This is a genomic window from Serratia sp. BNK-33-b, from assembly GCF_048684565.1.
GTDB classification, from domain to species: Bacteria; Pseudomonadota; Gammaproteobacteria; order Enterobacterales; family Enterobacteriaceae; genus Serratia; species Serratia marcescens.
Window position 1 is genome coordinate 855212 of record NZ_JBLQTZ010000001.1, and the last position, 230686, is coordinate 1085897.

Here is a 230686-nt window from a genome sequence, read left to right on the forward strand (position 1 = left end):
TGGCTGAGTCAGTGCTATCAGCCGGAAACGCAGCAAATCGACTGGGAGGAAGAAGCGCAAATTAAGGCACGCGCCAAATTGCTGCAGGCTTGGCAGGGCGATCAGCGCATTCCCGGAGAAGGGGAAGATCCCTACGTGCAGCGAGTATTCCGCCAATTGGATAATGAATACTTAGCGCAAATACTGGCCGAAACAGAGCGTTATCTGCTGCCGGTGGCGCGACATAACCTGGGGTAACAATCCCCCGGTGGTGCTGTACGGCGGGAGGTGGTAAAAATAACGAAGGTTATATTCAACCATTGGGGTGATTCCCGGTCTTACATAACGTACAGGCATATACCCGCCGTGTTTCGGGCCGCCACATTGGCGAAGATCCCGGCGAGTACAGATTTGGTTATGTGGTTTTGATGCACGTCGCCAACGTCAGGGAGTGGGCGTAGCGACGTCAGAATAGGGGTTTATTTTGGATATGCGCAGACAGTTGGTCCGTATCACCGGGCTGGTACTATTGGCTATGTGTTGGGCACCGTTGAGTTGGGCCGCGCAAGGATGGCAACCGCTGACGGAGAAGATCAACAAGAGCGAACACGATCCGCGTCAGTATGAAGCGATCAAGTTGGCTAATGGCATGACGGTGTTGCTGGTGTCTGATGCCCAGGCGCCGAAATCGCTGGCGGCGCTGGCATTGCCGGTTGGATCGCTCGAAGATCCGAACAGCCAACTGGGATTGGCGCACTATCTGGAACATATGGTGCTGATGGGCTCCAAACGCTATCCAGAGCCGGAAAACCTGTCCGAATTCCTGAAAAAGCACGGCGGCAGCCACAACGCCAGCACGGCCTCTTATCGCACCGCCTTCTATCTGGAAGTGGAAAATGACGCGCTGGAGCCGGCGGTCGACCGCATGGCCGACGCTATTGCCGAGCCGCTGCTGGATCCGGGCAATGCCGATCGCGAGCGCAATGCGGTGAACGCCGAGTTGACGATGGCGCGTTCGCGCGACGGCATGCGCATGGCGCAGGTCGGCGCGGAAACCCTTAACCCGGCGCACCCGAGCGCGCGCTTCTCCGGCGGCAATCTCGATACGTTGAAAGACAAGCCGGACAGCAAGTTGCACGATGAACTGACCGGCTTCTATAAGCGCTACTATTCCGCCAATCTGATGATGGGCGTTTTGTACGGCAATCAGCCGCTGCCGCAGCTGGCTGACATTGCGGCGAAAACCTTTGGCCGCGTGCCGAATCATGACGCCAGCGTGCCGCCGATCACCGTGCCGGCCGTGACGCCGGAACAGCAGGGCATCATCATTCACTATGTGCCGGCGCAGCCGCGCAAGCAGCTGAAGGTCGAGTTCCGCATCGATAACAACAGCGCCGCGTTTCGCAGCAAAACCGATACCTACATCAGCTACCTGATCGGCAACCGCAGCAAAAACACCTTGTCTGACTGGTTGCAGAAGCAGGGGCTGGCGGACGCCATCAATGCCGGCGCCGATCCGATGGTGGATCGCAACGGCGGCGTCTTCGCTATCAGCGTCTCGCTGACCGACAAAGGCCTGGCCCAGCGCGACCAAGTCGTCGCCGCCATTTTCAACTACCTGAAAATGCTGCGCAGCGAAGGCATCAAGCAGAGCTACTTCGATGAAATCTCGCATGTTCTGAACCTGGACTTCCGTTATCCGTCGATCACGCGCGACATGGACTATATCGAATGGCTGGTGGACACCATGCTGCGCGTTCCGGTTGAGCATGCGCTGGACGCGCCTTATCTGGCCGACCGTTATGATCCTAAGGCGATCGCCGAACGCCTGGACGCCATGACGCCGCAAAACGCGCGCATCTGGTTCGTCAGCCCGGATGAACCGCACAATAAGACGGCCTATTTCGTCAACGCGCCTTACCAGGTCGACAAAATCACGCCGCAGCGCTTTACGCAGTGGCAGCAGTTGGAGAGCGGCATTTCCCTGTCGCTGCCGGCGCTCAACCCGTACATCCCGGATGACTTTACCCTGACCAAGCCATCGCACGAGTTCAAAAAACCGGAAAGGGTGGTGGATAAACCCGGCCTGCGCGTGCTGTACATGCCGAGTCGTTACTTCGCCGACGAGCCGAAGGCCGACGTCACCGTCGCTTTCCGCAACGCCAAAACCATGGATTCCGCGCGCAATCAGGTGCTGTTCTCGCTGACGGATTATCTGGCCGGCCTCGCGCTGGATCAGTTGAGCTATCAGGCGTCGGTCGGCGGGTTGAGCTTCTCGACCTCGCCGAACAACGGTCTGATGTTTAACGCCAACGGCTTCACCCAGCGTTTGCCGCAGTTGCTGACGGCGCTGATCGAGGGTTATTCCAGCTTCACGCCGACGGAAGATCAGTTGGCGCAAGCCAAATCCTGGTATCTGGAGCAGTTGGACGCCGCCGAGAAGGGCAAGGCGTTTGAGCTGGCCATTCAGCCGGTGCAGATGGTTTCCCGCGTGCCGTATTCCGAACGCAGCGAGCGCCGCGAGGTGCTGAAGACGTTAACGCTGAAAGACGTGCTGGCCTATCGCGACAGCCTGCTGGCCGAGGCCACGCCGGAGCTGCTGGTAGTGGGCAACATGAGCAAGCAGCAGGTCGACACGTTGGCGTCGACGTTAAAACATCGTCTGGGCTGTACCGGTAGCGAATGGTGGCACGGCGAAGACGTGGTGGTGGACAAGAATCATCTGGCCAACCTGCAACAGGTGGGCAGCAGTACTGACTCGGCGCTGGCGGCGGTTTATGTGCCGACCGGCTACGACGAAGTGACCGGCATGGCCTACAGTTCGCTGCTGGGGCAGATTATTCAGCCGTGGTTTTACAGCCAGCTGCGCACGCAGGAGCAATTGGGGTACGCGGTCTTCGCCTTCCCGATGTCGGTAGGGCGCCAGTGGGGCGTGGGCTTCCTGTTGCAGAGCAACAGCAAACAGCCGGCCTACCTGTACCAGCGCTATCAGGATTTCTACCCGAAAACCGAGAAACGCCTGCGCGACATGAGCGAGGCGGACTTTGAACAGTACAAACAGGCGCTGATCAATGAGCTGAAACAGCGGCCGCAAACCCTGAGCGAGGAGGCCAGCCGGTTCGCCAACGATTTCGATCGCGGCAACTTCGCCTTTGATACCCGTCAGAAGCTGATCGCGCAGGTGCAACAGCTGACGCCGGCCAAACTGGCGGATTATTTCCACCAGGCGGTGATCCAGCCACAGGGGCTGGCGGTGCTGTCGCAGGTCAGCGGCAGCGGGCAAGACAAGGCGGATTACGCGGCGCCTAAGGACTGGGTCACCTATCCGAACGCGTCGGCATTGCAGCAGATTTTGCCGCGTAAAGTGGCGACGCCATGACGGAAATTGCCCCGCAGAGGTTGGAGCCTCTGTCGCTGCCGCTGTTCGGCGAACGCCTGATAGAAGCGTCGGCGGGCACCGGCAAAACTTTTACCATCGGCGCGCTGTACCTGCGTTTGCTGCTGGGGTTGGGCGGTGAAGCAGCGTTTCCCCGCCCGCTGACGGTCGAAGAAATCCTGGTGGTGACCTTTACCGAGGCCGCCACCGAGGAGCTGCGCGGGCGTATCCGCGACAATATTCACGGATTACGCATCGCCTGCGTGCGCGGTGTCAGCGCCAACCCGCTGTTTTCGGCGCTGATGGCTGAAATTGACGATTTGACCGACGCCGCCTCGCAGCTGCTGGCGGCGGAGCGGCAGATGGACGAAGCGGCGATCTACACCATTCACGGCTTTTGCCAACGAATGCTGACGCACAACGCCTTCGAGTCCGGCATGCTGTTTGAACAAACGCTGGTGCAGGACGAGCTGCCGCTGCGGCGGCAGGCCTGCGCCGATTTCTGGCGTCGCCACTGCTATCCGTTGCCGCTGGGCGTGGCGCGTGCGGTCAGCCAGGAGTGGAGCGGCCCGGAAGCGTTGCTGGCCGATCTCTCCGGCTATCTGCACGGTGAAGCGCCGGCGCTGCGTCGGCCGCCGAAGGATGAAGAAACCGTCCTGATGCGCCACGAGCAGATCGTCGCGCGCATCGACGCCATCAAGGCGCAATGGCGGGCGGAGGCGGGCGATCTGGAAGCGTTGATCGCTCAGTCCGGCGTCGATAAGCGCAGCTACAGCAGTAAACACCTGCCGAACTGGCTGAACAAGGTCGGCGAATGGAGCGGGCAGGAGACTCAGGACTACCAGTTGCCGAAGGAACTGGATAAATTTCGCCAGTCGGTGCTGCTGGAGAAGACCAAGAAAGGTGAGCCGCCGCGGCATACGCTGTTCACGGCGATAGATGAGTTGTTCGCTGAACCCTTGACGCTGCGCGACCTGATCATGGCGCGTGCGCTCAGCGAGATCCGCACCTCCATTCAGCAGGAAAAGCGCCAGCGCGCCGAACTGGGATTTGATGACCTGCTCAGCCGGCTGGACGGCGCCCTGCAAAGCGGCGGCGGCGAACAGCTGGCGCAGGCGATCCGCCAGCGATACCCGGTGGCGATGATCGATGAATTCCAGGATACCGATCCGCAGCAATACCGTATTTTCCAAAAACTTTACGTCGGCCGGCCTGATTGCGGCCTGCTGTTGATCGGCGATCCCAAGCAGGCGATTTACGCCTTTCGCGGCGCCGACATCTTTACCTACATGCGCGCGCGTTCAGAGGTGAGCGCCCACTATACGCTGGAGACCAACTGGCGCTCGTCGCCGTCGATGGTCGCCAGCGTCAATCACCTGTTTTCTCAGGTAGAAAAGCCTTTCCTGTTCGGCCAAATCCCCTTTATTGAAGTTAACGCGGCGGAAAAGAACCAAGGGCTGGCGTTTGAATTGCACGGCAAGCCGCAGCCAGCGATGCAGTTCTGGCTGCAGCAGGGAGAAGGCGCGGGTGTAAGTGATTACCAACAGCTGATGGCGCGCCTGTGCGCCACGCAAATTCGCGACTGGCTCAGCGCCGGGCAGCAGGGCCAGGCGCGGCTGCAGAGCGGCAAGGCGTCACGGCCGGTACAAGCCTCCGATATCACGGTGCTGGTGCGCAGCCGCAATGAGGCGGCGTTGGTGCGCGATGCGCTGAGCGCGCTGTCTATTCCGTCGGTCTACCTGTCCAACCGCGACAGCGTGTTTGACACCCCGGAGGCCAAAGACATGCTGTGGTTACTGCAGGCGGTGTTGGCGCCGGAGCAGGAGCGCACGCTGCGCAGCGCCATGGCCACCGGGCTGATGGGGTTGGACGCGCCGACGCTGGACGGCCTGAGCCGCGATGAGCGCGCCTGGGACGCGCTGGTTAACGAGTTCGACAATTACCGCACGCTCTGGCTGCGCCGCGGCGTGTTGCCGATGCTGAGCGAGGTGATGAAAGCGCGCCAGCTGGCGGAGAACCTGTTGGCCAGCGTCGGCGGCGAGCGTCGCTTGACCGACGTGCTGCATCTGGGGGAACTGTTGCAAGAGGCGGCGGCGCAGCTCGACAGCGAGCATGCGCTGGTGCGCTGGCTGGCGCAGCAGATCGCCCAGCCCAATCGTCAGTCCGATAATCAGCAGCTGCGGCTGGAGAGCGACCGGCATCTGGTGCAGGTGATCACGATCCACAAATCCAAGGGGCTGGAGTTCGATCTGGTGTGGTTGCCATTCATCGGCAACTTCCGCCAGCAGCAACAGGCGCTGTATCACGATCGCCACAGTTTCCAGGCGTTGCTGGATCTCGACGCCAATGAAGAGAGCCAGGCCTGGGCGGAGGAGGAGCGGTTGGCGGAAGATCTGCGTCTGCTGTACGTGGCGCTGACCCGCTCGGTGTACCACTGCAGCATCGGCATCGCGCCGCTGTTCCAGGGCACGCGCAAGAAACAGGGCGATACCGATCTGCACCGCAGCGCATTGGGTTATCTGGTGCAGGGCGGGCAGGCCGGCGACGCCGTGTATCTGCAGGAACGTCTGCAGCAATTGGCGGGCGGGGGTATCGCACTGTCGCTGGTTGAACCGCCGGACGAAAAACCCTGGCAACCCCAGGCGGCACTGGCCGAAGCGCTGGCGGCGAAAAGCTTTACCCGGCGGATCCAGGATTTTTGGCGGGTGACCAGCTATACCGGTTTGCAACAGCACGGCGCGAGCCTGATGCAGGATCTGCTGCCGCGTCTGGATGTCGACGCGGCGGGCGAGCGGAGTGAGGAGAGTGAGCCAGCGCTCACACCGCATACCTTCCCGCGCGGCGCGGCGCCCGGCACCTTCTTGCACAGCCTGTTCGAAACGCTGGACTTCACCCAGCCGTTGGATGAACAGTGGCTGCTGGCACAGCTGCAACAGCAAGGATTTGCCGAACACTGGCAGCCGATTTTGCTGGCGTGGATGCAGGTATTGCTCAACACGCCGCTCGCCGACAGCGGCGTGACGCTGGCGGCGCTAACGCCGCAGCACAAGCAGGCCGAGCTGCAGTTCTATTTGCCGATCAACCGGCTGTTGCAGGCGAAGGAGCTCGATGCCCTGGTGAAGCGTTACGATCCGCTTTCCGCCCGCTGTCCGGCGCTGGATTTCCATCAGGTGCAAGGCATGCTGAAAGGCTTTATCGACCTGGTGTTCTGTTGGCAGGGCAAATACTACCTGCTGGACTACAAGTCCAACTGGTTGGGAGAAGACAGCAGCGCCTATACCCGGCCGGCGATGGAGCAGGCGATGGCGGAGCATCGTTACGATCTGCAATATCAGCTGTATACGCTGGCGCTGCACCGTTATCTGCGTCATCGGCTGCCGGATTACGATTACCGGCGCCATTTCGGCGGGGTGATTTATCTGTTCCTGCGCGGCGTGGATGCGGCGCACCCGGGCAACGGCATTTTCACCTGTCTTCCCGAGTTTGAGCTGGTGGCGGGGATGGATCGTTTGTTCAGCGGCGAGGCTGCTGCGACGGAGGATGGATCATGATCGCACTGCTGGAGCAGGCGGTGGCGCTTGGCGTGTTGCGCCCGCTGGACGTGCAGTTCGCCCGCGTGGTGGCGAACGAAGACGAGCCCGATATTTTGCTGGCCGCCGCCTGCCTGAGCGCAGAGGCGGGGGCCGGTCACGTCTGCCTGATGCTGGAGCAGCTGCAGGCGGATACGCTGTTTGAAGGGCGCCAACCGGCGCTGGCGCTGGCGGTGTGGGAGGCGGCCGGGCGGCCGGATGGCGTGCGTTGGCAGCAGCGCCTGGCGGCCAGCGCGGCGGTCGGGGACGGCAGCGAGGCTACGCCGCTGGTGCTGCGCGGGCCGCGCTTGTATCTGCAGCGCATGTGGCAAAACGAAGGTGAAGTGGCGGCGTTTATCGGCGGCGAAGGCGACTCGCTGGCGGTGCCGGAGGCTGAACTGCGCACTATTCTTGACCGTTTGTTCGGCTCGGCGAGCGATGAACCCGATTGGCAGAAGATCGCCGCCGCGGTGGCCGCCACGCGGCGCATTGCGGTCATTTCCGGCGGGCCGGGCACCGGTAAAACCACCACCGTCGCCAAGCTGTTGGCGGCGCTGGTGCAGTTGGATGAAAGCGCGCGCTTGCGCATTCAGCTGGCGGCGCCGACTGGGAAGGCGGCGGCGCGCCTGACGGAGTCGCTTGGCAGCGCCAGCCGTCAGCTGGCGTTGACCCCGGCGCAGCAGGCGCTGTTCCCGACGGAGGCGGCGACGTTGCACCGCCTGTTGGGGGCGCAACCGAACAGTCAGCGCATGCGCTATCACCGCGGCAACCGGCTGCATTTGGATGTGCTGGTGGTGGATGAGGCCTCGATGGTCGATCTGCCGATGATGGCGCGCCTGATTGCCGCGTTGCCCGATCGGGCCCGGGTGATTTTCCTTGGCGACCGCGATCAGCTGGCCTCGGTGGAGGCCGGCGCGGTGCTGGGGGATATTTGCCGTTTTGCCGAGCAGGGATACAGCGATGCGCGCGCTGCAGAGCTGAGCCGCCTGACCGGCTGTTCGATCGAAGGACAGCTGGCCGTTGCGGAAGCGGCGGTGCGCGACAGCCTGTGCCTGCTGCGCAAGAGCTATCGCTTCGACGCCCGTTCCGGCATCGGTCAACTGGCGTTGGCGGTCAACGCCGGAGCGGGGGATCACGCGCTGGCGGCACTAAACGGCAGTTTCGGCGATGTCATGGGTTATGCGTTGGCGACGAGCGAAGAGTATCAGACGCTGTTGGATGCCTGCGTGGCGGGCTATCGCGACTATTTGCGGCTGACCGCCGAAGGCGCAGACGCGGCGGCGGTGCTGGCGGCCTTTGGCCGTTTCCAGGTGCTGTGCGCGCTGCGTGAAGGGCCGTTTGGCGTCGCCGGCCTGAACGAGCGCATTGAGATCGGGTTGCAGCGCGCCGGTCTGATCGACCGTAAACCGGGCGTGCTCGGCCGTTGGTATCGGGGGCGGCCGGTGATGATCGGCCGCAACGACAGCGCGCTGGGGCTATTCAATGGGGATATCGGCATTACGCTGCCGGATGAGCGCGGCGATCTGCGCGTGCATTTCCAATTGCCGGATGGAAGCATCAAGTCGGTGCAGCCGAGCCGTTTGCCGGCGCATGAAACCGCCTATGCCATGACGGTGCACAAATCTCAGGGATCGGAATTTGACCATACGGTTCTGGTGTTGCCGAATCACTTCCTACCGGTGCTGACGCGTGAATTGGTCTATACCGCGATCACTCGCGCGCGTAAGCAGCTCTCGCTGTATGCCACGGAGGCGGTGTTGCTGCGGGCCATTCGCACGCCGACCCAGCGCCGCAGCGGATTGGCTGAACGGTTGCAGGCAACGGAATAAACGATGAAGGGGCGCGGCAACGGCCGCGCCCACTGGGATTACAGATCCGCCAGCAGAATTTTGGAGCGGCGCTGGTAGTTGTACAACGCCTGTTTCTGCATCGGCAGCACGTCGACCTCCGCCGGGGTAAAGCCACGTTCCTGGAACCAGTGGATGCTGCGGGTGGTCAGCACGAACAGCTTCTTCAGCCCCATCTGTCGCGCCTGGTTTTCTACCCGCTGCAGCAGCATCTCGCCGCGCGAAGAGCTGCGGTAATCGGGATGTACCGCCACGCAGGCCATCTCACCGATTTTTTCCTCCAGGAACGGGTACAGCGCCGCACAGGCGATGGTCAGGTTATCGCGTTCGATGATGGTGAATTTGTCGATCTCCATCTCCAGCTGTTCACGCGAACGGCGCACCAGAATGCCCTGCTGCTCGAGCGGCCGGATCAGCTCCAGGATGCCGCCGATGTCGTTGATTGTCGCCCGGCGCACCTGTTCGGCGCTCTCCATTACGATTTGGGTGCCGATGCCGTCGCGCGAGAACAGTTCCTGCACCAGCGCACCGTCTTCCTGGTAGCTGATCAGGTGGCTGCGGCGCACGCCGCTGCGGCAGCCTTTCACCGCGCCGCGCAGGAAACGCACGGTGCCGGAATGGTAATCGCCGCCTTCCTCCAGCTCTTCAAGGCGCTTTTGCGCGTCGTTGGGGAACAGCTCGGAAAGGATGTTGCCTTCCGCGTCGGTCACGCCCTGCGAGGAGCAGAAACCGATCATTTTTTCCGCCTTCAGCTTGATCGCCAACTGGGTGGCCACTTCTTCCGAGGTCAGGTTGAAGCTCTCGCCGGTGACCGAAACCGCGACCGGGCCAATCAGCACGATGGCGTTGCTGTCGAGCTGGCGGTGGATCGCTTCTTCATCGATGCGGCGAATGCGGCCGCTGTGGCAGTAGTCGATGCCGTCATCCACGCCCAGCGGCTGCGCGATGATGAAGTTGCCGCTGACCACGTTAATGTGCGCGCCTTGCAGTGGCGTGTTGTTGAGGCTCATCGACAGCCGAGCGGTGATGTCGAGCTGCAGCAGGCCGGCGGCCTGCTTGACCAGCTCGAGCGTATGGGCGTCGGTCACGCGAGTGTGTTTGTGGTAGATCGGCTCATAGTTGTGCTGCGCCAGATTGGCGTCGATCTGCGGCCGTGCGCCATAAACCACCACCAGGCGAATACCCAGGCTATGCAGTAGCCCGATATCGTTGACGATGTTGGAGAAATTCTCGTGTTCGATGGCTTCCCCGCCGAGCATGATGACGAACGTCTTGCCGCGGTGGGCATTGATATAGGGGACTGAGTGACGGAATCCTTGCACCAGCTCTGTACTACGTTCCTTCACGGCCAAACCTCTTTGCATATTTATACGATATTTTTGTATTTTTATTCTTTTATTGCGCCGATGGCAAGTGGGAAATCGTCATGAAGCGTGCGCTAAGGGCGCTAAATCGTTAATAAATTGAAAAACCATAAAAAGATTTTCTGATGACAGGGCTGGAATGATTGGTTAAAGTTTTCGGCATCCCCATTTCATTGGTGTTTTTTTCATCTGTTGTAAACAGCTATTACTGCCGGAGCCGCATGCCAAACGCTAATCACAATCTGGGCCGCCGTCGTTTATTACAGGGCGTTGCCGCCAGCTGGTTGCTGAGTGTGAGTCGTACGGGCTTCGCCGCATCATCGCACGTGATCGCCGTGCGCGTCTGGCCATCCTCCACCTATACCCGCGTCACGCTGGAATCCAACGTCGAACTGAAATACAAGCAGTTCGCCCTGACCAATCCCGATCGCGTGGTGGTGGACATCGAAGGTGTTCACCTCAACAGCGTGCTGAAAGGCATCGCCGGGCAGGTGCGCGCCGACGATCCTTATCTCAAGCAGGCGCGCGTCGGCCAGTTTGATCAGAATACCGTGCGGCTGGTGCTGGAGCTCAAACAAAGCGTCAGCCCGCATATTTTCACGCTGGCGCCGGTGCCGGAGTATCGCAACCGTCTGGTGATGGATCTCTATCCGACGAAGGGCGGCAGCGGGGGTGAGGAGTATGATCCGCTACTGGCGTTACTGGAAGATTACAACAAGGGCGATCTGGAGCGCACGCTGCCGCCGGAAGCGCCGCAGGCCGGCAAAGCGGGGCGCGATCGGCCGATCGTCATCATGCTGGATCCCGGCCACGGCGGCGAAGATCCCGGCGCTATCGGCAAGTACAAGACGCGCGAGAAAGACATCGTGCTGCAGATTGCCCGCAAGCTGAGCGCCATGATCAAGCGCGAGCCAAACATGAAAGTGTTCATGACGCGCAATGAAGACGTGTTTATTCCGCTCAAGGTGCGCGTCGCCAAGGCGCGCAAGCAGCGCGCCGATCTGTTCGTTTCGATTCACGCCGACGCCTTCACCAGCCGCGCCGCGCGCGGTTCATCGGTGTTCGCATTGTCCACCAAGGGCGCCACCAGCTCGGCGGCCAAGTTCCTGGCGCAGACACAGAACGCGTCGGACCAAATCGGCGGTGTCAGCAAGAGTGGCGACCGTTATCTCGATCACACCATGTTCGATCTGATCCAAACCGCGACCATCAACGACAGCCTGAAGTTTGGCAAGGAAGTGTTGAATCGGATGGGAAAAATCAACCGGTTGCACAAGAATCGTGTCGATCAGGCCGGTTTTGCGGTGTTGAAGGCGCCGGATATCCCGTCGATCCTGGTGGAAACGGCGTTTATCAGCAACATTGAAGAGGAGCGTAAGCTGCGCACCAGCCACTTCCAGCAGCAGGTGGCGGAATCGATTCTGGCGGGCATCAAGGCTTATTTCGCCAACGGCGGCGCGCTGGCGAGCCGATAAAAGCAGGGCCGGGCGCGAGTCCGGCTATTTTTGCGGATTGCAGATACAAAAAAACACCCGTCAGGGTGCTTGTCTGTTGTCATCAAGAGTTGGTTGCGGAGGCCGGATTTGAACCGACGACCTTCGGGTTATGAGCCCGACGAGCTACCAGGCTGCTCCACCCCGCGTCCGTCTTGATGCTGTATTACGACGAAACCACCGTTCATGTTATGCCGCTGGTACGACATTCGGTTGGTTGCGGGGGCCGGATTTGAACCGACGACCTTCGGGTTATGAGCCCGACGAGCTACCAGGCTGCTCCACCCCGCGTCCGTATAATACTTTGTTATCGAAGCCAAACGCAAATACCGCCAATGCGGCATCGGTTGGTTGCGGGGGCCGGATTTGAACCGACGACCTTCGGGTTATGAGCCCGACGAGCTACCAGGCTGCTCCACCCCGCGTCCGATGGATGCGCACTATACTCTCCATGCGTTTTGTTGCAAACCCTTTTTGCATTTTATTGGCCTAAACCCGTTTTTCTGCTGGATTTGCCCGCAATTTGCCTTCTTTTTCATCACCATCCTCCGGGCGGCTTTTTTTATTTGCAGCGATTCCTTTATCAATGAGCGTTTGTTATCGTTCAGCCGGTAGATCATATCAGTTTGAGAGTGTGCGCGATGAAAGGACGTTGGGGCAAATACCTGCTGGGCGGGTTGATGGTGGCGGTGTTGGCGGGCTGTTCGTCCAAGCCGACCGATCGGGGTCAGCAATATAAGGACGGCCGTCTGGATCAATCGCTGGAGCTGGTCAATCAGCCCAACGCCAAAGGTTCGCCGGTCAACGCCAAGGATTACTCGGATCAGCTGATGGAGATCAAGTACGCGTCGCCTTCGCTGTTTAACCGCAACAACAGCACCTATCAGGCGGTGCAAAGCTGGATGGCGTCTGGCGCCGACACGCGCATGCTGAGCCAGTACGGCCTCAGCGCTTACCAGATGGAAGGCGTCGACAATTACGGCAACGTGCAGTTTACCGGCTACTATACGCCGGTGGTGCAGGCGCGCTATACCCAACAGGGCGAGTTCCGCTATCCGCTGTACCGCATGCCGCCGAAGGGCAGGGGGCGCTTGCCGGATCGCGCGGGCATCTATTCCGGCGCGCTCGACGATCGCTATATCATCGCTTACACCAACTCGCTGATGGACAACTTCATGATGGAAGTCCAGGGTAGCGGCTATGTCGACTACGGCAACGGCCAGCCGCTGGTGTTCTTCGGCTACGGCGGCAAGAACGGCCATGCCTATCGCAGCATCGGCAAGGTGCTGATCGATCGTGGCGAAGTGGCCAAGGCGGACATGTCGATGCAGGCGATCCGTCAGTGGGCGGATACCCACAGCGCCGCAGAGGTGCGTGAGCTGCTGGAGCAGAACCCGTCGTTCGTGTTCTTCCGTCCGGAAGCTTTTGCGCCGGTGAAGGGCGCCAGCGCGGTGCCGCTGATCGCCAAAGCCTCGGTGGCTTCCGACCGTTCGCTGATCCCGGCGGGCACCACGCTGCTGGCCGAAGTGCCGCTGCTGGACAACAAGGGTAAATTCACGGGAAAATACGAGATGCGTCTGATGGTCGCGCTCGACGTGGGCGGCGCCATCAAGGGCCAGCATTTTGACATGTATCAGGGCATCGGGCCGGAAGCCGGCCACTCGGCGGGGTACTACAACCACTACGGCCGCGTCTGGGTGCTGAAGAACAACGGCGGTGGCCAGCTGTTTAGCGCCAATCAGTCAAACCGCGGCGGTTCGTTGCTGGCCACCCGCTAAACGCATACGGCGTGAAAAGATTGACCCGCAAGGGCCGGATTTTCCGGCCCTTATCATTTGCATTATGAAGGTAATTAAAGCGTTATGAGTACAGCTTATTCGGAAGCCTATCTGCAGCGTTTCGGCGGCACGGCGCGGTTGTACGGCCAGCAGGCGCTGGCGGTGTTCGCGCAGGCGCATGTCTGCGTGATCGGCATCGGCGGCGTGGGTTCCTGGGCGGCTGAGGCGCTGGCGCGCACCGGCATCGGTGCCATTACCCTGATCGACATGGATGATGTTTGCGTCACCAATACCAACCGCCAGATCCACGCGCTGCGCCAGCACGTCGGGCAATCGAAAACCGAGGTGATGGCGGAGCGTATCCTGGCGATTAATCCGGAATGCCGGGTGACCTGCATCGACGATTTCATCACCCCGGACAATGTCGCCGAGCTGCTGGACCATAACTTCAGCTACGTCATCGACGCGATCGATAGCGTGCGGCCGAAGGCGGCGCTGCTGTCATACTGCCGCCGATTCAAGATCCCGGTGGTGACCACCGGCGGCGCCGGCGGGCAGATTGACCCGACCAAAATTGAAGTGGCCGATCTGGCCAAAACCATCCAGGATCCGCTGGCCGCCAAGCTGCGCGAGCGGCTGAAGCACGATTTCAACGTGGTGAAAAACGGCAAGGGCAAGCTGGGCATCGACTGCGTCTTCTCCAGCGAGCCGCTGGTTTATCCGCAGCCGGACGGCTCGGTATGCGCTTCGCGCAGCACGGCGGAAGGGCCAAAAAGAATGGATTGCAGCGCGGGGTTCGGCGCAGCGACTATGGTCACCGCCACCTTCGGCTTCGTCGCCGTGTCGCACGCGCTGAAAAAGATGCTGGCGAAGGCGGCACGTCAGGCGTAACGGGCGGCGATCGCCTGCACGGCGGCGGCCAACGCCGCCAGGCCGCTGGCGCGGGTGGCGCTCAGCTGCGCGCGCAATGCCAGGCGGTCGAACAACGCCAGCGGATCCAATGCGGCGATCTGCGGCGGCGTTTTCCCTTCCACTTCGGTCAGCAGCACCGCCAGCAGGCCGCGCACGATGCGGCCTTCGCTGTCGCCATAGAAATGCAGCGTGCCGTCTTCCAGTAACTGGTGCCCCAGCCAGACGCGGTTTTCACAACCGCTCAATTCCATTTCTTCACTGCGCAAGGCCTCCGGCAGCGGCGGCAGCCGTTTTGCGAGCATAATCAGCTGGCGGTAGCGGTCTTCCCACTGTTTCAGCGCGCTGAAGGTGGCGATCAAGGCTTCGGCGGTGATCTCTCGGCCAAAAGGATGGGGGGCGAGCATAGCGTCTCCGGGAGTCAAGTCAGTCGGCCAGCAGATCGAGGGCGTGAGTCAACGCGCTGACCAGCGTATCGACGTCCTGTTGCGTATTGTAGGGGGCGAACGACGCGCGCAGCGTGCCGCTGACGCCTAACGCCGCCATCAGCGGCTGCGCGCAGTGCTGGCCGGCGCGCAGCGCAATGCCTTGCTCCGCCAGCAGCGTGACGATGTCGCTGTGGTGTACGCCGGCGATGTCGAACGCCAGCAGGCTGGAGCCGGAGCTGCGGAAGCTGCGAAAGCCCGGCAGCTGCGCCAACCGTTGTTCCGCCTGGTCCGCCAGCTCGCGGCTGTAGCGCTCCGCCGCCGCCATGTCCTGTTCGCTGAGCCAGGTGAGCGCGGCGGCCAGCCCCAGCACGCCGGCGATGTTTGGCGTGCCGGCTTCGAAGCAGTGCGGCGGCTTTTGCGGGGTAAAGCCGTCGAACGATGCCTGGGTCAGCATCTTGCCGCCGCCTTGCCACGGGGCCATCTGCGCCAGCAGCTCGGCTTTGCCGTACAGCGCGCCGATGCCGGTCGGGCCATACAGCTTGTGGCCGGAGAAGGCGTAGAAATCGATGTCGAGTCGCTGTACGTCGGCCGGGCCGTGAACCACGCCCTGGGCGCCGTCGATCATCACGCGCGCGCCGGCGCCATGGGCCAGCGCGATAGCCGGCGCCAGATCCGGGCAACCGCCGGTGACGTTGGACATTTGCCCCAGCGCCAACAGGCGGGTTTTGTCGTTGAGCAGGGCGGGCAGCTGCGTCAAATCCGGCAACCGATCGGCGCCGATCGGCAGTTTCACCACCCGCGCGCCGGTTTGTTCCGCCACCATCAGCCAGGGGATCAGGTTGGCGTGGTGTTCCGCTTCGCTCACCAGAATTTCGTCGCCTGGCTGCAGACGCGGGCGCAGGTAGCTCTGCGCCACCAGGTTGATCGCCTCGGTGGTGCCGCGCGTCCAGACGATGTCGTCGGCCGACGGTGCATGGATCAGTTGCGCCACCTGGCCGCGCGCCTGCTCGAAGCGGGCGGTCAGATCCTGCGCCGCCCGATGCTGGCTGCGGTGCACGGTGGCTGCGTCATCGCGATAAAATTGCTGCGTGGCGTCGATCACCGCCTGCGGTTTCAATGCGGTGGCGGCGCTGTCCAGATAGATACCGTCCTGCGCGAGCGCGGGAAACTGTTGGCGAAAAAGGCTGGGATTAAAAGGCGTCATACCTTGATTGTCACTGGCTTGAGTCGATGGGTGATCCTGTCCTATTTTGCCGCCGGAGACAAGCGATCCTGCCTATTAGGACTTATCGCCTGGCAAAACTGAGAAAGTTTGTTATGCTATTAAATGTGCGCTTATTAATCGCATTTATACACACAAAAGGTATTTATCAGCATTTAAAACTACAAAGGAGTCCTCAATGAAGAAAACAGCCGCAGTTCTCTCTGCCCTGATGCTTACGTTCACCCTGGCCGCCTGTTCCAGCAACTACGTGATGCATACCAATGACGGACGCACCATTGTTGCTGACGGCAAGCCTAAAGTGGATAACGATACCGGCATGATCAGCTATAAAGACGCCAACGGCGTCGAGCAACAGATCAACCGCGCCGATGTGAAAGAGATGGTTGAAAGCGACCAATAAGCGTCAGGCAAAAAAAAGCACCGCAAGTTTTGCGGTGCTGCATAAAATCACTATGGACAGACAGGGTAAATGTACAGGAAGTGAAAAAACAGTAGCCTAGCTACCATGTCCGGAATCGCCGGACAATTTGCAAACACAACATCACAACCACAAGCCAAAAGTTCATCGGCGTCCTCGACACCCACTCCCTTTTCGTTCCGGCCCGGGAAGTGCCGCCACTATAGGTATTTGCTGGCGCATCCTCAACGGACAAATTATAATGGCTCGGATAAAAAAAACTAATGGCAATACGCCGTTAGCGTTTACCGATGGCTTGCCACGCAAAGCCGCCCGATTTTCGGCGCCGAATCATTCGGATTAATGTTACACAAAAGTAGCTAATTTAATGTCTAAACGCTTACCTCCCCTCAATGCGCTGCGCGTGTTCGATGCGGCCGCTCGCCACCTGAGTTTCACCAAGGCGGCGGAAGAGCTGTTCGTGACCCAGGCCGCGGTGAGCCACCAGATCAAGTCGCTGGAGGACTTCCTCGGGCTGAAGCTGTTTCGTCGGCGCAACCGCTCGCTGCTGCTGACCGAAGAGGGGCAAAGTTACTACCTCGATATCAAGGAGATCTTCTCTTCGATCAACGAGGCGACGCGCAAGCTGCAGGCGCGCAGCGCCAAGGGGGCATTAACCGTCAGTCTGCCGCCGAGCTTCGCCATTCAGTGGTTGGTGCCGCGCCTTTCCGGCTTTAACTCAGCTTATCCGGGGATCGATGTGCGCATCCAGGCGGTGGACCGCGAAGAAGACAAGCTGGCGGACGACGTCGATGTGGCGATTTTCTACGGCCGCGGCAATTGGCCGGGGCTGCGCGCCGAGCGCCTGTATGCGGAATATCTGCTGCCAGTTTGTTCGCCGAGCCTGTTGACCGGCGATCATCCGCTGAAAACCGCAGACGATCTGGCTTATCATACGTTGCTGCATGACGTTTCACGCCGCGACTGGCTGGCCTATACGCGTCAGCTGGGGTTGCAACACATCAATGTGCAGCAGGGGCCGATCTTCAGCCACAGCGCCATGGTGGTGCAGGCGGCGGTGCACGGCCAGGGCGTGGCGCTGGTGAATAACGTGATGGCGCAAACCGAGATCGAAGCCGGTCGCCTGGTATGCCCGTTCAACGATGTGCTGGTCAGTAAAAACGCTTTTTATCTGGTATGTCATGACAGCCAGGCAGAACTGGGTAAAATAGCCGCCTTCCGGCAGTGGATCCTGGCGCGCGCCGCCAGCGAACAAGAGAAGTTCCGCTTCCGCTACGAACAATAAGGCCGGCCGCCGCCTTGTCGCGGCCGGTGATTTTTAATGGGATAGATCACGATGAGCAGCCGTTCCATGCTGGTTTTCGCCGCTATCAGCGGCTTTGTGTTTGTCGCGTTGGGCGCATTCGGCGCGCATGTGTTAAGCGGCACGCTAGGCGCCAACGAAATGGCCTGGATCCGCACCGGGCTGGAATATCAGGGGTTCCACACTCTGGCCATCCTGGCGCTGGCGGTCGCGATGCAGCGCCGCGTGAGCCTGTGGTTTTACTGGAGCGGAGCGCTGTTGGCGTTCGGCACCGTGTTGTTCAGCGGCAGCCTCTATTGCCTGGCGCTGTCGCACCTGAAGGTCTGGGTATATATCACGCCGGTTGGCGGCGTGTGCTTCTTGATCGGCTGGATATTGATGTTGATTGGCGCTTTGCGTCTGAGGAAAAAGGCCGAGCGCCATGAATAAGATTGCGTTGTATTGCCGCCCCGGCTTCGAAAAAGAGTGTGCGGCGGAGATCACCGATAAAGCCGCCCAGCTGGAGATTTACGGCTTTGCGCGGGTAAAAGAGCACAGCGGTTACGTGCTGTTCGAATGCTACCAGCCGGACGATGCCGATCGCCTGGCGCGGGAGATTCCGTTTCGCGAACTGATTTTCGCCCGCCAGATGATCGTGGTGGGTGAGCTGCTGCGCGATCTGCCGCCGGAAGATCGGGTATCGCCGATCGTCGGCATGCTGATCGGCGTGGTCGATCGCGGCGGCGAGCTGCGGGTGGAAGTGCCGGACACCAACGAAAGCAAAGAGCTGATGAAGTTCTGCCGCAAGCTGACGGTGCCGCTGCGCGCCGCGATGCGCGAGCAGAAGGTGCTGATGGCGCGCGAGAACCCGACTCGCCCGGTGGTGCATGTGTTTTTCATCGCGCCGGGCTGCTGCTATGTCGGTTACTCCTACAGCAACAACAACTCGCCGTTCTACATGGGCATTCCGCGTCTGCGCTTCCCGGCCGATGCGCCGAGCCGCTCGACGCTGAAGCTGGAAGAAGCCTTCCACGTGTTCATCCCCGCCGACGAGTGGGACGAGCGCCTGGCCAGCGGCATGCACGCGGTCGATCTGGGCGCCTGCCCGGGCGGCTGGACCTATCAGTTGGTGAAACGCAGCATGATGGTGCATTCGGTGGATAACGGCCCGATGGCGCCAAGCCTGATGGAAACCGGCCAGGTGACGCACCACCGCGCCGACGGCTTCAAGTTCGAGCCGAACAGCAGCAAGATCTACTGGCTGGTGTGCGACATGGTGGAGAAACCGGCGAAGGTGACCAGCCTGATGATTCAGTGGCTGGTGAAAGGCTGGTGCCGTGAAGCGATCTTTAACCTCAAGCTGCCGATGAAAAAGCGCTACGAGGAAGTGTCGCAAAACCTGATGAGCATCCGCGAAGCGCTGGGCGCCGCCGGCATCAGCGCTGAAGTGCACGCCAAGCAGCTGTATCACGATCGCGAAGAGATCACCGTACACGTGCGCCGCATGTGGTCGGCGGTGCCGGGCCGCCGCGACGAGCGCGATTAACCGCGTGAAGCCTTAATGAAGGGCGCTGCTTGCAGCGCCCTTATTGTATCGGCAGGCGCAGCTGCTGCAGGTTGCCGTCCAGCGACAGATCGGTGCGTAGCGTGGCGACCCGTTTGCTGATGTAGGCCAGCTCGCGGTGCTGCTCCAGCTTACCGCGCCATTTCTCCGGCACCTGCTCCAGGTGCTGATAAAGCCCGTCCAGATTACCCGATTGCTGCAGCAGCAGCACGGCGGTCTTCGGCCCGATGCCGGCCACGCCGGGGATCTTGCTGCTGCCGATCCCCGCCAACCCCCAGTAGTCCGGCAGCTGCTGCGGCTGCACGCCAAACTCCTGTTGCACGAAAGGCATATCCAGCCAACGTTTCTGGAAGTAATCGCGAATTTGTACGTTCGGCGCCAGCAGTTGGCAATAGCCTTTGTCGGTGGAGACGATGGTCACCTGGTGGCCGCCGCCGGCGACCTTCGCCGCCAGCGTGGCCGCCAGATCGTCCGCTTCGTTGCCGGGCGAATGCCAGCTGGCGACGCCCAGTTCGGCAAAGGCTTCGCGCAGCTGCGGCATCTCCTGCTGCAGGTTTTCCGGCATCGGCGAGCGCCCGGCCTTGTAGTCCGGCAGAATTTGGTGGCGCCAGCTGTCGCTGCGATCGTCCTCGTCGAATACCGCCACCGCGTGAGTTGGGCGGCTGTGCTGGAGCAACTGCTGCAGCGCATGGCGGCAGGCGTTGACGCAAGGGGAGCCCTGCACGGCGTGAATGCGGCGGATGAGGTTCAGGGCGTCGACAATCAGTAGGTGTATCATCATGGGCGGTTAGGTCAGAGAAAACAGGGCGGCCGTTACGCCGCCCGGGATTGAGGGTCAGGCGACGATTTCGTAGCAGGGCACATAGGCGCTGCCCGGCAGCTTCATGCGGTGCTGGGCAACAAAGCCCTGCAGCAGGCTGTCCATCTGCTTCATCATTTGCGGTTCGCCGTGCAGCTTGTACGGGCCGAACTGCTCAATGGCGTGGATGCCGTTTTCCTTCACGTTACCGGCCACGATGCCGGAGAAAGCGCGGCGCAGCGCGGCGGCCAATTGCTCCGGCGGCTGGTTCGGATAAAGATTGAGGTTCGCCATGTTCTCATGGGTCGGCTCGAACGGCAGCTGCAGATCCGGCGCGATGCGGATCGACCAGTTAAAGCTGTAGGCGTCGCCGGTGTTGCGGCGGTTCTCCTTCACCAGCGGCATGGCTTGCTTCATCTGCCGCGCCACTTCCGCCGGATCGTCGATGATGATGGTGTAATGGCGGCGCGCTTCGTCGCCCAGGGTGTTCATGATGAACTCGTCCAGCACGCGGAAGTAGTCGGCGCTCTCTTTTGGCCCGGTCAGGATCAGCGGCAGCACCTGTTCACTGTTCTCCGGGTTCATCAGGATACCCAACAGGTACAGCAGCTCTTCGGCGGTGCCGACACCGCCCGGGAAGATAATGATGCCATGCGCGATGCGCACGAAGGCTTCCAGGCGTTTTTCGATGTCCGGCATGATCACCAGCTCGTTCACCAGCGGGTTAGGCGGCTCGGCGGCGATGATCGAAGGCTCGGTCATGCCGATGAAGCGGCTGTTGCGGTAACGCTGCTGCGCGTGACCGACCGCCGCGCCTTTCATCGGCGCTTCCATCGCGCCCGGCCCGCAGCCGGTGCAGATGTTCAGCTCGCGCAGGCCCAGCTGGCTGCCGACCTTGCGCGCGTACAGATATTCGTTCTCGTTGATCGAGTGGCCGCCCCAGCACACCACCATGTTGGGATCTTCATCCAGATGCAGCGTGCGTGCATTGCGCAGGATCGAAAATACCAGGTTGGTGATGTGGGCCGAGTTTTCCAGATTCAGGTGCTGGAAACGGCCGGCGCTGGCGATTTGGCCGTGCACGAACAGGATGTCGCGCAGCACGGCGAACAGGTTGGCCTGCAGCGAACGGATGATGCGGCCGTCGACGAACGCCTCTTCCGGCGGGTTGACCAGCTCCAGCTTCACCCCGCGCTCACGGCGCAGCACGTTGATGTCGAAGGTTTCATAGCGCGACAGCAGCTGTTTGCTGTTGTCGGTTTGGCTGCCGGAGTTCAACACGGCCAGCGAACAGTTGCGGAACAGGCGGTACAGGTCGCTGCTGGCGGTGCGCTTCAGCATGTCTACTTCCAGCTGCGACAATAAATCCATAGAGCCAAGCGGGCTGATGTGTGTAATCAAGGTAACTCCTTTGCACCCGGTGCGGGGCGGTAGTAATCCATACGCAGCAAAACAGCATCTCGTTATGGTTGGCGTGCTGCGGCGCAGCGGGCGCTCTGCCCGGCCGCAGCCTCGTTTTAACCTTACCGCCGTCCCTGGGCTTTTACCAACATAAACCGCTCGTTAGCTCAGTTGTTGAGCAATGTTTCGCACTTATTGGCGCGCCAGGCGGCCGTGCGCGGGAGCGAATTCGACGTTGCTGCGCCACGGGTTGATATCCAGACCGCCGCGGCGGGTGTAGCGGGCGTAAACCGTCAGGCTTTGCGGCCGGCAGTAGCGCATCAGATCGTTGAAGATGCGCTCGACGCACTGCTCGTGGAATTCGTTGTGGTGACGGAAGGAAACTAGATAGCGCAGCAGCGCTTCGCGATCGATCTTGCCGCCGTGATAGCTTATCTGCACCGAGCCCCAATCCGGCTGATGGGTGATCAGGCAGTTGGACTTCAGCAGGTGGCTGACCAATTGCTCTTCCACCACCCCTTCACCGGCGGCGTTCAGCAGGTAGTCGGCGCTGAACTCATAATTGTCGATGCGGATATCCTGCTGGTCGATGCAGTCGCCGGCCAGACGAGCGATCGGCGTGTCTTCCAACTGCTCGACGCTGAACAGGGTGACGCTGACCTCGCCCTGGGCGCAGGCGGACAGATCGCGCTGCAGGGTGCTGCGCACCATTTCCCAATCGGCGAACGGCGTTTGATTGAAGCTGTTGAGATACAGCTTGAAGCTTTTCGATTCGATCAGGTTCAGGCTGTCGGCGTTGAGGCTGATCTCGCCGACCGCTACCTGCGGCAGCCCGTTGGCGTTCAGCCAGGAGAGTTCGTACAGCGTCCAGATGTCGGCGCCGTGGAAGGGCAGGTTGTCGGGATACAGCCCCAGCGGCTCGCGGTTCATGCTGCGCGGCACCGCCTGCAGCAACGTGGCGTCGTAGCGATCGCGGTAAGCGGTGGGTTTGCCCAGCGTCAGCCCTGACAGGGCCTGGTGGTCTTGATAGGAGGACATCTGCTGTCACCTCGGTCAGAGATAGGTACAATGGCCGTCAGTTTAACGTATGCGAGAAAGAATATGGACCATGATGTATCGCACGCTCTGCGTGAATTCACTCAACGCTATGTCGAGTTGTGGCAGCAAGCGCGCGGCCACGCGCCGGCCAGCCAGGCGCTGTACGGCGTGCCGTCGCCCTGCATCGTGGAGAATCGCGAGGACGACGTGCTGTGGTTGCCGCAGCCTTTCGAACCGGCGGCGACGCTGGAGAAGGTAGAAGCCGCGCTGGAGCTGCGTTTGCAGCCGGATGCGCACCGTTTCTACACGCAGCAATACGCGGGTGACATGAGCGCGCAATTTGGGGAGCATCGCCTGAGCCTGCTGCAGGTCTGGAGCGAGGAGGATTTTATCCGCCTGCAGGAGAACCTGATCGGTCATCTGGTGACGCAAAAACGTCTCAAGCTGTCGCCAACGCTGTTCCTGGCGACCACCGAATCCGAGATGACGATGGTGTCGCTGTGCAACGTCAGCGGCAACGTGGTGCTGGAACAATTCGGCAGCGATAAGCGCACCTTGTTGGCGGCGACGCTGGGGAATTTCCTCGATGCGCTGCGCCCGGTGCTGGACTGAAGCGCGGCGGATTCGCCGTCGCCCGTGTGAGAGATCTCTCACACGGGCTGTGAGAGATCGCTCTTAATTTTTCCCGCCTTTCTCCAGGCTATGAGATTATTGTTATCCAGATCAATTGGTTAGAATTTCTTTAGGATAACTCTTAGGCTTAATTTAGTGTGAGACGTCTCCCAAACCCTTGTGATTCCGGGGAATTTAAGCGATCTTATCGTTACCGGAACGGAACCGGCGGAGCAGGAAAGCATCAGGATGATGCAGCTTCAGGACGAAGAAAGGGATGCGCTCAGGCAAGAGCGAAGGATGGCGTCAGGAGATGCCCAGGATGTTTCAGGATAGAAACCAGGGACACCTCCAGGACGGAGATTGAGAGCCGACACAGGACTGTCGGCGGGTCAGGAAGGCTGAGGAACCGCGTCAGGACGATGCTGCAGGATGATGCAAGGATCACTTGGTCAGGATGGCCGCAGGAAAAGTTTTCAAGGATTGAGCAGGGAGCACACTGTGTAGCGGGATGGCTATAAAACGAACCGGGGGCACTGTTAACGCAGTGCCCCCAACTTTTTGTTCTCTCCCGCCGTGCGTGCTCCTCTGCTGCTTAATCCATCGTCAGCGTTAACCAATCGCGCCCAGCGTATCGCCTGCGCCCTGTTTTTTCGGCAGCAGGAACAGCGTGGCGTAGATATCCAGCAGGTAAATCGCCGCCAGCAGGCTGATGGCGGCGGTGAACGACACCTGCGTCACCAGCGCGCCGATCACCAATGGCCCCAGGCCGCCGACGCCGCGCCCGAGATTGAACAGAATGTTTTGCGCGGTAGCGCGCGCCTGCACCGGGTAGGTATCGGAAATCAATGCGCCGTAGCCGCCGATCATGCCGTTAACAAACATGCCCATCACGGCGCCGGCGAACAGCATCGGCATCGGATCGCTCAACTGGGCGTAGCCGATCACCATCACCACCGCGCCTATCTGATACAACACGAAAATCTTCCAGCGGGCGAAGCGATCGGCCAGCATGCCAAACAGCCAGATGCCGAACGTCATGCCGACCACCGTCACCGCCGTCCACAGGCCGGACTTGGTGAGCGAGAAGCCGAAGTTTTTCGCCAGGTAAGTCGGCATCCAGATCATCAGCCCGTAGTAACCGAAGTTCTGCACCGAACAGAGAATGAAGATGCCGATGCTGGCCTTGCCGGTGGCGCGATCCTTAAACAGCAGGCGCAAACGCTGGAGGAAGGAGAGCGGTTGTCCGGCGTCTTTCTGCCGCACGAATTCCTCCGGTTCGCCCAGCGTGCGGCGGATCAGGAATGACGCCAGCGCCGGCAGCAGGCCGACCAGGAACATGCCGCGCCAGCCGATATGTTCCAGCAGCAGCGGCGTCAGGAAAGCGGCCGCCAGCACGCCCAATTGCCAGCCCATGCCGACGTACGCCGAAGCGCGGTTGCGCTTCTCCGCCGGCCAGGCTTCCGCGATCAGCGCCATGCCGATGCCGAATTCGCCGCCCAACCCGATGCCCGCCAGGGTGCGATAGGCCAGCAGATCCCAATAGCCTTGCGCCACGGCGCACAGGCCGGTGAACAGGGAAAACATCAGAATGGTGATGGTCAGCACCCGGATACGGCCGAAACGATCGCTGAGGTGGCCGAAGATCACGCCGCCCAGCACCGCGCCGATCAGCGTCCAGGTGACCAGCGAACCGGCGGCCGATGAGGATAATCCCAATTCGATGCTGATGGCCGGCAGCATAAAGCCGAGGATCAGCAGGTCAAACCCGTCCATGGCATAACCGGTGACCGAGGCCAACATGGCCTTACCGGGCGTCGCGTGGTTTTTTTTCTCTGTTATTACGGACATGAATCTTTATCTGTGTGGTGAATTCGGTGGCCCTATTGTGCCGCGCGACGGTGAACGTCACCAGATAAAAACGGCGAGCTGTCTCAGGCGCGCCGAATTTGGGCTATAAAAATGCTATGCTTTGCCGCCTTTCAGCCAGAGCGCTGAATACCATGATGAAAAGAGATCGGGAATGCAGATGAGTATACATAACCAGGTGCGCCGCAGTTTGCAGGCGATTGAACAATCCATGCGCGATCTGGCGCTGTGGCAGGCCGCGCCGCCTGAGCATGAGGCTTTCTCCAGCACCGAGCCGTTCTGCATCGACAGCATGTCGGCCGAAGCCTGGCTGCAGTGGGTGTTCTTGCCGCGCATGTATGCGTTGTTGGACGCCGAAGCGCCGTTGCCGACGCGCTTCGCCATCACGCCTTATTTCGAAGAGGCGTTGAAAGATCGTGAACCGAGCAGTCTGCCGCTGCTGGTGCTGCTGCAACAGCTGGATTTGATGTTGAATAAAGAGCCGTAATGCGCCGGCGGCGCGCAGATTTTTGCCGCCCGGCAGTGTAGAGTACTCGCGCGGATGCCGGGCAGGAGAGCCGACGGCGTCTTTCGGCTCGGTTTAACCGCAGCGGTTGACCGGGGGCTGCATTAGGATGATGAGGTGCTGCAATAATGGATTTATTAAGGTTTATCCTGCGTTTGCCTTTTACCCTGGTTAAGGGCGTTTGTCGCCTGCTGGGCGGGGCGTTGTCGCTGTTGGGGCGGTTGCTGAGACCGCTGGTTGGCAACCTCAGCTGGCGCGCGCCGGCCTGGTGGGCTGCGCTGCCGCGCGGTTTTTTGCGGCTGGAAAGCGGCGTGGATAAACACCCGAAAGCGATCGGTCTGGGCCTGCTGCTGTTGGCAGGCGCTGCGGGCGGCGCATTTTACGGTTGGCACTGGTGGCAAAACCGGCCCCAACCGATTGAACCGGCGCCGATGGTGGTTCAGGAGATCAACGCCGAGGTGGTCAACCCCGAGCCGATAGACTACACCGCCGCCCGGCTGGCGCCGCAAACGGTGAGCCTGACCTTCAGCGGCTCGGCTGCGCCGATAACCGCGGCGGGCAAAACCGTGAGCGCCGGCATCACTCTGAAGCCGACGGCGGAAGGGCAGTGGGCGTGGAGTAATGAATCAACGCTGGTGTTCACGCCGAAAAAACCGCTGCCGATGGGTGCGAAATATGATGTGACCCTTGAGCCCGCCACCTTGCTGGCGCCGCAGGTCAAGCTCGCCAAAACCCGCTATGCCTTCACCGTGCCCGCGTTCGATTACCGTCTGGGGCAGGCCGAGTATTACCGCGATCCGCAAAATGCGCAGAAACGCAGCGCGATTTTCAATCTGCAGTTCAACGCGCCGGTCGATGTCGCCAGCTTTGAAAAACAGATTTCGCTGGGATTGAAGGAAGGCAGCACGTCCTCCGAGAAAAAGCTGAATTTCTCTCTGGTCTATGACGAGAAAAAACTGAACGCCTGGGTGCATTCCGAGCCGCTGCAGGCGCTGGATCAGGGCGGCGCGGTACATCTGACCGTCGGCAAGGGCGTTAAATCGACGGCGGCCGGCAACGCGGTCGAAGAGGCGAAAAGCAACTGGGTCAAGGTACCGACGCTGTACAGCCTGGCGCTGAGCGACGCCAGCGCCCAGGTGGTGGACACCGACGCCGGCCAAGGGCAGCGTGCGCTGGTGGTCGGTTTCAGCGATGCGGTGAAGGATAAAGAGCTGGCGCGGGCCGCGAAAGCCTGGCTGCTGCCGCAGCACGATCCGAGCGATGCCGAGGCCGCCAACGATGCTGAAGATTTCTATCAATGGACGGTCGACAGCGTCGGCAAAAACGTGCTGGCGCAGGCGACGGCACTGCCGTTGGCGCTTAACGAGGCGGAAGAGGCCTACCAACCGCAGTTCAGCTTCCGTTTCGACGCCCCGGCGCACCGCTTTGTGCTGCTCGAGATCGATAACCAACTGGTTTCCGCCGGCGGTTACAAAATGCCGAAGAAGGTTTACCGCGTGGTCGAAGTGCCGGAGTTCCCGAAATCGCTGCAGTTCATGTCGCAGGGCTCGCTGCTGTCGGTCAACGGCGACAAGCAGATCAGCGTGGCGGCGCGCAACGTGGCGGGCCTGCGGCTGGACATCAAGCGGGTGATCCCGAGCCAGCTGCAGCACATCGTCTCCTTCAAAAGCCGGGAATACTCGTCCACGGAATTCAACCGGCTCAACGACGAATATTTCACCGAGCATTTCAAATACCAGACGGCGCTCAACAACGAGCGGCCGGGGGAAGTGAACTATCAGGGCATCGATCTCTCCCGCTATCTCTCCACCAACGCCAGTTCCCATCGCGGGGTGTTCCTGCTGACGCTGTCTGAATGGCAGCCGAACCGAAAACCGGCGGCGGAAGAGGCGGGCGCCGAACAGGATCAGGAACAGGATGAGAGCGAAGGGGAAGAGCAGCCCGACGTCGGCGATTCGCGCTTTGTGGTGGTGACCGATCTGGGCATCGTCGCCAAGAGCTCGCAGGACAAGACGCGCGACGTCTTTGTGCAGTCGATTCAAAGCGGCGCGCCGGTCAGCGGCGCCACCGTGTCGGTGGTGGCCAAAAACGGCGTGACGCTGCTCAGCCAAACCACCGGCGCCGATGGCCACGTGCGTTTCCCGGCGCTGGATGTGTACACCAACGAGCGCCAGCCGGTGATGTTCCTGGTGGAAAAAGAGGGGGATGTCTCCTTCCTGCCGACCGGCAGCTATAACGATCGCGGGCTGGACTTCTCGCGCTTCGACGTCGCCGGTGAACAAACGCCGACCGATCCGCGCACGCTCAGCAGCTACCTGTTCTCCGATCGCGGCGTTTATCGGCCGGGGGATACTTTCAATATTGGCCTGATCACCCGTGCCGCCGACTGGGGCGTTGGCCTGGCCGGCGTGCCGGTGCGCGCCGAAATCCGCGATCCGCGCGACAAGCTGATGTCCACCGTGCCGCTGACGCTGGGCGCCAGCGGTTTCAACGAGCTGAGCTATACCACCGATGAAAACTCACCGACCGGCGAGTGGAACGTCTACCTGTATCTGATCGGCAAAAACAACGACACCTCCACGCTGCTCGGCCATACCGCAGTCAATGTGAAGGAGTTCGAACCGGATCAGCTGAAAGTGAAACTGGCGTTGACGCCGGACCGCCAGCAAGGCTGGGTAAAACCGTCTGAGCTGAAGGCCAGCATCGATGTGCAGAACCTGTTCGGCACCCCGGCGCAGGATCGCCGCGTGACCACCAGGCTGACGCTGCGGCCGATGTATCCGAGCTTCGATCGTTTCCCGGATTATGCGTTCTATGAAAACCGACAAAACAGCGACGGGTTCGAGACCGAGCTGGAAGATCGCTCCACCGATGAGCACGGCGCGGCCGATATTCCGCTCGATCTGAAATCCTACGCCGACGCCACCTATCAGCTGCAATTGCTGTCGGAGGCGTTCGTCGCCGGCGGCGGGCGTTCGGTGGCGGCTACCGCCCGCACGCTGGTTTCCCCTTACGATTATCTGATCGGCGTGAAGGCGGACGGCGATCTGGGCTACATCAACCGCGACGCTGAGCGGCATCTGAACGTGATCGCCATCGATCCGGCCCTGAAACAGATCGCCATGCCGAACCTGAAGCAGGTGTTGATCGAGCAGAAATACATTTCGGTGCTGACCAAACAGGATTCGGGCGTTTACAAATACCAGTCGAAGATGAAGGAAGTGCAGTTGTCGGAACAGCCGCTGGCGCTGGGCGAGCAGGGCGCGGATCTGCGGCTAGCGACCGATAAGCCGGGCGACTTCGTGCTGGTGATTGAAGATGCGCAGGGCAAGACGCTCAACCGCGTCGCCTACAGCGTGGCCGGCAACGCCAACCTGAGCCGTTCGCTGGATCGCAACGCCGAACTGAAGCTGAAACTCAACCAGGCGGAATACCAGCCCGGTGAGGAGATCGAGGTGGCGATCAACGCGCCTTATACCGGCAGTGGCTTGATCACCATTGAAAAGGACAAGGTTTACGCCTGGCAGTGGTTCCACACCGACACCACCAGCTCGGTGCAGACGATCCGCGTGCCGGCCGGCATGGAGGGCAACGGCTACATCAACGTGCAGTTCGTGCGCGACATCAACTCCAGCGAGATCTTCATGAGCCCGCTGAGCTACGGCGTGATGCCGTTCAAGATCAGCACCAAGGCGCGCCAAAACAGCCTCGAGGTGACGGCGCCGGAGGTCATCAAGCCGGGTGAAAACCTGACGATGACGGTCAAGACCGATGCGCCGCAGCAGGTGGTGCTGTTCGCCGTCGATGAGGGCATTCTGCAGGTGGCGCGTTACCGTCTGAAGGATCCGCTGGAGTTCTTCTTCAGCAAGCGCGAACTGAACGTGAGCAGCTCGCAGATCCTCGATCTGATCCTGCCGGAGTTCAGCAAGCTGATGGCGCTGACTGCGGCGCCGGGCGGCGATGCGGGCGAAGGGCTGGATCTCAACCTCAACCCGTTCAAGCGCAAGCGCGATAAGCCGGTGGCCTATTGGTCCGGCATTACCGAGGTCAGCGGCGAGAAACAGTTCGTCTATCCGGTGCCGGATTACTTCAACGGCAAGATCCGCGTCATGGCGATTTCGGTGACGCCGGAGAAAATCGGTAAGGCGCAAACCGCCGCCACGGTACGCGACAGCTTCATCATGACGCCGAACGTGCCGGCGATGGTGGCGCCGGGCGACGAGTTCGACGTCAGCGTGGGCGTCAGCAACAACCTCGAAGGGCTGAACGGCCAGTCGGTGGCCATCAACGTCCTGTTGACGCCGCCGCCGCAGTTGGAGGTGGTGGGCAACGCGACGCAAAGCCTGACGCTGGCGGCAAAACGCGAAGGCGTGATCACCTTCCGTCTGCGCGCCAAAGCCGTGCTGGGCGATGCGCCGCTGGTGTTCGACGCCCGTTACGGCGACCAGGCCAGCCGCCGCACCGTCAGCACCTCGGTGCGGCCGGCGGCGCCGTACCGCACCCAGTCGGTGATGGGGCGCATGAGCGGCGGCAGCCAGAACGTCGATGGCCTGCGCCAGATGTTCGACGCTTTCGCGCAGCGCCGGGCGGCGGTGTCGAATTCGCCGCTGGTGCTGACCAGCGGGCTGGCGCAATACCTGGCGGATTACCCGTATTACTGTTCCGAGCAGATCGTCAGCCGCTCCATTCCGCTGATGCTGCAGAGCCGTCATCCGGAGATGAAAAGCAGCCTGAGCCAGGCGGAAGTCAGCAAGCAGTTGCGCAATCTGCTGGGCGTGCTGCGCGCCCGTCAGAACGACAGCGGGGCGATCGGCGCCTGGCGTTCATCGCCGGATGCCGATCCTTTCGTCACGCCTTATGTGGTGCAATATCTGCTCGAAGCCAAAGCGGCGGGCTACGCCCTGCCGGAAGGCATGCTGGATGAAGCCAACGGCGCGTTGCGCGAGCTGGCGGCCAGCGGTTTCGACGATCTGTATCTGCTGCGCCTGCGCAGCTGGGCGGTTTACCTGCTGACGCTGCAGGGCGAAGTGACCACCAACTCGCTGGCGGCGGTGCAGGATACGCTGCAAAAACGCTATGGCGAAGAGTGGAAAACCGATCTGAGCGCGCTCTATCTGGCCTCTTCCTATCGCCTGTTGAAGATGGACGACGAAGCCGCCGCGCTGCTGCAACCGAGCTGGCAGCAACTGAGCAAGGCGTATGACAGCGCCTGGTGGACGCAGAACTATTTCGATCCGCTGGTGCAGGATGCGACGCGGCTGTATCTGATTACCCGCCACTTCCCGGAGAAGGTGGCGTCGATCCCGCCGCAGGTGCTGGAGAATATGGTCAAGGCGTTGAAAGAAGAGCGCTACACCACCTACTCTTCCGCGATGAGCATTCTGGCGTTGGAAAGCTACTCGGCCCAGGTGGCGGCGCAGTCCGCCAATGCGGATGCATTGGGCATCGCGCAGGTGGGCAAAGCCGGCGGCGAGCCGCAGCGCATCAGCGATCTGCAAGGGCTGTTCGTTCAGGGGCAATTTAACGCTGACGCCACTGCGGTGCGCTTCACCAACGGCGGCAGCGCGCCGGCCTGGTATGTGGTGACGCAGGCCGGTTACGACCTGAATGCGCCGCAAAAAGCGCTGTCGCGCGGGATTGAGATCGTCCGCGATTACACCGACGAACAGGGCAAGCCGGTGACGCAGGTGACGCTGGGGCAGAAGATCAATGTCCATCTGAAGGTGCGCGCCAACTCGAAAGAGGGGCAGAGCAACCTGGCGATCGTCGATCTGCTGCCGGGCGGGTTCGAAGTGGTGCAGCAGACGCCGCCGGAGCCGGCCGACGCCGGCGAGGAGAGCGACGATCGCGGCGGCTGGCAGTCGCCGCTGGCCGCCTCCGGCTCCACCTGGGCGCCGGACTACAGCGATATCCGCGAAGATCGGGTGATTATCTACGGCAGTGCCGGCACCGAGGTGCAGGAGTTTGTTTATCAGATCAAGGCCACCAATACCGGCAGCTTTATTGTTCCACCGGCCTACGGCGAAGCCATGTATGACCGTGAAGTGCAGGCCATGTCGGCCGGCGGCGGCAAGCTGGTGGTGGTGCCGGCGGGCAACGACTAGGCCATATCCGGCGCCAGGCCAGCGTCTGGCGCCGGAATGCTGAGAACGTATGAAGATCCTGACCGGGCGCGTGCTGCAAAACGGCTTGATGGCGGCGTTTTTACTGGCGCTGCTGTTGGCCGCGATTCGGCTGTGGCCGCATCCGCCCCTGTGGCAGGGGCTGCCGCAGTCTTCCGTTTATTACGACAGGCACGGCGCGCTGTTGCGCATCACGCTGGCCAACGACGATCGCTACCGATTGTGGACCCCGCTGGAACAGGTGTCGCCACTGGCGGTGCGCGGGCTGCTGCTGCACGAAGATCGCTGGTTCTACTACAACCCCGGATTTAACCCCGTCAGCCTGATGCGCGGCTTCTGGCGCAGCTATGTCGCCGGCGGCAAAATGCAGGGCGGATCGACCATCAGCATGCAGCTGGCGCGGATGCGCTGGCATCTCAATACCCGCACGCCAGGCGGCAAGCTGCTGCAGGTGCTGCGCGCGGTGCAGCTGGAATTGAGTTACTCCAAGCGTGATATCCTGGAAGCCTACCTGAATTACGCGCCCTACGGCCGCAATATCGAAAGCATCGGCGCCGCCAGCCTGATCTATTTCGCCAAGTCGCCGAAGGCGTTGACCCTGCCGGAGGCGCTGACGCTGGCGGTGTTGCCGCAGTCGCCCAGCTACCGTCTGGAGCCGAAAACCGGCGTGCTCGGCGCGGCGTTGACGCAGGCGCGCAATCGTCTGTTCCAGCGTTGGCAGCAGGTTTACCCGACCGACGCCAGCCAGCAAACGCTGTTCCGCCTGCCGCTGGCGCTGCGGCAGCCTGAGCAAGTACCCTATATTGCGCCGCACTTTATCGAACAGCTGCGCCTGCAGACGCAGCAACTGGTGCAGCGCGACACTCGCGTCGACACTACGCTGGACGCCGGGTTGCAGCGGCTGGTCGAGCGGCAGGTTAACGCCTTTATCGCCCGCAACCGCAGCCGCGGCATTCAAAACGCCGCGGTGCTGCTGGTGGACAGCCGCGATATGGGGGTGCGCGCGCTGGTGGGCTCGGCGGACTATTACAGCCGTCCAATTCAGGGGCAGGTGAACGGCACCAACGCCAAGCGTTCGCCGGGATCGACGCTGAAGCCGTTCATCTACGCGCTGGGCATGGAGCAGGGCGTGCTGCATCCGATGACCATCCTGAAAGACGTGCCTTCGTCGTTCGGCGCCTATGCGCCGGAAAATTTCGACCGGCGCTTCCTCGGCCCGGTGACCGCCACCGACGCGCTAAATTTCAGCCGCAATATTCCGGCGGTATATGTCGCCTCGCAGCTGCGCCAGCCGACTTTTTATCAGTTCTTACGCCTGACCGGCGTCGCCAATATGGCCAATGAGAGCCACTACGGGCTGTCGCTGGTATTGGGCGGCGGCGAGGTAACGGCGCAGGAATTGGCGAAGCTGTATGCGCTGCTGGCGAATCGCGGTGAGCTGCGGCCGCTTCGCATGCAGTTGAACCAGGCCGAATCGACGCCGGTGCGGCTGCTGAGCGAGGAGGCCAGTTTCATCACGCTGGATATGCTGCGCCAGCACCGGCGGCCGGGCGATACGCTGGCGCAGCGTTCTTCGTCGCTGCCGGTGTACTGGAAGACCGGCACCTCCTGGGGCTTTCGCGACGCCTGGAGCGTCGGGATTTTCGGTCCTTACGTGCTGGTGGTGTGGGAAGGCAATTTCGACGGGCGCGGCAACAATGCGTTGGTCGGCGCCGAGGCGGCCGCGCCGCTGTTTTTCAATATCATCGACAGCGTCAACGCCAGCTATCCTGCCCTGCGGGAACCGAAACATCCGTTCCCCAAGCGGCTGCGGCGGGTAGACATTTGTCTCGCCAGCGGCGATCTGCCGACGCCGTGGTGCCAGCAAAAGGGCAAGACCTGGTTCATTCCCGGCAAGTCGCCGATCAAGGTAGACAGCGTCTACCGGCCGGTGGTGCTGGATATTCACAGCGGCGAGGTCGTTTGCCCGCCGTATGATGCGGCGCAGACCCGCACCGAAATTTTTGAATTCTGGCCTTCCGATTTGGCCAACGTGTTCGCCCAGGCCGGGCTGCCGAAGCGGGCGCCGCCGGTCAATCGCTGCAAGGACAACGGCATCGCCGTCGGCGGCAACGCGCCGCGCATCACCTCGCCGTTGAAAAACACCACTTATACCCTGCGCCAGTCGCAGCAGGGGCGGGACAACATCGCCTTCAATGCGGTGACGGACGCCGACAGCAAGACGGTGTACTGGTTCGTCGACGATATCTATCTCGGCAGCAGCGCCAGTAAAAAACCGATCGACTGGCGGCCGATCAACAATGGGCGTTACCGCATTCGGGCGGTGGACGATCGCGGCCGCGCCGATACGCGCCTGGTGACCATCGAATGGGTGAACTAGCGTTGCGTCTCATGCCTGTTATACTCGCGCCCGAAACGGCTATTGACCTGGGAACGCGATGTGATTGAGATTTTGTATCAGGATGAACACCTGGTGGCGGTGAACAAACCGTCGGGCTGGTTGGTGCACCGCAGTTGGCTGGACCGTCATGAAACTCGCTTTATGATGCAGACGGTGCGCGATCAGCTCGGGCAGCATGTCTTTACCGTGCACCGTCTCGATCGCCCGACGTCCGGCGTATTGCTGATGGCGCTCTCCAGTGAGGTGGCGCGCCTGCTGTCGCAGCAGTTCGAGCAGCACCAGGTGCAGAAAACCTATCATGCGGTGGTGCGCGGTTACGTGCAGGAGGAGGCGACCCTCGACTACCCGCTGACGGCTGAGCTGGATAAAATCGCCGATAAACATGCCGATGCCGACAAGGGGCCGCAGCCGGCGGTGACGCACTACCGGCCGTTGGCGCAGGTAGAGATGCCGGTGGCCATCGGCCGCTACGACAGCGCGCGGTACAGTCTGGTGGAACTGCAGCCGGAAACCGGCCGCAAGCACCAACTGCGGCGCCACATGGCGCATCTTCGCCATCCGATCATCGGCGACAGCAAGCACGGCGATCTGCGGCAGAACCGCGGGATGGCGCAGCATTTCGGCTGCCCGCGCCTGATGCTGCACGCCAGCCACCTGCAACTGACGCACCCGGTGACCGGCGAGCCGCTGCAGGTAACGGCGCGCTGGGACGAAGCCTGGCAAGGGGTGATGGCGCAGTTCGGCTGGGCGGGGGTATTCCCTGAACTTGCCGGGGTTGAGTTTAGCGCGGCTAACGGTCAGGATAGCTGACAATTTTTAAAGGTAATGAAGGGAGTAGGAGCCATGGCTCAGGTTGGTATCTTCGTGGGAACGGTCTACGGCAATTCGCTGCTGGTGGCGGAAGAGGCGCAAAACATCCTCAGCGAGCAGGGCCATGAGGTCAAACTGTTCGAAGAGGGCACGCTGGAGGCCTGGCAGTATTATCGTCAGCACTACGCGCTGGTGATCACCTCCACCACCGGGCAGGGCGATCTGCCGGACAGCATCGCGCCGCTGTTCCACGCTATCCGCGATCAGGTTGGCTATCAGCCGGAGCTGCGCTATGGGCTGATCGCCCTCGGCGACAGCAGCTATGACAACTTCTGCGGCGCCGGGCGCGCGTTCGACGCGCTGCTGCAGGAGCAGGGTGCCACCCGCGTTGGCGAAGTGCTGGAGATCGATGCGATGGAACAGCCGGAGCCGGAAGTGGCCGCCTGCCCGTGGGTCGAGCAGTGGGGCACGCTGCTGCAGTCATAACGTAAAAAGGCGCCGCAAAAGGGCGCCTTAACGATGATGCGGGTTAACCGAACCGCATTATTTGCCGCGGGTGAGTTTTTCCAGATCGGCTTCGATCTCGGCAATCTTGTGCGACACCACGCCTTCGAGATGGCGCAGGTCGTCGAGGATTTTACGCTTCAGATCCACTTCCACCTGATCGCGCTGGCACAGCTGATCCAGCTCGTCGATCACGTAACGCAGGTTCGGGTTGATCTCGTGAATTTCCTTGTAGCCTTGGCCGGCGTTGTCCGCCACCACGGTTTTACGCTGGCGCGGGTACTTGAACTTCACGCTCTTGGCGAAGAACTCGCCTTTGTCCTTGCGGAAATAGATCTTGAGGATGTCGTTGTTGGCCTCTTGACGCAGGCTATAGCGATCGACGTCTTCCGGTTGATTGATGCCCAAACTCTTCAAGTTATCGTACATACTGCGCCCTCTTTAGATGTGATCGTTATATTCCACGACTGCAATTATGGCGGAAAGCGAGATCTGCGACTGTGACTGCCAGCGAAACGCAGACAAAAAAATAGCGGGTGAATCACCCGCTATTTCAATTTAGTCGATAGTGCGCAATAACTCATTAATGCCGACTTTACCGCGGGTTTTGGCGTCGACTTTCTTGACGATCACCGCGCAGTACAGGCTGTAAGAACCGTCTTTCGACGGCAGGTTGCCGGAAACCACCACCGAACCCGCCGGCACGCGGCCGTAATGGATTTCGCCGGTCTCGCGGTCATAGATGCGGGTGCTCTGGCCGAGGTAAACGCCCATCGAAATCACCGAGCCTTCTTCCACGATCACGCCTTCCACCACTTCGGAGCGCGCGCCGATGAAGCAGTTGTCTTCGATGATGGTCGGGTTGGCCTGCAGCGGCTCCAGCACGCCGCCGATACCGACGCCGCCGGACAGGTGAACGTTTTTGCCGATCTGCGCGCAAGAACCGACGGTGGCCCAGGTGTCGACCATGGTGCCTTCGTCGACGTAGGCGCCGATGTTAACGTAAGACGGCATCAGCACGGTGTTGCGAGCGATGAACGCGCCCTGGCGCACGGTGGCCGGCGGCACGACGCGGAAACCTTCCTTCTGGAAGCGCGCTTCGTCGTAGTCGGCGAATTTCATCGGCACTTTGTCGTAGTAGCGGGTTTCCGCGCCGTCCATCACCTTGTTGTCGTTGATGCGGAAAGAGAGCAGCACGGCTTTCTTCAGCCACTGGTGGGTGACCCATTGACCGTCGATCTTCTCGGCAACGCGCAGGGCGCCGCTGTCCAACAGGCCGATCACCTGGTTTACCGCTTCGCGCGTTACGGTGTCTACGTTCGCCGGAGTGATGTCCGCACGGCGTTCGAAGGCGCTTTCAATAACGTTCTGTAATTGCTGCATGCTGTTCTCTTTCCTGATGTTGTCGGTAAAAAGTTACTTGTATCACATTTTATCGTTTGGGGTGAGGGCCTCTGTCAACCGTTGCTCCAACTTTCTGCGCGTTTCTTGGTCGAGCGCGCGCCGCTCGCCGTCGGCCAGGATAAACAAATCCTCGACCCGCTCGCCGATGGTGGAAATGCGCGCGCCGTGCAGCGACAGCCCCAGATCGGCGAACACTTCGCCCACCCGAGCCAGCAGGCCGGGTTGGTCGAGCGCGGTCAGCTCCAGGTAGCTGCGGCGATCGGTGTGGGTCGGCAGGAAAGTGACCTCGGTCGGCACGCTGAAGTGGCGCAGCTTGGAAGAGGGGCGGCGCACGCGCGGCGGCTGGTACTCCCGCTGGGTGATGGCCTGCAGCAGCGCCTGGCGGATCGCCGCGTGGCGATCCTGCGCCAGCGGGCTGCCGTCCGGCTCCAGCACGATAAAGGTGTCCATCGCCATACCGTCGCGGTTGGTGAAGATCTGGGCGTCGTGCACGCTCAGGTTACGGCGATCCATCTCTCCGGCGACGGCGGCGAACAGGTAAGGGCGATCCGGGCTCCAGATGAAGATCTCGGTGCCGCCGCGCGTCGCCTGGCGGCTGACCAGCACCAGCGGCTGGGTGGAGTCGTGGGCCAGCAGGTGGCGGGCGTGCCAGGCCAGCTGATTCGGCGAGTGGCGCAGGAAGTAATCGGCGCGGCAGCGGCTCCAGATGCGGTGCAGCGCCTCTTCGTCGATGTTGTCCATGCGCAGCAGCGCCAGCGCCTGCAGGCGATGGTGGCGTACGCGTTCGCGCAAATCCGGGCTGTTTTGCATGCCGCGGCGCAGCTGTTTTTCGGTGGCGAAATACAGCTCGCGCAACAGGCTCTGCTTCCAGCTGTTCCACAGGGTTTCGTTGGTGGCGCAGATATCCGCCACCGTCAGGCACACCAGATAGCGCAGGCGGGTTTCGCTCTGCACTTCGCTGCTGAACTGCTGGATCACCGTCGGATCCTGGATATCGCGGCGCTGCGCGGTGACCGACATCAGCAGGTGGCAGCGCACCAGCCAGGCCACCAGCTGGGTTTCTCGCGAGTTGAGGCCGTGCAGTTCGGCGAACTCCACCACGTCTTCCGCGCCGAGGATCGAGTGATCGCCGCCGCGCCCTTTGGCGATATCGTGGAACAAGGCCGCCAGCAGCAGCAGTTCCGGGTGCGGCAGGCGCGGATACAGCTCCACGCACAGCGGATGGCGCGGCCGGGTTTGCGCATCGGCGAAGCTCTCCAGCTTCTGCAGCACGCGGATAGTGTGTTCGTCGACGGTATAGGCGTGGAACAGATCGAACTGCATCTGCCCGACGATCTTGCCCCACTGCGGCATATAGGCCCACAGCACGCTGTGACGGTGCATCGGCACCAGCGCGCGCGACACCGCGCCGGGGTGACGCAGGATGGCCATAAACAGATCGCGCGCTTCCGGGATGGTGCACAGCGGCTGTTTCAGGTGGCGGCGCGCGTGGCGCAGCTGGCGCACGGTGGTGGAGTAAATGCCCTTGATCTCGCGGTTGCGCACCATCAGGTAGAACATGCGCATGATGGCTTGCGGCTCGCGGATAAACAGCGTTTCGTCACGCAGATCGATCAGATCGCCGCGCAGCTGGAAATCGTCGTTCAGCGGACGCGGCTTTTCGGTGGCGTCCAGCGCCAGGATGGCTTCGTCGAACAGCTGCAGCAGCATGTGGTTCAGCTCGCCGACGCGGCGCGTCATGCGGTAGAAGTCTTTCATCATGCGCTCGACCGGCTCGTTGCCTTCGCCTTCATAGCGCAGCAGCTGCGCCACGCTGAGCTGACGATCGAACAGCAGACGGTTGTCGTAACGCGGCAGCACCAGATGCAGCGCAAAGCGGATGCGCCACAGGAAGCTCTGGCATTCGTTCAGCTCGTTGCGCTCGGCCTGGGTGAGGAAACCGAAACCGACCATTTCGTCCAGCGAGGTGGCGCCGAAGTGGCGGCGCGCCACCCACAGCAGCGTGTGGATGTCACGCAGGCCACCGGGGCTGCTTTTGATATCCGGTTCCAGGTTATAGCTGGTGCCGTGGTAGCGCTGATGACGCTCCTGCTGCTCGCTGATCTTGGCGTGGAAGAACTGCGGCGAGGGCCAAAAGCCGTCGCTGAAGATATGCTTTTGCATCTGCAGGAACAGCGCGACGTCGCCGCAAATCATGCGCGATTCGATCAGGTTGGTGGCCACGGTCAGATCCGCCAGCCCTTCCAGCAGGCACTCTTCCAGGGTGCGCACGCTGTGGCCCACTTCCAGCTTGAGATCCCACAGCAGGGTGATGAACTCGCCGACCCGCTGCGACTGTTGCTCCGTCAGCCGGCGCTGGCTGAGCACCAGCACGTCGATATCCGACAGCGGATGCAGCTCGCCGCGGCCATAACCGCCGACCGCCACCAGCGCGGTTTCCGGGATATCTTCAAAGCCGTAGAACGTCCACAGCCGGCGCAGCAGGCGATCGATGAAGTCGCTGCGCGCCGCCACCAGGCTTTCGGCGCTGGAGCCGGCGTCGAACGCCGCCGCCAGCCACAGCTGGAACTGCTCCAGCCGCTGTTTCAGCAGCGGGCAGGTGAGCTCGTCGTCGCCGTAGACGCTGGGAGGGACGGGCGGCATCGGCACGGCCGGTTGAAGGAGATTGTCAGACATAGTGCGCAGCCCATAAAAAAGGCCGGCATAAGCCGGCCTGGTGACATTCTGCACGCGGCGTGCGCCGCAGTGCTTACATCTCGTGCGTAATGATGTTGGGGATGGTGTCATCCTTGCGCAACGTCATTATCTCGCAGCCGTTATCAGTGACCACAATAGTATGCTCATACTGCGCCGACAAGCTGCGATCTTTGGTTTTTACCGTCCAGCCGTCTTTCATGGTGCGGATACGGTAGTCGCCGGCGTTGACCATCGGTTCGATGGTGAAGGCCATGCCCGGCTGCAGCACCACGCCGCCGTCGTCCGCGTCATAGTGCAGCACCTGCGGCTCTTCGTGGAACACTTCGCCGATGCCGTGGCCGCAGTACTCGCGCACCACGGAGAACTTCTCGGCTTCGACGAATTGCTGGATGGCTTTGCCCAGGGTGCGCAGACGGATGCCCGGTTTGACCATCTTCAGCGCCAGATACAGGCTTTCCTGAGTGACGCGGCACAGGCGCTCGCCCAGAATGGTCGGTTTGCCGACGATGAACATCTTCGAGGTGTCGCCGTGGAAACCGTCTTTAATCACGGTCACGTCGATGTTGACGATGTCGCCGTCTTTCAGCGTTTTGTCATCGCTCGGGATGCCGTGGCACACCACTTCGTTCACCGAGATGCACACGGATTTCGGGAAGCCGTGGTAGCCGAGGCAGGCGGAGATGGCCTGCTGCTCGTTGGTGATGTACTCGTGACAGATACGGTCCAGTTCGCCGGTGGTCACGCCAGGTTTGACGTGCGGCTCGATGATCTCCAGCACTTCGGCGGCCAGGCGGCCGGCCACGCGCATTTTTTGGATGTCATCAGGTGTTTTAATTGAGATTGCCATGAAATTCGTCCGCAGGTGTCGTTATCGTCGACAATAAGAAGCAGTGACTTATGGTATCAGCCCGGCCGGGGGCTGCCAAATTTCATTTCCTGACGCCCGGCGAAACGCAACAAAAGTTGGTGTCTGCGGCGGGTTTATGGTATAAAGCGCGCCGGCGATCCGCGACTTGGTTCTTGTGGCCTGGCGGGAATCGGCCGAAAATACTTTAACTGCACTCATTTTGTGTAAATAACACACACGTATCGGCACATCCGCCGGGGTGCCCTGAGGTGACTTGTCGCCGCCAGGGTCGGCGTTATGGGATACGTGGAGGCATAACCCCAATTAATCTATAGAGGTTTAATCATGGCAACTGTTTCCATGCGCGACATGCTCAAGGCTGGTGTTCACTTTGGTCACCAGACCCGTTACTGGAACCCGAAAATGAAGCCTTTCATCTTCGGCGCTCGTAACAAGGTTCACATCATCAACCTGGAGCAGACCGTACCAATGTTCAACGCCGCTCTGGCTGAACTGAGCAAGATCTCTTCCCGTAAAGGCAAGATCCTGTTCGTTGGTACCAAACGCGCAGCAAGCGAAGCGGTAAAAGACGCTGCGAACAGCTGTGACCAGTTCTTCGTGAACCACCGCTGGTTGGGTGGCATGCTGACTAACTGGAAAACCGTTCGTCAGTCCATTAAGCGTTTGAAAGATCTGGAAATCCAGTCTCAAGACGGCACCCTGGACAAGCTGACCAAGAAAGAAGCGCTGATGCGCACTCGTGAACTGGCCAAGCTGGAAAACTCCCTGGGCGGTATCAAAGATATGGGCGGTCTGCCAGACGCACTGTTCGTTATCGATGCCGATCACGAGCACATCGCGATCAAAGAAGCCAACAACCTGGGTATCCCGGTATTCTCTATCGTTGATACCAACTCCAACCCAGACGGCGTTGACTTCATCATCCCTGGTAACGACGACGCAATCCGTGCAGTAAACCTGTACCTGACTGCTGTTGCTGCCGCTGTGCGTGAAGGTCGTTCTCAAGATCTGGCCGTTCAGGCGGAAGAAGGCTTCGTAGAAGCTGAATAATAAGGCAAGCTCGTCACTGAGCCCTTATTAACCAGGTATTGACATATGTTGGTTAGGGGGGCCTGTTAAGGCCCCCTTTGCTTATCTGAATGAGAACTGTCTCCACGCGAGATAACCGAGGAAAAAGAAATGGCTGATATTACCGCTGCCCTGGTAAAAGAACTGCGCGAGCGTACCGGCGCTGGCATGATGGATTGCAAGAAGGCGCTGGTTGAATCCAACGGCGACATCGAACTGGCAATCGAAAACATGCGTAAGTCCGGTGCGATCAAAGCCGCTAAAAAAGCAGGCAACGTGGCTGCTGACGGCGTGATCAAAACCAAGATCGAAGGCAACTACGGCATCATTCTGGAAGTTAACTGCCAGACTGACTTCGTAGCAAAAGACGCCGGTTTCCAGGCGTTCGCCGACAAAGTGCTGGATGCCGCTATGGCTGGCAAAATCACTGACGTTGACGTGCTGAAAGCACAGTTCGAAGAAGAGCGCGTAGCGCTGGTGGCAAAAATCGGCGAAAACATCAACATTCGTCGCGTTGCTTCCCTGGAAGGCGACGTGCTGGGCAGCTACCTGCACGGCGCGCGTATCGGCGTTCTGGTTGCGGCTAAAGGCGCGGACGAAGAACTGGTTAAGCAAATCGCAATGCACGTTGCGGCGAGCAAGCCAGAGTTCGTGAAGCCAGAAGACGTGTCTGCTGAAGTGGTAGAAAAAGAGTACCAGGTTCAGCTGGACATCGCCATGCAGTCCGGCAAGCCGAAAGAAATCGCAGAGAAAATGGTTGAAGGCCGCATGAAGAAATTCACCGGCGAAGTTTCTCTGACCGGTCAGCCTTTCGTTATGGATCCGAGCAAATCCGTTGCTCAGGTGCTGAAAGAGCACAACGCTGACGTGACCAACTTCATTCGCTTCGAAGTGGGCGAAGGCATCGAGAAAGTCGAAACCGACTTCGCTGCTGAAGTTGCCGCGATGAGCAAACAGTCTTAATGACTGTCGATGGAACCGCCGTCTGGCGGTTCCATACTATCCAGCCAGAATTACACCGGTGGCAGGCCCTGCAGCGTGATACTCACCTCAGGCGCGTTTCATCGGCTGAAATCCCCACTACTAATACTGCTTCTTAGGACAGAACACCATGGCAACCAATGCAAAACCCGTATATCAGCGTATTCTGCTTAAACTGAGTGGCGAAGCCCTGCAAGGTGCAGAAGGTTTTGGTATCGACGCCAGCGTTTTGGATCGCATGGCTCAGGAAGTGAAAGAGCTGGTCGAACTGGGAATTCAGGTCGGTGTAGTTATTGGCGGCGGGAACCTGTTCCGCGGCGCGGGCCTGGCGCAAGCCGGCATGAACCGCGTAGTGGGCGACCACATGGGAATGCTGGCTACCGTGATGAACGGCCTGGCTATGCGTGATGCACTGCACCGTGCCTATGTGAACGCCCGCCTGATGTCGGCGATCCCGCTGAACGGCGTGTGTGATAATTACAGCTGGGCAGAGGCGATCAGCCTGCTGCGCAACAACCGCGTGGTGATCTTCTCCGCCGGTACCGGCAACCCGTTCTTCACCACCGATTCCGCCGCTTGCCTGCGTGGTATCGAGATCGAAGCCGACGTGGTGCTGAAAGCCACCAAAGTGGATGGGGTCTACTCCGCCGATCCGGTGAAAAACCCGGATGCGACGCTGTATGAACAATTAACCTATCAGGACGTGCTGGAGCGTGAGCTGAAAGTGATGGATCTGGCGGCGTTTACGCTGGCCCGCGATCACGGTCTGCCGATCCGCGTGTTCAACATGAATAAGCCTGGCGCGCTGCGCCGCGTGGTGATGGGTGAGAACGAAGGTACGCTGATCAGCAAATAAGGCTGTTCACACCCCTTTTTCGGAGCGCGTGACGCCAGGCGCCGCGCGCTCTTCGAGTACGATTACGGGCTATACTTGAGTATCGCCTGCCAAGTAACCAGCTTCCAAGGGTTTGCAACGTGACTAATGAAATCAGAAAAGATGCTGATTCACGCATGGAAAAAAGCGTAGAAGCATTCAAAAACCAAATCAGCAAGATCCGCACCGGCCGCGCTTCGCCAAGCATTCTGGACGGCATCATGGTGGAATACTACGGCGCCGCTACGCCGCTGCGTCAACTGGCCAACGTGACTGTGGAAGACTCTCGCACGCTGAAAATCAACGTGTTCGACCGCAGCCTGAGCCAGGCCGTTGAGAAAGCGATCATGAGCTCCGATCTGGGCCTTAACCCGTCTTCCGCCGGTTCTGACATTCGTGTTCCGCTGCCTCCGCTGACCGAAGAACGCCGTAAGGATCTGATCAAGATCGTGCGCGGCGAAGCCGAGCAGGGCCGCGTAGCGGTGCGTAACGTGCGTCGCGACGCCAACGACAAGGTCAAGGCGCTGCTGAAAGACAAAGAGATCAGCGAAGACGAAGAACGTCGTTCACAAGACGAGATTCAGAAAATGACCGATGCTTACATCAAGCTGGTCGACGCCGCGTTGGCGGAGAAAGAAAAAGAGCTGATGGATTTCTAATCAGCATCGTGCAGAAAAAAAGCGTCGCCTGGGCGGCGCTTTGTTTTTTGTGGCGCAGATCCCGTTTCATCGTACTGAAAGATCATGGACAAGCGGTGTCCAAGGTTCCACACTGGAGCACCTCCGATCTCATCAGACAGTTATTCAGAGTGAACTCATGAAGCAACTGACCATTCTTGGCTCGACCGGCTCGGTAGGGACCAGCACCCTGGCCGTGGTCAGGGCGAATCCCGAGCGTTTTGCGATCAAAGCGCTGGTGGCCGGCCGCAACGTCGCGGTCATGGCGCAGCAATGCATCGAATTCCGGCCCGCCTTCGCCGCGATGGCGTATGAAAGCGCTGCCCGCGAGCTGCGCGCCATTCTGGCGGAAAACGGCGTCGCTACCGAGGTATTGGCCGGGGAGCAAGCGGCTTGCGAACTGGCGGCTTTGGACGACGTCGATCAAGTGACAGCGGCCATCGTCGGCGCTGCGGGGCTGTTGCCGACGCTGGCGGCGATCCGCGCCGGCAAGCAGGTGCTGCTGGCTAACAAAGAGTCGCTGGTCACCTGCGGCCGCCTGTTTATGGACGCGGTGCGGCAAAGCCAGGCGCAACTGCTGCCGCTCGACAGCGAGCACAACGCGATTTTTCAGAGTTTGCCTGAGAGTATTCAGCGCCAGTTGGGATACTCTTCACTGGACAGTCATGGTGTTTCGCGCATCGTGCTTACCGGCTCTGGCGGTCCGTTCCGCACCACGCCGCTGGACCAGTTCGCCGCGATGACGCCGGATCAAGCCTGCGCCCACCCGAACTGGTCGATGGGCCGCAAGATCTCGGTGGACTCCGCCACCATGATGAACAAAGGTCTGGAATACATTGAGGCCCGCTGGCTGTTTAACGCCTCGGCCGAGCAAATGGAAGTGATCCTGCACCCGCAGTCGGTGATTCACTCGATGGTGCGCTATGCCGACGGCAGCGTGCTGGCGCAGCTGGGTACGCCGGATATGCGCACGCCGATCGCCCACGCGATGGCGTATCCGCAGCGCGTGAATTCCGGCGTGGAAGCGCTGGACTTCTGCCGCATCGGTTCGCTGACCTTCGCTGAACCGGAACGCGAGCGTTATCCTTGCCTGTATTTGGCGATCGACGCGTTCGAGGCCGGCCAGGCGGCGACCACCGCGCTGAACGCGGCCAACGAAATCGCCGTGGCGGCATTTTTGCAGCAGCAGATCCGCTTTACCGACATTGCGGCGGTCAACCGCCAGGTGGTGGAGCGTCTCGCGCTGCAGGAACCGACCTGCATCGACGCGGTCTTAGACATTGACCGCCAGGCGCGCGCCGCCGCCGAGGAACGCGTTCGCGCGTTGTGCGGCTGATCACGGCGATTATCCGATTTTGCTCGTAATTCGCGCGTGCCGCCGCGGGGTCGTTTGTTCATGCCCCGCTGAGGTGGTATAGTCTGCGCCACCTGTCAGCGGTTATACCGTTGAATTATGACCCGATTGGCGCCTTGTGCGCCAATGGCGACCCGGCTGCGTCGGGTATCGCGAGGGCAGGCTGAAAGCCGTGTCGGGCACACGGCTTTTTTTGCGCGTAAGGGCCTGATGTTCCGGAAAGGCAGTTATATTTCTATTGAGGAAATAAGTACGAGTTATGTCGTCCGCAAACCAACAAGAGGCTAATCCATCTTCCCCGGGGCCGCGCCATGTCGCCATTATCATGGACGGTAACGGACGCTGGGCCAAACGTCAGGGCAAGTTACGTGTCTTCGGTCATAAAGCAGGGGTGAAATCGGTTCGCCGCGCGGTCAGTTTTGCCGCCAGCCACCATTTAGATGCACTCACGCTTTATGCCTTCAGCAGCGAAAACTGGAACCGTCCGGTGCAGGAAGTCTCCGCCCTGATGGAGCTTTTTGTCCGCGCTTTGGATAGTGAAGTAAAAAGCCTGCATAAACATAACGTCAGGCTGCGGGTGATCGGCGATATTAGCCGGTTCAGCGCGCGTTTGCAGGAGCGGATCCGCCGCTCTGAAGCACTGACGGAAAATAACGATGGCCTGACGCTCAATATCGCTGCCAACTATGGCGGCCGTTGGGATATCATTCAGGGAGTAAGGGAGCTGGCCGAGCGGGTACGGGGCGGTGAGTTGCACCCGGATCAGATCAGCGAGGAATTATTGAGCGAACGGGTTTGCATGAGCGACCTGGCGCCGGTGGATCTGGTTATCCGCACCGGTGGCGAGCATCGCATCAGTAACTTCCTGCTGTGGCAAATCGCCTATGCTGAACTTTACTTTACTGATGTGCTCTGGCCTGATTTCGATGAACTTGTCTTTGAAGGTGCGCTGAATGCATTTGCACAACGTGAGCGCCGCTTCGGGGGAACAACACCTATCGGCGCCGATGCGTCCTAGGGAGAACTTTTGCTGAAGTATCGCCTCATAACTGCTCTGATTTTAATCCCGATCGTTATCGCGGCGCTGTTCCTGTTGCCGCCGCTGGCCTTTGCTCTGGTAACGCTCGTCGTGTGCATGTTAGCAGCCTGGGAGTGGGGCCAATTGGCCGGTTTTACCTCCCGTTCGCAGCGCATCTGGCTGGCGATACTGTGCGGTTTTCTGCTGGCGCTGATGATGCTCAGCGTTCCCGCCTACCATCAATCCGTGCCGCAGGTAAGCGGCTCGCTGTGGCTGTCGCTGGCCTGGTGGCTGGCGGCGCTGCTGCTGGTGCTGTTTTACCCCGGCTCGGCCGCCATCTGGCGCAATTCGCGCCCGCTGCGCCTGCTGTTCGGCCTGCTGACCATCGTGCCGTTTTTTTGGGGCATGCTGGCGCTGCGCCAGTTCGGCTATGAGCAAAACCCGTTTACCGGCGCCTGGTGGCTGCTGTACGTGATGCTGCTGGTGTGGGGCGCAGATTCCGGCGCCTATATGTTCGGCAAGCTGTTCGGCAAGCATAAGCTGGCGCCGAAGGTCTCGCCGGGTAAAACCTGGGAAGGGTTGATCGGCGGGCTGCTGACATCGGCGGTCATTTCCTGGCTGTTCGGCCGCTACGCGCCGCTGAACGTGGTGCCGACCACGCTGTTGGCCTGTTCGGTGATCGCCGCGCTGGCTTCGGTGCTGGGCGATTTGACCGAAAGCATGTTCAAACGCGAAGCGGGCATCAAGGACAGCGGTCATTTGATTCCCGGTCACGGCGGCATACTGGATCGTATCGACAGCCTGACCGCGGCGGTGCCGGTGTTTGCCTGCCTGATGCTGTTGGTGTTTTAATCCGTCAATGACGGAAAGTGAGGGATGATGGTCAGCGTGCTTTGGAACCTGGTGGCGTTTCTGATTGCGCTCGGTATTTTGATTACCGTGCACGAGTTCGGACACTTTTGGGTTGCCCGTCGTTGCGGCGTGCGCGTTGAACGTTTCTCCATCGGCTTCGGCCGGGCGCTGTGGCGCCGCACCGATCGCCAGGGCACCGAGTACGTCATCGCTTTGATTCCGCTTGGCGGCTACGTGAAGATGCTGGACGAGCGCGTGGAGTCGGTGGCGCCGGAAATGCGCCATCAGGCCTTCAACAACAAAACCGTCTGGCAGCGCGCGGCCATCATCAGCGCCGGCCCCATCGCCAACTTCCTGTTTGCTATCCTTGCCTATTGGCTGGTGTTCATCATCGGCGTGCCGAGTTTCCGCCCGGTGATCGGCGAAATCGCGCCGCAATCCATCGCCGCCAAGGCTGAAATTTCGTCTGGCATGGAACTAAAGTCGGTTGACGGCATCGAAACGCCTGATTGGGAGTCAGTTCGTCTGGCGCTGGTGGCGAAGATCGGCGATGCGCAAACCGAAGTCGGCGTCGCGCCGTTCGGCTCTTCGCAGGTCGTGACCAAAACCCTGGATTTGCGCCAGTGGAACTTTGAACCGGACAAGCAGGATCCCGTTGTCGCGCTGGGCATTATGCCGCGCGGCCCGCAGATCGAATCCGTGTTGGCGGAAGTGCAGCCTAACTCGGCGGCGCAAAAGGCGGGTTTACAAGCGGGGGACAGGATCGTTAAAGTCGATGGTCAGCCGTTGGGTCGTTGGCAGACGCTGGTGAAGCGTATCCACGATGGCCCGGGGCAATCGCTGGCTTTGGAGATTGAAAGAAACGGCGCCCCCTTGTCTTTGACGCTGATACCGGATACAAAGCCGGTGGGAAAAGACAAATCGGTGGGGTTTGCAGGCATCATTCCAAAAGTGCTGCCGCTGCCGGACGAGTATAAAACGATTCGCCAGTATGGACCGTTCCCGGCGCTGTATCAGGCCGGCGACAAGACCTGGCAGCTGATGCGGCTGACGGTCAACATGCTGGGCAAATTAATAACCGGTGATGTAAAGCTGAACAACCTGAGTGGCCCGATCTCGATTGCACAGGGAGCTGGGGCGTCAGCCGGAGTCGGGTTCGTGTATTATCTGATGTTCCTGGCGTTGATTAGCGTCAACCTGGGTATCATCAACCTGTTCCCATTACCGGTGTTAGATGGTGGGCATCTCCTCTTCCTGGCGATAGAAAAGCTGAAGGGTGGGCCGGTTTCCGAGCGAGTACAGGACTACAGCTACCGCATAGGTTCGATCGTGCTGGTGTTGTTGATGGGTCTTGCACTTTTCAATGATTTTTCCCGCCTCTAGGGGCGGGGATAGGTTAGGAAGAACGCATAACAACGATGGCGATGAAAAAGTTGCTCATAGCGTCGCTGCTGTTTGGCAGCGCCACCGTATACGGTGCAGACGGGTTCGTAGTGAAAGACATTCATTTCGAAGGCCTGCAGCGAGTCGCCGTCGGTGCGGCGTTACTCAACATGCCGGTTCGCGTCGGCGATACCGTCACTGACGATGACATCAGTAATACCATCCGTGCCTTGTTTGCCACCGGCAACTTCGAGGACGTGCGCGTGCTGCGCGATGGTAATACCTTGATCGTGCAGGTGAAGGAACGTCCTACCATCGCCAGCATCACTTTCTCCGGCAATAAGTCGGTGAAGGATGACATGCTCAAGCAGAACCTGGAAGCCTCCGGCGTCCGGGTGGGCGAGGCGCTCGACCGCACCACGATCTCCAGCATTGAAAAAGGGCTGGAAGACTTCTACTACAGCGTCGGTAAATACAGCGCCTCGGTGAAAGCCGTAGTCACGCCGTTGCCGCGTAACCGTGTCGACCTGAAACTGGTGTTCACGGAAGGGGTCTCCGCCAAGATTCAACAAATCAACATCGTCGGCAACCATGCCTTCACCAACGACGAACTGATCTCACGCTTCCAACTGCGTGATGAAGTGCCATGGTGGAACCTGGTCGGCGATCGCAAATACCAGAAGCAAAAACTGGCGGGCGATCTCGAAACCCTGCGCAGCTTCTATCTGGATCGCGGCTATGCCCGCTTTAACATCGATTCTACCCAGGTGAGCCTGACGCCGGATAAAAAAGGCATCTACATCACCATCAACATCACCGAAGGCGAGCAGTACAAGCTTTCCGATGTTGTCGTGAACGGCAATCTGGCCGGCCACTCGGCGGAAGTCGCTCAGATCACCAAAATTGAGCCAGGCGAGCTGTACAACGGCAGCAAGGTGACCAAAATGGAAGACAACATCAAAACGATGTTGGGCCGTTATGGTTACGCCTACCCGCGCGTCGGCACTCAGCCTGAGATCAACGACGCGGATAAAACCGTCAAACTGCACGTCAACGTTGACGCGGGCAACCGCTTCTACGTGCGTCGCATCAAGTTCGAAGGTAACGACACCAGCAAGGATTCCGTACTGCGTCGCGAAATGCGCCAGATGGAAGGCGCCTGGCTCGGCAACGAGCAGGTCGAGCAGGGCAAAGAGCGTCTGAACCGTCTGGGCTACTTCGAAACGGTTGACGTGGAAACCCAGCGCGTGCCGGGCACCGCCGATCAGGTCGATGTGACCTACAAGGTGAAAGAACGCAACACCGGTACCTTCAACTTCGGCGTCGGTTACGGCACCGAGAGCGGCGTCAGCTTCCAGGCCGGCGTGCAGCAGGATAACTGGTTGGGTACCGGCTACTCGGTCGGCATCAGCGGCACCAAGAACGACTACCAGACCTATACCGAACTGTCGGTCACCAACCCGTACTTCACCGTTGACGGTGTGAGCCTGGGCGGCCGCATCTTCTACAACGACTTTAAGGCGGATGACGCGGATCTGTCGGACTATACCAACAAGAGTTACGGTATCGACGGTACGCTGGGCTTCCCGATCAACGAAAACAACTCGTTGCGTACCGGCCTGGGCTACGTCCACAACGGCCTGTCGAACATGCAGCCGCAGATCGCCATGTGGCGTTACCTCGACTCGATGGGCGTGGATGCGAACAAGACCGACCGCGCCAGCTACTCGACCGACGACTTTACGCTGAACCTGGGCTGGACCTATAACAACCTGGACCGCGGCTACTTCCCGACCTCGGGTAACCGCACCACGTTGAACGGCAAGGTCACCATTCCGGGCTCGGACAACGAATACTACAAGGTGACGCTGGACAGCGTACAGTACGTGCCGATCAACGACGATCGCACCTGGGTGCTGTTGGGCCGTGGCCGTCTGGGTTACGCGGATGGGCTGGGCGGCAAGGAAATGCCGTTCTACGAGAACTTCTACGCCGGTGGTTCGAGCACCGTGCGCGGCTTCCAGTCCAACACCATTGGTCCGAAGGCGGTGTACTACAACTCCAACTCGTACCAGTGTCAGTTCAACGCCGGCAGCACGACCGATCGTCAGAGCATCTGTAGCTCGGATGACGCGGTGGGCGGTAACGCCATGGCGGTCGCCAGCCTGGAGCTGATCACCCCGACGCCGTTCATCAGCGAGAAATACGCCAACTCGGTGCGGACGTCGCTGTTCATCGATGCCGGTACCGTGTGGGACACCAAGTGGAAGAATACCAACGAAACGCTGATGTACGGCGTGCCGGACTACAGCAAAGCCAGCAATATTCGTTCTTCCGCCGGTATCGCGCTGCAGTGGATGTCGCCACTGGGGCCGTTGGTGTTCTCTTACGCCAACCCGATCAAGAAATACGAAGGCGACAAGTCCGAACAGTTCCAGTTTAACATCGGTAAGACCTGGTAACGGGTCTCGCCTCTGGGCATAACAGTTATTAAGAATCGCAATGGCCAGGCGCCCGCCGGCAGAGGGAGATGATTCTCATTGTTTGGTGGGACAAGTCTGGCAAATTGTGTACTTCAGTGTCATATGACACAAATGGGTGATGGTAAGGAGTTTATAGTGAAAAAGTGGTTGTGTGCCGCAGGCCTCGGTTTAGCAATGGCTGCTTCAGCTGGCGTTCAGGCAGCAGATAAGATCGCTGTCGTTAACGTCTCCAGCATTTTCCAACAGCTGCCGGCCCGCGAAGCGGTCGCTAAACAGCTGGAAAACGAGTTTAAAGGCCGTGCAAGCGAACTCCAGAACATGGAACGTAGCCTGCAGACCAAAATGCAACGTCTGCAGCGTGACGGCGCTACCATGAAAGCCAGCGACCGCAGCAAGTTGGAAAAAGACGTGATGGCGCAACGCGAGCAGTTCTCTCAGAAAGCCCAGGCTTTCGAGCAGGACAACCGCCGTCGCCAGATGGAAGAACGTAACAAGATCCTGAGCCGCATTCAGGACGCGGTGAAATCTGTCGCCAGCAAAGGCGGTTATGACGTGGTGATCGACGCCAACGCCGTTGCCTATGCAGACTCTTCCAAAGATATCACTGCTGACGTGCTGAAACAGGTTAAATAACACATGCTTTCAATTCGACTGGCTGATTTAGCGCAGCAGTTGGATGCACAATTGCACGGTGATGGCGATCTCGTCATCACCGGCATTGCTTCTATGCATTCGGCACAGCCTGGCCAAATCACGTTTTTGTCAAACAGCCGCTATCAAGAGCAGCTGTCTTCCTGCCAGGCAAGCGCCGTGGTGCTTACCGAAGCGGATTTACCACACTGCCGTGCTGCGGCGCTGGTGGTTAAAAACCCTTATCTGACCTACGCGCGCATGGCGCAACTGATGGACACTACGCCGGCGCCGGCGCAGGATATCGCGCCAAGCGCGGTGATCTCGCCTGAAGCGCAGCTGGGGCAGAACGTCGCCATTGGGGCGAACGCGGTGATCGAGTCGGGTGCGGTGCTTGGCGATAACGTGGTTATCGGCCCGGGCTGTTTCATCGGCAAACACGCACGCATCGGCGCGGGTACGCGTCTGTGGGCGAACGTAACGATTTATCATGCGGTCGAAATCGGCCAGCGCTGCCTGATCCAGTCGGGCACTGTGATCGGCGCGGACGGTTTCGGCTATGCGAATGAGCGCGGCGAGTGGATCAAGATCCCTCAGTTGGGCACGGTGATTATCGGCGATCGCGTCGAAATCGGCGCTTGCACCACCATTGACCGCGGCGCTTTGGATAACACCCAAATCGGGAATGGTGTTATCATCGACAACCAATGCCAGATTGCACATAACGTCGTGATTGGCGACAATACCGCCGTCGCCGGCGGTGTGATCATGGCCGGCAGCCTGAAAATCGGCCGCTACTGCCAGATCGGCGGCGCCAGCGTGATCAACGGTCACATGGAGATTGCCGACAAGGTTGTTGTTACCGGAATGGGAATGGTTATGCGACCAATCACCGAACCTGGGGTATACTCTTCGGGCATTCCGTTGCAGCCTAACAAGGTTTGGCGTAAAACCGCTGCGTTGGTGATGAATATCGATGAGATCAGCAAACGCTTGAAAGCTGTCGAACGTAAAGTCGGAAAAGACTAATCATTGCCGCCCGCCCTGGCGGGTACAAAACGAAACGCGTTGGTCGTGAGACCAAAAGCGCAAAGAGATGTTAATTTGCGGCCTGCATGATGATCTCCTTTTGGGGTCAGCGCAGGCCGTGTTGTTGATGCCATCAGTTTTTAGAGACAGGAAGAGTATTTTGACTACTGACACTCATACTCTGGATATTGCAGAAATTTTGGATCTGCTTCCTCACCGTTACCCGTTCTTGCTGGTCGACCGCGTCCTCGAGTTTGAAGAGCACAAATATCTGCGTGCGGTGAAGAACGTATCGGTGAATGAACCGTTTTTCCAGGGCCATTTCCCTGGCAAACCGATTTTCCCAGGCGTATTGATCCTGGAAGCCATGGCGCAGGCCACCGGTATCCTGGCGTTTAAAAGCGTCGGCAAACTGGAGCCGGGCGAGCTGTATTACTTCGCCGGTATCGACGAAGCACGCTTCAAGCGCCCTGTGGTGCCAGGCGATCAGATGGTCATGGAAGTCACCTTCGAGAAAACTCGCCGCGGTCTGACTCGCTTCAAAGGCGTGGCGACCGTTGACGGTAAAATTGTCTGCGAAGCAACCATGATGTGTGCCCGCAGCCGGGAGGCTTAATCCGTGATTGACCAAACCGCCTTTATCCATCCTAGCGCGATAGTCGAAGAAGGCGCCGTGATCGGCGCCAACGTGCATATCGGCCCTTTCTGCTACGTCGGCTCCCAGGTGGAAATCGGCGCCGGCACGGTGCTGAAATCCCACGTGGTGGTGAACGGCATTACCAAGATTGGCTGCGATAATCAGATTTATCAATTCGCCTCTATCGGCGAAGTGAATCAGGATCTGAAATACGCGGGCGAACCGACGCGCGTTGAAGTGGGCGATCGCAACCGCATCCGCGAAAGCGTGACCATTCATCGCGGCACCGCGCAGGGCACCGGCCTGACCAAAGTGGGCAACGACAACCTGCTGATGGTCAACGTGCACATCGCCCACGATTGCGTGGTCGGCAATGCTTGCGTGCTGGCCAACAACGCCACGCTGGCGGGGCATGTGGAAATCGACGATCACGCCATCATCGGCGGCATGACGGCGATCCACCAGTTCTGCATTATCGGCGCACATGTGATGGTAGGCGGTTGTTCCGGTGTCGCTCAGGACGTGCCTCCTTTCGTCATCGCTCAGGGCAACCACGCTACGCCGTTCGGCGTCAACGCGGTCGGCCTGAAGCGCCGCGGTTTTGACAAGGATGAAATGCAGGCAATCCGCAACGCCTACAAAATCCTGTATCGCAGCGAGAAAACGCTGGATGAAGCGAAAGCGGAAATCGAAGCCCTGGCCAAAGAACAGCCGGTAGTGCAGCAATACCTCGATTTCTTCACCCGTTCCACCCGTGGCATCATTCGCTGAGTTATGTCGAATCGTCCATTGACTATCGGACTGGTCGCCGGAGAAACCTCCGGTGACATTCTCGGCGCCGGCTTGATCCGTGCGCTCAAGGCGCAGATCCCCGACGCGCGTTTTGTCGGCGTCGCCGGCCCGCTGATGCAGGCCGAAGGCTGCGAAGCCTGGTACGAAATGGAAGAGCTGGCGGTCATGGGCGTGGTGGAAGTGCTTGAGCGCTTGCCACGCCTGTTGAAGATCCGCAAGGATCTCACCCGCCGTTTCGGTGAGCTGCGGCCGGACGTGTTTGTCGGCATCGACGCGCCGGACTTCAACATCACGCTGGAAGGCCGCCTCAAACAGCGCGGCATTCGCACCATCCACTACGTCAGCCCTTCCGTGTGGGCCTGGCGGCAAAAACGCGTTTTCAAAATAGGCAAAGCCACCGATCTGGTGTTGGCCTTTCTCCCTTTCGAAAAAGCGTTTTACGATCGTTTCAACGTGCCTTGCCGGTTTATTGGCCACACCATGGCGGACGCCATGCCGCTGCAGCCCGACCGGCTGGCGGCGCGCGCTCAGCTTGGCATCGCTCCGCAGGCGCGCTGTCTGGCCTTGCTGCCGGGCAGTCGCGGCGCCGAAGTCGAAATGCTGAGCGCCGATTTCCTCAAAACCGCGCAGTTGCTGCGCACCCGTTATCCCGAGCTGGAAGTGGTGGTGCCGCTGGTCAACGCCAAACGGCGCGAGCAGTTTGAGCGCATCAAGGCCGAGGTTGCGCCGGATTTGACCGTACACCTGCTGAATGGGCAGGGGCGCGAAGCGATGATCGCCAGCGACGCGGCGCTGCTGGCATCCGGTACGGCGGCGCTGGAGTGCATGTTGGCCAAGTGCCCGATGGTGGTGGGCTATCGCATGAAGCCGTTCACTTTCTGGCTGGCGCAGAAGCTGGTGAAAACGCCTTACGTTTCGCTGCCGAATCTGCTGGCGGGGCGCGAGATCGTCACCGAGTTGCTGCAGCATGACTGCGTGCCGGACAAACTGGCCGCCGCCGTGATGCCGCTGCTGGAAGAGAGCCCGGAAACCGACGCGTTGAAACACACTTTCCTTACCTTGCACCAAAGCATCCGTTGCGGTGCGGACGAACAGGCCGCTCAGGCTGTGTTGGAGCTGGCGAAAGCATGATTGAACCCTTTATCTATCCCGCTGCCACGCTGATTGCCGGTGTGGACGAAGTGGGCCGCGGCCCGTTGGTCGGCGCGGTGGTCACCGCCGCCGTGATCCTCGATCCGGCGCAGCCGATCGTCGGTCTGGCGGACTCCAAGAAACTCAGTGAAAAACGCCGCCTGGCGCTGTATGACGAAATCGTCGCCAAGGCGCTCTCCTGGAGCCTGGGGCGCGCCGAACCGGCAGAAATCGACCAATTGAACATTTTGCACGCCACCATGTTGGCGATGCAGCGCGCGGTGGCCGGGTTGCATATCGCGCCGGACATGGTTTTAATCGACGGTAACCGTTGCCCGAACCTGCCGATGCGTTCGCAGGCGGTGGTGAAGGGCGACAGCCGCGTGGCGGAGATCAGCGCGGCGTCCATTCTGGCGAAGGTCACGCGCGATCGCGAAATGGCCGAGCTGGACAGCGAGTACCCGGACTACGGTTTCGCGCAGCATAAAGGCTACCCGACCGCCTTCCACCTGGAGCGGCTGGCCGCGCTGGGCGCCACCGAGCATCATCGCCGCAGCTTCGCGCCGGTGAAAAGAGCGCTGGCGCTGTAGTCTGCGGGCCTGACCGGGCTCGACGATAGCATTAACCCGGGCTCAGCCTGCTGAGCCCCTTCAATCAGGTATCTGGAGATGGCCGAACCTCGTTTTATTCACCTGCGCGTCCACAGTGACTACTCCATGATTGATGGATTGGCCAAGACGGCGCCGCTGGTGAAAAGAGCCGCCGCGTTAGCCATGCCTGCACTGGCAATCACCGATTTCACCAACCTGTGCGGGCTGGTGAAATTCTATGGCAGCGCGCACGGCGCCGGGATCAAACCGATCATCGGCGCGGATTTCCATGTGCAAAGTGAAGAGCTGGGCGATGAACTGGCTCAGTTGACGGTGCTGGCCAGCAACAACGAAGGCTACCAGAACCTGACGCTGCTGATTTCCCGCGCCTATCAGCGCGGCTACGGCGCCGCCGGCCCGACTATCGATCGCGACTGGCTGATTGAACATCGCGAAGGGCTGATCCTGCTTTCCGGCGCGCGTCAGGGCGACGTCGGCAAGTTCCTGCTGCGCGGCAACCAGACGCAGGTGGATCAGTGTCTGGACTTCTATCAGCAGTATTTCCCAGACTGTTACTATCTGGAACTGATCCGCACCGGCCGCCAGGACGAAGAGAACTACCTGCATGCGGCGGTGGCGCTGGCCACCGAGCGCGGCTTGCCGGTGGTGGCCACCAACGACGTGCGCTTCCTGGTGGAAGATGACTTCGACGCCCATGAGATTCGCGTCGCCATTCACGACGGCTTTACGCTGGACGACCCCAAGCGGCCGCGCAACTACAGCCCGCAACAGTACATGCGCAGCGAAGACGAGATGTGCGAACTGTTCGCCGACATCCCGGAAGCGCTGCTGAACAGCGTCGAAATCGCCAAGCGCTGCAACGTCACCATTCGCCTTGGCGAATACTTCCTGCCGCAGTTCCCGACCGGCGATATGAGCACCGAGGACTTCCTGGTGCTCAAATCGAAAGAGGGGCTGGAAGAGCGTCTGGAGTTCCTGTTCCCCGATCCTGACGTGCGCGCGCAGCGCCGCCCGGAATACGATGAGCGTCTGGACGTCGAGCTGAAGGTGATCAACCAGATGGGCTTCCCTGGCTACTTCCTGATCGTGATGGAGTTTATCCAGTGGTCGAAGGACAACAACGTGCCGGTTGGCCCGGGGCGCGGCTCCGGCGCCGGTTCGCTGGTGGCCTATGCGTTGAAAATCACCGACCTCGATCCGCTGGAGTTCGATCTGCTGTTCGAACGCTTCCTGAACCCGGAACGTGTCTCAATGCCCGACTTCGACGTCGACTTCTGCATGGAGAAGCGTGACCAGGTAATCGAACACGTGGCGGAGATGTACGGCCGCGAAGCGGTATCACAGATCATCACCTTCGGCACCATGGCGGCGAAAGCGGTTATCCGCGACGTGGGCCGCGTGCTGGGGCACCCGTACGGCTTCGTCGATCGCATTTCCAAGCTGGTGCCGCCGGATCCGGGCATGACGCTGGAGAAAGCCTTCGCCGCCGAACCGCAGCTGCCGGAGATTTACGAGGCCGACGAAGAGGTCAAGGCGCTGATCGACATGGCGCGCAAGCTGGAAGGGGTGACGCGCAACGCCGGTAAACACGCCGGTGGCGTGGTGATCGCGCCGACCAAGATCACCGACTTCGCGCCGCTGTACTGCGATGCCGAAGGGAACCACCCGGTGACCCAGTTCGACAAGAACGACGTGGAATACGCCGGGCTGGTGAAGTTCGACTTCCTCGGTCTGCGCACCCTGACCATCATCGACTGGGCGCTGGAGATGATCAACGCCCGGCGCGCCAAGACCGGGCTGGAACCGATCGACATCGCCGCCATCCCGCTCGACGACAAGAAAAGCTTCGACATGCTGCAGCGCTCGGAAACCACGGCGGTGTTCCAGCTTGAATCGCGCGGCATGAAAGATTTGATCAAACGTCTGAAGCCCGACTGCTTCGAAGACATGATCGCACTGGTGGCGCTGTTCCGCCCGGGGCCGCTGCAGTCGGGCATGGTGGATAACTTCATCGACCGCAAACACGGCCGTGAAGAGATCTCCTACCCGGACATTCAGTGGCAGCACGAGTCGCTCAAGCCGGTGCTGGAACCGACCTACGGCATCATCCTGTATCAGGAACAGGTGATGCAGATTGCCCAGGTGCTGGCCGGCTATACGCTGGGCGGCGCGGACATGCTGCGTCGTGCGATGGGTAAAAAGAACCCGGTCGAAATGGCCAAGCAGCGCGGCGGCTTTGAAGACGGCGCCAAAGCGCGCGGCATCGACGGCGAACTGTCGGTGAAAATCTTCGACCTGGTGGAAAAATTCGCCGGTTATGGCTTCAACAAATCGCACTCCGCCGCCTATGCGCTGGTGTCGTATCAGACGCTGTGGCTGAAGGCGCACTATCCGGCCGAGTTTATGGCGGCGGTGATGACCGCCGATATGGACAACACCGACAAAGTGGTGGGTCTGGTGGACGAGTGCTGGCGCATGGGGTTGAAGATCCTGCCGCCGGACATCAACAGCGGCCTGTATCACTTCCACGTCAACGACGACGGCGAGATCGTTTACGGCATCGGCGCCATCAAGGGCGTGGGGGAAGGGCCGATCGAAGCCATTATCGAAGCGCGCAACAGCGGCGAGCAAGGTTATTTCAAAGACCTGTTCGATCTCTGCGCGCGCTCCGACATCAAGAAACTGAACCGCCGCATTCTGGAAAAACTGATCATGTCCGGGGCGTTCGATCGCCTTGGGCCGCACCGCGCCGCGCTGATGAATTCGCTCGGCGACGCGTTAAAAGCGGCGGATCAGCATGCGAAAGCCGAAGCTATTGGCCAGGTGGATATGTTTGGCGTGCTGGCGGAAGCGCCGGAGCAGGTGGAGCAATCCTACGCCAATATCGCGCCCTGGCCGGAGCAGGTGGTGCTGGACGGTGAACGGGAGACGCTGGGGCTGTACCTGACCGGCCACCCGATCACCCAGTACCTGAAGGAGATCGAACGTTACGCCGGTGGCCAGCGTTTGAAAGACATGCACCCGACGGATCGGGGCAAAATGACTACCGCCGTCGGGTTGGTGGTCGCCGCGCGGGTGATGGTGACCAAGCGCGGCAACCGCATCGGCATCTGCACGCTGGATGACCGTTCAGGCCGTCTGGAAGTGATGTTATTCACCGAAGCGTTAGAAAAATACCAGCATTTGTTGGAAAAAGACCGTATCCTTATCGCCAGTGGACAGGTCAGCTTTGATGACTTTAGCGGCGGGCTTAAAATGATGGCCCGCGAGGTAATGGACATCAGTGAAGCCCGGGAAAAATACGCTCGCGGGCTTGCTATCTCGCTGACTGACAGGCAAATTGATGACCAGCTTTTGAACCGTCTCCGTCAGTCGTTGGAACCCCATCGATCGGGGACGATTCCAGTGCATCTCTACTATCAACGGGAAGATGCGCGAGCCAAGCTGCGTTTTGGCGCAACCTGGCGCGTGACGCCCACCGACCGCTTGTTGATCGACTTGCGGACGTTGGTAGGCAATGAGCAGGTGGACTTGGAATTTGACTAAAATAGGAATGCTATGAGTCTGAATTTTCTTGATTTTGAACAGCCGATTGCAGAGCTGGAAGCGAAAATTGACTCGCTGACTGCAGTCAGCCGTCAAGACGAAAAATTAGATATTAATCTGGACGAAGAGGTTCAGCGCCTGCGTGAAAAGAGCGTTGAGCTGACGCGCAAGATTTTTGCCGATCTTGGGGCTTGGCAAATTGCCCAATTGGCACGCCACCCGCGCCGTCCTTATACCCTGGATTATATCAAACACATCTTTACCGACTTCGAAGAGTTGGCGGGCGATCGCGCTTACGCTGACGACAAAGCGATCGTCGGCGGCATTGCGCGCCTGGATGGCCGTCCGGTGATGATCATCGGGCACCAGAAAGGCCGTGAGACCAAAGAGAAGATCCGCCGCAACTTCGGCATGCCGGCGCCGGAAGGCTACCGCAAGGCGCTGCGCCTGATGGAAATGGCCGCGCGCTTCAAGATGCCGATCATCACCTTTATCGATACCCCTGGCGCTTATCCGGGCGTGGGCGCGGAAGAACGCGGCCAGTCGGAAGCTATCGCGCGCAACCTGCGTGAGATGTCGCGTCTGAACGTGCCGGTCATCTGCACCGTCATCGGCGAAGGCGGCTCCGGCGGCGCGCTGGCGATCGGCGTGGGCGACAAGGTGAACATGCTGCAGTACAGCACTTACTCGGTGATTTCGCCGGAAGGCTGTGCTTCCATCCTGTGGAAGAGCGCCGATAAGGCACCGCTGGCCGCAGAAGCGATGGGCATCACCGCGCCGCGTCTGAAAGAGCTGAAGCTGATCGACTCGGTGATCCCGGAGCCGCTCGGTTCCGCGCACCGCGACGTGCCGGCGATGGCCGCCGCGCTGAAAGCGCAGCTGCTCGCCGATCTGAAAGATTTGGATGGCCTGAACGACGAAGAGTTGCTCAACCGCCGTTACCAGCGTCTGATGAACTACGGCTACTGCTGAGTTCTGTGTTTCGCTGCAAGAAACCGCCTCCGGGCGGTTTTTTTTTGGCTACACACCGTCGGATTTTCGTGGTGTTATAGAGACTTGGCCGTTAACTGACAGGAGCTGCCGATGAATATCATCGCCATCATGGGCCCGACGGGCGTCTACTACAAAGATGAGCCGATTCGCGAGCTCCACGCTGCGCTGGCCGCCATGGGATTCCAGCTGGTGTACCCCAAAAACAGCGGTGACCTGCTGAAGTTGATCGAAGCCAACGCCCGCATCTGCGGGGTGATCTTCGACTGGGACGACTACAGCCTGGAGCTGTGCAGCGAGATCAACGAGCTGAACGAATACCTGCCGCTGTATGCCTTTATCAATACCCACTCCACTTTCGACGTCAGCCTGCATGAAATGCGCATGGTGCTCTATTTCTTCGAGTATGGCCTGAATGCGGCAGACGACATCGCGCAGCGCATCCAGCAGTACACCGCGGAATACATCGACACCATTACGCCGCCGCTGACCAAGGCGCTGTTCAACTACGTGCGCGAAGGGAAGTACACCTTCTGCACGCCGGGCCACATGGCCGGCACCGCGTTCCAGAAAAGCCCGGTAGGCTGCCTGTTCTATGACTTCTTCGGCGCCAATACCCTGAAGGCCGATATCTCGATTTCGGTCACCGAGCTCGGGTCGCTGTTGGATCACACCGGCCCGCATCTGGAGGCCGAAGAGTACATCGCGCGCACCTTCAACGCCGAGCAGAGCTATCTGGTCACCAACGGCACCTCCACCGCCAACAAGATCGTCGGCATGTATTCGGCGCCGGCGGGCAGCACGGTGCTGATCGACCGCAACTGCCACAAATCGCTGTGCCACCTGCTGATGATGAGCGATATCACGCCGATCTATCTGCGCCCGCTGCGCAACGCCTACGGCATCCTCGGCGGGATTCCGCAGCGCGAGTTCACTCGCGAGAGCATCGCCGCCCGGGTGCAGGCGACGCCGAACGCCACCTGGCCGGTGCACGCGGTGATCACCAATTCCACCTATGACGGCCTGCTGTACAACACCGACTACATCAAGCAGACGCTGGAGGTGCCGTCGATTCACTTTGATTCCGCCTGGGTGCCTTACACCAACTTCCACCCGATTTACGACGGCAAGAGCGGCATGAGCGGCGAGCGGGTGCCCGGCAAGGTTTTCTATGAAACCCAGTCTACCCACAAGCTGCTGGCCGCCTTCTCGCAGGCCTCGATGATTCATATCAAGGGCGACTACGATGAGAGCACCTTCAACGAAGCCTACATGATGCACACCACCACTTCGCCGCACTACGGCATCGTGGCGTCGATGGAGACCGCCGCCGCCATGCTGCGCGGCAACCCGGGGCGCCGTTTGATCAACCGTTCGGTGGAGCGCGCGCTGCATTTTCGCCGGGAGGTGCAGCGGCTGCGCGAGGAGAGCGACAGCTGGTTCTTCGATATCTGGCAGCCGGAAGAGATCGATGAGGCACAGTGCTGGCCGCTGGATCCGGACGATAACTGGCATGGTTTCGGCCAGACCGATCGCGATCATATGTATCTCGATCCGATCAAGGTGACGATCCTGACGCCGGGCATGAATGAGCTGGGCGCGCTGGAAGAAGAGGGGATCCCGGCGGCGCTGGTGGCGAAGTACCTCGACGAACGCGGCATCGTGGTGGAGAAGACCGGGCCGTACAACCTGCTGTTCTTGTTCAGCATCGGCATCGATAAAACCAAGGCGATGAGCCTGCTGCGCGGCCTGACCGACTTCAAGCGCGCCTACGATCTCAACCTGCGGGTGAAGAACATGCTGCCGGATCTGTACGCCGAGGATCCGGATTTCTATCGCCATATGCGCATCCAGGATTTGGCCGCCGGCATTCATCGCCTGATCCGCCAACACGATCTGCCAGGCCTGATGCAGCGGGCGTTCGATGTGCTGCCGGAAATGAAGCTGACGCCGCACCAGATGTTCCAGGAGCAGGTGCGCGGCAATGTCGAAACCTGCGATCTGGATCAGTTGGTGGGCAAGGTGGCGGCCAATATGATCCTGCCTTATCCGCCGGGCGTGCCGTTGGTGATGCCGGGTGAAATGATCACCGAAGAGAGCCGGGCGGTGCTCGATTTTCTGCTGATGCTGTGTTCGATCGGCGAGCGCTATCCCGGGTTTGAAACCGATATCCACGGCGCCAAGCTGACGGAGGATGGGCGTTATCTGGTGAAGGTGCTGAAAGCCCCACAGCCATAATGGCATAACGCGCCCGGCGGTTTGGCAGGATACGTCGGGCTTTTTCATTGACGGCATTGTCGCCGCCGGATACCGTGCCTCATCAAAACGAACAGAAGAGAGTTTCTATGCTGGCGTTACGTCAGGTGCACCACATCGCGATCATTGGCGCGGACTACGCCGCCAGCAAGCATTTCTACTGCGACATTCTCGGATTTACCCTGCTGAGTGAAGTCTACCGCGAGGAGCGCGACTCCTGGAAAGCGGATCTGGCGCTCAACGGGCAATACACCATTGAGCTGTTTTCGTTCCCCTCGCCGCCGGCTCGCGTCAGCCGCCCGGAGGCCTGTGGCCTGCGTCATCTGGCGTTCAGCGTCGACGACATCGATCGGGCCATCGCTCATCTGCAGGCGGCCGGCGTCGCCTGCGAACCGGTGCGTGTCGATCCCTACACCCAATCCCGATTTACCTTTTTCAGCGATCCCGATGGTTTACCGTTAGAATTATACGAGAGTTAACGGCTTAATCGCCTCCCGGCGGCCACAGCCGGGGGCGATTATGCTATGATCGCGCCCTTGCCCTACATGCCTACAGAGTTATTTCCGCCATGCAAGAGCCTGCTTTTCGCGTCGGGGAGTGGCTGGTTACTCCTGCCGACAACACCATCAGCCGCGATGGTCGCCAGAAAACGCTGGAACCGCGCCTGATCGACATGCTGTGTTATTTTGCCCGGCACCCCGACGTGGTGCTGAGCCGCGACGAGCTGATCGACAACGTCTGGAAGCGCAATATTGTCACCAACCACGTGGTGACCCAATGTATTTCAGAGCTGCGCAAGTACCTGAAAGACGGCGACAGCGACAGCCCGGAATACATTATCACCGTGCCCAAGCGCGGGTATAAGCTGGCGACGTCGGTGATCTGGTGTGAAGAGGAGGAGACACAACCCGCTATTGCACCGGCGCCGCAGATCGCGGTGATCATGCATGAGCCGGAAGACGGCAGCGATGATGACGACGAGACGCCGTACGTGCCGCCGCGCCGGGCAAGCGGCGCGCCGTCTGACGCGCCTGGCGAAAAGCAGCCGCGTTTTTATCGTCGCCCGACCTTCTGGGTGTGGCTGGCGTTTCTGGCGGCGCTCAGCGTTTGCGTGGCGTTTGTCGGCATCGCCACGCTGTCGCAGCGCGTGCCGGTATCGACCATGCCGGTGCTGCTCAACCCGCGCGATATCGATATCCGCATCCAGGGCGGCGAGAGCTGCAGCAACTGGATGCCCCAGCTCTCTTACGTGGTGGGCGTCAGCGAGCTGATCACCGATTCGCTCAACACCTACTCGACCTTCCTGGTGCATGACCAAACCAATTACAACTATTCCGGCCCCAGCAATTCGGGCAAGTCGCTGTATATCGAGTTCGTCAATCAGCGCCACTACCGCGCCCAGCAGTGTTTCCTCTCCGTGCGGCTGGTGGATAACGCCGACAGCTCTGTCATGCTGGACAAGCGTTACTTCATTACCGCCGATAATCAGCTGAAGATCCAAAGCGACTTCCTCTCCAGCCTGTCCGCCGCGCTGAAACAGCCCTGGCCGCCGCAGCTGGAACAGCGTCTGGCGCAGCTGCTGCCGGACAACGGGCCGCTGCTGCAGCGCTTCTACCAGGCGCATCAATTGTTGATCCACGGCGACGCCGATTCGTTGACTCGCGCCAGCGCGCAGCTGAGCGAGCTGATTAAAAGCGCGCCGAATTTCCACTACCTGCTGGCGGAAAAAGCGCTGGTGGATCTGCTGCGCAACTCTTATCAACCGTTCGACAGCCAGGGGCTGGCTCAATTGCGTGCCGATATCAGCCATCTGGCGACGATCCCGGAATTGAAAAACACGCCGATCGTGCAGCAAGTTCTGGCGGTAGATGCCTTGACGCAGGGGCGGATTGACGAGGCGCACCGGGCGATCGATCTGGGGATTGAGTTGCAAATGTCGTGGCTGAATTATGTGCTGCTGGGCAAGGTGTATGAAATGCAGGGGCAGAATCATTTGGCGGCCGACTCTTATATTACCGCCTTCAATCTTCGCCCCGGTGAGGATACCTTGCATTGGATCTCCAATGGCGTATTCCAGACGTCATTGACCAACGTAGTGCCTTATTTAAATAACTATCAGCGCCAATAATTAATCCAATATCACGCCGCCCTTATTCTTCGGGAATCATGGCGGCGTTATTTATTGGTGAAGCAATGTTGCATGAATGTATTATTTTGCTGCGCGATATTATTTCTTTTTTGCCATTTGTTATGCGTCATTAACCTTGTCATCTTTTTGTTTTTAAATGATGTTTATCTTTTCTTTAGCCTGTCTTTTTATCTTGATGTGTTAATGAAAAACCTCAGGTTATCATTTGTATGATCATGAGCGTAATCTCACTTTATCTTTAGGACTTTATTCCCCCCGATGGTTAGCATCCTGACAATCAAGCCGGCTCATTAAAATCTTTTATTTATGGGTGTGGCTTATAAGAAACGTAAATCAGGAGAAACTGACCATGGCTTCACCCAAGAAAATAGGGCTTATTGCCTGCACCGGCGTGGTCGCCGGTAATATGATGGGGAGCGGGATTGCCTTATTGCCCGCCAACCTGGCGAGTCTCGGATCCATCGCTATTTGGGGATGGGTGATCTCGATTATCGGGGCGATGTCGCTGGCTTATGTCTATGCCCGCCTCGCCACCAAAAACCCGCAGCAGGGCGGCCCTATCGCCTACGCGGGTGAAATTTCCCCGGCCTTCGGTTTCCAGACCGGCGTGCTTTATTACCATGCCAACTGGATCGGCAACCTGGCCATCGGCATTACCGCCGTTTCTTATCTCTCCACCTTCTTCCCGGCGCTGAACAACCCGGTGCCCGCCGGCATCGCCTGTATCGCCATCGTGTGGGTCTTCACCTTCGTGAACATGCTGGGCGGAACCTGGGTCAGCCGTTTGACCACGCTGGGCCTGGTGCTGGTGCTGATCCCGGTGATCGTGACCGCCACCCTCGGCTGGCACTGGTTTGACGTCGCCACCTACCAGGCTAACTGGAATACCTCCGGCACCACCGACGGCCATGCGGTCATCAAAAGCATCCTGCTGTGCCTGTGGGCATTCATCGGCGTGGAGTCCGCGGCGGTCAGCACCGGCATGGTGAAAAACCCGAAACGCACCGTACCGCTGGCGACCATGCTTGGCACCGGTCTGGCGGGCATTATCTACATTGCCGCCACCCAGGTGATCAGCGGCATGTTCCCGGCGTCCGAAATGGCCGCCAGCGGCGCGCCGTTCGCCATCAGCGCCTCGGCGATTATGGGCAACTGGGCCGCACCGATGGTTTCCGCCTTCACCGCCTTCGCCTGCCTGACCTCGCTCGGTTCGTGGATGATGCTGGTCGGCCAGGCCGGGGTGCGCGCCGCCAACGACGGCAACTTCCCGAAAGTGTACGGCGAGCTGGATAAAAACGGCATTCCGAAGAAAGGCCTGCTGCTGGCTGGCTGCAAAATGACCGCGCTGATGGTGCTGATCACCCTGATGAGCTCCGCCGGCGGCAAAGCCTCCGACCTGTTCGGCGAGCTGACCGGCATCGCGGTGCTGCTGACCATGCTGCCTTACTTCTACTCCTGCGTAGACCTGATCCGCTTTGAAGGGGTCAACGTGCGCAACCTGCTGAGCCTGATCGCTTCAGTGTGCGGCTGCGGCTTCTGCTTCATCGCGCTGATGGGCGCCAACTCTTTCGAACTGTCCGGCACCTTTATCATCAGCCTGATTATCCTGATGTTCTACGCCCGGAAAATGAATACCCGCCAGGCTGCCAACGCCGCGGCGGTCGATGAAAACACCACGGCCAAAGCGCACTGATTCGCGTCCGCTGACCGACTGAATTTACCCAGCCCCTTTCTTTCCGACCTGTCAGCCGCGACGGGAAGGGGCTTGCTTTGCCAGGAGAAATGCATATGAACGTTATCGCCATCATGAATCACATGGGTGTCTACTTCAAAGAAGAGCCCATCCGTGAACTGCATCAGGCGCTGGAAAGTCTGGATTTCCGCATCGTTTACCCTAACGATCGCGAAGACCTGCTGAAACTGATCGAGAACAACGCCCGTCTGTGCGGGGTGATCTTCGACTGGGACAAATACAACCTGGAGCTGTGCGAAGAGATCAGCCAACTGAACGAATACATGCCGCTGTACGCATTCGCCAACACCTATTCGACGCTGGACGTCAGCCTGAACGATCTGCGCATGCAGGTGCGCTTCTTCGAGTATGCGCTCGGCGCGGCAACCGACATCGCCGCCAAGATCAAACAGAACACCGACGAGTATATCGACACCATCCTGCCGCCGCTGACCAAGGCGCTGTTCAAATACGTGCGCGAAGGCAAATACACCTTCTGTACGCCGGGCCACATGGGCGGCACCGCGTTCCAGAAAAGCCCGGTGGGCAGCCTGTTCTACGATTTCTTCGGCCCGAACACCATGAAGTCGGATATTTCGATTTCGGTGTCCGAGCTGGGATCGCTGCTGGATCACTCCGGCCCGCACAAAGAGGCGGAAGAGTACATTTCCCGCGTGTTCAACGCCGAACGCAGCTATATGGTGACCAACGGCACCTCCACCGCCAACAAGATCGTCGGCATGTATTCGGCGCCGGCGGGCAGCACGGTGCTGATTGACCGTAACTGCCACAAGTCGCTGACTCACCTGATGATGATGAGCGACATCACGCCGATCTACTTCCGCCCGACCCGCAACGCCTACGGCATCCTCGGTGGTATTCCGCAGAGCGAGTTCCAGCGCGCCACCATCGCCAAACGCGTGAAGGAGACCCCGAACGCCACCTGGCCGGTGCACGCGGTGATCACCAACTCCACCTATGACGGCTTGCTGTACAACACCGACTTTATCAAGAACACCCTGGACGTGAAGTCTATCCACTTCGATTCCGCCTGGGTGCCTTACACCAACTTCCATCCGATCTATAAAGGCAAGTGTGGCATGAGCGGCGGCCGCGTGGAGGGCAAGGTGATCTATGAAACCCAGTCCACCCACAAACTGCTGGCGGCCTTCTCGCAGGCATCGATGATCCACGTGAAGGGCGACATCAACGAAGAAACCTTCAACGAAGCCTACATGATGCACACCACCACTTCGCCGCACTACGGCATTGTGGCCTCGACCGAAACCGCCGCGGCGATGATGAAAGGCAACGCCGGCAAGCGCCTGATCCACGGCTCTATCGAACGCGCGATCAAGTTCCGTAAAGAGATCAAACGCCTGAAAGTCGAATCCGACGGCTGGTTCTTCGACGTCTGGCAGCCGGAGCACATCGATGAGCCGGAGTGCTGGCCGCTGCGCTCTGACAGCGCCTGGCACGGTTTCAAGAATATCGACAATGAACACATGTACCTCGATCCGATCAAGGTCACCATTTTGACGCCGGGGATGAGCAAGGAAGGCGAGATGCAGCCATTCGGCATCCCGGCCAGCATCGTGGCGAAATACCTCGACGAGCGCGGCATCATCGTCGAGAAAACCGGGCCGTACAACCTGCTGTTCCTGTTCAGCATCGGCATCGACAAAACCAAGGCGCTCAGCCTGCTGCGTGCGATGACCGACTTCAAACGCTCGTTCGACCTGAACCTGCGGGTGAAAAACATGCTGCCTTCGCTGTATCAGGAAGCGCCTGATTTCTATGAAAACATGCGCATTCAGGATCTGGCACAGAACATTCACCGCCTGGTGGAGCAACACAACCTGCCGGACCTGATGTACCGCGCGTTCGAAGTGCTGCCAACCATGGTGATGAATCCGTACCAGGCGTTCCAGAAAGAGCTGCACGGCGAAGTGGAAGAGGTCTATCTGGAAGAGATGGTCGGTAAGGTCAACGCCAATATGATCCTCCCATACCCGCCGGGCGTGCCGCTGGTGATGCCGGGCGAAATGCTGACCGAGGAGAGCCGGCCGGTGCTGGAGTTCCTGCAGATGCTGTGCGAAATCGGCGCGCATTATCCGGGCTTTGAAACCGACATTCATGGCGCCTACCGTCAGGCGGACGGACGTTATCGGGTGAAAGTGCTGAAGGCGAAATAACCGCAGCCAATCACAGGGGAGGCCTCGCGCTTCCCCTTTGTCGTTCACCGACTGATGGGAGACCACCATGAAAACACCCTCACAGCCGCGCGCAATCTACTATGTCGTAGCGATACAAATTTGGGAATATTTCAGCTTTTACGGCATGCGTGCGTTACTGATCCTCTATCTGACCCACCAACTCGGCTATACCGACAGCCGCGCCATCGATCTCTACAGCGCTTACGCTTCGTTAGTTTACGTCACTCCGATTCTTGGCGGCTGGCTCGCCGACCGCCTGCTGGGCAACCGCGTCGCGGTGATCGCCGGCGCGGCGCTGATGACCCTGGGGCATATCGTGCTCGGCCTGAGCGCGGTTTCTGCCCAGTCGCTCTATCTGGCGCTGGCGATCATCATCTGCGGTTACGGCCTGTTCAAATCCAATATCAGCTGCCTGCTGGGCGAGCTGTATCCGGCCCAGGATCCGCGGCGCGAAGGGGGCTTCTCGCTGCTGTACGCCGCCGGCAACGTCGGTTCCATTTTGGCGCCGATCGCCTGCGGGCTGGCGGCCGAGCGCTATGGTTGGCACGTCGGCTTTGCGTTGGCCGGGATCGGCATGTTCGCCGGCCTGGCGATCTTCCTGCTGGGTGGGCGTCATTTCCGCCACACTCGCGGCGTGAATGCCCCGCTGATGCGCGCCAGAAGCCTGGGCCTGCCGCACTGGGGCTGGCTGTTGGCGGCGTTGCTGGCATCGCCGCTGTTCTTCACGCTGTTGTTTATGCGCGACTGGGCCGGCTATTTGCTCGGGCTGGTGTGCGTGGCGGCGGTGGCGCTGGTGGCGCGCATTATGCTGCGCGCGGACGCCGGCCAGCGCCGGGGGCTGTGGCAGATCGTGGTGTTGATGCTGTTGGGCACGCTGTTCTGGGCCTTTGCCCAGCAGGGCGGCAGCTCCATCAGCCTGTTTATCGACCATTTCGTCGACCGGCGCTGGTTCGGCTGGACGGTGCCGACCGCCTTGTTCCAGTCGGTTAACGCTTGCGCGGTGATGCTGGGCGGCGTGGCGCTGGCATGGCTGGCGAGCGGCGATGGCGACCGCACGCTGCGCATCTGGTGCAAGTTCGCCTTCGGTCTGCTGTTGATCGGCGTCGGCTTTACGCTGATGGCGCTTAATACGCGGCTGCACGGGCCGGGGTCGATGGGGCTGATGATCGCCGGCCTGGCGGTGATGGGCTTCGCCGAACTGTTTATCGATCCGGTGGCGATGGCGCAGATCACCCGGCTGAATATCCCCGGCGCCACCGGCGTGTTGACCGGCATCTATATGCTGGCGACCGGTTCTATCGCCAACTACCTGGCGGGCATCATCGCCAATCAGACCGCCGAAGATCACCTCGAGGGGGCGGCGATGCAGGCGTATGGCCGCATTTTCGCCCAGATCGGCTGGGGAGCGGCCGGGTGCGCGCTGGCGGTGATCGCGGCGCTGGGCGGCTGGTGGCTGCTGACGCGACGCCAGGCTCGGACGGTTAATGCTTGATTGATGACGGTAGGCGGGGTTAACGTGCAGCTATGTAGAAGTGACAAAGCCTACCGATGGATACTGATCAATTAACGACGCGGGTGGCAGACCAGTTGGGCGCACAGCAGCGGTTGCTGGTGGCGTTCAGCGGCGGTCTGGATTCCAGCGTGCTGCTGCATCTGCTGGCGGAATTGCGCCGCCAACGTCCGGCATTGCAGCTGCGCGCGCTGCACGTGCATCATGGCCTGAGCGTTTTCGCCGATCGCTGGGTTGAGCATTGCCGCCGCCAGTGCGCCGACTGGCAGGTTCCGCTGACGGTGACGCACGTACAGGTGGACGCCCGTCAGGGCGGCATCGAAGCGGCGGCGCGAGCGGCGCGCTATGCCGCCTTCAGCGCAGCATTGGCGGAGGGTGAAGCGCTGCTCACCGCCCAACACCTCGACGATCAAAGCGAAACCTTTCTGCTGGCGCTCAAGCGCGGCAGCGGGCCGGCGGGGTTGTCGGCGATGGCGGCGCGCGCCACGCTGGGCGAGCACCTGCTGTTGCGGCCGCTGCTGGGCTGCTCGCGTCAAACGCTGGAAAATTACGCGCAACGCCACGGCTTGGCCTGGATAGACGACGACAGCAATCAGGACACGCGCTTCGATCGCAATTTCCTGCGGTTGCAGGTGTTGCCGCAGCTCAATCAACGTTGGCCGCACTTCGCCTCGGCGGTGGCGCGCAGCGCCAGCCTGTGCGCCGAACAGGAGCAATTGTTGGACGAGCTGCTGGCGGAACCGCTGCAAAGCCTGTTGGCGGCGGATCGCTCATTGGCGATCGACGGTTTGACGGCCTGTTCGCCGGTGCGGCGCTTCGCTCTGTTGCGGCGCTGGATCGCATTGTTCAACGTTACCATGCCGGCGCGTGAGCAGTTGCAGCGTCTGTGGGAGGAGGTGGCGCTCAGCCGGGAAGATGCCGAACCGCAGCTGCAGCTCGGCGCCTATCAGATCCGCCGTTTCCGCGGCCGGCTGCACCTGTTGCCGCCGCTGGCGGCGCTGCGCGATGTGCACCTGCCCTGGCACCCTGACGAGACGCTGACGCTGCCGGACGGACTGGGGCGGCTGATCGCCGGCGAGGGCGAGCAGGCGCTGCGCGCGCCGCTGCCATCGCAGCAGATCAGTATTCGTTTCGGCGGCGTGCAGGGCGCGGTGCGTATCGTGGGGCGCGCCCATTCGCGGCCGATAAAAAAACTGTGGCAGGAGCTGGGTATTCCCCCCTGGCAGCGTGAACGCATCCCGTTGATTTACTATGATGAGCAGCTGATCGCCGCGCTGGACGTATTTGTCTGTGAGGCGGGGCAGGTGCCGGAAGGTGAACGCCCGTGGCGACTGCGCTGGGAAAAAAATCATAATCGCGAGGAGCACTGATGAAGTTAGTGGGGATCACGCTGTTGGCCGCCGGCCTGTTCAGCCTGCCGGCGTTGGCGGCGGGGGATGCGGCCGCCGGTCAGGCGAAAGCCGCCGCTTGTGCGGCGTGCCACGGCGCGCAGGGCAAGGTGACGGTGCCGATGTACCCGAATCTGGCCGGACAGAACGCCATGTATCTGCAGCATGCATTGCAGGCGTACAAGAAAGGGGAGCGCAACGGCGGCCAGGCCGAGGTGATGAAGGCCTATGTGTCGGGGCTGTCGGATGACGATATCGCCGATCTGGCGGCCTATTACGCCAGCCTGAAGCCGTAAATGACGAGGGCAGCCGTTGGGCTGCCCTGTTGGGATGGGGTTACCGCTGCTCAGTCCGACAGGCTGACGACCACGGTACCGATTTCCGGATGACTGAAACTGCTGATATGGTCCAGGCGCAGGTCGCGCTGCTGGCCGTTCTGTTCGATGGTCAGATACTCAACGCGTTTCTTTTGCAGCAGGTCGATCGCCTTGGCCTCGATCACTTCTCCGTCGCGTAACTCCAGCTTCAGAATAAGTTTATGCTGACAGGCGAGTTCCAGGTTGTCGTAGTCATCGCAATTGATGGGTTGGTACTCATCATTCATCAACATAGTCGCTCACCAATAAGTTAGCGGCGGCAAAGGCCGCCTGTTCCCTAACGGAGGACGGTAGCGCATCGTTCGCTGCGACATCGTCCAATGCCTTTAACGCACAAGCCAGCGCATCAGGCACGTAGCCAAGATCTCCACTGCCAATCTCGGCGTAAGTACGGCGTACTAACTCACAGTATTGTTGCACAGTTTCCTCCCTTAAGAACCTCTGCATCATCAAGACTACTATCGCGATGAGGCGCAGGCTCTCGGAGTTTTATCCTATCCTAGACGACTATAGCACAGCTGTTATGGAGTTATCAGCACCCCGGCACGCCTTTCGCACTGCCGCAGCCTGGCCGCGCTGGCGGGGTTTGGCCCTGATCAAGTACACTGTCGCCGGATAATAACGAGGTCACCCATGGCGCTGAAAGCAACCATTTATAAAGCCGCGGTCAATATTGCTGATATGGATCGTCACTTCTACCACGACGCCACGCTGACGCTGGCGCAACACCCGTCCGAAAACGAGCAGCGCATGATGCTGCGCCTGTTGGCCTGGATCTGTCATGCCGACGAGCGGCTGGTGTTCACCAAAGGGCTGAGCGCCGACGACGAGCCGGAGATCTGGCAGCGCAACGACCATAACGGGCTGGAAATGTGGATCGAGATGGGGTTGCCTGACGAGAAGCGCATTCGCAAGGCCTGCAACCAGTCGCCGCGCGTGGTGCTGTACGCCTACGGCGAGCGCGCCGCGCACGTGTGGTGGCAGGGAATGCAGGGCAAGGTGGCCGGTTATAAGAACCTGAGCGTGCGTTTCCTCGATGACGAGCAGCTGGCGCGGCTGACGGCGCTGGCCAGCCGCACCATGACGCTACAGGCGACGCTGCAGGAGGGAACTATTTGGCTGTCCGATGCTCAGAATAGTCTGGAAATCCAGTTTGCCGAGTGGCAGCGGGCACAGGTGTGACCGGTGCTGGAACTGTCAAAAAACGTCGCCATACCGGATAATGAGCTTGAGTTGACGGCGATCCGCGCGCAGGGCGCGGGCGGCCAGCACGTGAACAAAACCTCAACGGCGATCCATTTGCGCTTTGACATTCGGGCCTCCAGCCTGCCAGAGTATTATAAGGAAAGGCTGCTGGCGCTGAATCACCATTTAATTACCGCCGATGGCGTGGTGATTATCAAGGCGCAAGAGTATCGCAGTCAGGAATTGAATCGCGAAGCGGCGTTGGCCAGGCTGGTCGCGTTGATTCAGCAGGCGATGGTGGTGGAAAAAACGCGCAAGGCGACCAAGCCGACGAAAGGAGCGAAACTGCGTCGCCTGGAAGGCAAGACGCGTAAAGGCGCCACCAAGGCGCTGCGCGGCAAGGTTCGCACTTAGGAATACATGAACACAGTAGGAGAATAACTGTGAAGAAAATTACGGTAGCCCTGTTCCTCGCGGCAGGCGCACTCTCGTTGTTGGGATGCAACAATCATTATCAACCGAAGGAACAACCGCTGCAGGCGATGCCGCAGAGTTATCAAGGGGTGTTGCCTTGCGCCGATTGCGGCGGGCTGGATACGGCGCTGTTCCTGGATGAAGATGGCACCTTCGTGCTGCAGGAAACCTATCGCGGCAGCAAAGACGGCGATCAGACCTTTGCCGACTACGGCAAATGGGCGCGCACCGCGGATAAGCTGGTGCTGACCGACAGCACCGGCGAGAAACGCTACTTCCGTCCGGTGGGCAAGAGCCTGGAGATGCTGGATCGCAGCGGCGCGCCGATCGAGTCCAAGCTGAATTACCGTCTGGAGCCGGTCGAAAAGCCGTTGCCTAAAACGCCAATGGTGATGAAAGGCAGTTATACCTATATGGCGGATGCGGCAGTCTTCAAGGACTGCGCCACCGGCATCACTTTCCCGGTGGATAACAACATCGCGCTGGAGCAAGGTTACGCCAAGGCCAATAAGACTGCCGGCGAGCCGGTGTTCCTGACTTTCAACGCGCACTTCAGCGTGCAGCCGTCGATGGAAGAGGGGCAGATTGAAAAAGCGGTGGTGCCGGACGGCAAGATCGCGTTCGACCGCAGCAAAAGCTGCAGCAGCAAGTAACGCGTTTCGGATATAAAAAAACCCGCCTAGGCGGGTTTTTTTATTCTCTGGCGATCGGCGCTTAGCGTTTGATCTGGCCCAGCAGGAAATCAACGATTTCGCCGGTTTTGATCATTTGCTTCTCGCCGACGCGGCGGTTCTTGTACTCGATCTCTTCGTTATCGAGGTTACGATCGCCGATAACGACAGAGTGCGGCACGCCGATCAGCTCCATATCCGCGAACATCACGCCCGGACGCTCTTTGCGGTCATCGAGGATCACGTCGATGCCGTGGGAACGCAGGGTGTTGTACAGCTCTTCTGCCAGCGCCTGTACGCGGAACGACTTGTGCATGTTCATCGGCAGGATCGCCACCTGGAACGGCGCGATGGCGTCCGGCCAGATGATGCCGCGTTCGTCGTGGTTCTGCTCGATGGCGGCGGCCACGACGCGCGTGACCCCGATGCCGTAGCAACCCATGGTCAGCACCTGGTTGCGGCCGTCTTCACCCTGCACGGTCGCTTTCATCGCTTCCGAGTACTTGGTGCCGAGCTGGAAGATATGGCCCACTTCGATGCCGCGTTTGATCAGCAGCGTACCCTGACCGTCCGGGCTGGCGTCGCCTTCCACCACGTTACGGATATCGGCCACCTGCGGCAGCGGCAGATCGCGCTCCCAGTTGATGCCGAAGTAGTGTTTGCCGTCAACGTTGGCGCCGGCGCCGAAATCGCTCATCGCCGCCACGCTGCGGTCGGCTACCACCGGCATCGGCAGCTTGACTGGGCCAAGCGAGCCTGGGCCGGCGCCGACGATGGCGCGGATCTCTTCTTCGGTGGCGAAGGTCAGCGGCGCGGCAACCTGCGCCAGTTTCTCGGCCTTGACTTCGTTCAGTTCGTGATCGCCGCGCACCAGCAGGGCGACCAGCTTGTGGCCGCTCTCTTCGGTGGCGCGCACCATCAGCGTCTTCACGGTTTTTTCCACCGGCAGCTGGAATTGCTCGACCAGCTCGGCGATGGTTTTGGCGTTCGGCGTATCCACCAGGCGCAGCTCTTCGCTGGCTGCGGCGCGCGGCTCTGCCGGCGCGACCGCTTCCGCCAGCTCGATGTTGGCGGCGAAATCGGAACCGGTGGAGAACACGATATCGTCTTCACCGCTCTGCGCCAGCACCTGGAATTCGTGCGAGGCGCTGCCGCCGATCGAGCCGGTATCCGCCTGCACCGGGCGGAAATCCAGGCCCATGCGGCTGAAGATTTTGCTGTACGCTTCGTACATCGCGTCGTAAGTCTCCTGCAGAGACTCCTGTGAGGTGTGGAAGGAGTAGGCATCCTTCATCAGGAACTCACGGGAACGCATCACGCCGAAACGCGGGCGCACTTCATCACGGAACTTGGTCTGGATCTGGAAGAAGTTCAGCGGCAGCTGCTTGTACGAGCTGATCTCGTTGCGGATCAGATCGGTGATCACTTCTTCATGCGTTGGGCCCAGCACGAACGGACGATCGCCGCGGTCGACGAAGCGCAGCAGCTCGGGGCCGTATTGCTCCCAACGGCCGCTTTCCTGCCACAGATCGGCAGGCTGAACCACCGGCATGGAAACTTCGATCGCGTTAGCATTGTTCATTTCTTCGCGAACGATGTTTTCAACCTTCTTCAGAACGCGCAGGCCGGTCGGCAGCCAGGTGTAAAGACCGGAGGCCAGCTTGCGGATCATCCCGGCGCGCAGCATCAGCTGGTGGCTGATCACTTCGGCGTCGGCAGGTGTCTCCTTCAGTGTGGAGAGCAGATATTGGCTAGTACGCATGGTGTTTTGGTTCCGTTAGAACTGCAAATTGCATCGGGCTGCCAGAGTGGCGGCCAAAAGTGACAAAAGTGGTTTAGTTTACCAGCGCGAGCGGGTCGCCAAAAGAGAGGCGGCGGAATTTTAACGCGGGTCGAGCGCCAACACTTCGGTGTGGCCGTCCACGACGCGCCAGCGCACGTTGAAATCCAACAGCCAGACGGCGTAATCCCGTTCGACGTCCTCTCCTTTACGATAGGCGGGACGGGGGTCTTGCGCCAGCACCTGGCTGATAAAACGCCTTAATTGCGGGTAGCGCGCCTGATGTTGCTGCAGCTGTTGCTCGGCCTGCGGCGCGAAACGCACCGGCATATCGCCGGCGGGCGCGGCCTGGGCAAAGCCGGCGCGGGCCTGCGGCTGGCTCTCGGCGAACGGCAGATAAGGCTTGATGTCCACCACCGGGGTGCCGTCGACCAGGTCGAGGCTGCCCAGTTCCAGCGCCACTTCACCGTTTTTCACCCGCACGCCTTTCAGCTCAATGAGCGACATGCCGAGCGGGTTGGGGCGGAAGGTGGAGCGGGTGGCGAACACGCCCATGCGGGCATTGCCGCCTAAACGCGGCGGACGCACCGTCGGGCGCCAGCCGCCTTCCATGGTTTGATGGAAAATGAACATCACCCACAGATGGCTGAAATCGCTGAGGCCGCGCACCGCTTCCGCCTGGTTGTAAGGCGGCAGCAGCAACAGTTCGCCGCCGCCGTCTTCGACCAGCCCCGGTTGGCGGGGCACGGCGAATTTTTCTTTATAGGGCGAGCGGATCACGCCGATCTGCTCGAAAACGAATTCGGTCATTTGGACGAGACGTTAAGCGCCGAGCCCTGGCAAACGGCCTGCTGGTAACAACCGGCGACGCCGCTGACAATCTGGCAGTCGTGCAGCAGCACGGCGTTGGCCTTCATGTAAGACGCACGGATTTGCATGCGTTTACGGGCGGTGGCCAGATTTGGTGGAGAGTCTTGCACGGTGGTTTGGCACGATTCGCCGGACACTTCACCCAGATCGCGGAACGGCTTGCCCACGAGCTCTTCTGCACTTTTATACAGTTTTACCGGAGCGGGGCGGGCGGCCGGCGTGGTCTTGGCCGGAGCGGTGCTGGTCGGCTTGCTGGTGCTGCTTGTTGAGGACGGCGCGATACGCTGCGATGAACATCCGGCCAGCGCGAGCGCTAACAAACAGAGAGGTAAAACACGCATTGAGATTCCTCTGCCTTAATGAAAGTGGCGCTATTGAAGCAAGCTATGGCGGAAATAACAAGACGGGCCTTGGCCCGTCTTGCAATTATAGGAATAAAATGGGTGAATAAGCGCTTACCAGCCTTTCACCGCACCGCCGTTGAAGATTTTGTTGGCGGCGGCGTCAACGTCGTCAGACTGATAGGCCTGCACGAATTTCTTCACGTTTTCCGCATCTTTGTTATCTTCGCGCGCAACCAGCAGGTTGACGTAAGGTGAGTCTTTATCTTCCACGAACAGACCGTCTTTCGCCGGCGTCAGGCCGATCTGGCTGGCGTAGGTGGTATTGATCACCGCCAGCGCGATCTGCTGATCGTCCAGAGAGCGCGGCAGCTGAGGCGCTTCCAGCTCAACCAGTTTCAGGTTTTTCGGGTTCTCGGTCACGTCCAGCACGGTCGGCAGCAGGCCAACGCCGTCTTTCAGTTTGATCAGACCGACTTTTTGCAGCAGCAACAGCGAACGGCCCAGGTTGGTCGGATCGTTCGGCAGCGCGATCTGAGAGCCCTCTTTCAGTTCGTCCAGCGATTTGATTTTCTTGGAGTAACCGGCGATCGGGTAAACAAAGGTGTTGCCGACCGGCACCAGTTTGTAGCCGCGATCTTTGATTTGCTGATCCAGATATGGCTTGTGCTGGAAAGCGTTCAGGTCGATATCGCCTTTGCTCAACGCTTCGTTAGGCAACACGTAGTCGTTGAAGGTGACCAGTTCAACGTCCAGACCGTATTTCTCTTTCGCCACTTTCTGCGCCACTTCAGCCACTTGCTGCTCTGCGCCGACGATTACGCCGACCTTGATGTGGTTCGGATTCTTTTCATCCTGGCCACAGCCCGCCAGAGCCAGCGTGCCGATCAGTGCGCCAATTGTCGCGATGGATTTAAATGTTAACGACATATCCCTTCCTCATTAGACTCGCATTAATATGCGGTGAAATTATTTATGGGTAACGGCTTTGACGATGCGATCGCCGCAGAATTGGATCAGATAAACCAAAACTACCAGTAATACTAATACGGTATTCATAACTGTGGCGTTATAACCGATATAACCGTATTGGTAACCGATTTGGCCCAGACCACCGGCGCCGACTGCGCCGCCCATGGCGGAGTAGCCCACCAGGGTGATCAGGGTGATGGTCGCGGCGTTGACCAGGCCCGGCAGGGCTTCCGGCAGCAACACTTTCTTGATGATCTGCATCGGCGTGGCGCCCATGGCGCGCGCCGCTTCCACCAGACCGGACGGGATCTCCAGCAGGGCGTTTTCCACCATGCGCGCGATGAACGGCGCGGCGCCGACGGTCAGCGGCACGATGGCCGCCTGCAGGCCGATCGAGGTACCGACGATCATGCGGGTAAACGGAATCATCCAAACCAGCAGGATAATGAACGGGATGGAACGGAAGATGTTCACCAGCCCGGACAGGATCTTATACAGCGAATTGTTGGCGATGATCTGCCCCGGGCGGGTGACATACAGCAGCACGCCTACCGGCAGGCCGAGCACGAAACCGAAGAAGCCGGAGACAAAGGTCATCATGACGGTTTCCCACACGCCACGCGCCATCAACCACATCATTGCCTCAGACATAACCCAGAACCTCTACTTTTACCTGATTTTCTTGCAGGAACTTAATCGTCGCCAGCGCGTCTTCGTCGCTGCCGTGCAGCTCCGCCAGCATCACGCCGAATTTTACGCCGCCGGCATAATCCATCTGGGCGCTGATAATGTTGTTGTTCACGTTGAAGCGGCGAGCGGCTTCAGACAGCAGCGGCGCATCGACCGATTGACCGGTGAACTCCAGGCGCAGCAGCGGCTGACGGTCGCCCTGGCGCTCCGGCGACAGGCGCGCGGCGTAGTCGTCCGGAATATCCAGATGCAGCGTGGACTGAATGAACTGCTGGGCCAGCGGGGTTTTCGGGTGTGAGAACACTTCGCTGACGCTGTCTTTTTCGATCAGCTGCCCCTGGCTGATGACCGCGACCTGGTCGCAGATGCGTTTCACCACGTCCATTTCATGGGTGATGAGCAGAATGGTCAGACCCAGACGGCGGTTGATGTCTTTCAGCAGTTCCAGGATGGAACGGGTGGTGGCCGGATCCAACGCGCTGGTGGCTTCGTCGCACAGCAGCACTTTGGGATTGCTGGCCAGCGCACGGGCGATCGCCACGCGCTGTTTCTGGCCGCCGGACAGATTGGCCGGGTAGGCGTCGTGTTTGTCCGCCAGGCCGACCAGCTCCAGCAGTTCGGTCACGCGCTTTTTGATCTCGGCGCGCGACGTATTGTCCAGTTCCAGCGGCAGCGCCACGTTGCCGAACACCGTGCGGGAAGAGAGCAGGTTGAAGTGCTGGAAGATCATGCCGATTTGGCGACGGGCGCGCGTCAGTTCGCTTTCCGACAGAGACGTCAGATCCTGGCCATCGACCAGCACCTGGCCGGAGGTCGGGCGCTCAAGCATGTTGGCGCAGCGAATCAGCGTGCTTTTGCCGGCGCCGGAAGATCCGATAACGCCATAGATTTGCCCGGCAGGGACGTGAAGGGTCACGTCAGAGAGCGCGGTAATGGTGCGCGAACCCTGCTGGAACACTTTAGTGATGTTAGAAAGTTTAATCATATTCTTCTTATTTTAGCGTGGTTGCCCGTGGCTAGATAAAAGTAAACCTCGGCGTGGAACCAAGGTATGGATCAGATGTTAAGGCGTCTAGACGTCTAAGTCAACGACCAGCGACGTTCTCCGGCGTTCTCAGTGCGGGGTAAAACATGCGATACTGTCAGCGTATTCAGCCCCTCAGGAGCAAAGCGGTGACACAAAGCGTTCCAGCAATTTTTCTCGATCGTGACGGTACGATTAACGTTGACCATGGTTATGTCCATGAAATCGACAACTTCCACTTTATTGACGGCGTGATTGACGCCTGTCGCGAACTCAAAAAGATGGGGTTCGCGCTGGTGATGGTGACCAACCAGTCGGGCATTGCGCGCGGCAAGTTCAGCGAAGACCAGTTTATGTACCTGACCGAGTGGATGGACTGGTCGCTGGCCGATCGCGACGTCGACTTCGACGGCATCTATTTCTGCCCGCATCATCCTGAGGCGGTAGTGGAAGAGTATCGTCAGGTCTGTGACTGCCGTAAACCGCAGCCGGGCATGCTGCTGCAAGCGCAGCAGGAATTGAACATCGATATGGCCGCTTCTTATATGGTGGGCGATAAACCGGAAGACATGCAGGCGGCGATCGCGGCCGGCGTCGGCACCAAGGTGCTGGTGCGTACCGGCAAGCCGGTGACGGAGCAGGGCGAAAAGCTGGCCGATTGGGTGCTAAATAGCCTGGCGGACCTGCCGGCAGCCATCAAAAAGCGGGTTTAATAGGCGTTACGAATGAATAGTGAGCGGTCAGATAAAAAATGCATATTATCGCTTGTCATTCTGAACCGGCTCCCTATAATGCGCCTCCATCGACACGGCGCAAGTGATTCACTTCACACGCGGCCGGGAAGAAAGAGAAAAAATCCTGAAAATTAGGGTTGACTCTGAAAGAGGAAAGCGTAATATACGCCACCTCGAGTTAGCAAGCGAAAGCGCCTAACTCACTGCTCTTTAACAATTTATCAGACAATCTGTGTGGGCACTCCACAAGACGATATCCAGCATCTTCGGATGCAAAAAAATATCAAGTCTTGAAGAGTGACTAACTGAAGTAAAATTCATGCAGTAAATCTTTGAGCATCGCTTCTCGAGTGGAAGCAAATCAAGCTTTTAATTGAAGAGTTTGATCATGGCTCAGATTGAACGCTGGCGGCAGGCTTAACACATGCAAGTCGAGCGGTAGCACAGGGGAGCTTGCTCCCCGGGTGACGAGCGGCGGACGGGTGAGTAATGTCTGGGAAACTGCCTGATGGAGGGGGATAACTACTGGAAACGGTAGCTAATACCGCATAACGTCGCAAGACCAAAGAGGGGGACCTTCGGGCCTCTTGCCATCAGATGTGCCCAGATGGGATTAGCTAGTAGGTGGGGTAATGGCTCACCTAGGCGACGATCCCTAGCTGGTCTGAGAGGATGACCAGCCACACTGGAACTGAGACACGGTCCAGACTCCTACGGGAGGCAGCAGTGGGGAATATTGCACAATGGGCGCAAGCCTGATGCAGCCATGCCGCGTGTGTGAAGAAGGCCTTCGGGTTGTAAAGCACTTTCAGCGAGGAGGAAGGTGGTGAGCTTAATACGTTCATCAATTGACGTTACTCGCAGAAGAAGCACCGGCTAACTCCGTGCCAGCAGCCGCGGTAATACGGAGGGTGCAAGCGTTAATCGGAATTACTGGGCGTAAAGCGCACGCAGGCGGTTTGTTAAGTCAGATGTGAAATCCCCGGGCTCAACCTGGGAACTGCATTTGAAACTGGCAAGCTAGAGTCTCGTAGAGGGGGGTAGAATTCCAGGTGTAGCGGTGAAATGCGTAGAGATCTGGAGGAATACCGGTGGCGAAGGCGGCCCCCTGGACGAAGACTGACGCTCAGGTGCGAAAGCGTGGGGAGCAAACAGGATTAGATACCCTGGTAGTCCACGCTGTAAACGATGTCGATTTGGAGGTTGTGCCCTTGAGGCGTGGCTTCCGGAGCTAACGCGTTAAATCGACCGCCTGGGGAGTACGGCCGCAAGGTTAAAACTCAAATGAATTGACGGGGGCCCGCACAAGCGGTGGAGCATGTGGTTTAATTCGATGCAACGCGAAGAACCTTACCTACTCTTGACATCCAGAGAACTTTCCAGAGATGGATTGGTGCCTTCGGGAACTCTGAGACAGGTGCTGCATGGCTGTCGTCAGCTCGTGTTGTGAAATGTTGGGTTAAGTCCCGCAACGAGCGCAACCCTTATCCTTTGTTGCCAGCGGTTCGGCCGGGAACTCAAAGGAGACTGCCAGTGATAAACTGGAGGAAGGTGGGGATGACGTCAAGTCATCATGGCCCTTACGAGTAGGGCTACACACGTGCTACAATGGCATATACAAAGAGAAGCGACCTCGCGAGAGCAAGCGGACCTCATAAAGTATGTCGTAGTCCGGATTGGAGTCTGCAACTCGACTCCATGAAGTCGGAATCGCTAGTAATCGTAGATCAGAATGCTACGGTGAATACGTTCCCGGGCCTTGTACACACCGCCCGTCACACCATGGGAGTGGGTTGCAAAAGAAGTAGGTAGCTTAACCTTCGGGAGGGCGCTTACCACTTTGTGATTCATGACTGGGGTGAAGTCGTAACAAGGTAACCGTAGGGGAACCTGCGGTTGGATCACCTCCTTACCTAAAGATATTAGTTCGAGTGGCGTGCTCACACAGATTGTCTGATAGAAAGTAACGAGCAGAAATACCTTTATAGGCTTGTAGCTCAGGTGGTTAGAGCGCACCCCTGATAAGGGTGAGGTCGGTGGTTCAAGTCCACTCAGGCCTACCACTTCTCGGAAGTGGAAAAGGTACTGCGCGTGACTGTATGGGGCTATAGCTCAGCTGGGAGAGCGCCTGCCTTGCACGCAGGAGGTCAGCGGTTCGATCCCGCTTAGCTCCACCATATAGTCCGGTATTTCAATACTTCAGAGTATATTGGCGACAGTATGCTGCGAAGTATTTTGCTCTTTAACAATCTGGAACAAGCTGAAAATTGAAACATGACGGCTGAAATTTATCCCTCCGTAGAAGTACTGGGATGAAGAGTAACCTGTCATAGAGTCTCTCAAATGTTTGCAGCGCGAACGATGGAAACATCTTCGGGTTGTGAGGTTAAGTGACTAAGCGTACACGGTGGATGCCTAGGCAGTCAGAGGCGATGAAGGGCGTGCTAATCTGCGAAAAGCGTCGGTAAGGTGATATGAACCGTTACAACCGGCGATACCCGAATGGGGAAACCCAGTGTGTTTCGACACACTATCATGTCATGAATACATAGTGGCATGAGGCGAACCGGGGGAACTGAAACATCTAAGTACCCCGAGGAAAAGAAATCAACCGAGATTCCCCCAGTAGCGGCGAGCGAACGGGGAGGAGCCCAGAACCTGAATCGGCTTGTGTGTTAGTGGAAGCGTCTGGAAAGTCGCGCAGCAAAGGGTGATAGCCCCGTACACTAAAATGCACAGGTCGTGAGTTCGATGAGTAGGGCGGGACACGTGACATCCTGTCTGAATATGGGGGGACCATCCTCCAAGGCTAAATACTCCTGACTGACCGATAGTGAACCAGTACCGTGAGGGAAAGGCGAAAAGAACCCCGGCGAGGGGAGTGAAATAGAACCTGAAACCGTGTACGTACAAGCAGTGGGAGCACCTTCGTGGTGTGACTGCGTACCTTTTGTATAATGGGTCAGCGACTTATATTTTGTAGCAAGGTTAACCGTATAGGGGAGCCGTAGGGAAACCGAGTCTTAACTGGGCGATTAGTTGCAAGGTATAGACCCGAAACCCGGTGATCTAGCCATGGGCAGGTTGAAGGTTGGGTAACACTAACTGGAGGACCGAACCGACTAATGTTGAAAAATTAGCGGATGACTTGTGGCTGGGGGTGAAAGGCCAATCAAACCGGGAGATAGCTGGTTCTCCCCGAAAGCTATTTAGGTAGCGCCTCGTGAACTCATCTTCGGGGGTAGAGCACTGTTTCGGCTAGGGGGCCATCCCGGCTTACCAAACCGATGCAAACTCCGAATACCGAAGAATGTTATCACGGGAGACACACGGCGGGTGCTAACGTCCGTCGTGAAGAGGGAAACAACCCAGACCGCCAGCTAAGGTCCCAAAGTCATGGTTAAGTGGGAAACGATGTGGGAAGGCATAGACAGCCAGGATGTTGGCTTAGAAGCAGCCATCATTTAAAGAAAGCGTAATAGCTCACTGGTCGAGTCGGCCTGCGCGGAAGATGTAACGGGGCTAAACCATGCACCGAAGCTGCGGCAGCGACGCTTAGGCGTTGTTGGGTAGGGGAGCGTTCTGTAAGCCGTTGAAGGTGGCCTGTGAGGGTTGCTGGAGGTATCAGAAGTGCGAATGCTGACATAAGTAACGATAAAGCGGGTGAAAAGCCCGCTCGCCGGAAGACCAAGGGTTCCTGTCCAACGTTAATCGGGGCAGGGTGAGTCGACCCCTAAGGCGAGGCTGAAAAGCGTAGTCGATGGGAAACAGGTTAATATTCCTGTACTTGGTGTTACTGCGAAGGGGGGACGGAGAAGGCTAGGCTAGCCGGGCGACGGTTGTCCCGGTTTAAGCGTGTAGGGGGTGTGACCTGGTAAATCCGGTTGCATATCAACCCTGAGGCGTGATGACGATGCACTACGGTGCAGAAGTAGTTGATGCCCTGCTTCCAGGAAAATCCTCTAAGCATCAGGTAACATTAAATCGTACCCCAAACCGACACAGGTGGTCAGGTAGAGAATACCAAGGCGCTTGAGAGAACTCGGGTGAAGGAACTAGGCAAAATGGTGCCGTAACTTCGGGAGAAGGCACGCTGGCATGTAGGTGAAGTCCCTCGCGGATGGAGCTGAAGCCAGTCGAAGATACCAGCTGGCTGCAACTGTTTAATAAAAACACAGCACTGTGCAAACACGAAAGTGGACGTATACGGTGTGACGCCTGCCCGGTGCTGGAAGGTTAATTGATGGGGTCAGCCGCAAGGCGAAGCTCTTGATCGAAGCCCCAGTAAACGGCGGCCGTAACTATAACGGTCCTAAGGTAGCGAAATTCCTTGTCGGGTAAGTTCCGACCTGCACGAATGGCGTAATGATGGCCAGGCTGTCTCCACCCGAGACTCAGTGAAATTGAACTCGCTGTGAAGATGCAGTGTACCCGCGGCAAGACGGAAAGACCCCGTGAACCTTTACTATAGCTTGACACTGAACATTGAGCCTTGATGTGTAGGATAGGTGGGAGGCTTTGAAGCGTGGACGCCAGTCTGCGTGGAGCCATCCTTGAAATACCACCCTTTAATGTTTGATGTTCTAACTCGGCCCCATAATCTGGGGTGAGGACAGTGTCTGGTGGGTAGTTTGACTGGGGCGGTCTCCTCCCAAAGAGTAACGGAGGAGCACGAAGGTTAGCTAATCACGGTCGGACATCGTGAGGTTAGTGCAAAGGCATAAGCTAGCTTGACTGCGAGAGTGACGGCTCGAGCAGGTACGAAAGTAGGTCTTAGTGATCCGGTGGTTCTGAATGGAAGGGCCATCGCTCAACGGATAAAAGGTACTCCGGGGATAACAGGCTGATACCGCCCAAGAGTTCATATCGACGGCGGTGTTTGGCACCTCGATGTCGGCTCATCACATCCTGGGGCTGAAGTAGGTCCCAAGGGTATGGCTGTTCGCCATTTAAAGTGGTACGCGAGCTGGGTTTAGAACGTCGTGAGACAGTTCGGTCCCTATCTGCCGTGGGCGTTGGAAGATTGAGAGGGGTTGCTCCTAGTACGAGAGGACCGGAGTGAACGCACCACTGGTGTTCGGGTTGTCATGCCAATGGCATTGCCCGGTAGCTAAGTGCGGAAAAGATAAGCGCTGAAAGCATCTAAGCGCGAAACTTGCCTCAAGATGAGTCTTCCCTGGGCCTTTAAGGCCCCTGAAGGAACGTTTAAGACTAAGACGTTGATAGGCTGGGTGTGTAAGTGCAGCGATGCATTGAGCTAACCAGTACTAATGATCCGTGAGGCTTAACCTTACAACACCGAAGGTGTTTTAGAGAGATTTTCAGCGAAGTTCCGAGATTGGTTCTGATGGCGACACGAAAGTGAAGCGGTTGGAATGAAACAGAATTTGCCTGGCGGCAATAGCGCGGTGGTCCCACCTGACCCCATGCCGAACTCAGAAGTGAAACGCCGTAGCGCCGATGGTAGTGTGGGGTCTCCCCATGCGAGAGTAGGACACTGCCAGGCATCAAACAAAGCCGAAAGCCCTGAACTGACGTTCAGGGCTTTTTGCTATGCGTAAAAAGGAAAATCCCCGTTGTAATCCGCTTCAATTTTCATCGTACTGTTTAATATTCATCACAAAACCAACGCATTGTTTCTCTGAATGTCAGATATTCTTCGTCCGCTATTAAGTTTGGCTGTTAACTTATAAATAACAATAAAGTAACAACCAGGGCGGCAGGACGCCGAATTTCATCATTGCTATGGCTCGGAGAAAATATCATGACAGAAACAACCTCGGCTCTTGGGGATGAGCACGGCGTCGAACAGGAGGCGCTGGATAACAAGAAACGCATTTTCGCTATCGTCGGGGCTTCATCAGGCAATCTGGTGGAGTGGTTTGATTTTTACGTTTACTCCTTCTGTTCCATTTATTTTGCCGCCTCGTTCTTTCCAGCGGGCAACAGCACCACGCAGCTGCTGCAAACCGCCGGTGTTTTCGCCGCTGGCTTCTTTATGCGACCTATCGGCGGTTGGCTGTTCGGCTATATTGCCGACAAGCATGGCCGAAAAAACTCAATGCTGCTTTCAGTCTGCATGATGTGCGCCGGATCGCTGGTGATCGCCTGCCTGCCGACGTATGAATCGATCGGCAGTTGGGCCCCGGCGCTGCTGCTGATCGCTCGGTTGTTCCAGGGGTTGTCGGTGGGTGGCGAGTATGGCACCAGCGCCACCTACATGAGCGAGGTGGCAATCAAGGGGCGGCGTGGCTTCTACGCATCGTTCCAGTACGTGACGCTGATTGGCGGGCAACTGTTGGCGCTGCTGGTCTTGGTGATCTTACAGCAGATATTGCCCGCCGAAGAGCTGAAAGCCTGGGGATGGCGTATTCCGTTTGCCCTGGGGGCCGTGTTGGCGGTGGTGGCGCTTTACCTGCGCCGCTCGCTGAATGAAACCTCCGATGCGAAGACGCGTAACCACAAAGATGCCGGTTCGCTGACGGGGCTGTGGAAAAATCGCAAGGCGTTCCTGATGGTGCTGGGCTTTACCGCCGCCGGTTCACTGACCTTCTACACCTTCACCACCTACATGCAGAAATACCTGGTGAACACCGCCGGTATGGACGCCAAGCTGGCCAGCGCCATCATGACCGTTGCGCTATTCGTCTTTATGCTGCTGCAGCCGGCGGTAGGCGCGTTTTCGGACAAAATCGGCCGTCGCAGCTCGATGCTGATCTTCTCAGCCTTCGCCACGGTGTTGACGGTGCCGATCCTGTTTGCCTTGAAAGAGGTGACCAACCCCTTTATGGCGTTCGGTCTGATCGTGTTGGCGTTGTTCGTTGTCAGCTTTTACACCGCGATCAGCGGGCTGCTTAAAGCCGAGATGTTCCCGCCGGAGGTACGCGCGTTAGGGGTAGGCTTGTCTTATGCGGTGGCGAACGCTCTGTTCGGCGGTTCGGCGGAATATGTCGCGTTGTCGCTTAAATCATTCGGCGTGGAGAATGCCTTCTTCTGGTACGTTTCCGGCATGTGCCTGCTGGCGTTGCTGGTTTCGCTTCGGTTGCATCGCAAAGGGAAGGAGATACAGCTGTAATAAAAACCCCGGCCTTGGCCGGGGTCAGAGTATCGCTTACAGGATACGGCTAATCAGCCGATCGATGCGGATACGCCGCAGACGGCGAATCAGCTTGCGCACCTTGATCGGATACTGCTGAATGCTTTGCAGCTCCTGATAGTGGCCGACCACGGTGGTGTGGGTGCGGATGCACTCCAGCTCTTTTTGCCGCTGTTCGCGCATCTCTTGTTTGGGATCGTGGATCAGAATGGCGTTTTCCAGATCCAGCCGCCAGGCGCGCGGGTTGAGATTATTGCCGGTAATCAGCTGCCACTCTTCGTCTACCCACATGCCTTTCAGGTGATAGCTGTTATCGCCATCCTTCCACAGACGCACGATCAGCTGCCCGGTATCGATATAACGCTGCAAGCGGCTCAGGAAGCGGCGCAGGTTGATCTCGTACAGGTAGGGCAGCGCGCCGATGATTTTGAACGGCTGGTCTTCCGGAATATAGAAATCGTTGGCGGTCTTGTCGCCGACAATGATCTCCACCTGTTTGCCCTGGCGCAGCAGATAAATGATGTTGCGCACCAGCAGCGCCGGCAGGTTGAAGTAGGGGGTACAGAGCGTCAGTTTCTGGTCGGCGCACGACATCAGGTGATGAATGGTTTTATTCAGCACGCTTTGCTTGCCAAGCCCAACCAGCGGCGTCACCGCCAGCTCATCGTTGCCGGCCTTGCCGCGGAAGTGGTAACCGGCGCGGCGCAGGGCGAAACGGAACAGACGGGTCTCGTTTTTGATCTCCGGGCTTTTCGGCCGATCGCTGCGATCGAGGCGCTGTACGGCGCCGGCGGTGAGCAGATGCTGCTTGATGTAATCGATCAAGGTATCGGCCAGCACGCCGTTGGTGATCAGCTGATAGCGATCGTAACGGTATTTCTCATGCTGATGCAGATAAACGTCGTTGATGCTGGCGCCGCTGTAGATCGCGGTATCGTCGACCACAAAGCCTTTCAGGTGCAGTACGCCTAACGCTTCGCGGGTATTGACCGGCACGCCGTAGATCGGCACCGACTGTTCCGGATGTTGGCTGGCCATGGCGCAGTACCAGTCGGCGTTGGTATTGGCGGCGGCGGCGCCGATGCGCCCACGCTGTGCGCGGTGCCAGTCGACCAGTACGCAGATTTCCAGCTCGGGCCGCCGCTGTTTGGCTTGATACAGCGCGTTGAGGATCTCGCGCCCGGCGTCGTCATGCTCCAGATACAGAGCCACCAGATAGATGCGTTGGGTGGCGTTGGCGATGGCGCTCAGCAGCGTGGTGCGAAAATCGGACGGCGCGTACAACGTACGAACATCAGCAACCGTCTGGGGGAGTTTGGGCAGTTGTGCAAGGTGTTGTTGATGTTTGCTACGTTTAAATTTTGACAACATCACAGTGCGTTTCTTCTCTCATGATTGATGGCCAGAACGCCACAGGCATAAAAACAATAAACCGAATAATCGGGCGATAATACCATTAGTTGCCCCGATTGTGCGTATGTTTTGGCGTTAAGTGATGGATTCGTAGCGCATTGCGACGCAGGTCACTGCGCGTCGGCGGCCTGCAGCGGCAGCGTCAGATTGACGATGCCGTCCTCAAGCTGCACCTCAATGCCAAAGCCCAGCCGCTGCGCCAGTGCGATCATGCCGCGGTTATTCGGCATGGTGATGCCGCTCAGACGGGTCAGGCCATGAGCGCGCGCATAGGCGATCATTTTCTCCAGCAACTGACGGCCCAGGCCCAGTCCTTTGAGGTCGGAACGCACCAGCACGGCGAATTCGGCGTCGGTGTTGTCCGGATCGGACAGCGCGCGGGTCACGCCGATGATCTCGTCTGCGCGCACCGCCACAAAGGCCATTTCTCGATCGTAGTCGATCTGCGTCATGTTGGCCAAATCGTCATGGGTAAACTCATTGATCTCGCTGAAGTAGCGATAATAGAGGTCTTCCTTGGTCACCCGGTCGATGAAATGCTTCAGCGCCGGCTCGTCTTCCGGCAGGATCGGGCGGAACAGGCATTGGCTGCCGTCTTTCAACGCGATGGTCTCTTCCAGCTCATGCGGATAAGGGCGGATCGCCAGCCGCGCCTGCGGATCGCCGCTGAACGGCGCGAGCTGCATCGAAACGTCCAGCAGAGTGAATTCGCTGCCGGAGGCCAACACCGGGTGAATATCCAGCCGGGCGATCTCCGGGCAGTCGAGGATCAGGTTGGAGACCTGCACCAGCAAGCGGCTTAGTCCAGGGATATCTAAAGGCCGCAGCGCGCTGCGCCCGCGGATCTTGCCGCCTTTCACCGCCTGCAGCACCAGATAACGCGCCAGCGCCATGTTCAGCGGCGGCAGCGCGACCGCCACCTGATTTTCCTGGCGCCATTCCACACCGCCTTCACCCAGCATGATCAGCGGGCCGAAAATCGCATCCTGCTCCACCGCGATGCGCAGCTCCTGGGCGCCGGCGCGGTTGGCCATGCTCTGCACCAGCAAGCCGTGGATGCGCGCCTGAGGGTAGGTGCGCTTCACGCGGTCGAGGATCGCCTCCGCCGCGCGCTGCACTTCGGTCGCGGTGCGCAGGTAGAGCATGACGCCCTGAACTTCTGACTTGTGCGGGATATCTGGCGAACGGAGCTTCAGCGCTACCGGGTAGCCGATCTGTTCGGCGATATGTACCGCTTCGGCGCTGTCTTCGGCGATCCAGGTCGGCAGGGTGCTCAGGTCATAAGCCTGCAGAATGGATTGCACCTCGTGGGTATCCAACTGGGTGGCGCCTTCGGCCAGCGCCTGATGGATCAGGCGGTGAGCGTCGGCGGTATTGGCGGTCAGGCCGACCGGCAGCGCCGGGGTCTCTTTCAGCTGCTTCTGGTTGCGGCGGTATTCCACCATATGCATAAAAGCGGTCACAGCGCCTTCCGGCGTGCGGTAGGTGGGTATGGCGGCCTCGGTAAACAGCCGGCGCGCCTCTTGAGAAGAGTATTCGCCGCACCAGTTGGTCAGCAAGGTGATGCGTTTGCCGCGCGCATGGCGGTGCAGCGCGTCGATCAGCCGCTGCGCCGTGGCGGTGCCCGGCGCCGCCGCGCTCGGCGCATGGATCAGCAGCAGCGCGTCATAGTCGTGGCTGTCGAGCAGCGCTTCGAGAGCCGCCAGGTAGCGCTGCGGCGTGGCGTCGTCGCGCAGATCGAGCGGGTTGCCGGCGCGAATGAAATCCGGCAGCGCATCGCTCAGCTTCGCCAGGCTCTCATCGTTCAGCGTTGCCAGCTTGCCGTTGCGCCCGAGCAGCTCGTCCAGCGCCATTGCCGCCGGCGCCGCCCCGTTGCTGACGATCATCAGCCGCTCGCCGCGCAGCGGATGCATATGGCTGAGGGTTTCCACCGCGGAGAACAGCTCATGGGTATCCTGCACGCGCAGCAGGCCGGCTCGCTGGATGGCGGCGTCGTAGGCGGCGTCCAGCCCCTGCTGGCTGTTGAGCAGTAATTGCGCCTGTTGGCTGCGGCCGCTTTTGATCACCAGAATGGGCTTGTTGCGTGAGGCGCTGCGCGAGGCGGAGAGAAAGCGCCGTGCGTCGCTGATGTTTTCCAGATACAGCAGGATGGCGCTGGTTTTGCTGTCGCGCGCCAAAAAGTCGAGCAGGTCGTCGACGTCGATATCCAGGCTGTCGCCCAGCGCGATGAAGTAAGAGAAGCCGACTTCGCGCTGCTGCGCCCAGTCGAGAATGGTGTTGGCGACGGCGGCGGACTGCGAGATAAACGCCAGCTTGCCTTTTTGGATCGGCACCGGCGAGAAGCTGGCGTTGATGCCTTGCCACGGCGCCAGTAATCCCAGGCTGTTGGGGCCCAACAGCCGCATGGCGTAGCGCTGCGCGCAGGCTTTCAGCTCGGCGAACTGTTCCGGTGGCGAAGAGAGCACGATGGCGGTTTTGCAGCCGCGCTGCCCCAGCGCGTCGAGCAGCGCCAGATTACGCTTGGCGTGAGTGCAGATGATCGCCAGATCCGGCGTCAACGGCAGGCTGGCGACGTCGGGGTAGGCCATGACGCCGCATACCGCCTTGTAGCGCGGCGTCACCGGCAAGATGGGGCCGCCGAAACCGCCGGCCAGCAGGTTGCTCATCATCAGGTTGCCGGCGCGGCCCGGCTGCTGCGAAGCGCCCAGAACGGCGATCGATTTGGGACGTAGTAGCGCTTCTAACCCTCGCTGGCTCATGCACGGCTCCTTTTGGCAACGTTACGCCTGATTTTAGGCGCTTTATGGCTGCATTGCTGTGACCGATGCCTCCGGCCGGGTCGGTTTTCCCGCCAGATACTGTTGGCGGAAATAGCGAAAATGCTGATTCAACCCTTCGGCGGCCGGCAGATCGCCCGCCTGTTGCAGCAGGGCGGCGGCCACTTCCGCCGTGCAGTGTTGCTCGGCGCGGCTGGCTTCGCGCAGTTGGTAGTCCGATGCGGCGTCGACGTTGAGGGAAAACACCGGGAATTGATTGAGATACGGGCTTTTACGGAACATTTTGCGCGCCTCCGCCCAGGTGCCGTCCAGCATGATGAACAGCGGCGGTTTGCCGCCGACGGGCAGCGCGCTGAACACCGGCCGTTCGGCGTCGGCGTAGGACGCGGGGAACACCACATAAGGCTGCCGGGTGGGATCGTTGATGGCCGCCAGCAGGGCGGGATCGACCTCGGTACGCGACCAGAGGAACGCCTGGGTGTCCGGCAGGATATCGGCGATCAGGCGGCCGGTGTTGCTGGGCTTGAGCGGCTCGGCGCCGAACATGATCAGGCAGAAACGGCTGCCGGCCTGCTGTGGGCGAATGGTGTCGCACAGGCAGTTCTTATGCGGCAGCAGGCAACCCTGACAACGTGCCACCCGGCAACCGCGCGCCAAAAAAGGGCGGGTGGCGCGGTCTAAACGGAATTGGCGCAGGCGAAGTACGGCGTTGTCGGTCATAACGATCCTGGGGAAAAACCGTTATTGTAACGCAGAAAAAAGCCCGCCGGGAGGGGCGGGCTCGATCGGGGCGCGTTCGCGCGCAATGGCGGGATACGGCCTATACTTGCCGAATCACACTAACTCGTTGAGCCAGTTGTCAAACGGCGCTTTCGGCATCGCGCCGTTGAGCATGTCGACCATTTTGCCCTGACGGAACACCATGATGGTCGGGATGCTGCGGATGCGGAAACGGGCGCTCAGCTCCGGCTCGGCTTCGGTGTTCACTTTCACGAAGCGCACTTTGCCGGCGCGCTCTTCGGCCACGTCTTCAAAGATCGGCGCAAAGCTGCGGCACGGGCCGCACCACGGCGCCCAGAAATCGACCACGACCGGCAGATCGTCCTGCAGCAACTGGTCCAGCGTGGCGGCGGTGGCGTTGATCACTTCACCGTCGAAGAGCTCATGGCCGCAGCGGCCGCATTTCGCGTTGTCCGCCAGACGTTCTTCCGGCACGCGGTTGGTGGCATTGCAAGCTGCACAAACTGTATTCATGTTGACCTCGGGTACAGAGAAAGCATGGTCCCCGCAACGCGGTTGCGGAGATGTTTCTTAAATGCTGACAATTATCGGCAAAACCCGGCGCGTGAACAATGAGGTTTGTTCAATGGATGTGATAGTTGGGAGCTTTTAGCGCAAGTTGGTGGCTTCGTGCACCAACATCAGGTAATCTTCGCGCCCTGCGCGTTGGTGGAGAAGACAATGAACGATTCATTTAGTGGCAAGAACGGTAAAGTCAAAGTGATGTACGTCCGCAGTGACGACGACAACGGCGACGACCGTAACAAGAATAAACGTCCGGCCGGCAAAGGCCGTCCGGCTGACGGTGCGCGATCGGGCCGCACCGGTCAAGACAAGGCGCGCGGCGGCAACGATCGCCGCGGCGCCGACTCCCGCCGCAGTGAAAGCGATCGTCCTCGCCGTCCGGCGCGCTCTGAAGATCGCGGTGGCAATGAGTCGCCGTGGAGAACCGTCTCGCGCGCGCCGAATGAAGAGCCGGCGTTCGATCATGGCGGCATCAGCGGCAAAAGCTTCATCGATCCTGAGCAACTGCGCCGCCAGCGCGCGGAAGAAACCCGCGTTTACGGTGAAAACGCCTGTCAGGCGCTGTTCGCCAGCCGTCCGGAAGCGATTGTGCGCGCCTGGTTCGTGCAGTCGGTCACCCCGCGCTTCCGCGAAGCGCTGCGCTGGATGGCGGCTAACCGCAAAGCTTACCACGTGGTGGATGAAGAAGAACTGGCCAAGGCTTCCGGCACCGAGCACCACGGCGGCGTTTGCTTCCTGATCAAAAAACGTCAGGGCCTGGATGCGCAGACCTACCTGAAAACCGCACCGGCGACCGACTGCGTGCTGGCGCTGGAGGAAGTGGGCAACCCGCACAACCTGGGCGCCATCGTCCGTTCGTGCGCCCACTTCGGCGTCAACGGCGTGCTGCTGCAGGATCCGGCGCTGCTGGAATCCGGCGCGGCGGTGCGCACCGCAGAAGGCGGGGCGGAGCATATCAAGGCGATCAACGCTGACGATTTCCTGTCGGTGCTGGATACCTTCCGCAAGGCGGGTTACACCATCGTCACGACCTCGAGCCACAAAGGCACCGCGCTGGCGCAGGCCAAGCTGCCGGCCAAGATGGTGCTGGTGCTGGGGCAGGAACGCGACGGTCTGAGCGACAGCGCCTGGCAGCAGGGTGACATGAACGTGTCTATCGGCGGCACCGGCAAGGTGGAAAGCCTGAACGTTTCCGTGGCGACCGGCATTCTGCTGGCGGACTGGTGGCGTCAGAATCAGGCGTAATCTTTTCTACGTCGGATAAAAAAAACGGGCGCCCCAGGGCGCCCGTTTCGTTTATTGCAGCTTAGTGCGCGCCGCCGCCCCCACCGCCGCCGGAGCTGAACGGCGGTTTCGCCACCCACACCAGCACCAGCAGCACCAGGAACACCCCGGCCGACAGCCAGAAGATTTCGTTGGCGGAGATGATCAGGCCCTGCGCGGTGATCTCGTTGGCGATGTACGCCGACGCCTGCTGCTTGCTCATGCCGAGCTGCTCCAGCTGGTGGTACATCTCCTGCGACTGCGGGTTGTACGGGTTGACGAACTCCGTCAGCTGCGAATGGTGCTGCGATTCGCGCTGCGTCCACAGGGTGGTGGTGATCGAGGTACCGATCGAACCCGCCAGCGTTCGCGTGAAGTTCGACAGGCTCGATGCCGCCGCCATACGCTCCGGCGGCAGGCCGGACAGCGTGATGGTGGTCAACGGCATGAAGAAGCAGGCGATGGCGAAGCCCTGGACGAACTGCGGCCAGGCGGAAGCGCCGAAGTCCATGCCCGGTTCAAACGTATAGGCGCGCCAGTAGAAGCACACGGCATACATGATGAAGCTGAAGGTCACCAGCCGGCGCATGTCGAGCCGGTTGCCGAACTTGCCGATGATCGGCGACAGCAGCACCGGGATCAGCCCGACCGGCGCCGACGCCAGCCCCGCCCAGGTGGCGGTATAGCCGTACACCTCTTGCAACAGCTGCGGCAACAGCACGATGGCGCCGAAGTACAGCATGTACGCCAGGCTGATGCACAGGCAGCCGATGGTGAAGTTGCGCGATTTGAACAGCGACAGATCCACCACCGGATGGTCGTCCGTCAGCTCCCAAACCACCAGGAACAACAGCGCCACCACCGCCACGACGGTCAGGGTGATGATCTCGGTCGAGTTGAACCAGTCCAGCTCCTTGCCCTGATCGAGCATCACCTGCAGCGAACCGATGCCGACGATCAGCAGCACCAGTCCAACCGTGTCGATCGGTTTGATCTCGGTTTTGGTTTCTCGCCCCTTCAGCGTCGCCATCGCCGCCATGATAACGAAGGCGCCGATCGGGATGTTGATGAAGAAGATCCAACCCCAATGGTAGTTGTCGCTGATGTAACCGCCGAGGATCGGCCCGAAGATCGGCGCGACGATAACGGTCATCGACCAGAGCGCCAGGGCCATCGCTCGCTTGGCGGGCGGGTAGTTATTCAGCAACAGGCTCTGCGACAGCGGGATCAGCGGCCCGGCCACCACGCCCTGGATCACGCGGAAGAAGATCAGCATGCCGAGGCTGTTGGAGATGCCGCACAGCCAGGAAGCGAGGACGAACAGCGCGGTGGACCAGAGGAACAGCCGCACCTCGCCGATGCGCTTCGCCAGCCAGCCGGTGATCGGGATCGAGATGGCGTTCGCCACGCCGAACGAGGTGATCACCCAGGTCCCCTGCGAGTTGGAAGACCCGAGGTTACCGGCAATGGTGGGGATCGCCACGTTGGCGATGGTGGAGTCCAGCACCTGCATGAAGGTCGCCATGGCGAGCGCGACCGTCATCCAGGCGAGCTGGGCGCCTTCAAGCGGTTTCTGTGGCAAGATGGCCTCCCGCGCGCTTAGCCGGCGTTCGCATGGATCACGTCGGCGATCAGCTGGTTAACCGGCGCCAGATTCAACGCCAGCGCGTCGCTCTGGTACAGCGGTTTGTCGCGCACCACGTCAGACAACACGCGGCCGTCCAGATTGGCGGTGTCGACGGTCACCAGCGTCGAAAGACCGATGCGCAGCGGATGATCGGCCACCTGCTTGGCGTCGAGCTCAATACGCACCGGCAGACGTTGCACCACCTTGATCCAGTTGCCGGTCGCGTTCTGGGCCGGCAGCAGCGAGAAGGCGCTGCCGGTGCCCATGTCGATACCGACCACTTTGCCTTGATACACCACGTCATCGCCGTAGACGTCGCTGACCACCGTCGCCGGCTGGCCGATGCGCATGTTGGCGATCTGGGTTTCCTTGAAGTTGGCGTCAACCCAGATGTGATCGGCCGGCACCACCGCCATCAGCGGCGAACCGGCGGCGATCTGCGCGCCGACCTGCACGCTGCGGCGCGAGACATAACCGGTAATCGGGCTGATCACCTTGGTACGCTGCAGCGCCAGCCAGGCGTCGCGCATCTGCGCGGCGGCCTGTTGGATCGCCGGCTGCTGTTCCAGCGGGGTATTCAGCACCATCGCCTGATTGGCGTTGTATTGCTGCACCGCCACTTCCAGGGCGGCCTTGGCGCTGTCGACCGCATCGCGCGCGTGTTGCAGTTCTTCGCGGCCGATGGCGTCGACGCTGCCCAGCACTACGCGGCGTTTCAGATCGTTCTCGGCCTTGCTCAGATCGGTCTTGCGCAGGGCGATGTTGGCCTGATATTGCTTGCTGTTGATGATCAGCTGGTGGGTCTGACGCACGCTGTTGGCCAGGCCGGTCTTGGCGCGTTCAAACGCCTGCTCGGCATCGGTCGGGTCGAGCGTCAGCAGCACGTCGCCCTGCTTGACGTAGTCGGTGTTGTCGAAATTGACGCTGTTCACGCTGCCGGACACCTGGGCCATGATCTGCACCTGGTTGCCGGAGACGTAGGCGTCGTCGGTTTCCTGATGATGACGCAGCACCAGGAACCAATACACTAAGTAAGCCACCCCTATAACAATGAAAATAACCGTCAGCAACAGCAGCCAAAATTTGCGCTGCTTCTTTTTGCCGCTCGGCTGCTGCGGGTTTTGAGTTTCCGCGCTTGCGCTCATGGTGTTCTCCAAGCCTTATATTATTATGCTTTCGAATCCGCTGCGGCCGGGGCCTGATAGCCACCGCCCAGCGCGCGGATCAGTCCTATCTTCGCCTGCAGTAAATTGCTGCTGGCATTCAACTCCGCCTGTTGCTGCTGTAATAGCTGCGTTTGGCTGGTCAACAGATCGTCGCGCCCGATAATCCCTGCCTGGTAACGGGCGTTGGCGACCTGGTACACCTGTTGCATCGACTGGGCCGCGGACGCCGCCTGCAGCTGCTGTTGCGCAGAACTCTGCTGGATGGTGATGGCGTCAGCGGTTTCCTGTACCGCATTCAGGATGGTTTGGTTGTAGGATTCCACCGCTTCGTCATACAACGCGGATTCCTCGCCCAGCTTGCTGCGCAGCGCCCCGGCGTGGAAGATCGGCAGCGAGATCGCCGGCATCACGTTCCAGGCCTGGCTGGCCGCTTCAAACAGATTCGGGCTGGTGCCACTGGTATTGGTGGTCATCAGGCCGGCGAAGGCTGAAATGGTCAGGCTGGGATAAAACTCTTTACGCGCGGCGCTGACGCGCTGGCTGTAAGATTCCACCAGCTGGCGTTGCGCGGCGATGTCCGGACGTTTACCCAGCAGATCCGCCGTCAGCTCGCCCTGCGGCGCCATCAGGTTGTCTGCGGGCAACGGCACCTGACGCAGGTGCTGCATGGCGTTCGGCCCCTGGCCCGCCAACGCGGCAAGCTGGTGTCTGAGCTGTTCGATTTGCGACTGCAGCTGCAGGATCTGCTGCTTGGCGACGTCGGACTGCGCCTGGGTCTGTTGCGGCACATCGACGCCGGTCAGCCCGGCCTGATAGCGCTGTTGGCGCAGCGCGGTCAGGCGCTCATTGTTGTTTACTTCCTGCTGCAGCAGCTTCTCGAGCGCCAGATTGCTCTGCAGCTGGTAGTAGGCGGACGCCACCGAGCTGGTCAGCGTCAGCGCCGCCTGTTCCTGCTCGGCGCGCGCGGCGTTGACCTGCGCCTTGGCGGCGTTCACCTGGTTGCGGTATTTGCCCCACCAGTCGAACTCGTACGCCAGGTTCAACCCCAGCGAGTTGGAGCTTTCGTAGATCGGCTTATGCGGATACCCCAGCCCCATATTGACGTTTTGCGGCACGCGCTGGCGCTGGGTGCTGGCGTTCAGATCCAGGTTCGGCCCGTTGGCGGCGCTGGCTTCACCCACCACGCTCTGTGCTTCGCGCACGCGGGCGGCGGCTTGACGCAGGGTCGGCGAGCTTTGCAGCGTCTGCGTCATCAGGGTATCCAACTGCGGATCCTTGAGGGCGCGCCACCACTGCGGGCTGACGGCCAGCGAACTGACTTTCGGCTGAGCCAACTGCAGGCTCTGCGGATCCATCAGCGTGGATTGCGGGGCAATATTATCGGTCGAAGCACACCCGGCCAGCAGTAACACGGCGAACAGCGGGGTGAATCTCCAGTGAAATGGGGATCGCATAAGTAGGTACCTGAACAGAAATTGTGAATTAGGGTAACTGTTCTGTGATTTCCATTTGATCCAGACGTGCCAGCAATTTGCGCGTCAGCTGTTCCAGCTGTTTTTGCTCATCGTCGGTCAATGTGGACCACAGGAAATGCAGACATTGATGCTGCGGCGGCAGCAGTTGACTGAGAAATTCTTCCCCCTGCGGCGTCAGGTGCAGATGCAGGCAGCGGCGATCGTTGTCGCTTTCCCGGCGCTCGATCCAGCCGCGTTTTTCCAGCTCGTCGGCGATGCGGGTCGCATTGGTGCGCGAGGAGCCTAAGGCAGAGCTTAGCTCAGAAGGTTGGATGCTGTGGCTTTCCTGCGCATCCAGGGTAATCAGCGCCATAAACAGTGTTTCGTTAATCCCCTGCGCTTTGAGCATCTTATTGCGGTTTTCCAGCAGCTTGCCTTGCATGTGCATGCACAGGCGGGTCAGCAGGATTTCCTGATAAGGGAAATCTTTCTGCCGCGTGGCGCGGAAATTCAGCATTTGTTCTATGGGGGCAAACGAGCTTTCCATAATTTAGGGCCTCATTAATTTCGTTCGAGATAGTAACGACGGTGACAAATAATGTAAATGTTCAGCCGTGCGGATAATTTAGCAATTCGTGTCATTTGTCAGTGTTTGTAAAGATGTGGCGCCTGAAAACGCCAGTGTGAAGCCAAACGATCGGGAGCGGCGTCAGCCCGCGCCGAAAATCATTAACAGCTTTAATGTGATGCCAAAGGCCGTTGCGCCGAGCAGCGTCGACAGAATGATGCTTTTGCTGCGGTAGAAGCACAGCGCCAGCGCGGCGAACCCCACCAACGTCGGCAGCAGTTTGTCCGGCTCGCGCATCACCACCGGCGTGCTGGAGACCACCAGCAGGGCGCAGATCGAGGCGATGCCGATGCTGTCGAGCAGCAGGGCGGCTTTACCGCGTTTGAGGCCGGGCTGGGCGCGCGCCGGCGCCAGCCGCAGCGGCAGATAACGGAACAGGTAATTGGCGCAGCCCACCACCAGGCCGATCACCAGCACATCAGTGTTCATGGCTGGCCTCCGCAGGGGCAGGTTGGAACAGAGCGGCGACGCAACCGGCGCCGATGCCGGCCAAAATGGCGACCGGGATGGAGAACAGCACCACGCCGAGCAGCGCGCCGGCCAATGAGGCAGCGATGGTCAGGCTCTGCGGACGCCGGAAGGCGGCCAACAGGAAGCTGAGAAACAGCGCCGGCAGCATGAAGGCCAGCGAGGCCTCGATCACCGGGAACTGCTCCAACGGGCCGTTGCCGAACAGCGCGCCGAGCGCGGTGCCGGCCACCCAGGAGAGCCAGGAACAGAGCGCGATGCCCAGCATCCAGTTTTCGCTCCAGCTGCGGTTATTGCGCATCAGCCTGGCGGTGGCGGCGGCGAAGACCTCATCGGTCAGACCAAAGGCCCACATCGCCGTTTTACCGGGCGACATGCGCGAGACGATACGATGACGCAGCGCCGGGCCGTACAGCAGGTGGCGCACGTCCATCGCCATCACCGTCAATGCGGAGACCCACAGCGACATCCCGGCGCTCAGCAGGGCGGTGATCACGAACTGGCTGGCGCCGGCGTAGATGATGCAGGAGAAGAAAATGCTTTCCAGCGGGGAAAAACCCAGTTTGACGGCGCTGAGGCCGAAGGCGAACGCCACCGGGACATACCCGATGACGATCGGCAAACTGTCGACGACGCCGTTGGCGAAGGTGGCGCTGACGGCGGGCGGATTGAGGCTGTCTGCAGCTTGGCTTTGCATGATTGTGGATCGCAGGGTAGATAGGACTTCAATAGTTTATGCCCAGAACATTACCAGAGAGTAAGTAATGTTTATACCCTGTACCGCTAATAAATTTCTTTAGTGACTATTTGCACGATAATCAGATTGGCGCGGGCCCCTGCGGATCGTGGTGCTTGCCGAGCCACCAGGTCAGCAGGTTGAGCAGGCATAACACCCCGCCGGCGGCGGCCACGCCGTACCAACCGGCATGTTGATAGGCCGAGGCGGAGAGCAGTGAACCGAGAGCGCCGCCGATAAAGTAGCTGGTCATGTAGCCGGCGGTCAGGCGGTTGCGCGCGTCCGGCATGATGCGGTACATCACGCTCTGGTTGGTGACGTGCACCGCCTGCACCGCCAGATCGAGGATCAGGATGCCGGCGATCAGCGCCCACAGCGATTGTTTGGCGAACGCGATAGGGATCCAGGACAGCAGCAGCAACACCAGGCCGACGGTGGTGGTCAGCCCGGCCTTGCCTTTGTCCGCCAGATGCCCGGCGCGCGAAGCGGCCAGCGCCCCGGCGGCGCCCACCAGGCCGAACAGCCCGATCACTCCCTCGGAATAGTTGAACGGCGGCGCGGCGAGCAGAAAGGCCATTGAGGTCCAGAGCACGCTGAAGTTGGCGAACGACAGGGCGCCGAGGATGGCGCGGGTGCGCAGCAGCGGCGTGCGGCAGAACAGGCTGAAGATCGAGGCCAGCAGCTGCGGGTAGTTCAGCCCGGAGTGTTGCTTATAGCGCGGCAGCGCGCGCCACAGGATCAGCGCCATCAGGATCATCAGCACGCTGGCGACCCAGTAGATGGTGCGCCAGCCGCCGAACGACGCCAGTGCGCCCGCGACGGTTCGCGCCAGCAGGATGCCGAGCAGCAGGCCGCTCATGATGATGCCGACGGTCTTGCCGCGCTTTTCCGGGTGGGCCAGCGTGGCGGCCAGGGGCACCAGGATCTGCGCCACTACCGAGAACAGCCCGGTGAGCGCGGTGCCGAGGATCATCATCGGCAGCGTGGCGGAGGTGGCGGTGATCAGCATGCCGCCGGCGGCCAGCAGCGTCATGAAGACGATCAGGCTGCGGCGTTCGAACATGTCGCCGAGCGGCACCAGCAGCAGCAGGCCGGTGGCGTAACCGAGTTGCGCGGCGGTGACGATAAAGCCGGCCTGGTTGACCGACAGGTTGAAACTGGTGGCGATGGTTTCCAGCAGCGGTTGCGCGTAGTAGTTGCTGGCGACCGCCAGGCCGGTGGCGATGGCAATCAGCACGGTCAGCGCCGGGCTGAGGCCCGGATGGGCGTTTTGTGGGTTCATGATTTTTTCATCACGGGAAGAAGATAGCGCGCAGTATCCGGCAACGCGTCTGCGGAAACCAATGTATAATTTTCATTTGATTTATCTCATTTCAAGATAGATGCCATGAACCTGAAACAGATCCGCTACGCGCTGGCGGTGGCAGAAGAACAGAGTTTCACCCGGGCGGCGCAGCGCTGCCATACGGTGCAGTCGGCGCTCAGCCACCAGATCGCCAAACTGGAAGAAGAGCTGGGCTGTACGCTGTTTGAACGCACCTCGCGCCGGGTGCGGTTGACCCCCGCCGGCCAGGCTTTCATTCCGTCGGCGCAGCGACTGTTGGCGGCGCAGCAGGCGCTGGTGGAGGAGGTGACCGCCGCTGGCGATGCGGTGTCCGGCACCCTGACCATCGGCACGATTTCAACCATAAACGCGATTGATCTGACCGAAAAGCTCGACAAGTTTCATCGCCACTATCCGGCGGTGAACATCCGCCTGTACGTTGGCATGAGCGAAGCCCTGCTGGAGGATGTGCGTCAGCAGAAGTGCGATATGGCGTTCGTCGGCATTTGGCCCGGCGATGTCGATTTACTGCCGATGTCGCACCGGCAGTTGACCGATGAGCCACTGGTGGCGCTGGTGGCGCCGCAGCACCCGCTGGCCAACCGCGAGCGGGTAAACCTGCAAGCGCTGGCGGAAGTACCGCTGGTGGATTTCTACAGCGGCACCGGCGCGCGGCGCCAAACCGACCGCGCCTTTCAGGCGGCGGGCATCCGCCGACACGTCAGTTTTGAAATCGATCATATCGAATGGCTGGAGAATCTGGTGCGGCGCGGGTTGGCGGCGGGCATCGTACCTGTCTCGACCGCGCAACGCTTAAGCGCGCTGGTGTCGATTCCGATTGAAGACGGGCCGCGGCGCCAGGTGTATTGCATCTGGCCGCAGCCCTTGTCGAACGCCGCCGCACGTTTTTTACAGTTCAGCGGCATCGATATGGCGGGGTAGGGGCGCGGCAAAGGCGGCGCCCCTGAACGGTTACGACTTCGCCGCTGCGGCGGCGGTTTTCACCCAGCCGTCGAAGGTCGCCTGGTGCGCCTTGATCCAGCCGTTAACGTGGTTCTGGATATCGGCTTCCGAAGCCTGGCCTTCATGCATGCGCAGGTTTTGCGCGTTGATGTCGGCGATCGGCAGCTTCATGATGGCGAACAGCTTGGCGGCCGCCGGGTTGGCTTCGGCCCACTGCTTGTTGGCGGCGATGCGCATGGTGTTGACCGGGAAGCCGTAGTTGGCGCCGTTAGGCAGCTTGGTATCGACGTTCTTCTGCTCGCCCGGCAAGGAAGAGAACGGTACCTGCAGCCAGACCACGTCGCGGCCCGGCACCATCACATCGCTGACCCAGTACGGCGTCCAGGTGTAATACAGCACCGGTTTGCCCTCTTTGTAGCGGGTGATGGTGTCGGCGATCATCGCCGCGTAGTTGCCCTGGTTGTGTTCGACGGTGTTGCTCAGGCCATAGGCCTTGATGTGATGGTTGATCACCGCTTCGCAGCCCCAGCCCGGGGTGCAGCCGGTCAGATCGGCCTTGCCGTCGCCGTTGGTGTCGAACAGCTTGGCGATCTTGGGATCCTTGAGCTGCTCGACGTTGGTGATGTGGTATTGCTCAGCGGTTTTCTTGTCGATCAGGTAGCCCTGCGCGGCGCCGTTGACGTAGACGCCTTCGCGGTAGAACTTGGCGTCGCCGCCGGCGGCCTTGTACTGATCGGCGTGCAGCGGATCCCAGTTGACCGCGATAAAGGTCGCATCGCCGGAGGCGATCGAGGTGTAGGCGACGTTGTAATCCACTTCACGCGGTTCTTTCACGTCATAACCCAATTTTTCCAGCGCTTTGCTGACCAGCAGCGTCTGGAACGTCTCTTCGGATATGGTGCTTTGCACCGGCTGTACCGCGATCCCCTTGCCGGGTAAATCTGCCGCGCTCACGCTCTGTGAGCCAATCAGCGTCGTCAGGGCGAGAGCCCAGATGCCCGTGGTGCGCATAGTGTTTCCCCTCTTTCGATGTGGTGGTGTCATAGCCCGCCGGGGCCGCAGCCGCCGGCGGGAAAAGCGTCAGGCTTGCTTGATGAACGGGCGAGTCAGCAGCCCGATAGGGCCGCGGCGATACCAGCGGCCGATGCCTTTACTGCGGCGATCGCGACCCAGCGATTGGGTGAGGCGATCGAGAATGATCGCCAGGATCACGATGCCGACCCCGCCGACGGCGGCCAGGCCCATGTCCAGCCGACCGATGCCGCGCAGCACCATCTGGCCCAAACCGCCGACGGCGATCATCGAGGCGATGACCACCATCGACAGCGCCAGCATCAGCGTCTGATTCACGCCGGCCATGATGGTCGGCATCGCCAGCGGCAACTGCACCTTGAACAGCAGCTGGCGCGGGCTGGCGCCGAAGGATTCGGCGGCCTCGATCAGATCCTCCGGCACCTGTTTGATGCCCAGAATGGTCAGACGCACGATCGGCGGCAGCGCGAAGATGATGGTGACCACCACGCCCGGCACGTTGCCGATGCCGAACAGCATGACGATCGGCACCAGGTAGACGAAGGCCGGGGTGGTTTGCATCGCGTCGAGCAGCGGTCTAATCACCTTGGCGGCGTGCTTGCTGCGCGCCAGCCAGATGCCGAGCGGCAGGCCGATAAGGATGCAGAAGAACAGCGCGGTCAGCACCAGCGCCAGCGTGACCATCGCCTGCGACCAGGCGCCAATGGCGCCGATGGCGATCAGGGAGAGCAGCGTCGCGGCGCCCATGCCGAGGCCCGAGATCTGCCAGGCGAGCAGCGAGAACACCAGAATGGCGATCGGCGCCGGCATGCCCAGCAACAATTGCTGGAAGCCGCTCAGGATCATGTCCACCGGCACGCGGATGCCCTGGAACAGCGGGCGGAAGTGCAGCACCAGCCAGTCGATGCCTTGCGTGACCCAGGTGTCGAACGGCACCCAGGCTTTGTGGAACGGATCGAGCAGGCTGAAGTGCTCCGGCTGCGCCGGGGCGCCGCTGAGCCAATCGGCGCTTTGCCCGGCGGCGTCATGAGCGGCCGGCGGCGGCGCGCTGGACCAGGCGTCGCCGGCGTTGGCGGCGGCATCGCTGGCAGGTGCGGAGCCGGTATCGGCCGCTGCGGTAGCCCAGGGATCTTGGGTTTGCGTGGTATCACTCATTGGTTGAGCCCTCCTTGTCCAACGCCTGCAGCAGCATGGCCTTGGAGATGATGCCGAGATAGTTATGTTCTTCGCTCACCACCGGCACCGCGCACGGCGCCTGGGCGACCAGGGAAATCAGATCGCTGAGCGGTGTGTCGGCCGGCACGGCGGCGGGGGCCTCGAGCAGGGCATCGTCCAGCGTTTGATTGGCGGACAGCGCTTTTTTCAGCGACTCTATCGACACCACGCCGATAAATTTCTTCCCGCGTTCAACAACATAACCATAATCACGGTCCTCATCGCGCAGCAGCTGCAGCGCCGAGCGAGGGCCAAAACCGGGGGTTTTGCGGATCAGCGTCACCGGGCGCCGTTGGGCGATATCCTTGGCGCTGAACACATGACTGATGTCCACGCCGCGGAAGAAGGTGCGCACATAGTCGTTGGCCGGGTTGTTCAGGATCTCGTCCGGCGTGCCGACCTGGATCACCTCACCGCCCTGCATGATGGCGATGCGATCGCCGATGCGCATCGCTTCGTCCAGATCGTGGGAGATAAACACGATGGTGCGCTGATGCTGAGCTTGTAATTTCACCAGCTCATCCTGCATTTCGGTGCGAATTAACGGATCGAGCGCCGAGAAGGCTTCGTCCATCAATAATATATCCGGGTTATTGGCCATGGCGCGGGCTAATCCTACGCGCTGGCGCATACCGCCGGATAATTCATCCGGATAAGACAGCGCATAATTCTCCAGCCCGACCTGACGCAGGGCATCCAGCGCTTTTTCCTGGCGTTCCTGCAGCGGTATTCCGGCTAATTCCATGCCAAAGGCGGTATTATTCAGAACATTCATGTGCGGCATTAGCGCGAATGACTGAAATACCATGCTGATCTTATTTCGCCGCACGGTGCGCAGCGCGGTGTCGGATATTTTGGCGATGTCCTCACCGTCGATCAGCACCTGACCGCGGGTGGGTTCTATCAGACGATTGAGAAGGCGTACCAGGGTGGACTTGCCGGAACCGGAGAGCCCCATGATGACAAATATCTCGCCTTCTTCAATGGCCAGAGTGGCGTCTTTTACGCCGAGCGATAAGCCGGTTTTTTCAAACAGCCGATCTTTTGTCAGACCTTTATCCAGCAGTTTGAATGCGCGCTCCGGGTGCTCGCCAAATATCTTATACAGGTTCTTTACTTCGAGTTTAATTGCCATGCAATTTGCTGTTTCCTCTGGTTTAATTAACGCGTTATGGGCTGTCCTTAGCAAAATAAAAGAGCTTTTTACCCTAACACAGTGAATATCTGAGACAACCCTCAATGTCATTTAAATGGGATATTAGTGGTTTACATCAAGGTTTTAATTAGTTATGGTAATTTGGCCCGTGACTCAAAATTGACGGCCATTATTCGGCATAATGGTTTGGTTTTTGGGAAAATAATACGGTGTGGCGCAGAGAGATATTTGGGCGCCGCGCCTGCCGTTCGGATAATAAAAAACCCGACCAGAGGCCGGGCAAAAGTCATCAGTATTTCATCAGTTTTAACGACAGGTGCCGATATCGAGGGGGATATCGTCGAGCGTCATGTTATCGCCTTAGTATGACAGCCAGATGGCAGCCTCAGGCCTTGCGGTACAGCCGCCGCGGATGGCCGATATTGCCGTACAGCATCTCCACCCGCACGAACTGGGTGGCGACGCAATACTCCAGATAACGGCGGGCGGTGGTCTTGCTGATGCCGACTTGCTCAACCACGTCTTCCACCGCATGCGCCACCGCCGGCTGGGCGATAAACAGCGCCTGCACCAGCTCGAGGGTATTGGTTTCGATGCCTTTGGCGCTCGGCTCGCTGGAGAACTGCTTCGACTGCAGGTTGTACAGCGCATCGACGTTGTCCTGATCGATGATCTTGAAGGTGCGCTGGGTCTGCACGAACTGCATGAAGCGTTCGAGCGAATTGCGCAGTCGCTTATAGGACACCGGCTTGATGATGTAATCGAAAGCGCCGTTGCGGATCGCCTGGCTGCAGGTATGCATGTCGCTGGCGGCGGTGATGAAAATCACCGAACAGGCGGGGTTCTTCACCGCCGGCTCTTCCATCAGCTCGATGCCCTGGCCGTCCGGCAGGAAGTTATCCAGCAGGATCAGCCGCGGCTGATGTGCGTTGGCTTTGGCCCGCGCTTCGGCCAGCGTGGCGGCGTAGGCCACCACCCGCAGGTTGAAATTTTTCTCGATGAACTCCGCGTGCAGCGTCGCCAGTTGCGGCTCGTCTTCCACGATCAGAACGTCCAGTGTTAGGTGTGACATAATCGGGTGCTCAAAAAATCGGGTTATGGGTTTTATTTAGGGATAAATATAGAGAATATCGCGCCGTGCGGCTCGTTGTCCGACACTTCTATGCTGCCGTGCGCCTGCGCCACATGGCTGGCGACCAGATGCAGGCCGATGCCGTGGTCGCTTTTATCCGCTTTGGTGGTGACGCCCTGTTCAAACAGCGTATCACGAATCTCCTCGGCGATGCCGGTGCCGCGATCCGCCACCTCGATCACCAGCTCGTCGCTGCCGTCGCTGATATAGAGTTCGATCGCGTCGTGCGGCGCCGGGCAGTGCAGCGTCGCTTCCACCGCATTATCCAGCAGATTGCCGACGATCGACATCAGTTCGGTCTCATTCAGCGCCGCCGGGATCTGCCGCAGCTGGCAGGCCGGATCGAAGCGCAGCTCGATGCCTTTTTCTCTGGCGCTGGAATATTTGCCCAGCAGCAGGCCGCACAGCGCCGCCGAACTGAAGCGCTGCGAGATGAAATCGAGGATCTCCTGCGCGCCCTCCGACTGGGCTTCCACATAGCGGATGGCCTCGTCGTAGCGCTGCATATGCAGCAGCCCGGCCAGCGTGGCGGTCCAGTTCAGCTGCTCGTGGCGCATGATGCGCAGATTGTCGGCATAGCGTTTCACCTGGCTGAGCTGGCTGCTCAGCGTATTGATATCGTTCTTGTCGCGGAAGCTGATCACCCAGCCTTGCAGCTCCTGCTCCTGCATGATGCGCACCCGGCTGGCGATCACCCGCACGTGGTTGAAGCGGCACACCTCGTCGTGCGTATCCTGGCCCAGTTGCGCGGCGGCGAAGAAGTCCGGCTGCGCCTGGATCACGTCGCCGATCGGCCGGCCCAGCAAGCTGGCGGCGGGCTGGTGCAGATCCAATAGCTCGCGCGCCGCATGGTTGATGGTGATGATCCGCAATTGCGGATCGATGGCGATCACGCCCTCATAAATGGCTTCCAGCAGCGCTTTTTGCTGGCGCACCAGCAGCGCGATCTCTTTCGGTTCCAGCCAGAACATCTGGCGCTTGAGATTTTTCGACAGCAGCCAGGAAAAAACGAACAGGGCGATCAGCAGCAGAACGATGGAGCCGATAATTTGCGTCAACGTCCTGGCATTTAAATTATCGATGTGCGATTTCAAATAGCCGACGGAAACGATGCCGATCACGTGATTATTTTCATCCAGGATCGGCGCCTTGCTGCGCAATGAAACGCCAATGCCGCCCTTGCGAATGGAAATAATGCTTTTCCCTTCCAGCACCTCTTTATTATCGCCGCCGATCATCGGCGTGCCCAAGCGGCCTTCGTATTCGGAATGATAAAGATGGCGGGCGTGATTATCGCCGATGACGATATAACTGGCGTCGCTGCTGGCGCGGATTTTTTTCATCAGCGCGGCAATTCTGGCGGCGTCGTGTTTTTCCACCGCGTCCACCAGCGAAGGGATAAGGGCGATTTCCCGCGCCTGCACCTGGGCGCGGGCGCCGAGATCGCGGTGCAGTTGCGCATCCAGCTGGTAATAGGTGTAGGCGCCGATACAGGTCAGCAGCAGGCAGGAGAAGGCCACCAGGCACAGAAACAGTTTGATTTGAAATGAGAGTTTGAGGCGCATGGCGGAGCTTCACCGTAAAGAGATCCTGAAGCCTTACCCTATCACGAGAAGCGGGGTCTGTAATATTGCGCCCGATCAACTTGTGATCCCTCACACGGGATTAGAGTGAACCGGACGAGAATTGTTCGCCTGCGATAAAATTGATAAGCTTTAAAATAAAAACGGTATTAACACCATTAAAACCACGTCGGTTTTTACATAATCTTAATTAACCCCATAGAAACCATAACCACCATTAAAAACCCTTTTTAACTTTGAACATAATCACAGCAGATAATCCGTGCGCTTCTCTATGATGGCTGAACAAACTAATAAGAGGCCAGATTATGAGCACAACAGATGATTCTTACCTCGTAGCCAAAGACAAGACCGCCGATATTCCTCTGCGTGAGAAATGGTGGCGGATACTGGACAATTATAAAGTAGGGATTATTCCGTTACCGTTCTTTATTCTGGCCGGCGTATTGATTCTGCTCGACTGCCTGGAAGGCAAATTGCCGAGCGATATCGTGGTGATGGTGGCCACCCTGGCGTTCTTCGGTTTCGCCTGCGGCGAATTCGGCAAACGGCTGCCGTTGATCGGCAAAATGGGCGCGGCGGCGATCTGCGCCACCTTCATTCCTTCCGCGCTGGTGCACTATGGCCTGTTGCCGGACGTGGTGGTGGAGTCGACCACCAAGTTCTACAAATCGACCAACATTCTTTATCTCTACATTTGCTGCATCATCGTCGGCAGCATCATGAGCATGAACCGCCAGGTGCTGATCCAGGGCTTCCTGCGCATCTTCATTCCGATGCTGTGCGGCGAGATCGTCGGCATGCTGGTGGGGATGGGCGTCGGCATGGCGCTGGGCCTGGAGCCGTTCCAGATCTTCTTCTTCCTGATCCTGCCGATCATGGCCGGCGGCGTGGGTGAAGGGGCGATCCCGCTGTCGATGGGCTACGCGGCGATCCTGCACATGGAGCAGGGCGTGGCGTTGGGGCGCATTCTGCCGATCGTGATGCTCGGCAGCCTGACCGCCATCGTCATCGCCGGCCTGCTCAACCAACTGGGCAAGCGTTATCCGCACCTGACCGGCGAAGGCAGCCTGATGCCGAGCAAGCAGGGCGACAGCGGCATGAACGCGGTGGAAAAAATCAGCGGCAAGGTGGACGTCAGCACCATCGCCTGCGGCGCGTTGCTGGCTATTCTGCTGTATATGGTGGGCATGCTGCTGCATCGCCTGATTGGCCTGCCGGCGCCGGTGGGCATGCTGTTCGCCGCCGTGGCGGTGAAGCTGGCGCACGGGGTATCGCCGCGAATTCAGGAAGGCTCGCAGGTGGTGTACAAATTCTTCCGCACCGCCGTGACTTATCCGATCCTGTTCGCGGTCGGGGTGGCCATCACGCCGTGGCAGGAGCTGGTGGATGCGTTCACCGTCCAGAATCTGATCGTGATCGTCACGACCGTCAGCGCGCTGGTGGCGACCGGTTTCTTCGTCGGCAAGAAAATCGGCATGCACCCTATCGACGTGGCGATTGTCTCCTGTTGCCAGAGCGGGCAGGGCGGCACCGGCGACGTCGCGATCCTCACCGCCGGCAACCGCATGTCGTTGATGCCGTTCGCCCAGATCGCTACGCGTATCGGGGGCGCTATCAACGTCTCGCTGTCGCTGCTGGTGTTGGCCAAGTTCTTCGTATAACTCCTATAAATCCTTAGCGTTACTTTGCCTTTCCCCGCCCCCGCGGGGATTTTTTTTGCCCGCGCGCCGGCCAGACGCGCGGGCAAGGGGAACGCCGGTTATGCCGCCTGTTTCATGGCGGCGTCGTACCAGGCGAAGTAGCGCTCTACGCCGCGGCGGCCGGATTCGATCAGCGCGCGTTTTTTCTCCTCGCTGATGCCGAACTCCAGCGTGCCGACGTCGAGCGTGTCGACATACACGGTGCGCTTCCAGTCGTCGCTGTCCAGATGCACCTTGGTTTGGATGTCCAGCATCACGTTGGCCACCGCCAGGGTGAAATCAAACAGGTTGTTGACCGGCGTGCGCGAGCCGGCCTGACCGGCGGCCTGGGCGATTTCACCGGCGGAGTCCAGGCGAAGGCCCAGGGTGCGGGTGTTGATGCGCTGGCTGGAGACGTCGATGTAAGGCGGCGTGGCGGAGAAGTCATAGTCGAATAGCCGCACCGGGTAGTTGTCGATCATGCCGCCATCAATGCACAGGTCGCCCAGGGTATTGTTCTTCGCCACGAAGGCGAACGGGAACGACATCGAAATGCGCAGGCCGTCCGCCACTTTCATGCGCGGCGTAGTGCGGTACGAATAAACTTCGCGTTGGCCGCTGTTGAGGTTGGCGCCGATAAAGTAAATCGACTTGAACCCTTTCGCCGCCTTCATCGCTTCGAACTGCTCGAAGGTGATATCCGGGTTGCCGGTATATTGCTTGATAATATCGCGTGACCATTGATAGAAATAATCGCCGGGCGCGATGCCGTATTGATTGAACAGGCGATAGGCGTCCTGGAGCGTACCGAAAAAGCCGCCGTTATAATCGAGGAATTTTTTAAAATCCATCGCCGACAGAATTTTGGTTACGTCCGCCGAGCTGCAGCCCAGGCCGACCAGCAGCGCGGCGATGGCGCCCGCCGAGGCGCCGGAGGTTTGCTTGATCTGCGGCATGATGCCTTTGGCTTCCAGCAATTCCAGCGCGCCGCCATAGGCGATGCCTTTTACGCCGCCGCCTTCAAAGACCAGATTTTCGAATTGATAGTTCATGATATTTCCTCACTCTTGATTTAGGGAGTAAGAAAAATAACCAAGTCGCGAACCGGAAAATATTGATTGGGGTTGTGTGAGTCGGCAAACAAAATTATTCATAATAAATATATTGTTTATATATTTATCAAAGGCATTTATTAAACAGGCGCATCGGGCTTTTTGCGTCAATACTTAGCGCTGTTCAATTCTCGCAAGGAGTCATCATGTTCTGGAAACGTTGTCTGCTGGGCGCGGCGCTGGCCGTTATGTCATTACAGGCCGGGGCCGCCGCGCCGCAGGCCAAAACCCCGACGCCGGGATTTTACCGCATCATGCTGGGCAGTTTTGAAGTGACCGCGTTATCCGACGGCATCATTCGCCTGCCGGCGGACAAACTGTTGCTGAACACCACGCCGCAGCAGATCGCCGCCGGGTTGGCCGAGCGGCATCAAAGCCTGCCGGTGGTCACCTCGGTCAATGCCTATCTGATCAATACCGGCGACAAGCTGGTGATGATCGACAGCGGCGCCGGCCAACTGCTGGGCGACGGCCTGGGCAAGCTGGTGGATAACCTGCGCGCGGCGGGCTACCAGCCGGAGCAGGTGGATGAGATCTACCTGACCCACATGCACCCGGACCACCTCGGCGGCCTGACGCACGACGGCAAGGCGGTATTCCCCAATGCGGTGGTGCGCGCCGCCAGCCAGGACGCGGAATTCTGGCTGAGCGCGGACCAACTGAAACAGGCCAGCGCAGGCAGTAAAAGCAACTTCGAACGGGCCCAGGCGGCGATCAAGCCATACCAGGCGATGGGCCACTTTAAGCCGTTCAGCGGCGACGGTGAACTGTCGCCGGGCATTGCCGCCTTCGCCGCCCACGGCCATACGCCGGGGCACAGCGTGTATCAGGTGACCAGCCAGGGCAAGAAGCTGTTGCTGTTGGGGGATCTGATCCACGTGGCGGCGGTGCAGTTGCCGCATCCGAAGGTGGCTATCAGCTTTGACAGCGACGCCAAGGCGGCTGTCGCTCAGCGGCTGCGGATATTTGGCGACAGCGCGCGGCAGAGCGAACTGGTCGGCGGCGCACACCTGTCGTTCCCGGGGTTGGGGTATCTGAACCGCCAGGGCGACGGTTACACCTGGGTGCCGTTGAACTACGGCGCGCTGTAACGCCCGCTCTCGTTATCGGTTCCGCTCGGCGAACACCCGGCTGAACCAGTCGAGAAACACGCGCACCCGCGGCGACAGCTGGCGGTTGCGCGGATAAAGCAGCGAGACCGGCATCGGAGGAGAAGGCCAATCCGGCAGCAGCGGCAACAGGCTGCCGTCGGCCAGATCGCCGCGCAGGTGATAGCGCGGCACCTGAATGATGCCCAGTCCGGCGCGGGCGGCGGCGACCAGGCTCTCCGCCGCGGTGACCGACACCGTCGCCGGCAGCGTGACGGGTTGCGCTTGTCCCGCCACCGTGAACGCCAGCGGCATCAGCGCGCCGGTCGCCGAAGAGCGAAAGCCCACCATGCGGTGATGGCGCAGATCGTCCAGGCTTTGCGGCGTGCCGAAGCGCTGCAGGTAGGCCGGGGCGGCGCAGGTCACCTCTTCCAGCTCGCCCAGGCGGCGCGCCACCATGTCGCTGTCCCGCAGTTTGCCGACGCGCACCACGCAGTCGATGCCTTCCCGCAGCGCGTCCACCAGCCGATCGCCTTCGCTCATATAAAGCTCGATATCCGGGTATTGCGCCAAAAAATCCGGCAAATCGGGCAACAGAAAATGGCGCGCCAGCGTGCCGTGCACGTCGATGCGCAGCAATCCGCGCGGTTTGGCGCCGGCGAACGCCATCTCCGCTTCTTCGATGTCCGCCAGAATGCTCAGACAACGCTGATAGTAGGCTTCGCCGTCCAGCGTCGGGCTGACGTGGCGGGTGGTGCGTTGCAGCAGCCTGACCTGCAGCCGGGCTTCGAGCTGTTTGATGGCGTCGGTCACGGTGGATCGCGGCAGGTTCAGATCCTGCGCCGCCTGGGTGAAGCTGCGTTGTTCTACCACGCGGGTGAACAGGCGCATGGCGTCGATTCTGTCCATAATTGTTCGTTTATTTCGGATAGTGATAACGAAGAATAGGGGATTATTCGCCATGCCGAAAGGTGCATGATGACTGTACATTAACCCGATGAGGAGATATCCATGAATCACGCGACTCAACGCGTCGCCATCGTCACCGGCGCATCCCGCGGCATCGGCGCGGCCATCGCCAAGCGTCTGGCCGCCGATGGCTTTACCGTCATCATCAACTATTCAGGCAATCCGGCGCCGGCCGATGAGCTGGTGGGCAAGATAGAACAGCGCGGCGGCCGCGCCTTGAGTGTCAAGGCCGACGTCAGCGATGCGGCTGCGGTCGCCCAACTGTTCGACAGCGCCGAACGGGCGTTTGGCGGCGTCGACGTGCTGGTCAATAACGCCGGGGTGATCGCGCTGGCGCCGGTGGCGGACATGCGTGATGAAGATGCGGATCGCCTGCTCGACATCAACCTGAAAGGCAGCTTCAATGCGATGCGCGAGGCGGCGAAGCGCCTGCGTGACAACGGCCGCATCATCAACTTCTCCTCCAGCGTGGTGGGGTTGCTGCAGCCGGGGTACGGCATGTATGCCGCCAGCAAGGCGGCGATCGAAGCGCTGACCAGCGTGCTGGCGAAAGAGCTGCGCGGCCGCAATATCACGGTGAACGCCGTCGCGCCGGGGCCGACCGCCACCGGCTTGTTCCTCGACGGCAAAACCCCGGAGCTTATCGAGCGGCTGGCGAAGATGGCGCCGTTGGAACGTCTGGGCACGCCGGACGATATCGCCGCGGCGGTGGCTTTCCTCGCCGGGGCAGACGGCGGCTGGATCAATGGCCAAACCCTGCGCGCCAACGGCGGCATCATCTGATTGGCGACGCGCCGCCGCAGGATCGGGTATCCTGTGGCGGAACATATCACATCAAGGGCAACGTATGGCGGGCCACACTCAGCAATCCCATCCTGGCGTCAGATCGCCCTGCGTAAGCCTGTGCCGGTTCGACGACGAAACCCAGCAGTGTCGCGGATGCCGGCGCACGCGGGCGGAGATCGCCGCCTGGCCGACCGCCAGCGACGCGGAGAAACGCGCTATTTGGCGGCGGCTTGAGCTGCGTCAATCGGTGAAATAATCCTCTGCATTATTGCGCTGTCAGACTTCATGTAGCACAATTGAGCTACATGTGATTGACCGACGTTAGGAGCGATTATGTCGACGACGACCATTCGTATTCCAGATGAGCTTAAAGCCCGAGTCGCTGTCGTCGCCGAGCAGGTAGGCGTCACGTCTCACAGCTTTATTTTGCAGGCAATAGCGGAGAAAACGCAGCAAGAAGAGTTGCGCCGTGACTTTGAGAATGAAGCGGAAAAACGCTATGCCAAGATAATTGCGACGGGAGAGACGGTCTCTTGGAAAGAGATGCGCGGTTATTTGGAAAATTACGCAGCGGGTGATACTGCCGCTGTCAAACCTCCTGTTAAAAAACTGGGACGCTGATGGCAAATGTCGAGTTGGCGCCAGAGGTCAGGGATGATATCGAACGTGTTCTCGCTCATTTGGCTCAGTATGGCGCTGCGGATTCAGGGCGGCGCATTCAGGAAATCATCCATGCAATTGCGGTATTGGAACATAATCCATTGATCGGACGGTCCCTTGGCGCAGGGCTGCGTGAATTGATTATTGGGCAGCAAGCTCGCGGTTATTTGGCGCTCTACAAATACATTCCTGATATCGATACGGCGTTTGTTCTGGCGATCCGCAGTCAGAAAGAACAAGGGTATTGAATGCACGATACCGGCCTGAAAGACCGGCATCGCTGTCATGTCCTCAGAAATCCCAGTCCTCATCCTCGGTGTTGACCGCCTTGCCGATGACGTAAGACGAACCTGAACCGGAGAAGAAGTCGTGGTTTTCGTCGGCGTTCGGCGACAGCGCCGACAGGATCGCCGGGTTGACCTCCGCCATCGCCGGCGGGAACAGCGCTTCATACCCCAGGTTCATCAGCGCCTTGTTGGCGTTGTAGTGAAGGAAGGTCTTCACGTCTTCCGTCCAGCCGACGCCGTCGTACAGCTCCTCGGTGTAACGCACCTCGTTGTCGTACAGGTCCTGCATCAGGTCGAAGGCAAAGTTTTTCACCTGCTGGCGCCGCGCGGCGTCCACTTTCTCCAGCCCTTTCTGGAACTTATAGCCGATATAGTAGCCGTGCACCGCCTCGTCGCGAATGATCAGGCGGATCAGATCGGCGGTGTTGGTCAGCTTGGCGCGGCTGGACCAGTACATCGGCAGATAAAAGCCCGAATAGAACAGGAACGACTCTAGGAACACGCTGGCGACCTTTTTCAGCAGCGGATCGTCGCTGCGGTAGTGCGCCAGAATGATGCCGGCTTTCTTCTGCAGCGCGCGGTTTTCCTCGCTCCAGCGATAGGCGTCGTCCACGTCCGGCGTTTGGCACAGGGTGGAGAAGATTGAGCTGTAAGAGCGGGCGTGCACTGCCTCCATAAAGCTGATGTTGGAGTACACCGCCTCTTCGTGCGGCGTCAGCGCATCGGCGATCAGGGCCGGCGCGCCGACGGTGTTCTGGATGGTGTCCAACAGCGTCAGCCCGGTAAATACCCGAATGGTCAGCTGCTGCTCCTTCGGCGTCAGCGTGGCCCAGGAGGGGATATCGTTGGACAGCGGCACCTTTTCCGGCAGCCAGAAGTTGGAGGTCAGGCGGTTCCATACCTCCAGATCCTTGTCGTCTTCGATGATGTTCCAGTTGATGGCGCGCACCAGCGGCGCCGATGTTACGGTCGTCATAAGTTGCCTCACAGCGCGCAGGACACGCAGCCCTGCACCTCGGTGCCTTCCAGCGCCATCTGGCGCAGGCGGATGTAGTAAATGGTCTTGATGCCTTTGCGCCAGGCGTAGATCTGCGCGCGGTTGATGTCGCGGGTGGTGGCGGTATCGCGGAAGAACAACGTCAGCGACAGCCCCTGATCGACGTGTTGCGTCGCGGCGGCATAGGTATCGATGATTTTTTCCGGGCCAATCTCGTAGGCATCCTGGTAATACGCCAGGTTGTCGTTGGTCATGTACGGCGCCGGGTAGTAAACGCGGCCGATCTTGCCTTCCTTGCGGATCTCGATGCGCGAGACGATCGGATGGATGCTGGAGGTGGCGTTGTTGATGTACGAGATGGAGCCGGTCGGCGGCACCGCCTGCAGATTCTGATTGTACAGCCCGTGCATCATCACCGACTGACGCAGCGCGCGCCAGTCGTCGCGGCCCGGAATGGCGATGCCGGCGGCGGCGAACAGCTCGCGCACCCGCTCGGTCTGCGGCAGCCAGTCGCGCTCGGTGTACTTGTCGAAGTACTCGCCGCTGGCATAGCGAGAGTGCTCAAAGCCATCAAAGGCGCCGCCGCGCTCGATCGCCAGCCGGTTAGAGGCGCGGATGGCGTGATAGGCCACGGTATAGAAATAGAGATTGGTGAAGTCGATGCCTTCTTCCGAGCCGTAGAAGATGCGCTCGCGCGCCAGGTAACCGTGCAGGTTCATCTGGCCCAGACCGATGGCGCGGGCGCTGCGGTTGCCTTCGGCGATCGACGGCACCGAGCGGATATCGCTCATGTCGGCCACCGCGGTCAGCGCGCGGATCGCGGTCTCGATCGCCTTGCCGAAGTCCGGCGCGTCCATGGTTTTGGCGATGTTCAGCGAGCCGAGGTTGCAGGAGATATCCTTGCCGATGCGATCGTAGCTCAGATCCTCGTGATAGGTGCTGGCGCGGTTGACCTGCAGGATCTCCGAACACAGGTTGCTCATGTTGATGCGCCCGGCGATCGGGTTCTCCCGGTTGACCGTGTCCTCGAACATCACGTAGGGGTAGCCGGATTCGAACTGGATCTCCGCCAGCACCTGGAAGAACTCGCGCGCGTTGATGCGCGACTTGCGGATGCGCTTGTCGTCCACCATCTCGCGGTACTTCTCGCTGACGGCAATCTCCGAAAACGGCACGCCATACACCCGTTCGACGTCGTAGGGCGAGAACAGGTACATTTCTTCGTTGTTCTTCGCCAGCTCGAAGGTGATATCCGGGATCACCACCCCCAGCGACAGCGTTTTGATGCGGATCTTCTCGTCGGCGTTTTCCCGCTTGGTATCGAGAAAACGCAGGATATCCGGGTGGTGGGCGTTGAGATACACCGCGCCGGCCCCTTGGCGCGCGCCGAGCTGGTTGGCGTAGGAGAAGGCGTCTTCGAGCATTTTCATGATCGGAATGACGCCGGAGGACTGGTTCTCGATGCGCTTGATCGGCGCGCCCACCTCGCGAATATTGCTCAGCATGAAGGCCACGCCGCCGCCGCGTTTCGACAGCTGCAGCGCGGAGTTCACCGCCCGGCCGATCGATTCCATATTGTCTTCGATGCGCAGCAGGAAGCAGGAGACCAGCTCACCGCGCTGGCGTTTGCCGCAGTTGAGGAAGGTCGGCGTGGCCGGCTGGAAGCGGCCGGAAATCATCTCTTCCACCAGATCCTGCGCCAGGGCGGTGTCGCCCGCCGCCAGCGTCAGCGCCACCATGCACACCCGGTCTTCGTAGCGTTCCAGATAGCGCTTGCCGTCGAAGGTTTTGAGCGTATAGCTGGTGTAGTACTTGAAGGCGCCGAGGAAGGTCTCGAAGCGGAATTTCTTGGCGTAGGCCTGTTGGAACAGCTGCTTGATAAACGGGAATTCGTACTGCGCCAGCACCTGCGGCTCGTAGTAGCCTTCTTCCACCAGATAGCGCAGCTTTTCCTCCAGGTTATGGAAGAACACGGTGTTTTGGTTGACGTGCTGCAGGAAGTAGTGCCGCGCCGCCAGCCGATCTTTATCGAACTGGATCCGGCCTTCCGCATCGTAAAGATTGAGCATCGCGTTGAGCGAATGGTAATCCAGCGCGCCCGTCTCGGGCCTGGTCAATTCTGTCGTTGCCAAAATGCGGTTACTCCCTGTCTAACGTTTTCAACGTCTTGCGTAGTGCCGAGCAGCTCGAAGCGGTACAAAAAAGGCACCTGGCATTTTTTGGCGATGATGTCGCCGGCGATGCCGTACGCTGCGCCGAAGTTGGTGTTCCCGGCGGCGATGACGCCGCGCAGGTATGAACGGTTTTGCGGAACGTTGAGAAAGCGGATCACCTGGATCGGCACCGCGCCGACGGCACTGCCGCCGCCATAGCTGGGTACGATCAAGATATAGGGTTGTTCCATCAGCAATTTGCTGCGGGCGCCGGCGATCGGAATGCGGATCGCCGGCAGGCCCAGTTTCTCAACGAATCGGTGGGTGTTCTCCGAACTGCTGGAGAAATAGACCAGCGGATTCATCGCCGAGCCTCAGCAGGTGAGCGCCAGCGCGCCGATTTTGTCCGGCCGGAAACCGGACCAGTGATCGTCACCGGCGATAATCACCGGAACTTGCTGATAACCTAAGGATTTAACGTGGTTCAGCGCCTGCTGATCCTGGGTGAGGTCGATCACCTGATAATCAATCCCCTGTTTATCAAATGCGCGATAGGTGGCGTTGCACTGGACACAGTCCGGCTTGCTGTAAATAATAATGCTCATGATTCGCATTTACCTTTAGGCTGAAGGAAAGGCGGACAAGTCAGATAACGGAGCATCGTTCCTGGCGTTTCTGACGGCGTTATCAACCGAACAACGGTCCCTGCGGCTGATAGATAAAATACTATATGTAGATATTTAATTTATCAACCACGCTATATATGGTGTTTTGTGGGGTTGGGTACGTAGGCCGCGTCGGGGCTGGAAAAGGCGAGGGAAAAATTTTTTCGGGTGAGAAATTCTCCTCTCTCAGTGAAGAGGGGGAGTCGAGCGCATTCTGACGCATGCTGACGGCCAGACGATTGAAGGCGCTCTCTGATTAGCGCATCGACCATCCGGCGGGGCGGGGGTTACTGTCGGGGGGCGCCAATTTCAGCCGGCGAGAGGAGGCGGAGCGGGCGGTACAGGGGCTGGCGCAGCTGTTTCGCACAAATTAAACGGCCCGCGATTTCCGCGGGCCAGACGCACATCTGTTTTATCTTTATGACTGCAGGGGTGTTAACGCCGGGCCAGCAGCACGCCGAGCACGATGCCGACGGCGGCACCGATCCCTACGCCCTGCCAAGGTTTGTCACGCACATAGCTGTCGGCTTGATCGACCGCGTCGCGCGCATGCTGTGTCAGACTGGTGGAGCCATTGAACCGCGCCCGGGCGTCGCGCAGCACGCCTTTCGCCTTGCTGTGCAGCTCTTTCAGTTCCTCTTTGGTCTTGTCACCGGACTCGCGCAACACTTCATCCAGCGTATCGGCCAACAGAGTGACGTCCTGATCGATATCGCGTTCTGTTCTTTCCGCTTTCTTAAACATTCAGCTCTCCATTTCGACACATGTCTTTCAAGTGTAGACCATGCCGAGATTTGCGTGGCCGATCACGGAAAAAAACCGCCGTCACGCAGGTGTTTGCCGGCGCCTGGGCTTTGTACATTTGGTTACTCGGCGAAACCAATCACTCACGGAAGCGGCGGTTTGATTCCACTAGTATCTGTTTCAACGGCTCCACCGGAGCTTACCGAAACAACACTCTGAGGATTTAAAGATGAAAAAAGTATTAGCGCTGATCGTTGCTGCCACTATGGGTCTGTCTTCTGTTGCTTTCGCTGCTGATACCGCAGCTACTGCTCCGGCTACCACCACCGCACCAGCTGCGACCACCACCACCGCTGCGCCAGCGGCTGCTGCTGAAAAAGCGCCAGCTAAAGCAACGCACCACAAGAAAGCCAAGCACCACAAAAAAGCGCCAGCCCAGAAAGCTCAGGCCGCTAAAAAACACCACAAAAAAGCGCCAGCTCAGAAAGCCCAGGCTGCTAAAAAACACCACAAAAAAGCGCCAGTGCAGAAAGCTCAGGCCGCTAAAAAACACCACAAAAAAGCCGGTAAAAAAGCTTAATTAAGTGATGTTTGCGGAACCGGAAGGTTCCGCACGCTCCAGTCCGTACTCCAGACACCCGGTTCTTCCGGGTGTCTTCTTTTGAGGCGACGCACGATGATCAATCGCTATCTGTTTGAAGTTATTTTCAGCGCGGTAACCCTGTGCGGGGTGATCGTCGGTTGGGAACTGTTTTTGGCCGGCAGCTTCCTGTGATCATTGCACCGCGACGGTTTCGTGCAAATGCCGCCAGCCGAGCGCGTTGGGCTGACGTTCAAATACCACCGTGGAGTAGCGCAGCGTAGCGCTTTGTCCCGGCAGACTCTGTTTTTCCCGGTAGCTGACTACCGCGCCCGTCGGCCATTCGGCCACCAGCTTCATCTCTTCTATCTCGATTTCCAAACCCGGTTTGGCGGCGCGATGCGCGTGGAAAAAAGCGCACAGCGCGGTGAAATCCAGCGGAGCGCCGTTCAGCGCGATCATGCTGAAATCCGGCGTAAAGCGCGCCAGCAGCGCCTGCTCTTCTCCGGTCCCTTTGCCCAGCCAGCGTTCAATGGCGATGTGGGCGTCGATCACTTCGGTAAAATACGGGTTCATAAAGCATCCTGTTGAGCGTTGAGTTGGCGCACGATGGCGCGGTTGGCGAGGCGCAGGCACAGCAGCAGCGGGATGAGTACGCTGGCGCCCGCCAGAATGAAGCAGGTGCGGTAAGCCGTCGCGGGCGGCAACACGGCCAGCAGCAGATTCAGCAGCAGGCTGAGCAGCGCCACGCCGAGGCAAAAACTGAGTTGGCGGTTGATATTCCACAGCGCGCTGGCGTCCGCCAGCTGAGCGTCGGGGATCTGCAGGAACGCGCTGCTCTGCGCGGTGCTACTGCACAGGCTGCCGCCGAACCCCATCAGGGCAAAGGCGGCGATCTGCAACGCGTGCTGCCCGGCCTGATCGATCTGCGCCAGCGTCAGCATGCCGACGCCTTGCAACAGACAGCCGACGATCAGCAGCGGCCGCGGGCCGAGGCGGTTAAAGGTTTTGCCGGTCAGCGTGATGGCCAGGAACGACGCCAGCGCCCAGGGCAGCATCAGGCCGCCGACCTGTGCGGCGGGCATGCCCAGCTGGTTTTGCAGATACAGCATCGCCACCAGGCTGACGCCGATGAACAGGCCGGGAATACACAAATAAACCGCCATGGCGTTGCGCAGCAGCGGATCGGCGACCAGCCGCAGGTTCAGCAGCGGCTGCGGGGTTCGCAGGCTATGGCGCAGATAAGAGGCCAGCACCAGCAGGCCGGCAGCCAGCAGCGCCGCACCGGAAACCTGATGGCCGGCTTCGCTCAGCCGGGTCAGGCCGAGCAGCAGCAGCGTCAGCGCCGCGCAGGCGCTCAGTAATCCTGTCGCGTCCAGCGGTTTGCACGCCGCCGTCGGCGCTTCCGCGCGCAGCCACAGCGCCGCCAGCGCCAGGGCCAGGGCCGCCAGCGGCAGGTTGGCGAAAAACACCCAGCGCCAGTCCAACCGATCGACGAACCAGCCGCCCAGCGCCGGTGACAGCGCCGGCGCCAGCAGCCCCACCAACATGATGGCCGCCGACAGCCCGGCGCGTTCATGGCTGCGGTACAGCTGATAGGTCAGCGTCTGGCCGATGGGGATCAGCAAGCCGCCGCCCATGCCCTGCAGGGTGCGCCAGCCGATCAGCGCGCCGATGCTGTCGGCGTTGCCTGCGCCGAGGGTGGCCAGCATGAACAGCGCCAGCGACAGCAGAAATACTCGCCGTCCGCCGATGCGCTGCGCCAGCCAGGCGCTGAGCGGGATCACCAGCGTCAGGCCGAGAATATAGCCGTTGCTGACCCACGCCAGTTGGCTGACCGATGCTCGCATCGCCTGGCCGATGGCGGGGTAGGCGACATTGGCGATAAACATATTGATCAGATCGACGAAAAAGCCGAGCAGATAGACGATTGCCACTTTGCTGCGATAAGACATGGTGCCTCCGGTTGAAGGCGAGCAGTGTATCGGGGGGAAAAGTGCGGATAAATCGGCGGCGGGCGATTACACTGTCAAAATGATTTTGACAATAAGGGCGGCGAAATGCTGAATTTGCAGCGTCTGGCGATCTTCGCGGCGGTGGTGGAAGCGGGCAGCTTTACCGCGGCGGCGGCGGCGCTGGGGCAAACCAAGGCGGTGGTGAGCTTTAACGTCAAGCAACTGGAGAATGAGCTGGGGGTGTCACTGCTGGCGCGCAGCACCCGACGATTGTCGCTGACCGATGCCGGCGAACGCTTCTATCAGCGCAGCCAGCAATTGTTGCAGGAGGCGGAAAACGTGCTGGACGACGTGCGACGCGATCATCACGGGCTGAGCGGCGTGCTGCGCATCACCAGCACGCCGGAGTACGGTGCGCAGGTGGTGGCGCCGGCGCTGGCGGCGTTTTCGCGCCAGCATCCGCGCCTGCGTATCCAGCATGTGTCTTCTTCCTATCATGCCGATCTGATTTCGGAGCGCTTCGACGTGGCGATCCGCTTGGGCCAGCTGGCGGATTCCAGCCACCGCGCGGCGCTAATTGACAGCTTCGCCATTTTTCCGGTGGCGTCGCCGGATTATCTGGCCGAGCGGCCGATTCATTCGCTGACGGATCTGGCGCAGGCGCAGTGGATCGCCCACAGCCGGCTCAGTTCGCCGCTCAGTTGGCAGGTGGTCACGCCGCAGCGCGAAGCGGTGCTGTTCAAGGTCGCGGACGCCGCCACGCTTACCGGCGACAGCGCCGCGGCATTGCTGGCGTTCGCCCTGCATGGCGCCGGGGTGGCGCTGCTGCCGGCGTGGCTGGCGCAGCCCGACATCGATGCCGGCAGGTTGCAGCGGTTGCTGCCGGATCACCGTTTCCCCGAGCAGAGCATCTATGCGCTCTACCCGAATACCCGTCACGTGCCGGAGAAGGTGCGGGCGTTTATCGATTTTCTGCGCGCGCGGGTGGCGGCAAAATCGTTAGCGAAATAATAATTCGTTATAACTCTCTCATTTATCATCAAATCTCATCGGGGTATGCTGGAACGCTTCGTCTACCTCGTCCGATGCGAGCCACCTTCGATGACCGCAGAAAATAACTTCCAACTGAACCGACGTATTTTGTCCGTGGTGATGTTCACCTTCGTCTGCTACCTGACCATCGGCCTGCCGCTGGCGGTGTTGCCGGGATTTGTGCATGACCACCTGGGCTACAACTCGGTGTTGGCGGGCCTTATCATCAGCGCGCAATACTTCGCCACGCTGTTCAGCCGCCCGCACGCCGGGCGTTGCGCCGATCAGCTGGGGCCGAAGAAGGTGGTGCTGTTCGGCCTGGCGTGCTGCGGCGCCAGCGGCCTGTTTTACGCGCTGGCGTTCGGCGTTGACGGTTACCCGTGGCTCAGCCTGCTGTTGCTGTGCGTGGGGCGGGTGTTTCTCGGCGTCGGCGAAAGCTTCGCCAGCACCGGTTCCACGCTGTGGGGCATCGGCCGGGTTGGGGCGATGCACACTGCGCGGGTGATCTCCTGGAACGGCGTCGCCACCTACGGCGCGATGGCGGCCGGCGCGCCGCTCGGCGTGTATCTGAACCAGCAGTGGGGATTGGCCGGGGTGGCGGCGCTGATTGTGCTGGCGGTCGCGGTGGCGCTGCTGTTGGCGAGCGGCAAGCCGGACGTCTCGATCGCGGCTGGGCAGCGCATCGCCTTCCGCGCGGTGTTCGGCCGCATCTGGGCCTATGGTCTCGGGCTGGCGATGGGCACCGTCGGCTTCGGCGTGATCGCCACGTTCATCACCCTTTACTACGCCGACAAAGGCTGGAGCGGCGCGGCGTTTTCGCTGACGCTGTTCAGCTGCGCCTTCGTCGGCATCCGCCTGATCTTCAGCAACGTCATTAACCGCCACGGCGGGTTGAAGGTGACGCTGGCGTCGTTTCTGGTCGAGATCGTCGGGCTGCTGTTGATCTGGCTGGCCGGCGAACCCTGGATGGTGCAAACCGGCGCGTTGCTGGCCGGCGCCGGTTTTTCGCTGGTGTTCCCGGCGCTGGGCGTTGAGGCGGTGAAACAGGTGCCGCCGCAGAATCAGGGCACGGCGCTCGGCACCTATTCGGCGTTCCTCGACCTGGCGTTGGGCATCACCGGCCCGCTGGCCGGGCTGCTTATTGGACAAGCGGGCGTGCCGTCGATTTATCTGGCGGCGGCGCTGCTGGTGGCGCTCGGGGTGCTGCTCACCCTGCGCCTGCTGCAGCGCCGCCGGGCCTGATTCAGGAATAGTCCGAAACCCGGATTCCTCCCCAGAAAATCATTGTTTCGGTGAATGATTACGGTAAGGTCGCTCAGCGGTCCAGAATGAGAGGAGGAATCGATGTATTTACGGCCGGATGAAGTGGCTAAAGTGTTGGAGAATACCGGCTTTGAGCGTGATTATATCACCGATCAGGCCTATGGCTACCGCAAGGGTACGCATTATGTGTATGTGAATCGCGAAGCGCGGATGGGCAGAACCGCGTTGGTGATCCACCCGGCGCTGAAAGAGAGAAGCGTGCATTTCGCCACGCCGACCTCCCCGGTGCGCACCAGCGAGCAGTATCTGGAGTTTCCCCTGGATTTAAGCAGCGACGCCCCGAACCAGCGCTACGGCATCGCACACGGCTTCAGCTCGCGCGAAGCGCTGTCGCGCTACCTCTACAGCATGTTCCTGTAATCGGTCCCCCGCCCGGGGGACGCGATCAGCCGTGCGCCAACGCTTCGCGGTTGAAACGCTCGTTGTAGGCGCGGCGGAACTGCGCCAGTTCAAACGCATCGATATCCAGCTCGGCGAAGTAAAACAGCGCCGCTTCGGTGTGCTCGGCATGCAGCTCCGGCGACAGCCCGGCGCGCAGCAGCACGTCGCGCCACAGGGCAATCTGTTCGTCGTCCGCCTGTTTGATGAACGTCAGGTAGATGAACAGCAGATAAGCCGCCTGGTGCATCTCTTCGGTGTAGCCGTTGTTCAGCATGCGGATAAAGGTCTGGCTTTGGCGGCCGCCCATTTCCTGGATCATCGATTCGATCAGCATCGGCTTGACCCTCAGCAGATGGGCCAGCGAATCGATGGCTTTGCGGGTGTCGGACGTCAAGATGCGGTAACCGATAATGAATACGACGATCAGGGCGGCGAGGATGATCCAGGTCATTTAGGCTTTATTACACTCTCAATACGCCAGAAGAGGGGCGGGAGGCGCTGTGCGACAGCGCCCGCTATCAATGCTGTTCGCCGCTGAAATTACCGACCGCGCTCTGTTGGCGCAGGTGGTGATTGAAGGTGGCCGCGTCTTTGGCCAGCGCGTCCAGATGGGCGCCGAGCATTTTGATCTGCTTGACCAGCGCATGCTGTTCCGGCACCGAACTGGCGGTGCTCAGTTTGCGCGCCAGTTGTTCATTCTGCGCCCGCAGCGCGGCTTCGCGCTGTTTGGCTTCTTCCAGCAGTTGCTGCAGCGCCTGGTAGCTCTGCTGCCATTCGCGGTGTTGCCGTTCGAAGCTGCTCTGCAACTCATTCATCGCATTTTGAAACTGGATTTCCAGCTCGCGCATTGTCATGGGCTCGATCCTTTGCGGCACTCAATGATGGCTTAGCAGTATAGCGAAAACTGTTCGCAAGCTCACCCGTTGACGACAAATGAGACACATGCCGCTGACAATTCCCGGCTTGCAACCGTGACAAGGCGTCTTACAATCGACCCCATTCCCAGCCGTAAAGGCTGCCGTTCAAGAGAGGTGGAACATGAGCGAGCAGGAAAAAGACTTTTTTGAACAGGCGATGGCGGACGTGGTGCCGCTGGAGAGCGGACGGCAGACGCTGTACCTCAAGCCGCAGGTGGCGGTGGACAAAAGCGCACGGCGCGACGCGCAGCGGCTGCGGCAGGAAAACTTCCTCAGCACCGATTTTCTCGAAGTGATCCCCTGTGAACAGCCGCTGGAGTTCAAAGGGGAAGGCATTCAGCAGGGCGTGCTGGACAAACTGCGCAACGGGCGTTACCCGCCGCAGGCATCGCTGAACCTGCTGCGTCAGTCGGTCGAAGCCAGCCGGCAGGCGCTGTTTCGCTTCATTATGCAGGCGGAGGCGCAAAACCTGCGTTCACTGCTGATCGTGCACGGCCGCGGGCGGCAGAACGAAAGCCATCCGAATATCGTGCGCAGTTACGTCGCTAAGTGGCTGGCGCAGTTTGAACAGGTACAGGCATTTTGCCGCGCCTTACCGCGCGACGGCGGCGAGGGCGCCTGCTATGTCACGCTGCGTAAATCGGCGCAGGCCAAGGCAGAAAACTTTGAGCGCCACGCCAAGCGCAGCCGGTGAAAGGATAGCCGAAATAAAATGGCCGGCGAATATCGCCGGCCATCGATGAATTATTTATTAAATATTTTATAGTCCAGCGAATAACGGCCGGCGCCGGTTACCGCCAGCAACAGCAAACCGCCAATGATGCTGATGTTTTTAAAGAAGTTGATTTCGTTGCCCATCATTTCCATGCCGGTCATTTTCCAGAACGGATGGCCGATAAACGCGGTGCCCAACACATACAGGGCGAAAATGACCGCGATAGGCCGAGTAAACAGGCCGAGAATAAGCGCGATGCCGAAAATAAACTCCACCACCACGGCAACGATCGCCGCCAAATAAGGCATCGGCGTGCCATAGCCTTCCATCGCCGTGACGGTCGCACCGAAGTTGACCAGTTTCATCCAGCCGAAAATGATAAACAGAACCATCAGTAGAATGCGGGACAGCAGAATTACGCCGTCTTTTGAGCTATCACCCATTTCGAACTCCTTAGCCACTGTCGGAATTATGTTGTCTTGCTGATTAAAGATTAGAACAATTTACGTTTTTTTCTAGCGGCGACGGGCGGTTGCGCCACTTTTTTCATTGGGTGAGACGCGTGGTGAAGCCGACGGCATTGCCTATACTTGAGCCTGGAGCAAAAACAATAAAACAGGCAATGTGAGGCCAAGATGGATGAGGAATTGACCGCCGCCGGTTACCGCCGTTATTCCGGCGACAAGATTGACGTTTATTTTAACAGCGCGATATGCCGCCATTCCGCCAACTGCGTGCGTGGCAACGCGGCTATTTTTACCCTGAACCGCCGGCCGTGGATTATGCCGGATAATGCCGACGCGGCCGAAGTGAAACGCGTTATCGACACTTGCCCCAGCGGCGCACTGAAATATAGGGAGAAATAATATGGAACATAAAATACTGGCAGACGAGAAGCGTTTTTATATCAATGACGAGCACGGCAAGCTGATCGCCGAGATCTCTTTCGTGCCGAGCGGCGACAGGCTGACCATTATCGATCACACCTGGGTGGATGAGTCATTGAAGGGGCAGGGCGTCGGCAAAAAGCTGGTGGCGCTGGTGGTGGAGAAAATGCGCGCGGAGCAGCGTAAAATCATTCCGCTATGCCCGTTCGCCAAGCATGAGTTCGATACCACCCCAGCCTATCAGGACATTCGCGCCTGAGGCGATAACGGGGCGCGGCGCGCCCCGATCATTCAGCAGACGCCGAAATCGCCGTCTTCGTGGTACAGCGCCACCTCGTTGGCCTGCACCTCCGTACGCTGCTCTTTACCCAGTTCATTCCAGCTGCAAACCAGGGTTTCGCCGTCGATCGCCACCACGGTCATCTTCGGGCCGCCGGTGGTGCGTTGTACAAAATCACCGATATTGAATGCCATGCGTTCCTCCACAACAGATTAAACCTCATCTATTGATAACACAGAATGGCGCCGCCGTTGGCAGGTGTTTCGTTATGTATTAAATTATATAGCGATTATCATCAAGGAGAGCAAACTAACATGCCGGGATTATTGATGTTTTATGTGGGCGGTACGGCGCCGGGCGCCAATATTGAGTTGCACGACGTGCAGTTTGCGGCGGCGGATCGGCCGGAAGAGGCGTATCCGCTGCTGCGCGAAAAGTGGTTCGGCGATAAGCGCAAGGTGCATGTCGACGGTTATGCGCGCATCGACTGGGCGGACGGTTACGACGTGAGCCTGGAGTCTGCGCCGTTCGCCGGTGAAGAGAAGCTGTTTTTCGTTAACGTGGGCGGTTACCGCAGCGATGAGCTGGCGGAATTGCACCAGTTCGGCCTTTTTGTGGCGCGCTCCGCCGACGAGGCGAAGGAGAAAGCCAAACGGGCGCTGCTGACGGACAGCGTGCAGCAGCACAAAGATGATCTGGCTGAGGTGGACGACAGCCTGCTACTGCAGGCGCTGCAGGGCTACCACGTTCATCTGCGGGCCAACCCGCACGGGAAACCGGCCCGGCCGCTGTGGCAGGGGTATCTGCCAATCGGCGAACCCGCGCTATAACGCCGCTTCGAACACCTGCGGCAGGTTGAGATCGCGGCGTTTCAGATCCAGATGCATGATATTCATTACCTGTTGATGAAAATGCCGTTCATGCAGCATGAGAGGCGCTGTATGCTGGCAAGCACAGTCATCAACACGCCCAGGATTTACCATGACCATTGAGATTTACCCGGCGCAAAAAAGCGACGCCAAACTGATTCTGGATATGATTATCGAGCTGGCGGTGTACGAAAAGGCGCGCGAGCAGGTGCTGGCCAGCGTGGAAGACATCGAACGCAGCTTGTTTGGGCCGGGCGCCTGTTCCGAAGCGCTGATTTGTACGGTGAACGGCGAGCCGGCGGGTTATGCGGTGTTCTTTATGAGTTACTCCACCTGGCTGGGTAAAAACGGCATCTATCTGGAAGACCTGTACGTGGCGCCGAAGCATCGCGGCGCGGGCGCCGGTAAAACGCTGCTGCGGCACATCGCCCGGCTGGCGTGCGAACGGCAGTGCGGCCGCCTGGAGTGGAGCGTGCTGGACTGGAACCAACCGGCCATCGATTTCTACCTCAGCATCGGCGCGCAGCCGCAGGGCGAGTGGGTGCGTTATCGTATGGAGGGCGAGGCGCTGACGTACTTCGCGGCGCACGGGGCGGCGCTGCCGGCGTAACCGTCATTGGGGGGAGGCGGCCTCCCCAACTGTGGTGGTGTGATCGGTTTACTGCGGGTGAATCAGGTCAGGATCAGGCGGGTTTGCGGGCGGCGAGAATGAAGATCATCGGGCGCTCCTGCTCTTCGTCCAGCGCCGGGTTAGCGGCGATTTGCTGCGCGCTGGGGCCCCATTCGTTCAAATGCTGGATGATAAACCCTTGCTGCGCCAGCGGGTTGATATAGCCGCCAAGCGTGCGGTGCTGCTTGATGACGCCTTCCGCCAGCCAGTTGGAAACGCGCTGGCCTTCTCGCTGGTAACCGTTGACCGGCCAGGATTTCTGCCCGTTGCCGTCGGTCAGCCAGCCCTGCTGCGCCGGGGCGGTGTAGATCGGGTGCTCGGCGGTGAAGATGAACTGCCCGCCAGGTTTCAGCGCGGCGTACACCGTGGCGAACAGCGCGGACAAATCCTCGAGGTAGTGCAGCGTCAGCGAGCTGTAGACCAGATCGTAACGGTTCACAGGCAGCTGCAGCTGCGCCAAATCCTGCCGACGATACTCGATGCCCGCGTCGGCGGTCATCTCCCGCGCCTTGGCCAGCATTTTTTCCGAAACGTCCAGCCCCAGCACGCTGGCTGCGCCCTGTTCGCGGGCGCTGCGGCAGAACCAGCCGTAGCCGCAGCCGAGATCGACCACGCTTTTGCCCTGTAAATCCGGCAGGATGCGGCGGATGGCGGGCCATTCCGGCGCGCCGTCCAGACCGTGCTGCGAGCGGCTGAGCTGCGCATAGCCGTCGAAGAAAGCCTGATTGTCATAGATATTTTGCGTCATGATGACTCCTTGGGGTGAATGACGGCGGCGGAATGCCGCTGCCATACCATGCATATTGCTGCATAATTCTACGCTGACAACATGAATAACGGGAATGACGATGGACATGATTTCGGTGCGGCAAGCGCCCGAGCTGGCGCCGCGCGCCATTGCGTATTTTCAGCGGCACTGGGCCACGGCAGAGACGCTGATGATGTATGAAGACGCCATCAACCGCAGCCTCGGCGCTGCCAACCCGCTGCCACAGTGGTACCTGCTGATGGAAAATAACCTAATCCTCGGCTGCGCGGGGCTCATCACCAACGACTTTATCAGCCGTGGGGAGTTGTATCCCTGGCTGTGCGCGCTCTACGTAGAAGAGACGCAGCGCGGCAGGGGCTACGGCGCCAAACTGATTGAGCATGTAGCGGCGGAAACCCGCCGGCTGGGTTTCCCGCAACTGCACCTTTGCACCGATCTGGAAGGGTACTACGAGCGTAATGGCTTCGTTTATAACGGGCTCGGCTATCACCCATGGGGCGAGGCCTCGCGGGTCTATTCGCGGGTGCTGTGATCACCGCCGCCGGGGGCGAGCAAGACAAATCTGACTTTTCTTTCACCTCATCGCGCCTCGCGGGTTACACTGGCCGCTTGTTCGCCACCGACCGGGTTAATTCGCCGCCGCGATGAGAGTGCCACGCCAGCTACCGCAACGCTTCACCGCCTGCATCGCCATTATGGCGGTGCTGTTGCTGTTTGTGGCGCCGGTGGTGTCGAAATCGCTGATGCACCATCAGATGATGGGCGGCATGATGCAAACGGACGCCGCCATGCCGCACGACATGCACGGGATGGCGATGCCCGCCGCCGAGCATGCCGGCCACCACGGCATGGACTCGGCGGAGATGATTTTCTGCGGCTACTGCGAGCTGCTGATCCATGTGCCGCTGCTGTTGTGGGTATTCGTCCCGCTGCTGTGGCTGATGACGCGTATCGCGCGCCTGCCTTGCGCGCCGCGCATCGTCCCCCCGCCCATTCGGCGCCTTGCTCTGCGGCCAAGCCCGCGCGGGCCGCCCGGCCAGCCGTTTTTCCTTATTGCTTGATCATGGGTAACGCCGTTCGTATCGCTGCGGACGGTTTGCCTGCGCGCACAGTTTGAAAAACGAGAAAGGCCATGTCTTCGATAACCAAAACTCCACCTGCCGCATCGCCGAGAGGCGCGATGCTGAACCTGATCAGACGGCTGCATTTTTATATCGGCCTGCTGGTCGCCCCTTTTATTCTGGTCGCCGCACTGACCGGCACGCTGTATGTGCTGACCCCGCAGCTTGAAGAGGCGCTGTATCGCGATGCGCTGTCTACCGAGCCGCACGGGCACGCGAGACCGCTGGCCGACCAGATCGCCGCCGCCCGCCGTGTGGCGGGTGACGAGGCGCGCATTTACGCCGTGCGTCCGGCACCCGGCGCAATGGACACCACGCGCGTACAGTTCGCGAGTGCCGATCTGGGCGCTTCCGAGTCGCGCGCGCTGTTTGTCGATCCTTACACCCTGGCGATCAAGGGCGATATGACGGTGTACGGCACCTCTGGCGTGCTGCCGCTGCGTACCTGGCTGGATAAGCTGCACAGCAGCCTGCTGCTTGGCGATCTGGGGCGCAACTACAGCGAGCTGGCGGCCTCTTGGCTGTGGGTGGCCGCCCTGGGCGGCGTGGCGCTGTGGCTGGCGACGCGGCCGAAGCGCAAGCTGAAAAGGGCGAAAGGGGGCTTTGCCGCCAGCCGCCATTGGCATATCACGCTGGGCGTGGCGCTGCTGGCCGGGCTGCTGTTCTTCTCGGCCACCGGGCTGACCTGGTCGCAGTGGGCCGGCGGCAACATCGACACGCTGCGGGCCAACCTGGGCTGGCTGACGCCGCAGGTCAACGCCAGCCTGCAGGCCGATGCGCCGCAGACGCCGGCCGATCCGCACGCCGAGCACCGCGGTATGATGCCGGGCATGAAGATGAACCCTGCCGCACAGGCCAATGCGCTGAATGGCGACTGGGATCGGGCGCTGCACGCCGCGCGCGCCGCCGGAATAGACGCCGCTAAGGTCGAGCTGCGCCAGCCGAAAGGCGAGGGCAAAGCCTGGACGGTGACCGAAGTAGATCGCAGCTGGCCGACGCAGGTGGACGCGGTCGCCATCGCGCCGCAAAGCTTCACTGTCGTCGATCAGGTGCGGTTCGAGACCTTCCCGCTCATCGCCAAGCTGACCCGTTGGGGCATCGACGCCCACATGGGCATTTTGTTCGGCTTGCCGAATCAGCTGCTGCTGGCGGCGTTCGGCCTCGGGCTGTGCCTGATGATTGTGCTGGGTTACCGCATGTGGTGGAGTCGCCGCCCGGCGGCGGGTGCGCAGCATCCGGTGCATACGCTGGTTGCCGCCTGGCTGGCGCTTTCCCTGCCTGCGCGCGCCGGCACGCTGCTGGTAGCAGCGGCGCTGGGTTATTGCCTGCCGGTAATGGGGGTGAGCCTCGCGGCGTTGCTGCTGGTGGACGTATGGCGCTGGCGCGGCCAGCGGGATGAAACGCCGGAAGCGGCCGCCCGCCGCGCCGAGGTGCGCAAGTTCCGCGCGGCGGTGGCGACAGTGGCGGTGGCGGTCGGCTGCGTGATGGGCCGGGCGATCCTCGGCGGCACCGTCGAACAGTTTCAGCTGCCGATCGGTGACTGGAGCGCACAGATGGTGATCATGCAGAGCCTGATGGTGCTGCTGTATACGCTGGTGTTCACCCTGCTGCTTTCCATTCCGCTGTGGTATTTCTTCCTGGGGGAAAAAGAGGGGCGGTGAGAGGGGGGCCGGCATGCCTGCGGGCATGCCGGATATTTGGGAATGGGGCTTAAGCGCGTATCATCTCACCAAAGGGTAATCTCTACTGAAAGGAAGCGAACGATGACATTTAAACAACAAAGGGATAAGGCGATAGCGCTGATGGAGGAAAAGAAGATGTGGCGGAGTAACTATGCGCCGCCAATCTTGCGCTTGCTGTGGCGAATGGACGTGAATATGCCACCGCCGCCGTTTGCGCCTTTCTGGCTGAACATGCTGTTCTTCGGCATTTGGTTTGGCCCGCTGTGGGGCGTGCTGATGTGGTTCATGGTATGGAAAAATCAGGGACATACTGGTGAAGAGGCTCTGATATTAAGCCTCGCCGCCGGCCTGCTGTTTGGCTTTTTTATGGCGCTTTTCCACTATTGGCGAAAAAAGGCGAACAGGTTGCCGGACTGGAACGATCTTTGACACGTTGGTGATGAACAGACACAAAAAAGCCCGCAACCGAAGTTGTGGGCTTTTTCGCTATTATCGCCGGGTCTATCTGGTTCACTGGCGACGTATTTGGTGGAGCTGGGGGGATTTGAACCCCCGTCCGAAATTACTACACCGTCGGCACTACATGCTTAGTCCAATCTTTACATTCGCCGGCCAGCTGCGGATGGACACGCTACTGACAGACTAGCCTGATTGAGTTTAACGCTTCAGCCCCAGGCAGGACATCCACGCGATCTCTTTTGGGTTTGACCTCTCTTGATCCCCGTCCTAAGAGCGGAGGCTAGGGAGAGAGGGCTCTAAGCAGGGTATTAAGCTGCTAAAGCGTAGTTTTCGTCGTTTGCGACTATTTTTTTGCGGCTTTTTACGAGGCCAACCGCCCCTCGGCATGCTCCTAGGGCTTCGCAAATCCCGTCGAATCCAGAATCAGCCCCAAGTAACTTTGTGCAGTATACCAGAAGTTTACCTCGATAAGCCAGCGGCTTAACGATTGGCGTGCTTCATGATACGGGCTTTCGCCGTCTGCCATTCGCGATCTTTGATGTCATCGCGTTTGTCGTGCTCTTTCTTGCCTTTGGCTACGCCGATCTTGATCTTGCTCCAGGCATTTTTCCAATACAGGGACAAGGCCACCACGGTGTAACCTTCGCGGTTGACGCGGCCGAGCAGGGTGTCCAGCTCGCGTCGGTTCAGCAGCAGTTTACGGGTACGCGTCGGATCGCACACCACATGCGACGAAGCCACGTTGAGCGGGGTGATGGTGGCGCCAAACAGATAGGCCTCACCGTCACGGAACGTCACGTAGCTGTCGCTGAGGTTGGCTTTGCCGGCACGCAGCGATTTAACTTCCCACCCTTGCAGCGACAGGCCCGCCTCGAATTCTTCTTCAATGAAGTATTCGAAACGCGCGCGCTTGTTTTGGGCAATGGTGGCGGAACCGGGTTTGTGTGCTTTTTTCTTTGTCATAGTGCGTTCATTATACTGGATGCTTCAGCGAAAGAAATCCTTTCCCGTTCAGCACCTGCGCAATTTTTCGCATTTTTGGTGCCCTCATCCCGTAGCAGATTTTTTGTTTGCCGCCAGATAAATGATATTATCTGTACGTTTTATGTCTTACAGGAAATGATATGCCCCAGATCAGTCGGTCTGCATTAGTGCCGTTCAGCGCCGAGCAGATGTATCAGTTGGTTAACGATGTTCATTCTTATCCCGATTTTCTGCCAGGCTGCACTGGCAGCCGGGTGCTTAACGCTACCTCCAACGAGATGACCGCCGCGGTGGACGTCGCCAAGGCCGGTATCAGCAAGACCTTCACCACGCGCAATACGCTGCTGGATAACCAGAGCATCAATATGCAGCTGGTCGATGGCCCGTTCCGCAAGCTGATGGGCGGTTGGCAGTTCACACCGCTGAGCGAAGAGGCCTGCAAGGTGGAGCTGCACCTGGACTTCGAGTTCACCAACAAACTGATTGAGCTGGCGTTCGGCAAGGTGTTCAAAGAGCTGGCGGGCAGCATGGTGCAGGCATTCACCCAGCGGGCGAAAGAGGTCTACAGTGTCTGACATCCAGGTCGAGGTGGTGTACGCCTTGCCGGAGCGGCAGTACCTGCGCAAGGTGAAGCTGGCCGAGGGCAGCAGCGTTGAGCAGGCGATCCAGGCTTCGGGCCTGCTGGAGCTGCGCCAGGATATCGATCTCAAGAGCAACAAAATCGGCATCTACAGCCGCCCGGCCAAGCTGGGCGATACGCTGAACGACGGCGACCGGGTGGAGATTTACCGGCCGCTGATCGCCGATCCGAAAGAGCTGCGCCGGCAACGGGCAGAAAAGGCAAAAAAATAAGGCGCTTATAGCGCCTTATTTTTTTATCTGAAATTGATTTTCTCTTCCGCGTTGCAGCCTGCGACTGTCATGAGGAACACCATGCCCCCCATGGGCCGGAAGAGCGGGCGACGCCGATTACTTGGTCAGCGCCGGTTTGTTCTGGATATCGGTCAACACGCCTGCGCTGTCGAAGGTCAGCGTCAGCGTCTGCTGGGTGATATCTTCATGGCCAGGCTGCTGACGGAATACATAGAACCACGTTTGCGTTCCAAACGGGTCTTGCAGCATTGGGGTGCCCAATGTGTAAGCGACCTGTTGTTGGGTCATCCCTTTCTGAATTTTCGCCACGTCGGTCGACGTCAGGTAGTTCCCCTGGTTGATGTCAGGACGATAAACCACCTTTTCAAAAGTAGAACAGCCTGCAGTCAGCATCACAAGAACTACAGCGGCGGCAGTCAGCGTTTTACAGCGCATAGTAATCACATTCCTTTAGGGCATAGGATGCCGATGATAATAGACCTTGCGGCAGTTGGAAACCTTTATACCCTTCATCTTTCACGTTGCGACGCATTGGCTTTCCTTTAGCACCTCAAGCGCTTGGCCTTTTTCAGGCTCTTGAGATGGCTTTGGATCACCGCCGCGCCGCACTTTAGATATTTCTCGGGCCAACAGCGTCACTGTCAGACCGCAGGAAAGTGAAAAAGTTGAGCTTTTTTATGCCGCCAGCAGTTCTTTGGCGTTCGCCAACGTATTGCGGGTGACTTCGCTGCCGCCGAGCAGGCGCGCCAGCTCCTGCAGCCGGGCGCGTTTATCCAGCGGCGCCATCTGGGTTTCGGTAACCGTGCCGTCGGTCTGCTTGCTGACGAACAGGTGCTGATGCCCGCATCCGGCCACCTGCGGCAGGTGAGTCACGCACATCACCTGGGTGGATTCGCCGAGCTGGCGCAGTAGACGGCCGACGATGGCGGCGGTCGGGCCGCTGATGCCCACGTCCACCTCATCGAAGATCAGCGCCGGGGTTTCCATCTTGCGGGCGGTGATCACCTGAATGGCCAGCGCGATGCGCGACAGCTCACCGCCGGAGGCGACCTTCGCCAGCGGCTGCAGCGGCTGCCCCGGGTTGGTGGAGACGCAGAACTCGGTGCGGCTGGCCCCTTCGGCGCTCAGGTGCTGCGGTTCGAAGCGCACGTCGATGTTGAACTTGCCGTGCGGCATGGAGAGCGCCTGCATGCTGTCGGTGATGAGCGTGGTCAGCTCGGCGGCGTAGTGCAGGCGTTTCTGATGCAGCTGCTCCGCCAGCGCCAGCGCCTGCTGATGATGCAGGGTGACCGCCTCGTTCAGATGCTCATGGTCGCTTTCCTGCTGAGACAGCAGCTGCTGTTCATCCAGCAACTGCTGATGCAGCTGCGGCAGCTCTTCCGGCGCGACCTGGTGTTTGCGCGCCAGGCTGATTTGGCGCGACAGGCGTTGCTCCAGCTCGTGCAGGCGATTGGGATCGAGATCCATGCGATCGGCGTAATGGCGCAGCTCGTCGCTGGCTTCGCTGATCTGGATAGAGGCCTCTTCCAGCATGTCCAGTAGGCCGCTGAGCTTATCGTCCAGCCCGGCAAGCTCAAGCAGCAGGTGTTTGGCGCTGTAAAGCTGGCTGAGCATGTTGTTCTCGTCGCTGTCGGCCAGCAGCTGCAACGCTTGCTGGCTGAGGGTCAGCAGCTGGCCGCTGTTGGCCAGGCGCTTGTACTCGGCGTCGGTCTGCTCGAACTCGCCGGCCTGCGGCGCGAATTCGTTCAGCTCTTTCAATTGGTATTGCAGCAGTTGCTTGCGCGCTTCGCGTTCGATGGACTGCTGCTGATGGTGCGCCAGTTCGCGGCAGCTCTGGTGCCAGCGCTGGTAGGCCTGGCTCATCGCCGCCAGCAGGGCGGGTTCGTCGGCGTAGGCGTCGAGCAGCGCTTTTTGGTGCTCCGGCTTGAGCAGCAGCTGATGGGCGTGTTGACCGTGGATTTGAATCAGGCGTTGCCCTAACTCGCGCAGCTGCGACAGCGGCACGGCGGTGCCGTTGATAAAACCGCGCGAACGGCCGTCGGCGTTGATCACCCGCCGCAGCAGGCATTCGTTGCTGTCGTCCAGCTGGTTCTGCTCCAGCCATTCGCGCGCGGACGGGGTGTCCGCCAGCGAGAAGCGGGCGCAGATGTCGGCGCGGGCGGCTCCCAGGCGCACCACGTTGCCGTCGGCGCGGTTGCCGAGGCACAGCCCGAGCGCATCGATAGCGATGGATTTGCCGGCGCCGGTTTCACCGGTGATCGCCGTCATGCCCGGTTGAAAATCGATTTCCAACTCACGAACGATAGCAAAGTTGCTGATGGTTAATTGCGCCAGCATGGGAACCTTCCTGTGTATAAACACATAACTGTAGTTTCATACAGTATAAACTGGTTTTATATACAGTAAAGTGGCCGGCGCAGATTTTAGAACAATTTTTTAGACCAGCCCAACTTGGTGCTTAACGTGTTGAAATAGCTGTAGTCCTTCGGGTGAATCAGGTTCAGATGGAAGTTGCTGCGGCGGATCAGCACTTCTTCGCCTTCCTGGATCGGCAGCGCGATCTGGCTATCGCAGCTAATCTCCAGATCGCTGCCGATCTGCGAAAACTTCAGGCGGATGGTGCTGTCGCCGTTGATCACCAGCGGCCGGGCGGACAGGGTGTGCGGGAACATCGGCACCAGCGCGATCGCCTCCAGCGACGGGGTGAGGATCGGCCCGCCGGCGGAGAGCGAGTAGGCGGTGGAGCCGGTCGGGGTGGCGATGATCAGGCCGTCGGAGCGCTGCGAGAAGGCGAAACGATCGTCGATGTACACCTCGAATTCGATCATGTGCGCCACTTTGCCGGGGTGCAGCACCACCTCGTTGATGGCGGTGCTGATGCGGCACTGCTGGTGCTCTTTATGCACGATGGTTTCCAACAGGAAACGCTGTTCGTCGATGTACTCGCCTTCCAGCACGTCCGCCAGCTGCTGCAAAGCGTTGTCGGGATCGAGATCGGTGAGGAAGCCGAGGTTGCCGCGGTTGACTCCGATCACCTTGATGTCATAGCGCGCCAGCACGCGCGCGGCGCCGAGCATGTTGCCGTCGCCGCCGACCACCACCGCCAGATCGGCGCGCTGGCCGATATCCGCCAGGCTGCCGGTCACGGCGTCTTTCAGCCCCAAATCATGGGCGATTTGGCGTTCGACCATCACCGAATAGCCGCGGGCGACCAGCCAGTGGAACAGCATCTCGTGGGTTGCCAGCGCTGAAGGGTGACGCGGGTGGCCAACAATGCCAATACAGGCGAATTTTTTATTCATTTGCTGTGATTTTCCTCACCGGGACCCGTTTATGCCCCACATTGTGACCGGTTGACTTGAAACCCCGGTTTTGATCCCCATAATAAGCCAAGTTGCGAGATTAATGCTAAAACGCGGAGATATTCATGAGTAGTAAAGAACAGAAGACGCCAAACGAGCAAGTCTCGGAAGAAATGGAACAACACGCTCATCACGAGGATACGCTGCCGGAAGCGGCGGAAGGCGTCGATCTGCGCGATGCGCGTATCGCCGAACTGGAAGCCCAACTGGCGGAAGCTCAGCAGCAAGAGCGCGACAGCCTGCTGCGCGCCAAAGCGGAAGCGGAAAACATCCGTCGCCGCGCCGAACTGGACGTCGAGAAAGCGCACAAGTTCGCCCTGGAGAAATTCTCCGGCGATCTGCTGCCGGTGATCGACAACCTGGAGCGCGCGCTGGATCTGGCGGATAAAAACAATCCGGAACTGGCCGCAATGATTGAAGGCATCGAGCTGACATTGAAATCGCTGCTGGACGTGGTGCGCAAGTACGGCCTCGAAATCGTCGGCGACGTCAACGTGCCGTTCAACCCGGAAGTGCATCAGGCGATGAGCATGATGGAATCCGCCGATCACCAGCCGAACCACGTGATGATGGTGATGCAGAAAGGCTATACGCTGAACGGCCGCCTGCTGCGCCCTGCGATGGTCGCGGTCTCCAAGGCCAAGGCGTAATCGCTCCGGCAACGATATAAAGAAAGGCACCCAAGGGTGCCTTTCTTGTCTCTGGGCTACGCCTGCGGCAGGCGTGGCATCCAGTCGATCGGCGTGAGCCCTTGCTGCTCCAGCAGCTGATTGGCCTGCGAGAAGTGGCGGCAGCCGAGGAAACCGCGGTGGGCGGAAAGCGGCGATGGGTGCGGCGCTTTCAGCACGTGGTGGCGGTTGCGGTCGATAAAGTTGCCTTTCTTCTGCGCGTGCGAGCCCCACAGCAGGAACACCACGCCTTCGCGGTTCTCGTTCAGGGCGGCGATCACCTTATCGGTAAAGGTTTCCCAGCCCAAATTGGCATGCGAGTGCGCGCGGCCGCCCTCTACCGTCAGCACGGTGTTGAGCAGCAGCACCCCCTGTTCGGCCCAGCTTTGCAGGTAGCCATGATCCGGGCGTTCGAAACCGGGAATGTCGGTCGCCAGCTCTTTATACATGTTCACCAGCGACGGCGGCGCCGGCACGCCGGGGCGCACCGAGAAAGAGAGGCCATGCGCCTGATTGGGCCCGTGATACGGATCCTGGCCGAGGATGACGACCTTGACGTCCGCCAGCTCGGTAAAGCGGAACGCGTTGAACACGTCTTTCTGCGGTGGATAAATGGTCTTACCGGCCTGACGTTCAGCGGCAACAAAGGCGAGCGTTTCAACAAAATAGGGCTGCTCTTTCTCTTTGCCGATCACGTCATGCCAGGTGAGGGAGGTGGCCATAAACGCTCTCCTTTGTTTTCTTTAGCAATTCATGGGCTATAGCTTACCGTGTCGGCTCGCGCAGCGAAACCCGCTTTTCATTTCTCGTCGCCGCGCGTAATGCAATTATTTTTGAAAATTTACAAAAATAATTGGTTTTTGCCGCGGTGGGAAAATTGATATAAAACATAAATTTGCCCCTTCATGCCCTGCGCCTACCCGGTAAAAATTGACTTTAATCAAGGAACTGGCCCGGTCAGGCTGGTATACAGAACAACAAGACAACAATGGTTTTACCAAATGGCCGAAACCAGGATTGGGTTTTCTCACGACGTGAATTTTTACGCCCTTGTACGGAGGCAACATAATGATTACCGGTATTCAAATTACCAAAGCGAACGACCAGGCGCTGGTGAACTCTTTCTGGCTGCTGGACGATGAAAAAGCGGAAGCCCGCTGCGTGTGCGCCAAGGCCAACTACGCGGAAGATCAGGTTGTCGCAGTGAGCGACCTGGGCCAGATCGAATACCGTGAAGTGCCGCTGGAAATGCAGCCGACCGTGCGTGTGGAAGGCGGTCAGCACCTGAACGTCAACGTGCTGCGTCGCGAAACCCTGGAAGACGCGGTCAAGCACCCGGAAAAATACCCGCAGCTGACTATCCGCGTGTCCGGTTATGCGGTGCGCTTCAATTCCCTGACGCCGGAACAGCAGCGCGACGTTATCGCCCGCACCTTTACCGAAAGCCTGTAATTTGCGGCGCTGTCAATCAGGGAGCTTCGGCTCCCTTTCTTGCGTTTGACGGCCGAAAACGGAATGCGGATCACATTCTGTACAAAGATAAGCATTTCTAATACAGAACTCATCCGACCTGCCGATAGCTAAATCAGCACCTATTCAGGTGCTCAATAAAAAGTCTATCGACAAGGAGTCGGCATGAGTATGCCTTTAAGTTTTACCTCTGCAGTATCCCCGGTGGCCGCGATCCCTACACCTCGCGCCGTTGCCGAGACGGTGACGGCGGTGCAGCCCGCGGCAGCGCCGGCAAATCCGGCGCCGGTGGCCACTCCCTCTCAGAACTCGCTCAATGCGCAGGCCATGTTGAATACGCTGGTCGGCGATATCTCCGCGGCGGCGCCGACGGCGGCGGCAGCGCCGGGCGTGACCCGGGGGCAGCAATCGCAGGAGGGTGATTATGCGTTGGCACTGTTGGCCAAGGACGTTTATTCACTGAACGGTCAGGGCGCCGCTGGGTTCAACCGCTTGAGCGACAGCGCGCTGCTCGGTTTCGGCATCGATCCCGCCAGCCTGCACGACGCAGGCAGCGGTTTCCAGGCCGGGGTTTACAGCAACGACAAGCAGTATGTGTTGGCGTTTGCCGGCACCAACGACTGGCGCGACTGGCTGAGCAACGTGCGGCAAGCGACGGGCTATGATGATGTGCAGTACAATCAGGCGGTTGCCGCCGCCAAAAGCGCCAAGGCGGCCTTCGGCGATGCGCTGGTGATCGCCGGTCATTCGCTCGGCGGCGGTCTGGCGGCCACGGCGGCGCTGGCGACCGGCACCGTCGCGGTCACCTTCAATGCGGCCGGGGTGTCAGATTACACGCTGAATCGCCTGGGTATCGATCCGGCGGCGGCGAAGAAAGACGCCGAAGCCGGCGGCATCCGTCGTTACAGCGAACAATATGACATGCTGACCAGCACCCAGGAGTCGACTTCGCTGATCCCGGACGCCATTGGCCACAACATCACCCTGGCCAACAACGATACCCTGACCGGTATCGATGACTGGCGGCCGAGCAAGCATCTGGATCGCAGCCTGACGGCGCACGGCATCGACAAGGTGATAAGCTCGATGGCGGAACAAAAGCCGTGGGAGGCGAAGGCCAATGCCTGAAGGGCGTCGCTTGCGGCGAGCGCTGGCGATAGCCTTACTGGCGCTGGTCGCGGTGACCGGTTTACTGATGATGGCTAAGGAGCAACAGATGGGGCAGGAGATTTCACCGTTTGACGGCCGCGGCAACCTGGCGCTGGCTCAGGCGGTGGCGCGCGGCGATGCGCAGAGCATCCATGCGCAGGCTACGCAGGATCGCTTGCGCGAACGAGGCGATCGGCAGGTCACGCTGTTGCAGTGGGCAGTGCTTTCGCAGCAGCCGGCCAGCGTGCAGGCGTTGCTGGATCTCGGGGCCGACCCGTCGGTAGCGGGGCTGGACGGCAACAGCGCGCTGCACACCGCGGCGATACTGCAAGACGTGCAGTATCTGCGGTTGCTGCTTGCTGAAGGGGCGCAGGTGAACGTGCGCAATGCCGTTACCGGCGCCACGCCGCTTGCGGCGGCGGTGCTGGCCGGGCGCGAGGAGCAACTGCGGTTGTTGCTGGCGGCCGGGGCGGACACCACCCTGAGCGATCGGCTGGGGGATACCCCGCTGCATCTGGCGGCGAAGATCAACGCGCCGCATCTGGCGCTGTTGCTGTTGCAGGCCGGGGCCGATGCCCAGGCGCGTAATCAGCAGGGTTATGCGTTCCAGTTTTATTTCTCGCAAACGCCGGCGCATTTGCAGAATGACGAGCTGAAGGCGCAGTTCCGCGAGCTGGATAAATGGCTGCAGGGGCGCCGCCTGGCCACGCATTACGCGCAGCAGTAAACGCCCATAAAAAAACCGCCTGTACAGGCGGTTTTTTCTTAGGCAGCGGTGGTTATTCTGCGTCGCCGGCCGGTTTGGCCTTCGCCTGACGGCGTTTTCCGACGTTTTTGGCGTCGCGATGGCGCACTTTCACCTTGGCCTTCTCTTTGTTCTTCGCTTTATCTTCCGCGCGTTTGGCCAGCACTTTCTTCGATGGCTTGCCGTTGCTCTTCTCGTTCGGCACCTTGGTTTTCGGCCGCAGTTCGTCGATCACGCGCGCTTTCAGCGGCTCGTTCAGGTAACGGCCCACTTTGCCCAGCAGCAGATGGTCGTGCGCTTCCACCAGCGAAATGGCGGTGCCTTTGCGCCCGGCACGGCCGGTACGCCCGATGCGGTGCAGGTAGGTATCCGCCGTGCGCGGCATGTCGAAGTTGAACACGTGGGTGATATCGAGGATATCCAGGCCGCGCGCGGCAACGTCGGTGGCCACCAGCACGTTAACCCGGCCATCCATCATGCGTTTGACCGCTTCGTTGCGTTTGGCCTGCACCATCTCGCCTTCGAGATAGCAGGTGTTGATGCCCGCTTCGCGCAGCCAGGTGGCCAGCTCATGCACGCGCTCGCGCTTGCGCACGAAAATCACCGATTTCTGCACGTCCGGCTGTTTCAGCAGGTGGATCAGCAGCGCGGTTTTGTGCTGCACGTCATCGGCGCGGTAGTACCACTGCAGGATCTTCTTGCGTTCGCGGCGCGACGGATCGGCTTCCACTTCCACCGGCTCTTTCAGGATGCGTTCGGCGAATTCGCGGATCGCTTCGCCTTCCAGCGTGGCGGAGAACAGCAGCGTCTGGTTGCGCCAGCGGGTTTCGGCGGAGATGGTTTCGATGTCCTGCGCGAAGCCCATGTCGAGCATGCGGTCGGCTTCGTCGAGGATCAGGGTTTCCACCGCGCGGCAGTCGAAGTTCTCTTCTTTAATGTATTGCAGCAAGCGGCCGGTGGTGGCGACCACCACGTCCTGGTTTTCGCTGAACACTTCCGCGTGGTTCATGTAAGCGACGCCGCCGGTGATGGTGGCGATATCCAGCGAGGTATGAGCAGCCAATTCACGCGCCTGGTCGGCGACCTGCATCGCCAGCTCGCGCGTTGGCGTCAGGATCAGCACGCGCGGCGGGCCGGATTTCTTGCGTGGAAAGTCCAGCAGGTGCTGCAACACGGGCAGCAGGAAGGCGGCGGTTTTGCCGGTGCCGGTCGGAGCCGAACCTAAGACGTCGCGCCCGTCCATCGCCGGCGGGATCGCAGCGGCCTGAATGGCGGTGGGACGATCGTAGCCTTTGTCGCGCAGCGCGTCGATCAGGCGATCATCGAGTTCGAGTTCGGAAAAAGTGGTTGCTGTCATGGTCTACCTCTACTTGGGGCGCCGATTATAGACGGGTTGGCCGCGATCTTCACCTATTTAAGCGGAAAGCCGCTCTTTTCCCGCCGATCAGATTGCCTTATGCTACGCCAGTTTTATAGCCGGGTGGTGAGTGTGAGCAAGCGATCGAAAGCCGATTTTACCCCGCGTCGCGGGGGTTTTACCTTTAAACAATTCTTTGTCGCCCACGATCGTTGCGCCATGAAAGTGGGCACCGACGGGGTGCTGCTCGGCTCCTGGGCGCCGCTGGGGCAGGCGCGCCGGTTGCTGGACATCGGCAGCGGCAGCGGGCTGATCGCGCTGATGCTGGCGCAGCGCAGCGGCGACGAAGTGACCATCGACGCGGTGGAGCTGGATGAAGCCGCCGCCGGCCAGGCGCGCGAAAACGCGGCGGAATCGCCGTGGCCGCAGCGCATCCGCGTGCATGCGCAGGATATTCACCATTATGCGCAGCAGCATGCCGCTGAGTATGATCTGATCGTCAGCAATCCGCCGTATTTCGAGCCGGCGGTGGCCTGCCGCGACCAGGCGCGCCACAACGCGCGCTACACCGAAACCCTGACGCACGACGCGCTGTTGGCCTGCGCGGCGCAGCTGCTGGCCGCGCAGGGGACGTTTTGCGTGGTGCTGCCGCACGACATCGGCGCCGAATTCGAACGCCTGGCGCAGCAAAGCGGCTGGCACACGGCGGCGAAAGTGAACGTCAGCGATCGCGCCGATACGCCGCAGCACCGGATGCTGCTGGCGCTGACCCGGCGGGAAACGCCGCTGCGGGAGCAGGCGCTGGCGATCAAACAGGCCGACGGCGGCTATACCGACGATTTCCGCCGGTTGATCGCCGACTTCTATCTGTTCTACTGAAAGGAAAAGGGCGCCGATAAGGCGCCCTGTCGCTTCGTTTAAGGCTGCAAAATGGTCGGCAGCGCTTCCGGCAGCAAATCCGGGTAGTCCAGCGTGTAGTGCAGGCCGCGGCTCTCTTTGCGCGCCATGGCGCTGCGCACGATAAGCTCGGCCACCTGCACCAGATTGCGCAGCTCCAGCAGGTTGTTGGAGATGCGGAAGTGCGCGTAGTACTCGTCGATTTCCGCCTGCAGCGTGTTGATGCGGCGCAGGGCGCGCTCCAGCCGCTTGGTGGTGCGCACGATGCCGACGTAATCCCACATGAACAGCCGCAGCTCGTGCCAGTTGTGCTGGATCACCACCCGTTCGTCCGCATCATCCACCCGGCTCTCATCCCAGTGCGGCACCTGTTTGGCCTGCTGGATGAACGGCAGGCGCTGCAGAATGTCTTCCGCCGCCGACCAACCGTAAACCAGGCACTCCAGCAGCGAATTCGACGCCATGCGGTTGGCGCCGTGCAGGCCGGTGTAGCTGACCTCGCCGATGGCGTACAGCCCGTCGAGATCGGTGCGGCCATGCTGATCGACCATCACGCCGCCGCAGGTGTAGTGCGCCGCCGGAACGATGGGGATTGGTTGCCGGGTCAGATCGAAGCCCAGCGTCAGCAGCTTTTCGTGGATCATCGGGAAGTGCTGAGTGATGAATTCCGCCGGCTTGTGGCTGATGTCCAGGTACATGCAGTCGGCGCCCAGGCGCTTCATTTCATGGTCGATGGCGCGGGCGACGATATCGCGCGGGGCCAGTTCGCCACGCGGATCGAAATCCGGCATAAAGCGGCTGCCGTCCGGGCGCTTCAGGTAAGCCCCTTCGCCGCGCAGCGCTTCGGTCAGCAGAAAGTTGCGCGCCTGCGGATGGAACAGGCAGGTCGGGTGGAACTGGTTGAATTCCAGGTTGGCGACCCGGCAGCCGGCGCGCCAGGCCATGGCGATGCCGTCGCCGGAGGAGATGTCCGGGTTGGTGGTGTATTGGTACACCTTGGCCGCGCCGCCGGTGGCCAGCACCACCGTTTTGGCTCGGTAGGTTTCCACCCGTTCCAGCTCGCGGTTCCAGACGTAAGCGCCCACCACTCGGCGGGTGCCCGGCAGGCCGATTTTGTTCGAGGTGATAAGGTCAACCGCGTTGCGGCGTTCCATCACGCAAATATTGGGGTGAGCGCTTGCTTTCCCCACCAGCGTGGTCTCTACTTCCTTACCGGTAGCGTCCGCGGCGTGCAGGATGCGGCGATGGCTGTGGCCGCCTTCGCGCGTGAGGTGATAATGCGCCTCGCCCTGCGCGTTGACCTCGGTGTCGAACAGCACGCCCTGATCGATCAGCCACTGCACGCAGTGGCGCGCGTTGCCGGCGATGAATTCGACGGCCTCTTTGTCGCACAGGCCGGCGCCGGCAATCAAAGTGTCATCAACGTGTGAGGCAATGCTGTCCGTCTCATCGAACACCGCGGCGATCCCGCCCTGGGCGTAAAAGGTGGCGCCCTCGCTGAGCGGCCCCTTGCTGAGGACGGTAACCTTACAATGCTGCGCCAGGCGCAGCGCCAGTGACAGGCCCGCAGCGCCGCTGCCGACGATCAGGACATCGCTAACATGTTCAGATGATGGTTGCATAACGTATGATGTGTGCAGAAGAAGAGTGAATTTCATGTTAGCCTAACTGTCCGGGCAAAAGCCACGGATAGGGTGACATCAACAGAAAAAACAATGGCGATATGGAACTTCGTGTTCTATATGAACTCCAAGCGAGTGCTTGCTCAGGAAAATAATGTATGGCTGGCAGTACAATTTTACGCGTGGAGACGGATTTGGGGAGAGTTTACCTCGGATGAGCGAGCAGTTAACGGATCAAGTTCTGGTCGAGCGGGTCCAAAAGGGCGACCAGAAGTCGTTTAACCTACTGGTAGTGCGCTATCAGCATAAGGTGGCGAGTCTCGTTTCCCGCTATGTGCCGCAGGGCGATGTGCCCGATGTGGTGCAGGAGTCGTTTATCAAGGCCTATCGCGCACTGGAATCGTTCCGTGGCGACAGCGCTTTTTATACCTGGTTGTATCGAATCGCCGTGAACACGGCAAAGAATTATCTGGTTGCTCAGGGGCGCCGTCCGCCATCCAGTGATGTGGACGCCAACGATGCGGAAAATTACGAAAGTGCGGGCGCACTGAAAGAAATTTCGAACCCTGAGAACTTAATGTTGTCAGAAGAGCTGAGACAGATAGTTTTCCGTACCATTGAGTCGCTCCCTGAGGATCTTCGCATGGCGATTACCCTGCGGGAGTTGGATGGTCTAAGCTACGAAGAGATAGCCGCCATCATGGATTGCCCGGTCGGAACCGTACGTTCGCGTATTTTCCGCGCCCGGGAAGCTATCGATAATAAAGTTCAACCGCTGATCCAGCGTTAGCAATGGCGGGCACAGGAAGGGTACTTAGGCATGCAGAAAGAAAAGCTTTCCGCTCTGATGGATGGTGAATCGTTCGACAGCGAGCTGTTGAGTTCTCTGTCGCAAGATCGAACGCTTCAACAAAGCTGGCAGAGCTATCACCTGATACGTGACACACTGCGAGGTGATGTCGGGCAAGTGATGCATCTCGACATCGCCGATCGCGTCGCCGCTGCACTTGAGAAAGAACCCGCCCGGCTGGTGCCTTCCGCCGTTCAGGAATCTCAGCCGCAGCCTCACACCTGGCAGAAAATGCCGTTCTGGGACAAAGTGCGTCCTTGGGCGAGCCAGATTACGCAAATCGGCATGGCGGCCTGCGTGTCGCTGGCGGTGATCGTCGGCGTGCAGCAGTACAACCAGCCTTCTGCGCCATCGAACGCGTCCGAATCGCCGGCCTTCACCACGCTGCCGATCATGGGCCAGGCCTCGCCGGTCAGCCTGGGCGTACCTGCCGACAGTTTCTCCACCGGCAGCGGCCAACAGCAGCAGGTGCAGGAACAGCGCAAGCGTATCAACGCCATGCTGCAGGACTATGAACTGCAACGTCGCCTGCATTCGGATCAGCTGCAGCTTGAGCAAGGCAACCCGCAACAGGCTGCCATTCAGGTTCCCGGAACTCAGTCTTTAGGAATGCAACAGCAGTAATGAAGCAAATCTGGTTCTCCGTTTGTTTATTGACGGGCAGCCTGCTCTATTCCAGCATCGCCCCGGCGCAGCCAACTGCGTCCGGGGCGTTATTGCAACAGATGAGCAGCGCCAGCCGTTCTCTCAATTACGAGCTCGCCTACATCAGCGTCAGCAAGCAGGGAATCGAGTCGTTGCGCTATCGCCATGCGGTGATCGGCAACGTGCCGCTCGGCCAGCTGCTGCATATGGACGGCCCGCGCCGCGAAGTGTTGCAGCGCGGCGGCGGGATCAGCTACTTCGAACCCGGTCTGGAACCGTTCACGCTCACCGGCGATCACATCGTCGATGCGCTGCCGGCGATCGTCTATGCTGATTTCACTCGTCTGGCGAAGTATTACGACTTCATCTCCGTGGGCAGCACCCGCATCGCCGATCGGCCGTGTGAAGTGCTGCGCGTGGTGGCGCGCGACGGTTCCCGCTACAGCTACATCGTTTGGATGGACGAAGACACCAAGCTGCCGCTGCGGGTGGATCTGCTCGATCGCGACGGCGAAACGCTGGAGCAATATCGGGTGATCTCCTTCGCGGTCGGCGCCGACGTGCAGGGCGCGATGCAGGGGCTGCTCAAAGCCAATTTGCCGCCGCTGCTGTCGCTGCCGGCGGTGGAAAACGTCCAGCTCAGTTGGAGCACCGGCTGGCTGCCGGCCGGCGTGGACGAGGTGGCGCGCAATCGCCGCAAATTGCCGAACGTCGCCGTGCCGGTGGAGTCCCGGCTCTACAGCGACGGTCTGTTCAGCTTCTCGGTCAACGTCAGCCCGGCGGGCAGCGGCGCCGGGCAGCAGTACTACCGTCAGGGGCGCCGCACCATTCAGACCGAAGTGCGCGCGGGCAACGAAATCACGATTGTGGGCGAATTGCCGCCGGCGACGGCCAAGCGCATCGCCGACAGCATTTCTTTCAAGGTATCGCCGTAATGATGAAAGAGTGGGCCACGGTGGTATCGTGGCAACAGGGCGTAGCGCTGCTGCGCTGTGAACCCAAGGCCGGCTGCGGCAGCTGCACCGCGCGCTCCGGCTGTGGCGCGCGTGCGCTGAACGAGCTGGTGCCGGAAACCGAGCATCAGCTGCAGGTACATATCGATCAGCCGCTCGAACCGGGGCAGCGCGTCGAGGTCGGCATCGCGGAAGGCAGCCTGCTGCGCTCCGCCATACTGGTTTACCTGACGCCGCTGCTGGGCATGATGTTGGGCGGCACATTGCTGCAATATTGTTTCGGCAGCGACGCCTCGGCGGCAGTCGGCGCCGTATTGGGCGGTGGTGCGGCCTTTATGCTGGCTCGCCGCTTGGCTCGACGTCTGGGTGAGCAGGCCGATTACCAGCCGGTGGTGCTGCAGATTGGGTTGCCGCCTACCGCGATGCGCATGCAGGCGGAAAACTCCCCGCTGATTTAAACCGATGGTCGCGTCATCGCCGGGTTGTGATAGGCGGGGATGCGGTTGTGGATCATATGCTCCAACAGCGCGATGAACAGATCGGCGCTGAGCAGCGAATCGTAGTTAATCGCGAACAGCACATTTCCCTGGCCATCGAATAAGCGGATGCCGCGCTGCGGATGATTTTCCAACGTGCGGATCTGTTCGATAGGCACGTTTCCCCGTTCCGTCGTCAGCAGGGTGGCGCTCAGCCGCAGCGTTTCGGCCGGCGAGCCTTGCCGCTTGCCGAGCAGCAACTGCCACAGCCAGCGCGCGTCGCCCTCTATGGTGTGAAACGACACCGTCCCCCCCTGATAGAGCGCATTCAGCGCCAGCGGCCCGCGCTGCTGCAGCTGTTGGTCGACGATTACGTCCGCCAATCGCCACGAGTGGGCGACGTTGCTGAAAACCGTGCACCAGGGCTGATCCGCACCGGCGCGGAACGCCGTAACGTCAAACAGCCCGCCAAAAGCCTGGCCGCCGCGAAAGCGATAGATGTCGCTGATCTTCTCAAACGGGATGAAACGCTCTTTGTGATGGTGGCTGTCAAAGACCCGCACGCCGTGCTCGTACAGACGATAAGTCAGCGCCGGACGCAGATAATGCCGCAGCGCCAGCAGCGTACAGCCGAGTAAAATCGTGCCCGCGCCGGCCTGCAACAGCGTGATGACCTGGCTCTCGTCAATGCTGCTCAGCAGCGGCAGCACCAACAGCGCCGCCCCCACACTAAACAGCAGCGCCGCCGCCGCCAGTATGCCCCAGTTGACCTTTGAAAAATCGTGCCGGCTCAGCATTTGCCCTTTATCGATCATAATGCACCTTCCAATCAACGTACGCAGATATGCTGGTGAACCCCGGTGGGCTGCCGATGTAGTGCCCTGAATAATGTTTTGTCGCGGAGCTCATGCCCTTTCTATCCGAGGGACGGTGGTGGCGTATATGGGGTTTTTCCTAAAGGAAGTGGGGCAAAATGAAATTCTAAGAGGTTGATCCAAATATTCTTTTTTTATAATTTCGGAGAGGGTTTATTGCGCTGTGGCCGGTTATGTATTAGTGCCGGAGTTTGACGGCCACGAAGCACCGGCAAGCCTTGGGTTCAGGCCGCATCGTCCGCGTTAACATCTGTTTTCACCCGCTGGGGCGCCCTGTAACATTTAGCGGCGCATAATAGAATGCCTTCACTGCACCGATCGCTAGGTTTTCAGTGGTGTGGCATGTAGAATGCAGCGATTCAGGTGCAAGACGGCCTCACCCATTCACTGTCGCTTTAGGTCCATGCGGGTTTCTATAGGCGAGTAATTCAGAAATACCAAGGCAGAAAAACTTTTATAATGAAGCATATACGAAATTTCTCCATTATTGCCCATATTGACCACGGTAAGTCGACGCTGTCTGACCGCATTATCCAAATCTGCGGCGGCTTGACCGACCGTGAAATGGCTGCGCAGGTGCTCGATTCCATGGATCTGGAGCGCGAGCGCGGCATCACCATCAAGGCGCAGAGCGTGACGCTGGATTATAAAGCGCAGGATGGGCAGACCTATCAGCTTAACTTTATCGACACTCCCGGCCACGTTGACTTCTCCTATGAAGTTTCCCGCTCGCTGGCGGCCTGCGAAGGCGCGCTGCTGGTGGTGGACGCCGGCCAGGGCGTAGAAGCCCAGACGCTGGCCAACTGCTACACCGCGATCGAAATGGATCTGGAAGTGGTGCCGGTGTTGAACAAAATCGACCTGCCGGCCGCCGATCCGGATCGCGCCGCGCAGGAAATCGAAGACATCGTCGGCATCGACGCCACCGATGCCGTGCGCTGCTCGGCCAAAACCGGCGTCGGCGTGCCTGACGTGCTGGAGCGCCTGGTGCGCGACATTCCGCCGCCGCAGGGCGATCCGGATGCGCCGCTGCAGGCGCTGATCATCGACTCCTGGTTCGATAACTACCTGGGCGTCGTGTCGCTGGTGCGCGTCAAGAACGGCACGCTGCGCAAGGGCGACAAGATCAAGGTCATGAGCACCGGCCAGGTGTATAACGCCGATCGTTTGGGCATCTTCACGCCGAAGCAGGTCGATCGCGACGTGCTGAACTGCGGCGAAGTGGGCTGGCTGGTCTGTGCGATCAAAGACATCCTCGGCGCGCCGGTGGGCGATACCCTGACGCAGGCGCGTCAGCCGGCGGATAAAGCGCTGCCGGGCTTCAAGAAAGTGAAGCCGCAGGTGTACGCCGGTCTGTTCCCAATCAGCTCCGACGACTATGAATCTTTCCGTGATGCGCTGGGCAAGTTGAGCCTTAACGACGCTTCCCTGTTCTACGAGCCGGAAAGCTCCACCGCGTTGGGCTTCGGCTTCCGCTGCGGCTTCCTCGGTCTGCTGCACATGGAGATCATTCAGGAGCGTCTGGAGCGTGAATACGATCTGGATCTGATCACCACCGCGCCGACGGTAGTCTACGAAGTGGAAACCACCGGCAAAGAAGTGATCTACGTCGACAGCCCGTCCAAGCTGCCGCCGCTGAACAACATCCAGGAACTGCGCGAGCCGATCGCCGAATGTCACATGCTGATGCCGCAGGAATACCTGGGCAACGTCATCACCCTGTGCGTTGAGAAGCGCGGCGTGCAGACCAACATGGTCTACCACGGCAACCAGGTGGCGCTGACTTATGAAATCCCGATGGCGGAAGTGGTGCTCGACTTCTTCGACCGCCTGAAGTCCACGTCGCGCGGTTATGCGTCGCTGGATTACAACTTCAAGCGCTTCCAGGCCTCCGACATGGTGCGCGTGGACGTGCTGATCAACAACGAGCGCGTGGATGCGCTGGCGCTGATCACCCACCGCGACAACTCGCAGTACCGCGGCCGTGAACTGGTGGAGAAGATGAAAGATCTGATCCCGCGTCAGCAGTTCGACATCGCGATTCAGGCGGCGATCGGCACGCATATCATCGCGCGCTCAACCGTGAAGCAGCTGCGTAAAAACGTGCTGGCGAAATGCTACGGCGGTGACGTCAGCCGTAAGAAAAAGCTGCTGCAGAAACAGAAAGACGGTAAGAAACGCATGAAGCAGGTCGGCAACGTCGAGCTGCCGCAGGAAGCGTTCCTGGCCATTCTGCACGTCGGTAAAGACGGCAAGTAACCGCGACGAGTTCGCGAAACGAGGGAGTTTGCATGGCGAATATGTTTGCCCTGGTCCTGGCGTTGGCCACTCTGGTCACCGGGATCATCTGGTGCTTCGAGCGCTTTAAATGGGCGCCGGCCCGCCGCGCGAAGATCGCGGCGGTCAACGAACAGACCGCGGGCGCCGTCGACGATAAAACGCTGGCGAAAGTGGCGAAGCAGCCTGGTTGGGTAGAGACTGGCGCATCGGTGTTCCCAGTGCTGCTGCTGGTCTTTGTGGTGCGTTCGTTTATTTACGAACCATTCCAGATCCCGTCCGGATCAATGATGCCGACGCTGTTGATTGGCGATTTCATTCTGGTGGAGAAATATGCCTACGGCATTAAAGATCCGATTACCCAGACGACGCTCATTGAAACCGGCCATCCGAAGCGTGGCGATATTGCGGTATTTAAATATCCGCTGGATCCGAAGCTGGATTATATCAAGCGCGTGATTGGCCTGCCGGGCGACCGTATTACTTACGATCCGGTGAATAAGCGCGTCACGGTGCAGCCGTCCTGCAACAGCGGGCAGTCCTGCGATACCGCGCTGGCCGTGACCTACGCCGATGCGCAGCCGAGCGACTTCGTGCAGCTGTTCAGCCGCAGCGGCATGGGCGAGGCCAGCAACGGCTTCTATCAGATCCCGCTGAACGATAACGTGCCGTCGGGCGGCATTCGCATGCGTGAGCGCCAGGAAAGCCTCGGCAACGTTACGCATCGCATCCTGACCGTGCCGGACGCGCAGGATCGGGTGGGCGCTTACTATCAACAGCCGGGCAAACCGTTGGCGGAGTGGGTGGTGCCGGCCGGGCATTACTTCATGATGGGCGACAACCGTGACAACAGCGCGGACAGCCGTTACTGGGGCTTTGTGCCGGAGAAGAATCTGGTGGGCAAAGCCACGGCCATCTGGATGAGCTTTGAAAAACAGGAAGGCGAGTGGCCTACCGGCGTGCGTTTCAGCCGGATCGGCGGCATTCATTAATCGCTGATTTATTCCCTGTCAATTTCACGCCGCAGCCTACTGCGGCGTGAAAGATTAAGGGGATATAAACACAGCATTATGTTTCCACTCGTTGTAGAATACTTTCTCGAGCGATAAAAGTTGGCTCCTGCTGGGAGCCACTGCAAACGAAACAGCTTTGGATCGGCTTTCGGCGAAGCAGGCCTGTTCCGTGTGCTGCAAGTTTTTGACGCATTCTTGATCTATTGGTAACTCATGAACCCCATCGTAATAAACAGGCTGCAGCGGAAGCTGGGCTACACTTTTCAACAGCAGGAGCTTTTACTGCAGGCTTTGACTCACCGCAGCGCCAGCAGTAAACACAATGAACGTCTTGAGTTTCTGGGTGACTCGATTCTGAGCTTTGTCATCGCCAATGCGCTCTATCACCGGTTTCCTCGCGTAGACGAGGGCGACATGAGCCGCATGCGCGCCACGCTGGTGCGCGGCAACACGCTGGCGGAGATGGCGCGCGAGTTTGACCTGGGCGAATGTCTGCGGCTTGGGCCGGGCGAATTGAAAAGTGGTGGGTTCCGCCGCGAGTCAATCCTGGCGGATACGGTGGAGGCATTGATCGGCGGCGTGTTCCTGGACAGCGACATCCAGACCGTCGAGCGCCTGATTTTGGACTGGTATCGCAGCCGGTTGGACGAAATCAGCCCCGGCGATAAGCAGAAAGACCCGAAAACCCGTTTGCAGGAATTTTTGCAGGGGCGTCATCTGCCGTTGCCTTCTTATTTGGTGGTGCAGGTTCGCGGAGAAGCGCACGACCAGGAGTTTACCATCCACTGCCAGGTGAGTGGTTTGAGCGAGCCCGTGGTGGGCACCGGCTCGAGCCGCCGTAAAGCCGAGCAGGCGGCAGCGGAACAAGCGCTGAAAAAGCTGGAGCTTGAATGAGCGAAGTAAAACAACACTGCGGGTTTATCGCCATCGTCGGCCGCCCGAACGTGGGCAAATCGACGTTGCTGAACCAACTGCTGGGGCAGAAGGTTTCCATTACGTCGCGTAAGCCGCAGACGACCCGTCACCGCATCATGGGCATCGACACCGATGGCGCCTATCAGGCGATCTACGTCGATACCCCAGGGCTGCACATCGAAGAAAAACGCGCCATCAACCGTTTGATGAACCGCGCGGCCAGCAGCTCGATCGGCGACGTTGAGCTGGTGATCTTCGTGGTCGAAGGCACCAACTGGACCGCCGACGACGAAATGGTGGTCAACAAGCTGCGCAGCCTGCGTTGCCCGGTACTGCTGGCGATCAACAAGGTCGATAACGTTACCGACAAATCCAAGCTGTTGCCGCATATCGCGTTCCTCAGCCAGCAGATGAATTTCCTCGACGTGGTGCCTATCTCCGCCGAGAAAGGGATGAACGTCGACACCATCGCCGGCATCGTGCGCAAGCTGCTGCCGGAAGCGGAACACCACTTCCCGGAAGATTACATCACCGATCGTTCCCAGCGCTTTATGGCGTCTGAGATCATCCGCGAGAAGTTGATGCGTTTCCTGGGCGAAGAGCTGCCGTACTCGGTGACGGTAGAAATCGAACAATTCGTGGCCAACGATCGCGGCGGCTACGATGTGCACGGCCTGATCCTGGTTGAGCGCGAAGGCCAGAAGAAAATGGTCATCGGCAACAAGGGCGCCAAGATCAAAACCATCGGCATCGAAGCGCGCCAGGACATGGAACAGATGTTCGACGCTAAAGTGCATCTCGAGCTGTGGGTGAAAGTGAAATCCGGTTGGGCGGACGACGAACGTGCGCTGCGCAGCCTGGGCTATGTTGACGATCTGAAGTAACGATCCGTGGACGGCTGGGAGCGCGCTTTCGTCCTGCATGGGCGGCCGTACAGTGAAACCAGTCTGATGCTGGATCTGTTTACCGAAGGTCATGGGCGGGTGCGCTTGCTGGCAAAAGGCGCGCGCAGCCGCCGCTCCAATCTGAAGGGTTGCCTGCAACCCTTTACCCCCCTGTTAGTGCGCTGGGGCGGTCGCGGCGAAGTGAAAACGCTGCGCAACGCCGAAGCGGTCTCTCTCGGTTTACCCCTCAGCGGCATGATGCTTTACAGCGGCCTGTACGTGAACGAACTGCTGGCGCGCGTGCTGGAGCAGGAAACCAACTACTCGGTGCTGTTCTTCGACTACTTGCAATGCCTGCAGGCGCTGGCGGCGGAAGACACTTCACCGGAACAGGCGCTGCGCCAGTTCGAGCTGGCTTTGTTGCATCATCTCGGCTACGGCCTCGATTTTCTGCACTGCGCCGGCAGCGGCCTGCCGGTGGATGACGCCATGACCTACCGCTACCGCGAAGAGAAAGGCTTTATCGCCAGCCTGGTGGTGGATCATTACAGCTTCACCGGGCGCGAACTGCGCGCGCTGGCGGAACGGCAGTTTCCCGATGCCGAGACGCTGCGCGCCGCCAAGCGCTTCACCCGCATGGCGCTGAAGCCCTACCTCGGCGGCAAGCCGTTGAAGAGCCGCGAACTGTTCCGCCAATTCGTGCGCAAACAGCCGAATACGCCGGTCGACGACGCCTGACCTTTTCCCCTTTTGCCGCCCTGCGCCCGCGTGTAAACTGCTGGCACTGAAAATCGTATTTAGAGGTTGTCATGGCTGATTTGCTGCTGGGCGTCAATATCGATCACATCGCCACGTTACGTAACGCGCGCGGAACCCAATACCCGGATCCGGTTCAGGCGGCATTCATTGCCGAACAGGCGGGAGCCGACGGCATTACCGTGCATCTGCGCGAAGATCGCCGCCATATCACCGACCGCGACGTGCGCTTGCTGCGCCAGACCATCCAGACGCGCATGAACCTGGAGATGGCGGTGACCGACGAGATGCTGGACATCGCCATTGAGCTGCAGCCGCATTTCTGCTGCCTGGTGCCGGAAAAACGCGAGGAAGTGACCACCGAAGGCGGCCTGGACGTCGCCGGCCAGCTGGACAAAATGAGCGTGGCGGTTGAGCGCCTGGCGCAGGCGGGCATTCTGGTTTCGCTGTTCATCGATCCCGATCATCGCCAGATCGACGCGGCGGTGGCGGTGGGCGCCCCTTACATCGAAATCCACACCGGCGCCTACGCGGAAGCGCAGGGCGAGCTGGCGGTACAGGCCGAGCTGCGCCGCATCGCGGTCGCCGCCGCCTACGCGGCCGAGAAGGGGCTGAAGGTTAACGCCGGCCACGGCCTGACCTACCATAACGTGCAGCCGATCGCCGCGCTGCCGGAAATGCACGAGCTGAACATCGGCCATGCGATTATCGGCCAGGCGGTGATGAGCGGGCTGCCGGCCGCGGTTGCCGACATGAAAGTGTTGATGCGGGAAGCGCGCCGGTAATGGCGGTGCTCGGGCTGGGTACCGACATCGTCGAGATGGCGCGTATCGAAGCGGTGGTGGAGCGCAGCGGCGATCGTCTGGCGCGCCGGGTGCTGAGCGACGCCGAGTGGGCGCTGTATCAGCAGCACCAGCAGCCGATCCGCTTTCTGGCCAAACGTTTCGCGGTGAAAGAGGCCGCCGCCAAGGCGTTCGGCACCGGCATTCGCAACGGCCTGGCGTTCAACCAGTTCGAGGTGTTCAACGATGCGTTGGGCAAACCGAATATTCGTTTGCACGGCCGCGCCGCCGAGCTGGCGGGGGAGATGGGGGTCACCGCGATCCACGTTTCGCTGGCCGATGAAAGGCGCTATGCCTGCGCGACGGTGATCGTCGAAAGCTGAAAATAGAAAGGGCGCCCTGCGGCGCCCTTGTCAGTCCTGCGGCGGGTTAAATGCGATCGGCGTGGTGCAACACCACGAACTTGTCCCACAGCTGTTCGTTGGTCTCACGATGCTGCGGATCGGTGATAATGGTGTTGTCGATGGGGCAGACCTGCTGACAGGTTGGCGTATCGTAATGGCCAACGCACTCGGTGCAGCGATCGGTATCGATCTGGTAGATCTCATCGCCCATCGAAATCGCCTGGTTCGGGCATTCCGGCTCGCACATGTCGCAGTTGATGCATTTGCGTGTGATTAGCAGGGCCATGACGTATCTCTCATTATTAACAGGGGTATTTTTCGCAGCGGCGATTATACCGGTTAAACCAACTTTTTCATCAATTGTTCGCTGTGCTTGATGCGATCGCGGGCATGATCGAGATCGTGCTGGATCAGGGCCATAAACAACAGGTCGGTGAGGGCGAACTGGGCCGTGCTGGAGGAGATGGCCGCGCTGCGGGTATGGGGCTCTTCGGCGATGGTATAGAGGCAGTGGTCCGCGCGCTGCTGCAGACCATTGGGCGAGAAGCTGGTCAGCGCCAGCACCCTGGCGCCGGCCTGGCGCGCCTCTTCCGCCGCCAGATTGATTTCACGCCGTTCGCCGCTAAAGGAGATAGCCAGCAGCAGATCGCGCTTGTCCAGCGCCTGCACCGCCGCCAACTGGACGTGCATGTCCGCTTCGGCCACCGCCATCACGCCGATTTTCAGCAGCTTGAAGGAAAAATCCTTGGCCACCAGCCCGGAGGCGCCGATGCCGATCAGCATCACCCGGCGCGCCTGGCGCAGCATGTCCAGCGCCTGATGCAGCCGTTCTTCGCTGTTGATGTCCAGCGTCGCGCGCAGCGCCGCCTGCTTTTCCGCCAGCAGCTTTTCACCGACGGTTTTCAGCGTGTCGCTGCTGAGGATGTGGTTGTGAACGGTCACTACCGGTTCAACCTGTGGCTGAGCCAGCGTCTCGCTCAGCGCCAGCTTCAGCGCCGGGAAACCTTTATAGCCCAGTTTTTGGGCGAACTTCACCACGCTCGACTGGCTGATGCCGGCCAACTGGGCCAGCTTTTGCGAGCTGAGATGGCGCGCCTGCTCGGCGTTATTCAGCAGAAAGTCCGCCAGCTTGCGGTCGTTTTGCGCCAGTGTCGGATACATCTGGCGAATGCGCAGAAGGGTACTCATTGTTCTTTCCCTGGAAACCAGCGGCCATTTTGCCATGCAGAGGGCGAAAACGCGCGGTGAAAATTTTTGTGAGCTCACCGTTAAAATAGCAAATAGCGCTCGCTTTGTTGAATAAAATATTCAAATATTGATTAAGTTTTGTGAATTAAAAATTCAAAGGTGAACAGATGAACTTAGGCGCACTGGTATCGGAAACCCGCAACCCGGCCACCATGGGGCTGGATGAAATGTCGACGCTGGACATGGTCCGTTGCTTTAACCAGGAAGATCGCAAGGTGCCGGAGGCGATTGAACAGGTGCTGCCGGCGATTGCGCAGGCGGTCGATTTGGCCGCGGCGGCGTTGAAGGCCGGCGGCCGGTTGATTTATTTGGGCGCCGGCACCAGCGGCCGCCTGGGCGTATTGGATGCCTCCGAGTGCCCGCCGACCTTCGGCGTGCCGCACGGCGTGGTGGTGGGGCTGATCGCCGGCGGGCCGGGCGCGCTGCTCAAAGCGGTGGAGGGGGCGGAAGATGACGAGACCCTGGGCGAAGCCGATCTCCGGGCGCTGAACCTCACCGCCATCGATATGGTGGTGGGGCTGGCGGCCTCGGGGCGCACGCCCTACGTGATCGGCGCGCTGCGCTATGCGCGCGGGCTGGGTTGCCCGACGGCGGCCATCTCCTGCAACCCGGATTCGCCGATTGCGCACGAAGCGCAGGTGGCGATTTCGCCGGTGGTGGGGCCGGAGGCGCTGACCGGTTCGACGCGCCTGAAATCCGGCACTGCGCAGAAACTGGTGCTCAACATGCTGTCGACCGGCGCGATGGTCAAACTTGGCAAGGTCTACCAGAACCTGATGGTGGACGTGAAGGCCACCAACGTCAAACTGGTGGATCGCGCCTGCCGCATCGTGGTGGAGGCCACCGGCGCCGAACGCGCTCAGGCGGAAGCGGCGCTGGCGCAGACCGGCTTTGAGGTTAAACCGGCGATCCTGATGCTTTTGGCCGGCGTCAGCGCCGAAGAGGCGCAGCAGCGGCTGCAGCGGCACGATGGCTACCTGCGCGCGGCGCTGGCGCGTTAATTCACGGTGGGGGCGGCGATGGACAAGACAACGGCATTGGCGACACAGATCCTGGCGGGCGTGGGGGGCGAGGGCAATATCCTCAAACTGGAGAACTGCATGACGCGGGTGCGCGTCGAAGTCAGCGACGAGCAGCGTCTGGATCTGGCCGCTCTCAAGCAGTTGCCCGGCGTGAAGGGCTATATCAAACAGGGTGAGCGGCATCAGTTTATCGTCGGCCCGGGCGCCGCCGCCAAGGTGGTGGACGCCATGCGCGGGCTGTTGAGCGGCAGCGCGCAGCCCGCCGTCGGTGACGCCGCCCGCACCAAGGCGCAGGCCAAGCAAAAATACGCTGCGCCGATGAGCGGCGCGCTGAAAAAGCTGGCCGACGTTTTTATTCCGCTGATCCCGGCGTTTATCGCCTCGGGCCTGATCACCGGCATCATCAACCTGCTGAAACGGCCCGACATCGCCGGTCAACTGGCCGTGGACTACCCGAACGCGCTGGGGCTGCTGGCGATCTTCGGCAGCGCGGTGTTCGCCATCATGAACATTCTGGTCGGGGTCAACGCCGCGCGGGTATTCGGCGGCTCGCAGGCGATGGGCGGCGTGATGGCCGGCATTCTCTCCAGCCCGGCGCTGGCGCAGATCACGTTGTTCGGGGAGGCGCTGCAGCCGGGGCGCGGCGGGGTGATCGCCGTGCTGCTGGTGGTGGCGTTGATGTGCTGGGTGGAGAAACGCCTGCGCACGCTGTTGCCGGAGTCGGTCGAGCTGATCCTTAACCCGCTGCTGACCACGCTGGTCACCGCCTCATTGGCGATCCTGATCCTGCAGCCGATCGGGGGTTATATTTCCGATGCCATTGCCCACGGCGCCAATCTGGCGATCGACAAGGGCGGGCTGCTGGTGGGGGCGCTGCTCTCGGGGCTGTTCCTGCCGCTGGTGCTCTCCGGCCTGCATCAGGGGCTGGTGCCGATCCACGTCGAGCTGGTGCAGGCGCACGGTTCCAACCCGCTGTTGCCGATCCTGGCGATGGCCGGCGTCGGGCAGGTGGGGGCGGCGTTGGCGGTGCTGTTGAAAACCCGCAACGCGCGGCTGAAGCAGGTGATCAAAGGGGCATTGCCGGTCGGCATTCTCGGCATCGGCGAGCCGCTGATCTTCGGGGTGACGCTGCCGCTGGGCCGGCCGTTTATCGGCGCCTGCCTCGGCGGCGCGGTCGGCGGCGCGTTAATCAGCTACTGGAAGGTGGCGACGGTCATCACCTTCGGCATTTCGGGGCTGCCTTTGGCGTTGACCATCGTCTCAGGTAAGGTGATGCTGTATCTGGCGGGGATGTTGATTACGATTATCGCCGGTTTTCTCTTCACCTGGATGATGGGGTTCAACGATCCCGAGGAGTAGCGTTTGAGCGACAAGCAGCAACAACCGGCCGCAGAGGGGCGCCGCGTGGTCTTTTTTGATCTGGACGGCACCCTGCATCAGGAGGATATGTTCGGCAGTTTCTTGCGCTTTCTGCTGCGCCGCTTACCGCTGAACCTGTTGCTGGTGATACCGCTGCTGCCGCCGATCGGGGTGGCGCTGCTGCTGCTGGGGCGCGCCGCGCGTTGGCCGATGAGCCTGCTGCTGTGGGCGATCACTTTCGGGCGCTCCGAAGCGACGCTGAAGGCGCTGGAGCGGCAGTTTATCGAGGCTTTCCGCCAGAAGGTGACCGCGTTTCCGGTGGTGCAAATGCGGCTGCGGCAGTATTTGGATGAGCACGATGCCGAGGTGTGGCTGATTACCGGCTCGCCGGAGCAACTGGTGGCGCAGGTGTATCGGGATTCGGCGTTTCTGCCGCGGGTGCGGTTGATCGGCAGCCGCATCACGCGACGCTGCGGCGGTTGGGTCTTGACCTTGCGCTGCCTGGGGGCGCAGAAAGTGGTGCAGTTGGAACAGCGGCTCGGCGCGCCGCTGAAGCTTTACAGCGGTTACAGCGACAGCAAGCAGGATAACCCGCTGCTGTTTTTTTGCGAGCACCGTTGGCGGGTGAGCAAGGAGGGCGAGCTGCAGCAGCTGGAATAAACAAAGGGCGGAGAATTCCGCCCTTTGCTGTTACCGCTGCCGCGATCAGTCGTCGGTTACGTCGTGCGGTTTGCGTCCGAGCTGCCAAATCTTCTCCGCATAATGCCCCAGCGCCCACAGGCTCAGGCCGAGCAGCGCGAAGAAAATCGTCTTCGGCATGCTGTCCCAGAAAAACTCGAACAGGCGGGTGTACAGGTTGATGCCGAGGAAGGTCAGCCCGAAACCGCGCAGCATGGCGTCGTCATGCTTCAACCCCAGCCAGATGGCGGCGAAGGCGGCCAGCCCGAACAGCAGGCTCCAGTGGAACAGCTCAATCTGGCGCGCGCGGTACCAGCTGTCGAGATCGCCGTAGTTGCCGAAGATGGACAGCAGCCACAGCGCGATGAACAGGTACAGCAGGCCCATCGCCAGCGACACCCGCTGCAGGCCGCGCTGCGCCAATAGCGGCCGCAGCAGCAATGCGGCGGCGATCAGCACCGCGCCGAAGGCGATAAAGCGAATCGGGTAGCTCATGCCGAGCCAGTAGGCGCCCCAGCCGGACAGGTAGCCGGTCTCTGCGCCGAAGGCATTGCCGAGCGACAGCAGGGCGAACCACCACACCAGCCCGGAGCGGCTGAACCAGCCGATAGCGCCGTACAGCAGCGCGGCGACCAGCAGCAGTACGGAAACCCGGCCGCTGCCGTTATCCAGCCAGACCCCCAACTGCCATAAGGCGCAGGCGGTAAGCAACACGGCGACAAACAATGCCGCCTCGTTGCCGTAGCGTTTTTCCGGGTGCCGTTGGCGGCGGCGTAGCGCCCAGACGTAGGCCAGCGCCGCCAACACCCCGGCGATCGCCATGCGTACCGGCGCGTCGAAGCGGAACAGTTCGCTCAGCCATGCAAGCAGTGCGCTGTCGGCGAACAGGCTGGTGACGGCGATCAGCAGCGAGGCCAGCGCGGCGAGAAACGCATAGCGCGCCAGCCGCCGCCAGTCGAAAGGTTGTACGTCCACATGCAGCAGCAACTGCTGCCGTTGTTCGGGCGTCATGGCGCCTTCCCCAACCCAGCCGTCCAGCGCCTTGCGCACCACGACGGCGTTCTTTTTACTGAGTTTCATGCTTCTTGTCCCTGAACCACATGCTGATTCGGCCAGTATAGCCATTGGCGGGCGGCTACGACAAAGGGAGGCTAGTGTGTATAATGCCCGCCGCAAAAGCGCACGAGGAATTATGCGATGACTGAATATAACGATGAGTACTGGATGCGTCAGGCATTGCAGCTGGCCCTGCGCGCGCAGGAAGAGGGCGAGGTGCCGGTGGGTGCGCTGCTGGTGCTGGACAATCAGGTCATCGGCGAGGGCTGGAACCGCCCGATCGGCCGACACGATCCTACCGCGCACGCCGAGATCATGGCGCTGCGCCAGGGCGGCGCGGTGCTGCAAAACTACCGCTTGTTGAACGCCACGCTGTACGTCACGCTGGAGCCCTGCGTGATGTGCGCCGGCGCGATGGTGCACAGCCGTATCCGCCGGTTGGTGTATGGCGCCGCCGACGAGAAAACCGGCGCGGCCGGTTCGCTGGTGGACATTCTGCGCCATCCGGGCATGAACCATCAGGTGGAGATCGTCTCGGGCGTGCTGGCGGACGAATGCGCCGCCACCCTGAGCAATTTCTTCCGCCTGCGCCGCGAACAAAAAAAAGCGCTCAGGCTGGCGCAGCGGGCGGCGGATAAGCCGGAATAATCAGTAGTTGAGCGCCAGTTCCGGCATCACCGTCGGATAGCCTTTCCCCAACGTCTCCTGCTCGGCGGCCGCTTGCGCCGCCTTTCTCTCTTTTTCCTGCAGATAGCCCACCAGGCTGACCTGATAGCGGCGGATATTTTCTACATAGTTGTAGGCTTCACGCCCGCGCGCATAGCCGTAGGTCAACTGCGGGTAGTAGCGCTTTTGGCTGAGCATCGGCAGGCGTTGTTTGACGTCGACCCAGCTGTCCGGGTTGCCTTTTTGCGTCTTGGTCAGCTTGCGCGCGTCCAGCATGTGGCCCCAGCCCATGTTGTAGGCCGCCAGCGAGAACCAGATACGCTCGTCTTCCGGCACGCTGTCCGGCACCTTGGCCATCAGCCGCTGCAGGTAGAGCGCGCCGCCCTGAATGCTCTCTTCCGGATCGAGGCGGTCGTTGACCCCCAGGCCGTCGGCGGTGGCGCGGGTCAGCATCATCAGGCCGCGCACGCCGGTGGGGGAGGTGGCCTGCGGATTCCAGTGCGATTCCTGATAGGCGATGGCCGCCAGCAGCTTCCAGTCGATCTCGTTGGCGTGCTTCTCGAACAGCGGGCGGAAGTTGGGCAGCACCGAGTCGATGGCCGACAGGAAGGTTTTGGTGTCCACATAGTCGAAACTGCCGACGTGGCCGAGGTACTTCTCTTCCAGCCGCGCCAGGGTGCCGTCGTCCACCATCTGGCTGTAGAAATCCAGCATCGCCGCGTACAGACTGTCGTCGCCGTCGCGTTTCAGATACCAGGTGACCGGCTCTTCGTCGGTGACGTCGAACGCCACCGCCAGCTGCGGATGGATGCGCTGCAGCAGCGCGATGGTCACCGAATCGCCGAGGGTGTAGTCCAGCTTGCCGTCGGCCACCCGTTCCAGCAGCTCTTTGGAGGTGAGATCGCTGGAGGACTCCCAGGCGAGATCCGGGTATTTATCCTGCTTGAGCTGTTTTAGCGTGCTGACGTGCGCGGAACCGGAGGCGACCGCCAGCTTGCCTTTGATGTCGGCGAAGCTTTTCGGCCGCGGGGTGCCCAGCCGGTACACCAGCTGTTGGGAAACAGAATAGTAGGCCGGGCCGGTGCGCGCACGGCTGAGGCGTTCCTGGTTGTAGATAAGGCCCGCCGCCAGCAGGTCGGCGTCGTCGTCGTCCAGATCGTCGAACAGGTCATTGATGTTCTGATGGGGGATCACCACCAGCTTCACCCCTAGGTAGTTGGCGAAGCGCTTGGCCAGTTCGTAGTCGAGCCCACCCGGCCCTTGCTTGGTGTTGAAATAGGTCAGCGGTGAATTCAGCGTGCTGATGCGCAACTCGCCGCGGGAAATGATCTCCTGGAGTTGCCCGCCCTGGCCGCTGCGCCAGGTGATATTGGGCCACAGCGCGAGAGCCAGAAGCAGGGTGACAACGCCGATGAGGATGTAGTTTATTTTAAGACGTTTCAAATAGTTATCCAGTGGTGGCACAGGTACACCGGCGACGACAACCGCGACTTTTCTCATGGTTAAATCACCAGTGCGGGGGGCATTTTGCGCAACAAAACGCCAGTGTGCAACTTTATTGACACGTTATGACAATTCGACGGTGCAGCATGCTTTTATCAATAATCCCTACGCAAACGGTTTCGTCGGCGGCGAGGATTCTCTATAATGACGCGCGTTTTCCCCTGTTGCGCCCAATGAAGCGTCTTATCCGTCGCTTCGAAGACGAGAGAACTTTGATTATGGAAATTCTGCGTGGTTCGCCCGCTTTATCGGCTTTTCGCATTACCAAACTGCTGTCCCGCTGCCAGGACGCTCACCTGCCCGTCAGTGATATCTACGCCGAGTACGTCCACTTTGCCGATGTCAGCGCACCGCTAAGTGCCGAAGAACACGCCAAGCTTCAGCGTCTGCTCAAGTACGGTCCTTCTCTCGCCGAACACGCTCCCGAAGGCCGGCTGCTGCTGGTTACGCCGCGCCCGGGCACCATTTCTCCCTGGTCTTCCAAAGCCACCGACATCGCCCACAACTGCGGTTTGCAGCAGGTGCTGCGGTTGGAGCGCGGCCTGGCGTTCTACGTCAAGGCGCCTGAGCTGACGGAAACCCAATGGCGCCAACTCGCCGCGCTGTTGCACGATCGCATGATGGAAACCGTCTTCAGCGAGCTGCAACAGGCCGAACAGCTGTTCGCGCACCATCGGCCGGCGCCGTATCAGTCGGTCGACGTGCTGGGCGCAGGGCGCGCTGCGCTGGAGCAGGCCAACGTCCGGCTCGGCCTGGCGCTGGCGCAGGACGAGATCGACTACCTGCTGAATGCCTTTACCGGTTTGGGGCGCAACCCGACGGATATCGAACTCTATATGTTCGCGCAGGCCAACTCCGAGCATTGCCGCCACAAGATTTTCAACGCCGACTGGATCATCGACGGCGAACAGCAGCCTAAATCGCTGTTCAAAATGATCAAGAACACCTATGAGCAGACGCCGGACTACGTGCTGTCGGCGTATAAAGACAACGCCGCCGTGATGGAAGGCTCGCAGGTCGGCCGCTTCTTCGCCGCGCCGGACAACGGCACGTACGATTACCATCAGGAAGACGCGCACATCCTGATGAAGGTGGAAACTCACAACCACCCGACGGCGATCTCGCCGTGGCCGGGCGCCGCGACCGGCTCCGGCGGCGAGATCCGCGACGAGGGCGCCACCGGCCGCGGCGCCAAGCCGAAGGCCGGCCTGGTGGGCTTCTCGGTGTCCAACCTGCGTATTCCCGGCTTTGAACAGCCGTGGGAGCAGGACTTCGGCAAACCGGAACGCATCGTCACCGCGCTGGATATCATGACCGAAGGCCCGCTGGGCGGCGCGGCGTTCAACAACGAATTCGGCCGTCCGGCGCTGCTGGGCTACTTCCGCACCTATGAAGAGCGCGTCAACAGCCATAACGGCGTCGAGCTGCGCGGCTACCACAAACCGATCATGCTGGCGGGCGGCATCGGCAACATCCGCGCCGATCACGTCCAGAAAGGGGAAATCACCGTCGGCGCCAAGCTGGTGGTGCTGGGCGGCCCGGCGATGAATATCGGCCTGGGCGGCGGCGCGGCGTCATCGATGGCGTCAGGCCAGTCCGATGCCGATCTGGACTTCGCGTCGGTGCAGCGCGACAACCCGGAAATGGAACGCCGCTGTCAGGAAGTGATCGACCGCTGCTGGCAGCTGGGCGACCAGAACCCGATCCTGTTTATCCATGACGTCGGCGCCGGCGGCCTGTCCAACGCCATGCCGGAGCTGGTGAGCGACGGCGGCCGCGGCGGCCGCTTCGAGCTGCGCGATATCCTCAACGACGAGCCGGGCATGAGCCCGCTGGAAGTGTGGTGCAACGAATCGCAGGAACGTTACGTGATGGCGATCGCCCCGGCGCAGATGGCGCAGTTCGATGAGATCTGCCGCCGCGAGCGCGCGCCTTACGCGGTGATCGGCGAAGCGACCGAAGAACAGCACCTGACGCTGAACGACCGCCACTTCGACAACCAACCGATCGACATGCCGCTGGACGTGCTGCTCGGCAAGACGCCGAAGATGACCCGCGACGTGACCCGTCTGCAGGCGCAGGGCCAGGCGGTGCAGCGTGAGAACATCACGCTGGCCGACGCGGTGAAGCGCGTGCTGCATCTGCCGGCCGTCGCGGAGAAAACCTTCCTGATCACCATCGGCGACCGCACCGTCACCGGCATGGTGGCGCGCGACCAAATGGTCGGCCCGTGGCAGATCCCGGTGGCCGACTGCGCGGTCACCACCGCCAGCCTGGACAGTTATTACGGCGAGGCGATGTCGCTCGGCGAACGCGCGCCAGTGGCGCTGCTGGACTTCGCCGCTTCCGGCCGCCTGGCGGTCGGGGAAGCGCTGACCAACCTGGCCGCCACGGAAATCGGCAGCCTGAAGCGCGTGAAGCTGTCCGCCAACTGGATGGCCGCCGCAGGCCACCCGGGTGAAGACGCCGGCCTGTACGAGGCGGTAAAAGCGGTGGGTGAAGAACTGTGCCCGGCGCTGGGCATCACCATTCCGGTGGGTAAAGACTCCATGTCGATGAAAACCCGCTGGCAGGAAGGCAATGAGCAACGTGAAATGACCTCGCCGCTGTCGCTGGTCATCACCGCCTTCGCCCGTGTGGAAGACGTGCGCCATACCGTGACGCCGCAATTGCGCACCGATAAGGGCGACAGCGCGCTGCTGTTGATCGACCTGGGCAACGGGCATAACGCGCTGGGCGCCACCGCGCTGGCGCAGGTTTATCGCCAACTGGGCGACAAACCGGCCGACGTGCGCAACGTCGCGCAGCTGGCGGGCTTCTTCAACGCCATGCAGCAGCTGGTAGCCGATCGCGCGCTGCTGGCTTACCACGATCGCGCCGACGGCGGCCTGCTGGTGACGCTGGCGGAGATGGCCTTCGCCGGTCACTGCGGCGTAGAGGTTAACCTCGATGGCCTCGGCGACGATGCGCTGGCGGTGCTGTTCAACGAAGAGTTGGGCGCGGTGATCCAGGTGAGCGCCGAACGTCTTGACGACGTGAAGCGGGCGTTCGCGCAGCACGGGCTGACCGACAACGTGCATCACATCGGCAGCGCGCAGGCCGGCGATCGTTTCGTCATCAACCAACACGGCAAGGCGCTGTACAGCGAAAGCCGCAATACGCTGCGCACCTGGTGGGCGGAAACCACCTGGCAGATGCAGCGTCTGCGCGACAACCCGGCGTGCGCCGATCAGGAACATCAGGCCAAGCAGGATGAACAAGATCCCGGCCTGAACGTGAAACTGACCTTTGCGCCGCAGGAAGACATCGCCGCGCCGTACATCGCCAAGGGCGCTCGCCCGAAAGTGGCGGTGCTGCGCGAGCAGGGGGTGAACTCCCACGTTGAAATGGCGGCGGCGTTCCACCGCGCCGGCTTTGACGCGGTGGACGTGCACATGAGCGATCTGCTGGCCGGGCGCCGCGATCTGCAGGACTTCCACACGCTGGTGGCCTGCGGCGGCTTCTCTTACGGCGACGTTCTGGGCGCCGGCGAAGGCTGGGCGAAATCTATCCTGTTCAACGAGCGGGTGCGCGACGAGTTTGAAGCGTTCTTCCACCGTCCGCAGACGCTGGCGCTGGGCGTATGCAACGGTTGCCAGATGATGTCCAACCTGCGCGAGCTGATCCCGGGCGCCGAACACTGGCCGCGCTTCGTGCGTAACCTGTCGGATCGCTTCGAGGCGCGCTTCAGCCTGGTGGAAGTGGCGGCCAGCCCGTCGCTGTTCATGCAAGGTATGACCGGTTCGCGCATGCCGATCGCCGTTTCCCACGGTGAAGGGCACGTTGAAGTGCGCGATGCGGCGCATCTGGCGGCGCTGGAAAGCCATGGCCTGGTGGCGCTGCGTTTCGTCAACAACGCCGGTCAGGTCACGGAGGCTTACCCGGCTAACCCGAACGGTTCGCCGAACGGCATTACCGCCGTGACCAGCGCCAACGGGCGCGCCACGGTGATGATGCCGCACCCGGAACGCGTGTTCCGCACCGTCAGCAACTCCTGGCACCCGGAAGAGTGGGGCGAGGACAGCCCGTGGATGCGCATGTTCCGCAACGCCCGTAAGCAACTGGGTTAAAAACGGCCACCACCGTACAGAGGGCGCAAGCAATTGCGCCCTTTTTTATGGCCGGCGTTCGCCGTCTGGCGGCAGTGTCTGCATTTTGCGACAGGCGCTATTTTTCGTGTCGCTAAATGGAGACATTTAACTATTTGATTTTATTGGCGGTAATCAGGTTTGACTTTAGTTGTCTGCATTTGGCGACAGCACGGCGTTTTTTTCATCATTCATCACCGCGTAATGGACGAGGGAATTTGCTTGTTTTGTTTTATTTTCAAACAAAATCAATGTATTATGATTTTTATTGCAAAATTGGCACGCTACGTGCATTATTCTCGGCGGCTGCTCATTCACCTTTTTATGACGGCGCCGTAATTAGACGGCAAATCGCCTCATAAGCCTCCGAATGATGCCAAAGAAATGGTGCCTATCGTCCAACCAAACCGATAACAGACCGTGCAAGCGGCTTTATCAAGCATCGGGCGACACGTGGAGTGAGGCACCGCCTGTATCCAACTGTGATGAAGGGTTCATCAATCCTGGATACTTACGGATGCTATTCGTCCTGTTCGATGCCAGCCGCTGTGCTACATCACCCTGGGGACGAGGTTTAAGGGCATCCACACTTTCCTTGCGTTGGGGCAAGTTTCTTGCCCCGATGTCAATTCTCAACGCTGCGCTTATGCCCCTTTCGTTGCCTATGTCCTCGAACGCAGACGCTATCCCCACACGCTCGTTTTCGCACCGGTTGATGTTACCGGGGCCGCATGCCGTCGGTAGGCCAGGCCTATGGGCGCGGTTCGCCGATTCTGCCGCTTTTTCCTTGTGCGTTCAGGATTCTCCCCTGCCGGGCTTTTCTCTTTCCGGCGAGTCAGTTAGCATCGTGACAGAGCTGAGAGAATGAGATGATTTCGTTGAAAAAATGGCGTTTATTCCCCCGTTCGCTGCGGCAATTGGTGCTGCTGGCCTTCCTGTTAGTGCTGCTGCCGCTGTTGGTGCTGGCCTATCAAGCCTACCAGAGCCTGGATCACCTCAGCGCGCAGGCGGCGGACATTAACCGCACCACGCTGGTGGACGCGCGGCGCAGCGAGGCGATGACCAGCGTGGCGCTGGAGATGGAGCGCAGCTATCGTCAGTACTGCGTGCTGGTCGATCCTACGCTGCAGAAGCTGTACCAGAACCAGCGCAAACAGTATTCGCAGATGCTGGACGCCCATGCGCCGATTCTGCCGGACGAGCGCTACTACCAAACGCTGCGTCAGTTGCTGACCCAGCTGGCGGCGATCAAATGCCATAACAGCGGGCCGGACCAAGAGGCTTCGGCCTTGCTCGAATCGTTCTCCCGTTCCAACGCCGAAATGGTGCAGGCCACGCGTGCGGTGGTGTTCTCGCGCGGCCAGCAGCTGCAGCAAGCCATCGCCGAGCGCGGCCAGTTCTTCGGCTGGCAGGCGTTGCTGTTGTTCCTGGTCAGCGTGCTGCTGGTGGTGCTGTTTACCCGCATGATCATCGGGCCGGTCAAGGCCGTGGAACGGATGATCAACCGCCTGGGGGAGGGGCGTGCGCTGGGCAGCACCGCATCGTTCAAAGGGCCGCGCGAGCTGCGTTCGCTGGCGCAGCGCATCATTTGGCTGAGCGAGCGGTTGGCGTGGCTGGAATCGCAGCGCCACGAATTTTTGCGCCATATCTCGCACGAGTTGAAAACGCCGCTGGCCAGCATGCGCGAAGGCACCGAGCTGCTGGCCGACGAGGTGGCGGGGCCGCTGACTTCCGATCAGAAAGAGGTGGTGGCGATCCTCGACAACAGCAGTCGCCACCTGCAGCAGCTGATTGAACAGCTGCTGGATTATAACCGCAAACTGGCCGATGGCCCGGCGGAACACGAGAACGTCGAGCTGCGCGAGATGGTCGATTTGGTGGTCGCCGCGCACAGTTTGCCGGCGCGGGCGAAGATGATTTCCACCGAAATCGCGCTGGAGGCGGAAATCTGCTGGGCAGAGCCTACGCTATTAATGCGCGTGCTGGATAATCTCTACTCCAATGCGGTGCACTACGGCAAGGAATCCGGTAACATTTGGATCCGCAGCCGTCAGGTTGGACAACGGGTGCAAATCGACGTCGCCAATACCGGCACGCCGATCCCCGAGGCTGAAAGAGCCATGATTTTCGAGCCTTTTTTCCAGGGTAGTCACCAGCGAAAAGGGGCGGTAAAAGGAAGCGGACTGGGGTTGAGCATCGCTCAGGACTGTATCCGTCGCATGCGCGGTGAGCTGCAACTGGCGACGGTCGCCGGTGCAGACGTCTGCTTCCGCATTGAACTGCCGTTAACCGCCGAGAATGAATAAATAATGTACACATGGTCTAAGCGCCTTCGTCTTTCACAGACCGAACGTTCACCGCGTGCCGTGCACAGAGCGCCGCTCGGCAAACGCCCGATCAGCTGGTTGGGCGCCGTTTTCTTTATGCCGCTGTTGCTGGCGGGCTGCGTCGATCGCGCGGTCAGCGGCGGCCTGAGCGCTCAGCAGCAAGAAGCGATCCCGGATACCAAGGTGATCGATTACCGTACCGCGGCTTGCGATACCCTGTGGCAGTTGGACGACAAGGACGCGCTGGATAACGCGCTCTACTGGCTGCGTGCGATGGACTGCGCCGATCGCATCGGCTCAACCCAGGCGCGCGCGCTGGCGAAAACGGTGCCTGGCGACAGCTGGTCCGGCGTTTTCAAACAGAGCATTCTGCTGGGGAGCGCACAGCCGACCTCCGGCGAACGCCGCCAGATGATCGACAGGATCAACAGTTACCGGATGGAGTTCCCAGGCTCGCTGCGTCCACTGACGCAGCTGTGGCGCCAGCAGCAGATGCTGCAGATCACGCTGTTCGATGAGAAAGCGCGTTATCAGCATCTGCAGGAGAGCAGCGACAGCCAGATCGATTCGCTGCGCCAGAGCCAGGCGCGCTTGCAATCGCAGCTGCAGGACACCTCGCGCAAGCTGGAAAACCTGACCGACATCGAGCGCCAGCTCTCATCGCGCAAGCAGTTGCAAGGGGAAATACCGGACAGCGGCGCGGGCTCGCAAAAGGGCGACGCCGCCGGTAAAAACGGCGCGGCCGCCAAAGGGGCTGAGCCGCAGGACGAACCGGAAAAGGGCACTGCGCTGCCGGTTGAACCGGAAGACACCTATACGCCGCACCCCGCCAATAAGGAGTCCCACGCGCAATGACCGCACGCAAACCGGCCAACCTGTTATTGGTTGACGACGATCCCAGCCTGCTGAAGCTGCTGGGCATGCGCCTGACCAGCGAAGGTTTTCACGTCACCACCGCCGAAAGCGGCCAGGAAGCGCTGCGCCTGCTGGCGCGCGAACAGATCGATCTGGTGATCAGCGATCTGCGCATGGATGAGATGGACGGCATGGCGCTGTTCGCCGAGATCCAAAAACATCAGCCGGGCATGCCGGTGATCATTCTCACCGCGCACGGTTCGATTCCCGATGCGGTGGCCGCCACCCAGCAGGGGGTGTTCAGCTTTCTCACCAAACCGGTGGATCGCGATGCGCTGTACAAGGCCATCGACGAGGCGCTCGCGCTGTCGGCCAGCCCGGCCGGCGACGATGCCTGGCGGGAAGACATCGTTACCCGCAGCCCGTTGATGCTGCGCCTGCTGGAGCAGGTGAAAATGGTGGCCCAGTCAGACGTCAGCGTGTTGATCAACGGCCAGAGCGGCACCGGTAAAGAGGTGGTGGCGCAGGCGATCCACGCGGCCAGCCCGCGCGCCAGTAAGGCGTTCATCGCCATCAACTGCGGCGCGCTGCCGGAGCAACTGCTGGAGTCCGAACTGTTCGGCCACGCCAAGGGCGCCTTCACCGGCGCGGTCAGCAGCCGCGAAGGGCTGTTCCAGGCGGCGGCGGGCGGCACGCTGTTCCTCGACGAGATCGGCGATATGCCGCTGTCGCTGCAGGTGAAGCTGCTGCGCGTGCTGCAGGAACGCAAGGTGCGGCCGCTCGGCAGCAATCGCGATCTGGACATTGACGTGCGCATCATCTCCGCCACCCACCGCGATCTGCAAAAGGCGATGGCGAAGAACGAGTTTCGCGAGGATCTCTACTACCGCCTCAACGTGGTGAACCTGAAGATCCCGGCGCTCAACGAGCGCGCCGAAGATATCCCGCTGCTGGCCAATCACCTGTTGCGCGAAGCGGCGCAGCGGCACAAGCCGTTCGTGCGCAGCTTCTCGACCGACGCCATGAAGCGGCTGATGACCGCCAGTTGGCCGGGCAACGTGCGTCAGCTGGTCAACGTCATCGAGCAGTGCGTGGCGCTGACCTCGGCGCCGGTGATTAGCGAAGCGTTGGTGGAGCAGGCGCTGGAAGGGGAAAACACCGCACTGCCGACTTTCGCCGAAGCGCGCAACCAGTTCGAGTTGCATTACCTGCGCAAGCTGCTGCAGATCACCAAGGGCAACGTGACCCAGGCCGCGCGCATGGCGGGCCGCAACCGCACCGAGTTTTACAAATTGCTGTCGCGCCACGAGCTGGACGCCAACGATTTTAAAGAATGACAGTTTCCCGCCGGCGCCTGCCACGCAGGTTCTCAACAAATCCGGCGGAATGATTTACACTCCGTTCTCTTTGCCGCGGCGCGCCCCGGCGTAGAGCACCATGGAACGTATTAAGCGGGATCGTACACAAATGAGCAGATCACTTTCCATCGCCCTGGCCCAGCTGAACCTGCTGGTCGGCGACATTGAAGGCAACACCGAACGCATGTTGCAAATCGTGCAGGAGCAGCAGAAGGCGGGAGCCGATCTGGTCATGTTCAGCGAACTGGCGCTGTCCGGCTACCCGCCGGAAGATCTGCTGTATCGCAATGATTTCTATGAGCGCTGTGATGCGCAGCTGCTGCGCTTGCAGCAGGCTTCCGCCGAGACGGCGATCCTGGTCGGCCACCCGTGGCGCGAAGGCGACAAGCTGTATAACGCGCTGTCGCTGTTCGCCGAAGGCCGCCTGCTGACCCGCTACTTCAAGCAGCAGCTGCCGAACTACGGCGTGTTCGATGAGAAGCGCTATTTCCACGCCGGCAACGACACCTGCGTGGTGGCGCTGAAAGGCTACCGTCTGGGGCTGCTGATTTGCGAAGATCTGTGGTTCCCTGAGCCGATCGACGCCGCCAAGGCGGCCGGCGCGGAGATTATCCTGTCGATCAACGCCTCGCCGTATAACCGCGAAAAACCGTATATCCGCAAAACGCTGATGGCCGGCCACTGCCAGCGCACCCAGCTGCCGCTGGTGTACCTCAACCAGGTCGGCGGCCAGGATGAGCTGATCTTCGACGGCTGCTCCAAGGTCTTCGACGCCGCCGGCACCATGACCCACCGTCTGGCGGCTTTCGACGAGCAGGTGACCCGCCTGGAATTCAACGAGCTGGATGTGGTGCCGATGGCCGATCCGGCCGCCGAACTGCCGCAGCTGGCGCAGGTGTATCAGGCGCTGGTGCTGGCGGTGCGCGACTACGTGACCAAAAACGGCTTTAAAGGCGCGGTGCTGGGGCTGTCCGGCGGCATCGACTCGGCGCTGACGCTGGCGATCGCCGTGGATGCGTTGGGCAAAGACAAGGTGCAGGCGCTGATGATGCCATTCCGCTACACCGCGGATATCAGCATCGCCGACGCCAAGGAAGAGGCGGAAATCCTCGGCGTGGAGTTCGATATCGTCTCCATCGAACCGATGTTCGACGCCTTTATGGGCCAGCTGTCGCCGATGTTCGCCGGCACCGAGCGCGACACCACCGAAGAGAACCTGCAGGCGCGTTGCCGCGGGGTGGTGCTGATGGCGCTGTCCAACAAGCGCCGCAGCATCGTGCTGACCACCGGCAACAAGAGCGAAATGGCGGTCGGTTACGCCACGCTGTACGGCGATATGGCCGGCGGTTTCGACGTGCTGAAGGACGTGCCGAAAACGCTGGTGTTCAAGCTGTCTGAATACCGTAACACCGTCTCCTACGTGATCCCGCAGCGGGTGATCGATCGCCCGCCGTCCGCCGAGCTGGCGCCGGATCAGGTCGATCAGGACAGCCTGCCGCCGTACGATATCCTGGATGTGATCCTGGAAGGCTACGTCGAGCGCGACAAGTCGGTCGCCGATCTGGTGGCCGAAGGGTTCGACGAAGCGATCGTGCGCAAGGTGATCCGCCTGGTGGACATCAACGAATACAAGCGGCGTCAGGCCGCCGTCGGGCCGCGCATCACCGCCCGTAACTTCGGCAAAGACCGCCGCTACCCCATCACATCCGGTTTTGGCCGCAAAAATTGGTAAAAGGAAAGAAGATGAAAAAGATCGACGCGATTATCAAGCCGTTCAAACTGGATGACGTCCGCGAAGCGCTGGCCGAAGTGGGCATCACCGGCATGACGGTCACCGAAGTCAAAGGCTTCGGCCGCCAGAAGGGCCACACCGAGCTGTACCGCGGCGCCGAATACATGGTCGATTTTCTGCCTAAGGTGAAGATCGAGATCGTGGTTGCCGACGACATCGTCGACACCTGCGTAGAAACCATTATGCAAACCGCGCAGACCGGCAAGATCGGCGACGGCAAAATCTTCGTCTTCGACGTGGCGCGCGTGGTGCGTATCCGTACCGGCGAGCAGGACGAAGAAGCGATCTGATCCTCCGCAGGATCATCGGCCATCAGGGCGCAGCGTGCTGCGCCCTTGTCATTTCTGTCCCCCGCACATCGCACTTCTTCGCCTCATTGTTCCCCCCATTTTTGCCTGTCGGCATTCTAAAAAAGCGAACGCTATCGCGTTTTTGATACTTTTCCCGATCGCTTCTCTCGCGAGATCTACAATCAACGTAACTATTTTGATTAAGGTGATCCCCAATGAATTTCAAGTTGCGGCTAGGCGGCAAGGGCGTGCATCCCCAGGAGCTTACTCAAGTAAGTGACTGGGGTAAGCGAACGCAGACAACAACGCAGCGGCTTGAAAGGCGATGGGGATGATGACGTTACGCCAAATCCGCCACTTCATCGCCGTGGCGGAAACCGGGTCGATCTCCGCCGGCGCCCAGGCGGTGTTTGTTTCCCAGTCTTCACTGACGCTGGCGATCCAGCAGCTGGAAACCGAGATCGGCGTGCGGCTGTTCGATCGCCACGCCAAGGGCATGACGCTGACCCACCAGGGGCACCAATTCTTGCGCCAGTCGTATCTGATCCTGGCGACGGTGGACAACGCCAAGCGCAGCCTGCAGATCGGCACCGAAAGCCTGACCGGCAAGCTGACTATCGGCGTCACCAGCCTGGTGGCCGGTTACTTCCTGGTGGAACTGCTCACGCGCTTTAAATCGGCTTATCCCAATGTCACCGTGCAGGTGGTTGAAGACGAACGCCCGTACATCGAGCATCTGCTGGTCAGCGGCGAGATCGACATCGGCGTGCTGATCTTGTCGAACATCGAGGACCGCGACGCGCTGCAGACCGAGGTGCTGATGCACTCGCCGTATCGCCTGTGGCTGCCGCCGCTGCACCCGCTGCTGGAGCACGAGAGCATCAGCCTGGCGGACGTGGCCAAACAGCCGCTGATCCAGCTCAACGCCGATGAAATGGACGTGCACGCGCGGCGCATCTGGGCGCGCGCCGGGCTGAAGCCGGAGATCGCCATGAAGACCGCCTCGACCGAGGCGGTGCGCAGCCTGGTGGCGGCGGGGATGGGAGTCTCCATCCAGCCGGATATGGCGTACCGCGCCTGGTCGCTGGAGGGCAACATGATCGAGGCGCGCAAGCTGGACGATCTGCTGGAGCCGCTGGATATCGGGTTGGCATGGCGGCGCGGCAGCGCGCGGCCGGAGCTGGTGACGCCGTTCCTCACCATCGCGCGCGAGAACGGCAGCAAACATGCCGCCGGGCTTAAGCATTCGATTTAATCGAACGCGTCGTTCAGTATTTAGAATTTGTTGCCCGCCAGAGGCTCGCTTAGGCTGATTAAAACTAACTTATTCACATTTGGTTAACGTTTTTGTCACTTAGGGGCGTCAGGCGATGGCGGATGTGCAGGTTCTCTCAGGTTTGTCCTGTCAGCAGTTCATTAACGGTCAGCTTATCGACGGCGAAGGCCAGCAGGAGTGCATCGTCAATCCGGCCAACGGCGAGACGCTGATCGCCCTGACCGAAGCCTCTGCGGCACAGGTCGGCAGCGCGGTGAAAGCCGCGCAGCAGGCGTTTGGCCATTGGTCGCGCACTACGCCGGCCCAGCGCGCCACGCTGTTGCTGCGTATCGCCGACGCCATTGAGCGGCAGGCGCCGCAGCTGGCGCAGCTGGAGGCCCTCAACTGCGGCAAACCGCTGCATCAGGCGCTCAATGACGATCTGCCGGCGGCGGTCGACGTGTTCCGCTTCTTTGCCGGCGCGGTGCGCACGCAGCAAGGGCAACTGGCCGGTGAGTATGTGCCGGGCCACACCTCGATGATCCGCCGCGATCCCATTGGCGTGGTGGCCTCGATCGCCCCCTGGAACTATCCGCTGATGATGGCGGCGTGGAAGATCGCGCCGGCGTTGGCGGCGGGCAATACCGTGGTGTTTAAACCCTCCGAACATACGCCGCTGACCATTCTGGCGTTGGTGCCTGCGCTGCAAGAGATCCTGCCGCCGGGCGTGCTGAACATCGTCTATGGCGGCGGTGAAGGGGTCGGCAGCCAGCTGGTGGGGCACCCGCAGGTGCGGCTGGTGTCGGTCACCGGCGATATCGTCACCGGGCAAAAAATTCTCCAGGCGGCGGCCAAAAGCGTCAAGCGCACTCATCTGGAGCTGGGGGGCAAAGCGCCGGTGATCGTCTGCGACGACGCCGATCTCGACGAGGTGGTCAACGGCATTCGCACCTACGGCTATTACAACGCCGGCCAGGACTGCACCGCCGCCTGCCGCATCTACGCGCAGGCGGGCATCTATCCCAAACTGGTGGACGCGCTGGGCGAAGCGGTCGCCAGCCTGCGTTTCGCCCGCAAGCGCGATCAGGACAACGAGATCGGCCCCTTGATCAGCAGCCGCCAGCGCGATCGCGTCGCCAGCTTTGTCGAGCGGGCGCTCAGCCAACCGCATATCGAATTGATCACCGGCGCCGCGGCGCACTCCGGGCCGGGGTTCTACTACCAGCCGACCCTGCTGGCGGGCTGCCTGCAAAGCGACGAGATCGTGCAGCGCGAGGTGTTTGGCCCGGTGGTCAGCGTCACGCGCTTCGAACACCTGGAGCAGGCGGTCGCGTGGGCCAACGACTCGGAATACGGCCTGGCCTCGTCGGTGTGGACGCAAAATATCGATCGGGCGCTGCACATTGCCGCCCATCTGCAGTACGGCAGCACCTGGATCAACACTCATTTCACCTTGGCGAGCGAAATGCCGCACGGCGGCCTGAAACGCTCCGGCTACGGCAAGGATCTGTCCAGCGATTCGCTGCAGGATTACAGCGTTGTCAGGCACGTTATGGCGAAGTTCAAAGCCGGCTTCTAACGGTTATATCAAGAAAAATCAGGCGGCAGCCGTTCCCTGCCGCACACCGATAAGCAACACAGGGGTAATTACGATGGGAAAAACTACCGCAGTCACTACCACCGTCTCCGCGCTCTGTCTCACCGTGCTGTGCGGCCTGGCCCAGGCGGCCGATCTGCCGCAGTCGTTGGGCAAAGGCGAAGGCCGACTGGACATCATCGCCTGGCCCGGCTACATCGAACGCGGCCAGTCCGACAAAAACTACGACTGGGTCACCCAGTTTGAGAAGCAAACCGGCTGTGCGGTGAACGTGAAGACCGCCGCCACCTCCGATGAAATGGTCAGCCTGATGGCCAAGGGCGGCTACGATCTGGTGACCGCCTCCGGCGACGCCTCGCTGCGCCTGATCTTCGGCAAGCGGGTGCAGCCGATCAATACCGCGCTGATCCCGAACTGGAAGAACATCGATCCGCGCCTGTTGAACGGCGCCTGGTACACCGTGGACGGCAAAACCTACGGCACGCCGTACCAGTGGGGGCCGAACCTGCTGATGTACAACACCAAAACCTTCCCGACGCCGCCGGACAGCTGGGCGGTGATCTTCCAGCAGCAGAACCTGCCGGACGGCAAGAGCAACCAGGGCCGGGTGCAGGCTTATGACGGCCCGATCTACATCGCCGACGCGGCGTTGTTCCTGAAGGCCACCCAGCCGCAGCTCGGCATCAGCGATCCTTATCAGCTCAACGAAGAGCAGTATCAGGCGGCGCTGAAGCTGCTGCGCAGCCAGCACGCGCTGATCCACCGCTACTGGCACGACACCTCGGTGCAGATGAGCGACTTTAAAAACGAAGGCGTGGTGGCCTCCAGCGCCTGGCCGTATCAGGCCAACGCCCTGAAGGGCGAGGGGCAGCCGATCGCCACCGTGTTCCCGAAAGAGGGCGTGACCGGCTGGGCGGATACCACCATGTTGCACAGCGACGCCAAACACCCGAGCTGCGCCTACCAGTGGATGAACTGGTCGCTGGAGCCGAAGGTGCAGGGTGATGTGGCTGCCTGGTTCGGGTCGGTGCCGGCTTCGCCGGCGGGCTGTAAGGCCAGCGCGCTGCTGGGTGAGAAGGGCTGCGAAACCAACGGCTTTAACCAGTTCGATAAAATCGCCTTCTGGAAAACGCCGCAGGCGCAGGGCGGCAAGTTTGTGCCATACAGCCGCTGGACCCAGGATTACATCGCCATCATGGGCGGCCGCTAAGCCGCGGGGCGCAGCCCGCTGCGCCCGAATTACATCAGAATGGAGCACAGAAAATGACCATTGCCGTGCAATTCATCGATGTTTCGCGGACTTTCGGCGATGTTCGCGCCGTGGATCGGGTATCCATCGACATTCAGGACGGGGAATTCTTCTCCATGCTCGGGCCGTCCGGCTCGGGCAAAACCACCTGCCTGCGCCTGATCGCCGGCTTTGAACAGCTCACTTCCGGCTCGATTCGCATCCACGGCCAGGAAGCCGCCAACCTGCCGCCGTACCAGCGCGACGTGAACACCGTGTTTCAGGATTACGCGCTGTTTCCGCACATGTCGGTGCTGGAAAACGTCGCCTACGGCCTGATGGTGAAGGGCGTCGCCAAACGCGAGCGGCTGGCGCGGGCGCAAGAGGCGCTGGAGAGCGTGGCGCTCGGTTTCGTCGCCGAACGCAAGCCGGCGCACCTGTCTGGCGGCCAGCGGCAGCGCGTGGCGCTGGCGCGCGCGCTGGTCAATCGGCCGCGGGTGCTGCTGCTGGACGAACCGCTCGGCGCGCTGGATCTCAAGCTGCGCGAGCAGATGCAGGGCGAGCTGAAGAAGCTGCAGCGCCAGCTGGGCATCACCTTTATCTTCGTCACCCACGATCAAAGCGAAGCGCTGTCGATGTCCGATCGGGTGGCGGTGTTCAATAACGGCCGCATCGAACAGGTGGATACGCCGCGCGAGCTTTACATGCGGCCGAAGACGCCGTTCGTCGCCGAGTTCGTCGGCACCTCCAACGTGGTGCGCAGCGAGCTGGCGCAGCGCCTGCTCGGCGAAAGCCGAACCTTCTCGATCCGGCCGGAACATATCCGCCTGCTGGAGCAAGGCGGCGCGGCGCAGGACGAGATCCAGGTGCAGGGCACGCTGCAGGAAATCCATTACCAGGGCGCGGCCACGCGCTATGAAATCGCGCTGAACGGCGGCGAAAAGCTGCTGGTCAGCCAGGCCAATCCGCAGTGGATCGCCGAAGGGCAACAGCGTCAGATCGGCCAGCCGATCGTCGCCTGCTGGCCGCGCGCGGCGATGGTGCCGCTGCTGGAGGAGAGGTGAGATGGACATGAGCATCGATTCCCCCCGGCGCGCGGCGGTAGCGTGCGCGCGCTGTCGACCTGGCTCTATCGCCGGCCGACGCTGTATCTGCTGTTACTGCTGGTGCCGCCGCTGCTGTGGTTCGGCGCGGTGTACCTCGGCTCGCTGCTGACGCTGCTGTGGCAGGGGTTCTACACCTTCGACGATTTCACCATGGCGGTGACGCCGGATCTGACCTTCGCCAACCTGGCGGCGCTGTTCAACCCGGCCAACTACGACATCATCCTGCGCACGCTGACCATGGCGGTGCTGGTGTCGCTGGCCAGCGCGGTACTGGCGTTCCCGATCGCCTATTACATGGCGCGTTATACCAGCGGCCGCGTCAAGGCGTTCTTTTACATCGCGGTGATGATGCCGATGTGGGCCAGCTATATCGTCAAAGCCTATGCCTGGACCCTGCTGCTGGCGAAAGACGGCGTGGCGCAGTGGTTTCTGCAGCACCTGGGGCTGGAGCCGCTGTTGGCTTCGCTGCTGACGGTGCCCGGCGTCGGCGGCAACACGCTGTCGACCTCGGGGCTGGGGCGTTTTCTGGTGTTCGTCTATATCTGGCTGCCGTTCATGATCCTGCCGATCCAGGCGGCGCTGGAGCGCCTGCCGCCCTCGCTGCTGCATGCCTCGGCGGATCTGGGCGCCCGGCCGGCGCAGACCTTCCGCCACGTCATTTTGCCGCTGGCGGTGCCGGGCATCGCCGCCGGGTCGATCTTCACCTTTTCGCTGACGCTGGGCGACTTTATCGTGCCGCAGTTGGTGGGGCCGCCGGGTTATTTCATCGGCAGCATGGTCTACGCCCAGCAGGGCGCGATCGGCAATATGCCGATGGCCGCGGCCTTTACGCTGGTGCCGATCGTCCTGATCGCCATCTACCTTTCCATCGTCAAACGTCTGGGGGCTTTCGATGCACTCTGAACGCGCGCCCTTAGGGCTGAAGCTGGCCGCCTGGGGCGGACTTGTCTTCCTGCATTTCCCGTTGGCGATCATCGCCATTTACGCCTTCAACACCGAAGACGCGGCCTTCAGCTTCCCGCCGAAGGGCTTTACGCTGCACTGGTTCAACGTTGCCGCCGGGCGGCAGGACATCCTCGATGCGGTGCTGCTGTCGGCGCAGATCGCCTGCCTGGCGACCGCCATCGCGCTGGTGCTCGGCACCCTGGCGGCGGCGGCGCTGTATCGGCGCGATTTCTTCGGCAAAGACAGCATTTCGCTGTTGCTGCTGCTGCCGATCGCGCTGCCGGGGATCGTCACCGGCCTGGCGCTGCTGGCGGCGTTCAAGGCGCTGAACATCGAGCCGGGCATCCTGACCATCGTCGTCGGCCATGCGACGTTCTGCGTGGTGATCGTGTTCAACAACGTCATCGCCCGATTCCGCCGCACCTCATACAGCCTGATCGAGGCTTCGATGGATCTCGGCGCCGACGGCTGGCAAACCTTCCGTTACGTGATCTTGCCGAACCTCGGCTCGGCGCTGCTGGCCGGCGGCATGCTGGCGTTTGCGCTGTCGTTCGATGAAATCATCGTGACCACCTTTACCGCCGGCCACGAGCGCACGCTGCCGCTGTGGCTGCTGAACCAGCTTGGTCGCCCGCGCGACGTGCCGATCACCAACGTGGTGGCGCTGTCGGTGATGCTGTTGACCATGCTGCCGATCCTCGGCGCTTACTACCTGACCAAAGGTGGGGAAAGCGTCGCCGGCAGCGGCAAATAATTTCCTTACCCGACCTCTGACAAAAGGATAACCCTATGCAAAGCCAACTGTTGATTGACGGCCAACTGGTGAATGGCCAGGGCGCGACCCAGCCGGTGTATAACCCGGCGACCGGCGAAGTGATCGCGCAGGTGGCGGAGGCCAGCCCGGAGCAGGTCGATCGTGCGGTGCTGGCGGCGGACGCCGCGTTCGCCGCCTGGGGGCAAACCACGCCGAAGGAGCGCGCCGAGCATCTGCTCAAGCTGGCGGATCTGATCGACGAGCATGCCGAGACCTTCGCCAGGCTGGAGTCGCTCAACTGCGGCAAGCCTTATCACTGCGTGCTGAACGACGAGCTGCCGGCGGTGGCCGACGTATTTCGCTTCTTCGCCGGCGCCAGCCGCTGCCTGACCGGCATGGCGGCCGGTGAGTATCTGGCCGGGCACACCTCGATGATCCGCCGCGATCCGCTCGGCGTGGTGGCCTCGATCGCGCCGTGGAACTACCCGCTGATGATGGCGGCCTGGAAACTGGCGCCGGCCTTGGCGGCGGGCAACTGCGTGGTGATCAAGCCTTCGGAGCAGACGCCGCTGACCACCTTCAAATTGGCCGAACTGGCCGCCGGGCTGTTCCCGCCGGGCGTGCTCAACGTGCTGTTCGGGCGCGGCGTCAGCGTCGGCGATCGGCTGACCGGGCATGACAAGGTGCGCATGGTGTCGCTGACCGGGTCGATCGCCACCGGTGAGCACATCATCGCACACACCGCCGCCGGCATTAAGCGCACCCATATGGAGCTGGGCGGCAAGGCGCCGGTGCTGGTGTTCGACGACGCCGATCTGCAGCAGGTGGTGGACGGCATTCGCGGCTTCGGGTTCTACAACGCCGGCCAGGATTGCACCGCCGCCTGCCGCATCTACGCGCAGAAAAGCATTTATCCCGAGCTGGTGAAGCGGCTGGGCGAGGCGGTGGCCAGCCTGACGATCGGCGCGCCGGACGACGAGAGCACTGAGCTGGGGCCGTTGATTACCGCCCAGCATCTGGAGCGGGTGGCCGGTTTTGTCGAGCGAGCCAAAGCGTTGCCGCATGTGCAGGTGGTCACCGGCGGCGAGAAGGTGAAGGGGCCGGGCTACTATTTCCAGCCGACGCTGCTGGCCGGCGCGCGCCAGGACGATGAGATCGTGCAGCGCGAAGTGTTCGGCCCGGTGGTGACGGTGACGCCGTTTGACGACGAAGAGCAGGTACTGGCCTGGGCGAACGAATCCAACTACGGATTGGCCTCGTCCGTGTGGACCCGCGACGTGGGCCGCGCGCATCGCTTAAGCGCCCGCCTGCAATACGGCTGCACCTGGGTGAACACCCACTTCATGCTGGTGAGCGAAATGCCGCACGGCGGCCAGAAATTGTCCGGTTACGGCAAGGATATGTCGATGTACGGGCTGGAGGATTACACGGCCATTCGTCATGTCATGTTCAAACATTGATTTTACAGTAATTATCCGCACAATAGCGCGGCCTTCGAGCCGGCTCCGGCCGGCTGATGATAATAAAAATTGAAAGGAAGCCTATATGGGTATCACCAGACGCGATTTTCTCAACGGAGTGGCGATCACCATCGCCGCCGGGTTGACGCCGCTGCAAATCTTGCGCGCGTCGCCGCAAACCGCCAATCAAACCCTGTACTATCCGCCGGTGCTGACCGGGCTGCGGGGCAATCATCCGGGCTCGTTCGAGCATGCGCACCAGCTGGGGCGCGACGGCAAAACCTTTGATTTCGGCAGCGTGCCCGCCGTTGAAGAGTTCGATCTGGTGGTGGTGGGCGCCGGCATCAGCGGGCTGGCGGCCGCCTGTTTCTGGCAGCAGCTGAAAGGCGAGCAGCAGCGCATTCTTTTGATCGACAACCACGACGACTTCGGCGGCCACGCCAAGCGCAACGAGTTCAACAGCGACGACGGCATGCTGCTCGGCTACGGCGGCAGCGAATCGCTGCAGTCGCCGCGCTCCAACTTCAGCCCGGTGGCGATGGGGCTGCTGCGCAAGCTCGGCGTCGATATCGACCAACTGGAGCAGGCTTTCGACACCACCTTCTACCCGGATTTGAATTTGAGCCGCGGGGTTTACTTCGATCGCAAGAACTTCGGCGTCGACAAGGTGGTGAGCGGCGATCCGGGCCGCACGGTGGCGGACGACATTCCGCGCGATCGCCTCAACGGCCGCTCTTATGAAGCGTTCATCGGCGATTTCCCGCTGCCGGAAAGCGATCGCCAGGCGCTGATCGCGCTGCACACGGTGGAGAAAGACTATCTGCCGGAGATGACGCTGGAGCAGAAGGTCGACTGGCTCGACAGCCACAGCTACACCCAGTTCCTGCGCGAGAAGGTGGGTCTGAGCGAACTGGCGATCCGTTATTTCCAGCAGACCACCAACGATTTCCAGGCGGTGGGCATCGACGGCACGTCGTGCAGTGATGCGCGCATTTGCGATCTGCCGGGCCTGAACGGCATGAATCTGCCGCCGCTGGACGAAGAGTCGCAGGCGGATCTCGACGATCCTTACGTGTTCCACTTCCCGGACGGCAACGCCACGCTGGCGCGCCTGATGGTGCGCCAACTGATCCCGGCGGTGGCGCCGGCCGGCAAGGACATGAACGACGTGGTGCTGGCTAAATTCGACTACAGCCAGCTCGATCGGCCGGAATCGCCGGTGAAGCTGCGTTTGAACAGCACCGGGCTGCACGCGGCCAACGTCGGCGACAAGGTGGAAGTCACCTACATGACCGGCGAGAAGATGACCAAAGTGCGCGCCGGACAGGTGGTGATGGCCGGCTACAACATGATGATCCCGTATCTGGTGCCGGAGATGGCGCACGAGCAGCAGGAGGCGCTGAAGCAGAACGTCAAGGCGCCCCTGGTGTACAGCAAGGTGGTGATCCGCAACTGGCAGCCGTTCATCAAGCTGGGCGTGCACGAGGTCTATTCGCCGGCCGCGCCGTACAGCCGCGTGAAGCTGGACTATCCGGTGAGCATGGGCGGGTATCAGCACCCGCGCGATCCGGATCGGCCGATCGGCCTGCATATGGTCTATGTGCCGACGCTGCCGGGCAGCGGCCTCAGCACGCGCGAACAGTCGCGCAAAGGGCGCGCGCTGCTGCTGGGCACGCCGTTCGAAGTGCACGAACAGATGATCCGCGAACAGCTGCAGGGCATGCTGGGCGAGGCCGGTTTCGATCATCAGCGCGACATTCAGGCGATCACTGTCAACCGCTGGTCACACGGTTACTCCTACTTCCTTAACGGGCTGTTTGATGACGAAGACGAAGCCAAGAAAATCATCGAAACGGCGCGGCAGCCGATCGGCAAGATCGCTATCGCCAACTCCGATGCCGACTGGAGCCCGTACGCCAACTCGGCGATCGATCAGGCGTGGCGTGCGGTGAATGAACTGGCCTACGGCAAGATTGCCGCCAAGGAGGGAGCATGAATCTGCGCTCGCTGTACCTGTTGAGCCTGCTGGCCGCCGGCGGTTCTGCCCAGGCGATGTCGGCCGGGGAATACGTCGCCAAAGCCGGTGACTGCACCGCCTGCCATACCGCGCCGGGCGGCGCAGAATTGGCGGGTGGCATGAAGTTTCCGACGCCGCTCGGGGCTATCTACGCCACCAACATCACGCCGGACAAGCTGCACGGCATCGGCGCCTATTCGTTCGAAGAGTTCGATCGCGCCATGCGTCAGGGGGTGGCCAAAGACGGCCACCGGCTCTACCCGGCGATGCCGTACACCTCGTACGCCAAAATGAGCGCGGAAGACATGCGCGCGCTGTATGACTATCTGATGAATGAGGTGCCGGCGCAGAACGTCGCCAACCGGGACAGCGACATCAGCTGGCCGCTGTCGATGCGCTGGCCGCTGGCGGTGTGGAATCAGCTGTTCCACGACGACCAGCCGTATCAGGCGGATCCGCAGCAAAGCGCCGAGTGGAACCGCGGCGCTTATCTGGTGCAGGGCGCGGGCCACTGCGGCAGCTGCCATACGCCGCGCGGCTGGGCGATGCAGGAGAAGGGGCTGGACGGCAAGGAACCGGTGTTCCTGAGCGGCGCCGAGCTGGACGGCTGGTACGCCTCCAATCTGCGCGGGCTGCCGCCGGAAGAGGTGACGGCGCTGCTGAAGACCGGCCGCAGCCGCCATGCGGCGGTCGCCGGGCCGATGAGCGATGTGGTGACCCACAGCACGCAGTACCTCAGCGACGGCGATCTGAACGCCATCGCGGTGTACCTGCGCAGCCTGGCGCCGGACACCGCCGCCAAAGCCGCTGCGCCTGTCGTGCAGGCGGATAATTCGGGCGGCAAGGCGACCTATGCGATGTACTGCTCGACCTGCCACGGCAATAAAGGTGAAGGCACCGACTTCGCCATTCCGGCGCTGGCGGGCAACGCCACGGTAACGGCGGACAATCCGCTGACCGCGCTGCGGGTGGTGCTGGAAGGGGCGCATACGCCGATCACGCAGCAGGCGATGGCGTTCGACATGCCGGCTTACGGCTGGGCGTTGAACGATCGTCAAGCGGCGGATCTGATGAGCTATCTGCGGGGAAGCTGGGGCAACCAGGCGGCGCCGGTGACGGTACAGCAGGTCCAGGACGCGCGCCAACTGCAGGCGAAATGAAGAGGGAGCGCGGTCTGACGGCCGCGCTCCGCACGCATTACAGCACTTTATGCGGGCCGAAGCATTCGTAGTGGATGCGCTCGGCCTCTACCCCCATCTCCAGCAGCTGTTTGCCCACGAACTGCATGAAGGCCACCGGGCCGCAGAAGTAATAGTGCATCTGCGGATCGGCCAGGCTGCCTTGCAGCGCGCTCAAATCCATCAATCCGCGGCTGTGGTAGTCGCGGCCTTCCACGTCATCGGCACCCGGCTCGCGGTACCACACATGGCGACTCAGATTCGGCATGCGCCCGGCAATATCCGCCACTTCATCGGCAAAGGCGTGCACGCTGCCGTTTTCCGCCGCGTGCAGCCAGTGGACCTGCGCCTGATGTTGGCTGTCGTGCAGGGTGTTGAGCATGCCGAGCATTGGGGTTTGGCCAACGCCGGCGGAGATCAGCGCCACCGGCGTAGTCGGCGTCACGTCGAGGAAGAAGTCGCCGTGCGGCGGGGCGATGTAGATCACGTCGCCTTCCTGCGCCTGCTGGTGCAGGTAGTTGGACACTTTGCCCTGATCTTCACGCTTCACCGCGATGCGGTAGAACTCGCCGTTCGGCGAGGTGGTCAGCGAGTACTGGCGAATTTCCTGATGCTCCAGGCTGTCGTGCTTGATGTAAACCGCCAGGTATTGCCCCGGTTTGAAGTCCGCCACCCGGCCGCCGTCCACCGGTGCCAGCACGAAGCTGCAGATCACGTCGCTCTGCGGCTGTTTCTTCAGGATGCGGAATGCGCGCAGATCGCGCCAGCCGCCGTTGTCGGTTTCGCTCTGCTGATAAATCTGCTCTTCACGCTGGATAAATACGTTGGCCAGCACGCCGTAGGCTTTGCCCCAGGCGTCCAAGACTTCCTGGCCCGGGCTGAACATTTCGTCCAGCGTCGCCAGCAGGTGGCCGCCGACGATGTTGTACTGCTCCGGCTGGATATTGAAGCTGGTGTGCTTCTGCGCGATGCGCTCCACCGCCGGCAGCAGCGCCGCCAGGTTCTCGATGTTGGCGGCATAGGCGCAGATGGCGTCGAACAGCGCCTGACGCTGATCGCCGTTGCGCTGATTGCTCATATTGAAAATGTCTTTCAATTCCGGGTTGTGGGCGAACATGCGATCGTAAAAGTGGGCGGTCAGCTTCGGCCCGGTTGCTGCCAGCAGGGGGATGGTGGATTTCACGGTGGCGATGGTTTGGCTATCCAGCATGGGAGCGCTCCTTGGGTTGGGATCTTGACGAGAATTCTAATGATGTATTTTAAATGCATCTTATTGGGTTCCACGCCGCTTGTAAATACCCTTGTTTTCGTTGCGGTGTTCTTCCGGCGTCGATCGCGCTCACAGAACATGAAAAAAGCGCATTGTTCGCATGAGGAAATGTCCGTTGATAAACGGCAGCGTTTCGCGGATCAAAGCCTTGCGCCGCCTTATGCCAATCGTTTGCGTAAAAACCTCTGTCAAGACCTATCTTCGGTAGGGCGAAACGGTTTACACTGTGGCCCAGACCCCAAACGGGTAGTTATTTGGTGATTTTTTAGTTAGCTGATTTAAGTCAGGAGATGCCGGATGTTAAAGCGTGAAATGAACATTGCCGATTACGATGCGGAACTGTGGCGTGCCATGGAGCAGGAAGTGGTGCGTCAGGAAGAGCACATCGAGCTGATCGCGTCGGAGAACTACACCAGCCCGCGCGTAATGCAGGCTCAGGGTTCCCAGCTGACCAACAAATACGCTGAAGGCTATCCGGGCAAGCGTTACTACGGCGGCTGCGAATACGTGGATATCGTTGAGCAGCTGGCTATCGACCGCGCCAAAGAATTGTTCGGCGCCGATTACGCCAACGTGCAGCCGCACTCCGGCTCCCAGGCTAACTTCGCCGTGTACACCGCGCTGCTGCAGCCGGGCGACACCATTCTGGGCATGAACCTGGCGCACGGCGGCCACCTGACCCACGGTTCCCCGGTTAACCTGTCCGGCAAACTGTATAACGTGGTGCCTTACGGCATCGACGACAAAGGTCAAATCGACTATGACGATCTGGCCAAACAGGCGCAAACCCACAAGCCGAAAATGATCATCGGCGGCTTCTCCGCCTACTCTGGCGTGGTTGACTGGGCCAAAATGCGCGAAATCGCCGACAGCATCGGCGCTTACCTGTTCGTCGACATGGCGCACGTGGCCGGCCTGATCGCCGCCGGCGTGTACCCGAACCCGGTGCCGCACGCGCACATCGTCACCACCACCACCCACAAAACCCTGGCGGGCCCGCGCGGCGGCCTGATCCTGGCGAAGGGCGGCGACGAAGAGCTGTACAAGAAGCTGAACTCCGCCGTGTTCCCTGGCGGCCAGGGCGGCCCGCTGATGCACGTGATCGCCGGCAAGGCGGTGGCGCTGAAAGAAGCGATGGAGCCTGAGTTCAAGGTTTACCAGCAGCAAGTGGCGGTCAACGCCAAGGCGATGGTGGAAGTGTTCCTGCAGCGCGGCTACAAAGTGGTCTCCGGCGGCACCCATAACCACCTGTTCCTGCTGGATCTGGTCGACAAAAACCTGACCGGTAAAGAAGCTGACGCCGCCCTGGGCCGCGCCAACATCACCGTCAACAAAAACAGCGTGCCGAACGATCCGAAGAGCCCGTTCGTTACCTCCGGCGTGCGTATCGGCACCCCGGCCGTCACCCGTCGCGGCTTCAAAGAAGCCGACGTGCGCGAACTGGCCGGTTGGATCTGTGATGTGTTGGACAACATCAACGATGAAGCCACCATCGAACGCACCAAGAAGAAAGTGCTGGATATCTGCGCCCGCCTGCCGGTTTACGCCTAATCCCGCTTTCGCCTGACAAAACCCGCTGCGGCGGGTTTTTTTATGGCCGCTTGCGGCAAACTGTGAGCTGCCTGGCACTCTAACGCATTGAAGTGGAATGAGGATTGCGGGCCGGTGTGAGCTCTGTCAAAGTATTGCCCTCACACCGGAGGGATCATGGTTCTGCAATCCACGCGTTGGCTCGCGCTCAGTTATTTCACCTACTTTTTTTCCTACGGCATTTTCTTACCGTTCTGGGGCGTGTGGCTGAAAGGCGAGGGCATCGCGCCCGAAACCATCGGCATATTGCTCGGCGCCGGTTTGGTGGCCCGCTTCCTCGGCAGTTTACTGATTGCTCCCCGCGTTAAAGATCCCTCTCATCTGGTCGCCGCCCTGCGCCTGCTGGCGCTGCTGACCCTGGCTTTCGCGGTTGGCTTCTGTTTCGGCAACGGTTGGGGCTGGCTGATGCTGGTGATAGCGGGGTTCAACCTGTTCTTCTCGCCGCTGGTGCCGCTGACCGACGCGCTGGCCGCCACCTGGCAAAAGCAGATCCGTATGGACTACGGCCGGGTGCGGCTGTGGGGCTCGCTGGCGTTCGTCATCGGCTCGGCGCTGACCGGGCAACTGGTGGCGGTGTGGGGCCATAACGCCATTCTCTACAGCCTGATCCTCAGCGTGCTGGCGATGCTGCTGGGCATGCTGCTGAAGCCGAGCGTGATGCCGCAGGGCGAAGCGCGCACGCACGGCGGGGCCGAGCGTTCGCTGTTGGCGCTGCTGAAAGAGGGGCCGGTGTGGCGCTTCCTGCTGTGCGTCACGCTGCTGCAGGGCGCGCACGCCGGCTACTACAGCTTCGGCTCCATTTACTGGCAGGAGGCGGGCTATTCGGCCTCGACCATCGGTTATCTGTGGTCGCTGGGCGTGGTGGCGGAAGTGATTATTTTCGCCAGCAGCAACGTGCTGTTCCGCCGCTGGAATGCGCGCAACCTGCTGCTGCTTTCCGCCTGTTGCGGCGTGTTGCGCTGGAGCCTGATGGCCTACAGCACCGAGCTGGGTTGGCTGCTGCTGATCCAAATCCTGCACTGCGGCACCTTCACCGTCTGCCATCTGGCGGCGATGCGCTTTATCGCCGCGCGCCAGGGGCAAGAGGTGATCCAACTGCAGGCGGTGTATTCGGCGCTGGCGATGGGCGGCGGCATCGCCGTCATGACGGTCATTGCCGGGTTCCTGTTCGAACATTGGCAGGGCGGGGTGTTCTGGGTGATGGCGGCGGTCGCGGTGCCGGCCTTGTTCATCCGGCCGCCGGCGGTCAGCGTCAGCCGGTGATTAAGGGGCTTCCAGCAGCGCGCGGATGGCCTGGCGCTGGCGGTTTTCCAGCGGCAGTTCGGTATAGATCAGCGGCGGGTGCGGAGCGCTGTGCACCGCCGCGTAGGGGGTGATCACCAGCGTGACGCCCTGCGGCGCTCCGCCGCACAGATAGTCGCTCAGCGGCAGATATTTGATGTTCAGCGGCAGCAGCGTGAGCTCGCGGATCTGATATTCTACCTCCTCTTCCAGCTGCGGGTTGTCCAGCGTCAGCAACAGCACCTGTTTTTCCTGCAGCGCGTTGTCCTGCATCAGCCAGGCGCCGAAGCTGATGGCCACCAGGCCCGCCTCCTCGTTGGAAAAATGCACGCCGTACTCCTGTTCCAGCGGTTTCAGCGCTTCCTGCGTGGTGCGCATCAGCCGCGGGTATTTGCGCACCACGTCTTCCAGCAGCATATTGTCGATGCCGATGGCGAAACGGCAGCGCTCCAGCGCCGGCGCCAGGTGGGCGAACAGCTGGCTGACCAGCTCCGCCTTGTTGCTGAAGGCCATGTCGGAAAGCTGCTGGAAACGCTCGACCATGCTGTCGATCGCCGTCATCAACCGCTGCTCTTGCGCCGAGTCATTGCTGTGGTAGCTGTGATTTTTCAACAGGGTGAAGGTCAGCGCCAAAAAATCGCGCTCGTCTGTCTGCGGCGGCTGGTTAAACAGCCGGTTGCAGGCCTGATGCAGCCAGGCGGCGGCTTGCTGCTCCGGTTTTTGCCGCAGCCAGTCGCGTTGAACGGCGTCGAAACGCGGATGCTGCTGCAGGCGATTTTGCCAGGCGCAGTAGAGCAGGTAATGCTGCAGAAATTGGCGGTCGCGCGCGTCGAAGTGGCGGTTAAGCAGCGGCCCGCAGGCGTCGATCGCCTCCGCCAGCGCAGACGTGGGGACGGCATCGGCCGCCAGCGCTTGCCTCAGGCGCGGGGCGAAGTCGCTTTCGACAAACAGCGGGCTGCAGCGCAGCGCCCGCCGCAGCCAATGGATCAGGCACAGGCGTTGGTCAAGCGCGCTGCCCCGCAGTTGGTAGCCATGGTCGGGATCGACGGCGATCTCCAGGTGATGGAAACGCTGGATTTCACTGGCTACCTCGGCTATATCTTGCCGGGTTATCGGGGGGGCGACGCCGTTGATTCGGCTTAGGGTCTCCAGCTGTAACTCGGGCTCCGGCGTGTACAGCATCAGCAGCAGATGGCAGCGCCGTTGTTGTCCGGAGAGCGCGGGCACGGGAGAGGTGTCCAGGCTCATTATCACCTTCCGGCATAAAAGGTTGCGATTATGCCTAAGCATAGCAAAAGGCTTTGCAACGTCAGGATGACAGCGCGGCTTTTACTTCGGCTTACAACTTTCGTCACAAATATCGCCGGGAGAGGCGGGCCGTTCGGCAGTTATTTGTGTTACGTTATAACAAATGCAGGTAAGACAGGATAATGATGAAGTTACGTCGTCTTTTGGCTGCTTTCGGCGCCGTGTTCAGCGCGGGTGCGATCGCGCATCCACACAGCTTTATCGACATGAACACCACCTTTGTCGCCAAGGACCAGCGGCTGGTCGGCCTGAAAATGGTGTGGGTGATGGATGAAATCACCTCGGCGGATCTGCTCTACGATGCGAAAAACGCCAAGAGCGATTCGGAAGTATGGAAAAAGCTGGCGGCGGAAGTGATGGCCAATGTGCTGGGGCAGCACTATTTCACCGATCTTTACCGCGACGGCAAGCCGGTGAAATACCTGAACTTGCCCAGCGAATATCACCTGTCGCGCCAGGGCAACCAGGCGGTGCTGGAGTTCGTGCTGCCGTTGGCCGAACCGCAGCCGCTGGCGGGCAAGCCGTTCGAACTTTCTACTTACGATCCGACTTATTTCGTGGATATGACCTATAAAGATCAAAATGCGCTGCATTTGCCGCCGGAGATGGCGCAGCAGTGCAGCTACAAGCTGATGACGCCGCAGCCGAATGCGTCGCTGCAGGCCTATGCGCTGTCGCTCGACAAGAACGACTCGCCCGGTGAAGACCTGGCGCTGGGGCAGCAGTTCGCCCAGCGGGTGACGCTGCAATGTCGCTGAATCTCTCGCAACCGACGACGAGCCGGCGCCACTGGGCCTTCGGCCTGTGGCCGCTGCTGCCGTTTACGCTGGCGCTGGCGGCCGCCGCGCTGCTGGCGTGGTACTATTGGCCGCAGCTGCTGATGCAGAGCGTGGTATGGCAAAAAGCGCTGCACCAGCAGATGGCGGGGCTATTGCAGCAGGTGAAGGCCGCGCCGCAGCAGGCCGGGCTGGCGCTGATGCTGTTCAGCCTCGGCTATGGCGTCTTGCATGCGCTCGGCCCCGGCCACGGCAAAGTGGTGATCGCCACCTATCTGGCCACCCATCCGGCGCGGCTGAAAAGCAGCCTGAAGCTGACCTTCGCCGCTTCGCTGGTGCAGGGCGGGGTGGCGATCGCGCTGGTCACGTTGATGCTGGTGGTGTTACAGCTCTCTTCGCGCCAGCTGCATCAAAGCAGTTTCTGGCTGGAGAAGGGCAGCTTTATCCTGGTGATGCTGCTTGGCGTGCTGCTGAGTTGGCGCGCGCTGAAACGCCTGTTTGCGGCGATCAAGGCGATGCGCCCGGCGCCGGCGCTGCGCATCAACAGCCTGACGCCGCTGGCGGCGGATCATGTGCACAGCGCCAATTGCGGCTGCGGCCACCGGCATCTGCCGAGCGACAGCGAGCTGCAGGCGGGAAGCGATTGGCGCACTCAGGCCGCCATCGTGCTGGCGATGGGCATGCGTCCCTGTTCGGGAGCGATTTTGGTGTTGCTGTTTTCCAAGGTGATCGGCGTGTTCGGCTGGGGAGTGATCTCCGCGCTGGCGATGGCGTTCGGCACCTCGTTGACCATCTCCATGCTGGCGCTGTTGGTGCATTACAGCCGCCGGCTGGCGGTGCGCCTCAGTCGTTCGCGCGCGCCCGCCGCCTGGAGCGCGGTGGCCTGGGGGGCGCTGGCGCTGGCCGGCGGTCTGATCCTGTTGGCCGCCGGGCTGTTGCTCTACGTCAGCGCGCAGCCGGAATTCGGCGGCGGCATCCGCCCCTTCTCCCGCTAACGGGCATAAAAAAAGCGCTGCATCGGCAGCGCTTTTTTTCGATTCGCTTCTGGCGATTAACGCTTCAGCGCTTCGCTCAGTTCTTCACGCATGGTGGCCAGCATGGCTTTCACCACGCGCGGGTTGCCTGCGACCACGTTGCCGGAGCTGAAGTGATTGTGGCCGCCGACGAAGTCGGTGACCAGGCCGCCGGCTTCACGCACCAGCAGTTCGCCTGCGGCGAAGTCCCACGGCTTCAGGCCGATTTCGAAGAAACCGTCCACGCGGCCGGCGGCGACATAGGCCAGATCCAGCGCAGCGGAACCGGTGCGGCGGAAGTCCGCGCACTGGGTGAACAGCTTGCCGACGATATTGATGTAAGGCGTGGCGTGCTGTTTGACTTTAAACGGGAAGCCGGTCGCCAGGATGGTGCCATCCAGATCTTTGGCGTTGGTGCCGCGCAGACGGTAACCGTTGAGCTGTGCGCCCTGGCCGCGCGTGGCGGTGAACAGTTCGTTGCGCATCGGATCGTAAACCACGGCCACTTCGGTACGGCCTTTGATGCGTACGGCGATGGAAACGGAGAAATGAGGGAAACGTTTGATGAAGTTTGCAGTGCCATCCAGTGGATCGATCACCCATTGCACATCGCGATCTTCGCCGATCAGCTCACCGCGTTCTTCGCTCACGATACTGTGTTGCGGATAAGACTTGCGGATGACGTCGATGATCAGATGCTCTGCATCGCGATCGACGTTGGTGACGAAGTCATTGGTCCCTTTCTGGCTCGCTTCTACAGCGTCCGGGGTTTCGTAGTTTTTGGCAATCAGGTTACCGGCCTTGCGCGCAGCGCGCACGGCGATAGTCAGCATCGGATGCATGGGTATCTTCCAACTAGGATGTTAAAGAACAGGAAACGGCGCGAAGTATAGCAGCTGTTCGGCAAATTGCCTACGGCTGTGTTAAGATGCTGCGATTTTCCGCCACGCTCAGAGTTTGTATGCTGCACAATATCCGCATTGTTCTGGTAGAGACTTCACATACCGGCAACATGGGCTCGACCGCCAGAGCCATGAAAACCATGGGTTTAACCAACCTTTATCTGGTTAATCCGCTGATCAAACCCGATTCTCAGGCCATCGCCCTGGCCGCCGGCGCCAGCGACGTGATCGGCAACGCCACTATCGTCGATACCCTCGATGACGCCATCGCCGGCTGCAGCCTGGTGGTGGGCACCAGCGCACGTTCTCGCACCTTGCCGTGGCCGATGCTGGAGCCGCGCGAATGCGGCGTGCGCGTGGTGCACGAGGGCGAGCATGCGCCGGTGGCGCTGGTGTTCGGCCGCGAACGCGTCGGGCTGACCAATGATGAATTGCAAAAGTGCCACTACCACGTCGCCATTCCGGCCAACCCGGACTACAGCTCGCTGAACCTGGCGATGGCGGTGCAGATCCTGGCGTACGAAGTGCGCGTGGCTTACCTCGATCGCCAACAGGCGGGCGCGCCGCAGTTGGAAGAGACGCCGTATCCGCTGGTGGACGACCTCGAGCGTTTCTATCAGCATCTGGAGCAGACGCTGCAGCGCACCGGTTTCATTCGCCCGTCGCATCCGGGCCAGGTGATGAACCGCCTGCGTCGGCTGTTCACCCGCGCGCGCCCGGAAGGGCAGGAGCTGAATATCCTGCGCGGCATGCTGACGTCGATCGAGAAACAGGATAAACATCAAGGTAATTAATTGATGTGGCATAACGGTGGGTGACAATAGTATTAGTTATCCAAAGGTTATAACATGTATTTTATATACCTTTGTTCTTGCTAAGTTCAAAACGTGCTAATACTTGAGTTAATTACTGGGTTAAATAGTTGACTGTTTTACTCAGGAATGTCAGACTTTCGGCCATATTTGACCAACAGGTAACCATTGAGCTATGAGACTGACATCCAAAGGCCGTTATGCCGTAACCGCTATGCTCGACGTAGCGCTGCATTCCCAGGAAGGGCCGGTGCCACTGGCGGACATTTCCGAACGCCAGGGTATTTCGCTCTCTTATCTGGAACAATTATTCTCCCGTCTGCGCAAGAATGGCCTGGTGGCCAGCGTGCGTGGCCCGGGCGGTGGTTATCTGCTGGGTAAAGACGCGGGTGAGATCGCCGTTGGCGCTGTCATCACTGCCGTCGATGAATCGGTAGATGCAACCCGTTGCCAGGGCAAAGAAGGCTGTCAGGGCGGCGATCGCTGCTTGACCCACGCCCTGTGGCGCGATCTGAGCGAGCGCATCAGCGGGTTCCTGAACAACATTACGCTGGCAGAACTGGTCAACAACCAGGAAGTGCTGGTGGTGGCGGATCGTCAAAACAACGATACGCGCCGCACGGCCAACGGCCGTCCGCAAGAAACTATCAACGTTAATCTGCGCGCATAAGCAGCTGGCGAAATTATTTTAGTTTTTGGAAGTGATGTACGGAGCACAAGAGCAATGAAATTACCGATTTATCTGGATTACTCAGCAACGACGCCGGTTGACCCGCGCGTTGCTGAGAAGATGATGCAGTTTTTGACCCTGGACGGCACTTTCGGCAACCCGGCTTCCCGTTCCCACCGTTTCGGTTGGCAGGCGGAAGAGGCGGTAGACATCGCCCGTAACCAAATCGCCGAACTGGTGGGCGCCGACCCGCGCGAAATCGTCTTCACCTCCGGGGCGACCGAATCCGACAACCTGGCGATCAAAGGCGCTGCCAATTTCTACCAGAAAAAAGGCAAGCACATCATCACCAGCAAAACCGAACACAAAGCCGTGCTCGACACCTGCCGTCAGCTGGAGCGCGAAGGGTTTGAAGTCACCTACCTGGCGCCGCAGAGCAACGGTATCATCAGCCTGCAGGATCTCGAAGCGGCGCTGCGCGATGACACCATCCTGGTCTCCATCATGCACGTCAACAACGAAATCGGCGTGGTGCAGGACATCGAAGCGATCGGCGAAATGTGCCGTGCGCGCGGTATCATCTACCACGTTGACGCCACCCAGAGCGTGGGCAAACTGCCTATCGATCTGAGCAAGCTGAAAGTCGACCTGATGTCGTTCTCCGGCCACAAAATCTATGGCCCGAAAGGCATCGGCGCGCTGTACGTGCGTCGCAAGCCGCGCATCCGCATCGAAGCGCAGGTACACGGCGGCGGTCACGAGCGCGGCATGCGTTCCGGCACCCTGCCTGTCCACCAGATCGTCGGCATGGGCGAAGCTTATCGCATCGCCAAAGAAGAGATGACCGAAGAGATGGCGCGTCTGCGCACCCTGCGTGACCGTTTGTGGAACGGCGTGAAAGATATGGAAGAAGTGTATCTGAACGGCGATCTGGAGCACGGCGCACCGAACATCCTGAACGTCAGCTTCAACTACGTTGAAGGCGAGTCGCTGATCATGGCGCTGAAAGACCTGGCCGTTTCTTCCGGTTCAGCCTGTACCTCCGCCAGCCTCGAGCCGTCCTACGTGCTGCGCGCGCTGGGCATGAGCGATGAATTGGCGCACAGCTCGATCCGTTTCTCCCTGGGGCGTTTCACCACGGAAGAAGAGATCGACTACACCATTCAACTGGTGCGTAAATCCATCGGCCGTCTGCGCGATCTGTCCCCGCTGTGGGAGATGTTCAAGCAGGGCGTGGACATCAACAGCATTGAATGGGCGCATCATTAATTCTCAGGTTTCAGGAGCAAGGTCATGGCTTACAGCGAAAAAGTAATCGATCATTATGAAAACCCGCGCAACGTGGGTTCTTTCGACAACGAAGACCCTACCGTCGGCAGCGGCATGGTAGGGGCGCCGGCTTGTGGCGACGTCATGAAGCTGCAAATCAAGGTTAACGATGAAGGCATCATCGAAGACGCGCGCTTTAAAACTTACGGCTGCGGTTCCGCCATCGCCTCCAGCTCGCTGGTGACCGAATGGATGAAAGGCAAGTCGCTCGATCAGGCTGAAGCGATCAAAAACACCCAGATCGCCGAAGAGCTGGAATTGCCGCCGGTCAAAATTCACTGCTCGATCCTGGCTGAAGACGCCATCAAAGCAGCGATTGCCGACTATAAGAGCAAGCATAGCGCCAAGTAATTTGTCTGAGTCGGCCCGGCCGCGCCGGGCTTTGATGTGAAGTGTGAGGTTGTGATGTCTATTACCATGAGCGACAGCGCTGCGCAGCGTGTTCAGGCGTTTTTGACGAACCGCGGCAAGGGTCTCGGTCTGCGTCTGGGAGTGCGAACTTCCGGTTGTTCCGGGATGGCGTACGTGCTGGAATTTGTTGACGAAGCCAACGATGACGACATCGTATTTGAAGACAAAGGCATCAAGGTGATCATCGACGGCAAGAGCCTGGTCTACCTTGACGGCACCGAGCTTGATTTCGTTAAGGAAGGCCTGAACGAAGGCTTCAAGTTCAACAACCCGAACGTCTCAAGCGAGTGCGGCTGCGGCGAGAGTTTCAACGTCTGACAGTCCATCGTGCTCCCCCGTTTCGGCGGGGGAACTTCATCCGCTAACGCCCAGAGCACGCTATGGATTACTTTACTTTATTCGGGCTGCCAGTTCGCTACACCGTGGACGGCAGCCTGCTTGCGTCCCGCTTCCAGGATCTGCAGCGCCAATTTCACCCCGATCGTTTTGCCAACCAGCCGGAGCGCGAACGCCTGATGGCGTTGCAGCAGGCGGCGACCATCAACGAAGCCTACCAGGCGCTGAAGCACCCGTTAAAACGCGCGGAGTATATGCTATCTTTGCACGGCTTCGATCTGGGCAACGAACAGCATACGATGCGCGACACCGCGTTCCTGATGGAACAGCTGGAGCTGCGCGAAGAGCTCGACGCCATTGAGCGCAAGCCGGAAGCGGAAAGCCTGCTGGCCGATTTCGGCGCGCGGCTGGCCACCTCCATCAAGCAGCGCAGCGCGCTGATGCTGCAGCAGTTGGACAGTGAACAGTGGGCGGATGCCGCCGACACCGTGCGCAAGCTGCGCTTTTTGGACAAACTCCAGCAACAGGTTGAACAACTCGAAGAAAAACTGCTGGGTTTTGAGTAACACCTTCTGATTCTGATTGTGGAAGCTTCAACATGGCCTTATTACAAATTAGTGAGCCTGGCCTCAGCGCCGCGCCGCACCAGCGACGTCTGGCCGCCGGCATCGACTTAGGCACCACCAACTCGCTGGTCGCCACGGTGCGCAGCGGGCAAGCGGAAACGCTGGCCGACGATCAGGGGCGCCATTTGCTGCCTTCGGTGGTGCATTATCAGGCGGACGCGCAGCGCGTCGGCTGGGATGCGCGCCAACAGGCGGCGCAGGATCCGGCCAATACCATCAGCTCCATCAAACGCATGATGGGCCGTTCGTTGGCGGACGTGCAGCAACGTTACCCGAACCTGCCGTATCAATTTCAGGCCAGCGACAACGGCCTGCCGCTGATCGTCACCGCCGCCGGCCCGGTTAATCCGGTCGGCGTCTCCGCCGACATCCTGCGGGCTCTGTCCGCGCGCGCGCAAGCGGCGCTGGAAGGCGAGCTGGATGGCGTCGTGATCACCGTTCCCGCTTACTTCGACGACGCGCAGCGCCAGGGCACTAAAGACGCGGCGCGTCTGGCCGGCCTGCATGTCCTGCGCCTACTGAACGAACCGACCGCTGCGGCGATCGCCTACGGGCTGGATTCCGGCCAGGAAGGGGTGATCGCGGTTTACGATCTGGGCGGCGGCACCTTTGATATCTCCATTCTGCGCCTCAGCCGCGGCGTGTTCGAAGTGCTGGCCACCGGCGGCGATTCCGCGCTGGGCGGCGACGACTTCGATCATCTGTTGGCCGACTGGCTGCGTGAGCAGGCCGGCGTGGCCGATCGCAGCGATCACGGCGTGCAGCGCCAATTGCTGGATGCCGCCATCGCCGCCAAAATCGCATTAAGCGATGCCGACAGCGTGCGCGTTGAGGTGGCCGGTTGGCAGGGCGAAGTGACCCGCGCCCAGTTTGAAGCGCTGATCGCCCCGCTAGTGAAACGTACGCTGATGGCTTGCCGCCGCGCGCTGAAAGACGCCGGCGTCGCCGCCGACGAGGTGCTGGAAGCGGTGATGGTCGGCGGTTCCACTCGCGTGCCGTTGGTGCGTGAGCAAGTGGGCGCCTTCTTCGGCCGCACGCCGCTGACGTCGATCGATCCGGATAAAGTGGTCGCCATCGGCGCCGCGATCCAGGCCGACATTCTGGTGGGCAACAAGCCGGACAGCGACATGCTGCTGCTGGACGTGATCCCGCTGTCGCTGGGCCTCGAAACCATGGGCGGCTTGGTGGAGAAAGTGATCCCGCGCAACACCACCATTCCGGTGGCGCGCGCGCAGGAGTTCACCACCTTTAAAGACGGCCAGAGCGCAATGATGATCCACGTGCTGCAGGGCGAGCGCGAGCTGGTGCAGGATTGCCGTTCGTTGGCGCGTTTCACGCTGCGCGGCCTGCCGCCGCTGCCTGCCGGGGGCGCGCATATTCGCGTCACCTTCCAGGTGGATGCCGACGGCCTGTTGAGCGTCACCGCGATGGAGAAATCCACCGGCGTGGAAGCCTCGATCCAGGTCAAGCCGTCGTATGGCCTGTCGGACAGTGAAATCGCCGGCATGATCAAGGATTCGATGGCCAATGCGCAAAGCGACGTGGGCGCGCGCAAGCTGGCGGAGCAACGCGTGGAAGCTGCGCGGGTGCTGGAAAGCCTGCAGGGCGCGCTGGCCACCGACGCCGCGCTGCTGAGCGAGGCGGAAAGCCAGGCGATCGCCGCCGCGACCCAGGCGTTGCAGCAGGCGGCGCAGGGTGAAGATCCCGCCGCTATCGAAGACGCCATCAAAACATTAGATGCACAAACGCAAGATTTTGCCGCGCGCCGCATGGACGCTTCCATTCGCCGCGCGCTGGCTGGCCATTCTGTGGATGAGGTTTAACCATGCCTAAAATTGTTTTCCTGCCCCATCAAGATCTTTGCCCGGAAGGGGCGGTTCTGGAAGCCGAAAAAGGGGAGTCGATCCTCAACGTTGCGCTGCGCAACGGCATTGAAATCGAGCACGCCTGCGAGAAATCCTGCGCCTGCACCACCTGCCACTGCATCGTGCGTGAAGGCTTCGATTCGCTGGAAGAGAGCAGCGAGCTGGAAGACGACATGCTGGACAAAGCCTGGGGGCTGGAGCCGGAAAGCCGTCTGAGCTGCCAGGCGCTGGTCGCCGACGAAGATCTGGTGGTCGAAATGCCGCGTTACACCGTCAACCACGCGCGTGAGCATTAATTGTTAGCCGCGGCGCCAACCAGGAGATCATAATGGGACTGAAGTGGACCGACAGCCGTGAAATCGGCGAAGCCCTGTACGACCAATACCCGGACACCGATCCGAAAACCGTGCGTTTTACCGACATGCATCAGTGGATCTGCGATCTGGAAGAGTTCGATGACGATCCGCAGGCTTCCAACGAAAAAATACTGGAAGCGATCCTGCTGGTCTGGTTAGATGAAGCGGAGTAAATAGCGTAACGGGCTGCCATGGGCGGCCCGTTTATTTTGTATCCGACATACCCGTCGTCTTTCAAACCGCAGCGTTGTTACCTGCACGATCACACCCCAGTCACTTACCTGAGTAAGCTCCTGGGGATGAGATCGCTGGGCGCCTAGCTGCAATTTGAAATCCATAGGGTATGCAATAAAGCCCTATGAAATAATAAAGGGAACATCCGGAGTAAGAAGGCTATGACAACAGAATTCATGCAGGTCACGCTGTCGCAACAACCTGCCGACGCCCGCTGGGGCGAGAAAGCGCTGCTGAGCACCAACGGCGAAGGGATGACCATCCACCTGACCGGCGCCGACAAGCTGGGCGCGATCCAGCGCGCGGGCCGCAAAATTGACGGCCAGGGCATCAAAAACGTTAAGCTGGCCGGCGACGGTTGGGATTTGGAAAACAGCTGGGCGTTTTGGCAGGGCTACCGCGGGCCGAAAGGGCAGCGCAACGTCGAATGGGCCGAGCTGCCGGAAGCCGCGCGTCAGGAGCTGGATAAGCGCCTGAAGATCGTTGACTGGGTGCGCGACACCATCAATATGCCGGCGGAAGAGCTGGGGCCGGAGCAACTGGCGACCCGCGCCGTCGATCTGATGTGCGACGTCGGCTGCGATGCCGTCAGCTACCGCATCACCAAGGGCGAAGATCTGCGCGAGCAGAACTATGCCGGCATCCACACCGTCGGCCGCGGTTCCGAACGCCCGCCGGTGCTGCTGGCGCTGGACTTCAACCCGACCGGTAACCCGGACGCGCCGGTGTTCGCTTGCCTGGTCGGCAAGGGCATCACCTTCGATACCGGCGGTTATAGCCTGAAACAGAGCGCCTTTATGGATTCGATGAAGGCTGACATGGGCGGTGCGGCCACCATCACCGGCGCCCTGGCGCTGGCGGCGGCGCGCGGCCTGAAGCAGCGCGTGAAGCTGTACCTGTGCTGCGCCGACAACATGGTCAGCGGCAACGCCTTCAAACTGGGTGACATCATTCGCTACCGCAACGGCAAAACCGTTGAGGTGATGAACACCGATGCGGAAGGGCGCCTGGTGCTGGCCGACGGCCTGATCGACGCTTCTGAGCAGAATCCGCAGCTGATTATCGACTGCGCCACCCTGACCGGCGCGGCCAAAACCGCGGTGGGCAACGACTACCACGCCCTGTTCAGCTTCGACGATGCGCTGGCGCAGGAACTGCTGAGCAGCGCCGCCGCCGAGCAAGAGCCATTCTGGCGTCTGCCGTTGGCCGAGTTCCACCGCAGCCAGCTGCCGTCCAACTTCGCCGAGCTGAACAACGTGGCCGGCCCGGCCTACACCGCCGGCGCCAGCACCGCGGCGGCCTTCCTGTCGCACTTCGTCAAGAATTACCAACAGGGCTGGCTGCACATCGACTGCTCCGCCACCTACCGCAAAGGCGCGGTGGATCAGTGGTCGGCCGGCGCGACCGGGCTGGGCGTGCGTACCCTGGCCAATCTGCTGCTGAGCAAAGCCAAATAATTGAACGCCCGCCGCGTCGGGCGCTAGAATGCGCATTATCTTCGGGGCCCAGCATGCTGGGCCTCGCTATTTGATCCTGGAGTTTGCCATGAGTGCCCATCATCACGATGCCGCCCCGAGCGAGAACGAACTTGAACGCCTGCTGAAGCTGGCGGTGACGGAGCCGGCCCACCGCCCGGCGTTCTTCCGTGAACTGCTCGATGCCACGGTGTTGATCCTCGGCGACAGCGAGCAGGTGCAGCAGGACGGCGACATTACGCTGAACGCGGATACGCCGGTTAATATCCAGCATTGGGAAAAGCAAGACGGCGGCAGCATCATTCCGTTCTTCACCTCGCTGGACGCGTTGCAGAAGGCCGTTGAGGACGAACAGCCGTTCATCGCCATGCCGGCTCGGGTGCTGTTTGAAATCACCCAGGGCGCGGATCTGTTCCTCAACCCGAAGGCGGAATACGGCAAAGAGTTCTACCCGGAAGAGGTGGCGATGCTGCTGGCGACCGGCGGCGTCGTCAAACCGGTGGAGCATTACGTCGACAAAGAGACCCAAATCCTGTTGGGGCAGCCCGAAGAGTACCCGTCGGCGATGGTGGATGCGCTGACCACGCTGTTCAGCCAGCGCAAACCGGTGCGCCGCGCGTTTCTGGCGCTGATGCACGATCAGGCGGCGGACGAGAAGCCGAATCTGCTGATCGGGCTGGAAGTGGACGCCGAGCCGGCGGAGATCGAGGCGTTGATCAACGAGGCCGGCAGCGTCGCCAGCGAAACGGCGCCGAATGACGAACCGGTCGATTTCTGCCTGGTGTCGGAGAAAGAGCGCGGCATCAGCCACTACCTGATCGCCCATACGCAGCCGTTTTATCAGCGCCGCTGGGGCAGCTGGCTGCGCAATTTGATTCCGTCCACCGACAAAACCCAGTAACGCGGCGCGTTGTCGGAAATGCCGCAGGAAGATCATATTTTTTTAATGAAATGTTGATTTTCCCGTAGGCAAGCGTTAACGGCGCACATATAATCTGCGCCACTTGAGAAGGCCGGCAACATTGCAGACCGGCCTGTTTTGGAAGTCATACAGAGGCCATCATGACCGTAGAACGTACCTTTTCCATCGTTAAACCAAACGCTGTAGCCAACAACGACATCGGCGCTATCTACGCGCGTTTCGAGCGCGCCGGTTTCAAAATCATCGCCGCTAAAATGCTGCGTCTGACTCGCGAGCAAGCTGAAGGCTTCTACGCTGAGCACAAAGGCCGCCCATTCTTCGACGGTCTGGTAGAGTTCATGACCTCCGGCCCAATCATGGTGCAGGTTCTGGAATCTGAAAACGCCGTGCAGCGCAACCGCGACATCATGGGCGCAACCAACCCGGACAACGCACTGGCCGGCACCCTGCGCGCCGACTACGCGGACAGCTTCACCGCTAACGCCGTTCACGGTTCCGACTCCGTTGAATCCGCACAGCGTGAAATCGCTTACTTCTTCAACGAAAGCGAAATCTGCGCACGTTAATCGTGCCGTTGCTGATAGCCAGGCATTCACCGGCTGAAACAATAAAAATGCCCTGAATGCCTTTCAGCCATAGAAACCCGCTACTAAAATTTGTACAATGCCGCGCCCCTGATAAGACGACTTGTCAGGGGCGTGTTTTTAGTGCCGCCACCCGAATCATGCGGGCTGAAATGCACAACTTACTGTCCATTCTTTAGCGCCATAACGTGTAATAACGAGGCCAGAGATCATTATGTTAGAACCCATCACGTCCGAGCACACCGTGTCTGAAAATAATTCGCTGATTACCCCCTCCGTTAACGTGGAGCAACCGGCTGCGGCCAAAATCAACCTGCTGGATCTGAACCGCCAGCAAATGCGCGAGTTCTTCGCCGAAATGGGCGAAAAACCGTTCCGCGCCGATCAGGTGATGAAGTGGATTTACCACTACTGCTGCGACGATTTCGAGCAGATGACCGACATCAACAAAGTCCTGCGCGGCAAGCTGCAGCGCGTGGCGGAAATCCGCGCGCCGGAAGTGGCGGAAGAACAGCGTTCGGCCGACGGCACCATCAAGTGGGCGATCAAGGTGGGCGATCAGCAGGTCGAAACCGTATACATCCCGGAAGCCGACCGCGCGACGCTGTGCGTCTCCTCGCAGGTAGGCTGCGCGCTGGAGTGCAAATTCTGTTCGACGGCGCAGCAGGGCTTCAACCGCAACCTGCGCGTGTCGGAAATCATCGGCCAGGTGTGGCGCGCGGCGAAGATCATCGGCGCGCTGAAGGTGACCGGCCAACGCCCGATCACCAACGTGGTGATGATGGGCATGGGCGAGCCGCTGCTCAACCTGAACAACGTGGTGCCGGCGATGGAAATCATGCTGGACGACTTCGGCTTTGGCCTGTCCAAACGCCGCGTGACTCTATCTACCTCTGGCGTGGTGCCGGCGCTGGACAAGCTGGGCGACATGATCGACGTGGCGCTGGCTATTTCGCTGCACGCGCCGAATGACACCATCCGTGATGAGATCGTGCCGATCAACCGCAAGTACAACATCGAAACCTTCCTGTCCGCGGTGCGTCGCTACCTGGAGAAATCCAACGCCAACCAGGGCCGCGTCACCGTCGAGTATGTGATGCTGGATCATATCAACGACAGCACCGACGACGCGCATCAGCTGGCGGAAGTGCTGAAAGACACGCCGTGCAAGATCAACCTGATCCCATGGAACCCGTTCCCGGGCGCTCCGTACGGCCGCAGCTCCAACAGCCGGGTGGATCGTTTCTCCAAGGTGTTGATGGAATACGGCTTTACGACTATTGTTCGTAAAACCCGCGGTGATGATATCGACGCCGCCTGCGGGCAACTGGCGGGTGAAGTGATCGACCGTACCAAGCGTACCCTGAAAAAGAAAATGGCCGGGGAACCTATCAACGTACGGGCGGTCTGAATCCTATAGCACCATTTTTTTGTTATCTAACAGCCTGTTATGTGAAATATTCACGCTAATGGGCGTTAGCTGGCGGCCGATAAGGAAATGAATGCGGGCATGAAGCTGAAACTGTGGGGTGTGTGGCTGGCGGCCGGGCTGTTGGCCGGGTGTTCCGGTTCAGCGCCGGAAAAGGAAGCGCAAGTCTCTGAGGCGGGCCAGACGCGGTTGCAGCTGGGCCTGGAGTACCTGCAGCAAGGCGACATGGACGCCGCGCGCCAGAACCTGGAAAAGGCGCTGGACGCGGCCCCGCAGGATTACCGCACGCAGTTGGGCATGGCGCTCTACGCGCAGCGGAACGGTGAAAACGCCGCGGCCGAACAGCGTTATCGGCAAGCGCTCAAACTTGCGCCGGGCAATGGCACCGTCTTGAATAATTACGGTGCGTTTCTTTGCGGTTTAGGGCAGTATGTACCGGCGCAACAGCAGTTTAGCGCTGCGGCGCTGGCGCCCGATTATGGCCAGGTCGCCGACAGCCTGGAAAACGCAGGTTACTGTTTTCTCAAGGCCGGACAAAATGATGAAGCGCGCACGCTGTTGAGCCGCGCGCTGAAAGTCGATCCGGACAAAGGCGCTCCGCTGCTGGCGGAGGCCGAAAAGCAATTTGGAGAAGGGAAGCGCGCCCAGTCGCAACTTTTATTGGATGTTTATCAGCATGTTCTGCCGGCCAGCGCCAGCAGCTTATGGTTACAGATTCGTTTCGCCGCGTTAGCCGGCCGCCAGGATAGCGTTCAACGCTATGGCAAGCAGCTAGCGCGAAGTTTTCCACAATCCAAACAGTACCAGCAGTTCTTAGCTAATGAATACTGAAGCCTCCCAAGATAAAACCGTATCCATGACGACGGGCCAGCGCCTGCGTCAGGCCCGTGAGCAACTCGGGCTGAGCCAACAGACCGTTGCAGAACGCCTGTGTCTCAAAATGTCCACCGTGCGCGATATCGAGGAAGACAGCGTGTCCGCTGACCTCGCGTCCACCTTCGTGCGCGGCTACATCCGTTCCTACGCCAAGCTGGTGCATCTGCCGGAAGACGAACTGCTGCCGATGTTGGCCAAGCAGGCGCCGTTGAAGATGGCGAAAGTGGCGCCGATGCAAAGTTTCTCGCTGGGCAAGCGTCGCAAGAAACGCGACGGCTGGCTGATGAGCTTCACCTGGCTTATCGTGTTCGTGGTGATCGGCCTGACCGGCGCCTGGTGGTGGCAAAACCACAAGGCGCAGCAGGAAGAGATCGCCACCATGGCCGATCAATCCTCGGCGCAGCTTTCACAGAATAACGAAGGGCAGTCCGTGCCGCTGACCGACGGCAATGCCGACGCCGGCACCAACGTGCCGTTGACCGACAACAGCGCCGCGCCGGCCGATACCGGCGCAGCGGCTCAGGCGCCGGCGGCGACCGCCCAGGTGCCGAGCGCGGCTCAGCAGCAGCCTGCCGTGGTGTCGCCAAGCCAGACCACCCTGCCGGAAACCGCGCCGGCGGCGCAAGCGCCGTTGCCGACCGCCGATGCGGGCGTGGCTGCGCCAGCGGCCGATCCGAACGCGCTGGTGATGGATTTCTCCGCCGACTGCTGGCTGCAGGTGACCGACGCGAGCGGTAAAACGCTGTTCAGCGGCACCCAGAAGCAAGGCGGCAAGCTGAACCTGACCGGCACTGCGCCGTATAAACTGACCATCGGCGCGCCGGCGGCAGTTCAGATCCAGTATCAGGGTAAACCGGTTGATTTAAGCCGGTTCGTTAAGTCAAACCGTGTTGCTCGCCTGACCGTCGCCGCGCAGTAATCGCGCGGCACCGGTCGTGATGTCAGAGCAGCAATGGAGAGTAAGTAATGCATAACCAAGCGCCCATCAACCGTCGAAAATCTACACGCATTTACGTCGGCAAGGTGCCTATTGGTGATGGCGCGCCGATTGCCGTGCAGTCGATGACCAACACCCGTACCACCGATGTTGAAGCAACGGTTAATCAGATCAAAGCGCTGGAGCGCGTGGGCGTCGACATCGTCCGCGTTTCGGTTCCTACCATGGACGCCGCCGAGGCGTTCAAACTGATCAAGCAGCAGGTCAACGTGCCGCTGGTCGCCGATATCCACTTCGATTATCGCATCGCGCTGCAGGTGGCCGAATATGGCGTAGACTGCCTGCGCATCAACCCGGGCAACATCGGCAACGAATCGCGCATTCGATCGGTGGTGGACTGCGCCCGCGACAAGAACATCCCGATTCGCATCGGCGTCAACGGCGGCTCGCTGGAGAAAGACCTGCAGGAAAAGTACGGCGAACCTACGCCGGAAGCGCTGCTGGAATCCGCCATGCGCCATGTGGACATCCTCGATCGCCTCAACTTCGACCAGTTTAAGGTCAGCGTCAAGGCGTCGGACGTGTTCCTGGCGGTGCAATCCTACCGCTTGCTGGCGTCGCGCATCGATCAGCCGCTGCACCTGGGCATCACCGAAGCCGGCGGCGCGCGCAGCGGGTCGGTCAAATCGGCCATCGGCCTGGGCATGCTGCTGTCTGAAGGCATCGGCGACACCCTGCGCATCTCGCTGGCGGCGGATCCGGTCGAAGAGGTGAAGGTCGGTTTCGACATTCTGAAGTCGCTGCGCATCCGCGCGCGCGGCATCAACTTCATCGCCTGCCCGACCTGTTCGCGTCAGGAGTTCGACGTGATCGGCACGGTGAACGCGCTGGAGCAGCGCCTGGAAGACATCATCACGCCGATGGACGTTTCGATCATCGGCTGCGTGGTGAACGGCCCGGGCGAAGCGCTGGTGTCCACCATGGGCGTAACCGGCGGCCACAAGAAGAGCGGCTTCTATGAAGACGGCGTGCGCCAGAAAGAGCGTTTCGACAACGAACAGATGATCGACCAGCTGGAAGCGAAAATTCGCGCCAAGGCCGCGATGATGGACGAAAGCAACCGCATCACGGTCAATCTGCTGGAAAAATAAGCGTTATCGCTACACGGCGGGCCTGTTGGCCCGCTTGTTTATGCACCTGAAGGGCGGAAAACCGCATCCGCGTTGAATACCGGGCGGCAAAGTCCCTATAATCGGGTTCATTTTTACAGACAACGGACAGAGAACTCACGTGGCAAAGAACATTCAAGCCATTCGCGGCATGAACGACTACCTGCCGGAAGAAACGGCATTATGGCAGCGTATTGAAGGCACCCTCAAGCAGGTGCTGGGCGGCTACGGTTACAGCGAAATCCGGTTGCCGATTGTAGAGCAGACCCCGTTATTCAAACGCGCGATCGGCGAAGTGACCGACGTCGTGGAAAAAGAGATGTATACCTTCGAAGACCGCAACGGCGAAAGCCTGACGCTGCGTCCGGAAGGGACGGCTGGCTGCGTGCGCGCCGGCATCGAACATGGTCTGCTGTACAATCAGGAACAGCGTCTGTGGTACATCGGCCCGATGTTCCGCTACGAGCGCCCGCAGAAGGGGCGTTACCGTCAGTTCCATCAGCTGGGCGCGGAAGTGTTCGGCCTGCAAGGCCCGGATATCGACGCAGAGCTGATCCTGCTGACCGCCCGCTGGTGGAAAGCGCTGGGCATCGCCGAGCACGTCAAGCTGGAGCTGAACTCCATCGGCTCGCTGGAGGCGCGCGCCAACTACCGCGACGCGCTGGTGGCGTTCCTGGAGCAGCACGTCGAGGTGCTGGACGAAGACTGTAAACGCCGCATGTATAGCAACCCGCTGCGCGTGCTGGACTCCAAGAATCCTGAGGTGCAGGCGCTGCTGAACGACGCGCCGCGCCTGTCCGAGTACCTGGATGAAGAATCCCGTGCTCACTTCGCCGGTCTGTGTGAACTTTTGGCGCAGGCAGGTATCCCATATACCGTTAACGAGCGCCTGGTGCGCGGTCTGGATTACTACAACCGCACCGTGTTTGAGTGGGTGACCACCAGCCTGGGCGCGCAGGGCACCGTCTGCGCGGGCGGCCGTTACGACGGTCTGGTCGAGCAACTGGGCGGCCGCGCCACCCCGGCGGTCGGTTTCGCCATGGGCCTGGAGCGTCTGGTGCTGCTGGTGCAGGCGGTCAACCCGGAATTCAAGGCGCCGTCGGCTATCGACGTGTACGTCATCTCTTCCGGCGCGGGCACCCAGAGCGCGGCGATGCGGCTGGCTGAGCAGGTGCGCGACGCGGCGCCGCAGCTGAAGCTGATGACCAATTACGGCGGCGGCAACTTCAAGAAGCAGATCACCCGTGCGGACAAATGGGGCGCGCGCATCGCGCTGATCCTGGGTGAGAGCGAAGTGGCGGCGCAGCAGGTGGTGGTGAAAGACCTGCGCAGTGGTGAACAAGAAACGCTGGCGCAAAGCGAAGTCGCTGCGCGTCTGGCTTTGATGTTAGGTTAAGGAGAAGGACACCGTGGAAGTCTATACCACTGAAAACGAACAAGTCGACGCACTGCGTCGGTTCTTTGCCGAGAACGGCAAAGCGCTGGCGGTGGGCGTGGTGCTCGGAATTGGTGCCCTGGTTGGCTGGCGTTACTGGCAGAGCCATGAAAACTCCAACATGATGGCGGCATCGCAATCCTATCAGGAAGCCAGCGATCGTCTGGCGGCCGGCAAGCCGGATGACGTGGCTGCCGCGGAGAAATTTGTCCAGGCCAACGGCAACAGCTACGGCGTACTGGCCGCGCTGCAGTTGGCCAAGCACTTTGTCGAACAGAATGATTTCGCCAAGGCGGAACAGCAGCTGACGTTGGCGCAGGGCCAGACCAAAGACGACAACCTGTTGGCGATGATCGACCTGCGTCTGGCGCGCGTCCAGCTGCAGGAGAAAAAGCTGGATGAAGCGCTGAAAACGCTGGATGGCGTGAAAGGCGAAGGCTGGGCGGCGATGATGCAGGATGTGCGCGGCGATGTATTGCTGGCCAAGGGCGACGCCAAGGGCGCGCGCGAAGCTTACAGCAAAGGCATTGAGTCCAATGCTTCTCAGGCGCTGCAGGTTCTGCTGCGCATGAAATTGAATAACTTGTCCAGCTAAGGGGAATTCCCATGCAATTGCGTAAAACACTCTTGGTCGGACTGGTTTCCGCTGCCTTGCTGAGTGGTTGCTCGCTGTTTAACAGCGAAGAAGACGTGGTTACCATGTCGCCGTTGCCGAAAGTTGAAAATCAGTTTACGCCGAGCAAGGCGTGGAGCACCTCGGTGGGCGACGGCATCGGTGAGTATTACTCCCACCTGCGTCCGGCCTATCAGGACAGCACCATTTACGCCGCCGATCGCTTCGGCATCGTGAAAGCGATGGATGCCGACAGCGGCAACGAGAAGTGGAAGGTCAATCTCTCCGAGAAGACCGGCTTCTTCTCCAGCAACCTGTCTGCGCTGCTGTCGGGCGGCCTGACGGTCGCGGGCGACAAGGTTTACGTCGGCAGCGAAAAAGCGGTGGTTTACGCATTGAACACCGCCGATGGCGCCATCGCCTGGCAGACCAAAGTGGCCGGCGAAGCGATCTCCCGTCCGGTTGTCAGCGACGGTATGGTGTTGGTGCACACCTCCAACGGCATGCTGCAGGCGCTGAATGAAGCCGACGGCGCGGTGAAGTGGACGGTTAACCTGGACATGCCTTCGCTGTCGCTGCGCGGTGAATCCGCGCCGGCCGTCGCCTTTGGCGCCGCCATCGTCGGCGGTGACAACGGCCGCGTCAGCGCCGTGCTGATGCAGCAGGGCCAGATTATCTGGCAACAGCGCATTTCTCAGCCGAGTGGCGCGACCGAAATCGATCGCCTGAACGACGTGGACACCACGCCGGTGATCGTTGACGGCGTGGTCTACGCGCTGGGTTACAACGGCAACCTGACGGCGCTGGATCTGCGTTCCGGCCAGATCATCTGGAAACGCGAACTGGGTTCGGTGAATGATTTCATCGTCGACGCGGGCCGCATCTACCTGATCGACCAGAACGATCGCGTGGTGGCGCTCAGCACCGAAGGCGGCGTGACCGTGTGGACGCAGAGCGATCTGCTGCACCGTAATCTGACGCCGCCGGTGATGTATAATGGTTATCTGGTGACCGGTGACGCCGAAGGCTATCTGCATTGGATCAACACCACTGATGGCCGTTTTGTCGCCCAGCAGGAAGTGGACAGCTCCGGCTTCCTGTCTGCGCCGATGGTGGCCAGCGACAAGCTGGTCATCCAGGCTCGCGGCGGGAAAGTTTACGCTTTCACCCGCTAACGCCGCTCGTCGTGATCCTTCTTGCGCCCGAAAGATTTCGGGTTGCAGCCAGGCGGCAAGCGCATGAGTCCTCGGGAGCTTAGTGAGCTAAGTGACCGAGGCGAAGGTGCGCAGACAACGCCGCTGTGGCGCGAAAGATGAAGGGGAAAACGGCTCCTGAATGTTCAGGGGCCGTTTCGTATTTTATAAGCTGCACCGCTGGTGTCTATCCACAGTGCAGTAACGCATTGATTATTAAGTAATGAGGCTTCAACAATGATACCTGTCGTCGCGCTGGTCGGGCGCCCGAATGTGGGTAAATCCACCTTGTTCAACCGTTTAACCCATACGCGTGATGCGCTGGTGGCGGATTTCCCGGGGCTGACGCGTGACCGCAAGTATGGTCGTGCTGAAATCGAAGGCAATGAATTCATCATCGTCGATACCGGCGGCATCGACGGCACCGAAGACGGCGTCGAAACGCGCATGGCCGGCCAGTCGCTGCTGGCGATCGAAGAAGCGGATATCGTGCTGTTCATGGTCGACGCCCGCGCCGGGCTGATGCCGGCGGATCAGGGCATCGCCCAGCACCTGCGCAGCCGCCAGAAGGCGACCTTCCTGGTGGCCAACAAGACCGACGGCCTGGATCCGGACACCGCCACCGCCGATTTCTACTCGCTCGGCCTGGGGGAAGTGTTTGCTATCGCCGCTTCTCACGGCCGCGGCGTGACCCAGCTGATCGAACACGTGCTGGTGCCGTTCGTGCCGGAAAAACCGGAGGACGTCGAACTGACCGAGGAAGAGGCCAACGCCGCTTACTGGGCTGAGCAAAACGGTGAAACGCTGGAAGGCGAAGAAGACGAAGAGCCGGAAGAAGCGTTCAACCCGCAGGATCTGCCGATCAAGCTGGCGATCGTCGGCCGCCCGAACGTCGGTAAGTCTACGCTCACTAACCGCATCCTGGGCGAGGAGCGCGTGGTGGTGTATGACATGCCGGGCACCACCCGCGACAGCATCTACATTCCAATGGTGCGCGACGAACGCGAATACGTGCTGATCGACACCGCCGGGGTGCGCAAACGCGGCAAGGTGACCGAAACCGTCGAGAAATTCTCGGTGATCAAGACCCTGCAGGCGATTGAAGACGCCAACGTGGTGCTGCTGGTGATCGACGCGCGTGAAGGCATCTCCGATCAGGATCTCTCGCTGCTCGGCTTTATCCTCAATAGTGGGCGCTCACTGGTGATTGCGGTCAACAAATGGGACGGCATGAGTGAAGAAGATCGCGAGCATGTGAAAGAAATGCTCGATCTGCGTCTGGGCTTCGTCGACTTCGCGCGCGTGCACTTCATTTCCGCCCTGCACGGCAGCGGCGTCGGCAACCTGTTCGAATCGGTACAGGAAGCCTACGAGTGCGCAACCCGCCGCGTAAACACCTCGATGCTGACCAAAATCATGCAGATGGCGGTGGACGATCACCAGCCGCCGTTGGTGCGCGGCCGCCGCGTGAAGCTGAAATACGCCCACGCCGGCGGTTACAACCCGCCGATCGTGGTGATCCACGGCAACCAGGTCAGCGATCTGTCCGATTCGTACAAGCGCTACCTGATGAACTACTTCCGCCGTTCGCTGAACGTGATGGGGACGCCGATCCGCATCCAGTTCAAAGAGGGTGACAACCCGTTCGCCGGTAAACGCAATCTGCTGACGCCAACCCAGATGCGTAAGCGCAAGCGCCTGATGAGCCACCTGAAAAAGAGCAAGTGATCGCTCATGAGGGGCGCGGCAGTGATGCCGCGCCCTTTTTTATTGGCCCGAAATCGTTTTATTATCTGAGGATTACCTCGCCTGCCTGAAGGAACACCATGTCCTGGGAAACCTGGAGTTTTGCGTTTAACGTCACCGTGCCGAATTTGCTGATGATGCTGCTGGGGATCCTGCTGCGCCATTGGCGCCTGATGGATGACCGTTTCGTCGACGGCGCGACCCGCCTGGTGTTCAATTTGGCGCTGCCGTGCCTGCTGTTTTTCAGCATCGCCACCAACCATCCGCAACTGCTTGGCAATCTGCCGCTGGTGCTGTTCGGCGCAGTCGGCACGCTGGCGACCTTCCTGCTCTTGGAGCTGGCGGCCAAGTGGCTGGTGAAAGAACCGCGTGAGCGCGGGGTGTTCGTACAGGGCGGCTTTCGCGCCAACACCGCCATCGTCGGTCTGGCCTACGCCATGACCGCCTACGGCAGCGAAGGCATTGCGCTCGCCTCGCTGTACCTGACCGTGACGGTGATCCTGTTCAACATACTGTCGGTCATCACCCTCACGCGCAGCCTGCAGGGCGGGCAGGGCAAGAAAATCAGCCACCTGTCGCTGCTGCGCAGCATCGTCACCAATCCGCTGATCATCGGCCTGGTGTGCGGGCTGCTGTATGCGCAAACCGGGCTGGGCATTCCGACCGTGATCCGCCAGACCGGCAGCTATATCTCCGCGCTGTCGCTGCCGTTGGCGCTGCTGTGCACCGGCGCCAGCCTGGATTTCCGCGCCATGTTCCGCTCGTCCAACGTGGCGGCGCTGTCGTCGGCGGCCAAGCTGTTTCTGGTGCCGTTCCTGATGACGCTGGCCGGCTGGTTGTGCGGGTTTCACGGCGCGGCGTTGGGCATCATCTTCCTGTTTTCCGCCACGCCGACCGCTTCGGGCAGCTATGTGATGACGCGCGCCATGGGCGGCAACGCCACGCTGGCGGCCAACATTATCGCTATCACCACCGTCGGGTCGTTCTTCACCACCGCGTTGGGGATCTATTTCTTGCGCTCATGGGGCGCGATTTAACCTGGGAGCCGTTATGGATGCGCATTGTCCGCACTGTCGTCAGACCATGAATTGGGTAGCGGGTCACTACCATTGTGCCGCCTGTCAGCGTGATTATCGGCAGCAGGCGAGCTGCCCGGAGTGCGGGCAGCCGCTGCAAGAGTTGAAGGCCTGCGGGGCGGTGGATTACCTGTGCCAGAACGGGCACGGGCTGATCTCCAAAAAACGGGTGAATTTCAGCTATCAGCCGCTGTAAGCCCTCACTCATCCACCTGGCCGGTTTTCCACAGATCCACCAGCGCTTGCGGCGCGCTGCTTTCCGGGATTAACAGCACGATCTCGGTGCTCAGGGTGGGGCTGGTGTAGTTGATCTGTACGCGGTAGTAGCGCTGGTCACCGCAGCCGGGGGAGTTGGGCTGGCCTTCTTCCTGCGCATAGGGCAGCGTCTGGTTCAGCAACTGATTCAGGCGCTGCCGCTGTTCCGGCGTGATATCGGCCAGCGCGATGCGGCGCTGGCCCGCCAGTTTGGGAATGTAGGCGAAGCCTCCCTCGCGCGCCAGCTCAATGACCGTATCCTGATTGAGCGTCGGCAGCGGTTTCATTATTCCACCCCCACCTGATGCCAGGCTTGCTGCACCTTGTCCGCCACGCTCTGGTCGAAACGCGCTTGCGCATGTTTCACCGTGGCGCGGGCGAAGGTGGCGAAGTCGGCATTTTGCGGCAGCGCTTTGTCGCACACCGTGTCATACCAGACGTAGCCGGCTTTCTCCCAGGCGAAGCCGCCGAGCGCCGTCGCCGCCAGGTAGAAGGCGCGGTTGGGAATGCCGGAGTTGAGGTGCACGCCGCCGTTGTCTTCCTTGGTCTGGATGTAATCCTTCATGCTGGCGGGCTGCGGATCTTTGCCCAGCAGCGGGTCATCGTAAGCGGTGCCGGGGGCCGACATCGAGCGCAGCCCTTTGCCTTTAATGCCCTTGGCGAGCAGCCCGGCGCCGATCAGCCAGTCGGCTTTATCGGCGGTTTGCTGCAGGTGGAACTGCTTGACCAACGAGCCGAATACGTCGGACAGCGACTCATTGAGCGCCCCGGACTGCTGGTAGTAGATCAGCCCGGCTTCACTCTCGGTCACGCCGTGCGCCAGCTCGTGGCCGACCACGTCGATGGCGATGGTGAAACGGTTGAAAATCTCGCCGTCGCCGTCGCCGAACACCATTTGTTGGCCGTTCCAGAAGGCATTCTGGTACTCCTTGCCGTAGTGTACGCTGCCGACCAGCGGCAGCCCTTGGTTATCCAGTGAGTTGCGGCGGTAGGCCTGCCAGAAGAAATCGTAGGTGACGCCGAGGTAGTCGTAGGCTTCGTCCACCGCCACATCGTGGTTGCTGGGCTGGCCCTCTTTGCGCACCGGTTTGCCAGGCAGTTGGGTGCCGTTCTGGGCGTCGTAGATATCGCGGAGCGCTTCGCCGGCTCGGGCGTTTTTCTCGGTCGGCGAACGCAGCGGCTTGTTGCCGAGCAGGCTTTGCACGTGGTTCAGGGTGTGCAGCGCGCAGTCGCGCTGCGGCGCGTTGCCGTGTTCAATGATGCGGCGCAGCATGTAGGGAGGAATGACGGAACGCATGCGCTGGGCTGGCATAGTGGCTCTCCTTAGGCAAAAAATTTTACCTCATCGAATGAATGCACTGTGCCTAAGTGTAGCCTACTCGTCATAAAGCCTGTGGTCATGCGTGCTCACCGCCGGCGCGGTCTTGTGCGGGCTGATGCGCCGCACCGAGGCGCGCACCGCCAGCCGGCCGTGCAGCAGCAGATTGCACGGCGGCGCGTCGGCGCGCAGCATGCGCCGCTGCAGCAGTTGGATCGCTTCGTAACCCAGTTCGTCGCGCGGCACCTGCACCGAGGTCAGCGGCACGTCATGGATTTCCGCCAGGTTGAAGCCGTCGGTGCTCATCACCGACACGTCGCCTGGCACGTTCAGCCCCCGCTTGTTGAGCGCCTTGACCGCCCCGACCGCCATGTAGTCGCCGCCGGCCAGGATCGCCGTCGGCAGCGGGGCGTGACCGTGGATGCCGTTGAGATAGGTGGTCAACGCCTGCTCGGCCTCTTCGCCGCCGAAGCCGGAGGTGGTGATCAGATGGCGGCCGTCGTCGAACGGCAGATGATGCCGGGCGTAGGCCTGCCGGATGCCCGCCAGCCGCAGCTCCATGGTGTGGCGGCGCAGACACTGCAGGTTGAGAATATGGCTGTGCCCCTGCTGGAACAGGTAGCTGGCGGAGTAATCGCCGATCAGCTGATGATCCGGCGAGACGCTGTCCAGCCGCATCTGCCGATCGCTGCAGTTGATCAGCACGCAGGGCTTGTGCAGATCGGCGGCCAGGGTGTGGATATGCTCGTCGTCGATGCCGATGATCAGCGCCGCTTCGGTGTGCGGATCGCTCATCTTTTCCAGAAACAGCGCGCCGTCGCTGTGTTGCTCTTCCAGCCCGCAGTAGCGGATGCGCACCTCGTGCTCCATCAGCGCGGCGGCAATGCCCTGAATGACCTTGTAGTAGAAGATGTCGGTGCGCACGTCGAACGCGCGCTGCGGTGCGAACACCATCACGTTGTTCAGCATCAGCCGGCCGCTGGAAATGCCCTGCAGAATGCCATTTTGTTGCGCACAGTCCAACACCTTGCGGCGCGCCTCGGCGCTGGTGTTGGCCTTGCCGGCCAGCACGCGGGAAACGGTGCTGATCGACAGCCCGGTTTGGCAGGCGATCTCCTGGATTTTCAGCTTTCCGTTCATTTTGTGATCTCCTTCAAATTCGTCCATGAGAATATTTTCACTGCGCATTTTCAGCGTCTTGACCGGATTTAACGGTCATTATGGCTATTTTTTCACCCGCCAGTGAAAATCTTTGCAAAAAACCCCGTTTCGCTGTGCGCTATCGCTGAGTAGTCTGCATTGGTACACCAATTTTAACGACCTGTCAGTCCAATTTTAACGGTGTGCGAAAAAGAAAACAAAAAATAAATCATGGGGTTGTGATGGACTGCCGGTCTGTTATGCGAGCGTTGGCCTGTGTTCACCGTCCCCTTTTGATAGCACAACGTACCCTACCAAAACGCGCGTCGCCGTAGCCGGCCGCCGCGGGGAGAGAACCGATGAGTGTGGAGATCAATCAGGCGGTCGCGCAGAGCGGCCGGCGCAAGTTCAAATCGCTGCGCTGGTGGATGCTGGCGCTGTTCTTGCTGGGCGTGACGGTCAACTACATCACCCGCAACTCGCTGGGCATTCTGGCGCCGGAGCTGAAATCCAGCCTGAACATGAGCACCGAGCAATATGCCTGGGTAGTGGCGTCGTTCCAGCTGGCCTACACAGTGTTCCAGCCGATCTGCGGCTGGCTGATCGACGTTATCGGCCTGAAGATGGGCTTTCTGATCTGCGCCGGCATTTGGGCGGTGGTATGCATGCTGCACGCCGGCGCCGGCAGCTGGCTGCAATTGGCCATTCTGCGCTTCTTCATGGGGGGCGCGGAGGCGGCGGCCACCCCGGCCAACGCCAAGGCGATCTCCGACTGGTTCCCGAAAAAGGAGCGGCCGATCGCCGCCGGCTGGGCGGGCGTCGGTTTCTCCATCGGCGCCATGCTGGCGCCGCCGATCATTGTCATCGCTCACGTCTCCTTCGGCTGGCAGGGGGCATTCCTGTTCTCCGGCGGGTTGGCGCTGATCTGGGTAGTGCTGTGGTGGCTGTTCTACCACTCGCCGCAGCAGCACCCGAACCTTAGCCAGCAGGAGTTGGATCTGATCCGCGAAGACAACGAGCCGGTGTTGCCGAAGCTGCCGTTCTTCACTTCGCTGGCCAGCCTGTGCAAGAACAAGAAGTTTTACGGCATCGCCATCCCGGCCTTTCTCGCCGAGCCGGCCTGGGCGGTATTCAGTTTCTGGGTGCCGCTGTACCTGGCCACCGAACGCGGCATGGATCTGAAACAGATCGCGATGTTCGCCTGGCTGCCGTTCCTGGCGGCAGATATCGGCAGCGTCGCCAGCGGCTATCTCACCACCCTGTACCGCAAATGGTTCGGCTGCAGCCGCGTCAACTCGGTGGTCGCCAGCTCGGTGACCGGCGCTTTCCTGATGGTGTCGCTGGCGTTCGTGGCGATCACCCAAGATCCCTATGTGGCGATCGCGCTGATCTCGATCGGCGGTTTCGGCCATCAGGTGATCTCCTGCATGCTCAGCGCGCTGGTGGTGGAGTCGTTCGATAAAAACCAGATGGCGACGGTCAACGGCATGCGCGGCTCCAGCGCCTGGATCGCCAGCTTCCTGTTCACGCTGCTGATCGGCGCGGTGTCCGACACCATCGGCTTCAACCCGCTGTTCATCGCGATGGGCTTCTTCGATCTGATCGGCGCTGTGTTCCTGATCGCCCTGATCGCCGAGCGTGGCGGTAAGAAAACCCCTTCACACAGCTAAGTGGAATATTTATGAAAACCTTGAAAAATTGGACGCTGGCGGCGCAGCATGCCGACCATGTCGAGCTGCTGGTCGATGAACGTCACCGTTTCTGTCTGTACGTGTTGGAAGACGGTCTGTTCCGCGTGTTGATCAAGCGCAACGGCGAGCTGGCGCTGGATCGCACCTGGAGCATCGCGCCGCAGGAGGATGTGCCTTGGGAAGGGCGCGAACGGCTCAGCGTCGCCGGCTTCAGCTTGCCGGGCTATCAGCTGCGCCAGGAGAGCGGTCGGCTGGTGGTCAGCACGCCGCTGCTGCGCGTGACGGTGCATCAGCCGCTGTGGTTGGAATGGGAGCATTGCAATGCCGCTGGCGAGTGGCGGCCGCTGGCGGCGGATCGGCCAACCAGCGCCTACCTGCTCAATGCGCACGGCGACGGCGTGGCGCACTACCAACGCCGCTTCGCCGATGAGCGCTATTACGGCCTGGGGGAGAAAACCGGCGATCTGGAGCGCACCGGCCGCCGCTTCGAGATGCGCAATCTGGACGCCATGGGGTACAACGCGGCCAGCACCGATCCGCTGTACAAACACATTCCGTTCACCATCACCCGTGGGCCGGAGGCGAGCTTTGGCCTGTTCTACGATAACCTGAGCAGCTGCTGGCTGGATCTGGGCAACGAGATAGACAACTACCATACGGCCTATCGCCGCTATCAGGCCGAAGCGGGCGATCTGGATTACTACCTGTTCCTCGGGCCGAAGGTATTGGACGTCACCAAGGCGTTCGTGCGCCTGACCGGCCGCACCCACTTCGGGCCGAAGTGGAGCCTGGGCTACAGCGGCTCGACCATGCACTACACCGACGCGCCGGACGCCCAGCAGCAGCTGCAACAGTTCATCGCGCTGTGCCGCCAGCACGCCATTCCCTGCGACTCTTTCCAGCTGTCGTCGGGCTACACCTCGATCAACAACAAGCGCTACGTGTTCAACTGGAACTACGACAAGGTGCCGCAGCCCAAGCTGCTCAGCCAGGCGTTTCACGACGCCGGCCTCAGGCTGGCGGCCAACATCAAGCCGTGCCTGCTGCAGGATCACCCGCAGTATCAGGCGGTGGCGGCGCAGGGGCTGTTTATCCGCGATTCGCAAAGCGACGCGCCGGAACGCTCCAGCTTCTGGGACGACGAAGGATCGCACCTCGACTTCACCAATCCGGCGACGGTGCGCTGGTGGCAGCAGGGTGTCACGCAGCAGCTGCTGGAGATGGGCATCGATTCCACCTGGAATGACAACAACGAATACGAAGTGTGGGACGGCGAAGCGCGCTGCCACGGCTTCGGGCGCCCGATCGCCATCAAGCATATCCGACCGGTGATGCCATTGCTGATGATGCGCGCCTCGATGGAGGCCCAGCAGCGCTTCGCGCCGCAGCGGCGGCCGTACTTGATCTCGCGCTCCGGCTGCGCCGGCATGCAGCGCTACGTGCAGACCTGGAGCGGCGACAACCGCACCAGTTGGCAGACGCTGCGCTACAACATCCGCATGGGGCTGGGCATGAGCCTGTCCGGGCTGTATAACCTCGGCCACGACGTCGGCGGCTTCTCCGGCGACAAACCGGACGCGGAGCTGCTGGTGCGCTGGGTGCAAAACGGCGTGATGCACCCGCGTTTCACCATCCACTCCTGGAACGACGATGCTACGGTCAACGAGCCCTGGATGTACCCGGGCGCCACCCCGGCGGTGCGCGAGGCGATCAACCTGCGTTACCGGCTGTTGCCGTATTTCTACACCTTGCTGTGGCAGGCCTGCACCGACGATGAGCCGATGCTGCGCCCGACCTTCCTCGATCACGAACAGGATGCGTGCACCTTCGGCGAGAACGACGATTTTCTGATCGGCCGCGATCTGCTGGTGGCCAGCGTGGTGGAACCGGGGCAACGTCGCCGTTCGGTGTATCTGCCGGATAACGGCGAAGGCTGGTACTGCTTCTACAGCGGCCAGTGGTTCGGCGGCGGCCAGACGGTGACGCTGGCGGCGCCGCTGGAGCGTCTGCCGCTGCTGGTGCGCGCCGGGGCGGCGCTACCGCTGTCGCAGCGGCTGGCGCATGTGGACGTGGCCGCCGACGATCGGCGCGAGCTGCGGCTGTTTCCGCTCAAGGGCTGCGGCGCAAGCAGCGGGCTGTTGTTTGAGGACGACGGTGAAAGCGAAGGTTGGCGGCAGGGCGATGCGCTGTGGCTGCGCTGGGAAATGCGCTGCGACCCTCAGCGCATCATGCTGGATATCACGACGGAAGGGCGTTTCCGCCCGGCCTGGCGCACGCTGCTACTCAGTCTGCCGGAAGGCGAAACGCGCGCGCTGTGGGTGAACGGCGAACCGGGCGAGCGTTTTACGCTGGAGTAAGGCTTACTCGGCCGCGCGTTTCTTGCGCGGCTTTTTGGCGACGGTGATGGTTTTCACCTCACTTTCCACCCAGCCGTCCTGCAGGCGGGTTTTCAGCAGTTCGCCGACCTGCGCCTGCTTGGTGGTTTTCAGCAGCTCGCCGCGCGGAGTTTGCGTCACGCTGTAGCCGCGCGCCAGCGTCGCCAACGGGCTGACGGTCTCCAGTTGGCTGCAGGCCACGCCGAAGCGCTGGCGGTAGGCGTTGAGCTGCCGCTCCATCGCCTGCTGCAGACGGTATTCCTGCTGCTGCACGCGCTGCTGGTAGCGGTGAATGCGGCCCTGCGGCTGCACCTGCGCCAGCCGCTGCTGGGCGCGTTCGCTGCGGCGGGCGGCCTGGCGCAACTGCTGCTGCATGCCGTCTTCCATCCGGCGCTGCAGCTTGAACAATAGCGTCTGCTGACGCGCCAGGCGCAGATGCGGATGCTGCTGCTGTAAACGGTGGTGAATGCGGGTGAACTGCTGCTGGCGCTGCGCCAGGTAGTAATCCATCGCCATCTCCAGCCGCTGCTGCTGCGACTGCAGCTGGCGCAACAGCTCAAGCTGATTGCGGCTGACCAGTTCGGCGGCGGCGGATGGGGTTGGCGCGCGCAGGTCGGCGACGAAGTCGGCGATGGTGACGTCGGTTTCATGGCCGACGGCGCTGACGATCGGAATGCGGCTGGCGAAGATCGCCCGCGCCACGCGTTCGTCGTTGAAGCTCCACAGATCTTCCAGCGAACCGCCGCCGCGGCCGACGATCAGCACGTCGCATTCATCGCGGCGGTTGGCGGCCTCGATGGCGCGCACGATCTGCATCGGCGCTTCCGCGCCCTGCACCGAGGTGGGGTAGATGACGATCGGCAGCGACGGATCGCGCCGCTGCAAGACCTGCAGAATATCGTGCAGCGCCGCGCCGCTGGCGGAGGTGATCACCCCGACGCGTTTGGCCGGCGCGGGCAGCGGCTGCTTGAACTGCTGATCGAACAGCCCTTCGGCGCTCAGGCGCTGTTTCAGCTGCTCGAACTGTTGCTGCAGCAGGCCGTCGCCGGCGGGTTGCATGCTCTCGGCGATCAGCTGGTAGTCGCCGCGCGGTTCATACAGCGTGATGCTGGCGCGCACCAGGACCTGCTGGCCGTTTTGCGGCCGGAAGGTGACGCGGCGGTTGCTGTTGCGGAACATCGCGCAGCGCACCTGGGCGCGATCGTCTTTCAGCGTGAAATACCAGTGGCCGGAGGCGGGCTGGGAGAGGTTGGAGATCTCGGCGGAGAGCCAAATCTGCCCCATTTCCCTTTCCAGCAGTTGGCGAACCGTCTGATTGAGGCGGCTTACGGTAAAAATGGAAGGCGAAACAGGTAGCGACATGTGACCCAGATCAAATTTCAAAACAATCACTTAATTGGTCGATACTACATGGCTGAAAAAGGTAATCAAGACTTTTTGTAAGAAAGTGCTGGAGGCAACCGATTCCGCTCTGTATAATGCCGCGGCAATATTTTATCTTTTTCACAGCCCACCCTGGTGAGATATTGCCCATGCTACGTATCGCTAAAGAAGCTCTGACGTTTGACGACGTCCTCCTGGTTCCAGCCCACTCCACGGTTCTGCCTAACACTGCAGAGCTCGGCACTCAACTGACCAAAACCATCCGCCTGAACATCCCTATGCTGTCCGCAGCCATGGATACCGTTACCGAATCCGGCCTGGCCATCGCGCTGGCGCAGGAAGGCGGCCTGGGCTTCATCCACAAAAACATGTCCATCGAGCGCCAGGCTGAAGAAGTCAGCCGCGTGAAGAAACATGAAAGCGGCGTAGTCACCGACCCGCAGACCGTTACTCCGGCCACCACGCTGCAGGAAGTGAAAGAGCTGACCGCGCGCAACGGCTTCGCCGGTTACCCGGTCGTTACCGAAGACAACGAGCTGGTCGGCATCATCACCGGCCGCGACGTGCGTTTCGTGACCGATCTGACCCAGCCGGTCACTGCGGTGATGACGCCGAAAGATCGCCTGGTCACCGTGAAAGAAGGTGAAGCGCGCGACGTGGTGCTGCAGAAGATGCACGAAAAGCGCGTAGAGAAAGCGCTGGTGGTGGACGACAGCTTCCACCTGCTGGGCATGATCACCGTTAAAGACTTCCAAAAAGCGGAACGTAAGCCGAACGCCTGTAAAGACGAGCACGGCCGCCTGCGCGTGGGCGCGGCGGTCGGCGCCGGTGCCGGCAACGAAGAGCGCGTCGACGCGCTGGTGGCGGCAGGCGTTGACGTCCTGCTGATCGACTCCTCGCACGGCCACTCCGAAGGCGTGTTGCAGCGCATCCGCGAAACCCGCGCCAAATACCCGGATCTGCAGATCGTCGGCGGCAACGTCGCGACCGCAGCGGGCGCCAAAGCGCTGGCTGAAGCCGGCGTGAGCGCGGTGAAAGTGGGTATCGGCCCTGGCTCCATCTGCACCACCCGTATCGTGACCGGCGTGGGCGTACCGCAGATCACCGCCATCGCCGACGCGGTGGAAGCGCTGGAAGGCACCGGCATTCCGGTTATCGCCGACGGCGGCATCCGCTTCTCCGGCGACATCGCCAAAGCGATCGCCGCGGGCGCATCCTGCGTGATGGTTGGTTCCATGCTGGCGGGCACCGAAGAATCTCCGGGCGAAATCGAGCTGTATCAGGGCCGTTCGTTCAAATCTTACCGCGGCATGGGCTCGCTGGGCGCGATGTCCAAAGGCTCTTCCGACCGTTACTTCCAGACCGATAACGCCGCCGACAAACTGGTGCCGGAAGGTATCGAAGGCCGCGTGGCCTATAAAGGCATGCTGAAAGCCATCGTGCACCAGCAGATGGGCGGCCTGCGCTCCTGCATGGGCCTGACCGGCTGCGCCACCATCGACGATCTGCGCACCAAGGCGGAGTTCGTGCGCATCAGCGGCGCCGGTATTCAGGAAAGCCACGTGCACGACGTGACCATCACCAAAGAGTCACCGAACTACCGCATGGGCTGATGCCTTAACCTCTCCTGAGTGAGAGGCCGGGGTGGGGCGCCAAGCCCCATCCCGAAAACATACATTTTCGCTCTTTTTCTCTTGTTGCTGGAATTCGCCTCACATGACACAAAATATCCATAAGCATCGCATCCTCATACTGGACTTCGGTTCGCAATACACCCAACTGGTCGCCCGCCGCGTGCGCGAAATCGGCGTTTACTGCGAACTGTGGGCCTGGGACGTTAGCGAAGCGCAGATCCGCGAATTCAACCCAAGCGGCATCATCCTGTCCGGCGGCCCGGAAAGCACCACCGAAGCCGGCAGCCCGCGCGCCCCTGACTACGTGTTCAACGCCGGCGTGCCGGTGCTGGGCGTGTGCTACGGCATGCAGACCATGGCGATGCAGCTGGGTGGCCATGTGCAGGGCTCCAACGAACGCGAGTTCGGCTACGCGCAGGTGGAAATCGTCAACGAGAGCGCGCTGCTGCGCGACATCGAAGACGCCATCAGCCCGGCCGGCAAACCGCTGCTGGACGTGTGGATGAGCCACGGCGACAAAGTGACCGCGATCCCGTCCGACTTCGTGACCGTCGCCAGCACCGACACCTGCCCGTTCGCCATTATGGCCAACGAAGAAAAACGCTTCTACGGCGTGCAGTTCCACCCGGAAGTGACCCACACCCGTCAGGGCCAGCGCATGCTGGAGCGCTTCGTACTGGACATCTGCCAATGTGAAGCCCTGTGGACGCCGGCCACCATTATCGAAGATGCGGTCGAGCGCATCCGCGAGCAGGTGGGTGAAGACCACGTGATCCTCGGCCTGTCCGGCGGCGTTGACTCCTCCGTCACCGCGATGCTGCTGCACCGCGCCATCGGCAAGCGCCTGACCTGCGTGTTTGTCGACAACGGCCTGCTGCGCCTGAACGAAGCCAAGCAGGTGATGGAAATGTTCGGCGACCACTTCGGCCTGAACATCGTTCACGTTGAGGCGGAAAACCGCTTCCTGACCGCACTGGCGGGCGTGGACGAACCGGAAGCCAAGCGTAAAATCATCGGCCGCGTGTTCGTTGAAGTGTTCGACGAAGAAGCCTGCAAGCAAGAGCAGGTGAAATGGCTGGCGCAGGGCACCATCTATCCGGACGTGATCGAATCCGCCGCTTCCGCCACCGGCAAAGCGCACGTGATCAAGTCGCACCACAACGTGGGCGGCCTGCCGAAAGAGATGAAGCTGGGCCTGGTCGAGCCGCTGAAAGAGCTGTTCAAAGACGAAGTGCGCAAGATCGGCCTGGAGCTGGGCCTGCCGTACGACATGCTGTACCGTCACCCGTTCCCGGGCCCAGGTCTGGGCGTGCGCGTGCTGGGCGAAGTGAAGAAAGAGTACTGCGATCTGCTGCGCCGCGCCGACGCCATCTTCATCGAAGAGCTGCACAAAGCCGACCTGTACAACAAAGTCAGCCAGGCGTTCACCGTGTTCCTGCCGGTGCGTTCGGTCGGCGTGATGGGCGACGGCCGCAAATACGACTGGGTGGTCTCCCTGCGTGCGGTGGAAACCATCGACTTCATGACCGCGCACTGGGCGCACCTGCCGTATGACTTCCTCGGCCGCGTCTCCAACCGCATCATCAACGAAGTGGACGGCATCTCCCGCGTGGTGTACGACATCAGCGGCAAGCCGCCGGCGACGATTGAGTGGGAGTAATCTCTTGGTTGGAATAGCTCGGTATTGACAGACATAAAGTCATAGCTAAGCCCGCATAATTGGACTGCACTCCAAAAGTTGAACACTCAACTTAGTAAGGTGCAGTTTTTTATGTCATCTAAAAGTACCTGATAAGATGCTATTCAATTAATATCATGAGGCGAACAAACTATGTCTCATTCGTACTCGGCAAAGCTGTGCGATGCTTCAAAGTCATAACACGCTCAAGATGATCGAAAGGGGGTCGGTGGTGTAACCTGCGATTCGGGAGGCTGTTGTCGAATGTAGAGGTCCTACGGAAGGATTTCGGCGGTAACACCTACAGGGGGAGAACCATGGAAACGTTCCACAATCCAGATCGATTTATGTCCGATCTGCGGCAAGTGCTGTCACAGGGAAGAAAACGTATTGGGATTCTTGTTGGCGCAGGTGCGCCGCTTGCAATACGTGTAAATAACAATAATGAGATAGACCCTAATGGAAATTCACTTATTCCGGGTGTAGAGGCGCTTACACAGCAGGCAATTTCTGGGCTGTCAGCAATTCAGACGGAGGCGGTCGAAGCGATAAAAGATAGTCTTGGAAGTACCGCTAATATTGAGTCCATTCTATCACGTATCCGTTTATTGGAGCAAGCTCTGGGAAAAACGGAAGTTCAGGGGTTAGACTCAGATGGTTATAAGCAATTAGGCAAGGAAATCTGTAAAAGAATTGCTGAGATCGTCGGTGTTTATTTGCCGAAAGACCGTAACGCATATTCCGATTTGATAGCATGGATTACTGGTACGGTTCGTTCTAATTCTGTGGAAATATTTACTACAAACTATGATTTTCTTTTCGAAGAGGCATTTGAAAGAGTCAGAAGTCCTTATTTCGACGGGTTTTCAGGAGGCAGTAAACCTTTCTTTGATCCGGTCTCTGTAGCAGGTGATGATTTGCCTGCTCGATGGGCAAAACTATGGAAGATGCATGGCTCACTTGGTTGGGCCTTGGAAGACGGGGCCGTTGTCCGAGGTCATGGACGAGAAGCTGCTGAGTTAGTTTATCCAGACCATTTAAAATATGATCTAACTCAAAAACAACCTTATTCAGCCCTCTTTGAGAGACTTAAACGATTTTTGCTTACGCCCGACTCCTTATTACTCACGATTGGATTTTCCTTTAGGGATGCACATATATGCGCGGTTCTTGATGAAAGCTTGGCGATGAATGCCAATACGGCTGTTTTGGCGTTTCAATACCAAGCTCTTGAAAAGGAAGAACCTGCTGTAAAATTAGCAAGTGACAGACCTAACCTGAGTGTCTACGCAGCAGATGGTGCTGTAATAGGAGGAGTTCCAGGAAAGTGGCGTCCGGGGGAGCTTCCCAAAAACTGGGGAAGTATCCGTAAGAGTTTTTGGGCATCGCGATGGCCTAAAGAGCCGGCTCTGTTTCTATTGGGAGACTTTGCAGCTTTTGCTCGTTTCTGTGCGTTAGCTCAAGCTAATGACTTGATAGTGCAGTCCTTGAAAAGAGATGAGCCAGACAAGGAGGAGGAGGAAGCTGGTAGCAGCAGTAGTAATGAGGTTGAGCTAAAGGACGGCCAAAATGAGTGGCAATGATCCGACATACTTAGGCGTCGTTAGTGCCGTTTCAGGTGCCACACTTACCGTAAAACTTGCTGAGTCCCTAGACTCAGGTTTTGCTGTCATCAATGGCCATACATACCGGGTTGGCCAAGTTGGCAGTTTTGTCAGAATACCTCAGGGCTATCAGGACTTATTTGGTATCGTTTCTGAGGTCGGCGCGACGGCCGCACCATCACAATCAGATATTTCCGGCGTCGACTCAGGCAGATGGATGACGGTTCAGCTTGCTGGTGAGACAGTCGGTGGCCAATTCGAAAGAGGATTAAGCCAGCATCCTAATATAAATGATTCAGTGCATTTAGTTACCGAAGCCGATCTAAGAAGAATATACGGTTCGGTCGGTGACGACCAAGTAGCTATAGGTCATCTCGCGAGTGCTGAAAATATTGAGGTACGCCTTTCTTTGGACGCACTTGTAACACGTCACTCCGCAATACTTGGATCTACGGGATCAGGAAAATCTACAACTGTTGCAAGTCTCCTACGGTCAATAATTCGTAAAGATGAAAATCCGGGTTCACCTGGTGCTCGCATACTGATGCTCGATATTCACGGTGAATATACGAAAGCGCTAGAGGATGTGGCGGTGGTTTTCAGTGCTACCCCCAGCCAAGGTCAAGAGCCGTTATTTGTTCCTTATTGGGCTTTAGAGGCTGGTGAGCTTTTAGATTTCATTACTGGAGGATTATCCGATGCCCATGAAATTGCCTTCACAGATAAAATAGCGGAGTTAAAAGATAAGAGTATTATAGCGCATCCAAGAGCAGGTATTGACTCCAGAACACTTACCGTGGACAGCCCTGTTCCATTTAGTTTGAAACAACTTTGGTATGAGTTGGTTGATTTTGAAACCACCACCTATGTTGGAGTAAATCGTGACGAACCTGCGCTCGAAGAAGAAGGAGACGCAGACATTTTAGTTGCACCAAAATACCAAACTCACGCGTTGGGAGCCAAGGGACCATTCACCAACACAGCAGCCAAAGGTATCCGAAGACCGCTAAATTTGCTTCGTTCCCGTTTACTAGACCGCCGCTATGACTTTCTTCTTCACCCGGGAGATTGGGAGCCAGAGCTTACGGGAACGGTCAAGAATGATCTTGACAAACTCTTGGAAGGTTGGCTTGGTCACGATAAACAAATTACTATATTAGATTTGTCTGGCGTTCCCAGCGCAGTTCTAACACGGCTCATCGGTTCTATTTTACGTATTGTTTATGAAGCGCTTTTTTGGAGCCGCGAAAAATCGGAAGGGGGAGTAGAACGCCCACTTTTAGTCGTAATGGAAGAGGCTCATCGTTATCTAGGGCCTGATGCCGGGACGGTTGCTTCTGAGGTGGTAAAGCGTATAGCAAAGGAAGGACGAAAATATGGTGTAGGCGCTATGATTGTGTCCCAACGGCCTGCAGAAGTAGATGAGACCGTCTTATCCCAATGCGGTACGATCATCGCTCTTCGGTTATCAAATCCCATAGACCGCGCGCGCGTGAAAGGAACTTTGCCAGACAACCTAGCTGGGTTGATGGACCTTTTACCTGTCTTGCGAACTGGCGAAGCAATCATCACGGGAGAGGCTGCCCGCCTTCCTGTACGCTGTCGCATTGCTTTGCCTCGACAAGTTCACCTACCTAGGAGCAACGATCCCAAGGTAACCCAAGCTTGGGCTAGGAGGCGCTCAGCCGAAGGATATGACCGAGTGGTTGCCTCTTGGCGTAGTCAGCAGACTAATGCAGTTGTCCAAAAACTTGAAATCACCCGTTTACCAATCGAAGACGAGCCTGA

The 230686-nt window shown here is 60.3% G+C and carries 205 protein-coding genes, 5 tRNA genes, 3 rRNA genes and 1 other RNA gene (2 of these 214 cut by a window edge); 142 read left to right on the plus strand and 72 right to left on the minus strand.

The window, feature by feature from the left end; all coding sequences use genetic code 11:
* The 4 genes from recC to recD all read left to right on the plus strand — a co-directional run.
* A protein-coding gene (gene recC, locus ACMGGK_RS03995; protein WP_016929913.1) for an exodeoxyribonuclease V subunit gamma crosses the window boundary here: on the plus strand, positions 1-237 show its final stretch. Its footprint begins 3135 nt before the window's first position; only the last 237 of its 3372 coding nucleotides appear in the window; its start codon lies beyond the left edge, outside the window; the stop codon is at positions 235-237.
* A gap of 232 nt (positions 238-469) precedes the next feature.
* The gene (ptrA, locus tag ACMGGK_RS04000; protein WP_060445384.1) at positions 470-3358 is read left to right on the plus strand and encodes a pitrilysin; all 2889 of its coding nucleotides are present in this window, start codon (positions 470-472) and stop codon (positions 3356-3358) included.
* Positions 3355-6906 (plus strand): exodeoxyribonuclease V subunit beta, encoded by a 3552-nt coding sequence (recB, locus tag ACMGGK_RS04005; RefSeq protein ID WP_197817766.1) that lies wholly within the window; start codon positions 3355-3357, stop codon positions 6904-6906. The genes ptrA and recB overlap by 4 nt, the downstream gene beginning before the upstream one ends.
* On the plus strand, positions 6903-8753 hold the full coding sequence (recD, locus tag ACMGGK_RS04010) for an exodeoxyribonuclease V subunit alpha (protein WP_049300397.1): 1851 nt from the start codon (positions 6903-6905) through the stop codon (positions 8751-8753). Before recB ends, recD begins: the two co-directional genes overlap by 4 nt.
* 38 nt (positions 8754-8791) lie before the next feature.
* Here recD and argA read toward each other — a convergent pair whose 3' ends face one another.
* A complete protein-coding gene (gene argA, locus ACMGGK_RS04015; RefSeq protein WP_004931881.1) occupies positions 8792-10117 on the minus strand; it encodes an amino-acid N-acetyltransferase in 1326 nt (441 codons plus the stop codon).
* A 239-nt stretch (positions 10118-10356) separates the two neighbouring features.
* On the opposite strand from argA, the gene amiC reads away from it, so the two are divergent.
* The gene (gene amiC / locus ACMGGK_RS04020) at positions 10357-11610 is read left to right on the plus strand and encodes an N-acetylmuramoyl-L-alanine amidase AmiC (protein ID WP_004931882.1); all 1254 of its coding nucleotides are present in this window, start codon (positions 10357-10359) and stop codon (positions 11608-11610) included.
* A 90-nt stretch (positions 11611-11700) separates the two neighbouring features.
* On the opposite strand, the gene ACMGGK_RS04025 is transcribed toward amiC, so the two are convergent.
* The 3 genes from ACMGGK_RS04025 to ACMGGK_RS04035 all read right to left on the minus strand — a co-directional run bounded on the left by ACMGGK_RS04025 (position 11701) and on the right by ACMGGK_RS04035 (position 12053).
* Positions 11701-11777 (minus strand) — tRNA-Met (locus tag ACMGGK_RS04025).
* Between the two features lie 65 nt (positions 11778-11842).
* A tRNA-Met gene (locus tag ACMGGK_RS04030) sits at positions 11843-11919 on the minus strand.
* A gap of 57 nt (positions 11920-11976) precedes the next feature.
* A tRNA-Met gene (locus ACMGGK_RS04035) sits at positions 11977-12053 on the minus strand.
* A gap of 216 nt (positions 12054-12269) precedes the next feature.
* Here ACMGGK_RS04035 and mltA point away from each other — a divergent pair.
* Both mltA and tcdA read left to right on the plus strand, forming a co-directional pair.
* Positions 12270-13406 carry a murein transglycosylase A gene (mltA, locus tag ACMGGK_RS04040; RefSeq protein ID WP_016929908.1) on the plus strand — a complete coding sequence of 379 codons (1137 nt, stop codon included), beginning with the start codon at positions 12270-12272 and terminating at the stop codon, positions 13404-13406.
* An 84-nt stretch (positions 13407-13490) separates the two neighbouring features.
* Complete coding sequence (gene tcdA / locus ACMGGK_RS04045) at positions 13491-14297, plus strand: tRNA cyclic N6-threonylcarbamoyladenosine(37) synthase TcdA (RefSeq protein ID WP_033639514.1); 807 nt, start codon at positions 13491-13493, stop codon at positions 14295-14297.
* Here the strand turns inward: tcdA and csdE are convergent.
* The gene (gene csdE / locus ACMGGK_RS04050; protein WP_016929906.1) at positions 14288-14722 is read right to left on the minus strand and encodes a cysteine desulfurase sulfur acceptor subunit CsdE; all 435 of its coding nucleotides are present in this window, start codon (positions 14720-14722) and stop codon (positions 14288-14290) included. The two genes, tcdA and csdE, sit on opposite strands and share 10 nt — an antisense overlap.
* A 19-nt stretch (positions 14723-14741) precedes the next feature.
* Positions 14742-15947 (minus strand): cysteine desulfurase CsdA, encoded by a 1206-nt coding sequence (gene csdA / locus ACMGGK_RS04055; RefSeq protein ID WP_420276710.1) that lies wholly within the window; start codon positions 15945-15947, stop codon positions 14742-14744.
* A gap of 196 nt (positions 15948-16143) precedes the next feature.
* On the opposite strand from csdA, the gene ACMGGK_RS04060 reads away from it, so the two are divergent.
* The 4 genes from ACMGGK_RS04060 (at position 16144) to rlmM (ending at position 19214) form a co-directional block, all read left to right on the plus strand.
* Positions 16144-16368: a YgdI/YgdR family lipoprotein gene (locus tag ACMGGK_RS04060; protein WP_028127531.1), complete on the plus strand. Its 225-nt coding sequence runs from the start codon at positions 16144-16146 to the stop codon at positions 16366-16368.
* A 385-nt stretch (positions 16369-16753) separates the two neighbouring features.
* Positions 16754-17671 (plus strand): transcriptional regulator GcvA, encoded by a 918-nt coding sequence (locus tag ACMGGK_RS04065; protein ID WP_004931894.1) that lies wholly within the window; start codon positions 16754-16756, stop codon positions 17669-17671.
* Positions 17672-17722: 51 nt separating this feature from the next.
* Positions 17723-18118, plus strand: coding sequence for a DUF423 domain-containing protein (locus tag ACMGGK_RS04070; protein WP_004931896.1), 396 nt, complete (start codon positions 17723-17725; stop codon positions 18116-18118).
* Positions 18111-19214 (plus strand): 23S rRNA (cytidine(2498)-2'-O)-methyltransferase RlmM, encoded by a 1104-nt coding sequence (rlmM, locus tag ACMGGK_RS04075; RefSeq protein ID WP_004931897.1) that lies wholly within the window; start codon positions 18111-18113, stop codon positions 19212-19214. The genes ACMGGK_RS04070 and rlmM overlap by 8 nt, the downstream gene beginning before the upstream one ends.
* A 40-nt stretch (positions 19215-19254) precedes the next feature.
* Here rlmM and xni read toward each other — a convergent pair whose 3' ends face one another.
* The 3 genes from xni to queF all read right to left on the minus strand — a co-directional run bounded on the left by xni (position 19255) and on the right by queF (position 22470).
* Positions 19255-20013, minus strand: a complete 759-nt coding sequence (xni, locus tag ACMGGK_RS04080) for a flap endonuclease Xni (protein WP_033639517.1) — start codon at positions 20011-20013, stop codon at positions 19255-19257.
* A gap of 54 nt (positions 20014-20067) precedes the next feature.
* Positions 20068-21432 (minus strand): nucleotide 5'-monophosphate nucleosidase PpnN, encoded by a 1365-nt coding sequence (gene ppnN / locus ACMGGK_RS04085; RefSeq protein WP_038878760.1) that lies wholly within the window; start codon positions 21430-21432, stop codon positions 20068-20070.
* Positions 21433-21624: 192 nt separating this feature from the next.
* The gene (gene queF, locus ACMGGK_RS04090; protein ID WP_049299595.1) at positions 21625-22470 is read right to left on the minus strand and encodes an NADPH-dependent 7-cyano-7-deazaguanine reductase QueF; all 846 of its coding nucleotides are present in this window, start codon (positions 22468-22470) and stop codon (positions 21625-21627) included.
* A 63-nt stretch (positions 22471-22533) separates the two neighbouring features.
* Between queF and syd the strand changes: the two genes are divergently transcribed.
* Entirely contained in the window at positions 22534-23082 is a 549-nt protein-coding gene (gene syd / locus ACMGGK_RS04095) for a SecY-interacting protein (RefSeq protein ID WP_016929899.1), read from the plus strand.
* Positions 23083-23694: 612 nt separating this feature from the next.
* Here the strand turns inward: syd and ACMGGK_RS04100 are convergent.
* Positions 23695-24933 carry an MFS transporter gene (locus tag ACMGGK_RS04100; RefSeq protein WP_420278062.1) on the minus strand — a complete coding sequence of 413 codons (1239 nt, stop codon included), beginning with the start codon at positions 24931-24933 and terminating at the stop codon, positions 23695-23697.
* Between the two features lie 178 nt (positions 24934-25111).
* On the opposite strand from ACMGGK_RS04100, the gene ACMGGK_RS04105 reads away from it, so the two are divergent.
* The 5 genes from ACMGGK_RS04105 to ACMGGK_RS04125 all read left to right on the plus strand — a co-directional run bounded on the left by ACMGGK_RS04105 (position 25112) and on the right by ACMGGK_RS04125 (position 35275).
* A complete protein-coding gene (locus ACMGGK_RS04105) occupies positions 25112-25438 on the plus strand; it encodes a YqcC family protein (RefSeq protein WP_028127529.1) in 327 nt (108 codons plus the stop codon).
* Between the two features lie 146 nt (positions 25439-25584).
* Positions 25585-31560, plus strand: a complete 5976-nt coding sequence (locus ACMGGK_RS04110) for an alpha-2-macroglobulin (RefSeq protein ID WP_164053608.1) — start codon at positions 25585-25587, stop codon at positions 31558-31560.
* A 49-nt stretch (positions 31561-31609) separates the two neighbouring features.
* Positions 31610-33958, plus strand: coding sequence for a penicillin-binding protein 1C (pbpC, locus tag ACMGGK_RS04115; RefSeq protein WP_049299597.1), 2349 nt, complete (start codon positions 31610-31612; stop codon positions 33956-33958).
* A 60-nt stretch (positions 33959-34018) separates the two neighbouring features.
* Positions 34019-34789, plus strand: coding sequence for a tRNA pseudouridine(65) synthase TruC (truC, locus tag ACMGGK_RS04120; protein WP_049299602.1), 771 nt, complete (start codon positions 34019-34021; stop codon positions 34787-34789).
* Between the two features lie 33 nt (positions 34790-34822).
* Positions 34823-35275, plus strand: a complete 453-nt coding sequence (locus ACMGGK_RS04125) for a flavodoxin (protein ID WP_016929894.1) — start codon at positions 34823-34825, stop codon at positions 35273-35275.
* 57 nt (positions 35276-35332) lie between these two features.
* Here the strand turns inward: ACMGGK_RS04125 and ACMGGK_RS04130 are convergent, their stop codons facing one another.
* The 4 genes from ACMGGK_RS04130 to map all read right to left on the minus strand — a co-directional run bounded on the left by ACMGGK_RS04130 (position 35333) and on the right by map (position 40241).
* A complete protein-coding gene (locus ACMGGK_RS04130; protein ID WP_004931929.1) occupies positions 35333-35722 on the minus strand; it encodes a DUF3461 family protein in 390 nt (129 codons plus the stop codon).
* A 129-nt stretch (positions 35723-35851) separates the two neighbouring features.
* A complete protein-coding gene (dapD, locus tag ACMGGK_RS04135; protein ID WP_004931932.1) occupies positions 35852-36676 on the minus strand; it encodes a 2,3,4,5-tetrahydropyridine-2,6-dicarboxylate N-succinyltransferase in 825 nt (274 codons plus the stop codon).
* 42 nt (positions 36677-36718) lie between these two features.
* Positions 36719-39373: a bifunctional uridylyltransferase/uridylyl-removing protein GlnD gene (gene glnD, locus ACMGGK_RS04140; protein ID WP_049299598.1), complete on the minus strand. Its 2655-nt coding sequence runs from the start codon at positions 39371-39373 to the stop codon at positions 36719-36721.
* 73 nt (positions 39374-39446) lie between these two features.
* Positions 39447-40241: a type I methionyl aminopeptidase gene (gene map / locus ACMGGK_RS04145; protein ID WP_028127527.1), complete on the minus strand. Its 795-nt coding sequence runs from the start codon at positions 40239-40241 to the stop codon at positions 39447-39449.
* 345 nt (positions 40242-40586) lie between these two features.
* Between map and rpsB the strand changes: the two genes are divergently transcribed.
* The 25 genes from rpsB (at position 40587) to ACMGGK_RS04270 (ending at position 71865) form a co-directional block, all read left to right on the plus strand.
* Positions 40587-41312 carry a 30S ribosomal protein S2 gene (rpsB, locus tag ACMGGK_RS04150; protein WP_016929891.1) on the plus strand — a complete coding sequence of 242 codons (726 nt, stop codon included), beginning with the start codon at positions 40587-40589 and terminating at the stop codon, positions 41310-41312.
* Between the two features lie 129 nt (positions 41313-41441).
* A complete protein-coding gene (gene tsf / locus ACMGGK_RS04155) occupies positions 41442-42293 on the plus strand; it encodes a translation elongation factor Ts (protein ID WP_016929890.1) in 852 nt (283 codons plus the stop codon).
* A gap of 148 nt (positions 42294-42441) precedes the next feature.
* Positions 42442-43167 (plus strand): UMP kinase, encoded by a 726-nt coding sequence (pyrH, locus tag ACMGGK_RS04160; RefSeq protein ID WP_004931940.1) that lies wholly within the window; start codon positions 42442-42444, stop codon positions 43165-43167.
* A gap of 119 nt (positions 43168-43286) precedes the next feature.
* Positions 43287-43844 carry a ribosome recycling factor gene (gene frr / locus ACMGGK_RS04165; RefSeq protein WP_004931943.1) on the plus strand — a complete coding sequence of 186 codons (558 nt, stop codon included), beginning with the start codon at positions 43287-43289 and terminating at the stop codon, positions 43842-43844.
* 157 nt (positions 43845-44001) lie between these two features.
* Positions 44002-45198 carry a 1-deoxy-D-xylulose-5-phosphate reductoisomerase gene (gene ispC, locus ACMGGK_RS04170; RefSeq protein ID WP_420276711.1) on the plus strand — a complete coding sequence of 399 codons (1197 nt, stop codon included), beginning with the start codon at positions 44002-44004 and terminating at the stop codon, positions 45196-45198.
* Positions 45199-45475: 277 nt separating this feature from the next.
* Complete coding sequence (gene ispU, locus ACMGGK_RS04175) at positions 45476-46234, plus strand: (2E,6E)-farnesyl-diphosphate-specific ditrans,polycis-undecaprenyl-diphosphate synthase (protein ID WP_049299600.1); 759 nt, start codon at positions 45476-45478, stop codon at positions 46232-46234.
* Between the two features lie 9 nt (positions 46235-46243).
* A complete protein-coding gene (gene cdsA / locus ACMGGK_RS04180; RefSeq protein ID WP_004931949.1) occupies positions 46244-47086 on the plus strand; it encodes a phosphatidate cytidylyltransferase in 843 nt (280 codons plus the stop codon).
* Positions 47087-47113: 27 nt separating this feature from the next.
* On the plus strand, positions 47114-48469 hold the full coding sequence (rseP, locus tag ACMGGK_RS04185; RefSeq protein WP_028127525.1) for a sigma E protease regulator RseP: 1356 nt from the start codon (positions 47114-47116) through the stop codon (positions 48467-48469).
* Between the two features lie 35 nt (positions 48470-48504).
* A complete protein-coding gene (gene bamA / locus ACMGGK_RS04190) occupies positions 48505-50931 on the plus strand; it encodes an outer membrane protein assembly factor BamA (protein ID WP_033639522.1) in 2427 nt (808 codons plus the stop codon).
* Positions 50932-51087: 156 nt separating this feature from the next.
* Positions 51088-51585 carry a molecular chaperone Skp gene (skp, locus tag ACMGGK_RS04195; protein ID WP_004931958.1) on the plus strand — a complete coding sequence of 166 codons (498 nt, stop codon included), beginning with the start codon at positions 51088-51090 and terminating at the stop codon, positions 51583-51585.
* Positions 51586-51588: 3 nt separating this feature from the next.
* Positions 51589-52611 carry a UDP-3-O-(3-hydroxymyristoyl)glucosamine N-acyltransferase gene (gene lpxD, locus ACMGGK_RS04200; RefSeq protein ID WP_004931959.1) on the plus strand — a complete coding sequence of 341 codons (1023 nt, stop codon included), beginning with the start codon at positions 51589-51591 and terminating at the stop codon, positions 52609-52611.
* 160 nt (positions 52612-52771) lie between these two features.
* Complete coding sequence (fabZ, locus tag ACMGGK_RS04205; protein ID WP_004931962.1) at positions 52772-53227, plus strand: 3-hydroxyacyl-ACP dehydratase FabZ; 456 nt, start codon at positions 52772-52774, stop codon at positions 53225-53227.
* A 3-nt stretch (positions 53228-53230) separates the two neighbouring features.
* A complete protein-coding gene (gene lpxA, locus ACMGGK_RS04210; protein ID WP_016929882.1) occupies positions 53231-54019 on the plus strand; it encodes an acyl-ACP--UDP-N-acetylglucosamine O-acyltransferase in 789 nt (262 codons plus the stop codon).
* 3 nt (positions 54020-54022) lie between these two features.
* Complete coding sequence (gene lpxB / locus ACMGGK_RS04215; RefSeq protein WP_028128317.1) at positions 54023-55171, plus strand: lipid-A-disaccharide synthase; 1149 nt, start codon at positions 54023-54025, stop codon at positions 55169-55171.
* Positions 55168-55761: a ribonuclease HII gene (rnhB, locus tag ACMGGK_RS04220; RefSeq protein WP_016929880.1), complete on the plus strand. Its 594-nt coding sequence runs from the start codon at positions 55168-55170 to the stop codon at positions 55759-55761. The genes lpxB and rnhB overlap by 4 nt, the downstream gene beginning before the upstream one ends.
* 78 nt (positions 55762-55839) lie before the next feature.
* Positions 55840-59328, plus strand: a complete 3489-nt coding sequence (dnaE, locus tag ACMGGK_RS04225) for a DNA polymerase III subunit alpha (RefSeq protein WP_016929879.1) — start codon at positions 55840-55842, stop codon at positions 59326-59328.
* 12 nt (positions 59329-59340) lie between these two features.
* Positions 59341-60300 carry an acetyl-CoA carboxylase carboxyl transferase subunit alpha gene (gene accA / locus ACMGGK_RS04230; protein ID WP_004931972.1) on the plus strand — a complete coding sequence of 320 codons (960 nt, stop codon included), beginning with the start codon at positions 59341-59343 and terminating at the stop codon, positions 60298-60300.
* Positions 60301-60411: 111 nt separating this feature from the next.
* Positions 60412-62556 (plus strand): lysine decarboxylase LdcC, encoded by a 2145-nt coding sequence (locus ACMGGK_RS04235; protein ID WP_016929878.1) that lies wholly within the window; start codon positions 60412-60414, stop codon positions 62554-62556.
* A gap of 107 nt (positions 62557-62663) precedes the next feature.
* Positions 62664-63053 carry a VOC family protein gene (locus ACMGGK_RS04240; protein WP_049299750.1) on the plus strand — a complete coding sequence of 130 codons (390 nt, stop codon included), beginning with the start codon at positions 62664-62666 and terminating at the stop codon, positions 63051-63053.
* A gap of 89 nt (positions 63054-63142) precedes the next feature.
* Positions 63143-64702: a lysine decarboxylation/transport transcriptional activator CadC gene (gene cadC, locus ACMGGK_RS04245; protein WP_049299751.1), complete on the plus strand. Its 1560-nt coding sequence runs from the start codon at positions 63143-63145 to the stop codon at positions 64700-64702.
* A 370-nt stretch (positions 64703-65072) separates the two neighbouring features.
* Complete coding sequence (cadB, locus tag ACMGGK_RS04250) at positions 65073-66416, plus strand: cadaverine/lysine antiporter (protein WP_420276712.1); 1344 nt, start codon at positions 65073-65075, stop codon at positions 66414-66416.
* 95 nt (positions 66417-66511) lie between these two features.
* The gene (cadA, locus tag ACMGGK_RS04255; protein ID WP_016929874.1) at positions 66512-68650 is read left to right on the plus strand and encodes a lysine decarboxylase CadA; all 2139 of its coding nucleotides are present in this window, start codon (positions 66512-66514) and stop codon (positions 68648-68650) included.
* A gap of 67 nt (positions 68651-68717) precedes the next feature.
* Positions 68718-70163 (plus strand): dipeptide permease DtpD, encoded by a 1446-nt coding sequence (gene dtpD / locus ACMGGK_RS04260; protein ID WP_048797211.1) that lies wholly within the window; start codon positions 68718-68720, stop codon positions 70161-70163.
* Between the two features lie 56 nt (positions 70164-70219).
* Positions 70220-71551, plus strand: a complete 1332-nt coding sequence (gene tilS, locus ACMGGK_RS04265; RefSeq protein WP_206194908.1) for a tRNA lysidine(34) synthetase TilS — start codon at positions 70220-70222, stop codon at positions 71549-71551.
* The gene (locus ACMGGK_RS04270) at positions 71551-71865 is read left to right on the plus strand and encodes a c-type cytochrome (protein ID WP_004931989.1); all 315 of its coding nucleotides are present in this window, start codon (positions 71551-71553) and stop codon (positions 71863-71865) included. Before tilS ends, ACMGGK_RS04270 begins: the two co-directional genes overlap by 1 nt.
* A 50-nt stretch (positions 71866-71915) precedes the next feature.
* On the opposite strand, the gene rof is transcribed toward ACMGGK_RS04270, so the two are convergent.
* Complete coding sequence (gene rof / locus ACMGGK_RS04275; protein ID WP_004931991.1) at positions 71916-72179, minus strand: Rho-binding antiterminator; 264 nt, start codon at positions 72177-72179, stop codon at positions 71916-71918.
* Positions 72166-72366 (minus strand): YaeP family protein, encoded by a 201-nt coding sequence (locus ACMGGK_RS04280; protein ID WP_004931993.1) that lies wholly within the window; start codon positions 72364-72366, stop codon positions 72166-72168. The genes rof and ACMGGK_RS04280 overlap by 14 nt, the downstream gene beginning before the upstream one ends.
* 213 nt (positions 72367-72579) lie before the next feature.
* On the opposite strand from ACMGGK_RS04280, the gene ACMGGK_RS04285 reads away from it, so the two are divergent.
* Genes ACMGGK_RS04285 through nlpE form a run of 3 tightly spaced genes read left to right on the plus strand, consistent with a single transcriptional unit; the run spans position 72580 to position 74258 of the window.
* A complete protein-coding gene (locus ACMGGK_RS04285; RefSeq protein WP_004931995.1) occupies positions 72580-73128 on the plus strand; it encodes a YaeQ family protein in 549 nt (182 codons plus the stop codon).
* 3 nt (positions 73129-73131) lie between these two features.
* Positions 73132-73545: an alternative ribosome rescue aminoacyl-tRNA hydrolase ArfB gene (gene arfB / locus ACMGGK_RS04290; RefSeq protein WP_420276713.1), complete on the plus strand. Its 414-nt coding sequence runs from the start codon at positions 73132-73134 to the stop codon at positions 73543-73545.
* Positions 73546-73574: 29 nt separating this feature from the next.
* The gene (gene nlpE / locus ACMGGK_RS04295; RefSeq protein WP_049241707.1) at positions 73575-74258 is read left to right on the plus strand and encodes an envelope stress response activation lipoprotein NlpE; all 684 of its coding nucleotides are present in this window, start codon (positions 73575-73577) and stop codon (positions 74256-74258) included.
* Between the two features lie 61 nt (positions 74259-74319).
* On the opposite strand, the gene proS is transcribed toward nlpE, so the two are convergent.
* From proS to metN, 6 genes are all read right to left on the minus strand, one after another.
* Positions 74320-76038 carry a proline--tRNA ligase gene (proS, locus tag ACMGGK_RS04300; RefSeq protein WP_197800572.1) on the minus strand — a complete coding sequence of 573 codons (1719 nt, stop codon included), beginning with the start codon at positions 76036-76038 and terminating at the stop codon, positions 74320-74322.
* A 120-nt stretch (positions 76039-76158) separates the two neighbouring features.
* Positions 76159-76866 carry a tRNA (N6-threonylcarbamoyladenosine(37)-N6)-methyltransferase TrmO gene (gene tsaA, locus ACMGGK_RS04305; RefSeq protein ID WP_016929866.1) on the minus strand — a complete coding sequence of 236 codons (708 nt, stop codon included), beginning with the start codon at positions 76864-76866 and terminating at the stop codon, positions 76159-76161.
* A complete protein-coding gene (gene rcsF, locus ACMGGK_RS04310; RefSeq protein ID WP_049241712.1) occupies positions 76863-77267 on the minus strand; it encodes an Rcs stress response system protein RcsF in 405 nt (134 codons plus the stop codon). Before rcsF ends, tsaA begins: the two co-directional genes overlap by 4 nt.
* 114 nt (positions 77268-77381) lie before the next feature.
* Entirely contained in the window at positions 77382-78197 is an 816-nt protein-coding gene (locus ACMGGK_RS04315; RefSeq protein ID WP_033639535.1) for a MetQ/NlpA family lipoprotein, read from the minus strand.
* 39 nt (positions 78198-78236) lie between these two features.
* A complete protein-coding gene (locus tag ACMGGK_RS04320) occupies positions 78237-78890 on the minus strand; it encodes a methionine ABC transporter permease MetI (RefSeq protein WP_004932010.1) in 654 nt (217 codons plus the stop codon).
* On the minus strand, positions 78883-79914 hold the full coding sequence (metN, locus tag ACMGGK_RS04325) for a methionine ABC transporter ATP-binding protein MetN (RefSeq protein ID WP_016929862.1): 1032 nt from the start codon (positions 79912-79914) through the stop codon (positions 78883-78885). The genes ACMGGK_RS04320 and metN overlap by 8 nt, the downstream gene beginning before the upstream one ends.
* 188 nt (positions 79915-80102) lie before the next feature.
* Here metN and gmhB point away from each other — a divergent pair, with 188 nt between their 5' ends.
* The 7 genes from gmhB (at position 80103) to ACMGGK_RS04360 (ending at position 87762) form a co-directional block, all read left to right on the plus strand.
* Positions 80103-80666 carry a D-glycero-beta-D-manno-heptose 1,7-bisphosphate 7-phosphatase gene (gene gmhB / locus ACMGGK_RS04330; RefSeq protein ID WP_015378880.1) on the plus strand — a complete coding sequence of 188 codons (564 nt, stop codon included), beginning with the start codon at positions 80103-80105 and terminating at the stop codon, positions 80664-80666.
* 391 nt (positions 80667-81057) lie between these two features.
* Positions 81058-82599, plus strand: a 16S ribosomal RNA gene (locus ACMGGK_RS04335).
* Between the two features lie 74 nt (positions 82600-82673).
* Positions 82674-82750: transfer RNA gene (locus tag ACMGGK_RS04340), tRNA-Ile, on the plus strand.
* Between the two features lie 38 nt (positions 82751-82788).
* A tRNA-Ala gene (locus tag ACMGGK_RS04345) sits at positions 82789-82864 on the plus strand.
* A gap of 207 nt (positions 82865-83071) precedes the next feature.
* Positions 83072-85979: ribosomal RNA gene (locus tag ACMGGK_RS04350) — 23S ribosomal RNA — on the plus strand.
* A gap of 98 nt (positions 85980-86077) precedes the next feature.
* Positions 86078-86193 (plus strand): 5S ribosomal RNA (gene rrf, locus ACMGGK_RS04355).
* Together the 16S, 23S and 5S rRNA genes with 2 tRNA genes alongside form the textbook arrangement of a ribosomal RNA operon.
* Positions 86194-86451: 258 nt before the next feature.
* Positions 86452-87762 (plus strand): MFS family transporter, encoded by a 1311-nt coding sequence (locus tag ACMGGK_RS04360; protein WP_016929861.1) that lies wholly within the window; start codon positions 86452-86454, stop codon positions 87760-87762.
* A gap of 36 nt (positions 87763-87798) precedes the next feature.
* Here the strand turns inward: ACMGGK_RS04360 and pssA are convergent, their stop codons facing one another.
* From pssA to trxC, 4 genes are all read right to left on the minus strand, one after another.
* On the minus strand, positions 87799-89154 hold the full coding sequence (gene pssA, locus ACMGGK_RS04365) for a CDP-diacylglycerol--serine O-phosphatidyltransferase (protein ID WP_028127521.1): 1356 nt from the start codon (positions 89152-89154) through the stop codon (positions 87799-87801).
* A gap of 152 nt (positions 89155-89306) precedes the next feature.
* The gene (locus tag ACMGGK_RS04370) at positions 89307-91955 is read right to left on the minus strand and encodes a bifunctional acetate--CoA ligase family protein/GNAT family N-acetyltransferase (protein ID WP_079452313.1); all 2649 of its coding nucleotides are present in this window, start codon (positions 91953-91955) and stop codon (positions 89307-89309) included.
* A gap of 42 nt (positions 91956-91997) precedes the next feature.
* Complete coding sequence (locus tag ACMGGK_RS04375) at positions 91998-92693, minus strand: tRNA-uridine aminocarboxypropyltransferase (RefSeq protein WP_004928866.1); 696 nt, start codon at positions 92691-92693, stop codon at positions 91998-92000.
* A gap of 114 nt (positions 92694-92807) precedes the next feature.
* The gene (trxC, locus tag ACMGGK_RS04380) at positions 92808-93227 is read right to left on the minus strand and encodes a thioredoxin TrxC (RefSeq protein ID WP_004928868.1); all 420 of its coding nucleotides are present in this window, start codon (positions 93225-93227) and stop codon (positions 92808-92810) included.
* 207 nt (positions 93228-93434) lie between these two features.
* On the opposite strand from trxC, the gene ACMGGK_RS04385 reads away from it, so the two are divergent.
* The gene (locus tag ACMGGK_RS04385) at positions 93435-94523 is read left to right on the plus strand and encodes a tRNA/rRNA methyltransferase (RefSeq protein ID WP_004928870.1); all 1089 of its coding nucleotides are present in this window, start codon (positions 93435-93437) and stop codon (positions 94521-94523) included.
* Between the two features lie 61 nt (positions 94524-94584).
* Here the strand turns inward: ACMGGK_RS04385 and emrB are convergent, their stop codons facing one another.
* From emrB to ACMGGK_RS04420, 7 genes are all read right to left on the minus strand, one after another.
* On the minus strand, positions 94585-96123 hold the full coding sequence (gene emrB, locus ACMGGK_RS04390; RefSeq protein ID WP_016929856.1) for a multidrug efflux MFS transporter permease subunit EmrB: 1539 nt from the start codon (positions 96121-96123) through the stop codon (positions 94585-94587).
* Between the two features lie 17 nt (positions 96124-96140).
* Entirely contained in the window at positions 96141-97313 is a 1173-nt protein-coding gene (gene emrA, locus ACMGGK_RS04395; RefSeq protein WP_016929855.1) for a multidrug efflux MFS transporter periplasmic adaptor subunit EmrA, read from the minus strand.
* A gap of 23 nt (positions 97314-97336) precedes the next feature.
* Positions 97337-98788 carry an efflux transporter outer membrane subunit gene (locus ACMGGK_RS04400; protein ID WP_028127520.1) on the minus strand — a complete coding sequence of 484 codons (1452 nt, stop codon included), beginning with the start codon at positions 98786-98788 and terminating at the stop codon, positions 97337-97339.
* A 28-nt stretch (positions 98789-98816) separates the two neighbouring features.
* Positions 98817-99335: a transcriptional repressor MprA gene (gene mprA, locus ACMGGK_RS04405; protein WP_004928879.1), complete on the minus strand. Its 519-nt coding sequence runs from the start codon at positions 99333-99335 to the stop codon at positions 98817-98819.
* A 162-nt stretch (positions 99336-99497) separates the two neighbouring features.
* Positions 99498-99845 (minus strand): L-valine transporter subunit YgaH, encoded by a 348-nt coding sequence (ygaH, locus tag ACMGGK_RS04410; protein WP_197817798.1) that lies wholly within the window; start codon positions 99843-99845, stop codon positions 99498-99500.
* On the minus strand, positions 99835-100581 hold the full coding sequence (locus ACMGGK_RS04415) for an AzlC family ABC transporter permease (RefSeq protein WP_016929851.1): 747 nt from the start codon (positions 100579-100581) through the stop codon (positions 99835-99837). The genes ygaH and ACMGGK_RS04415 overlap by 11 nt, the downstream gene beginning before the upstream one ends.
* A gap of 121 nt (positions 100582-100702) precedes the next feature.
* Positions 100703-101902 (minus strand): MFS transporter, encoded by a 1200-nt coding sequence (locus ACMGGK_RS04420; RefSeq protein ID WP_164053738.1) that lies wholly within the window; start codon positions 101900-101902, stop codon positions 100703-100705.
* Between the two features lie 105 nt (positions 101903-102007).
* Here ACMGGK_RS04420 and ACMGGK_RS04425 point away from each other — a divergent pair, with 105 nt between their 5' ends.
* Positions 102008-102886 carry a LysR family transcriptional regulator gene (locus tag ACMGGK_RS04425; RefSeq protein WP_016929849.1) on the plus strand — a complete coding sequence of 293 codons (879 nt, stop codon included), beginning with the start codon at positions 102008-102010 and terminating at the stop codon, positions 102884-102886.
* Between the two features lie 30 nt (positions 102887-102916).
* On the opposite strand, the gene proX is transcribed toward ACMGGK_RS04425, so the two are convergent.
* The 5 genes from proX to ACMGGK_RS04450 all read right to left on the minus strand — a co-directional run bounded on the left by proX (position 102917) and on the right by ACMGGK_RS04450 (position 109007).
* The gene (gene proX / locus ACMGGK_RS04430; protein WP_016929848.1) at positions 102917-103918 is read right to left on the minus strand and encodes a glycine betaine/L-proline ABC transporter substrate-binding protein ProX; all 1002 of its coding nucleotides are present in this window, start codon (positions 103916-103918) and stop codon (positions 102917-102919) included.
* Positions 103919-103987: 69 nt separating this feature from the next.
* Positions 103988-105094 carry a glycine betaine/L-proline ABC transporter permease ProW gene (gene proW / locus ACMGGK_RS04435; RefSeq protein WP_143779232.1) on the minus strand — a complete coding sequence of 369 codons (1107 nt, stop codon included), beginning with the start codon at positions 105092-105094 and terminating at the stop codon, positions 103988-103990.
* Positions 105087-106289 (minus strand): glycine betaine/L-proline ABC transporter ATP-binding protein ProV, encoded by a 1203-nt coding sequence (proV, locus tag ACMGGK_RS04440; protein WP_016929846.1) that lies wholly within the window; start codon positions 106287-106289, stop codon positions 105087-105089. Before proV ends, proW begins: the two co-directional genes overlap by 8 nt.
* Positions 106290-106695: 406 nt before the next feature.
* Positions 106696-107382: a response regulator gene (locus tag ACMGGK_RS04445; protein ID WP_033639541.1), complete on the minus strand. Its 687-nt coding sequence runs from the start codon at positions 107380-107382 to the stop codon at positions 106696-106698.
* A gap of 32 nt (positions 107383-107414) precedes the next feature.
* Complete coding sequence (locus ACMGGK_RS04450) at positions 107415-109007, minus strand: ATP-binding protein (RefSeq protein WP_033639542.1); 1593 nt, start codon at positions 109005-109007, stop codon at positions 107415-107417.
* A gap of 326 nt (positions 109008-109333) precedes the next feature.
* On the opposite strand from ACMGGK_RS04450, the gene ACMGGK_RS04455 reads away from it, so the two are divergent.
* Entirely contained in the window at positions 109334-110689 is a 1356-nt protein-coding gene (locus ACMGGK_RS04455) for a 2-hydroxycarboxylate transporter family protein (RefSeq protein WP_016929843.1), read from the plus strand.
* Between the two features lie 98 nt (positions 110690-110787).
* Here ACMGGK_RS04455 and ACMGGK_RS04460 read toward each other — a convergent pair whose 3' ends face one another.
* Positions 110788-111759 carry a patatin-like phospholipase family protein gene (locus ACMGGK_RS04460; RefSeq protein WP_151254251.1) on the minus strand — a complete coding sequence of 324 codons (972 nt, stop codon included), beginning with the start codon at positions 111757-111759 and terminating at the stop codon, positions 110788-110790.
* A 206-nt stretch (positions 111760-111965) separates the two neighbouring features.
* On the opposite strand from ACMGGK_RS04460, the gene ACMGGK_RS04465 reads away from it, so the two are divergent.
* Positions 111966-112910, plus strand: coding sequence for an MBL fold metallo-hydrolase (locus ACMGGK_RS04465; protein WP_110147328.1), 945 nt, complete (start codon positions 111966-111968; stop codon positions 112908-112910).
* Between the two features lie 12 nt (positions 112911-112922).
* Here ACMGGK_RS04465 and ACMGGK_RS04470 read toward each other — a convergent pair whose 3' ends face one another.
* Complete coding sequence (locus tag ACMGGK_RS04470) at positions 112923-113816, minus strand: LysR family transcriptional regulator (protein ID WP_048795850.1); 894 nt, start codon at positions 113814-113816, stop codon at positions 112923-112925.
* 102 nt (positions 113817-113918) lie between these two features.
* Here ACMGGK_RS04470 and ACMGGK_RS04475 point away from each other — a divergent pair, with 102 nt between their 5' ends.
* From ACMGGK_RS04475 to ACMGGK_RS04490, 4 genes are all read left to right on the plus strand, one after another.
* Positions 113919-114659 carry an SDR family oxidoreductase gene (locus ACMGGK_RS04475; protein ID WP_049300416.1) on the plus strand — a complete coding sequence of 247 codons (741 nt, stop codon included), beginning with the start codon at positions 113919-113921 and terminating at the stop codon, positions 114657-114659.
* Positions 114660-114723: 64 nt separating this feature from the next.
* The gene (locus ACMGGK_RS04480; protein WP_420276714.1) at positions 114724-114918 is read left to right on the plus strand and encodes a DUF1289 domain-containing protein; all 195 of its coding nucleotides are present in this window, start codon (positions 114724-114726) and stop codon (positions 114916-114918) included.
* A gap of 77 nt (positions 114919-114995) precedes the next feature.
* Positions 114996-115283 (plus strand): CopG family ribbon-helix-helix protein, encoded by a 288-nt coding sequence (locus ACMGGK_RS04485; protein WP_016929838.1) that lies wholly within the window; start codon positions 114996-114998, stop codon positions 115281-115283.
* Positions 115283-115570 (plus strand): type II toxin-antitoxin system RelE/ParE family toxin, encoded by a 288-nt coding sequence (locus ACMGGK_RS04490; protein ID WP_028127519.1) that lies wholly within the window; start codon positions 115283-115285, stop codon positions 115568-115570. Before ACMGGK_RS04485 ends, ACMGGK_RS04490 begins: the two co-directional genes overlap by 1 nt.
* A gap of 43 nt (positions 115571-115613) precedes the next feature.
* Here the strand turns inward: ACMGGK_RS04490 and nrdF are convergent, their stop codons facing one another.
* From nrdF to ACMGGK_RS04515, 5 genes are all read right to left on the minus strand, one after another.
* On the minus strand, positions 115614-116585 hold the full coding sequence (gene nrdF / locus ACMGGK_RS04495; RefSeq protein ID WP_033639549.1) for a class 1b ribonucleoside-diphosphate reductase subunit beta: 972 nt from the start codon (positions 116583-116585) through the stop codon (positions 115614-115616).
* A gap of 8 nt (positions 116586-116593) precedes the next feature.
* Positions 116594-118738, minus strand: a complete 2145-nt coding sequence (nrdE, locus tag ACMGGK_RS04500; RefSeq protein WP_072009650.1) for a class 1b ribonucleoside-diphosphate reductase subunit alpha — start codon at positions 118736-118738, stop codon at positions 116594-116596.
* A complete protein-coding gene (gene nrdI, locus ACMGGK_RS04505) occupies positions 118720-119124 on the minus strand; it encodes a class Ib ribonucleoside-diphosphate reductase assembly flavoprotein NrdI (RefSeq protein WP_004928930.1) in 405 nt (134 codons plus the stop codon). The genes nrdE and nrdI overlap by 19 nt, the downstream gene beginning before the upstream one ends.
* A gap of 9 nt (positions 119125-119133) precedes the next feature.
* Positions 119134-119364: a glutaredoxin-like protein NrdH gene (gene nrdH / locus ACMGGK_RS04510; RefSeq protein WP_004928934.1), complete on the minus strand. Its 231-nt coding sequence runs from the start codon at positions 119362-119364 to the stop codon at positions 119134-119136.
* Between the two features lie 495 nt (positions 119365-119859).
* Positions 119860-120168 (minus strand): DUF883 family protein, encoded by a 309-nt coding sequence (locus ACMGGK_RS04515; RefSeq protein ID WP_004928950.1) that lies wholly within the window; start codon positions 120166-120168, stop codon positions 119860-119862.
* Positions 120169-120397: 229 nt separating this feature from the next.
* Here ACMGGK_RS04515 and asr point away from each other — a divergent pair, with 229 nt between their 5' ends.
* On the plus strand, positions 120398-120748 hold the full coding sequence (asr, locus tag ACMGGK_RS04520; RefSeq protein ID WP_004928953.1) for an acid resistance repetitive basic protein Asr: 351 nt from the start codon (positions 120398-120400) through the stop codon (positions 120746-120748).
* Positions 120749-120943: 195 nt separating this feature from the next.
* Here the strand turns inward: asr and ACMGGK_RS04525 are convergent, their stop codons facing one another.
* Together ACMGGK_RS04525 and ACMGGK_RS04530 are read right to left on the minus strand one after the other, a co-directional pair.
* On the minus strand, positions 120944-121324 hold the full coding sequence (locus ACMGGK_RS04525; protein ID WP_151254252.1) for a DUF4440 domain-containing protein: 381 nt from the start codon (positions 121322-121324) through the stop codon (positions 120944-120946).
* Positions 121321-122703: an MFS transporter gene (locus ACMGGK_RS04530; RefSeq protein WP_197766435.1), complete on the minus strand. Its 1383-nt coding sequence runs from the start codon at positions 122701-122703 to the stop codon at positions 121321-121323. The genes ACMGGK_RS04525 and ACMGGK_RS04530 overlap by 4 nt, the downstream gene beginning before the upstream one ends.
* A 105-nt stretch (positions 122704-122808) precedes the next feature.
* Here ACMGGK_RS04530 and ACMGGK_RS04535 point away from each other — a divergent pair, with 105 nt between their 5' ends.
* The 3 genes from ACMGGK_RS04535 (at position 122809) to ACMGGK_RS04545 (ending at position 125418) form a co-directional block, all read left to right on the plus strand.
* Positions 122809-123714 (plus strand): LysR family transcriptional regulator, encoded by a 906-nt coding sequence (locus tag ACMGGK_RS04535; RefSeq protein WP_049300413.1) that lies wholly within the window; start codon positions 122809-122811, stop codon positions 123712-123714.
* A 90-nt stretch (positions 123715-123804) separates the two neighbouring features.
* Positions 123805-124977, plus strand: a complete 1173-nt coding sequence (locus ACMGGK_RS04540) for an MFS transporter (RefSeq protein ID WP_420276715.1) — start codon at positions 123805-123807, stop codon at positions 124975-124977.
* Positions 124978-125079: 102 nt separating this feature from the next.
* Positions 125080-125418: a DUF2002 family protein gene (locus tag ACMGGK_RS04545; protein ID WP_420276716.1), complete on the plus strand. Its 339-nt coding sequence runs from the start codon at positions 125080-125082 to the stop codon at positions 125416-125418.
* Between the two features lie 25 nt (positions 125419-125443).
* Here the strand turns inward: ACMGGK_RS04545 and ACMGGK_RS04550 are convergent, their stop codons facing one another.
* Both ACMGGK_RS04550 and ACMGGK_RS04555 read right to left on the minus strand, forming a co-directional pair.
* The gene (locus tag ACMGGK_RS04550) at positions 125444-125890 is read right to left on the minus strand and encodes a DUF1198 family protein (RefSeq protein WP_025303978.1); all 447 of its coding nucleotides are present in this window, start codon (positions 125888-125890) and stop codon (positions 125444-125446) included.
* A gap of 67 nt (positions 125891-125957) precedes the next feature.
* Positions 125958-126293: an MbeD/MobD family mobilization/exclusion protein gene (locus ACMGGK_RS04555; protein ID WP_004928976.1), complete on the minus strand. Its 336-nt coding sequence runs from the start codon at positions 126291-126293 to the stop codon at positions 125958-125960.
* Positions 126294-126477: 184 nt separating this feature from the next.
* Between ACMGGK_RS04555 and smrA the strand changes: the two genes are divergently transcribed.
* Entirely contained in the window at positions 126478-127050 is a 573-nt protein-coding gene (smrA, locus tag ACMGGK_RS04560) for a DNA endonuclease SmrA (protein ID WP_049300412.1), read from the plus strand.
* A gap of 50 nt (positions 127051-127100) precedes the next feature.
* Here the strand turns inward: smrA and ACMGGK_RS04565 are convergent, their stop codons facing one another.
* A complete protein-coding gene (locus tag ACMGGK_RS04565) occupies positions 127101-127514 on the minus strand; it encodes a DoxX family protein (RefSeq protein ID WP_016929826.1) in 414 nt (137 codons plus the stop codon).
* Between the two features lie 192 nt (positions 127515-127706).
* On the opposite strand from ACMGGK_RS04565, the gene ACMGGK_RS04570 reads away from it, so the two are divergent.
* A complete protein-coding gene (locus ACMGGK_RS04570; protein WP_016929825.1) occupies positions 127707-127937 on the plus strand; it encodes a (4Fe-4S)-binding protein in 231 nt (76 codons plus the stop codon).
* Between the two features lies 1 nt (position 127938).
* Entirely contained in the window at positions 127939-128217 is a 279-nt protein-coding gene (locus tag ACMGGK_RS04575) for a GNAT family N-acetyltransferase (protein ID WP_049300411.1), read from the plus strand.
* A 32-nt stretch (positions 128218-128249) separates the two neighbouring features.
* Here the strand turns inward: ACMGGK_RS04575 and ACMGGK_RS04580 are convergent, their stop codons facing one another.
* On the minus strand, positions 128250-128432 hold the full coding sequence (locus ACMGGK_RS04580; RefSeq protein WP_016929823.1) for a YodC family protein: 183 nt from the start codon (positions 128430-128432) through the stop codon (positions 128250-128252).
* Positions 128433-128552: 120 nt separating this feature from the next.
* On the opposite strand from ACMGGK_RS04580, the gene ACMGGK_RS04585 reads away from it, so the two are divergent.
* A complete protein-coding gene (locus ACMGGK_RS04585) occupies positions 128553-129068 on the plus strand; it encodes a DUF1543 domain-containing protein (RefSeq protein ID WP_420276717.1) in 516 nt (171 codons plus the stop codon).
* Positions 129069-129219: 151 nt separating this feature from the next.
* Positions 129220-129717, plus strand: coding sequence for a GNAT family N-acetyltransferase (locus ACMGGK_RS04590; protein ID WP_016929820.1), 498 nt, complete (start codon positions 129220-129222; stop codon positions 129715-129717).
* Positions 129718-129790: 73 nt separating this feature from the next.
* On the opposite strand, the gene ACMGGK_RS04595 is transcribed toward ACMGGK_RS04590, so the two are convergent.
* Complete coding sequence (locus ACMGGK_RS04595) at positions 129791-130525, minus strand: class I SAM-dependent methyltransferase (protein ID WP_016929819.1); 735 nt, start codon at positions 130523-130525, stop codon at positions 129791-129793.
* A 100-nt stretch (positions 130526-130625) separates the two neighbouring features.
* Between ACMGGK_RS04595 and ACMGGK_RS04600 the strand changes: the two genes are divergently transcribed.
* The 4 genes from ACMGGK_RS04600 (at position 130626) to ACMGGK_RS04615 (ending at position 133778) form a co-directional block, all read left to right on the plus strand.
* Positions 130626-131078, plus strand: coding sequence for a GNAT family N-acetyltransferase (locus tag ACMGGK_RS04600; RefSeq protein ID WP_028127516.1), 453 nt, complete (start codon positions 130626-130628; stop codon positions 131076-131078).
* 112 nt (positions 131079-131190) lie between these two features.
* Positions 131191-131607, plus strand: a complete 417-nt coding sequence (locus ACMGGK_RS04605) for a DUF2946 domain-containing protein (RefSeq protein ID WP_228988444.1) — start codon at positions 131191-131193, stop codon at positions 131605-131607.
* A gap of 119 nt (positions 131608-131726) precedes the next feature.
* Positions 131727-133328: a DUF2534 family protein gene (locus tag ACMGGK_RS04610; protein ID WP_420276718.1), complete on the plus strand. Its 1602-nt coding sequence runs from the start codon at positions 131727-131729 to the stop codon at positions 133326-133328.
* A gap of 102 nt (positions 133329-133430) precedes the next feature.
* Positions 133431-133778: a DUF6404 family protein gene (locus ACMGGK_RS04615; RefSeq protein WP_033639570.1), complete on the plus strand. Its 348-nt coding sequence runs from the start codon at positions 133431-133433 to the stop codon at positions 133776-133778.
* 97 nt (positions 133779-133875) lie between these two features.
* On the opposite strand, the gene ssrA is transcribed toward ACMGGK_RS04615, so the two are convergent.
* Positions 133876-134239: a transfer-messenger RNA gene (gene ssrA / locus ACMGGK_RS04620) on the minus strand.
* Positions 134240-134288: 49 nt separating this feature from the next.
* Entirely contained in the window at positions 134289-134771 is a 483-nt protein-coding gene (gene smpB / locus ACMGGK_RS04625; RefSeq protein ID WP_004929094.1) for an SsrA-binding protein SmpB, read from the minus strand.
* A 161-nt stretch (positions 134772-134932) separates the two neighbouring features.
* On the opposite strand from smpB, the gene ACMGGK_RS04630 reads away from it, so the two are divergent.
* Entirely contained in the window at positions 134933-135367 is a 435-nt protein-coding gene (locus ACMGGK_RS04630; protein ID WP_004929096.1) for a type II toxin-antitoxin system RatA family toxin, read from the plus strand.
* Positions 135360-135644 carry an RnfH family protein gene (locus tag ACMGGK_RS04635; RefSeq protein ID WP_004929098.1) on the plus strand — a complete coding sequence of 95 codons (285 nt, stop codon included), beginning with the start codon at positions 135360-135362 and terminating at the stop codon, positions 135642-135644. The genes ACMGGK_RS04630 and ACMGGK_RS04635 overlap by 8 nt, the downstream gene beginning before the upstream one ends.
* Positions 135645-135761: 117 nt before the next feature.
* Here the strand turns inward: ACMGGK_RS04635 and bamE are convergent, their stop codons facing one another.
* The 3 genes from bamE to nadK form a co-directional block, all read right to left on the minus strand.
* On the minus strand, positions 135762-136100 hold the full coding sequence (gene bamE, locus ACMGGK_RS04640; RefSeq protein WP_004929101.1) for an outer membrane protein assembly factor BamE: 339 nt from the start codon (positions 136098-136100) through the stop codon (positions 135762-135764).
* A gap of 240 nt (positions 136101-136340) precedes the next feature.
* On the minus strand, positions 136341-138002 hold the full coding sequence (gene recN, locus ACMGGK_RS04645) for a DNA repair protein RecN (protein ID WP_033635637.1): 1662 nt from the start codon (positions 138000-138002) through the stop codon (positions 136341-136343).
* Between the two features lie 86 nt (positions 138003-138088).
* A complete protein-coding gene (gene nadK / locus ACMGGK_RS04650) occupies positions 138089-138967 on the minus strand; it encodes an NAD(+) kinase (protein ID WP_004929107.1) in 879 nt (292 codons plus the stop codon).
* A 125-nt stretch (positions 138968-139092) separates the two neighbouring features.
* Between nadK and grpE the strand changes: the two genes are divergently transcribed.
* The gene (gene grpE, locus ACMGGK_RS04655; protein ID WP_420276719.1) at positions 139093-139677 is read left to right on the plus strand and encodes a nucleotide exchange factor GrpE; all 585 of its coding nucleotides are present in this window, start codon (positions 139093-139095) and stop codon (positions 139675-139677) included.
* Positions 139678-139733: 56 nt separating this feature from the next.
* Here the strand turns inward: grpE and ung are convergent, their stop codons facing one another.
* Positions 139734-140417: a uracil-DNA glycosylase gene (gene ung / locus ACMGGK_RS04660; protein WP_004929112.1), complete on the minus strand. Its 684-nt coding sequence runs from the start codon at positions 140415-140417 to the stop codon at positions 139734-139736.
* Positions 140418-140763: 346 nt separating this feature from the next.
* Between ung and grcA the strand changes: the two genes are divergently transcribed.
* The 3 genes from grcA to ACMGGK_RS04675 all read left to right on the plus strand — a co-directional run bounded on the left by grcA (position 140764) and on the right by ACMGGK_RS04675 (position 143041).
* On the plus strand, positions 140764-141147 hold the full coding sequence (grcA, locus tag ACMGGK_RS04665) for an autonomous glycyl radical cofactor GrcA (protein ID WP_004929114.1): 384 nt from the start codon (positions 140764-140766) through the stop codon (positions 141145-141147).
* Between the two features lie 183 nt (positions 141148-141330).
* Positions 141331-142293 carry a DUF2974 domain-containing protein gene (locus ACMGGK_RS04670; RefSeq protein WP_028128324.1) on the plus strand — a complete coding sequence of 321 codons (963 nt, stop codon included), beginning with the start codon at positions 141331-141333 and terminating at the stop codon, positions 142291-142293.
* Positions 142286-143041: an ankyrin repeat domain-containing protein gene (locus tag ACMGGK_RS04675; RefSeq protein ID WP_049300033.1), complete on the plus strand. Its 756-nt coding sequence runs from the start codon at positions 142286-142288 to the stop codon at positions 143039-143041. The genes ACMGGK_RS04670 and ACMGGK_RS04675 overlap by 8 nt, the downstream gene beginning before the upstream one ends.
* A 52-nt stretch (positions 143042-143093) precedes the next feature.
* Here the strand turns inward: ACMGGK_RS04675 and srmB are convergent, their stop codons facing one another.
* Positions 143094-144416 carry an ATP-dependent RNA helicase SrmB gene (srmB, locus tag ACMGGK_RS04680; RefSeq protein WP_016929798.1) on the minus strand — a complete coding sequence of 441 codons (1323 nt, stop codon included), beginning with the start codon at positions 144414-144416 and terminating at the stop codon, positions 143094-143096.
* Positions 144417-144515: 99 nt separating this feature from the next.
* On the opposite strand from srmB, the gene trmN reads away from it, so the two are divergent.
* A complete protein-coding gene (gene trmN / locus ACMGGK_RS04685; protein ID WP_337061622.1) occupies positions 144516-145295 on the plus strand; it encodes a tRNA(1)(Val) (adenine(37)-N(6))-methyltransferase TrmN in 780 nt (259 codons plus the stop codon).
* Positions 145296-145333: 38 nt separating this feature from the next.
* Here the strand turns inward: trmN and nadB are convergent, their stop codons facing one another.
* Complete coding sequence (gene nadB / locus ACMGGK_RS04690; protein WP_016929796.1) at positions 145334-146935, minus strand: L-aspartate oxidase; 1602 nt, start codon at positions 146933-146935, stop codon at positions 145334-145336.
* Positions 146936-147149: 214 nt separating this feature from the next.
* On the opposite strand from nadB, the gene rpoE reads away from it, so the two are divergent.
* The 4 genes from rpoE to rseC are packed head-to-tail and all read left to right on the plus strand — an operon-like array spanning position 147150 to position 149841.
* Positions 147150-147725 carry an RNA polymerase sigma factor RpoE gene (gene rpoE, locus ACMGGK_RS04695; RefSeq protein ID WP_004929136.1) on the plus strand — a complete coding sequence of 192 codons (576 nt, stop codon included), beginning with the start codon at positions 147150-147152 and terminating at the stop codon, positions 147723-147725.
* Positions 147726-147755: 30 nt separating this feature from the next.
* Positions 147756-148409 carry an anti-sigma-E factor RseA gene (gene rseA / locus ACMGGK_RS04700; protein WP_016929795.1) on the plus strand — a complete coding sequence of 218 codons (654 nt, stop codon included), beginning with the start codon at positions 147756-147758 and terminating at the stop codon, positions 148407-148409.
* Complete coding sequence (gene rseB / locus ACMGGK_RS04705) at positions 148409-149365, plus strand: sigma-E factor regulatory protein RseB (protein ID WP_016929794.1); 957 nt, start codon at positions 148409-148411, stop codon at positions 149363-149365. The genes rseA and rseB overlap by 1 nt, the downstream gene beginning before the upstream one ends.
* Positions 149365-149841, plus strand: a complete 477-nt coding sequence (rseC, locus tag ACMGGK_RS04710; RefSeq protein WP_420276720.1) for a SoxR-reducing system protein RseC — start codon at positions 149365-149367, stop codon at positions 149839-149841. The genes rseB and rseC overlap by 1 nt, the downstream gene beginning before the upstream one ends.
* Here the strand turns inward: rseC and ACMGGK_RS04715 are convergent.
* Complete coding sequence (locus ACMGGK_RS04715) at positions 149838-150674, minus strand: hypothetical protein (protein WP_420276721.1); 837 nt, start codon at positions 150672-150674, stop codon at positions 149838-149840. The genes rseC and ACMGGK_RS04715 overlap by 4 nt on opposite strands.
* A gap of 519 nt (positions 150675-151193) precedes the next feature.
* On the opposite strand from ACMGGK_RS04715, the gene lepA reads away from it, so the two are divergent.
* The 7 genes from lepA (at position 151194) to acpS (ending at position 157744) form a co-directional block, all read left to right on the plus strand.
* Positions 151194-152993: a translation elongation factor 4 gene (lepA, locus tag ACMGGK_RS04720; RefSeq protein WP_004929150.1), complete on the plus strand. Its 1800-nt coding sequence runs from the start codon at positions 151194-151196 to the stop codon at positions 152991-152993.
* Positions 152994-153025: 32 nt separating this feature from the next.
* The gene (gene lepB, locus ACMGGK_RS04725; protein ID WP_016929791.1) at positions 153026-154003 is read left to right on the plus strand and encodes a signal peptidase I; all 978 of its coding nucleotides are present in this window, start codon (positions 153026-153028) and stop codon (positions 154001-154003) included.
* 234 nt (positions 154004-154237) lie between these two features.
* On the plus strand, positions 154238-154918 hold the full coding sequence (rnc, locus tag ACMGGK_RS04730) for a ribonuclease III (RefSeq protein WP_004929158.1): 681 nt from the start codon (positions 154238-154240) through the stop codon (positions 154916-154918).
* Positions 154915-155823 carry a GTPase Era gene (gene era / locus ACMGGK_RS04735; protein WP_004929162.1) on the plus strand — a complete coding sequence of 303 codons (909 nt, stop codon included), beginning with the start codon at positions 154915-154917 and terminating at the stop codon, positions 155821-155823. The genes rnc and era overlap by 4 nt, the downstream gene beginning before the upstream one ends.
* Before the next feature lie 6 nt (positions 155824-155829).
* Positions 155830-156561 carry a DNA repair protein RecO gene (recO, locus tag ACMGGK_RS04740; RefSeq protein ID WP_193843036.1) on the plus strand — a complete coding sequence of 244 codons (732 nt, stop codon included), beginning with the start codon at positions 155830-155832 and terminating at the stop codon, positions 156559-156561.
* Between the two features lie 71 nt (positions 156562-156632).
* Positions 156633-157364, plus strand: coding sequence for a pyridoxine 5'-phosphate synthase (pdxJ, locus tag ACMGGK_RS04745; RefSeq protein WP_016929790.1), 732 nt, complete (start codon positions 156633-156635; stop codon positions 157362-157364).
* A complete protein-coding gene (gene acpS / locus ACMGGK_RS04750) occupies positions 157364-157744 on the plus strand; it encodes a holo-ACP synthase (protein WP_004929169.1) in 381 nt (126 codons plus the stop codon). The genes pdxJ and acpS overlap by 1 nt, the downstream gene beginning before the upstream one ends.
* 46 nt (positions 157745-157790) lie before the next feature.
* Here acpS and ACMGGK_RS04755 read toward each other — a convergent pair whose 3' ends face one another.
* Both ACMGGK_RS04755 and ACMGGK_RS04760 read right to left on the minus strand, forming a co-directional pair.
* Entirely contained in the window at positions 157791-158051 is a 261-nt protein-coding gene (locus tag ACMGGK_RS04755) for a YfhL family 4Fe-4S dicluster ferredoxin (protein ID WP_033632309.1), read from the minus strand.
* Positions 158052-158104: 53 nt separating this feature from the next.
* Positions 158105-158953, minus strand: a complete 849-nt coding sequence (locus tag ACMGGK_RS04760; RefSeq protein WP_033639602.1) for a MurR/RpiR family transcriptional regulator — start codon at positions 158951-158953, stop codon at positions 158105-158107.
* Positions 158954-159120: 167 nt separating this feature from the next.
* On the opposite strand from ACMGGK_RS04760, the gene murQ reads away from it, so the two are divergent.
* The 3 genes from murQ to yfhb are packed head-to-tail and all read left to right on the plus strand — an operon-like array spanning position 159121 to position 162054.
* A complete protein-coding gene (gene murQ / locus ACMGGK_RS04765) occupies positions 159121-160014 on the plus strand; it encodes an N-acetylmuramic acid 6-phosphate etherase (protein WP_016929787.1) in 894 nt (297 codons plus the stop codon).
* 18 nt (positions 160015-160032) lie between these two features.
* On the plus strand, positions 160033-161394 hold the full coding sequence (locus ACMGGK_RS04770) for a PTS transporter subunit EIIC (RefSeq protein ID WP_420278063.1): 1362 nt from the start codon (positions 160033-160035) through the stop codon (positions 161392-161394).
* A gap of 3 nt (positions 161395-161397) precedes the next feature.
* On the plus strand, positions 161398-162054 hold the full coding sequence (yfhb, locus tag ACMGGK_RS04775) for a phosphatidylglycerophosphatase C (RefSeq protein WP_420276722.1): 657 nt from the start codon (positions 161398-161400) through the stop codon (positions 162052-162054).
* 45 nt (positions 162055-162099) lie between these two features.
* On the opposite strand, the gene ACMGGK_RS04780 is transcribed toward yfhb, so the two are convergent.
* Entirely contained in the window at positions 162100-163152 is a 1053-nt protein-coding gene (locus ACMGGK_RS04780) for a DUF2157 domain-containing protein (RefSeq protein ID WP_049299987.1), read from the minus strand.
* A gap of 117 nt (positions 163153-163269) precedes the next feature.
* On the opposite strand from ACMGGK_RS04780, the gene tadA reads away from it, so the two are divergent.
* Positions 163270-163776, plus strand: coding sequence for a tRNA adenosine(34) deaminase TadA (gene tadA, locus ACMGGK_RS04785; RefSeq protein WP_015378796.1), 507 nt, complete (start codon positions 163270-163272; stop codon positions 163774-163776).
* On the opposite strand, the gene mltF is transcribed toward tadA, so the two are convergent.
* Positions 163777-165237 (minus strand): membrane-bound lytic murein transglycosylase MltF, encoded by a 1461-nt coding sequence (gene mltF, locus ACMGGK_RS04790; protein ID WP_420276723.1) that lies wholly within the window; start codon positions 165235-165237, stop codon positions 163777-163779. It abuts the gene before it with no gap.
* Positions 165238-165515: 278 nt separating this feature from the next.
* On the opposite strand from mltF, the gene purL reads away from it, so the two are divergent.
* The 15 genes from purL to ACMGGK_RS04865 all read left to right on the plus strand — a co-directional run bounded on the left by purL (position 165516) and on the right by ACMGGK_RS04865 (position 187568).
* Positions 165516-169406, plus strand: coding sequence for a phosphoribosylformylglycinamidine synthase (gene purL, locus ACMGGK_RS04795; RefSeq protein ID WP_049300043.1), 3891 nt, complete (start codon positions 165516-165518; stop codon positions 169404-169406).
* A gap of 887 nt (positions 169407-170293) precedes the next feature.
* The gene (locus ACMGGK_RS04800; protein ID WP_004941357.1) at positions 170294-171730 is read left to right on the plus strand and encodes a sensor histidine kinase; all 1437 of its coding nucleotides are present in this window, start codon (positions 170294-170296) and stop codon (positions 171728-171730) included.
* 3 nt (positions 171731-171733) lie between these two features.
* Positions 171734-172606, plus strand: a complete 873-nt coding sequence (qseG, locus tag ACMGGK_RS04805) for a two-component system QseEF-associated lipoprotein QseG (protein WP_176062769.1) — start codon at positions 171734-171736, stop codon at positions 172604-172606.
* Complete coding sequence (gene glrR, locus ACMGGK_RS04810) at positions 172603-173943, plus strand: two-component system response regulator GlrR (protein ID WP_004941361.1); 1341 nt, start codon at positions 172603-172605, stop codon at positions 173941-173943. Before qseG ends, glrR begins: the two co-directional genes overlap by 4 nt.
* 130 nt (positions 173944-174073) lie before the next feature.
* Complete coding sequence (locus ACMGGK_RS04815) at positions 174074-175696, plus strand: NAD+ synthase (protein WP_420276724.1); 1623 nt, start codon at positions 174074-174076, stop codon at positions 175694-175696.
* Between the two features lie 11 nt (positions 175697-175707).
* A complete protein-coding gene (gene glnB, locus ACMGGK_RS04820; RefSeq protein WP_004847623.1) occupies positions 175708-176046 on the plus strand; it encodes a nitrogen regulatory protein P-II in 339 nt (112 codons plus the stop codon).
* A gap of 331 nt (positions 176047-176377) precedes the next feature.
* Positions 176378-177301 (plus strand): LysR substrate-binding domain-containing protein, encoded by a 924-nt coding sequence (locus ACMGGK_RS04825; RefSeq protein ID WP_015378793.1) that lies wholly within the window; start codon positions 176378-176380, stop codon positions 177299-177301.
* A gap of 115 nt (positions 177302-177416) precedes the next feature.
* The gene (locus ACMGGK_RS04830; RefSeq protein ID WP_048795790.1) at positions 177417-178880 is read left to right on the plus strand and encodes a gamma-aminobutyraldehyde dehydrogenase; all 1464 of its coding nucleotides are present in this window, start codon (positions 177417-177419) and stop codon (positions 178878-178880) included.
* 73 nt (positions 178881-178953) lie between these two features.
* Positions 178954-180108 (plus strand): putative ABC transporter substrate-binding protein YdcS, encoded by a 1155-nt coding sequence (gene ydcS, locus ACMGGK_RS04835; protein ID WP_033639608.1) that lies wholly within the window; start codon positions 178954-178956, stop codon positions 180106-180108.
* 53 nt (positions 180109-180161) lie between these two features.
* Entirely contained in the window at positions 180162-181190 is a 1029-nt protein-coding gene (locus tag ACMGGK_RS04840; RefSeq protein WP_015378790.1) for an ABC transporter ATP-binding protein, read from the plus strand.
* A gap of 42 nt (positions 181191-181232) precedes the next feature.
* Entirely contained in the window at positions 181233-182135 is a 903-nt protein-coding gene (locus ACMGGK_RS04845; RefSeq protein ID WP_420276725.1) for an ABC transporter permease, read from the plus strand.
* A complete protein-coding gene (locus ACMGGK_RS04850; protein WP_004941378.1) occupies positions 182125-182931 on the plus strand; it encodes an ABC transporter permease in 807 nt (268 codons plus the stop codon). The genes ACMGGK_RS04845 and ACMGGK_RS04850 overlap by 11 nt, the downstream gene beginning before the upstream one ends.
* 35 nt (positions 182932-182966) lie before the next feature.
* Complete coding sequence (gene patD, locus ACMGGK_RS04855) at positions 182967-184391, plus strand: aminobutyraldehyde dehydrogenase (protein WP_420276726.1); 1425 nt, start codon at positions 182967-182969, stop codon at positions 184389-184391.
* Between the two features lie 85 nt (positions 184392-184476).
* Entirely contained in the window at positions 184477-186387 is a 1911-nt protein-coding gene (locus ACMGGK_RS04860; protein ID WP_420276727.1) for an NAD(P)-binding protein, read from the plus strand.
* Positions 186384-187568 carry a cytochrome c gene (locus tag ACMGGK_RS04865; protein WP_110147290.1) on the plus strand — a complete coding sequence of 395 codons (1185 nt, stop codon included), beginning with the start codon at positions 186384-186386 and terminating at the stop codon, positions 187566-187568. The genes ACMGGK_RS04860 and ACMGGK_RS04865 overlap by 4 nt, the downstream gene beginning before the upstream one ends.
* A 37-nt stretch (positions 187569-187605) precedes the next feature.
* Here ACMGGK_RS04865 and hmpA read toward each other — a convergent pair whose 3' ends face one another.
* A complete protein-coding gene (gene hmpA / locus ACMGGK_RS04870) occupies positions 187606-188796 on the minus strand; it encodes an NO-inducible flavohemoprotein (RefSeq protein ID WP_420276728.1) in 1191 nt (396 codons plus the stop codon).
* Between the two features lie 357 nt (positions 188797-189153).
* Here hmpA and glyA point away from each other — a divergent pair, with 357 nt between their 5' ends.
* Both glyA and ACMGGK_RS04880 read left to right on the plus strand, forming a co-directional pair.
* The gene (gene glyA / locus ACMGGK_RS04875) at positions 189154-190407 is read left to right on the plus strand and encodes a serine hydroxymethyltransferase (protein WP_004941389.1); all 1254 of its coding nucleotides are present in this window, start codon (positions 189154-189156) and stop codon (positions 190405-190407) included.
* Positions 190408-190563: 156 nt separating this feature from the next.
* The gene (locus ACMGGK_RS04880; protein WP_049299982.1) at positions 190564-191709 is read left to right on the plus strand and encodes a 3-phenylpropionate MFS transporter; all 1146 of its coding nucleotides are present in this window, start codon (positions 190564-190566) and stop codon (positions 191707-191709) included.
* On the opposite strand, the gene csiE is transcribed toward ACMGGK_RS04880, so the two are convergent.
* Positions 191710-192975 carry a stationary phase inducible protein CsiE gene (gene csiE, locus ACMGGK_RS04885; protein ID WP_420276729.1) on the minus strand — a complete coding sequence of 422 codons (1266 nt, stop codon included), beginning with the start codon at positions 192973-192975 and terminating at the stop codon, positions 191710-191712. It lies immediately after the preceding gene.
* A gap of 182 nt (positions 192976-193157) precedes the next feature.
* On the opposite strand from csiE, the gene ACMGGK_RS04890 reads away from it, so the two are divergent.
* Both ACMGGK_RS04890 and ACMGGK_RS04895 read left to right on the plus strand, forming a co-directional pair.
* On the plus strand, positions 193158-193793 hold the full coding sequence (locus ACMGGK_RS04890; RefSeq protein ID WP_028127507.1) for a DUF1007 family protein: 636 nt from the start codon (positions 193158-193160) through the stop codon (positions 193791-193793).
* On the plus strand, positions 193784-194806 hold the full coding sequence (locus ACMGGK_RS04895) for a nickel/cobalt transporter (protein WP_049299980.1): 1023 nt from the start codon (positions 193784-193786) through the stop codon (positions 194804-194806). The genes ACMGGK_RS04890 and ACMGGK_RS04895 overlap by 10 nt, the downstream gene beginning before the upstream one ends.
* A 56-nt stretch (positions 194807-194862) precedes the next feature.
* Here ACMGGK_RS04895 and suhB read toward each other — a convergent pair whose 3' ends face one another.
* A complete protein-coding gene (suhB, locus tag ACMGGK_RS04900) occupies positions 194863-195666 on the minus strand; it encodes an inositol-1-monophosphatase (RefSeq protein ID WP_004941400.1) in 804 nt (267 codons plus the stop codon).
* A gap of 119 nt (positions 195667-195785) precedes the next feature.
* Between suhB and trmJ the strand changes: the two genes are divergently transcribed.
* The 22 genes from trmJ (at position 195786) to ACMGGK_RS05010 (ending at position 216016) form a co-directional block, all read left to right on the plus strand.
* Positions 195786-196520 carry a tRNA (cytosine(32)/uridine(32)-2'-O)-methyltransferase TrmJ gene (gene trmJ, locus ACMGGK_RS04905; RefSeq protein WP_420276730.1) on the plus strand — a complete coding sequence of 245 codons (735 nt, stop codon included), beginning with the start codon at positions 195786-195788 and terminating at the stop codon, positions 196518-196520.
* 193 nt (positions 196521-196713) lie between these two features.
* Positions 196714-197208: a Fe-S cluster assembly transcriptional regulator IscR gene (gene iscR, locus ACMGGK_RS04910; protein ID WP_004941404.1), complete on the plus strand. Its 495-nt coding sequence runs from the start codon at positions 196714-196716 to the stop codon at positions 197206-197208.
* 54 nt (positions 197209-197262) lie between these two features.
* The gene (gene iscS, locus ACMGGK_RS04915) at positions 197263-198477 is read left to right on the plus strand and encodes a cysteine desulfurase (protein ID WP_016929764.1); all 1215 of its coding nucleotides are present in this window, start codon (positions 197263-197265) and stop codon (positions 198475-198477) included.
* Positions 198478-198501: 24 nt separating this feature from the next.
* The gene (gene iscU, locus ACMGGK_RS04920; protein WP_004941408.1) at positions 198502-198888 is read left to right on the plus strand and encodes a Fe-S cluster assembly scaffold IscU; all 387 of its coding nucleotides are present in this window, start codon (positions 198502-198504) and stop codon (positions 198886-198888) included.
* A gap of 54 nt (positions 198889-198942) precedes the next feature.
* Positions 198943-199266 (plus strand): iron-sulfur cluster assembly protein IscA, encoded by a 324-nt coding sequence (gene iscA, locus ACMGGK_RS04925; RefSeq protein WP_004941410.1) that lies wholly within the window; start codon positions 198943-198945, stop codon positions 199264-199266.
* A 62-nt stretch (positions 199267-199328) separates the two neighbouring features.
* Positions 199329-199850 carry a co-chaperone HscB gene (hscB, locus tag ACMGGK_RS04930; protein ID WP_043138098.1) on the plus strand — a complete coding sequence of 174 codons (522 nt, stop codon included), beginning with the start codon at positions 199329-199331 and terminating at the stop codon, positions 199848-199850.
* A gap of 32 nt (positions 199851-199882) precedes the next feature.
* Entirely contained in the window at positions 199883-201733 is a 1851-nt protein-coding gene (gene hscA / locus ACMGGK_RS04935) for a Fe-S protein assembly chaperone HscA (protein ID WP_420276731.1), read from the plus strand.
* Between the two features lie 2 nt (positions 201734-201735).
* On the plus strand, positions 201736-202071 hold the full coding sequence (gene fdx, locus ACMGGK_RS04940; protein ID WP_004941417.1) for an ISC system 2Fe-2S type ferredoxin: 336 nt from the start codon (positions 201736-201738) through the stop codon (positions 202069-202071).
* Between the two features lie 32 nt (positions 202072-202103).
* Complete coding sequence (iscX, locus tag ACMGGK_RS04945; RefSeq protein ID WP_006327336.1) at positions 202104-202304, plus strand: Fe-S cluster assembly protein IscX; 201 nt, start codon at positions 202104-202106, stop codon at positions 202302-202304.
* Between the two features lie 222 nt (positions 202305-202526).
* On the plus strand, positions 202527-203822 hold the full coding sequence (pepB, locus tag ACMGGK_RS04950; RefSeq protein ID WP_025303913.1) for an aminopeptidase PepB: 1296 nt from the start codon (positions 202527-202529) through the stop codon (positions 203820-203822).
* An 88-nt stretch (positions 203823-203910) separates the two neighbouring features.
* Positions 203911-204741, plus strand: coding sequence for an enhanced serine sensitivity protein SseB (gene sseB / locus ACMGGK_RS04955; protein ID WP_049300042.1), 831 nt, complete (start codon positions 203911-203913; stop codon positions 204739-204741).
* Positions 204742-204902: 161 nt separating this feature from the next.
* The gene (ndk, locus tag ACMGGK_RS04960; protein ID WP_004941424.1) at positions 204903-205328 is read left to right on the plus strand and encodes a nucleoside-diphosphate kinase; all 426 of its coding nucleotides are present in this window, start codon (positions 204903-204905) and stop codon (positions 205326-205328) included.
* 232 nt (positions 205329-205560) lie between these two features.
* Positions 205561-206757, plus strand: coding sequence for a bifunctional tRNA (adenosine(37)-C2)-methyltransferase TrmG/ribosomal RNA large subunit methyltransferase RlmN (locus tag ACMGGK_RS04965; RefSeq protein WP_239442440.1), 1197 nt, complete (start codon positions 205561-205563; stop codon positions 206755-206757).
* Between the two features lie 99 nt (positions 206758-206856).
* On the plus strand, positions 206857-207606 hold the full coding sequence (gene pilW / locus ACMGGK_RS04970) for a type IV pilus biogenesis/stability protein PilW (RefSeq protein WP_028127503.1): 750 nt from the start codon (positions 206857-206859) through the stop codon (positions 207604-207606).
* Positions 207596-208570, plus strand: coding sequence for a cytoskeleton protein RodZ (rodZ, locus tag ACMGGK_RS04975; RefSeq protein WP_197817792.1), 975 nt, complete (start codon positions 207596-207598; stop codon positions 208568-208570). Before pilW ends, rodZ begins: the two co-directional genes overlap by 11 nt.
* Positions 208571-208617: 47 nt before the next feature.
* Entirely contained in the window at positions 208618-209739 is a 1122-nt protein-coding gene (ispG, locus tag ACMGGK_RS04980) for a flavodoxin-dependent (E)-4-hydroxy-3-methylbut-2-enyl-diphosphate synthase (protein ID WP_016929756.1), read from the plus strand.
* Positions 209740-209878: 139 nt separating this feature from the next.
* On the plus strand, positions 209879-211153 hold the full coding sequence (hisS, locus tag ACMGGK_RS04985) for a histidine--tRNA ligase (protein ID WP_049299977.1): 1275 nt from the start codon (positions 209879-209881) through the stop codon (positions 211151-211153).
* 13 nt (positions 211154-211166) lie between these two features.
* Positions 211167-211787, plus strand: a complete 621-nt coding sequence (locus ACMGGK_RS04990; RefSeq protein ID WP_016929754.1) for a YfgM family protein — start codon at positions 211167-211169, stop codon at positions 211785-211787.
* Between the two features lie 11 nt (positions 211788-211798).
* Positions 211799-212980, plus strand: coding sequence for an outer membrane protein assembly factor BamB (bamB, locus tag ACMGGK_RS04995; RefSeq protein WP_016929753.1), 1182 nt, complete (start codon positions 211799-211801; stop codon positions 212978-212980).
* A gap of 255 nt (positions 212981-213235) precedes the next feature.
* Positions 213236-214726, plus strand: a complete 1491-nt coding sequence (gene der, locus ACMGGK_RS05000) for a ribosome biogenesis GTPase Der (RefSeq protein WP_015378774.1) — start codon at positions 213236-213238, stop codon at positions 214724-214726.
* Between the two features lie 98 nt (positions 214727-214824).
* Complete coding sequence (locus ACMGGK_RS05005) at positions 214825-215781, plus strand: AEC family transporter (RefSeq protein WP_048795796.1); 957 nt, start codon at positions 214825-214827, stop codon at positions 215779-215781.
* Positions 215782-215794: 13 nt separating this feature from the next.
* On the plus strand, positions 215795-216016 hold the full coding sequence (locus ACMGGK_RS05010; protein WP_028127372.1) for a zinc ribbon domain-containing protein: 222 nt from the start codon (positions 215795-215797) through the stop codon (positions 216014-216016).
* 4 nt (positions 216017-216020) lie between these two features.
* Here the strand turns inward: ACMGGK_RS05010 and ACMGGK_RS05015 are convergent, their stop codons facing one another.
* From ACMGGK_RS05015 to ACMGGK_RS05025, 3 genes are all read right to left on the minus strand, one after another.
* Complete coding sequence (locus tag ACMGGK_RS05015) at positions 216021-216362, minus strand: protealysin inhibitor emfourin (protein WP_016929750.1); 342 nt, start codon at positions 216360-216362, stop codon at positions 216021-216023.
* On the minus strand, positions 216362-217387 hold the full coding sequence (locus ACMGGK_RS05020) for a M4 family metallopeptidase (protein WP_033639624.1): 1026 nt from the start codon (positions 217385-217387) through the stop codon (positions 216362-216364). The genes ACMGGK_RS05015 and ACMGGK_RS05020 overlap by 1 nt, the downstream gene beginning before the upstream one ends.
* A 63-nt stretch (positions 217388-217450) precedes the next feature.
* Positions 217451-218533: a LacI family DNA-binding transcriptional regulator gene (locus ACMGGK_RS05025; protein ID WP_420276732.1), complete on the minus strand. Its 1083-nt coding sequence runs from the start codon at positions 218531-218533 to the stop codon at positions 217451-217453.
* Between the two features lie 359 nt (positions 218534-218892).
* Here ACMGGK_RS05025 and ACMGGK_RS05030 point away from each other — a divergent pair, with 359 nt between their 5' ends.
* On the plus strand, positions 218893-220203 hold the full coding sequence (locus ACMGGK_RS05030) for an MFS transporter (protein ID WP_420276733.1): 1311 nt from the start codon (positions 218893-218895) through the stop codon (positions 220201-220203).
* An 11-nt stretch (positions 220204-220214) separates the two neighbouring features.
* Positions 220215-222581 (plus strand): TIM-barrel domain-containing protein, encoded by a 2367-nt coding sequence (locus tag ACMGGK_RS05035; RefSeq protein ID WP_117287436.1) that lies wholly within the window; start codon positions 220215-220217, stop codon positions 222579-222581.
* 3 nt (positions 222582-222584) lie between these two features.
* Here the strand turns inward: ACMGGK_RS05035 and xseA are convergent, their stop codons facing one another.
* Positions 222585-223961, minus strand: a complete 1377-nt coding sequence (xseA, locus tag ACMGGK_RS05040; RefSeq protein WP_115436747.1) for an exodeoxyribonuclease VII large subunit — start codon at positions 223959-223961, stop codon at positions 222585-222587.
* A gap of 170 nt (positions 223962-224131) precedes the next feature.
* Between xseA and guaB the strand changes: the two genes are divergently transcribed.
* The 4 genes from guaB to ACMGGK_RS05060 all read left to right on the plus strand — a co-directional run.
* Positions 224132-225595 carry an IMP dehydrogenase gene (guaB, locus tag ACMGGK_RS05045; protein WP_004941460.1) on the plus strand — a complete coding sequence of 488 codons (1464 nt, stop codon included), beginning with the start codon at positions 224132-224134 and terminating at the stop codon, positions 225593-225595.
* Between the two features lie 103 nt (positions 225596-225698).
* Positions 225699-227276 (plus strand): glutamine-hydrolyzing GMP synthase, encoded by a 1578-nt coding sequence (gene guaA, locus ACMGGK_RS05050; protein ID WP_015378768.1) that lies wholly within the window; start codon positions 225699-225701, stop codon positions 227274-227276.
* A 335-nt stretch (positions 227277-227611) separates the two neighbouring features.
* Positions 227612-228877 (plus strand): SIR2 family protein, encoded by a 1266-nt coding sequence (locus ACMGGK_RS05055; RefSeq protein ID WP_420276734.1) that lies wholly within the window; start codon positions 227612-227614, stop codon positions 228875-228877.
* Positions 228864-230686, plus strand: the 5' portion of a protein-coding gene (locus tag ACMGGK_RS05060; RefSeq protein WP_420276735.1) for an ATP-binding protein. 10 nt of this gene lie beyond the right edge of the window; only the first 1823 of its 1833 coding nucleotides appear in the window; it begins with the start codon at positions 228864-228866; its stop codon lies off the right edge, out of view. The genes ACMGGK_RS05055 and ACMGGK_RS05060 overlap by 14 nt, the downstream gene beginning before the upstream one ends.

Excerpts from the sequence above, each read along its gene's own strand:
- ptrA (WP_060445384.1), top strand. The coding sequence starts at position 470 with ATGCGCAGACAGTTGGTCCGTATCACCGGGCTGGTACTATTGGCTATG.
- recB (WP_197817766.1), top strand. The coding sequence starts at position 3,355 with ATGACGGAAATTGCCCCGCAGAGGTTGGAGCCTCTGTCGCTGCCGCTG.
- recD (WP_049300397.1), top strand. The coding sequence starts at position 6,903 with ATGATCGCACTGCTGGAGCAGGCGGTGGCGCTTGGCGTGTTGCGCCCG.
- amiC (WP_004931882.1), top strand. The coding sequence starts at position 10,357 with ATGCCAAACGCTAATCACAATCTGGGCCGCCGTCGTTTATTACAGGGC.
- mltA (WP_016929908.1), top strand. The coding sequence starts at position 12,270 with ATGAAAGGACGTTGGGGCAAATACCTGCTGGGCGGGTTGATGGTGGCG.
- tcdA (WP_033639514.1), top strand. The coding sequence starts at position 13,491 with ATGAGTACAGCTTATTCGGAAGCCTATCTGCAGCGTTTCGGCGGCACG.
- csdE (WP_016929906.1), bottom strand. The coding sequence starts at position 14,722 with ATGCTCGCCCCCCATCCTTTTGGCCGAGAGATCACCGCCGAAGCCTTG.
- csdA (WP_420276710.1), bottom strand. The coding sequence starts at position 15,947 with ATGACGCCTTTTAATCCCAGCCTTTTTCGCCAACAGTTTCCCGCGCTC.
- ACMGGK_RS04060 (WP_028127531.1), top strand. The coding sequence starts at position 16,144 with ATGAAGAAAACAGCCGCAGTTCTCTCTGCCCTGATGCTTACGTTCACC.
- ACMGGK_RS04065 (WP_004931894.1), top strand. The coding sequence starts at position 16,754 with ATGTCTAAACGCTTACCTCCCCTCAATGCGCTGCGCGTGTTCGATGCG.
- ACMGGK_RS04070 (WP_004931896.1), top strand. The coding sequence starts at position 17,723 with ATGAGCAGCCGTTCCATGCTGGTTTTCGCCGCTATCAGCGGCTTTGTG.
- rlmM (WP_004931897.1), top strand. The coding sequence starts at position 18,111 with ATGAATAAGATTGCGTTGTATTGCCGCCCCGGCTTCGAAAAAGAGTGT.
- xni (WP_033639517.1), bottom strand. The coding sequence starts at position 20,013 with ATGATGATACACCTACTGATTGTCGACGCCCTGAACCTCATCCGCCGC.
- queF (WP_049299595.1), bottom strand. The coding sequence starts at position 22,470 with ATGTCCTCCTATCAAGACCACCAGGCCCTGTCAGGGCTGACGCTGGGC.
- syd (WP_016929899.1), top strand. The coding sequence starts at position 22,534 with ATGGACCATGATGTATCGCACGCTCTGCGTGAATTCACTCAACGCTAT.
- ACMGGK_RS04100 (WP_420278062.1), bottom strand. The coding sequence starts at position 24,933 with ATGTCCGTAATAACAGAGAAAAAAAACCACGCGACGCCCGGTAAGGCC.
- ACMGGK_RS04105 (WP_028127529.1), top strand. The coding sequence starts at position 25,112 with ATGAGTATACATAACCAGGTGCGCCGCAGTTTGCAGGCGATTGAACAA.
- ACMGGK_RS04110 (WP_164053608.1), top strand. The coding sequence starts at position 25,585 with ATGGATTTATTAAGGTTTATCCTGCGTTTGCCTTTTACCCTGGTTAAG.
- pbpC (WP_049299597.1), top strand. The coding sequence starts at position 31,610 with ATGAAGATCCTGACCGGGCGCGTGCTGCAAAACGGCTTGATGGCGGCG.
- ACMGGK_RS04125 (WP_016929894.1), top strand. The coding sequence starts at position 34,823 with ATGGCTCAGGTTGGTATCTTCGTGGGAACGGTCTACGGCAATTCGCTG.
- ACMGGK_RS04130 (WP_004931929.1), bottom strand. The coding sequence starts at position 35,722 with ATGTACGATAACTTGAAGAGTTTGGGCATCAATCAACCGGAAGACGTC.
- dapD (WP_004931932.1), bottom strand. The coding sequence starts at position 36,676 with ATGCAGCAATTACAGAACGTTATTGAAAGCGCCTTCGAACGCCGTGCG.
- glnD (WP_049299598.1), bottom strand. The coding sequence starts at position 39,373 with ATGTCTGACAATCTCCTTCAACCGGCCGTGCCGATGCCGCCCGTCCCT.
- map (WP_028127527.1), bottom strand. The coding sequence starts at position 40,241 with ATGGCAATCTCAATTAAAACACCTGATGACATCCAAAAAATGCGCGTG.
- rpsB (WP_016929891.1), top strand. The coding sequence starts at position 40,587 with ATGGCAACTGTTTCCATGCGCGACATGCTCAAGGCTGGTGTTCACTTT.
- tsf (WP_016929890.1), top strand. The coding sequence starts at position 41,442 with ATGGCTGATATTACCGCTGCCCTGGTAAAAGAACTGCGCGAGCGTACC.
- pyrH (WP_004931940.1), top strand. The coding sequence starts at position 42,442 with ATGGCAACCAATGCAAAACCCGTATATCAGCGTATTCTGCTTAAACTG.
- ispC (WP_420276711.1), top strand. The coding sequence starts at position 44,002 with ATGAAGCAACTGACCATTCTTGGCTCGACCGGCTCGGTAGGGACCAGC.
- ispU (WP_049299600.1), top strand. The coding sequence starts at position 45,476 with ATGTCGTCCGCAAACCAACAAGAGGCTAATCCATCTTCCCCGGGGCCG.
- rseP (WP_028127525.1), top strand. The coding sequence starts at position 47,114 with ATGGTCAGCGTGCTTTGGAACCTGGTGGCGTTTCTGATTGCGCTCGGT.
- bamA (WP_033639522.1), top strand. The coding sequence starts at position 48,505 with ATGGCGATGAAAAAGTTGCTCATAGCGTCGCTGCTGTTTGGCAGCGCC.
- lpxD (WP_004931959.1), top strand. The coding sequence starts at position 51,589 with ATGCTTTCAATTCGACTGGCTGATTTAGCGCAGCAGTTGGATGCACAA.
- lpxB (WP_028128317.1), top strand. The coding sequence starts at position 54,023 with ATGTCGAATCGTCCATTGACTATCGGACTGGTCGCCGGAGAAACCTCC.
- rnhB (WP_016929880.1), top strand. The coding sequence starts at position 55,168 with ATGATTGAACCCTTTATCTATCCCGCTGCCACGCTGATTGCCGGTGTG.
- dnaE (WP_016929879.1), top strand. The coding sequence starts at position 55,840 with ATGGCCGAACCTCGTTTTATTCACCTGCGCGTCCACAGTGACTACTCC.
- accA (WP_004931972.1), top strand. The coding sequence starts at position 59,341 with ATGAGTCTGAATTTTCTTGATTTTGAACAGCCGATTGCAGAGCTGGAA.
- ACMGGK_RS04235 (WP_016929878.1), top strand. The coding sequence starts at position 60,412 with ATGAATATCATCGCCATCATGGGCCCGACGGGCGTCTACTACAAAGAT.
- ACMGGK_RS04240 (WP_049299750.1), top strand. The coding sequence starts at position 62,664 with ATGCTGGCGTTACGTCAGGTGCACCACATCGCGATCATTGGCGCGGAC.
- cadC (WP_049299751.1), top strand. The coding sequence starts at position 63,143 with ATGCAAGAGCCTGCTTTTCGCGTCGGGGAGTGGCTGGTTACTCCTGCC.
- cadB (WP_420276712.1), top strand. The coding sequence starts at position 65,073 with ATGGCTTCACCCAAGAAAATAGGGCTTATTGCCTGCACCGGCGTGGTC.
- cadA (WP_016929874.1), top strand. The coding sequence starts at position 66,512 with ATGAACGTTATCGCCATCATGAATCACATGGGTGTCTACTTCAAAGAA.
- dtpD (WP_048797211.1), top strand. The coding sequence starts at position 68,718 with ATGAAAACACCCTCACAGCCGCGCGCAATCTACTATGTCGTAGCGATA.
- tilS (WP_206194908.1), top strand. The coding sequence starts at position 70,220 with ATGGATACTGATCAATTAACGACGCGGGTGGCAGACCAGTTGGGCGCA.
- ACMGGK_RS04270 (WP_004931989.1), top strand. The coding sequence starts at position 71,551 with ATGAAGTTAGTGGGGATCACGCTGTTGGCCGCCGGCCTGTTCAGCCTG.
- rof (WP_004931991.1), bottom strand. The coding sequence starts at position 72,179 with ATGTTGATGAATGATGAGTACCAACCCATCAATTGCGATGACTACGAC.
- ACMGGK_RS04285 (WP_004931995.1), top strand. The coding sequence starts at position 72,580 with ATGGCGCTGAAAGCAACCATTTATAAAGCCGCGGTCAATATTGCTGAT.
- proS (WP_197800572.1), bottom strand. The coding sequence starts at position 76,038 with ATGCGTACTAGCCAATATCTGCTCTCCACACTGAAGGAGACACCTGCC.
- tsaA (WP_016929866.1), bottom strand. The coding sequence starts at position 76,866 with ATGACCGAATTCGTTTTCGAGCAGATCGGCGTGATCCGCTCGCCCTAT.
- rcsF (WP_049241712.1), bottom strand. The coding sequence starts at position 77,267 with ATGCGTGTTTTACCTCTCTGTTTGTTAGCGCTCGCGCTGGCCGGATGT.
- ACMGGK_RS04315 (WP_033639535.1), bottom strand. The coding sequence starts at position 78,197 with ATGTCGTTAACATTTAAATCCATCGCGACAATTGGCGCACTGATCGGC.
- ACMGGK_RS04320 (WP_004932010.1), bottom strand. The coding sequence starts at position 78,890 with ATGTCTGAGGCAATGATGTGGTTGATGGCGCGTGGCGTGTGGGAAACC.
- metN (WP_016929862.1), bottom strand. The coding sequence starts at position 79,914 with ATGATTAAACTTTCTAACATCACTAAAGTGTTCCAGCAGGGTTCGCGC.
- ACMGGK_RS04360 (WP_016929861.1), top strand. The coding sequence starts at position 86,452 with ATGACAGAAACAACCTCGGCTCTTGGGGATGAGCACGGCGTCGAACAG.
- pssA (WP_028127521.1), bottom strand. The coding sequence starts at position 89,154 with ATGTTGTCAAAATTTAAACGTAGCAAACATCAACAACACCTTGCACAA.
- ACMGGK_RS04370 (WP_079452313.1), bottom strand. The coding sequence starts at position 91,955 with ATGAGCCAGCGAGGGTTAGAAGCGCTACTACGTCCCAAATCGATCGCC.
- ACMGGK_RS04375 (WP_004928866.1), bottom strand. The coding sequence starts at position 92,693 with ATGACCGACAACGCCGTACTTCGCCTGCGCCAATTCCGTTTAGACCGC.
- trxC (WP_004928868.1), bottom strand. The coding sequence starts at position 93,227 with ATGAATACAGTTTGTGCAGCTTGCAATGCCACCAACCGCGTGCCGGAA.
- ACMGGK_RS04385 (WP_004928870.1), top strand. The coding sequence starts at position 93,435 with ATGAACGATTCATTTAGTGGCAAGAACGGTAAAGTCAAAGTGATGTAC.
- emrA (WP_016929855.1), bottom strand. The coding sequence starts at position 97,313 with ATGAGCGCAAGCGCGGAAACTCAAAACCCGCAGCAGCCGAGCGGCAAA.
- ACMGGK_RS04400 (WP_028127520.1), bottom strand. The coding sequence starts at position 98,788 with ATGCGATCCCCATTTCACTGGAGATTCACCCCGCTGTTCGCCGTGTTA.
- mprA (WP_004928879.1), bottom strand. The coding sequence starts at position 99,335 with ATGGAAAGCTCGTTTGCCCCCATAGAACAAATGCTGAATTTCCGCGCC.
- ygaH (WP_197817798.1), bottom strand. The coding sequence starts at position 99,845 with ATGAACACTGATGTGCTGGTGATCGGCCTGGTGGTGGGCTGCGCCAAT.
- ACMGGK_RS04415 (WP_016929851.1), bottom strand. The coding sequence starts at position 100,581 with ATGCAAAGCCAAGCTGCAGACAGCCTCAATCCGCCCGCCGTCAGCGCC.
- ACMGGK_RS04420 (WP_164053738.1), bottom strand. The coding sequence starts at position 101,902 with ATGAACCCACAAAACGCCCATCCGGGCCTCAGCCCGGCGCTGACCGTG.
- ACMGGK_RS04425 (WP_016929849.1), top strand. The coding sequence starts at position 102,008 with ATGAACCTGAAACAGATCCGCTACGCGCTGGCGGTGGCAGAAGAACAG.
- proX (WP_016929848.1), bottom strand. The coding sequence starts at position 103,918 with ATGCGCACCACGGGCATCTGGGCTCTCGCCCTGACGACGCTGATTGGC.
- proW (WP_143779232.1), bottom strand. The coding sequence starts at position 105,094 with ATGAGTGATACCACGCAAACCCAAGATCCCTGGGCTACCGCAGCGGCC.
- proV (WP_016929846.1), bottom strand. The coding sequence starts at position 106,289 with ATGGCAATTAAACTCGAAGTAAAGAACCTGTATAAGATATTTGGCGAG.
- ACMGGK_RS04445 (WP_033639541.1), bottom strand. The coding sequence starts at position 107,382 with ATGTCACACCTAACACTGGACGTTCTGATCGTGGAAGACGAGCCGCAA.
- ACMGGK_RS04450 (WP_033639542.1), bottom strand. The coding sequence starts at position 109,007 with ATGCGCCTCAAACTCTCATTTCAAATCAAACTGTTTCTGTGCCTGGTG.
- ACMGGK_RS04455 (WP_016929843.1), top strand. The coding sequence starts at position 109,334 with ATGAGCACAACAGATGATTCTTACCTCGTAGCCAAAGACAAGACCGCC.
- ACMGGK_RS04460 (WP_151254251.1), bottom strand. The coding sequence starts at position 111,759 with ATGAACTATCAATTCGAAAATCTGGTCTTTGAAGGCGGCGGCGTAAAA.
- ACMGGK_RS04465 (WP_110147328.1), top strand. The coding sequence starts at position 111,966 with ATGTTCTGGAAACGTTGTCTGCTGGGCGCGGCGCTGGCCGTTATGTCA.
- ACMGGK_RS04470 (WP_048795850.1), bottom strand. The coding sequence starts at position 113,816 with ATGGACAGAATCGACGCCATGCGCCTGTTCACCCGCGTGGTAGAACAA.
- ACMGGK_RS04475 (WP_049300416.1), top strand. The coding sequence starts at position 113,919 with ATGAATCACGCGACTCAACGCGTCGCCATCGTCACCGGCGCATCCCGC.
- ACMGGK_RS04480 (WP_420276714.1), top strand. The coding sequence starts at position 114,724 with ATGGCGGGCCACACTCAGCAATCCCATCCTGGCGTCAGATCGCCCTGC.
- ACMGGK_RS04485 (WP_016929838.1), top strand. The coding sequence starts at position 114,996 with ATGTCGACGACGACCATTCGTATTCCAGATGAGCTTAAAGCCCGAGTC.
- ACMGGK_RS04490 (WP_028127519.1), top strand. The coding sequence starts at position 115,283 with ATGGCAAATGTCGAGTTGGCGCCAGAGGTCAGGGATGATATCGAACGT.
- nrdF (WP_033639549.1), bottom strand. The coding sequence starts at position 116,585 with ATGACGACCGTAACATCGGCGCCGCTGGTGCGCGCCATCAACTGGAAC.
- nrdI (WP_004928930.1), bottom strand. The coding sequence starts at position 119,124 with ATGAATCCGCTGGTCTATTTCTCCAGCAGTTCGGAGAACACCCACCGA.
- nrdH (WP_004928934.1), bottom strand. The coding sequence starts at position 119,364 with ATGAGCATTATTATTTACAGCAAGCCGGACTGTGTCCAGTGCAACGCC.
- ACMGGK_RS04515 (WP_004928950.1), bottom strand. The coding sequence starts at position 120,168 with ATGTTTAAGAAAGCGGAAAGAACAGAACGCGATATCGATCAGGACGTC.
- asr (WP_004928953.1), top strand. The coding sequence starts at position 120,398 with ATGAAAAAAGTATTAGCGCTGATCGTTGCTGCCACTATGGGTCTGTCT.
- ACMGGK_RS04525 (WP_151254252.1), bottom strand. The coding sequence starts at position 121,324 with ATGAACCCGTATTTTACCGAAGTGATCGACGCCCACATCGCCATTGAA.
- ACMGGK_RS04530 (WP_197766435.1), bottom strand. The coding sequence starts at position 122,703 with ATGTCTTATCGCAGCAAAGTGGCAATCGTCTATCTGCTCGGCTTTTTC.
- ACMGGK_RS04535 (WP_049300413.1), top strand. The coding sequence starts at position 122,809 with ATGCTGAATTTGCAGCGTCTGGCGATCTTCGCGGCGGTGGTGGAAGCG.
- ACMGGK_RS04540 (WP_420276715.1), top strand. The coding sequence starts at position 123,805 with ATGACCGCAGAAAATAACTTCCAACTGAACCGACGTATTTTGTCCGTG.
- ACMGGK_RS04545 (WP_420276716.1), top strand. The coding sequence starts at position 125,080 with ATGTATTTACGGCCGGATGAAGTGGCTAAAGTGTTGGAGAATACCGGC.
- ACMGGK_RS04550 (WP_025303978.1), bottom strand. The coding sequence starts at position 125,890 with ATGACCTGGATCATCCTCGCCGCCCTGATCGTCGTATTCATTATCGGT.
- ACMGGK_RS04555 (WP_004928976.1), bottom strand. The coding sequence starts at position 126,293 with ATGACAATGCGCGAGCTGGAAATCCAGTTTCAAAATGCGATGAATGAG.
- smrA (WP_049300412.1), top strand. The coding sequence starts at position 126,478 with ATGAGCGAGCAGGAAAAAGACTTTTTTGAACAGGCGATGGCGGACGTG.
- ACMGGK_RS04565 (WP_016929826.1), bottom strand. The coding sequence starts at position 127,514 with ATGGGTGATAGCTCAAAAGACGGCGTAATTCTGCTGTCCCGCATTCTA.
- ACMGGK_RS04570 (WP_016929825.1), top strand. The coding sequence starts at position 127,707 with ATGGATGAGGAATTGACCGCCGCCGGTTACCGCCGTTATTCCGGCGAC.
- ACMGGK_RS04575 (WP_049300411.1), top strand. The coding sequence starts at position 127,939 with ATGGAACATAAAATACTGGCAGACGAGAAGCGTTTTTATATCAATGAC.
- ACMGGK_RS04580 (WP_016929823.1), bottom strand. The coding sequence starts at position 128,432 with ATGGCATTCAATATCGGTGATTTTGTACAACGCACCACCGGCGGCCCG.
- ACMGGK_RS04585 (WP_420276717.1), top strand. The coding sequence starts at position 128,553 with ATGCCGGGATTATTGATGTTTTATGTGGGCGGTACGGCGCCGGGCGCC.
- ACMGGK_RS04590 (WP_016929820.1), top strand. The coding sequence starts at position 129,220 with ATGACCATTGAGATTTACCCGGCGCAAAAAAGCGACGCCAAACTGATT.
- ACMGGK_RS04595 (WP_016929819.1), bottom strand. The coding sequence starts at position 130,525 with ATGACGCAAAATATCTATGACAATCAGGCTTTCTTCGACGGCTATGCG.
- ACMGGK_RS04600 (WP_028127516.1), top strand. The coding sequence starts at position 130,626 with ATGGACATGATTTCGGTGCGGCAAGCGCCCGAGCTGGCGCCGCGCGCC.
- ACMGGK_RS04605 (WP_228988444.1), top strand. The coding sequence starts at position 131,191 with ATGAGAGTGCCACGCCAGCTACCGCAACGCTTCACCGCCTGCATCGCC.
- ACMGGK_RS04610 (WP_420276718.1), top strand. The coding sequence starts at position 131,727 with ATGCTGAACCTGATCAGACGGCTGCATTTTTATATCGGCCTGCTGGTC.
- ACMGGK_RS04615 (WP_033639570.1), top strand. The coding sequence starts at position 133,431 with ATGACATTTAAACAACAAAGGGATAAGGCGATAGCGCTGATGGAGGAA.
- smpB (WP_004929094.1), bottom strand. The coding sequence starts at position 134,771 with ATGACAAAGAAAAAAGCACACAAACCCGGTTCCGCCACCATTGCCCAA.
- ACMGGK_RS04630 (WP_004929096.1), top strand. The coding sequence starts at position 134,933 with ATGCCCCAGATCAGTCGGTCTGCATTAGTGCCGTTCAGCGCCGAGCAG.
- bamE (WP_004929101.1), bottom strand. The coding sequence starts at position 136,100 with ATGCGCTGTAAAACGCTGACTGCCGCCGCTGTAGTTCTTGTGATGCTG.
- recN (WP_033635637.1), bottom strand. The coding sequence starts at position 138,002 with ATGCTGGCGCAATTAACCATCAGCAACTTTGCTATCGTTCGTGAGTTG.
- nadK (WP_004929107.1), bottom strand. The coding sequence starts at position 138,967 with ATGAATAAAAAATTCGCCTGTATTGGCATTGTTGGCCACCCGCGTCAC.
- grpE (WP_420276719.1), top strand. The coding sequence starts at position 139,093 with ATGAGTAGTAAAGAACAGAAGACGCCAAACGAGCAAGTCTCGGAAGAA.
- ung (WP_004929112.1), bottom strand. The coding sequence starts at position 140,417 with ATGGCCACCTCCCTCACCTGGCATGACGTGATCGGCAAAGAGAAAGAG.
- grcA (WP_004929114.1), top strand. The coding sequence starts at position 140,764 with ATGATTACCGGTATTCAAATTACCAAAGCGAACGACCAGGCGCTGGTG.
- ACMGGK_RS04670 (WP_028128324.1), top strand. The coding sequence starts at position 141,331 with ATGAGTATGCCTTTAAGTTTTACCTCTGCAGTATCCCCGGTGGCCGCG.
- ACMGGK_RS04675 (WP_049300033.1), top strand. The coding sequence starts at position 142,286 with ATGCCTGAAGGGCGTCGCTTGCGGCGAGCGCTGGCGATAGCCTTACTG.
- srmB (WP_016929798.1), bottom strand. The coding sequence starts at position 144,416 with ATGACAGCAACCACTTTTTCCGAACTCGAACTCGATGATCGCCTGATC.
- trmN (WP_337061622.1), top strand. The coding sequence starts at position 144,516 with ATGCTACGCCAGTTTTATAGCCGGGTGGTGAGTGTGAGCAAGCGATCG.
- nadB (WP_016929796.1), bottom strand. The coding sequence starts at position 146,935 with ATGCAACCATCATCTGAACATGTTAGCGATGTCCTGATCGTCGGCAGC.
- rpoE (WP_004929136.1), top strand. The coding sequence starts at position 147,150 with ATGAGCGAGCAGTTAACGGATCAAGTTCTGGTCGAGCGGGTCCAAAAG.
- rseA (WP_016929795.1), top strand. The coding sequence starts at position 147,756 with ATGCAGAAAGAAAAGCTTTCCGCTCTGATGGATGGTGAATCGTTCGAC.
- rseB (WP_016929794.1), top strand. The coding sequence starts at position 148,409 with ATGAAGCAAATCTGGTTCTCCGTTTGTTTATTGACGGGCAGCCTGCTC.
- rseC (WP_420276720.1), top strand. The coding sequence starts at position 149,365 with ATGATGAAAGAGTGGGCCACGGTGGTATCGTGGCAACAGGGCGTAGCG.
- ACMGGK_RS04715 (WP_420276721.1), bottom strand. The coding sequence starts at position 150,674 with ATGATCGATAAAGGGCAAATGCTGAGCCGGCACGATTTTTCAAAGGTC.
- lepA (WP_004929150.1), top strand. The coding sequence starts at position 151,194 with ATGAAGCATATACGAAATTTCTCCATTATTGCCCATATTGACCACGGT.
- lepB (WP_016929791.1), top strand. The coding sequence starts at position 153,026 with ATGGCGAATATGTTTGCCCTGGTCCTGGCGTTGGCCACTCTGGTCACC.
- rnc (WP_004929158.1), top strand. The coding sequence starts at position 154,238 with ATGAACCCCATCGTAATAAACAGGCTGCAGCGGAAGCTGGGCTACACT.
- era (WP_004929162.1), top strand. The coding sequence starts at position 154,915 with ATGAGCGAAGTAAAACAACACTGCGGGTTTATCGCCATCGTCGGCCGC.
- pdxJ (WP_016929790.1), top strand. The coding sequence starts at position 156,633 with ATGGCTGATTTGCTGCTGGGCGTCAATATCGATCACATCGCCACGTTA.
- acpS (WP_004929169.1), top strand. The coding sequence starts at position 157,364 with ATGGCGGTGCTCGGGCTGGGTACCGACATCGTCGAGATGGCGCGTATC.
- ACMGGK_RS04755 (WP_033632309.1), bottom strand. The coding sequence starts at position 158,051 with ATGGCCCTGCTAATCACACGCAAATGCATCAACTGCGACATGTGCGAG.
- ACMGGK_RS04760 (WP_033639602.1), bottom strand. The coding sequence starts at position 158,953 with ATGAGTACCCTTCTGCGCATTCGCCAGATGTATCCGACACTGGCGCAA.
- murQ (WP_016929787.1), top strand. The coding sequence starts at position 159,121 with ATGAACTTAGGCGCACTGGTATCGGAAACCCGCAACCCGGCCACCATG.
- ACMGGK_RS04770 (WP_420278063.1), top strand. The coding sequence starts at position 160,033 with ATGGACAAGACAACGGCATTGGCGACACAGATCCTGGCGGGCGTGGGG.
- ACMGGK_RS04780 (WP_049299987.1), bottom strand. The coding sequence starts at position 163,152 with ATGAAACTCAGTAAAAAGAACGCCGTCGTGGTGCGCAAGGCGCTGGAC.
- tadA (WP_015378796.1), top strand. The coding sequence starts at position 163,270 with ATGACTGAATATAACGATGAGTACTGGATGCGTCAGGCATTGCAGCTG.
- purL (WP_049300043.1), top strand. The coding sequence starts at position 165,516 with ATGGAAATTCTGCGTGGTTCGCCCGCTTTATCGGCTTTTCGCATTACC.
- ACMGGK_RS04800 (WP_004941357.1), top strand. The coding sequence starts at position 170,294 with ATGATTTCGTTGAAAAAATGGCGTTTATTCCCCCGTTCGCTGCGGCAA.
- qseG (WP_176062769.1), top strand. The coding sequence starts at position 171,734 with ATGTACACATGGTCTAAGCGCCTTCGTCTTTCACAGACCGAACGTTCA.
- glrR (WP_004941361.1), top strand. The coding sequence starts at position 172,603 with ATGACCGCACGCAAACCGGCCAACCTGTTATTGGTTGACGACGATCCC.
- ACMGGK_RS04815 (WP_420276724.1), top strand. The coding sequence starts at position 174,074 with ATGAGCAGATCACTTTCCATCGCCCTGGCCCAGCTGAACCTGCTGGTC.
- glnB (WP_004847623.1), top strand. The coding sequence starts at position 175,708 with ATGAAAAAGATCGACGCGATTATCAAGCCGTTCAAACTGGATGACGTC.
- ACMGGK_RS04825 (WP_015378793.1), top strand. The coding sequence starts at position 176,378 with ATGATGACGTTACGCCAAATCCGCCACTTCATCGCCGTGGCGGAAACC.
- ACMGGK_RS04830 (WP_048795790.1), top strand. The coding sequence starts at position 177,417 with ATGGCGGATGTGCAGGTTCTCTCAGGTTTGTCCTGTCAGCAGTTCATT.
- ydcS (WP_033639608.1), top strand. The coding sequence starts at position 178,954 with ATGGGAAAAACTACCGCAGTCACTACCACCGTCTCCGCGCTCTGTCTC.
- ACMGGK_RS04840 (WP_015378790.1), top strand. The coding sequence starts at position 180,162 with ATGACCATTGCCGTGCAATTCATCGATGTTTCGCGGACTTTCGGCGAT.
- ACMGGK_RS04850 (WP_004941378.1), top strand. The coding sequence starts at position 182,125 with ATGCACTCTGAACGCGCGCCCTTAGGGCTGAAGCTGGCCGCCTGGGGC.
- patD (WP_420276726.1), top strand. The coding sequence starts at position 182,967 with ATGCAAAGCCAACTGTTGATTGACGGCCAACTGGTGAATGGCCAGGGC.
- ACMGGK_RS04860 (WP_420276727.1), top strand. The coding sequence starts at position 184,477 with ATGGGTATCACCAGACGCGATTTTCTCAACGGAGTGGCGATCACCATC.
- ACMGGK_RS04865 (WP_110147290.1), top strand. The coding sequence starts at position 186,384 with ATGAATCTGCGCTCGCTGTACCTGTTGAGCCTGCTGGCCGCCGGCGGT.
- hmpA (WP_420276728.1), bottom strand. The coding sequence starts at position 188,796 with ATGCTGGATAGCCAAACCATCGCCACCGTGAAATCCACCATCCCCCTG.
- glyA (WP_004941389.1), top strand. The coding sequence starts at position 189,154 with ATGTTAAAGCGTGAAATGAACATTGCCGATTACGATGCGGAACTGTGG.
- ACMGGK_RS04880 (WP_049299982.1), top strand. The coding sequence starts at position 190,564 with ATGGTTCTGCAATCCACGCGTTGGCTCGCGCTCAGTTATTTCACCTAC.
- csiE (WP_420276729.1), bottom strand. The coding sequence starts at position 192,975 with ATGAGCCTGGACACCTCTCCCGTGCCCGCGCTCTCCGGACAACAACGG.
- ACMGGK_RS04890 (WP_028127507.1), top strand. The coding sequence starts at position 193,158 with ATGATGAAGTTACGTCGTCTTTTGGCTGCTTTCGGCGCCGTGTTCAGC.
- ACMGGK_RS04895 (WP_049299980.1), top strand. The coding sequence starts at position 193,784 with ATGTCGCTGAATCTCTCGCAACCGACGACGAGCCGGCGCCACTGGGCC.
- suhB (WP_004941400.1), bottom strand. The coding sequence starts at position 195,666 with ATGCATCCGATGCTGACTATCGCCGTGCGCGCTGCGCGCAAGGCCGGT.
- trmJ (WP_420276730.1), top strand. The coding sequence starts at position 195,786 with ATGCTGCACAATATCCGCATTGTTCTGGTAGAGACTTCACATACCGGC.
- iscR (WP_004941404.1), top strand. The coding sequence starts at position 196,714 with ATGAGACTGACATCCAAAGGCCGTTATGCCGTAACCGCTATGCTCGAC.
- iscS (WP_016929764.1), top strand. The coding sequence starts at position 197,263 with ATGAAATTACCGATTTATCTGGATTACTCAGCAACGACGCCGGTTGAC.
- iscU (WP_004941408.1), top strand. The coding sequence starts at position 198,502 with ATGGCTTACAGCGAAAAAGTAATCGATCATTATGAAAACCCGCGCAAC.
- iscA (WP_004941410.1), top strand. The coding sequence starts at position 198,943 with ATGTCTATTACCATGAGCGACAGCGCTGCGCAGCGTGTTCAGGCGTTT.
- hscB (WP_043138098.1), top strand. The coding sequence starts at position 199,329 with ATGGATTACTTTACTTTATTCGGGCTGCCAGTTCGCTACACCGTGGAC.
- hscA (WP_420276731.1), top strand. The coding sequence starts at position 199,883 with ATGGCCTTATTACAAATTAGTGAGCCTGGCCTCAGCGCCGCGCCGCAC.
- fdx (WP_004941417.1), top strand. The coding sequence starts at position 201,736 with ATGCCTAAAATTGTTTTCCTGCCCCATCAAGATCTTTGCCCGGAAGGG.
- iscX (WP_006327336.1), top strand. The coding sequence starts at position 202,104 with ATGGGACTGAAGTGGACCGACAGCCGTGAAATCGGCGAAGCCCTGTAC.
- pepB (WP_025303913.1), top strand. The coding sequence starts at position 202,527 with ATGACAACAGAATTCATGCAGGTCACGCTGTCGCAACAACCTGCCGAC.
- sseB (WP_049300042.1), top strand. The coding sequence starts at position 203,911 with ATGAGTGCCCATCATCACGATGCCGCCCCGAGCGAGAACGAACTTGAA.
- ndk (WP_004941424.1), top strand. The coding sequence starts at position 204,903 with ATGACCGTAGAACGTACCTTTTCCATCGTTAAACCAAACGCTGTAGCC.
- ACMGGK_RS04965 (WP_239442440.1), top strand. The coding sequence starts at position 205,561 with ATGTTAGAACCCATCACGTCCGAGCACACCGTGTCTGAAAATAATTCG.
- pilW (WP_028127503.1), top strand. The coding sequence starts at position 206,857 with ATGAAGCTGAAACTGTGGGGTGTGTGGCTGGCGGCCGGGCTGTTGGCC.
- rodZ (WP_197817792.1), top strand. The coding sequence starts at position 207,596 with ATGAATACTGAAGCCTCCCAAGATAAAACCGTATCCATGACGACGGGC.
- ispG (WP_016929756.1), top strand. The coding sequence starts at position 208,618 with ATGCATAACCAAGCGCCCATCAACCGTCGAAAATCTACACGCATTTAC.
- bamB (WP_016929753.1), top strand. The coding sequence starts at position 211,799 with ATGCAATTGCGTAAAACACTCTTGGTCGGACTGGTTTCCGCTGCCTTG.
- der (WP_015378774.1), top strand. The coding sequence starts at position 213,236 with ATGATACCTGTCGTCGCGCTGGTCGGGCGCCCGAATGTGGGTAAATCC.
- ACMGGK_RS05005 (WP_048795796.1), top strand. The coding sequence starts at position 214,825 with ATGTCCTGGGAAACCTGGAGTTTTGCGTTTAACGTCACCGTGCCGAAT.
- ACMGGK_RS05010 (WP_028127372.1), top strand. The coding sequence starts at position 215,795 with ATGGATGCGCATTGTCCGCACTGTCGTCAGACCATGAATTGGGTAGCG.
- ACMGGK_RS05015 (WP_016929750.1), bottom strand. The coding sequence starts at position 216,362 with ATGAAACCGCTGCCGACGCTCAATCAGGATACGGTCATTGAGCTGGCG.
- ACMGGK_RS05020 (WP_033639624.1), bottom strand. The coding sequence starts at position 217,387 with ATGCCAGCCCAGCGCATGCGTTCCGTCATTCCTCCCTACATGCTGCGC.
- ACMGGK_RS05025 (WP_420276732.1), bottom strand. The coding sequence starts at position 218,533 with ATGAACGGAAAGCTGAAAATCCAGGAGATCGCCTGCCAAACCGGGCTG.
- ACMGGK_RS05030 (WP_420276733.1), top strand. The coding sequence starts at position 218,893 with ATGAGTGTGGAGATCAATCAGGCGGTCGCGCAGAGCGGCCGGCGCAAG.
- ACMGGK_RS05035 (WP_117287436.1), top strand. The coding sequence starts at position 220,215 with ATGAAAACCTTGAAAAATTGGACGCTGGCGGCGCAGCATGCCGACCAT.
- xseA (WP_115436747.1), bottom strand. The coding sequence starts at position 223,961 with ATGTCGCTACCTGTTTCGCCTTCCATTTTTACCGTAAGCCGCCTCAAT.
- guaB (WP_004941460.1), top strand. The coding sequence starts at position 224,132 with ATGCTACGTATCGCTAAAGAAGCTCTGACGTTTGACGACGTCCTCCTG.
- guaA (WP_015378768.1), top strand. The coding sequence starts at position 225,699 with ATGACACAAAATATCCATAAGCATCGCATCCTCATACTGGACTTCGGT.
- ACMGGK_RS05055 (WP_420276734.1), top strand. The coding sequence starts at position 227,612 with ATGGAAACGTTCCACAATCCAGATCGATTTATGTCCGATCTGCGGCAA.